Genomic DNA, 201013 nt, shown 5'->3' on the forward strand with positions numbered 1-201013 from the left:
CTACCTGTTCGTCGAATTCTTCTTTGTGCTGAGCGGCTTCGTGCTGATGCACACCTACGAAAATCGGCTGCGCACCCTGGACGACTATCGCGACTTCGCCATCAGTCGCTCGGCGCGGATCCTACCGCTGCACCTGGCCATGCTGGGCCTCTATGTGCTGCTGGAGAGCGGTCGCCTGTTGGCGGAAAAACTGGGGATCGGCTTCAACGATCCGGCCTTCAGCGGCGCCACCGCGCCCGAACAATTCCTGCCCAATCTGCTGCTGCTGCAATCCTGGCTGGGCGAGGCCATCACCGGCTCCTTCAACTACCCCTCCTGGAGCATCAGCATCGAGTACTACCTCTATCTGGTATTCGGCTTGCTGGTACTCAAGGGCCAGGGTCATCAGCGCCAGTGGTTCCTGGCGATCGCCCTGCTGGCCTTCGTGCAGCTGCTGTTTCCCATCCTGCCGCTGAAGACCGAGATCTTCCGTGGCCTTTCGTGCTTTTTCGCCGGCGCCTGCACCTATCGCCTCTATGTCTGGATCAAGCAGCACAATCAGGGGCAATTCGGTGGCACCCTGCTGGAGCTGGCGTGCCTGATCGCGGGTGTCGCGGTGATGACCTCGGATCTGCCGGTGCCCAAGAAGGGCGTGCTGGCGACCCTGGTGTTCTGCGTCACCATCCTCACCTTCGCCTTCGAGCGCGGCCTGGTCTCCAGCGTGCTGCATCAGGGGTTCTTCGTCCGCCTGGGCGTACTGTCCTATTCGATCTACCTCTGCCACGCCGCGGTGATCTTCGTGTTCAAGAGCGCCTTCATCGTGCTGGGCAAGCTGCTGCACCATGATCTCACGGTGGTGGCGCCCTCCCATGATGTGCCGGTGCCCTTCATGATCCGCTACATCGCCACCGGCAGCCCCGTGCTGGACAACCTGGTGGTACTGCTGGAACTGGGAGTGGTCTTCGCCTTCGCCTGCCTGACCCACAGATACATCGAGATCCCGGGCATGGCCCTGGGCAAGCGCCTGGTCCGCCGCAAACGCACCCCACCCTGCTGCGACGGCACCATCCAGCCGCAGCGCTGAGCGGAGCCCTGGCAGCCCCACCGCCCCAAGTCGGTGAGGCTGCGCTCTGCTATACTCCGCCCCCTCTTTTTTCTTCCCGCCCAGGTTCATCCATGACCACCCAGGCCGCCGAAGTCGCCAAGCGCCGTACCTTCGCCATCATTTCCCACCCCGACGCGGGCAAGACCACCATCACCGAAAAGCTGCTGCTGATGGGTCAGGCCATCGCCGTCGCGGGTACGGTGAAGTCGCGCAAATCCGATCGCCATGCGACCTCCGACTGGATGGAGATGGAAAAGCAGCGCGGCATCTCCATCACCACCTCGGTGATGCAATTCCCCTACCGCGAGCACATGATCAACCTGCTCGACACCCCCGGCCACGAAGACTTCTCCGAAGACACCTACCGCACCCTGACCGCGGTGGATTCGGCGCTGATGGTGCTCGACGGCGGCAAGGGCGTCGAACCTCGCACCATCGCCCTGATGGACGTCTGCCGCCTGCGCGACACCCCCATCGTCAGCTTCATCAACAAGCTCGACCGCGACATCCGCGACCCCATCGAACTGCTCGACGAGATCGAGGCGGTGCTCAAGATCAAGGCCGCGCCCATCACCTGGCCGATCGGCAGCTACCGCGACTTCAAGGGCGTCTATCACCTCTCGGACGACCGCATCTACGTCTACACCCCCGGCCATGGCCACGAGCGCATCGCCACCAAGACCATCGACAAGCTGGACTCCGATGAAGCCCGCGCGCACCTGGGCGATCTCTACGACCGCTTCGTCGAGGAACTGGAACTGGTACAGGGCGCCTGCCACGAATTCGATGGCGAGGCCTTCCTGCGTGGCGAGATGACCCCGGTGTTCTTTGGTACCGCCCTGGGCAACTTCGGTGTCGACCAGGTGCTCGACGCCGTGGTGGACTGGGCCCCGCGCCCGCTGTCGCGCGCCGCCCACGAGCGGGTGGTGGAGCCGGTGGAAGAGAAGTTCTCCGGCTTCGTGTTCAAGATCCAGGCGAACATGGACCCCAAGCACCGCGACCGCATCGCCTTCATGCGCATCTGCTCGGGCAAGTACGAGAAGGGCATGAAGCTGCGCCACGTGCGCATTAAGAAGGACCTGAAGATCGCCGACGCCCTGACCTTCTTCTCCAGTGAGCGTGAGCACCTGGACGAGGCCTTCGCCGGCGACATCATCGGTCTGCACAACCACGGCACCATCCAGATCGGCGACACCTTCACCGAAGGTGAGCTGCTGGGCTTCACCGGTATCCCGCACTTCGCCCCGGAACTGTTCCGCCGCGTGCGGCTCAAGGACCCGCTGAAATCCAAGCAGCTGCGCCAGGGTCTGCAGGAACTGGCCGAGGAAGGCGCCACCCAGGTGTTCTTCCCCGAGCGCAACAACGACATCGTGCTCGGCGCGGTGGGCGTGCTGCAGTTCGACGTGGTCGCCAGCCGGCTGAAGGAAGAATACAAGGTGGAGTGCGCCTACGAGGCCATCAACGTCTGGTCGGCGCGCTGGATCGAGTGCGATGACAAGAAGAAGCTCGAAGACTTCAAGAACAAGGCCTTCGAGAACCTGGCGGTGGATGGCGGCGGTCACCTCACCTACCTGGCGCCAACCCGGGTCAACCTGGCGCTGATGGAAGAGCGCTGGCCGGAGATCAAATTCCGCGCCACCCGCGAGCACCACTAGGCGCTATCGTCCTGACCGGTGCGCCTGATACCGGTCAGGCGTACCTGCCCTCCCCCTGAACCCGTAGCGCCAGCTCAGCCCTGTTCGGAAGATTCGGCGGCGGCTTCCAGCTCGACCATCGTCAGCTCCAGCTCCGCCCGCTCGGTCCACTGACCGTCCAGTTCGGTGCGTACCGCCACGCCCAGTTCCTTGAAGTCGGCCACCTGCTTGACCAGGTTGCCCGGGCCGCCCACCAGTTGACCGCAGGCCTTGCGATAGGCTTCGCCGGCCTTGTCCAGACTCTTACCGATGCCGTCCATGCTGCCGAGAAAGGTACGCAGCTTGTCGTAGACCTTGCCCGCGCGCTCGGCCAGCTCGGCGGTATGGCGATTCTGGTCCTCGAAGCGCCAGAGCTGGCGGACGATGTTGAGGCTGGTCAGCAGGGTGGTCGGCGTGGCCACCAGCACGTTCTGCTCGATGGCGCGCTGGAACAGGCTCTCGTCGGCCTTGAGCGCTTCGACGAAGGCCGATTCGATGGGAATGAAGAGAAAGACCATCTCCGGCGAATTCAGCCCCGGCAGGCTGAAGTACTCGCGATCGGCCAGCTCGCGGATGCGGTCGCCCACGGCGCGCACGTGCTCGCCCAGGGCCAGGCGACGCTCGCCTTCGTCCTCACTGTTGACGTAGCGGGTATAGGCATTGAGCGACACCTTGGCGTCCACCACCAGGTGCTTCTTCTGCGGCAGATGGACCAGCACATCCGGCCGCCGCCGCCCGGTCTCGGTGGTGAAGCTGCGTTCGCGGACGAAGTCGCGACCCTCGCGCAGGCCGGAACGCTCCAGCACATTTTCCAGGATCAGTTCACCCCAGTTGCCCTGGGCCTTCTTCTGGCCGCGCAGGGCGGTGGCCAGGTCGTGGGCTTCCTGGGTGATCTGCCGGTTGAGCTCCTTGAGGTCGAGCAGTTGCTGGCCGAGGGCCGCCTGCTGCTGGACATCCTTGTGGTGGATGTCCTCGACCTTGGCGCGAAAGCCTTCGATCTGCTCGCGGAACGGCCGCAACAGCGCATCCAGCGATTGCTGGCTGTGCTGGGCGAAGGCCTGGCCCTTGGCATCGAAGATGCGCCCGGCCAGTTGCTCGAATTCCAGCTTGAGTTGCTCGCGACTCTCGCGCAGCAGCAGCTGCTGCGCCTGGAAGTGCTCTTCCTTCTGCTCCAGGGTGGTCCTGAGCGTCGCATGCTCTTCGGCCAGGCGCGCATGGCGCTCCTGTACCTCGGCGTGCAGCTGTTGCTCGCGGTGCTGGCGTTCGCGCAGTTCGGCGAGCTGCTCCTGGCTACCTTGCAGCTGGGCGCGGGCGGCCTCGGCCAGGGCGTGTTGTTCGGCGGCCTGCAACTGGGCCTGGCGGGTCTGCTGGCGCAACTCGGCTTCCAGCTCGCGATTGGCCTCCAGTTGGCGCTGCAGGGCGGCGGTGCGTTCGCGCTCGGCGCCCAGCTCCACCACCTGGCGACCATTGGCCAGCTCGGCCCGCTGCAGGTCGTCGCGCAGCATGTCGTAGCGCTCGGCGGCGCTGTCGAGTTGCTGTTGCAGATAGCGCTGGCGCCCGGTCAGCCAGACGGCCGAACCCGCCCAGCCGGCCAGCAGCAACAGGGGAAGCACAAGGGAAACGAAAGGCAGGGAAGTCATGGCGCTCTCATCGCGGACGGCTCCCCTCACCTTAGGCAGGCGCAGGAGGAGCGTCCAGCATTTATCTGTACATTTACACAGTGTTTCGCAAATCCAAGTCCAGGCCGCTGACACGGCGGACTCGACGGGCCACGGCCTCGGCGAAGATGCCGCCGCGGGCCTCGATCAGGGTGAAATCATCGCGTGCCCGGGTGATGCCGGTATAGACCAGCTCCTTGGTCAGCACCGGACTGAGCTGCTCGGGCAGCAGCAGCGCCGTGTGGGCGAATTCCGAGCCCTGGGACTTGTGCACGGTCATGGCGAACACCGTGTCCACCGCCGCCAACCGGCTGGGCAGGACGAATCTAAGACCGCCGCTGCCATCGCCGCGGGGAAAGGCGACCCGCAGGACCTTGCGCCCCGGCTGATTGGCGTCCGGCAGGCAGAGGGTGATGCCGATGTCACCGTTCATCAGCCCCAGGCTGTAGTCGTTGCGCGTCACCAGCACCGGACGGCCTTCGTACCAGCCGTGCTCGCCCGTGAGCAAACCGGCGGTCAACAGGGCGTTGGCGATGCGCAGATTGAGGCCCTCCACGCCCCAGGGGCCCTTGCGCACGGCGCAGAGCAGCTGGAAGTCGTCGAAGGCGGCCAGCACCTGGCCGGCCCAGCGCGTCCAGACCGGATCCTCCAGAACGGTGTCGAGTTGCGGCCGCGTCTCATGCAGGACCTCAAGATAATGACGATAGCCACGGGCGCGCCCACGTCCTTCCAGTACCAGACGCTCCAGGGCGCGATCCTCCGGCCCCTTGAGCAGCACCCGGTGCAGGTCGGCGTAGCCGCCGTCGACCAGCACCTGCTGCGCGCCCATGCCGTCCTGGGCATTGACCCGGCGCGCCAGTTGGCCGATACCGCTGCCGGCGCCGAAGCGCCGCGAGCGCCTGAGCATCACCACCTGCTGGGCCAGGGCGTCACCCTGGTCGTCGCCGACCGCCAGCGCCGCCTGGGCCAGCGACTGGCCACTCACCCCTTCCAGCCAGGCCCGGGTGGCCGGACTGTAGCGTCCGGCTTCGGCATCCCGGCAGAGATCGCCCAGCACCGCGCCCGCCTCCACCGAGGCCAGCTGGTCCTTGTCGCCGAGCAGCACCAGGCGCGCTCGCGGCGGCAGGGCCGCCAGCAAGCTGGCCATCATCTCCAGGTCGATCATCGAGGCTTCGTCCACCACCAGCACGTCTAGCGGCAAGGGATGCCCGTGGTGATGGCGGAAGTGGCGGGTATTGGGTCGACTGCCCAACAAGCGGTGCACCGTGGTGACCCCGGTGGGGATGTGCCGGCGCAGCTCGTCGTCCACCGGCAGGCGACTGACCTGGCCGCCGATGGATTCGGTGAGCCGCGCGGCCGCCTTGCCGGTAGGCGCGGCCAGGCGGATACGCAGGGGCCGACCGGCCGCCACCGCCGGCGCCTGGAGCAGCGCCAGCAGCCGTACCACGGTGGTGGTCTTGCCGGTACCGGGGCCGCCGGTGACGATGCTGAAGGCACCACGCACCGCCAGGGCGCAGGCCAGCTTCTGCCAGTCGGGTTCGCCGCCCGCGTCGGGGTCCGGCGGAAACAACCGGTCGAGGCGCTCGGCGAGATCCGCCGGCAGCGGCTCGGGGGTGGCCAGGCGCTGGCGCAGGCTGGCGGCCACCGCGCGCTCATAATTCCAGTAGCGGCGCAGATAGAGGCGCTCACCGCCGAGCACCAGCGGTCGCTCCGGACAGCTGCCGTCGGCATCGACCAGCACGCTGGCCAGCAGCGCCTGCCGCCAGGCCTCCAGGGTATGGCCGTGCAGCAACTGGGACGGCAACAGCGAGGCGCGCGCCTCGTCGCCCTCGGGCGGCAGCGACAGGGCGGCATCGGGATTGCGCAGGGTGGCGGCGAGATCCAGGCAGACATGGCCATGGCCGAGCTGATGGCTGGCCAGGGCCGCGGCCAGCAGCACCGCCGAATCGCCCTGGGGATCGAGTTCACCGAGAAAGCTGGTGAAGGCCCGGTCCACCTGGCGCAGCCAGCCGCGCTGCACCCAGAGCTCCAGCAGGCGAAAGAGGTCATCGCGCTGTTCGAGCGGTGCCAGGGGGCGCTCCTGGGCCAGGGACGCCAGGCGCAGCAGCCGTTCGGTAGCGGGGCTGAAATCAGACATGGGCAATCTCCGCACCGCTGAACAGCAGATCCAGGGTCTCGATCAGGGCCTGGGCGGGACGCTCGACGAAGACGCCGTGGCCGGCGGGATCGCAGCCGCGCAGGAAGAGGTAGACGGCGCCGCCGAAGTGGCGCTCGTAGCTGTAGCCGGGCAGCCGCGCCTTGAGCAGGCGGTGCACGGCCAGGCTGTAGAGCACGTACTGCAGGTCGTAACGCTTGGCCAGGACGGCGGCTTCCATGGCCGCGCGGGTATAGGCGCCGGCCTCGGCGCCCAGCCAGTTGGACTTGTAATCCACCACGAAATAGCGCCCCTCGTGCTCGAACACCAGGTCGATGAAGCCCTTGAACAGACCATTGAGCTGGCCCGGCTCCAGCATCGGCCGTGCCTGGCCGCCATGGGTGCCGCGGCGAACCAGATCGTCCAGCCGCTCCAGATCGACGCCATGGGTGGCGAACCAGAACTCCATCTCCACCTGATAGCGCGCCAGGTCGCCCAGGCGCTGGCCTCCCCCCGGCAAGGGCAGCGGCAGCTCCAGCAACTGGCGCAGCCAGCCCTGCAGGATGGGAATCCAGTGATTCCAGCCGCGTCGCTGGCAACGCCGAGCGATCAGATCATCCAGCCGCTCGGGCGCGGCCTGGATGGCGGTGAAGCCCTCCTCGCCGACCCACTCCAGCAGGCTGTGCAGAAAGGTGCCCGGACCGGGGCCGCGGGGAAAGCGATGCAGGTCTTCGCCGGCCGCGGGCTGGCGAGCCTCGTCCGGGGCGAGACGGTCATCGTCGAACAGCTTCTGGGCCGCCGGGGTATCCAGGTCCAGCTCCAGGTTCAGCTGGCCTTCCTCCCGCGCTTCGCCCAGGCGCGTGCCGATGCGCAGGGCGCTGTAGGAGGCGATCCACCAGTCCTCGCGGGCCGCGCGACGGGCCGTCAGCGCCCTGAGGGTCACCGGGGCCTCGCGGGCTTCCGGCAGCCGGGTCGGATCAGCCTCGGGCAGCGGCAGGATAAGGGTGTCGGATTGCGCGCCGATCAGGGTGGCCAACGCCGTTCCCAGGGCTGCTGAACTGGCCAGGGGCTCGCCGCCGGTGGCCAGATAACCCAGGGCGCTGCGGGCGAAGCCGGACTCCTTGCTGCGGCCACGTTTGAGATCGGCCACCCCGACCCAGCAGGCGTGCCGGGCCCGGGTCAGGGCGACATAGAGCAGCCGCAGGTCTTCAGCCAGGCGTTCGTCGTCGGCGCGGGCCAGCTCCTCGGCGGAGGGTTTGAAGGTACGGCGCACCTGCCCCTGGTCGTCGTGATAGCGCAGTGGCAGGCTGGCGCCCTCCTCGGCGCGATAGGCGCAGGCGAAGGGCAGGAACACCAGCGGATACTCCAGGCCCTTGGACTTGTGCACCGTCACCACCTTGACCAGCTCGGCGTCGCTTTCCAGGCGCAGGATCTGCTCGTCGGCGGCGCCTTGGGCGGCCAGCTGCTCGGCCAGGTGGCGGATCAGCGCCTGTTCGCCGTCCAGCTCGCCGGCGGCGCGCTGCAGGAGTTCGGCGAGGTGCAGCAGATTGGTCAGCACCCGCTCGCCGTCGGCGCGGGCCATCAGCCGCTGCGGCAGGCGGAAGTCCTGCAGCAGGCGGCGCAACATGGGCAACACGCCCTGAGTGCGCCAGAGCTGGCGATAGCCACGGAATTGCAGCACCCGCAACTCCCAGGCCTGCTCGTCGTGGTTGAGGGCATCGAGCTCGGCGAGTGGCAGGTCGAGGGTCAGGCTGCCCAGGGCTGCGCGCAGTCGACGATCCACATCGGGCTCGGCACAGGCCTTGAGCCAGTCCAGCAGGCAGCGGGCCTCCTGGGCGGTGAACACCGAATCCTTGTCCGACAGGTAGACGCTGCGCACCCCACGGCGCACCAGGGCCTGGCGGACCGCCTGGGCCTCGCTGCCGGCGCGCACCAGGATGGCGATATCGGCGGGCCGCAGCGGCACCAGTTCGCCGTCTTCACGGCGAAAGCCGGCCTTGCCCTCGGCCGCCAAGCTCAGCAGCCGGACGATCTCGCTGGCGGTGCTCTCGGCCAGGGCGGCGCGATAGGCGGTACCGGCCAGCGGCTCGTCGCCGGCCAGTTGCCAGAAGGTCAGAGCTGCGCCCGGTACGCCGTCAATCTCCAGAGCTTCGCGCCGGCCCTGGGCGCGGACCGGTTCGAAGGGCACCGGATTGTCCTCGCCCTGGCGGAACAGGAAGGCGGCGCGCGGTGCCGTCATCTCGCCATGCTGGAATACCTGGTTGACCGCCGCGACCATGGCGGCGGTGGAGCGGAAGTTGGTGTCCAGCGAATGCAGGTGGCCGGCATTGGCGCGGCGGGCCTGCAGATAGGTATGGATATCGGCGCCGCGGAAGGCATAGATGGCCTGCTTGGGATCGCCGATCAGGAACAGCCCGGTGCCCTCTCCTGCGCCGTAGACGGTGCTGAAGATGCGGTACTGCACCGGATCGGTGTCCTGGAATTCGTCGATCAGCGCCACCGGAAACTGCTCGCGGATCAGCGCCGCCAGTCGTGCGCCAGCGCCATCGGCCTGCAGTGCCCGATCCAGACGGGTGAGGATGTCGTCGAAGCCCAGCTCGGCGCGGCGCAGCTTCTCGCGCTCGAATTTCTGCTGCACCCAGGCCGCGGCGTGTTCCAGCAGGGGCACCTCGGGACTGGGCAGCTCGGCCAGTTGCCCGGGCAGGCGCGCCATGGCCGCCAGGGCCGGATGATCCGGCGGGCTGGCCTTGGTCCAGACCTCGGCGAAGCCCTCCTCGGTCAGCCGGGTGAAGCCGGTGCCGATATCGAGGTCTTCACCGGTGGGGTTGTCCGCCCAGGCGACCAGCTTGTCGCACCAGGGCCCGAAGAACCGCTTCTGCAATTTGCGACCATCGACCACCTTGGCGTCGCAGCCGGCCTGGCAGAGATCGCGCAACTCTTCCGCCCACTGGGCCCAGGGCGCCTTGAGCCGTGCCAACCGCTCTCGGCGTTCGGCCAGGGCGGTGGCCAGCAAGGCGGCGGGTTCGCCCCTGGGCGCACCCAAGGCCTCGCTCAACAGGGGTCGCAGGCGCAAGGCCAGGGCGCGGGGTTCGCCCCAGTGCTCGATCACCCAGTCCAGCGCCTCGCCCTCCAGCGGATAGCAGAAGCGCCGCCAGTAGTCGCGCACCACCTGGGCGAGTAATTCACTCTGGTCCTGCTCCAGGTTCTGCACGAAGAGACTGCCGCTGTCGAAGGCGTGCTCGCGCAGCATGCGTTGGCACCAGCTGTGGATGGTGGAGACGGCCGCCTCGTCCATCCACTGGGCGGCGATGTCCAGGCGCCGGGCGCAATCGGCCCAGGCCTCGGCGGGAAAGTCCTCGCGCAATTCGGCAAGCAAGGGATCGGGCGCCACGATCTCGTCACGGAAGAAGCGCGCCGCCTCGGCCAGGCGATGGCGAATGCGGTCGCGCAACTCCTGGGTGGCGGCCTCGGTAAAGGTCACCACCAGGATCTGCGGCGGCAACAGGTCGCGGCCAAAGGCCGTCTCGGACGTACCGTGGCCCAGCACCAGACGCACATAGAGCGCGGAGATGGTGAAGGTCTTGCCGGTGCCGGCACTGGCTTCGATGAGCTGATTGCCCTGCAGCGGAAAGCGCAGGGCGAGCGGACGCTGGCTCATGCCTGTCCCTCCCCACCAACCACCTGCCAGCCGGCGGTATGCACCGGCGCATAGAGGGTCTGGCACCAGCCGTCGAATTCCTCGTCGGCGAGCAGCGCGGTGAAGTCCGGATACTGCCGACGCAGCGCCGGATGGGTCGCCGCCTCGCCCTGATAGGCCTGCTCGGCCGCGGCCAGGGCCTTGTCCGGCTCATTGGCCAGCCAGGCGAAGGCGGTGCGCGGCGCCACCGGCAGCGGACGCCGCTGGCCCAGTGCCCAGGCATCAAGCAATTCGTTCAGCTGACGCCGGGCCAGCTCAGCGTCCAGCGGCGCCAGCAGCAGGGTCAGATCGGTCGCCACCACCGCGGTGGTCAATTTCAGGCCACCCGCCGCGGCGACCAGATGCTGCACCCAGGGTCGCAGCAGCCGATGCCACTTGCGAGTGCGGGTATTGCCCAGCCCATTGGCCTGGGCGGTCAGGGCCAGCAGCCCCTCAGGGCCACGACGCAGCCGTTCGAGGTTGGCCACCAATTGCAGCTCTTTGTGTTCGAGATCCAGGGTCACGGCCTCTTCCAGGGGTTCGGGCCAGCGTAGCGTCAGGGCCTCGACCTGGGCGACCACGGCAGGCAGAGGCTCGCGCAAGGCCCGCCCGGCCCGTTCGCCAAAACCCGCCAGCGGCAAGCGACCACTGCCGCGCAGGCGCTCCGCGGCGGCAATGAGCGCCTGGTCGGCCTCGGCCGGCTCAGCCAGTGCCGCCGTCAGCAGGTCTTCGCCCAACTGGTAGCGGGTCAGGGCATCCAGACCGAAGGGCTCTTCGTCTTCCGCCGGCGCATCGGGCGCCGCGAAATGCACCTTGAGTCGATTGGCGAAGAACAGATCCACCGGTCCGCGCAGAAAGCGGGCGAGATCATCGAGGCCCAAGGGCTCTTCGGGTACCAGCAGCGGCAGCAGGGCATCCTCGTCGCGCGTGGTGCGGTCATGCACGCCCAGCCATTCAGCGGCAAAGCTGAAATACCCACGTTCGCCGCGGAAGTAACGGGCGCTGAAGGGTTGCAGCGGATGCTCCTGGGTCAGGGCCGCCAGGAGGCGCTCCGGCTCCTCTTCATGCCCCGCCAGCCGCCAACCGGCCTGGAGATGGTCACGCAACTGGGCGACCAGCACCGACGGCGGGCGCTCGCTGTTGTCGCGGATGCTGCGCCCCACCCAGCTGACATAGAACTGATCGCGCGCCGAGAGCAGCGCTTCCAGGAGCAGATAGCGGTCGTCCTCGCGCCGCGAGCGGTCACCGGGGCGATAGTCCTGGGCCATGAGATCGAAATCCAGCGGCGACTGGATGCGCGGATAGGCACCGTCGTGCATGCCCAGCAGACAGACCACCCGGAAAGGAATGGCGCGCATGGGCATCAGGGTGCAGAAATTGACCGCCCCGGCGAGAAAGCGCTGGGCCAGGCCCCCGCTGTCCAGTCCGGCCAGCCAGGCCTCGCGGACCACGGTGAGCGGTAGCTTTTCGTCTAGGGCGACGTCCTCGCACAGTTCGAGCCAGCGCTCGCGTAGATTTTCCAGCTGCTCCAGCAGGTATTCGTCATGCTCGTCCTGGGCGCTGAAAAACAGCGCCAGCAGCGCCTGCAGGCGGGCACCCCACTCCGCCGGCCGGGCCGGCTGGGCAAGCGCCGCCTGGGCCGCATCCAGCGCATCGAGCAGATCCACCAGCGGCCCGACCAGCGCCGCGTCCAGGCCACCCACCTCGTCGAAGGGCTCGATATCGCCCAGGGCGGCGCCACTGCCCACGGCGTAGCCCAGCAGCATGCGTCTCAGGCCGAAGCGCCAGGTGTTCTGGGTCAGGCCTTCGGGCAGGTCGAGGCGACTGCGCTGCTCGGCATCCAGCCCCCAGCGCACGCCGGCGCCTTCCAGCCAGAGATGCAAGGTCGGCAGGTCACCCTCACGCAGGCCGAAGCGGGTACGCAGGGCCGGGACGTCCAACAGGTCGAGGATCTCGCTCAGGGCGAAGCGGCTGTCAGGCAGCTGCAGCAGATGCTCCAGGGCGATCAAAAGCGGCTGGAAGCCACGCTGGTGCTGGTCAGCCAGGCTGAAGGGAATGAAACGCGGATCCTGGCGGTCGAGCTGGCCGAACACCGCGCGGATGTGCGGCGCATAGGCATCGATGTCCGGCACCATGACGATGACGTCGCGCGGCCGGAGGCTGCTGTCGCTGTTGAAGCGCGCCAGGAGCTGGTCGTGGAGAATCTCCACCTCGCGCTGGGGACTGTGGGCCACATGGAAGCGCATGGACCTGTCCCGCGCCGGATCGACCGCCGGCCAACGCTCGCGGGTCTCGGTCAGCGGACGCAATTCGAGGATATCGTCCTGCAACTGACCGAGCAGATGCTGGGGTTCGGTGTCGGCGAAGAGATCGATGCGTCCGCCGTTGAGGTCCTCGAACAGCCGACGATAACCGTCGGGCTCGTCGAACTCGTCCAGCAGGTGGATGTAGTCGCGGCCCTGCTTGCCCCAGCTCGCGAGCAGCGGCTGACCATGCTGATGCAGCGCTTCGGCATCCAGCGTCTGGGGCATGCCCGGCTTGCGCTGCTGGCGCCGATAGTTCTGCCGCAGGAGATCCTGGTCGGCAACGATGTCGGACCAGTGATGGCGACAGGGATTGTGTACACAGAGCAGTACCTGGCTGAACTGGGCCAGGGCAGCAAGAGCTTCGAGGGTCTGCGCCGGGATCGCCGACAGACCAAAAATCACCACCCGCCGCGGTAGACCGGCCGGCGCTTCGGTAGCCGCCTGCATCACCTCCAAAAAGCGCCGGTGCACGCCGGCACGGCTGCGGGCCAGACCACCATCGCCCACATCATCCAGCAGCGCCCGCCACAGCTGCGCCTGCCAACGGCAACTTTCCGGCAAGGGACGCCGACCGTCGCGCAGGCTGGCCAGCAGATCGCGACCCGCCGCCCAGTCGTTGAGCCAGTCGGCGCGATAAACCTGGTAGCCGTCATAGAGATCGGCCAGCCGTTCGGCCAGCTGGTATCTCTTGCGCAGATCGCCGTCATCATCGAGAAAGCGCCGCAGCGCGGCGAAGTCCGGCTGCAGGAGCAGCGTCGGCAACAGCCGCATCAGGCGCCAGGTCAGGGGCGCGCGGTCCAGCGGCGAGGAGGGCGGTACCTGGTCACGACCCAGTACCTGGCGATAGGTCCGCCAGAGAAAGGCCGCCGGCAACTGCACCTCGAGGGCTGCGGCCACCCCGCAGCCGCCCTCGTCGTCCCCGCGCGGATCCTCGGCCAGAGCCAGCTTGAGCCATTGGGCGATGCCATTGCTCTGCACCAGCACCTGTTCGTTTTCCAGTGGCGCCAGGGGATAGCGCCGCATCCAGCCGACCGCCAGGCCGCGCAGCTCTTCGAGCCGGTTGCCGTGTACCACCATGAATCCGGGAGTGAGCGCCTCGGACATCCTACGCCTCGCTGTTCGCTGTCTGCGGCCAGGGTAAGGATCACCCGCGCCGGATACTAGTCCGCAATGTGCTGACCGACGCATGACGCAGCGCACAGCCGCTCCCGTCTTCCCGCCTGAGACGGGGCTCCAGCCGGTAGACTCGGCCTCTATCGGCCGCTGGCCATCGACAGGATGTTTTCATGCGTTTCCTCGTTGCCCTTCCCCTGCTCCTGGGCGCTGCCCTCGCCCATGCCGATAACGGCGAACCCGTCGACTGCGCCAGCCTGCAGGCCCAGTTGCCATTGCCGCTGCTCCAGCAGACCTCCGGCCTGCCCCTGGCCTATGCCCGGCAGATCGCCGGCGGCTGCGCCTTCACTGATCGCGACACCGGCCAGCCGGCCAACTATCTGCTGGGCCTGTCGGCGGGCTACGAGAACGGTGGCAGGGCGCTGCCCAAGCTGCGGCGACAGGTGCAATCGCTCAGCGAGCAACTGGAGTGCAAGGCCATCGACGGCCTCGGCGAAGGCGCCAGTGCCTGCAGCAAGCCCTTGCTGGGCACCCAGGTGTTCTTTATCAAGCGCGACCGCATCCATACGGTGACGGCGTCGAGTCCGCTGGAATACGAGAAACCCGAACTGGCGGCCAAGCTGCGCCAGGCCGCTCTGGCGACTGCCAAGGCTTGGTCGCAACGGCTGTAGCGCACGACCTAGTGGCCGCGCCGATTGAGGTCTTCGGAATAGAGATCGTCTTCCAGCTCGTTGCCGGGAATGGCGTGCTCTTCCGCCGCCCAGGCCCCCAGGTCGATCAGTTTGCAGCGGTCGGAACAGAAGGGCCGATTGGCGCTCTTTTCGCTCCATTCCACGGGTGCGCCGCAGGTGGGGCAGTCCACGGTGAGAGTGCTCATGCTTGGCCTCCGTCAAGGGTCAGATAAAAGGAATGCAGGCGCTCCACCTCGGTGTGGAGCGTGGCGAGATCGCCGTCGTTGCAGATGACGTCATCCGCCTTGGCCAGCCGCTCGGCACGCGACAGCTGGGCCGCCAGGATGGCTCGTACCTGAGCCTCGTCCACCCCGTCACGGCGCATGGCTCGCTCAAGCTGGAGCGCTTCCGGCGCGTCTATCACCAACCCGCGGCGGACCAGTGCCCGTTGCCCGGATTCGAACAGCAGCGGCGACACCAGGATGGCATAGGGCGACGCGGCCCGGGCCAGGGCCGCCAGGATTTCCTGGCGAATCAGGGGGTGCAGCAGGGCTTCGAGCCAGCGCCGCTGGGCCGGATCGGCAAAGATCGCCGCCCGTAGCGCCGCCCGGTTCAGGCTGCCGTCCGGCTGCAAGACAGCCGGCGAAAAATGCCTGGCGATCTCGGCCAGCGCCGGTCGTCCCGGCTCGACCACCCAACGAGCGGCCTGGTCGGCGTCGACACAGGTGATGCCCAACTGGGCGAAATGCTCGGCAGCGGCGCTCTTGCCACTGCCGATGCCCCCGGTCAGGCCGAGGGTCCAGGCAGAAGTCATCGGAATCCGGCGAAATTCAGGTACAGGCCGGTTATTTGATCACCCCAGAGCAAGGCAATCCACCCCGCCACGGCCAGATAGGGACCGAAGGGCAAGGGCGTACTGGTTTCCGCCCGCCGCAACCGCAGGGTGATGACGCCCAGGATGGCGCCCACCAGCGACGACAGCAGGATGGTCAGCGGCAGGATCTGCCAACCGCCCCAGGCGCCGAGCAGGGCCAGCAGCTTGAAGTCGCCATAGCCCATGCCTTCCTTGCCGGTCACCAGGCGGAACAACTGAAATACCAGCCAGAGACTCAGATAGCCCGCCACCGCCCCCCAGACGGCATCGCCGAGGGTGGTGAACAGGCCAAACTGATTGGCGATCAGGCCCAGCCACAGCAACGGCAGAACGATCACGTCCGGCAACAGCTGATGATCGGCATCGATCAGACTGGCCGCCAGCAGCCCCCAGGTCAGCAGCAGAAAGGCTCCACCCTGCCAGGTCACGCCTAGGTGCCAGATGACCCAAGCCGACAGCAGTCCACAGGCCAACTCCACCAGCGGATAGCGCAGGCTGATCGTCGCCTGGCAGCCCTTGCAACGACCGCGCAGGAGCAGATAACTCAGCACCGGCACATTTTCCCAAGGCCGCACGGCACGCTGGCAATGGGGGCAGCGGGAAGCGGGTCGCGCCAGGTTGAAAGGCGCCACTTCCGGCTCGGCCGGCAGCTCCAGCACCTCACGCGCCTCCGCCTGCCAGTCGCGTCTCAGCATCACCGGCAGGCGATAGACCACCACATTGAGAAAGCTGCCCACCAGCAGCCCCAGGATCAGCGCGCACAGCGTCGCGGCCAGCGGCGCGCCGGCCAAGAACTCCAGCAGCGCCATCAGACCACCGAGCCGAGCTGGAAGATGGGCAGGTACATGGCAATGATCAGACCACCCACCAAGACCCCCAGAACCGCCATGATCATCGGCTCCATCAGGGTGGTGAGGTTGTCGACCATGTTGTCGACCTCGTCTTCATAGAAGGTCGCGACCTTGGACAGCATCTCGTCCAGGGAACCGGACTCCTCGCCGATGGCCGTCATCTGGATGGCCATGGACGAGAACACCCCGGTGGTACGCATGGAGAAGTTGAGCTGCATGCCGGTGGAGACATCGCCCTTGATCTTCTCCACGGCATTGCGGAACACCACGTTGCCGGTCGCACCCGCCACCGAGTCGAGAGCATCCACCAGCGGCACACCGGCCGCGAAGGTGGTGGCCAGCGTGCGGGCATAACGGGCAATGGCCGATTTATAGAGAATGGAGCCGATCAACGGGATTTTCAGCAGTCCACGGTCGACCGCGTCGCGGAACTTCTCCGATTTCTTATAGAAATGCCGCAGGACGAAAGCCAATACGAAGAGCCCGCCCAGTACCAGCAACCACCATTCCTGCAAGACCTCGGAAATGGCGATGACCATGAGCGTGAACGCCGGCAACTGAGCACCGAAACCCTCGAACACCGACTGGAACTGAGGCACTACCTTGATCAACAGAATGGCCGAGACGATCACCGCAACGACGATCACCGCCGCCGGATAGGTCATGGCCTTCTTGATCTTCTTTTTCAGCGCCTCGGTCTTTTCCTTGTAAGTGGCCACTCGATCCAGCAAGGTCTCCAGGGCACCGGATTGCTCGCCAGCGTCCACCAGGTTGCAATAGAGATCGTCGAAGTATTGGGGTTGCTTGCGCAGGGAGTTGGCCAGACTGTTACCCGCGGCGACATCCTGTTTGATGTCGTCCACCATCTTGCGCATGTTGGGATTGTCGAAGCCTTCGCCAATGATGTCGAAGGCCTGCAGCAGGGGCACACCTGCGCTCATCATGGTCGCCAGCTGCCGGGTGAACAGGGCGATATCCATGGGCTTGATCTTCTTGCCCTTGCCGAATAGCGACACCGATTTCTTGCGCACCCGGGTCGGGTTGATCCCCTGCTTACGCAACTGCGCCTTGATCAACGCAGGATTCAAGCCCGTCATCTCACCCTTCACCTTGGTCCCTTTGCGATCGGTCCCCTCCCAGGTGAAGCTGCCCATCTTGATAGCTTTATCGGCCATGGCCTTGACTCGTCAAAGACTCGGCCCGCCTTGGCGGACCTGTCAAAAGAATGCTCTGTGCAGAGCGGGTTGTGGCTTTAGAGGCAAGCATCGCGCCATATGCCGGAGTTGCCCTGTGATGCTGAGGCCTTATGCGCGGTCAACAACCGCCGCTCTGATCAAGTACCCTCTCCCTCTGGGAGAGGGCTAGGGTGAGGGAAAACCATCAGTCCTTGGTCACCCGATTGATCTCTTCCAGACTGGTAATCCCCTGCATCGCCTTCACCAGTCCCGACCGCCGCAGATCATTGAAGCCCTCTTTCCGCATCCGCGCCGCAATCTCGATGGAGTTGCCCTCCTCCATGATCATCTGCTGCAGCGCCGGGGTGACCTTCACTACCTCATAGATACCCACGCGTCCGCGATAACCGGCATTGCAGTCCTCGCAGCCAATAGGTTGGTAGAGAGTAAAGCTACCAACCTCTTCCTCGCGAAATCCTTCGGCCAAGAGAGCCTCACGCGGCACTTCATGGACTCGCTTGCACTTGTTGCACAGCTTGCGCGCCAGCCGCTGGGCGATGATGAGGTTGACCGAGGTTGCCAGGTTGAAGGCGGGCACCCCCATGTTCCGCAGACGCGTCAAGGTTTCCGCCGCGCTGTTGGTGTGGAGGGTCGACATCACCATGTGACCGGTCTGGGCTGCCTTGATGGCGATCTCCGCCGTTTCCAGATCCCGAATCTCACCGACCATGATCACGTCAGGATCCTGACGCAGGAAGGCCCGCAGCGCCTGGGAGAAGTCGAGTCCTTGACGAGGATTGACGTTGACCTGGTTGATGCCTTCCAGGTTGATCTCCACCGGATCCTCGGCAGTGGAAATATTGATGTCTTCGGTATTGAGGATATTGAGACCGGTATAGAGGGAGACCGTCTTGCCCGAACCGGTCGGCCCGGTCACCAGGATCATTCCCTGTGGCTGCTTGAGCGCCTGCAGGTAAAGCTCTTTCTGCACATCCTCGTAGCCCAGGGCATCGATCCCCATCTGGGCACTGGAGGAATCCAGAATCCGCATCACAATCTTCTCGCCCCAAAGGGTGGGCAAGGTGTTGACGCGGAAGTCGATGGACTTGGTTTTGGATACCTTCAGCTTGACCCGACCATCCTGGGGTTTGCGCCGCTCGGAGATATCCATATTGGACATCACCTTGAGCCGCGCCGAGATCCGTGACACCAGTTGTACCGGCGGCCGCGCCGCCTCGTGGAGGACGCCGTCAGTGCGGAAGCGCACCCGGTACATCTTTTCATAGGGCTCGAAGTGCAGGTCGGACGACCCCTTCTTGATGGCATCGAGCAGCATCTTGTTGACGAACTTCACCACGGGCGCATCGTCGGCGTCGGTACCGGCTACGGCTTCCTGCGGCCGCTCGCCGCCATCGGCTTCCAGATCAAGATCGATATCGCCTAGGTCTAGGCCACCCGTGCCGGTGTCCAGATATCGCTCAATGGCTTGGTGCAGCTTGTCGTCCTCGACCAGCACAACCTCGACGGCTAGCTTGCTGCCAAAGGACACATCATTGATGGCCTGCTGGTTGGTAGGATCGGAAAGCGCGATGAAAAGCTTGTTGCCTCTTTTGCTCAAAGGCAGGAAGTGATGCTGCTGCATCAGCTTCTCGTTGACGATGTCCTTGGGTAGCTGCTCCTTGTCGATAGCCGCGAGATCAAGAAAGGGCACGCCGAACTCTTGAGCAGCCAATTCGGCCAGAGGCCGGCTCTGCACCAGCCGCTGCTGAACGAGATAGGTCACCAGCGGCACCTTGGCCTGCTTGGCCTTGACCACCGCCTGCTGGGCCGCCGCTTCCGCCAGCAACTGCGCATCCACCAACTGCCGCGCCAGCCCTGACAGCATCACCGTCTCGTTCATCGTCTTTCCTACCTGTGGCTACAGCAGGCGTTATAGCACCCACCGAGGCGCCCGCAAAATGGCGCCAGACAGCTGACATTTTTTGTCATCACCTGCCCCTTTGTTGACACCCATCGCGAAGAAAACGTGCTGCAGTCGCCATTTTTCTTTGGCACGGCCTATGCTTAAGTCCTGACAGGCACGTTGGCCTGATCCAACCTCGGAGATTTAGAATGAGAACTCAAAAAGGTTTTACCCTGATCGAACTGATGATCGTTGTCGCGATCATTGGTATTTTGGCGGCAGTTGCTATTCCTGCTTACCAAGATTACACCGTGCGAGCCCGAATTTCTGAGGGATTGACCCTAGCCTCTCCTGCAAAACTTACTGTAGTTGAAAATGCTAATGCTGGCTCTGCTGCTCTTGGCACTGGCTATACTCCACCGGCAGAAACAGCAAACGTAAAAGGCATTGCAATAACAGACACTTCAGGTGTAATCAAAATTACCTACCAACCTAAAGCACAAAGCGTCGTGCTAACTCTTACTCCAAAATCTGCTGGAAATGCTCTTGAAGCAGGAAAGGTACCGACAGATGCAATTCAGTGGGCATGCACTGTAGACAAAGATACAAATGCCAAGTATGTACCTTCTGAGTGCCGTTCTACTGGCGCCACCACTCCTGCAGCTGCTGCTGGCAATAGCTAAATAAACAGATGCGGCACTAAGATGAGCCGAATGAGGCTCATCTTAGTTTAAAAAAATTAACTTCTAACGTCATACTTCCCTATAATTCAAACGTCTTCACGGCATCCCCTTCCCCCCAAACGCCCCTACCACCGTCCCCGTACTAAAACTCGCATCCTCTTCCGCCAGCGCCACATAGAGCCCCGCCAACTCCGCCGGCTGCCCTGCCCTACCTAGCGGCGTGTCCTGCCCAAACGCCTTCATCTGCCCTTCCAATTGCCCGCCAGCCACCTGCAGCGGTGTCCATACCGGACCCGGTGCCACGGCGTTGACGCGGATGCCCTTCTTCGCCAGTTGTTTGGCCATGCCCTTGGTGAGATTGAGGATGGCGGCTTTAGTCGAGGCGTAATCGATCAGCTCTTCACCAGGATCGTAGGAATTCACCGAGACGGTATTGATGATGCTGGCGCCCGGCGGCAGGTGCGGGATGGCGGCCTTGCTGAAGCGGAAGACGTGATAGACGTTGGTCTTGAAGGTCCGGTCGAATTGCTCGTCGGTTATTTCAAGGATGTCGGCCTTGCTCTGCTGGTAGGCCGCGTTGTTCACCAAGAGATCCAGGCCACCGAGTTGCTGGATGGCCTTGCTCACGACCTCTTCGCAAGCCTCCTGGGTACGGATATCGGCCGGCAGGGTGATGGCCTTGCGCCCGGCCTCCTGGATCAGCTTGACCACTTCCTGGGCGTCGGATTCTTCGGAGGGGTGATAGTTGATGGCCACATCTGCCCCCTCGCGAGCGAAGGCGATGGCCACGGCGCGACCGATGCCGCTGTCGCCGCCGGTGATGAGGGCCTTGCGCCCGGCCAGGCGACCCGCGCCGTGATAGCTGGTCTCGCCATGATCGGGGCGCGGCTCCATCCTGCTGGTCAGCGCCGGCCACTCCTGGCGCTGCTCCTTGAAGGGCTCGCGGGTGTACTTGGTGCGCGGGTCCTGTAGCGGCTTGGCGGGACGGGTCGCGCTGCTGCCTTCCTGGGCGACGGCAGCGCCTGAAGCCGCAGCGGCTAGCCCCGCGGCGGAGCCGACGAGGACATTACGACGGGTGAGGGAGTAATCGGTCATCGTGGCTCTCCGCATGGGCAGCTATCAGCTTGCAGTATGGGTGGGGCGAAGCTGCGGCAAGGCTGGATCCGCGAAGAATTAGGTATGACGACTTCGGCAAAGGTTTCCCAGATAGACTTCGTTCCTGACCACTGACATCTACTCCCAAAAATCGCGTCAGGTCGCGAGACATTGGCGGATCGCAAAATCCGGGGCAGGCAGCAGTGCGACACATCGCCACAGGCCGTCGCACGGGGGCAGCGACCAGGCTTGCATAGCAGATAACCGAAGTCTTATCATTGAAAGCTTCGTGCCGGTGTAGCTCAGTTGGTAGAGCAGCGCATTCGTAATGCGAAGGTCGTAGGTTCGACTCCTATCTCCGGCACCATCCTTCCGCGTCGTCTTCTCCTTATCTTTCCAAAGCCTTCAAGGCTTTAGCCGCCTTGGGCCGCGCCTTCCTGGGTCGCTTGCCAGTTGCTCCCCCTGCCTTCGAGCAGCCCGTTACCTGCTCCGAGAACTGGCGACTCCGCAACCCTCGACTACTCTTACCCAGCGCATGACAGTGCCTTACCCCGCCTGTTTTCGGCTTTCTCGACGACCGACAACACCTGAACAGCGGCTGACCAAAGGGTCGAATATCCAGCCCCTCTGTGGCACCATACCGCGCTGCGAAATCCCGCAATTTCTGCAATCCATCAGCCTGCCGCACGGATGCCTGTCCGTTGCGGAGCATGAGGCTGGCGACAGGCACGTTGAGAGAATAACCACGATGAGCCGCTCTACTGAGGTCGTGAGATGAAACTAACGAAGTATCTAAAACCAACCGGTTGGCTTCTGGCCGGTGCCGCCGCGCTGCTGCTCAGCGGGTGCGACGCCGTGCTGCTGGATCCGAAAGGCTCCATCGGCGTGCAAGAACGCAACCTCATCTACACAGCGTTCGGCCTCATGCTGATCGTGGTGATCCCGGTCATCGTGATGACCTTCCTGTTCGCCTGGAAGTACCGCGCGACCAACAAGGACGCCAAGTACACCCCGAACTGGGCTCACTCCTACAAGATCGAAGCCGTGGTCTGGCTGGTCCCCCTGGCCATCGTGGTGTTCCTGAGCATCCTGAACTGGAAGACCTCCCACGAGTTGGATCCTTTCAAGCCGCTGGATCATCCCGAGCAGCCGCTGGTGATCGAAGCGGTCTCGATGGACTGGAAATGGCTGTTCATCTATCCCGAGCAGGGCATCGCCTCGGTGAACGAGATCGCCATCCCGGTCAATCGTCCGGTGCAGTTCAAGATCACCTCCGAGTCGGTCATGAACACCCTGTCCATCCCGGCCCTGGGCGGCATGATCTACGCCATGTCCGGCATGCAGAGCCAGTTGCACCTGATCGCCGATCATCCCGGCGAATTCGAAGGTCGCTCGGCCAACTACAGCGGCGCCGGCTTCTCCGACATGATCTTCGCCGTACACGCGGTACCCACCGCCGGTGATTTCGACGCCTGGGTCAACAAGGTCAAGCAGTCGGGTGGCAAGACCCTGGACCAGGCGAGCTACACCGAGCTGGCCAAGCCCAGCGAGAAGCAGCCGGTCGCCTACTACTCGACGGTCGAGCCGGATCTGTTCAGAACGGTCATCAAGAAGTTCATGAAGTCCGACTTCAGCAAGCAGACCGATCACGTGATGGACATGAGCCAGCACGGCGGTCAACACGGTACCGAGGAATAAGTCATGTTCGGTAAATTAACTCTCGCGGATATTCCGTATCACGAGCCGATCATTCTCGTGACGTTCGTCGTGGTCGCCCTGGGTGGCCTGGCGCTCATCGGGGCACTCAGCTACTTCGGCAAGTGGGGCTACCTCTGGAAAGAGTGGCTGACCACCGTCGACCACAAGAAGATCGGCGTGATGTACTTCATCGTCGCCCTGATCATGCTGCTCCGTGGCTTCTCCGATGCCATCCTGATGCGTAGCCAGCAGGCCATCGCCTCCGGCGGCGCCGAGGGCTACCTGCCACCCCATCACTACGACCAGATCTTCACCGCCCACGGCGTGATCATGATCTTCTTCGTGGCGATGCCCTTCGTGGCCGGCCTGATGAACGTGGTGACACCGCTGCAGATCGGTGCCCGCGACGTGGCCTTCCCCTTCCTGAACTCGCTGAGCTTCTGGCTGTTCGTGGCCGGCGCCGTGCTGATCATGATGTCGTTGTTCGTGGGCGAGTTCGCCGCGACCGGCTGGGTGGCCTATCCGCCGCTGTCAGGCATCCAGTACAGTCCAGGCGTAGGGATGGACTACTACATCTGGGCGCTTCAGCTCTCCGGTATCGGTACGACCCTGACCGGCGTCAACTTCTTCGTGACCGTGCTGAAGATGCGCACCAAGGGCATGACCCTGATGCGCATGCCGATCTTCACCTGGACCTCCTGGTGTACGGCCATCCTGATCATGGCGGCCTTCCCGATCCTGACCGTGACCCTGGCACTGCTGACCCTGGACCGTTACCTGGGCTTCCACTTCTTCACCGCGGAAGCTGGCGGCAACCAGATGATGTACACCAACCTGATCTGGGCCTGGGGCCACCCCGAGGTATACATCCTGATCCTGCCGGCCTTCGGCGTGTTCTCGGAAGTGACCTCCACCTTCAGCAAGAAGCGTCTGTTCGGCTACGTCTCGATGGTCTGGGCCACGGTAGCCATTACTGTGCTGTCCTTCATCGTCTGGCTGCACCACTTCTTCACCATGGGCTCGGGCGCTAACGTCAACGCCTTCTTCGGCATCGCGACCATGATCATTGCGATCCCGACGGGTGTGAAGATTTTCACCTGGCTGTTCACCATGTACCAGGGTCGCATCCAGTTCACCTCGCCGATGCTCTGGACCCTGGGCTTCATCGTGACCTTCAGCATCGGCGGCATGACCGGCGTCCTGCTGGCGGTACCGGGTGCCGACTTCGTGCTGCACAACAGCCTGTTCCTGATCGCTCACTTCCACAACGTGATCATCGGCGGCGCCGTGTTCGGCTACTTCGCCGGCATGATCTACTGGTTCCCGAAGGTCTTCGGCTTCAAGCTGAACGAGAAGCTGAACAAGCAGGCCTTCTGGTGCTGGCTGATCGGTTTCTATGTCGCCTTCATGCCGCTGTACATGCTGGGCTTCATGGGTATGACCCGTCGTCTGAACCACTACGACAACCCCGACTGGCACCCCTTCCTGGTGACCGCCGCCATCGGCGCCGGCATCATCGCCCTCGGCATCCTGAGCCAACTGTGGATGTTCTACGTCAGTATCCGCGATCGCAATCTGCCGGAGAACGTGGACGTGACGGGCGATCCGTGGGATGGCCGTACCCTGGAATGGTCGACCTCCTCGCCGCCGCCCTTCTACAACTTCGCCGAAGTACCGGAAGTGCACGACATCGACGCCTACTGGGGCATGAAGGAAAAAGGCATCACCGAGAAGAAGGATGCGGACTATAAGCAGATCCACATGCCGCGCAATACCGCTGCTGGCATCGTGATCAGCCTGTTCGCCCTGGCGCTTGGCTTCGCTCTGATCTGGCACATCTGGTGGCTGGCCATCGCTAGCTTCGTGGGTTCGATCGTCGCCTTCGTTATCCGTAGCTACGACGAAGACACCGATTACTACGTACCGGCGGAAGAAGTGGCGCGCATTGAAAACGCACGCATTCAGTCCCTGGCGAAATTGAAGCAGGCCTAACCAATGGCGAATCAAGTTATGCATAACGAAGTCGCCCATGCCGAGGAGCATGGGCACCACGACGCGGGATCCTTGACCACTTTCGGTTTCTGGTCCTACCTGATGACCGACTGCATCCTGTTCGGAACCCTGTTCGCGACCTATGCAGTGCTGAGCAACGCCTATGCGGGCGGCCCGACCCATCACGACATCGTGCAACTGCCGTTCGTGCTGGTCGAAACCTTCCTGCTGCTGTTCTCCAGTATCACCTACGGTTTCGCCATGATCGCCCAGCACAAGGGCAGCAAGGGCGGCGTCCTGGGGTGGCTGGCGGTCACCTGGCTGTTCGGTGCCGGCTTCATCGGCATGGAGCTCTATGAGTTCAACCACCTGATCCATGAGGGCTGGGGTCCGGATCGCAGTGCCTTCCTGTCGTCGTTCTTCGCGCTGGTCGGCACCCACGGTCTGCACGTGAGCTCGGGTCTGATCTGGATGATCGTGTTGATGCTGCAGATCTCTTCCAAGGGTCTGACCACCACCAACGTGACCCGCCTGTCGTGCCTGAGCCTGTTCTGGCACTTCCTGGACATCATCTGGATCTTCGTCTTCACCATCGTCTATCTGATGGGGGTTCTGTAATGGCGCACGATCATAATGCCCACGGGCATACCGCCGAGAGCCATGGCACTTTCAAGAGCTACATGGTCGGCTTCATCCTGTCGGTCATCCTGACGGTCATTCCCTTCGGCCTGGTGATGTTCCCCACCTTCTCCAAGGGCGCGACCCTGGCGATCGTGGTGATCATGGCGGTGATACAGCTGCTGGTGCACCTGTACTTCTTCCTGCACCTGAACACCTCCGAAGAGCAGCGTTGGAACGTGATCTCCTTTGGTTTCACCGTGGTCATCGTCGGTATCTTGGTCGTGGGATCCCTGTGGATCATGTACCACATGCACCACAACATGATGATCCACTGAACCGGGCCGACGTGATGATCAAGAAGTACCTTCTCGTGACCAAGCCGGGCATCATCTTCGGCAACCTGATCTCGGTTGCCGGCGGGTTCTTCCTGGCTTCCAAAGGGAGCATCGACCCGCTGTTGCTGCTGGCGACGGCTATCGGGGTGTCGTTGGTCATTGCTTCCGGCTGTGTGTTCAACAACGTGATCGATATGGACATCGATCAGAAGATGGAAAGAACCCGCAATCGTGCCCTGGTACAGGGCACGATCTCCTCGAAGGTGGCGCTGGCCTATGCCACCCTCCTCGGCCTGGCCGGGGTGGGGCTGCTGTACGTGGCGACCAATCTGGTCGCCACCGCCTTCGCGGTGATGGGTTTCGTGGTATACGTGGGGCTTTACAGCCTCTGGCTCAAGCGCACCTCGGTCCACGGTACCCTGGTCGGCAGCCTGTCCGGTGCCGCTCCGCCGGTGATCGGCTACTGCGCCGCCAGCGGCCAGTTCGACAGCGGCGCCGCGGTGCTGCTGCTGATCTTCTGCCTCTGGCAGATGCCACACTCCTACGCTATCGCCATCTTCCGTCTCAAGGACTACACCGCGGCCTCGATTCCGGTGCTGCCAGTGGCCAAGGGTATCTCGGTGACCAAGCGTCACATCGTCTGGTACACCGTAGCCTTCCTGGCCGCCACCCTGCTGTTGACCGTGCTTGGCTATGCCGGCTATGTCTACCTGGCGGTGGCCGCCGTGATCGGTGCCTGGTGGCTGCGCCTGGCCTTCATGGGCTATCAGGCCGAGAACGACGTGCAGTGGGCACGCAAGCTGTTTGGGTTCTCCATCATCGCCATCACCGCCCTGAGCGTGATGATGTCGGTGGACTTCCAGATCCCGGGCGACGTGCTGCTGACCTACGCGCGTTGAGACGCACCGTTCCATGAAAAAGCCCGGCCTAGTGCCGGGCTTTTTCATGAGTTCTCGATTCCTAAGGATCGGGATAGTCCTGATTGGTGATGACACGCCAGGTCTGGCGGCGGCTAGGACTTAAATTACCGCCTTTTCCATCTCTGGGCGGCGTATCGCTGCCATAGATCGCGGAATCGGCCAAGGTGCCCTCCATGCTGAAGGTGCCATCGCCATAGACGAAGGGCACGATCCCTCCCAGCAAACCATCCATCTGGAAGCGCCCATAGACCGTATCCAGTCCAAGGTTGAACAGCCCCCTGTTGCTGCCACCGGTATAGGGATCCACAGCATAGAGGTAGGTGGTGACACCAGCGGTACAGGCGTCGGTGCTGGGTATCAAAGAGCTCATCAACAGCGCGCCGCTGAACAGCTGGGGCTTATTGATCACCAACTCGCCGTTCAGCGGCAGATTGAGGTACCAGCCCTGTTTGCCGTTAGCAGCCGTGACAGGGTCATAGTTCACCGCCGTGGTGGAAACGGTGTTCGCGGTGCTGCTGGCACTGGAACCGGCGGAGCTGGTATAGCTGATGCGTTGATCGGTACCCAGGGTCTGCTGCTGGAGATTGGCCGTAGTCAGTAGCGGCGTACTGCCCGCTGGCGAACCATCGGTCTGCCGATCCCAGATACCGTAGAGGGTCATGGCCTTGCTGGTATTGGCGATGGCATCGTTGACCTCGAGGTACTTGCCAGTTCCGAACAGCACCAGGTGCCCCGTGCCACTGGGGTGGGTAACCGCCAACGGACTGGCGGTGATCGGCTGGACCAGGTTGGTAGTGCCTGGTGCCAGGCTGCTGGCCCGAGCGGTGTACAGCGGTCGACCGCCAAAGGCCACACGAAAATTGTCCCTGGTCGCAGACGCGGTCAAGGAAGTGCCTATCAGATCGAAGCGCCAAAGATTTCCGCGCAGATCACCGGCATAGGCGTAATCGGCGATCAAATCGCCATCGACGTCAGCCACGAAGGGTGAACCCAGCCCGTTAGGCGTGGCGAGATTGTCGCTAGCAGGCAACGCCTTCACCAGGCTACCGTCAGCGAGGTTCATCACGTACAGCACGGCATTGTCCTGAGCGCTGTTGTAGCCGTTGCTCACCACCACGCCCCAACTGCCCGTGTGCAAGCGCGTAATGACCGGCTGGCCATAGGTGAAGCCCAGGTCTTTGTAATCGGGATCGGCTGCGGACTTTTCCCACAGCAGTACCGGGACATTGGGATTGGTGATGTCCAGGGCGAAGATGCTCTGCCCTCCCCCCCTCAACGTCCCGATCAAAACCGTACGCCAGGCACCACCAAGGTAGGCCTCACCTATCACCGGCGTGTTATCGACATAGGATTGATGTCCGCCGCCGGTATAACTGCGCTCGGTAAGCCGGGTGAGATTACCAATGACCGCGCTGGGAACGAAGGCATAGACCTCCTGCCCTTGATCGTTGAAGGCATGCAGCATGCCGTCGTTGGCGCCGACGTAAATACGGCGCTCACGAGCGAGGTTGGCGGTGCGAAAGGTGGCATAGGAATTGTCACCGACCATGGCATTCATCAAGGCGATGGGACTGCTGGGCATGTCTACTACCGCCGGCGAGGAATTCACGATATCCCCCAGAACATGGTTACGCGGTCGGAACGAGGGCGTCGCATTCGGCGCTTCCAGACTGCGATCTCCACGCAGATAGTCCACACGGCGACTGCCGTAGGTATCGGTAGCGCCGCCCGATGTTCGATTGAGGCTGATCTGTTGATCAACGTTCAGATTGGCCCAGGCAAAATCAATCAGCGTGCCGCCCTTGGCCATATAGATCTTTCGAGCGGCAAAAGCGGTATTGCCCGCGACAAACCGGCTATCGAGCTGCTGAGCCGCACTCCAGATGCGGGTCTTGGTCGTGGCAGTGCGTTGATACTTGATGACATCCCCGCTCCAGTCGGTACTGGAAAAGGAGGGCTCATAGGTATAGAGCGAGGTGGTATCTCCCACCTGGGTTGGGGATAGGGTCTGGCTGGCGCCGACACTGGTGGATTGATTGATCCGGGTGATCACCTTGCCGAGGGAGCTGATGAGATCGCTAGCGTTTTCGGCACTGAAGAACTCACCCCGGGAATTGATCGCCGCGTGCCAGAGATCATAGACGTTGTTCTGATTGACCGAATTGTCCGCGCCGGACACTGGCCAGCGCGTGGTACCGGCCGCCAACCCGGAATAGCCTCCGGAAAAGGTGTCCCCGCCCCAGGCCGGATTGACCAGGGCGCTGCTCAGTCCGATACCGACATAGAAGCCGGTCAGGTGCTGCCAGGTGGCGGGGTCATTGCGCGGATTCCAATAGGGCGAAAGGGTCCGACTGCCCTGCTTCTCGTCGCTGGTGGTGGTGTTATAGGGAGGCACCTTGTTATCGAGATTGGGCTGGGCATCGGTACGCCAATAGAGAAAGGCAAGATCCGCCAGGGTATTGGCCGTGGTGTCCTGAAACGGCGCCTGTGGGGAATACTGCTGGCCATCCGGCAAGGTAGCAGCGCTACCATCCACGTTGCTCGAAGCGAAAGCCGCATTCCAGATACCGTCGGTCACCACCAGGCTGTAGCTGGCCCGACAGCCATAGACCGGCGCTTCGCTGTTGCCAGGTTGGAAGGCATAGGGACTTTCACTGCCTGTGGTCTTGAGCAACTCGCCGACACGGGCGACCGCCTGCAGCAAGGGCGTACTCTGGTTGTAGTAGACGTCGCCCAGCCAGGTGAAAAAGGCGGCCCGGTGCGCCCCGGTGAAGGGCCTCAGCCGGTTGTCATAGGTCGTGGAACTGGAGTTGCTAATGCCGCGGCAGTTGGCATTGGCGGTTACCAGAATGCAGCTGTCACTGGTGCCCAATGCCTGCCAGCCAAGCCGGATATTCTCCGAGGCGTCCGCCAGCGCCAGATTGGTCGACGTCTGCGCAGCCAGCGCTCGGCTACGATAGAAGGAATACCAGTTGGCGAAGTTCTGCCGCTCGTCCGTGCCATTGGGCCCCGAGGTAGCGCTGACGAATGCCCTTCGATAACAACCGTCGTTGTCCTTGTTGACCGGCACGCACGCATTGAGGCTGGTGTCGTAAAGATAATAGTAGGCCGGTGTACTGGTAACTGTGTTGGCAACCGTTGCGGTAATCGTATAAGAAAGTGAAGAAACGAGGATGCCGCTTAGCGGACCGCCGTAGACGATGTTTCTAGTGCAGGTCACGGCACTGTAAGCAGGATCGGCAATGGTCGCCGAACAGCCTCTGGCGGGTGTCAGAATGCTCTGCAGGATCGAAGGGTCCGTGATATTCACGGAAACGCCATTAATGGTCTCGGTGAAACTGTCGGCGAACAAGATACTAGTCGCCGTCAGATTCGTCCGAACCGAACTGGTACCCCGATAGGTTCCGGCGTTGAAATCTAGACTAGGATTTTCCGCCAGGACGCTGGCACTGTTGTTTTGCAATCCGGGAAGATCATAGGTTGTCCCGCGCGCGACATTGGGATCGGTTGTGACGATGTTCGGGTTGTAACCCCAGCTCACCCGGTAGTCGCTCGCCAGATTCACGCTACCCAAGCTAGGGCGAAAGCCATTGACGTAGGCGCTAGTAAAACTGGTGGCCAGGCGGGTACGAACCAGCCCTCCGGAGTTGCTATAGCTCACGGCATAAGGCGCTGGATAGGTAATGGCCGGGTTGTAATACAGGCTGTTGAAGGCCGCTGATTTGGCGCGCCTTGTAGGCCTGATTTCCTTGGTATTGGACGCATCCGGCACCACCGCCATCTGCATGCTGGTGGAGTTGTCCAGGGTGACGAACAGATTGGGACCGATGCTGTTGGTCAGGAACAGCGGCTGCTGGCTGAGATTCAGCGCCGCGGCTTGAGCGGCTGGCGCAGCGAAGGTCAGGAGCAGGGTCAGCGCCCCAAGGCCTGATACGGCTCGACTCATGGCACCTCCAGGGCGACGACGCTCTGCAGGATCACCGGGAAGCGCCGGCCTCGATCCTGGGCGACGGCGGTGATGCGGAACAGGTTGGTGGCCGGTGCAGACACATCGACCGAGCTACTCCCCATGGCGGTCACCACCCAGCGCGGCGTCTGGCTGAAAGAAGCGCTGCCATCGGAGCCGCGATAGGCGACCGTACGGGTTGTGGGCGCACTTCCAGTCACCTGCAAGGCGGTGGCCGCCCAGGTCTGGGTCAGGATACTGGTGCTGAGATCACTGGCCTTGGTCAGGATGCAAAGATCACCGGTCTGTGCCTTGGCGAACGCGCTCCGCACGGCTGGCACGCTTTCCGTGCAGCTGGCAAAACCGGCGCTGAAGGCAGTGAAGGAAGGCTGTTGACTGAGAGCGACCAGGCGGCGCTCCCCCTCCCGTAGCGCTGCCTCCGCCGCATTGAAGGCCTGGGTGTTTTCCAGCGCCGCGCCACCACTGCGGGCCTGCAGCAAGGTCTGACGCATGCTCGAGGCGGCCAATAGCGAAAGCAGCAGCAACATCACCAGGGCGATCAACAAGGTCGCACCCCGCTGCCCAGGACGGCGGTAGGCTTTCATAGCGCGAGATTCCTCAGCATGACGGTGCTCTGCAGCATCTGCATTGGTCGACTCGCGTCATCGATCTGCCGGCCCGTCAGCGTCTTCCAATTGGCGGCGGCGTTACTGGCGACATCGCTCGTGAGTGCCTCGGTGGTGCTGAGCAGCGCCGCATAGCGCACCGCCGCGCTGCTGGCCTTCTGCACATCGGATTTCAACGGGATAGACCAGCGAAAATCTTGCAGCCCCTGCACCAGCACCGCGCTGCCCTTGCGTGTCAGAGCCCCGGACTGCTCGCTCCAAACGGTGCAGCTCAAGGTACCGGCACCGGGTGTCGCGCCGGCGGTATAACGCAGCTTGAGCAGGACATTGCCGCCGACATTGAGATTGACCCGGGGAATGACGTTGCCCAGGCAATCCAGGTCCTTGTTGTCCAGCGCACCTTGATAGCGGATGCAGACGCCGGTAGGCGCGTCGACATTGTCCGTAGTGGCAGCGAAGGTGACGCCCGCGTCAAAGGCGGGACAGCTGACACCATCGTTGTCCGCTACGGCATTGATGGCGGGAAACGCCGACGACAAGGTGCTCTGATTGCGAATGTTGGCGCGGAACCCGGTTCTCGCCAGTTGCCGATCAAGCACCTGCAAGGTCAACTGGGCATTGTTGCGATTGCCGGTCTGGCCTTGCTGGAAGAGAAAACTGCGCTTGTTGTTGATATAGATCTGCGACACGCCCAGCACCAGGAAGGTACCCACGGTCAGGGCGATCATCATCTCGATGAGTGAAAAACCCTTCTGTCCACGCGACATGATGAGCATGGCCTACAGCTCCGAGCGCAAGGCGTAGTAGCAGACGCCCTTGGGACAATTCAGCGAATCGTTGCTGACGTCCTGCCAGGCCACCACAACCATTACCGGTGCCACCGCCGTGGTCTCGCAGGCCTTGAGTGGCGTGGTGTTGCCGGTGGTATCGCTGGCGGGCAACGGTGGTACACCGGATGCCGGACAGACCGCGAAACTGCTGGCGATCAAGGCATCCGTCACCGGCAGCAAGGCCTTCACCTGATTCAACCAGCACCCCAGATCCTGTCCCGCTACCGTGTCACCTCCCGCAGAGCGATCCCGGGTCAGGCAGGTCTTGCCGGCATCGAGCGCCCTGATACGAAAATTGGTCCCCGGTTGCTTGATATAGGCCCCGTCGATCTTGACCTTGTCACTGGCCACCACCTGATCGCGATTGCTGCGCATCAGTTCGAGCAGGTCGTTGGCCAATACCATGGCATTGCTGCGCTGCACCGAATCCTGGGACAGCGCCACGCTGCGGGTCTGCAGGGCCACCATGCCCAGCACGCCGATGCAGATGATCACCAGACTGACCAGCACCTCGATCATGCTGAACCCCCCTTGCCAGCGCTTCATCTAGCTGCACCCCACGGCGCTGGCACGGTTAGGCACATAGTCGCTCACAGTCAGCACCCCGCCCTGACTGAGGGTGAATTGCTTGCCCTGGGTGAGCGCATTGGTAGCGCAGACGCGAATGGTGGCTTCACCGCTGAGTTTCAGGCTGCCATTGGGTTGGAAGGTCAGACTGGTGAGGGGGGTACCGCCCATGGATCCGGTTCCGTTGACACCGTTACCCAGTCCCCCGCTGTACTGCCGCAACACTTCGGCAGTGGGCAGCACCACCGTCTTGGCCGTGGTGATCCTCAGCGCGCCCATCCAGCCGTTGGCATCCTCCGGATCGGTGATGACGACGACATTTACACCGCGACTCATGGCTTCACTGCGCGCGTAATAGAGCGCGCGCTGTAATTCTCCCGCTGCCGCCTGGACGCGGTTGCTCTGGACCAAACCGGCGAAGCCCGGCGCCGCCAGTGCCGTGACGATGCCCAGCAGCGCCACGACGATCAAGACCTCGATAAGCGTGAAGCCCGAGAGGCGTTTCGACTGCATTCCCGCCGCCTGAAAACCCGTTACTTCACCTGATAGTAGTAAGGCCTCAGACGGTCGCTATGACCGGCTATCGCCTTGATAGGCGCGGGACGCAGCCTGGATGACGGCGTTTGCCAGAGATGAGCGGAATAGAGCGCGACGTGATGGAAGCGAGGCAGGCCAACCTAGGCGCGACTTTTTCACGGTACCCCTATGGAAGCAGAAGGATGTCGAGCGCGCGCCTTGTCTGGCGTACTGGCGGGATCAGCCCCTTGCCAGCACAAATTGGATCTCGAAGGAAAAAGTAATGCACCAAAACGCAAAAACCCTCCTTGCGGAGGGTTCCTGGTAAATGGTGGGTCGTGCAGGATTCGAACCTGCGACCAATTGGTTAAAAGCCAACTGCTCTACCAACTGAGCTAACGACCCAAATATGGTCGGGGTAGGGGGATTCGAACTCCCGACATCCTGCTCCCAAAGCAGGCGCGCTACCGGGCTGCGCTATACCCCGAGAATGGAAGTGGCTCCGCGACCTGGACTCGAACCAGGGACCCAATGATTAACAGTCATTTGCTCTACCGACTGAGCTATCGCGGAATTTCGATCTTCCAACCCCTCTTACGTCAGTGCCTTTCGAGCTTTGCCGTAAGTGAGGTGCGCCATTTTACGGAAGTAGAAACAGACGTCAACACCTAGCCTGCTGTTTTTTCACAAATTTATGCGGAAAGCCGGGCAACCCTGAGGTCACCCGGTCTTTTCCTAGGCGAAGACGATCTCGTCGCCCTCTACGCTGCCGTGGATCCGCGTGTTTGGCGCGAAGGCACCCGACAGGATGCGCTGCGCCAGGGGGTTCTCGATCCAGCGTTGGATGGCCCGCTTGAGCGGACGCGCACCATAGACCGGGTCGTAACCCACGGCGACCAGCTTGTCCAAGGCCTCCGGCGTCAGCTCGAGTTGCAGATCGCGCTCAGCCAGGCGCTGCCGCAGGTGCTGCAGCTGGATCTCGGCGATCCCCGCGATCTGTTCGCGACCCAGGGGTTCGAACACCACCACCTCGTCGATACGGTTGATGAACTCGGGGCGGAAATGACTGGCCACCGCATCCATCACCGCGGCGCGTTGGGCATCGGGATCGCCCACCAGTTCCTGGATCTGTGCCGAGCCCAGATTCGAGGTCATGACAATCACCGCATTGCGGAAGTCCACGGTACGCCCCTGGCTGTCGGTCAGGCGCCCATCGTCGAGCACCTGCAGGAGAATGTTGAAGACGTCCGGATGAGCCTTCTCCACTTCGTCCAGCAGGACCACCGAATAGGGTTTGCGCCGCACGGCCTCGGTCAGATAGCCGCCCTCCTCGTAACCGACGTAGCCGGGCGGTGCGCCGATCAGGCGAGCCACGGAGTGCTTCTCCATGAATTCGGACATGTCGATGCGCACCATGGCGTCCTCGGTGTCGAAGAGGAATTCCGCCAGCGACTTGCACAGCTCGGTCTTGCCAACCCCGGTCGGGCCGAGGAAGAGGAAGGACCCGCTGGGCTTGTTGGGATCCGACAACCCGGCCCGCGAGCGGCGCACGGCATTGGCCACGGCGGTGACCGCCTCGTCCTGACCGATCACCCGGTTGTGCAGGGCCTCTTCCATGCGCAAGAGCTTGTCGCGCTCGCCTTCGAGCATCTTGCTCACCGGAATGCCGGTCCACTTGGAAACCACCTCGGCGATCTCGTCTTCGGTGACCTTGTTGCGCAGGAGCTGGTTGGCCGGCTTCTCGTGCTGGTCGACCATCTGCAGACTGCGCTCCAGATCGGGAATGGTGCCGTACTGCAGCTCGGCCATGCGATTGAGGTCACCCTTGCGGCGAGCAGCCTCCAGCTCGGTGCGGGCCTGTTCGATGCGCTGCTGCAACTGGGCGGAATCCTGGACCTCGGCCTTCTCGGCCTTCCAGATTTCCTCCAGATCGGCGTACTCCTGTTCGAGGCGGGCGATGTCCTCGTCGAGCTTTTCCAGTCGCTTGCGCGCCGCCTCGTCTTCTTCCTTCTTCAGCGCCTGGCGTTCTACCTTGAGCTGGATCAGCCGGCGATCCAGGCGATCCAGGGCTTCGGGCTTGGAGTCGATCTCCATGCGGATACGGCTGGCCGCCTCGTCGATCAGGTCGATGGCCTTGTCCGGCAATTGGCGATCGGTGATGTAGCGATGGGACAGCTTGGCCGCGGCGATGATGGCGCCGTCGGTGATGGCTACCTTGTGGTGCACCTCGTAGCGCTCCTTGAGGCCACGCAGGATGGCGATGGTGTCCTCTTCGCTCGGCTCGTCCACCAGCACCTTCTGGAAGCGCCGCTCCAGGGCCGCGTCCTTTTCGATGAACTGGCGGTACTCGTCGAGGGTGGTGGCGCCCACGCAATGCAGCTCGCCGCGGGCCAGGGCTGGCTTGAGCATGTTGCCGGCATCCATGGCGCCTTCGGCCTTGCCGGCGCCGACCATGGTGTGCAGCTCATCGATGAACAGGATGATGCGCCCTTCCTGTTTGCTCAGTTCGTTGAGCACGCCTTTAAGGCGCTCCTCGAATTCGCCGCGGAACTTGGCGCCAGCGATCAGGGCGCCCATGTCCAGGGCGAGCAGACGCTTGTCCTTGAGGCCGTCGGGCACCTCGCCGTTGATGATGCGCTGGGCCAGGCCTTCGGCGATGGCGGTCTTGCCGACGCCGGGTTCGCCGATCAGCACCGGGTTGTTCTTGGTGCGGCGCTGCAGGACCTGGATGGTGCGGCGGATCTCGTCGTCCCGGCCGATCACCGGGTCGAGCTTGCCGTCTTCGGCGCGCTTGGTGAGATCGACGGTGAACTTGTCCAGCGCCTTGCGGCTGTCTTCGGCATTGGGGTCATTGACCGCTTCGCCGCCGCGCAGGTTGTTGATGGCGTTCTCCAGCGCCTTGCGCGAAACGCCCTGCCCCAGCAGCAACTTGCCGAGACGGGTGTTTTCGTCCATGGCGGCGAGCAGGACCAGTTCGCTGGAGATGAACTGGTCACCCTTCTGCTGGGCCAGGCGATCGGCCTGGTTGAGCAGGCGCGCCAGGTCCTGGGACAGGTTCACGTCGCCGGTGGGATTCTGGATCTTGGGTAGCTTGTCCAGCTCTTCGCCGAGGGTCTTGCGCAGGCTGGCAAGGTCGAAGCCGACCTGGCGCAGCAGCGGGGAAATGGAGCCACCCTGCTGGTCGAGCAAGGCGGAAAACAGGTGCAGCGGCTCGATGGCCGGATGGTCGTGGCCGACGGCCAGGGACTGGGCATCCGCCAGGGCGAGCTGCAGTTTGCTGGTGAAACGGTCTATACGCATGGGCAAGGTCCTTATCTGAAGCGCGGGATGGCGCAGCAGAAGGCGCTTTCGATTACCCGCGGGAATGACCTTTAGATAGGGGCGATGCGTAACGATTCAAGCCAGGAAGGCTTGACATCCCAAAAAAATGCCTAGGGCTTGATCCAGATCAGGCTGGCAAAGCGACCGGTGCGAGAGGCGCGCCGGTAGGAGAAAAAGCGCTGGTGATCGACAAAGGTATCGAAGCCACCCCCATAGACCGCCGTGATGCCCTGGGCGGCGAGACGCAGACGGGCCAGAGCATAGAGATCGCCCAGGTACTTGTCCCCGCCCTTGGCCACGAAGCACTGCCCGGCGTCACCGTGCTGGGCGAGGAAAGCCTCACGCACCTCGACACCCACCTCGAAGCTGGCTGGGCCAATGGCCGGCCCCAGCCAGACCAGCACCTCGGCGGGCGGCACGGCCAGACTGGCGGCAGCCGCTTCCAGCACCCCACCGGCCAGACCGCGCCAGCCGGCGTGGGCCGCCGCGACGCGGGAACCGTCCCGCCGGCAGAACAGCGCCGGAAGGCAGTCGGCGGTCATCATGGTCACGGCAATACCAGGCGTAGCACTCCAGGCCGCATCGGCACGCAGCACCTGGGTCGGGTCGGCTTCGACCACCGCGGTGCCATGAACCTGTTCGAGCCAGGCCGGCTGGCACCCCAGGGCCTCGCCCAGCCGTCGACGATTCTCGGCGACCGCCGCCGGGTCATCCCCGACATGGGTGCCCAGATTGAAACTGTCAAAGGGCGCCTGGCTGACACCGCCCATGCGGGTGGTGACGCAGGCCTGGACGCCGACCGGCGCCGGCCAGTCCGGCCGCAGCCAGTCGGCGCCTGTCACTCGAAGGACTCCCGGTCCTGGCGCAACAGATCCAGCAGCCAGACCAGGTCTTCCGGCAGCGGCGACTCCCAGCGCAGCCGTTCACCGGTCACTGGATGGTCCAGTTCGAGGAAGCGCGCGTGCAGCGCCTGGCGCGGAAATTCGCGCAGGGTCTTGATCAGGGTCGGGTTGGTCGCTGGCGGAATCTTGAAGCGACCGCCATAGACCGGATCGCCGACCAGCGGGAAACCGACGTGGGTCATGTGCACGCGGATCTGGTGGGTACGGCCGGTCTCCAGCTTGACCCGGGTATGGGTATAGGCGCGGAAGCGCTCCAGCACCCGATAGTGACTGACGGCTGGCTTGCCCCCGGCGATCACCGCCATCTGCTGACGACGCTGGGAATGGCGCCCGATGGGCGCATTAACGGTACCGCCGGCAACGATCACCCCGGCAACGACGGCTTCGTAGATGCGGCTCACCGAGCGTGCCTGCAACTGGGCGACCAGATGGGTATGGGCCTCCAGCGTCTTGGCCACCACCATGAGCCCGGTGGTGTCCTTGTCCAGGCGATGGACGATGCCGGCGCGCGGCACGCTTTCCAGTCCCGGTACATGGTGCAGCAAGGCATTGAGCAGGGTGCCGTCGGCATGGCCGGCGGCCGGATGCACCACCAGCCCGGCCGGCTTGTCGAGCACCAGCAGGTGATCGTCTTCGTAGACGATGTCCAGCTCGATGTCCTGGGCCACCCACTCGCCCTGGGCCTCGCGCTCGGCGCGCAGCGCCAGCTGGGCGCCGCCATGGACGGAGTCACGCGGACGCAGCACGGCGCCGTCGACGGTCAGGCTACCGTCCTTGATCCAGGCGGCAAGACGCGAGCGGGAATGTTCGGCGAACAGCTGGGCAGCGACTTGATCGAGGCGCTGGCCACCGAGTTCGTAGGGGACTTCGGCATTGAGAACGATGGATTCGGACATGGATCTGCGCGGGCAATGGCGGGGCTTTTGGAATCGGCCCGACCCTGTGGTTAAATACGGCAACTTTTTTGCCCCGGCATTCCGGGTCGATCATCATAACAGGACGGTTCCGGCCCCGTCACAGGCTAGGTGAGCGCTCTCCGCGCTCATCCCTGCACCGCCGACCGTTTCGGGGAATCCAAGCCGCCATGCAATTGAAGCACCTGCTGCTGGTCACCAGCCTAGTCCTCACCGCCGCCTGCTCCTCGAAAGCGCCCGAGGTTCCGGAAAATCTGCCGGAAGGCGAGCTCTATACCCAGGCTCAGCGCGATATCTCCAACAGCAGCTACACGGACGCCATCAGCAAGCTGAAGGCCCTGGAGTCGCGGTATCCTTTCGGCCGCTATGCCGAACAGGCCCAGCTGGAGCTGATCTACGCCAACTACAAGAATGGCGAGCCCGAGGCGGCGCGCACGGCGGCGGATCGCTTCATCCGCCTGCATCCACAGCACCCCAATGTCGACTACGCCTACTACATGAAGGGCGTGTCCTCCTTCGAACAGGACCGCGGCCTGCTGGCGCGCTTCCTGCCGCTGGACATGACCAAGCGTGACCCGGGCGCGGCGCGCGATTCCTTCAACGACTTCGCCCAGTTCACCAGCCGCTTCCCCAACAGCCGCTACGCCCCGGACGCCAAGGCGCGCATGGTCTACCTGCGCAACCTACTGGCGGCCTACGACGTCCACGTCGGCCACTACTACCTGACCCGCAAGGCCTATGTGGCCGCCGCCAACCGCGGTCGCTACGTGGTCGAGAACTTCCAGGGCACCCCGTCCGTAGGTGACGGCCTGGCAATCATGACCGAGGCCTACAAGCACCTGGGTCTGAACGACCTGGCGGCCACCAGCCTGGAAACCCTCAAGCTCAACTACCCGGACAACGTCAGCCTCAAGGATGGCGAATTCCAGCTGCGCGAGCCGGACGACAAGGATCAGCAGCGTTCCTGGCTGACCCGCGCGACCCTGGGCCTAATCGATCGCCCGAGCGATCCGCTGCCGCCCGGCGAGACCCGCGCCAGCCAGGACATCCAGCGCAAGTACCAGGAAGAGCGTGACAACCTGGCGCCCGAGCTGCGCATCGTCGACCCGGCCGAAGCCGAGAAGGCCGGTGGCGCGACGCCGGCGCCGGCCAAGCGCTCCTGGTTCAGCCGCCTGACCTTTGGTCTGTTCGACTGATCCGGCAGCAGACGTGGAAAAAGGGGAAGCCAGTGGCTTCCCCTTTTTTATTGCGTCAGAACCGGCGGATTAGTCGCCGATGCGCCAGCCCGAGGTGATCGGATAGCGCCGATCACGCCCGAAACCGCGCTGGGTGACCCGGGCACCCACCGCCGCCTGGCGCCGCTTGTATTCGTTGAGATCCACCAGGCGCAGCACCCTGCGCACCGTTTCCTCGTCGAAGCCGGCGGCGACGATGTCCACGGCCGAGAGATCCTGCTCGACATACAGTCGCAGGATCTCGTCGAGCACCGGATAGGGCGGCAGCGAGTCCTCGTCCTTCTGGTCCGGCGACAGCTCGGCCGATGGCGGGCGGTCGATCACGCGCTGGGGAATCACCTCACCCGCGCGATTGCGGTATTCGCAGAGGTGGAACACCAGAGTCTTGGGCACATCCTTGAGCACGTCGAAGCCACCGGCCATGTCGCCATAGAGGGTGGCGTAACCGACGGCCATCTCGCTCTTGTTGCCGGTGGTGAGCACCAGATAGCCCTTCTTGTTGGAAATGGCCATCAGCAGGGTCCCGCGGCAGCGCGCCTGCAGATTCTCCTCGGTGGTATCCCGCCCGAGTCCGGCGAATTCGCCGGCCAGGGTCGCCTGGAAGGCCTCGACCATGGGCGCGATGGGCAAGACGCTGTAGCGCACTCCCAACGTCCGCGCCTCGGCTTCGGCGTCGTCCAGGCTGATCTGGGCGGTGTAGTGGTAGGGCATCATCACCGCCTCCACCTGCTCCGCGCCCAGCGCATCCACGGCGACCGCCAGCACTAGGGCCGAATCGATGCCACCGGACAGGCCCAGCACCACGCCCTTGAAGCCGCTCTTGCGCACATAGTCGCGCACCCCGAGCACCAGGGCGTCATAGACGCTGGCCTCCAGCGAGGCGACGGGGGCGAGTTCGGCCGGCTGCGGTTGCAGGGCCGCATCGATGATCACCGGATAAAGGCCTTCGACGAAGGCCGGCGCGCGCTGACTGACCTGCCCCTGGGCATCGACCACGAAGGAATGACCGTCGAATACCAGCTCGTCCTGGCCACCCACCTGGTTGACGTAGACCACCGGCATGCCGCCCTCCCGGGCACGTTCGCCTACCACGGCCTCACGTTCCAGCTGCTTGCCGCCATGGAAGGGGGAAGCGTTCAGATTGAGCATCAGCCGCGCCCCGGCGGCACGGGCCTTGGCCATGGGCTCGGCGAACCAGATGTCTTCGCAGATGGTGACGCCGATGGGCACGCCCTGGTAGTCGAACACGGCGGCACTGTCGCCCGGCTCGAAGTAGCGTTTTTCGTCGAACACCTGATAGTTGGGCAGTTGCTGCTTGCGATAGCAGGCCAGCTCGGCGCCATCGCGATAGACCGCACAGGCGTTGTAACGCCGCCCCTCTTCCAGCCAGGGAAAGCCCACCAGCACATGGATGCCGGCGATCTCCTGGCGGATCCGCTGCAAGCCCTGCTCGATGCGGCGCTGCATGCTCGAACGCAGCAGCAGGTCCTCCGGCGGATAACCGCACAGCGACAACTCCGGGAAGACGATGAGATCCCCCTGCAACCGGTCCCGGGCCTCATGGGCCGCGGCGATGATCCGTTCCACATTGCCGTGGATGTCGCCGACCTTGAGGTTCACTTGCGCCATCACGACCTTCAGCAGCTGACTCATGCACTCTTCCTTGCCCGATTCATCGCTGCATTTTCCTGCATGCAGCGAAGCGGGACAATCGATGCCCTGCGGGGGGCTCACCCACTGCGGCGGCCCTGCTAAACTCCACCCTCCTTCACGCTGCGAGATCGCCATGGGTCTGCTTCGCCTGCTGTTGTGGCTCGTCCTCCTGGGCGCGCTGTTCTGGATGATCAGACGCTGGTGGCGCGGCAAGACGCAGAAGCCCGCTGCCAAGGCGCCTCCGCTGCCGCCCAATGCCATGGTGCGCTGCGCCCACTGCGGCGTGCATGTGCCCCAGGAAAGAGCCCTGGCCGACGGCGAAGGCCAGCGCTGGTATTGCAGCGCCGAACATCGCCGGTTGCAGCATGAGCACCGCAACTGATCCAGGCATCCTGAGAGCCGACGCGGTCCTGCGGCTCTATCATCTCTATCGCATCGTCATCGGTCTGGCGCTGGTGGTGCTGATTTCCAGCGATCTGGATCAGCACTGGCTGCGCACCGTCGACGGCCTGCTGTTCCGTCAGGCCAGCTGGGCCTATCTGGCCACCAACGTAGTGCTCGCGGTCGGCCATCGGCTGCTGCGCGGTCGCGCCTTCGCCCTGGCACTGATCGATATCCTCGCCCTAGGCGGCCTGTTCTTCCTGGCCGGCGGCATCGCCAGCGGCATGGGCAGTCTGCTGGTGGTGACCGTCGGGGTCTCCAACGTCCTGATCCGCGGACGCCGCGGCCTGCTGATCGCTGCCCTGGCCGCCATCGCCCTGCTGCTGGCGACCGGCTACCTGGACCTACGCCGTGGCGACAGCGGCAGCGGCTATGTGCAGGCGGCAGGTCTGGGCACTCTTTGTTTCGCCACGGCACTGCTGGTACAGGGCCTGGTCCGGCGGCTGCTGGACAGCCAGGCCCTAGCCGAAACCCGCGCCACTGCAGTGGCCGAACTGGAAGCCCTCAATGCCCTGATCCTCGAACGCATGCGTACCGGCATCCTGGTGTTCGATGCCGAGTACCAGGTGCTGCTGGCCAATCCAGCAGCCCGGCGCCTGCTCGGGGTGGACGACGAGGCCACCATCACGCCCCTGACCCTGGGCCTCGCCCAGCGGCTGGAGGAATGGGAGCGCAATCCCAGCATCCGTCCCACGCCCTGGCGCGCCCATGCCAACGGCCCGCTGCTGCAACCCAGCTTCGCCCGGCTGCAGCAAGGCGAGGGCGAACGGGTACTCACCTTTCTCGAAGACGTCTCGCGCATCGCGCAGCAGGCCCAGCAACTCAAGCTCGCCTCCCTTGGTCGTCTCACCGCCGGCATCGCCCACGAGATCCGCAACCCGCTGGGGGCCATCAGTCACGCCGCGCAACTGCTGCAGGAATCCGAAGAACTGACCACACCGGATCGGCGCCTGGCGCAGATCATCCAGGACCAGTCACGGCGAATGAATCGGGTGGTGGAAAACGTCCTGCAGCTGTCGCGCCGACGCCAGGCCGCGCCGCAGCTGATCGATCTGCGCTATTGGGCGCACCGCTTCGCCGGGGAGTTGCGCCCTACCCTGCCCGCCGGCCAGACGCTGCACGTCAAGACCGAAGCCGGTACCTTGCAGACCCACATGGACCCCCACCAGCTGGGCCAGATCCTGACCAACCTGGTACAGAACGGCCTGCGCTACAGCTGCCAGAAACACGGCACCGGGCAGGTCTGGCTCAGCACCTACCGCGATCCGGAAAGCGACCTGCCCATCCTCGAGGTGGTTGACGACGGCCCGGGCGTCGCCGCCGAACAACTCGACCACCTGTTCGAACCCTTCTTCACCACCGAGAACAAGGGGACCGGGCTGGGCCTGTATATCTCCCGTGAGCTTTGCGAAAGCAATCAGGCCAGACTTGGCTATCATCCCTTGGCGAACGGCAGCTGTTTTCGCATCACCTTCGCCCATCCCCGCACAATGAGCTGAGCATGGCCCGACAGAAAGTCCTGATCGTCGACGATGAACCCGATATCCGCGAACTCCTGGAGATCACCCTGGGGCGGATGAAACTCGACACCGCCAGCGCCAAGAACATCGCCGACGCCCGGGCCATCCTCGAACGGGAAAGCTTCGACCTCTGCCTGACCGACATGCGCCTGCCCGACGGCTCGGGACTGGACCTGATCCAGTTCATCCAGCAGCGCTTTCCGCAATTGCCGGTAGCCATGATCACCGCCTTTGGCAGTCTGGAAACCGCAGTCCAGGCCCTCAAGGCCGGCGCGTTCGACTACCTCACCAAGCCGGTGGACCTGCCGCGCCTGCGCGAGCTGGTAGGCACCGCGCTGCGCCTGTCCGGGCCTGCCCCGACAGCGGCCGGCGCCAGCGAAACCCAGCTGCTCGGCGAATCGCCGCCCATGCGTGCCCTGCGCAACCAGATCGCCAAGCTGGCGCGCAGCCAGGCGCCGGTCTACATCAGCGGCGAATCGGGCAGCGGCAAGGAGCGGGTGGCACGACTGATCCACGAGCAGGGTCCGCGGGCCGGTCGGCCCTTCGTCCCGGTCAACTGCGGCGCCATCCCCTCGGAATTGGTGGAAAGCGAATTCTTCGGCCACCGCAAGGGCAGCTTCACCGGCGCCATCGAAGACAAGCAGGGCCTGTTCCAGGCCGCCCAGGGCGGCACCCTGTTCCTCGACGAGGTGGCTGACCTGCCGCTGCCGATGCAGGTCAAGCTCTTGCGCGCCATCCAGGAAAAAGCCGTGCGCCCGGTAGGCAGCCAGCAGGAGATCAGCCTGGACGTGCGCATCCTCAGCGCCACCCACCGGGATCTCGCCGCCGAGGTCGCCGCCGGCACCTTCCGCCAGGATCTCTACTATCGCCTCAACGTCATCGAATTGCAGGTACCGGCCCTGCGCGAGCGCCGTGAAGACATCGGCGTCCTGGCCAATCACATGCTCGAACGCCTGGCGCGGGACTCAGGCCTCGCCCCGGCCACGCTGGGCGAAGATGCCCTGGCCAGGCTCAAAAGCTACCGCTTTCCCGGCAACGTGCGCGAACTGGAAAACATGCTGGAGCGGGCCTACACCCTTTGCGAAGGAGATGTCATCCGCCCGGCCGACCTGCGCCTGGCCGACGCCCCGGCGGCCACCGCCACCGGCGAAGCCAGCCTGGCCAACATCGCCAACCTCGAAGACCACCTGGAGTCCATCGAGCGCCAGCTGATCATGCAGGCGCTCGAAGAGACCCGCTGGAACCGCACCGCCGCCGCGGAACGTCTGGGTCTATCCTTCCGTTCGATGCGCTACCGCCTGAAAAAGCTCGGCATCGACTGATCAGCCCGCGGCCAGCCGCGCGCCTGGCGCATAGGGCGCCGGATCGATGATCGGCGTGCGCTCGGTGAGCAGATCGGTCAGCAACTGGCAGGAGGCCGGTGCCAGTACCAAACCATTGCGATAGTGCCCGCAGTTGAGCCACAGCCCGGGCATTTCCGGCACCGGCCCGATGAAGGGCACGCCGTCCGGCGAGCCCGGCCGCAGCCCCGCCCAGTGCGCCACCGGCGCCTGCTCGGCGAGCGCCGGCAACAATTCGGCCGCCGACGCCTGCAAGCTGGCCAGCGCCTCCGCGGTTGGCGTCTTGTCGAACTCGGCATGTTCCAGGGTACTCCCGATGAGGATATGGCCATCGCGCCGCGGTATCGCGTAGCGCCCCTTGGCCAGCACCATGCTGGTCAGATAGCCGACCGGCTGGCGATACAGCAGCATCTGCCCCTTCACCGGCCGCACCGGCACCGCCAGCCCCAGGGTCTGCAGCAGCTCACCGCTCCAGGCGCCCGCACAGACGACGACCGACTCGGCATGGATGGCCTCGCGCGCCGTCTGTACCCCCATTATGCGCTCACCCTGGCGCAAGAACCCGGTCACCGGCGACTCGCTCATTAGCGTCACGTTCGGCATGCGCAACAAGGCTTCGCGCAGGGAGCGCACCAACCGTGGATTGCGCACATTGGCCACCCCGGCCATGAACACCGCGCGCTCGTAGCCCGCCCCCAGTACCGGTACCCGGCCGCGCACCTCGTCCATCGACACCGACGAAAGCGGCCTGACATTACGCCGCGCCCACTCCAGTGCCTCGGCTTCGTCCTCCAGATCCAGCCAGTACAGGCCGGTCACCTCGACCTCCGGGTCGATGTCCGTCTCCTGCCGCAGGCGCTCGCCCAGCACCGGATAGAAATCCTGCGACCAGTGCGCCAGCGCCGTCACGGCCGGCTGATAGCGCCACGGATAGAGCGGCGAGACGATCCCGCCACCAGCCCAGGACGCCTCCCGCCCAGGCTCGCCCCGCTCCACCAACACCACCCGCCGACCGCTCAAGGACAGGTGATAGGCCGACAACAAGCCAATGGCACCGGCCCCTACCACAGCCACATCGAAACTCACGTCACACCTCTAGCACCTGGGAATTGACTCGCCAGCACGACGTCATTAAATCGCTTCTTCGGCCAGGAAGGCCGGAAGATCACACAAGGACGTCGACATGACATATCGCAACGCGCGAGGCGTCAGCCTCTTCGAACTGCTCATCTGTCTCAGTGTACTCGGCATCGTCACGGCGCTGGCGGCGCCCGCGTTCGGCGAATTGCTGCAACGTAACCGCCAGCAGATCGCCATCGACCACCTGAGGGAAACGGTCAACTTCGCCCGTACCGCCGCCATTACCAGAAAAAGCAGCGTCACCATCTGCCATGCGCCAGCGGCTACCTGCGAAGCCACCAGTCGCTGGTCAGCCGCGACGCGCGTCTTCCCCGATCATGATCGTGACGGGCAGCAGTCCGCCGAAGAGGCGACGCTGCTGGTCAGCGAACTGCCGGAAGGCCTGCACTGGCATTGGAACAACTTCCGCACCCAGCCCCATCTCACCTTCCTGGGCAACGGTACCACCGACTCGCTGAATGGCAGTTTCATCCTCTGCCGAGGCGACACTCCGCTCGCCCGCCTCGTCCTGAACAAAGCAGGACGGATCGAGCCAGCGAATCTCCGCGAGAGCGACCGTTGCGCTTAAACCCGCGTACCAGACACGTTCCTGTTTCGACCGGACGTCCACCATTCGCTGGACATCAGAGTGCCATCCCCCATCCTAGGCCTCCCAACCTGGCGAATCCGACGATGCGCGCTCAGTACGGCTTCACCCTTATCGAACTGATGGTGGCGATCGCCATTCTGGCGATCGTCATCGCCATCGCTGCGCCGTCGTTCAACAGGACCGTACAGAGCAACCGGGCGGCGGTCATGAGCAATGAACTGGTAGGCGCCCTGCAAACGACTCGTTCGGAAGCGCTCAAGCGCCGTACCAACGTCACCCTCTGTCGACGCAATGCAGACGGCAGCGCTTGTGAAGCGGGTACCGACTGGTCAGCAGGCTGGCTATTGATCCAAGAGAGTCTCGTCCTGCGCGTCTGGGAGCCGGGGACCGGGATCATGCTCACCGGCCCCAGTGATGGCATCACCTATCGCAGCAATGGCACGACGACGCTCGGCGCTGCCCAGACCTTCCAGATCACAACCCCAAGTTGCCAGCGTACCGTCTCGATAACCATCACCGGCAATGCCTCAGCCAACACGAACGGTTGCATCCAGCCATGAACCGCCCCAGACGACAGCGTGGCGCGACCCTCATCGAGGTCCTGGTGGCCATGTTCATCCTCGCCATCGGCTTGTTGGGCCTGGCCGGCTTGCAGGCCATGAGCGTGCAGAGCAATCAAGGGGCCTACTATCGCTCCCAGGCCACCATCCTGGCCAATGACATAGCGGACCGCATGCGGGCCAATCGCAAGGCGGCGCTAGCTGGCGACTACGCGCAGTCCAGCCCCCCGTCCACCAGTAGCACGCCCAGTAGCACCTCAACTCCGGCGCAACGCGATCTGGCGGAATGGAATAGCCATTTGGCAAGCAGTCTTCCGCAAGGGACAGGCACCATAGTCACCTCGAGCAACATAGTGACCATCAGCATCAGCTGGAACGATGCACGAGCACGCATCAAGAGTACCGACGAAACGACCCAGCAAGCGACGGCGCGCGCATTGGAAACCTTCGAGTATAGGACCCGCCTATGATGCGCTCCCGATCTCGCCATCAGGTCGGCCTGTCCATCATCGAGTTGATGATCGCCCTGCTGCTCGGCTTGTTGCTGATGGGCGGCGTGATTCAGATCTTCCTGTCATCTCGTCAGACCTACCAGACCAATGTCGCCCTCTCCCAGGTACAGGAATCGGGCCGCTTCGCGCTCGAATTCATCGCGTTCGATCTGCGTAATGCCGGCTACAAGGGCGAATGCCTGAGCAAGCTGAATGACCTTACGCCAACCAGCTTGACCAGTGGCAATGATGATCGCTATGTGCTGGGCAGCGGCCTAAAAGGCTGGAATGACAGCAGTCCAGGTACGCTACCGGACTGGTTGGATACTACTTATAACGCTCGGACATCGGGTACCGATGTCATCCTGCTCAAGCACGCTGCCAATCCCGTGGTGAAGGCCCTACCCGACAATGCCGCTGCCACTAATGGGAGCCTTACGACCGGCACCACCGACAGTGGTGCCAGGAAAGGCGATCTGATCATCGTCGCCGATCCTGTGGCTTGCGATTTCTTCATAAACCAAAGTGATACGGGCAAAAGCGTCTCTTTAAAAGAAGGTTTGAACTTTAGTCGCGCCTACAACAAAACGGCTCAGGCCCTCAACTATCAGAGCACACTCTATTACCTGAAGAACGACACCACTACCGGCGTCCCTTCATTGTGGCGCACCCGTTACACATCCAATGCGGGCTCGACACCGGTTGAAATAGCGGAAGAACTGGTAAGTGGCATCCAAGACCTGCAATTCCAGTATGCGCTGGGCAATGCCAATGGCCAGATAACAGGCAACTACCTCGATGCCAACGACTCGAGTCTGACCAACAACTGGCAAAGCGTGGTTTCCGTCCGCATCAATCTGCTCGCCGTGAGCCGACAAAAAAATGCAATCACGCCTGACCAGACTGTGCCATTCATGGGCAGCAACAGAACCATTGACGATGGCCGTCTTGCCCAGGTCTTCACCCTTACCGTCGGGATTCGCAACCATCTGCCATGAACAAGCTCCCAGGCCAGCAAAATGGCGCGGTACTCATCGTTACCCTGATCATGCTGCTGCTCATGACCCTGCTCGCCATCGGAAGCATGAGGGGCACCGTCCTGCAGGAGCGGATGGCGGGCAACTTGCGCGATGAGAATCTCGCCTTCCAGGCAGCGGAAATGGCGCAACGCGACGCTGAACAAGCGGCCAAGAACAAATCCATAGCGGAATGGCAAAGCACTGCCACTACCGACAACTGGACCGATGCCACAGACCTTTCCGACCAGGGTCAGGGTCGAGCAACCTATCGCATGAACCCGCTACCCGGCGTGACCATTCAAAAGTTCGGTTATAGCCTAGAGGCCGGGATCCCGATTACAACAAGTGTAATCCGGATTGAAACAAAAGGCTTGGGCAGTGCGAAAGACAGCTCAGGAGATACTCAGGTGGCTAGCTCCATAGTCAATCTCAGCACTCTTTTCATCAGGCGCTAGCGCTCGGAGAACAGCTCATGAGCAAACTCTCATTATTCCCCTTGATCTCACGTCGCGCCCTGCTTGCTCTATTAGCCCTACTCGGCATGAGTCCAAATACTCACGGTGCGGTATCTCAAACGCCGCTACTCATTGGCGGTGACATACCAGGTAGCCTAGCCTTGGTCCCCTCGGTGGAATGGCCAACGGTACTATCTGTAGCAAACATAAACAACTATGTTTCTGCCACCCGCTACACTGGCTACTTTGATTCCGAAAAATGCTACCTCTATCAATACGGCACACAAGAGCTCGACCGCTACTTCTATCCTGTAAGAAAAACGGAAAACTTTCGCTGCACTGGTGAAAAAGAGTGGAGTGGCAACTTCCTCAACTGGGCTGCCACACCCACTATTGATCCGTTTCGTAGCGCACTGACGGGAGGCAATCGAGTGGTCGACACCACCACATCGACCATCCTACAGAAAGCTCGACATAGCGGGCAGAGTGATGCAGGCAACCGCATAAATACCGGCCAGGATATGACTCAGCTTGAAGGCGCCCTACCACTCGACAACTGGAACAGTCTGAACATCCGCCTGGAGGGTCTGGGTTTTGACATGCTCATCTCCAACTGGACGGATAAGATCGGTGGGACTGGGTATTCAGAGGGGGACTACGAATGGACTGATTACGACCCTAACAACTCTGCCCAATGGGAAGATGGAAAGCTAAAAACTGCATATTACCCCCCCAGAACAAGGGGTAAAAAGCGTTTACCGCTTAAGAATTCAGGTTAAGGTTTGCGTCTCCGAGAGTTTGAAAGAAGCCAACTGCAAGCGCTACCCTAACGGACAGTACAAACCTGAAGGCCTACTACAACAGTATGCAAACAATTTACGTTATTCAGCCTTCAGTTACCTAAACGTTTACGAGGATCGATTACGCGACGGTGGTGTTCTACGCGCCAACCAGGCCTACATAGGGCCTAACCCTCCAGACCAAACGACAAATCGCGCAGAATGGAGCTCTGAAACGGGGATATTGGTAAGCAATCCATCCACTTCCGAGGCTCAAGCAACAAACGATGCCATAGATAATACAGGTCGAATCGTCAATAGCGGCGTCATTAACTACATCAACAAATTTGGCTCCATGCCTTACAGAGGAAACCTTTATCGCAAGCTAAAGGATTTTGATCCGGTAAGTGAGCTTTACTATACTGCATTACGCTATTTCAAGAACCAAGGGAATGTTAACACCTATAGTGAGCTTACCGGCGATAGTGATGATCGTTACGCCCAGGCAGACGGCTTCCCCGTAGTTACCAACTGGATCGACCCTATTACCTACTCCTGCCAAAAAAATGTCATTCTCGGCATTGGCGACGTGAATACCTGGAGCGATAAAAATCTTCCAGGAAACCTTAAGCACGATCAGGAGCCAGCTTTACCTCCCGAGGTAGCGGCAGACACTACGGTCAATGTCGTAACGGCGACAAGCCGAGTAGCCGCCTTGGAAGGCATTTCGATTCCCACTCCATTCGACAATGAAGGGCGACAAAGCTCTGCCTATATCGCTGGCTTGGCATTCGATGCCCATGTAAAGGATCAACGAAACCTTATACCTGGCAAGCAAACCATTTCGACCTACTGGGTGGATGTCAGGGAAGGTCAACTGCTCAAGCCAAAGACAGCCAACCAGTATTGGCTTGCCACTAAATACGGTGGCTTCACCGTACCTCAGGGCTTTGATCCCGAGACCGCAGCGGCCTCAAGCATCACTGACGCCATGTGGACTACCAACGGGCAAACGCTTTCTTCTGGGGACAAGCGCCCAGATAACTTCTTCGTGGGTGGCGACGCAGCAGGAATGGTTGCAGGCCTCAAAAATGCCTTTGCTAGAATTGCCCAAGAAACTGCCACCACGAATACATCATTGGGAACCAGTAGCTCAGAGCTCAATACGGGCAGCGTCCTGTTCAAAGCCTCATACGAACCCAAGTTCTGGAGTGGTGATCTCCAAGCGTTGTCCGTCGATAGCTCAGGACAAGTCAGCAACGGCGCAACGTGGAGCGCAGCGACTATTCTAAACACCACGGAGCCTAGCGCACGCAAGATATTGACAAGCAACATAGCCACGACCAGCGAGCGCGACCTGGATGCCAATGCCCAGTTCTCTCGCGGTGGTGTTAATTTCTTGTGGAGTGAGCTTGACGATGACGCCAAAACGGCCTTGCGGCGAACAAATGATGAGTCTACTCACGTAAACGAAAGCGAAGGCCAGGCGCGCGTAGATTACCTGAGAGGCAACAGATCCTACGAAACGCGAGCAAGTAATCCCATGCGGGAGCGCAGAAGCCGTTTGGGCGATATCGTTAACTCAGACCCCTTATATATCGACACCGCAGACTATGGCTATAATTTATTAACCGGCTCCGCCTGGGGTACAGCCGGCTCGACTTATATAAACTTTCGCCAGTCTATAAAAGACCGCAAGCCGATGGTTGTCGTTGGTGCTAACGATGGAATGCTACACACATTCGACGCCTCATCAAACAACGGAGGCAATGAGCTATTTGCATTTATTCCTCGAACGCTCTTGGGAGAACTGTATCGCTTGACGCAACCAGACTATAGCCACCGTTATTACGTGGATGGTTCCGCCAAGGCTGGTGACGCCTGGATTAACAATTCGTGGAAAACATTGGTCGTAGGCAGTACCGGCGCTGGGGGCAAGGCCGTTTTCGCTCTAGATGTGACAAATCCAGAAAGCCCTGCGGTATTATGGGAGTTCACCTCTACTGAAATAAATTATCCTATCCAACGCCCCTCACTGGTTGCCTTGGCGAACGGTAAATTTGGCGTTATCGTCAGCAGCGGCTTTAGCGACGGTAGTGTGACTTCCGGGAAATTGTGGATCCTTGACGCGGCAGATGGCAGCGTGATAAGCAAATTCAACATCACGACTGAGGGTAGCCTGAGCGAACCTACGGCAATCGATCTCGACAATGACCGCGTAGCCGATCGCATCTATGTAGGCGACACTATCGGCAATGTTTGGCGCTTCGACATTGCCAGCAGTGATCCAGCGAACTGGAGCGCACCTACCTCTCTTGGGAGCGCCCCCTTATTTACCGCTAAGACAGGAAACACCAGTGACGCTGTTGCCCAGCCTATCACTTCTGCCATTTCCGTAGCGCTTAACAAGGACGGCAATCCAATCCTTCTATTCGGCACAGGCAGCTATTATAAAACGGGAGACAATGAAGTGCCGGACTCGCCGCGCCTGGAAAGTTACTACGGAATCATCGATCACGGACAGAACATATCCCGTAGTGCGCTTGTAGAGCAGACGATCATTGCGCAAGAAACCATAAACGGCAAAATTGCCAGAGTAATGAGCAATAACAGCATCCCTACAAACAAGTCAGGATGGTACTTGAACCTAGCAGTCAACAGTGTTAATAAAGGCGAGCGCGTCATATCGCGCGCCAGTGTCGCCAATGGAGTATTGAGCTTCGCCTCCTTGATTCCATCTGCCGACCCCTGTCAAGGTGGTGGGGTTAGCCCAGTCACCAAAATCGACGTGCTATCGGGCGGGCGTCTCTCCTACGCCGTTTTCGATATCAACGGCGATGGAGTCATCAATGATCAGGATTACTACGTGGCGACCGACGGTACGAAGATCCCCTATTCCAGTGTGATAGATCCCGAACAGGGCGCCATCAAAACCCCTACTCAAATCAATCGTGGCGAGGATGCCGATACTGACCTGATCTGCTATTCAGGGTCAGCGAACAGTGCGCCTAAGTGCGAGCCCATTAGCAAAGGTGCGCGAGTATCGGAGCGCGCATCGTGGCAAGAAATTAGGTAGACACAATGAGAGAAACTCACATCAGCCGCTATCAGACTAGCGGCTTCACCCTCATCGAAGTGATGATCGTGGTGGCCATCGTCGGCATCCTGGCCGCCATTGCCTATCCGTCCTATATGGAACACATCCGCAAGGGCAATCGGGCCGATGCGGAGGCGACGCTTATGCAACTGTCGCAATTCATGGAACGCTATTACACGGGGACGGGGCGTTACTCCAAGACAGCCAATAGGACAGACGTACCGGACAATCCGGCTCCGCCCTACCCCACTGGAACTCCGTACACCTTCAGCATCAGCGTGGGTGACGCCGGAGCGTCCTACACCGCCACGGCGACGCGGAATAGCTCGGGGGTAATGGCCAACGATAAGTGTGGGGATCTGAAGCTTACCAACACGGGCAAGAAGGACCAGACCGGCACCGGTGCCACCACCGCCGACTGCTGGCGCCGCTAGGGCGCCAGCGACGTCCTATACCGCCTTTACCCTGAGCTCCCGCGGCAGGGTGAAGGTGATGTTCTCCGGCTCGCCTTCCAGCTCGACCTTGCCAGTGGCGCCCCAGCTCTGCAGCTGGTCGATGACGCCGCGTACCAGGACTTCAGGGGCCGAAGCACCGGCGGTGACGCCGATGCGTTGCACGCCTTCGAACCAGCTCTGCTGCATATCCTCGGCGCCATCGATGAGATAAGCCGGGGTGCCCAGGCGTTCGGCGAGTTCGCGCAGGCGGTTGGAGTTGGAGCTGGTGGGGCTGCCCACCACCAGTACCACGTCGCTTTCCAGCGCCAGGGTCTTCACGGCGTCCTGGCGGTTGGTGGTGGCGTAGCAGATGTCGTTCTTGCGCGGGCCGTTGATCTGGGGAAACTTGGCGCGCAAGGCGTCGATCACCTTGCGGGTGTCGTCCATCGACAGGGTGGTCTGGGAGACGTAGAACAGGGCGTCGGGGTTGCGCACCTCGAGCTTTGCCACGTCTTCCTCGTCTTCCACCAGGTAGATGGCACCGCCGGCACGATCGTCGTACTGGCCCATGGTGCCCTCCACTTCCGGGTGCCCAGCGTGGCCGATGAGGATGCACTCCTGGCCGTCGCGGCTGTAGCGCGCGACTTCCATGTGCACCTTGGTCACCAGCGGGCAGGTGGCGTCGAACACCTTCAGACCACGCTCGGCGGCCTCGCGGCGCACGGCCTGGGAGACGCCATGGGCGCTGAAGATAAGGATGACGTCATCCGGCACGTCGGCCACGTCTTCGACGAAGACGGCGCCACGGGCGCGCAGGTTGTCGACCACGAACTTGTTGTGCACCACTTCGTGACGCACATAGATGGGCGGGCCGAAAACGTCCAGCGCCCGGTCGACGATGTCGATGGCGCGGTCCACGCCGGCGCAGAAGCCGCGGGGATTGGCGAGCTTGATCTGCATAGGCTCCTCTGCCCGCTTCACGGGCGGCGTTGGATCAATGGGAGACGGCAGGCTCGATGGCCAGGATTTCCACGTCGAAGGTCAGCACACGGCCGGCCAGCGGGTGGTTGAAGTCGATGATCACCTGCTCGTCGTCGTAGCTCTTGACCACGCCAGGCATCTCGCCACCGGCGGCATCGCTGAAGATGATCAGCAGGCCGGGCGACAGCTCCATGTCACTGAAGTCGTCCCGCGCCATGGTCTGCAGGTTGCCGTCGTTGGGCTGGCCGAAGCCGCGCTCGGGCGGAATGGTCAGGCTGGTCTTGGTACCGGCCTCTAGGCCGAACAGCGCCTGCTCGAAGCCGGGCAACAGATTGCCATCGCCGACGGTGAAGGTGGCTGGCGCCTTGTCGAAGGTGCTGTCCACCACATCGCCGTTCTGCAGCTTGATGGCGAAATGCAGGGTGACCCGGGTATCCGGGCCGATGGTGATCTCAGCCATGGGCTTCCTCGGGCTTCTTCTTGCGGAACATGTCCAGGGCCAGCATCACGGCACCCACGGTGATGGCGCTGTCGGCCAGGTTGAAGGCGGGGTAGTACCACTCCTGGCGCCAGTGCACCAGGATGAAGTCGATGACGTGGCCCAGGACCAGGCGGTCATAGAGATTGCCCAGCGCGCCACCGAGGATCAGCGCCAGGGCGATGGCGGTCCAGGTGTCGTTGCGCAGGCGCTTGAGCCAGACCACCAGGACCACGCTCACCACCGCGGCGATGCCGGCGAAGAACCAGCGCTGCCAACCGGAGTGATCGGCCAGGAAGCTGAAGGCGGCGCCCGGGTTGTAGGCCAGGGTCCAGCTGAGGATGTCCGGAATCACCGGTACCTGCTGGTAGAGCGACAGGTTGGCCTGGAAGTAGAGCTTGGTCAGCTGATCCAGCAGGATCACCAGCACACTCAGGGCCAACCAGGGCAAGGCACCGAAACGCGAGGCGTCACGCATGCTCGCGCACCTCGCCGGCACCGTAGACATTGGTCACGCAGCGCTCGCAGATCTCCGGGTGCGCGGCATCCTGGCCGACGCTGTGGCTGTGGTGCCAGCAGCGGGCGCACTTGGGGGCCTCGGACTTGCGGACCACCAGCTTGAGGCCGCTCAGTTCGCTGGCCACGGCGCCTTCGGGAGCCTTTTCCAGCGGCTGGACAGCGGCCTGGGACGAGATCAGCACGAATCTGAGTTCGTTGCCCAGGGCTTCCAGCACGGTCTGCAGGGCGCTGTCGGCGTAGAGGGTGATCTCCGCCTGCAGGCTGCCGCCCAGGGTCTTGGCGGCGCGCTGGTTCTCCAGCTCCTTGTTGACCGCGGCCTTGACCGCCATCACCTGATCCCAGTAGGCACGATCCAGGGTCGCACCCTCGGGCAGGGCGAAGAGGCCGTCGTACCAGGTGGTCAGCATCACCGACTCTTCCCGCTCGCCCGGCAGGTACTGCCAGATCTCGTCGGCGGTAAAGGACAGGATGGGCGCGATCCAGCGCACCAGGGCCTCGGCGATCAGATACAGCGCGGTCTGGCAGGAGCGGCGCGGCAGGCTGTCGGCCCCGGTGGTGTACTGGCGGTCCTTGATGATGTCGAGGTAGAAGCCGCCCAGCTCCTGCACGCAGAAGTTGTGCACCTTCTGGTAGACGTTGAGGAAGCGGTACTCGGCGTAGGCCTGCTCGATTTCCTGTTGCAGCAGCAGCGCACGATCCACCGCCCAGCGATCCAGGTCGATCATGTCTTCGGGAGCGACCCGATTCACCGCCGGATCGAAGCCGGAGAGGTTGGAGAGCAGGAAGCGCGCGGTGTTGCGGATACGGCGATAGGAGTCGGCGCTGCGCTGCAGGATCTGGTCGGAGACCGCCATCTCGCCGGTGTAGTCGGTGGAGGCGACCCAGAGGCGCAGGATGTCGGCGCCCAGGCTGTCGATGACCTTTTGCGGGGCGACCACGTTGCCCAGCGACTTGGATTGCTTGCGGCCCTGCTCGTCCACGGTGAAGCCGTGGGTCAGCAGTTCCTTGTAGGGCGCGTGGCCGTCGATGGCGCAACCGGTCAGCAGCGAGGAGTGGAACCAGCCACGGTGCTGGTCAGAGCCCTCAAGGTAGAGATCGGCCGCCGGACCCTGCTGGTGCGCCAGTTCGGCATGGGAGCCGCGCAGCACGTGCCAGTGGGTGGTACCCGAGTCGAACCAGACGTCAAGGGTGTCGCGGCTCTTGTCGTACTGGCTGGCTTCTTCGCCAAGCAGTTCGACCGGATCGAGCTTGAACCAGGCTTCGATGCCTTCACGCTCGACGCGCTGGGCGACCTCCTCCATCAGCTCGACGGTGCGCGGGTGCAGCTCGCCGCTTTCCTTGTGGGTGAAGAAGGGAATCGGCACACCCCAGTTGCGCTGGCGCGAGATGCACCAGTCGGGCCGGCCGGCGATCATGCCGTGCAGCCGCGCCTGGCCCCAGGCCGGGACGAACTGGGTCTGCTCGATGGCCGCCAGGGAGCGCTCGCGCAAGGTAGCGCCTTCGTTGGGCTGCTTGTCCATGCCGACGAACCACTGGGCGGTGGCGCGATAGATCAGCGGGGTCTTGTGCCGCCAGCAATGCATGTAGCTGTGATTGATCGCCTCGTGCTTGAGCAGTGCACCCGCCTCTTCCAGCGCGGCGACGATGGCCGGATTGGCCTTCCAGATGAACTGGCCACCAAACAGCGGCAGCGACTCGGCGTAGACGCCATTGCTCTGCACCGGATTGAGGATGTCGTCGTTGCTCAGGCCGTACTGCTTGCAGATACGGAAGTCATCTTCGCCGTAGGCAGGCGAGCAGTGCACGATGCCCGTACCGGCGCCCAGTTCGACGTATTCGGCCAGGTAGATGGGCGACAGCCGCTCGTACAGCGGGTGGCGGAAGTTGATCAGTTCCAGGGCGGTACCCGGGGCAGTGGCGATCACCTCGCCCTGCAGGCCGTAGCGCGCCAGGCAGCTTTCCACCAGCTCCTCGGCCAGCAGCAGCAGGCGATCGCCGACGTCCACCAGCGCATAGGTGAACTCGGGATGTACGTTGAGCGCCTGGTTGGCCGGGATGGTCCAGGGGGTGGTGGTCCAGATGACGATGGCGGTGGGCTTGGCCAGCGCGCCGAGGCCGAAGGCGGCCGCCAGCTTGTCGGCATCGGCGACCGGGAAGGCCACGTCGATGGCGTCGGAACGCTTGTCCTGGTACTCCACCTCGGCCTCGGCCAGGGCCGAGCCGCAGTCGAAGCAGAAGTTGACCGGTTTGAGGCCCTTGAAGACGAAGCCCTTCTTGACCAGTTCGCTCAGGGCACGGATCTCGCCGGCCTCGTTGGCGAAGTTCATGGTCAGGTAGGGATTGCTCCAGTCACCCAGTACGCCCAGGCGGACGAAGCCGGCCTTCTGCTCTTCGATCTGCTCGCTGGCATAGGCGCGGCAGCGCTCGCGGGTCAGGTCCGCCGGCTGATTCTTGCCGAAGGTGGTCTCCACCTTGTGCTCGATGGGCAGGCCATGGCAGTCCCAGCCCGGCACATAGGGGGCATCGAAGCCGGCCAGGGTCTTGGACCGGGTGATGATGTCCTTGAGGATCTTGTTCAGCGCATGACCGATGTGGATGCTGCCGTTGGCATAGGGCGGACCGTCATGCAGGATGAAGGTCGGCCGGCCCTTGCCGATGGCGCGCAGCTTCCCGTACAGGTCGATGTCCTGCCAGCGCTTGAGCGCTTCCGGCTCGCGCTGCGGCAGGCCGGCTTTCATCGGGAATGCCGTTTCCGGCAGATTGAGCGTCGCTTTGTAATCGGTCATGTCAGTCCAGGCTCGTTGACGGTTGCCCCTGCCAGTAGGCGCGGGCCGTGGCGACGTCCGCTTCGATCGCCGCCTTGAGGGCCTCCAGAGAGGCGAATTTCTGTTCGTCGCGGACCTTCTGTACGAAGGTCACGCTGAGGTGGCGGCCATAGAGGTCGCCGGCAAAGTCCAGCAGATGGATCTCCAGGTGCGGACGACCATCGCCCTGCACCGTCGGCCGCTGGCCGATGTTGGCCACGCCTGGCACCACCCGCCCATCGATCAAGCTGCTGACCAGATAGACGCCGCGCAGCGGCGGCCGGCGCCGCTTGAGCTGGACGTTGGCGGTGGGCCAACCCAGCTGACGCGCCAGCTTCTGGCCATGCAACACCCGCCCCGAAAGGCTGTAGGGTCGTCCCAGCATGCGTGCGGCCAGGGCCAGATCGCCATCGGCCAGGGCCTGGCGGATCAAGGTACTGCTCACCCGCAGGCCATCCAGCTCGACGGTGGTGGCAGCTTCCAGGGTGAAACCGTGGTCGCGAGCGGCCAGATTCAGGTAGGTGAAGTCGCCGGCACGGTCGCAGCCGAAACGGAAGTCGTCACCGATCTCCAGGTGCTTCACCCCCAGGCCGTCCACCAGCACCTGCTGGACGAAGGCCTCGGCGGACAACTCGCGCAGCCGCCGATTGAAATTCAGGCAGAGCACGTTGTCGACGCCCAGGCGCGCGAAGCATTCCAGCTTCTCGCGCAGGCGGGTCAAGCGCACCGGCGCGATGTCAGGCAGGAAGAATTCGCGGGGCTGCGGTTCGAAGATCACCACGCAACTGGGCACCCCGAGCTCCGCCGCCCGCTCACGCAGCCGCGCGAGGATGGCCTGGTGCCCCAGGTGAACCCCGTCGAAGTTGCCGATGGTGGCAACGCAGCCCTTGGGAAAGGCGTCGAGATGATGGAGACCGCGAAACAGCTGCATGGGTAGGGATTGCTCAGAAATTAATCGATTATATCTGGATGCCCGCCGCGAGGACAGGCGCACACCCGGCCATGTGCAATCACAGCACCGCCCGCCGATTGAAGTCGCGCAGGCGGAAACCGAGCAGGAACAGGCTGGCGAAATAGGCCAGTACGCCCGCCGCGACTAGGCCGCCCAGACGCAGCAGGCGCTGCCACATCAGCCCTTCGCTCCAACTGGGCAGCAGCTGCATCAGGCCGAACAGGACGGCGCTCATCACCGCCACCGCGATCAGCAGTCGCAGCAGGAAGCCCGTCCAGCCGGCCTGGGGAATGAACAGGTTATGGCGGCGCAACTGCCAGAATAAAAGGCCGGCGTTGAGACAGGCCGCCAGACCTATTGCCAAGGCCAGGCCGACGTGCTGCAGCGGCCCGATCAGGATCAGGTTGAGCACCTGGGTCACCGCCAGGGTGAAGATGGCGATCTTTACCGGCGTCTTGATGTTCTGCTGGGCATAGAAGCCCGGCGCCAGCACCTTGACCAGGATGATGCCGAGCAGTCCCACGGCATAGGCAACCAGCGCCCGCTGGGTCATCAGGGCGTCATGGGCATCGAAGCGACCGTACTGGAACAGCGAGACGGTCAGCGGCTCGGACAGCAGCGCCAGGGCCGCGGAACAGGGCAGCACCAGCAGGAAGCACAGCCGCAGGCCCCAGTCGAGCAGCCGCGAGTATTCCTGGCGATCGGCCTTGGCATAGGTCCGTGACAGCGCCGGCAACAGGATGGTCCCCAGGGCCACGCCGAGCACCCCCGAGGGCAATTCCATGAGGCGATCGGCGTAGTACATCCAGGACACCGAGCCGGCGGCCAGGAAGGAGGCGAAGATGGTGTTGATGATCAGCGAGATCTGGCTGACCGAGACCCCGAGGATCGCCGGCCCCATCTGTTTCATGACCCGCCAGACACCGGCGTCGCGCAGATTCAGCCGCGGCAGCACCAGCATGCCGATGCGCTTGAGGTGCGGCAGCTGATAGAGGAACTGCGCCAGGCCACCCACCAGGGTCGCCCAGGCCAGCGCCATGATCGGCGGATCGAAATAGGGCGTCAGGAACAGCGCGAAGATGATCATGCTGATGTTGAGCAGGGTCGGCACGAAGGCCGGTACGCTGAACCTGTTCCAGGTGTTGAGCACGGCGCCGGCCAGGGAGGCCAGGGAGATCAGCAGGATGTAGGGAAAGGTCACCCGCAGCAGATCGGACGTCAGGGCGAACTTTTCCGGGGTATCAGCAAAGCCCGGCGCGGTGATCCAGATCACCAGGGGCGCGGCCAGCATGCCCAGCACCGTGACCACCGCCAGCACCAGGGTCAGCAGGCCGCTGACATAGGCCAGGAAGGTGCGGGTGGCCTCCTCGCCCTGCTGGGCCTTGTATTCGGCCAGGATGGGTACGAAGGCCTGGGAGAAGGCGCCCTCGGCGAAGATACGCCGCAAGAGATTGGGCAGCTTGAAGGCGACGAAAAAGGCATCGGTGGCCATGCCGGCGCCAAAGGTGCGGGCGACGATGGTGTCGCGCACGAAACCCAGCACGCGGGACAGCATGGTCATGGAGCTGACGGCGGCCAGGGACTTGAGCAGATTCATGACTGAGAGAGCACTCGGTGAACGCAGCGGGAGGTGACGAAAGATGCGCGTGAGCGCAGTCGCGCGATGGGCACAAGCGATCGAGTGTAACGACGCACTTCATCGGCGACCAGCCGGATATCCATCCAGACAGCCTTGACAGCCGCCGCCAGGGGCGTCAAGATTCGCGACCTTAATTTAGCTCTGTACTCGCTACAGAGTTCGCTCTGTACCCAATACAGTCTTTTTCGAAGGAGCTCCACGGTGGCTAACTCCCCCTCCGCCAAAAAACGCGCCAAACAGGCTGAGAAGCGTCGCAGCCACAATGCGAGCCTGCGCTCCATGGTGCGCACCTACATCAAGAACGTCGTCAAGGCGATCGACGCCAAGGACCTGGAAAAAGCCAAGTCCGCCTATATCGCTGCCGTTCCGGTCATCGACCGCATGGCCGACAAGGGCATCATCGACAAGAACAAGGCCGCTCGCCACAAGAGCCGCCTGAACGCTCACATCAAGGCCCTGGCTACCCCCGCCGCCGCCTGATCAGCGTTCGAATAAAAAACCGGCCTCGGCCGGTTTTTTATTGCCTGCGATTTGAGAACACAACGCCTCCGAAGAGGCGCCAGGATCGACGATCGTCAGACCAGGACCAGATTGTCCCGATGGATCAGTTCGGGCTCGTAGACGTAACCCAACTCGACGACGATGGCATCCGAAGGTCTTCCCAGGATGCGTCGCGCCTCGGTCGCACTGTAGTTGACCAGACCACGCGCCACTTCGCGCCCATCCGGACCGACGCAGGCGACCATCTCGCCACGCCGAAAGCTGCCCTCCAACTCCCGCACACCCACCGGCAGCAGACTACGATGCCCGCCCACCAGGGCCTGCACCGCACCGGCGTCCAGGCGCAGGGTGCCACGCACCTGCAAATGCCCGGCCAGCCACTGCTTGCGCGCCGCCACCAGGCCGCGCTCGGGTGACAGCAGGGTGCCCAGCTGCTCGCCCTGCTGCAGGCGACTGAGCACCTGCTGGATACGGCCACCGACGATGACGGTATAGGCACCGGAGCGCGCCGCGAGACGAGCCGCGCGCAGCTTGGTCTGCATGCCGCCACGCCCCAGGGCGCCGCCGGTACCGCCAGCGACCAGATCCAGAGCCGGATCGTCGGCGCGCGCCTCGCTGATGAGGCTGGCGTCGGGGTTGTTGCGCGGATCGGCGTCGAACATGCCATCGCGATCGGTGAGGATGACCAGCAGATCGGCCTCGACCAGATTGGCCACCAGGGCAGCCAGGGTGTCGTTGTCGCCAAAGCGGATCTCGTCGGTCACGACGGTATCGTTCTCGTTGATCACCGGCACCACACCCAGGCTCACCAGGGTGCGCAGGGTGCTGCGGGCATTGAGATAGCGCTTGCGATCGGACAGGTCGTCATGGGTGAGCAGGATCTGCGCGGTCTGCACCTGATGCTCGGCGAAACTGGATTCCCAGGCCTGCACCAGCCCCATCTGCCCCACCGCCGCCGCGGCCTGCAACTCGTTGATGGCGGTCGGGCGCTGCGCCCAGCCGAGCCGACTCATACCAGCCGCCACCGCCCCCGAAGAGACCAGCACCAGCTCGATGCCGGCCTGGTGCAGCGCCACCATCTGCTCGACCCAGCCGGCCATGGCCCCGCCGTCCAGGCAACGACCGTCGTCGGTCAGCAGGGCACTACCGATCTTCACCACCCAGCGCTGGGCGCCAGACACCTGATCACGCATGGGCAAGCTCCTTTCTTACCGTACGTAGAAGATTTCCGGACCGTCGCCGTCGTCTTCGTCATCGAAGTCGTCATCGGCATCGTCCACTGCCTTGACTCCGGCACGACGCAGCGCACGCTGGTCGTCCAGCGCCTGCAGCCGCGCCCGCGCCTCGTCCTCGATGCGCTGATCGAGTTCTTCCAGCGCCTCGGCATAGGCCGGATCCTCGGCAAGACGTAGGGTACGCTCGTCGAGGTACTGCATGATCGCCTGACAGAGCTGCTCGGTGCCTTCCCGCTCCAGGGCGGAGATGACGAAGACCGGACCCTGCCAGTCCAACCGCTCGACCACCGCCTTGAGGCGCTCTTCGCGCTCGTCATCGAGCAGTTGGTCGGCCTTGTTCAGCACCAGCCAGCGATCACGCTCGCCCAGCGCCGGGCTGAACTTGGTCAGCTCGTTGATGATGGTCTCGGCAGCCTCGGCCGGATCGCTCTCGTCCAGGGGCGCCATGTCGACGAGGTGCAGCAGCAGGCGGGTGCGCGCCAGGTGCTTGAGGAAACGAATCCCCAGGCCCGCGCCTTCCGAAGCGCCTTCGATCAGCCCCGGAATGTCGGCGACCACGAAGCTCTTGAAACGCCCGACGCTGACCACGCCTAGGTTCGGCACCAGGGTGGTGAAGGGATAGTCCGCCACCTTGGGCTTGGCGGCCGACACCGCACGGATGAAGGTGCTCTTGCCGGCATTGGGCAGGCCGAGCAGACCGATGTCCGCCAGCACCTTGAGCTCCAGCTTGAGGTCGCGCTCTTCACCGGGCTTGCCGGGGGTGGTCTGCCGCGGCGCGCGATTGGTACTGGACTTGAACCGGGTGTTGCCCAGGCCGTGCCAGCCGCCTTGGACGACACGGATGCGCTGACCGGGCTGGGTCAGGTCACCAATGATTTCCTGGGTCGCCGCATCGATCACCGTGGTGCCCACGGGAACCGGCAGCACCAGGTCTTCACCCTTGGCGCCGGTGCACTCGGTGCTCCCGCCCTTCTCACCGTTCTGCGCGGTGAAACGCCGGGTGTAACGGTAATCGACCAGGGTGTTCAGGTTGATGTCGGCTTCGAGCCAGATCGACCCGCCATCACCGCCATCACCGCCATTGGGGCCACCCTTCTCGATGAATTTCTCCCGGCGGAAACTCATCATGCCGTTGCCGCCGTCACCCGCTTTTACGTGTATGGATACTTCATCGACGAATTTCATCTGGACCTCCCGCGCTCGCGGGCCGCTGCAAACAAGGAAATAGCTTAACTACAAGGGAAATAGCTTAACTACAAACGAAAAAGCCCCGTCGGGTAGACAGGGCTTTTCTTTCGTCACGGGCCTTAGGCGGCGGCGACGATGCTCACGTAACGACGGCCGAAGGCGCCCTTCACGTCGAACTTGATCACGCCGTCCACTTTCGCGAACAGGGTGTGATCCTTGCCAAGGCCCACGCCGTAACCGGCATGGTACTGGGTGCCGCGCTGACGCACGATGATGTTACCGGCCTTGACGACCTGGCCGCCGTACAGCTTCACGCCAAGGCGTTTGCTTTCGGAATCGCGACCGTTACGAGTAGAACCACCCGCTTTTTTGTGTGCCATGAGTCAATTCTCCGTTAGAGGCGAGATCAGGCCTGGATGCCAGTGATCTTGATTTCAGTGAACCACTGACGGTGGCCCTGACGCTTCATGTGATGCTTACGACGACGGAATTTGATGATGGTGACCTTGTCGTGACGGCCCTGGGCGGTCACTTCGGCGGTCACTTTGGCACCATCAACGACCGGCAGACCGATCTTGACGTCGTCACCGTTGCCAACCAGCAGAACCTGGTCGAAGGTGACGGTTTCACCGGTGGCGATGTCGAGCTTCTCGACCTTCAGGTACTCGCCTTCGGCGACCTTGTATTGCTTGCCACCGGTAACGATAACTGCGTAGGACATGGTAAATCTCCGTTAAACCTGCTCACCCGGTGCTTTATAAGAGGTATCGTCGACCGGCATGGCTGCACGGGACCGGAAGGAGCGCCGCGCAATTGCGTAAGACAGGGGGTTAACCCTAGGAATGTTCAGGGCCCGCGATTCTACGCAAGCCAAGGCCCGGAGGCAAGAGCCGCCCGCCCGCGCCTTGACAGTCCCCCACCCCACCCCTAGCATGCCGCGCAACCTCGTTCAGCGGCCATGCCGGGCCGGTGCCCAACCGAATCGGCAGGAGCGGCGAGCCGCGGGAGCGCGATGGCAATCCCTGGGCATGGCACTGGTGCCGGTCCCTAGGGCATAGTCTGGCGGTCATGCGCCATCCGGCCGCCTGAATATTGCCCGGACCTCCAGTGGACACCTCTCAATGACGCAGCAATCCCAGTCCTTCTATCGCGTGGTGACGGACGATTTCGCCGCCGTAGACGGCATCATCCGCCAGCAGCTGACCTCGCGCGTGCCGCTGGTCGAGAAGATTGGCGACTACATCGTCTCCGCCGGCGGCAAACGCCTGCGTCCGCTGCTGGTGCTGCTGGCCGGCAAGGCCCTCGGGCGCGCCGACCACGATCTGCAGTTGCTGGCGGCGACCATCGAATTCCTGCACACCTCCACCCTGCTGCACGACGATGTCGTCGATGCCTCAGGTATGCGCCGCGGCCGTTCCACCGCCAACGCCCTCTGGGGCAATGCCCCCAGCGTGCTGGTCGGCGATTTCCTCTATGCCCGCTCCTTCGAGATGATGGTGGCGCTGGGCTCCATGGAGGTGATGCGCATCATCTCCCAGGCGACCCGCGTCATCGCCGAAGGCGAGGTACTGCAGCTGTCGAAGATCCGTGACGCCAGCACCACCGAAGATATCTACATGGAGGTCATCCGCGGCAAGACCGCCATGCTCTTCGAAGCCTCCACCCACAGCGCGGCGATCCTAGCCGGCGCCAACGCCGAGCAGGCCGAAGCCCTGCGCCGCTATGGCGATCACCTGGGCGTGGCCTTCCAACTGGTCGATGACCTGCTCGACTACCAGGGCGACGCCGTGGCCCTGGGCAAGAACGTCGGTGACGACCTCGCCGAGGGCAAGCCGACCCTGCCGCTGATCGTGACCATGCGCGAAGGCACTGCCGAACAGGCGGCGCTGGTGCGCCAGGCGATCCGCCAGGGCGGCAGCCAGGACCTGGAAAGCGTGCGTGCCGCCGTCGAAGCCGCCGGCGCCCTCGACTACACGGCGCGCAAGGCGCAGGAATTCGCCGAGCGGGCCATCGCCTGCCTGGACGCCCTGCCCGCCAGCGAATATCGCGACGCCCTGGCCGAACTGGGTCGCTTCTCGGTGGCCCGGACTCACTGACGCTTGCGCCGACCGATCGAGCCCGCCGTCGCCAGACCGCGGGCTTTTTCATGTCCGACCAAAAAAGTCAGGTAATCCCTTGCTATTTATTGAATAAGAATTATTCTCATAAATAGCACAGCAGGAGCCTTCCCATGACTTATCTGATCGACGCCTGGCTGGACCGGCCTCATCCCTATCTGCGCATCCTCAATCGGGAAACCGGCAAGGTTTGCGCGGAGTTGGACGAGACGGCCCTGGAAGAACTCAAGGACCTGGGCGAGCTGGATCTGCACAGCCTCACTTCCAGCGAACCGCGGGTGGTGAAGGAGCAGATCCGCCAGGTCTTCCTGTTCAGCTACGCCTTGGCACTGCGCCCGGAAAACGAGGCGCTACGCCTGGACTGCTAGCGTTAGAGAACGTCGAGCAACTCGACGTCGAACACCAGCACGCTGTGCGGCGGGATGCCGCCGACGCCTTGGGCGCCATAGGCCAGTTCGCTGGGCACATGCAGGCGCCACTTGCTACCGGCGGACATCAGTTGCAGGGCTTCGGTCCAGCCGGCGATCACGCCGCCGACCGGAAACTCGGCCGGCTGGCCGCGCTGGTAGGAGCTGTCGAACACGCTGCCGTCGATGAGGGTGCCATGGTAGTGGGTGCGTACCTGGTCTTCGCGAGTTGGCGTAGCGCCCTCACCTTGGGTGAGCACTTCATATTGCAGACCGGATGGCAGCACCACGACGCCAGGGCGCTCGGCGTTGGCCTTCAGGTAGTCGACGCCTTCCTGGGCCGCTGCGGCGGCCTTGGCCTGGGCTTCCGCCTGCATGCGCTCGCGGATGACGCGGAAGCTGGCATTCAGCGACTCGACGTCCACCCGGGAATCCTGGCCATCGAAGGCTTCGGTCAGGCCCGCAAGCACGGCAGCCAGTTGCATGCCGGGGACCGGATTCTGGCGCAGCTGATCGCCCAGCTGGCGGCCGATGCCATAGCTGACGCGGGCTTCGTCGGTGTCGAGCAGGATGTCGTTCATAGCAGCCTTTCCATCGTGAAAAAGGAGCCGAGCCTAGCACATCAGGGACTCGACTCGCCGCCGCCCAGGCTGCCACGCTGCCGGCGACAGCGCTCGGAGCAGTAGCGCACCTCGTCCCAGTTGCGCTCCCACTTCTTGCGCCAGGTGAAGGGCCGCTGGCAGACCGGACAGAGCTTGGTGGGCAGGTCACCCTTCTTCATAGGGATTCTCCCGCGTCGAGACGCGTCAGCAGGGCCTCGCCACGCTGCCAGAGGGCCTGCTGACGCTCGGGGGCCTGGCGGTCGAGATTGCGATAGAGATTGAGCATGCGCGGATACTGGGCGAACCGCTCGCGATGGCGGATCAGGAAGTGCCAGTAGAGGGCGTTGAAGGGACAGGCACTGTCGCCCAGCGCTTCCGTGATCTGGTAGTTGCAGCCCTTGCAGTAGTCGGACTGGCGACGGATGTACTGGCCGCTGGCGCAATAGGGCTTGCTCGCCAGATAGCCACCGTCCGCATGCATCACCATGGCCTGGGTATTGGGCAGCTCGACCCACTCGAAGGCATCCAGGTAGACCGCCAGATACCACTCGCCAATGGCCTGGGGCGCGATACCGGCCAGCAGGGCGAAATTGCCGGTGACCATCAACCGCTGGATATGGTGGGCGTAGCCCAGCGCCAGGGTCTGGCCGATGGCCTGGCGCATGCAGGCCATGTCAGTGGCTCCGGTCCAGTAGAAGTCCGGTAGCGCCCGGGTATTGCCGAGTACGTTGAGCTCGCGGTACTCGGGCATGCGCAGCCAGTAGACGCCATGGACATACTCCCGCCAGCCGATCAGCTGGCGCAGGAAGCCCTCGGCACTGTTGAGCGGCACCCTCCCCTCACGATAAGCGGCATCCACCTCCGCGCAGAGCTGGCGCAGGTCCAGCAGCCCGATATTGAGCGCCGCACTGATCCGGGCGTGATGCAGATAGGGCTCGCCGCGGGCCATGGCGTCCTGGTAGGTACCGAAGTCGCGCAGCCCTGCATCCAGGAAGTGCCGCCAGAGGCGCTCGGCATCCGCGCGGGTCACTGGATGGTCGAAGCCGTCGAGCCGGCCATAGTGGTGAGCGAAGCGCTGCCCGACCAGCTCGAGCACTTCTTGGGTACAGGCATCGGGCGGACAGCTGAAGGGCTCGGGAACAGGATGGCCCCTGGGCAGCGCCTTGCGATTGTCCTTGTCCAGATTCCAGACGCCACCGCAAGGCTCGTCTGGTCCCTCCATCAGCCAGCCGTGGCGCCTGCGCATGCCGCGGTAGAAGGCCTCCATGCGCAATTCGGTGCGGGTTCCGGCCCAGCGGGCGAAGGCGGCGCGACTGCAGAGAAATCGGTCGTCGCCGTGCCAGCGCACAGGCACTGCCAGATCGAGCCCGTGCAGCGCCTGCTCCAGTCGCCATTCGCCGGTCTCGGTCAGATGGACCTCGTGCGCGCCCGACGCCCTGACCCAGCAGGCGATCTCGGCCGGCAGCGAGCCCTGGTTGTCCGGGTCGTCCAGGGTACGGTAGTGGACCTGGAAGCCACGCGCGCGCATCTCGATGGCGAAATGGCGCATGGCACTGAAGATCAGGGCGATCTTGCGCGGATGGTGAGGCACATAGCTGGCCTCGCTCATGACCTCGGCGAGCAGCAAGACGTCCTGCGCGGGATCGGCGTCGCGCAGGGACGCCAGCTGGGGCGACAGCTGATCGCCGAAGACCGGTAGCAGGCGCCGGACGGCGCCCTTGCTCAAGAGGCGTTCCGGTAGTTCAGCGGGATCTTCAGCGGCTCCGTCGAGCGTGGCGCCATGCCGACCATCTCGTCGTAGGCGCTGTGCTGGATGAGAAAGCACGGCAGTGCCGGCAGATCGGCCAGCAGGCGGCGGGCCTGGGCGGCCGAGCCCAGGCGGTAGAAGTGCCCGTCCCGTCCAGTCAGCCGCGTGCGACCGTCCTGGGTGAGCACCTCGAGCACATAGAAGCCGCCCTCGATGGACAGCAGGTTAAGTTCACGGACCTCGCCGGCCTGGGCGCGCTGGGTCAATTCCGGCAATTGCATGGGAACCTCCGGGTCGAGATCGACATCCGGGATGACGTCGATTGGCAGCTGTGAGCATTCGACAACCTAGGACAGGCAAGCGCAACGGCGCAATCCACAAAGCGTAAGCGAAAGATGCCGACGGCGGACGAGTGGCCGCTCTGCCGGTCAGTGCTTGGTCAGCCGATCCAGGTAACCCATGGCGAAGGCCGAGACCACGAACACCAGGTGAATGATCACGTACCACTTGAGATATTCGGGATTGGTGTTCTGGGCATCCATGAAGATGCGCAGCAGGTGGATCGAGGAGATGGCGACAATAGAGGCGGCCACCTTGTTCTTGAGCGACCCCGAATCCATCTTGCCCAGCCAGCTGAGCTTTTCCGACCCTTCGTCGATGTCCAGCTGGGACACGAAGTTCTCATAGCCGGAGATCATCACCATGACCAGCAGACCACCCACGAGCGCCATATCGATGAGCGACAGCACCAGCAGGATCAGCTCGGCTTCGGTGGATTCGAAGATATGCGGCAGGACGTGGAAGACTTCCTGAAAGAACTTGAGCGCCAGCAGAACCAGCGCCAACGACAATCCCAGATAGATGGGCGCCAGCAGCCAGCGGGAGGCGTAAAGGGCTTTTTCGATCAGACGTTCCATGCAGACTCGCTCGGTTTACCAGGGCCGGGCGAGTATACCGGGGCGTTGCGGACGGACCAATGCGGCAGGTTGTACCGTCGCTCAGGCGTCGGGACCGACCTGGAAGCGGACCTGCTGATGGGCGCGTTCGCCATTCATCTTGCGCAGTTCACTCTGCATGTGCAGGCGCCAGATCTGGGTCTCTTCGACCTGAATATAGCCCTGTTCGACCAGGTTCTCGGCGATGGCGGTCATGACGCCTTCGGCCGCCTTGGGCCCGTGGAAAGGCCCCTGGGCCTTGATGGCGGTGGGCTGCTGGCCATTGAGGCCGGCAGCGCACAGCAGGGTCCAGAGGCCCTGTTCCTGACCGAGCGGCTTGATTTCGCATTCGATACGGGTGACGAGGCCCAGGCAGGGACGGATCAGGGTAATGGTGCGGGACATGGCGTCATCCTCTCGAAGCGCTCAATGCTCGCCGGTCCTAGGCCAGAGGTATCCACAAAGGCTGTGGACAACCCTGTTGGTCAACAGGGGGCAAGCGGGTCTGGGCGCCGTGCTACTTGGGCTGCGACGCCTTGTACAAAATCCGACCTGCCCCCTGGACCTCAGTTCTCCTCCGCTTCGTTGTTTTTCCCTTTTGCCTTGGAGTTATCACTGAGTTTGTCGGCCAGTTCATCTTCCAGTTCGAGCTCGGCGATTTCCTTGAGACGCTGTACCACGCGCGCATTGACGCTGCCGTCGGGGAAGCGGCCCTTGGCATCGGGCGCCCCGGCGGGCTCGCCCACCAGCAGCGACAGGGCCTCGTCCGCCTGACGTACGGCATAGACATGGAACAGCCCTTCACGGACCGCTTCCAACACGGTTTCGTCGAGCATCAAGTTGGTGACATTGGCGCGCGGGATGATCACGCCCTGCTCGCCGGTCAGGCCGCGGGCCTGGCAGAGGCGGAAGAAACCTTCGATCTTCTCGTTCACGCCGCCGACCGGCTGGACCTCGCCGAACTGGTTGATGGAGCCGGTGATGGCGAAACACTGCTTGAGCGGGGTGCGCGACAGCGCGGAGATCAGGGTACAGGCCTCGCCCAGGGAGGCACTGTCGCCATCGACGTAGCCATAGGACTGTTCCAGGGCGATGCTGGCCGAGATCGACAGGGGGAATTCCTGGGCATAGCGACTCCCCAGGTAGCCGGTCAGGATCATCACCCCCTTGGAGTGGATCGGCTGGCCCAGGCTGACCTCACGCTCGATGTCGAGGATGCCGCTGGCACCCGGGTAGACGGTGGCCGAGATGCGCGCCGGCATGCCAAAGGCGGAATCGGCCACTTCCAGCACCGTCAGGCCGTTGCACTTGCCCACTGCGGCGCCCTGGGTGTCGATGAGGATGAGCCCGGTGAGCATGTCGTCCAGCACCCGGGCACAGACGCGTCCAGTGCGGGTTTCCTTGGCCTTGAGCGCGCGCTCGACATGGCCCTTGTCGGTGCGCTCGTCCCCGGCCAGATGGCGGATGAAATCGGCTTCGCTGACCAGTTGGAACAGATCGCCGATACGCGCTGACAGCCGCCCCTGGTGCTCGGCCAACCGGGCACTGTAGGTGGCCAGACGGGCCACGGCCGCCGAGGTCAGGGGCGCCATGCCCTCTTCCGAGGTGCGCGTCTTGAGCAGCTGGGCGAACTGCTCCAGGCTCTCGTCACGCAGCGGCAGTTCTTCGTCGAAGTCCACCAGCACCCGGAACATCTCCTGGAAGTCCGAATCCAGCTCCTGCAGGGTGTAGTAGATGTTGCGCGAGCCGATGATGATGACCTTGAGCTGCAGCGGGATCTGCTGGGGCGCCAGGCTCATGGCGGTGAGGCGCCCCAGCTCGGCCAGTGGCGATTCCATCTTCAGCTGGCGCGAATGCAGGGCACGCTTGAGCGCGTCCCAGACGAAGGGCTCGGTCAACAGCTTGTCGGCTTCGACGATGAGGAAGCCGCCATTGGCACGATGCAAGGCGCCCGGGCGCAGCTGGCGATAGTTGGTGTAGAGCGCGCCCTGATCGGATTGGTACTCGATGCGACCGAAGAGATTGTCGTAGGTAGGGTGGGACTCGAACACCACGGGTGCACCGCCGGTGACGTGGTGGCCGATGATCAGATTGGGCTCGTACTGCTCGCGCAATTCCTTGCGCCGCTGCATGTCGGGCTTGGCGTCGTCGGCCAGTTGCTCGACCACCGTCTTGAGTAGATCCACCTGCATGGCCTGCAGATAGGCGCAGACCCCGGGGTTGTCGTTGTACTTCTCCGACAAGGGCGCCAGCAGCGGCTGCAGGGCCTGGATGATGGTGTCCTCGTTCAGCGCCCGCAGCTGGTTGCTCGACTCGCGCCGCCATTGCGGCAGGCTGGACAGTTCTTCGTTGAGGCGTTCTTCGAGGCTGGAGATATCGGCGTGGAAGCGCTCGCGCTCGGCCTCGGGCAACTGGGCGAAGTCGGCCTCATCCAGCGCCTTGCCGTCCTTCATGGGGGTGAAGGCGACATTGTTGGCGTCGCGGTAGAGGGCGATCTCCTTTTCCAGGGCGAGCTTTTCTACCACGTCCAGGGCCTGGTCGTAGCGCTGGTTGAAGGCACGCTCGATGGCGTTCTTCTTCTGCTGGAACGCCGGGTGTTCGAACACCGCCGGAAAGGTGGCCAGCAGGTTGTCGATGAAATGGGCCATGTCGGCCACGAAGGCCTCGCCCTCGCCAGGTGGCAGTTCCAGGGCTCCCGGTGCGCGCGGCTCTTCGAAGTGATTCAGGTACACCCAGTCGTTGGGCGTCGGCTGCCGCTTGGCCTCGGCCTTGAGATAGCGTTGCACGAAGGAGAAGCGACCGGTGCCCGGCTCGCCCATGACAAAGACGTTGTAGCCGGGCCGCGGCATGGCCACCCCGAACTGCAGGGCTTCAACCGCGCGCTCCTGGCCCAGGATGCCGCGGAAGGGTTCGAGCTGATCGGTATCGGCAAAGGAGAATTGTTCGGGAGCGAAGGGGCGGGTCAGCTCATCGGGAGCGAGCCGGAGACCGGCCGCGACGGGATCGTGCATCGTAAGTCCTTGTCAGGCATGCAAGCAGTGTCCGCATTCTGCGACCGGGATGACAGCGGAGGCAAGGCAAGCAGCGCTCCCCTGCATATTTAAACGCAGCGGTTCGAAGAGGCTGACATGACGTCTGTCGGTATTTTCCGACCCCAGCGTTTTTTGACGAAATTCTCACCAGACGCCTACTAAGCTCTCTGTAGGGGGATCAGTCGTAGGATCCCGTGAGGAGGCCCCATGGCTGGCTCTCGTCGTTTCATTCCGCTGTTCTTCCTGCTGTCCGCGCTCGCGGCCTGCACCAGTTATCACGACCAACTGATTGCCAAAGGCTATCCGGCGGCCTATGCCGACGGCTTCAGCGACGGCTGCCAGACCGGCAAGCAGGCGGTCAATGGCATTGGGTACGAACACAAGGATGCGCGCCGCTTCGTCGCGGAGAAGCCCTATCAGCAGGGCTGGGACGCGGGCTACGCGCAATGCGTGCAGGTGGCCCAGCGCGAAGAGCAGCAGCGCTTCATCGAGCAGGTCCGGGAAAACCGCGAAGGCGCGGAGCAACTGCATCTGCGCTCCAAAACACGTTGAGGTCGCAGCCATCCTTGCAGCACAGATAGGATGACCTATGCTGGCGGGCCCGCTTGTTGAGCTCAGCCAATGTCCGCCCGTTCGCCGCTGTTCGCCGTCGCCCTGCTGCTGGTCGCCATGACCTCGATCCAGACCAGCGCGAGTCTGGCCAAGACGCTGTTCCTGCGCCTCGACCCGGTGGGTGTCACCACCCTGCGCCTGATCTTCGCCGCCCTGGTCCTGCTGATCGTGCTGCGTCCCTGGCGCAACTTCCGCCGCGAGGCGCTGGGCAGTCTACTGGGCTATGGCGTCGCCATGGGCGTGATGAACCTGACCATCTATATGGCCATGCAGCGCCTGCCGATCGGCATCGCCGTTGGCCTGGAATTCGTCGGCCCCCTGGTGGTGGCGCTGTGTGCGCTGCGCCGCTGGCTGGACCTGCTGTGGATCGTCCTGGTGGTCGCCGGCCTGGCCGTGCTCCTGCCCTTCGGTCACAACGCCTCGGCGCTGGATCCCCTGGGTACCAGCCTGGCACTGGGTGCCGGTGCCTGCTGGGCGTTGTACATCGTGCTGGGCAAGCGCGCGGGCGCGGTCCATGGCACCGGCACGGTGGCCTTTGGCGCTTCCATCGCCGCCCTGGTGATTCTGCCCATCGGCATCGTTCACAGCGGCAGCAATCTCTTGCAACCGGAAATCTGGCCACTGGCACTGGCCTTGGCTCTGATGTCCACGGCCATTCCCTATGCCCTGGAAATGGTCGTGCTCACCCGCCTGCCGGCCTCGACCTTTGGCACCCTGATGAGTCTGGAACCCGCGCTGGGCGCCCTTTCCGGCTGGGTGTTCCTCGGCGAGATCCTGGGTGTCGCCCAATGGTTCGCTCTCGCCTGCATCATCGCCGCCTCGATCGGCGCCACCTGGAGCAGCCGTCTGACCCCGGAGCAAACGCCGCTCTAGGGACTCTATAACGAGGCGAATCCTCACGCGGAGTACCGACGATGATCTATCTGATAATGGGCGTCTCGGGCAGTGGCAAGACCACCCTGGGCGAACTCCTGGCCAGCCGACTAGGCTGCCGTTTCGACGATGCCGACACCTTTCACAGCCAGGCCAACAAGGACAAGATGGCCAAGGGTATCGCCCTCACCGACGAGGATCGCTGGCCTTGGCTGGATGCCATCCACGCTGCCATGCAGCAGGCGCGGGCCGAGGGCACCACCCGGGTGTTCGCCTGTTCGGCGCTGAAGAAAGTCTATCGAGATCGCCTGCTGAACGGCCTCGAAGGTGTGCGTCTGCTGTTTCTCAAAGGCTCCCCGGAGCTGCTCGCCGAGCGTATCGGCAGCCGCCGTGGGCACTTCTTCGATCCAAAGCTGTTGCAGAGCCAACTCGATACCCTGGAAGCGCCCGACCACCTGGAGGCCCAGGTGCTGGACGTGCGCCAGTCGCCGGAGCAACTGGTGGACGAGGTGCTGGAGCACGACCGCAGCGCCTGAGCGCTGCGGTCACGGCGTCAGACCGCGACCGGTGCCTTGATGTGCGGATGGGCCTGGTAGCCTTCCAGCTCGAAATCCTCGAAGCGGAAGGCGAACAGGTCCTGTACCGCCGGATTGAGCTTCATGGTCGGCAGTGGCAGCGGTTCGCGCGTCAGCTGCAGATCGGTCTGCTCCAGGTGATTGGCATAGAGATGGCAATCACCGCCGGTCCAGATGAATTCGCCCGGCTGCAGCCCGGTGACCTGGGCCACCATCAGGGTCAGCAGCGCATAGCTGGCGATGTTGAAGGGCACGCCGAGGAAGATGTCGGCGGACCGCTGGTAGAGCTGGCAACTCAGGCGGCCATCGGCGACATAGAACTGGAACAGCGCGTGGCACGGCGGCAAGGCCATCTCGTCCACCAGCGCCGGATTCCAGGCCGAGACGATCAGGCGGCGTGAATCGGGCTTGGCGCGGATCATGTCCACCACCCCGGCGATCTGGTCGATATGGCGACCATCCGGTGCCGGCCAGCTGCGCCACTGGTAGCCGTAGACTGGGCCCAGTTCGCCATTCTCGTCGGCCCACTCGTCCCAGATGGAAACGCCGTTGTCCTTGAGATAGCGGATGTTGGTCTCGCCCTGCAGGAACCACAGCAGCTCGTGGATGATGGATCTGAGATGGCACTTCTTGGTGGTGACCAGGGGAAAGCCCTCGGCCAGATCGAATCTCATCTGGTAGCCGAAGACGCTGTAGGTCCCGGTGCCGGTGCGGTCGCTCTTGAAGGTGCCGTGTTCGCGCACGTGGCGCATCAGGTCGAGGTACTGTTTCATGGCGGGAGCGCTACCTGGCAAAAGCCAAATGGTATCAAATCGCGCCCTGCGGGAGCGGTCGCGCTTGTCGCAGCCAGCAGCGGGGCACAAAAAAAGCGGCCCGAAGGCCGCTTCTCGTCGCTTAGCTCTTAGCTGTTGGCTGGCGGCGCCGTGAGGGTCGCCGTCTCGCGTTCGCGCTGGGTGATCTCCGAGGCCGTGGCATCCATGGCCTCCTGCAAGCCTTGCAAGCGCTTCTTCTCGGCGCGCCGGGTGAAGTACCAGGCGAAGAAGGTGAACAGCGAGACCGCCAGCAGGATCAGGCTGGCGATGGCGTTGATCTCCGGCTTCACGCCCAGGCGCACCGCGGAGAACACCTCCATGGGCAGGGTGGTGGAGCCGGGACCGGACACGAAGCTCGCCAGCACCAGGTCGTCCAGCGACAGGGCGAAGGACATCATGCCACCCGCCGCCAGCGACGGCGCGATCATGGGGATGGTGATCAGCAGGAACACCTTCCAGGGGCGGGCGCCCAGGTCCATGGCCGCCTCTTCGATGGACAGGTCCAGTTCGCGCAGGCGCGAAGAGACCACCACCGCCACATAGGAGGCGCAGAAGCTGGTGTGGGCGATCCAGATGGTGGTCACGCCGCGGTCCTGCGGCCAGCCGATCAGCTGCGCCATGGAGACGAACAGCAGCAGCAGCGACAGACCGGTGATCACCTCGGGCATCACCAGCGGCGCCGTGACCATGCCGCCGAACACGGTGCGGCCGCGGAAGCGTGGGATCCGGGTCAGCACGAAGGCCGCCAGGGTCCCGAGGATCACCGAGGAGATGGCCGTATAGAAGGCGATTTCCAGGGAGCGGAACACCGCACTCATCAGCTGGGTGTTGTCCAGCAGACCGACGTACCACTTCACCGACCAGCCACCCCAGACGGTCACCAGGCGTGACTCGTTGAAGGAGTAGATGACCAGGATGACCATCGGCAGATAGATGAACAGCAGTCCGAGCACCAGCATCAGGTTGGTGAACTTGAGGCCTCTCATAGCTTGCCCTCCAGTTCCTTGGCTCGGCTCCAGATTGGAGAGCCGATTGAACAGCACGATGGGCACAGAATGGCTGTCTGGCTCACAGCTTGCCCTCCAGTTCCTTGGCTTGGTTGCGATTGAACAGCACGATGGGCACGATCAGGATCAGCAGCATCACCACGGCCAGCGCCGAGGCCACCGGCCAGTCACGGTTGTTGAAGAACTCCTGCCAGAGCACGCGGCCGATCATCAGGGTCTCCGGGCCACCCAGCAGTTCGGGAATGACGAACTCCCCCACCGCCGGAATGAACACCAGCATACAGCCGGCGATGATGCCGTTCTTGGACAGCGGCACGGTGATCTTCCAGAAGCTGGTGAAACGACTGGCACCCAGGTCGCCGGCGGCTTCCAGCAGGGTCAGGTCATGCTTCACCAGATTGGCGAACAACGGCAGGATCATGAACGGCAGATAGGAATAGACGATCCCCAGGTACACCGCGAAGTTGGTGTTGAGCATCTGCAGCGGACTGTTGATGATGCCCAGATTCATCAGGAAGCTGTTGATCAGGCCATTGGTGGAGAGCAGCCCCATCCAGGCATAGACGCGGATGAGAATGGCGGTCCAGGTCGGCATCATGATCAGCAGGAGCAGCACCGTCTGCTTCTCGCGACTGGCGCGGGCGATGGCATAGGCCATGGGATAGCCGATCAGCAGGCAGATCAGGGTACTGATGCCGGCCATCTTCAGCGAGCCGAGATAGGCATCCAGATACAGCGGATCGCCGGCGAACATCAGGTAGTTGCCGAAGTTGAGCGCGATATCCAGTTGCTGATCGGCGTAGCTGAACAGCTCGGTATAGGGCGGGATGGCCACGTCCGCCACCGAGAAGCTGATCTTGAGCACGATCAGGAACGGCAGCAGGAAGAACAGGAACAGCCAGACGAAGGGCACGCCAATGGTCAGGCGGCGGCCATCGAGCAGGCGCTTGAGCAAGGGAGGTCTGGTCATGCTTGCAGTACCACGCCGCTGTCGTCTTCCCAGTACACCACCACGGCGTCGTCCCAGGTGGGTCGTTTGCCGAGACGCTCGGCGTTGGCGATGAAGCACTGGACGATGGGCCCGGTCCCCAGCTTGACGTGATAGACCGAGTGCCCACCCAGGTAGGCGATGTCATGCACGGTGCCGCTGCACCAGTTGTAGTCGGGATGCTCGTGATCCGCTGGCAGGCTGGTGCCCATCAGCAGCTTCTCGGGCCGCAGGGCGAAGGTGACCTGCTTTTCCTGGGCACGGGTGCTGATGCCGTGACCGATGTAGATCGGCCGCTCCAGTTGCGGACTGTGGATGATGGCGTGGTCGGCGCCATCGTCGGTCAGCTCGCCGTCGAAGATGTTGACGCTGCCGATGAACTCGCAGACCAGCCGGCTCGCCGGGGTCTCGTAGATGTCCATGGGGCTGCCCACCTGGGCGATCCAGCCCAGGTGCATGATGGCGATGCGCTCGGCCATGGTCATGGCCTCTTCCTGGTCGTGGGTCACCATCACGCAGGTCACGCCCACGCGTTCGATGATTTCCACCAGTTCCAGCTGCATCTGCGAGCGCAGCTTCTTGTCCAGGGCGCCCATGGGCTCGTCGAGCAACAGTAGCTTGGGTCGCTTGGCCAGGGAACGCGCCAGGGCCACCCGCTGGCGCTGGCCACCGGAGAGCTGGTGCGGCTTGCGCTTGGCGTACTGGGTCATGTGCACCAGCTTGAGCATCTCGGCCACGCGGGCGTCGATCTCGGCCTTGGGCAGCTTGTCCTGCTTGAGGCCGAAGGCGATGTTCTGCTCCACGCTCATGTGCGGGAACAGCGCATAGGACTGGAACATCATGTTGATCGGCCGCTCGTAGGGCGGCATGTCGGTGATGTCCTCGCCATCGAGGAAGATGCGTCCTTCGCTGGGCCGCTCGAAACCGGCCAGCATGCGCAACAGGGTCGACTTGCCCGAACCCGAGCCGCCGAGCAGGGCGAAGATCTCACCCTTGTTGATGGTCAGGGAGACGTCGTCGACAGCGACGGTTTCGTCGAACTTCTTGGTGACCCGGTCGATCTTGACCAGGACTTCCTTGGCTTTCTTGTCGCCGGTGGCGGCTTTCTTGAAGGCACTGGTGGCGGTCGCCATGTACATCTCCCCAGGAAAATCGGGGACCGGCCGGGCCGGTCCGCTTAGCGTTGGTTATTTGCCGGACTTGACCCGCGTCCAGCTACGGGTTTCCAGGCGCAGGAGTTGCGGGGGCAGCTCCTTCATGACGTACAGCTTGTCCATCACCGCCTGAGGCGGGTAGACGGTTTCGTCCTGCCGCAGCTCGGCATTCATCAGCTCGCCCGCCTTGGGATTGGGGTTGGCGTAGCCGACATAGTCACTGACCTTGGCGATGACCTCGGGCTGCAGCAAATAGTTGATGAAGGCATGGGCCTCCTTCACGTTCTTGGCATCCTTGGGGATGGCCAAGAGGTCGAACCAGAGGTTCGCGCCCTCCTTGGGAATCGCGTAGCCGATGTTGACGCCCTTCTTCGCTTCCTCGGCACGCGAACGTGCCTGAAAGACATCGCCGGAATAGCCGAAGGCCACGCAGATGTTGCCGTTGGCCAGGTCCGAGATGTACTTGGAGGAATGGAAATAGGTGATGTAGGGCCGCACCTTGAGCAGCTGTGCCTCGGCCTTCTTGTAGTCGTCAGGGTTGGTGCTGTTGGGATCGAGTCCCAGGTATTGCAGTACCGCCGGATAGACCTCATCGGGCGAATCCATGAAGGAGACGCCGCACTTGCTCAGCTTCTTGAGGTTCTCGGGTTCGAACAGGATGGCCCAGGAATCGAGCTTGTCGGTACCCAGCGCGGCCTTGACCTTGTCGACATTGTACCCGATGCCGTTGGTGCCCCACAGGTAGGGCACGCCGTATTGATTGCCCGGATCGCTCTTTTCCAGTTGCTTGAGCAAGGCCGGGTCGAGATTCTGCCAGTTCGGCAGCTGACTCTTGTCCAGTTTCTGGAAGGCGCCTGCCTTGATCTGCTTGGCCAGGAAGTTGCTCGAAGGCACCACCACGTCGTAGCCGGTGTGGCCGGCCAACAGCTTGCCTTCGAGGGTTTCGTTGGAATCGAAGACGTCATAGACCGGGGTGATGCCGGTGGCCTTCTGGAAGTCTTCCAGCGTGGTCTCGCCGACGTAATCGCTCCAGTTGTAGACACGTACCGTCGGGTCGGCGACAGCGGTTCCCATGACGGTCAGGGTGGCCATGGCCAGCAGGGTTTTACGCAACGAAAGCACGGGCGGCTCCTTTCATGATGGGCATCGACGGCGACACCCTTTCAGCGGTCCATACAGACGTACGGCACGCCGGAGCGACTCCGGCGTGCCGTCCTTTCAGCCGCACGCGGCGGCAGTAATCACTTGCCGGACTTGATGGTGGTCCAGGTACGGGTCATCAGACGCTGGGTCTTGGCCGGAAGATCCGGAAAGGCATACAGCTTGGTCATGGTTTCCTGGGTCGGATAGATCCCCGGGTTGGTGCGGATCTCTTCGGCCACCAGCGGGGTGGCCGCCTTGTTGCCGTTGGGATACTGCACATAGTCGCTGACCGCCGCGATAACCTTGGGCTCCATCAGGTAGTTGATGAACTTGAGCGCGCCCTCGGGATTCTCGGCATCCTTGGGAATGGCCATGGTGTCGAAGAAGGTACCGGCGCCTTCCTTGGGAATGTTGTAGGCCACGGTCACGCCGTTCTTGGCATCGGCGGCACGGGCCTTGGCCTGGGCGATGTCGCCGGAGTAACCGACCGCCACGCAGACGTTGCCATTGGCCAGGTCCGAGATGTACTTGGAGCTGTGGAAATAGGTGATGTACGGCCGCACCTTGAGGAACAGCTCCTCGGCCGCCTTGATCTCCTTGGGATCCTGGCTATCCGGCTTGTAGCCGAGGTAGTGCAGGCCGGCGGGAATGATCTCGGTGGGCGAATCCAGCACCGCCACGCCGCAGCCCTTGAGCTTGGAGAGATTCTCGGGCTTGAAGATCAGGTCCCAGGAATCCACCGGGGCATTGTCGCCCAGGGCAGCCTTGACCTTGGCCGGGTTGTAGCCGATGCCGATGGTGCCCCACAGGTAGGGGATGGCGTACTGGTTGCCCGGATCGCTGACTTCCAGGGTCTTCATCAGCTGCGGATCCAGGTTGCTGTAGTTGGGCAACTTGGACTTGTCCAGCGGCTGGTAGACGCCGGCCTTGATCTGCTTGGCCAGGAAGGAGTTGGACGGCACCACCACATCGTAGCCGGAACGGCCGGCCAGCAGCTTGGCCTCGAGGGTCTCGTTGCTGTCATAGACGTCATAGACCACCTTGATCCCCGACTCCTTCTCGAAGTTGGCGATGGTGTCTTCGGCAATGTAGTCGTTCCAGTTGTAGACGTGCAGGACCTTGGGGTCCGCCGAGGCGTTGCCGGCAAAGAGGCCGGCCAGGCTCAGCGCTAGAAGAGTCTTGCCAAAAACATTCATGCGGTGGTGCTCCTCAAGTCATCGTTGGTCTTTTGATTCGGTGCGCGGCCAGCGCCCGCGCGCAGTCTGGCAAGGTCCGCCGCCGCGCTCAAGCCTTGCCGGCCATTAGCCACGTTGACGTAGCACCGCATGGGTCTGATCGAGACTCAGGCGCGCCAGGGTGACGAGCTCGTCGATGGACTCGGGCGTGATGACCAAAGGCGGGGCGATGATCATGGTATCGCCCACCGCACGCATCACCAGCCCATTGCGGAAGCAGTGCTCACGGCAGAGCATGCCCGCCCCACCCTCGTACCGCGTCCGCGTCCGCGTCTTCTTGTCGCGCACCAATTCCAGCGCCGCCACCATGCCGACACCGCGGGTCTCGCCCACCAGCGGATGGTCGGCCAGCTCGGCCCAGCGTTTCTGCAAATAGGGTGCCGTGGCGTTGCGAACCCGGTCGACGATGCCTTCGTCACGCAGGATGCGGATGTTTTCCAGGGCCACGGCGGCGGCCACCGGATGCCCGGAATAGGTGAAGCCGTGATAGAACTCGCCACCCTCGTCGAGCACCCTGACCACTTCGTCGCGTACCACCACGCCACCCATGGGCACGTAGCCGGAGGTGAGCCCCTTGGCGATGGGCATCAGGTCCGGGGCATTGCCGTAGTACTGGCTGCCGAACCATTCGCCGGTGCGACCGAAGCCGCAGATGACCTCGTCGGCGATGAAGAGGATGTCGTACTTGTCGAGGATCTGGCGCACCCGCGGCCAATAGCTTTCCGGCGGCACTATCACCCCGCCGGCACCCTGGATGGGTTCAGCGATAAAGGCGGCGACACGCTCTTCGCCGACCTCGAGGATCTTCTGCTCCAGCTGATCGGCCGCCCAGACGCCGAACTCCTCCGGGCTCATCTCGCCACCTTCACCGAACCAGTAGGGCTGCGGAATATGCACGATGTCGGGCAGCAGACCGCCCTGTTCGTGCATCGCCGCCATGCCGCCCAGGCTGGCGCCGGCCATGGTCGAGCCGTGGTAGCCATTCCAGCGGCCGATGACCACCCGCTTCTCCGGCTGGCCCTTGGTTGCCCAGTAATGGCGCACCAGACGCAGCACCGTGTCGTTGGCCTCCGAGCCCGAACCGGTGAAGAACACGTGATTCATGCCCTCCGGTGCCAGTTCGGCGATGGCCTTGGCCAGCTCCAGCGCCGGCGGGTGGGCGGTCTGGAAGAACAGGTTGTAGTAGGGCAGCTCACGCATCTGGCGACTGGCCGCTTCGACCAGCTCTTCACGGCCGTAGCCGACGTTGACGCACCAGAGCCCGGCCATGCCGTCGAGAATGCGCTGACCCTCGCTGTCCCAGAGGTGCACACCCTCGGCACGGGTAATGATGCGTGCGCCCTTCTCGTTGAGCTGGCGATAGTCGGTGAAGGGCGCCAGCAGGTGCCGACGACTCAGGTCCTGCCAATGGGCGGTGGTAAAGGTAGTCACGAAGCCTCTCCTTGAATCGCGGTTAGACGCTGAGCAGCAGGAATTCCCGCTCCCACGAACTGATCACGCGCTTGTAATTCTCATGTTCGGCGCGCTTCACCGCGACGTAGCCACGGGTGAAACGACTCCCCAGATAACGCTCCAGGGTGGCCGACTGCTCCATGCGCTCCAGGGCGGCTTCCAGGGTCAACGGCAGGCGCAGGTTGCGGCGCTCATAGCCGCGGCCCTGCACCGGGGCGCTGGGCGAGACGTTCTCGACCATGCCCAGGTAGCCACACAGCAGGCTGGCGGCCAGGGCCAGATAGGGGTTGGCATCGGCGCCCGCCAGGCGATTCTCCACCCGGCGATTCTGCGGATCGGAATCCGGTACCCGCAGGCCCACGGTGCGGTTCTCCTCACCCCACTCCACGTTGACCGGCGCCGAGGTATCGGGCAGGAAGCGGCGGAAGGAATTCACGTTGGGCGCGAACAGCGGCAGCGCCTCGGGAATGTATTTCTGCAGACCGCCGATATGGTGCAGGAAGAGCTCGCTCATGCTGCCATCGGGGTTGGAAAACACCGTCTTGCCGGTCTTGAGATCCACCACGCTCTGGTGCAGGTGCATGGCGCTGCCGGGCTCGCCGGTCATGGGTTTGGCCATGAAGGTGGCGGTGACGTTGTGCTTGAGCGCCGCCTCGCGCAGGGTGCGCTTGAAGACGAAGATCTGGTCGGCCAGGTGCAACGGATCGCCGTGACGGAAGTTGATCTCCATCTGGGCGGTGCCTTCCTCGTGGATCAGGGTATCCAGATCCAGCTCCTGGGCCTCGCACCAGTCGTACATGTCCTCGAACAGCGGATCGAATTCGTTGGCCGCGTCGATGGAAAAGGACTGGCGCCCGGTTTCCTGGCGACCGGAGCGGCCTACCGGCGGCTGCAGCGGATAGTCGGGGTCGTCGCTGCGCTTGGTCAGGTAGAACTCCATTTCCGGCGCGACGATGGGCTGCCAGCCGTGCTCGGCATAGAGTTTGAGCACCTTCTTGAGCAGGTTGCGCGGCGACAGCTCGATGGGGATGCCGCGCTTGTCGTAGGTGTCGTGGATCACCAGGGCGGTGGGTTCCAGCGCCCAGGGCACCAGGAACACCGCGCGATCATCCGGCCGACAGTGCATGTCGATGTCAGCCGGGTCGAGCAATTCATAGTAGATGTCGTCGTCGACATAGTCCCCGGTCACGCTCTGCAGGAGCACGCTCTCCGGCAGGCGCATGCCCTTTTCGTTGAGAAACTTGGCGGTGGGAGAAATCTTGCCGCGGGCGATGCCGGTCAGATCGGCTACCAGGCATTCCACTTCAGTGATCTTGCGTTCTTTCAACCAGGCGGTGAGCCGGTCAAGCGGGGTGCTCATAAAGACCTCGAAGGTTCGAGCGGGGTGAACAGCATCAGCGGCCGGCAGCGCGCTCCTTGCAGGCCTTGCCGAACGCCTTGAATAAAGCGAGATAGACTGGGTGACTGCGTACCTTCCACTCCGGGTGCCACTGCACACCGCAAGTGAAGGCGCGGGCCTCGGGAAGCGAGACGGCTTCGATCAGGCCATCGGGGGCCAGCGCCTCGGCGCGCAACCCCGGCGCCAGGCGCTCGATACCCTGGCCATGGATGGAGTTCACCTCGAAGCGCGCCGGCAGATCCAGGGTCTCGAACAGGCCACCTGGCTGGACCTCGACCGGATGGTGCAAGCCATAGTGCTCTTCCAGGGTCTCGCCGCGCTCGCGGTGATCCATGAGGGAAGCGACCTCATGCACCTTCTGGTGCAGGCTGCCGCCAAAGGCCACGTTCATTTCCTGGAAGCCCCGGCAGATGCCCAGCACCGGCACGCCCGCAGCCACCGCGGCGCGCAACAGCGGCAGGGTCACGGCGTCGCGCGCCGCATCGTGCAGGGTGCCGGGCTCGCTGGGCGGGCCCTGGTAATGGCGAGGTTCGACATTGGACGGCGAACCGGTGAACAGCAGACCGTCCAGACGCTCTACCAGGGTCTCGGTGGCGATGAGGTCGGCGAGGGCCGGAATCACCAGCGGCATGCCCTCGGCCCCCTCCACCACCGCGCGCAGATACTTGTCGCCAGCGATGTGAAAGGGATGCAGGCCTAGTTGCCTGGTACAGGCTGTGACACCTATGAGGGGCAGCGCGGACATGGGGCACCGGGTTGAACAGGAATCATCCGAGCCTAGTCTTGTTCGTTATTTTTCACAACCACCGGTAAAAAGTTTCGGGATTCTGCACAGAAGCGGCGCAACAGAGGCGTTCTAGCGCTCATGAATGCGCCAAAAACAGGCACCTGCGCACCACCCCTGAGCAGGCTTTCCGCCAGTTGACTTTGCTCCGCCTTTCGGATTGACTCCAGGGTGGTAACTCCGCTGATTGATATTTTTAACAGGGGCGCTGGCAAAGCGTCGGAGCGCAGGCGAGACCGTACTCTCAGGTCGCTGTCGGATCGACAGCGGGCACTCGTGCCCTCACTGCGGTTGGCCCACTGGGCAAACAGGCGCATCAGGCGCTAACCGTTTTGTCGAGCGCAGCCAAAAGCAAAGGTGTTTCATCATGTCGGTACCCCCGCGTGCCGTTCGTTTGGATGAAGCGACCGACTTCCTCAGGGAGCACCCTGAGGTCCAGTTCGTCGATCTTCTGATTGCGGATATGAATGGCGTGGTGCGTGGCAAACGCATCGAGCGCAACAATCTGCCCAAAGTCTTCGAGAAAGGAATCAACCTCCCCGCTTCGCTGTTCGCCCTCGACATCACCGGCTCCACCGTCGAAAGCACCGGTCTCGGGCTCGACATCGGCGATGCCGACCGCGTCTGTTTCCCTATCACCGACACCCTCTCCATGGAACCCTGGCAGAAGCGCCCCACCGCGCAGCTGCTGATGACCATGCACGAGATGGAAGGCGAGCCCTTCTTCGCCGACCCCCGCGAGGTCCTGCGCCAGGTCGTCCAGCGCTTCGACGAGCTCGGACTCACCGTCTGCGCCGCCTTCGAGCTGGAGTTCTATCTGATCGATCAGGAGAACATCAACGGCCGCCCGCAACCGCCGCGCTCACCCATTTCCGGCAAGCGTCCGCAATCGGTCCAGGTCTACTCGATGGACGATCTGGATGAATACGCCGACTGCCTGCAGGACATCATCGACGGCGCCCGCGCCCAGGGCATTCCGGCCGACGCCATCGTCGCCGAATCGGCGCCAGCGCAATTCGAGGTCAACCTCAATCACGTCGCCGATCCGATCAAGGCCTGCGACTACGCCGTACTGCTCAAGCGCCTGATCAAGAACGTCGCCTACGACCATGAGATGGACACCACCTTCATGGCCAAGCCCTATCCGGGCCAGGCGGGCAATGGTCTGCACGTGCACATCTCCCTGCTGGACAAGGAAGGTCGCAACATCTTCGCCGGCGAGGATCCCGAGCAGAACGCCGCATTGCGTCATGCCATCGGCGGTGTGCTCGAGACCCTACCCGCCTGCATGGCCTTTCTCTGTCCCAACGTGAACAGCTATCGGCGCTTCGGCTCGCAGTTCTTCGTGCCCAATGCCCCGAGCTGGGGCCTGGACAACCGCACCACCGCCCTGCGCGTCCCCACCGGTACGCCGGAGGCACACCGCATCGAGCATCGAGTGGCTGGCGCCGACGCCAACCCCTACCTGCTGCTGGCCGGCGTCCTGGCCGGGGTACACCACGGCCTGACCCGGCAGATCGAGCCCGGCCCGGTCACCGAGGGCAACTCCTACGAGCAGCACGAGCAGAGCCTGCCGAACAACCTGCGCGATGCCTTGCGCTACCTGGACGACAGCTCGGTGATGGCGGAGTACATCGATCCGAAGTACATCGACATCTTCGTCGCCTGCAAGGAGCACGAGCTGGAGGAGTTCGAGCACTCCATCTCCGACCTCGAGTACAACTGGTACCTGCACACCGTGTAAGCACCGCCTGCCGACCGGTCCTGCACCGGTCGGCAGGTGCGCTGCAGTACCGCCGGAGCCCTGCGCGTAATCACGCTCGTGGCGCCCTGCCGATCTTTCCCTTTATCACCCACGACGACTCTGGACGGAGAGCTTCGCCATGACCACCCTCACCACGCCGCGTGCCGATGGCTTCCACATGCCGGCCGAATGGGCCGACCAGCGCCAGATCTGGATGGTCTGGCCCGAGCGACCGGACAACTGGCGCCTGGGCGGCAAGCCTGCCCAGGCGGCCTTCACCGCCGTGGCCCAGGCCATCGCCCGCTTCGAGCCGGTCACCATCGGTGCCTCGGCGCAGCAGTACGAAAATGCCCGCGCCCGCCTGCAGCATCCGAACATCCGGGTGGTGGAAATCAGCAATGACGACGCCTGGTGCCGCGATTCCGGCCCGACCTTCGTCAGCGACGACCAGGGCGGCGTGCGCGGTGTGGACTGGAGCTTCAATGCCTGGGGCGGCCTGGACGGTGGTCTCTACTTTCCCTGGCAGCGCGACGACCAGGTAGCGGGCAAGATCCTGGCGATCGAGAATCTGCCGGGCTATCGCACCCCGGACTTCGTCCTCGAAGGCGGCTCCATCCATGTCGACGGCGAAGGCACCCTGATCACCACCGAGGAATGCCTGCTCAACGCCAACCGCAATCCACACCTGGATCGTGCGCAGATCGAGCGTTACTTGAGCGACTACCTGGCGGTGGACAAGGTCATCTGGCTGCCCCACGGTCTCTACAATGACGAGACCAACGGCCACGTGGATAACTTCTGCTGCTACGTGCGCCCGGGCGAGGTGCTGCTGAGCTGGTGCGACGACCAGGCTGATCCCAACTACGGCCGGTGCCGCGAGGCCCTGGCCGTGCTGGAGCGTGAAACCGATGCCCGCGGCCGCACCCTCAAAGTGCACCGCATTGTTACCCCAGGTCCGCTGTTCGCCAGCGAGGAAGAATGCCGCGACGTAGACGCCTGCCTGGGTACCCAGCCGCGCCGGGCTGGCGAGCGTCTGGCCGCCTCCTACGTCAATTTCCTGATCGTCAACGGCGGCATCATAGCGCCGACCTTTGGCGTCCCCGAGGATGCCGAGGCCCTGCGTACCCTGCAGGCCTGCTTCCCGGAGCACCAGGTGATCCAGGTCCCCGGACGCGAGATCCTGCTGGGCGGTGGCAACATCCACTGCATCACCCAGCAGCAGCCGACCGGCCGCTGATTTCCGGCGGAAACGAAAAAAGCCCGTCTTTCGACGGGCTTTTTTCTGACCTGAGCTCGGCTTAGAGCAGCGGCAGGGTGTAGCTGACGATGAAGCGGTTTTCGTCCTGATCGCGCTGACCCGGAACGCCCTGGGTGCTGGCTGCCGGCAGGTCGGAGCGCAGCGAAGCGTTACGCCAGGTGAAGCCCAGACCTTTCAGCTGGCCTTCCGGGACCACGTAGCTCAGCGTCAGATCGCGTTCCCACTCCATGTAGTCGCCATTGCGGGTGCGGATGTTATCGCCGTACTGGTAAATGATACCGGCGGTCAGACCCTTCATACCCAGCTGACCGAAGTCATAGGAGTAGCGAGCTTGCCAGGTGTCTTCACCGGAGCGGGCGAACTTGTTGATCTGCAGGTCGGTGATGATGTAGGCGGAAGCGCCATCACCCTGGTTCAGGAAGGGGAAGTCGCTGTTGCCATTGCTACCCTGGTAGCCGGCGCCGAACGTGTGGCCCTTGATCGAGTAGGTGAACAGGGCGCTGTACAGACGGTTGTCCACTTCGCCACGGGTAACGGCGCCAGTGGCGGTGCGGCCGTAGTAACCACTGGACGCATAGAGCGCGCCTTGGGTGTCGGCATTCTTGTTAGCGCCATCGCCGTTGCTGTCGAAGTAGCGCAGATCGGTCTTGAAGGTACCTTCACCCAGCTTGACGCTGTGGGTCAGACCCAGGAAATGCTGGCTGTAGAAATCTTCCAGCTGACCGAAGTAGTACTGCAGCGTCAGGTCCTTGGTGACCTTGTAGTCGGCACCGGCGAAACGGAACTGGTTGCTGTCACGCGCGGTGGAACCACTGTTGGAGCCCGCGATGGACATTTCTTCGTAGTTGCTGGAAGCACGGCCCTTGACGTGTTCGATCTGACCAGCAGTCAGAGTCACGTCCTTGATTTCCTTGGAGGTCACCTGACCGCCCAGGAAGGTCTGCGGCAGGATACGACCATCGTTGAAGGTGATGACCGGCAGCTTGGGCATCAGGGTGCCGTAGCGCAATTCGGTCTGGGAGATCTTCATCTTGGCAGTAGCGCCAACGGTGCTGAATTCGTCGACGGAGCTGCCGTCGGTTTCACGCGGGAACATGGTGCCCGGCTGATTGGAGCCGTCGGTCTTGCCAGCACGGCCGCCGCCGTCCAGACGCAGACCCAGCATGCCGATCGCGTCGACACCGAAGCCAACGGTGCCCTGAGTGAAGCCGGACTGATAATTGAGCAGGAAGCCCTGACCCCATTCCCGGTTGGTCGACGGGTTGGCGGTGCCATTGCGGTTATCGAGATTCTCGTAGAAGTTGCGCAGGCTCAGGGTTGCTTTGCTGTCCTCAATAAAGCCGGCAGCGTTGGCGGCGGCAATGAGGGACAGGTTCAGACAGGCCGCGGAGACCGCGACCACCAGTGGCTTCTTGACCATGTGTGCTCCAGGGGTGAATCGTTGTTATGCAGCCACCAGAGGTGTCAGCGTCTGCTGGTGGTATGCCCGACGGGCCGTGCGGAAGGGAAAGCTAGAGGGCTTTTGTTTCAATTTGGAGAATTATCCCGGGCTTGGTCGACTTTTAATTTGCGACTTCAAGCACAGGTCCCCTGCCACCGTCTTCCACGTTGCGAAAGCTAATTGCAAAAAAGCATTTCGTCTAGCGATACCTCGTTGAAAACCCGCTCTGTGGTCTTCCCCTTAGACTGGTCGGTCATGGCTGTAGGGAACCTTCCCCGCATACCGCACCGGAAAGGCTGGCCTTTTCCTGAAAAAAGGCCAGCTCATAGCCTGCGACTTTCCGCTCTAGGACGGGCTTTTCAAGGCATTGGAAAACCCTTGCAGTCCGTCATCGAATGCTGGATCCAGAGAAATTCCCTGCGCTCTTCAAGGACTTGTAATTTTTTGCTACGGCTTCCAGGGCCGACTCGCCCAGCACATGACACGCCTCGTCCGCCGCGTGAAACCTGACATCCCGCATCACAGTGGTTACGACGCGTTAGCGGCTTGGAAACAGACTTTCCATTCAGCGGGTGCCAACTCGCCGGCTTCCACAAACAGCTGTGGATAGCGTCAGGCTGCCGGGGCAAGAGGGGGAAGAAAGGAGTCCATGCCAGCTGACTGGGGAGAGGATGAAGCTACCGGGCACCGAGGACTAGGCTAGGCTAGGCATGATCGGAACTGGCACGCTGGTATCCGAGAGCCAGACCTGGAGGTACGGCTCTGGAACATCTGCCAAGGGCTTCAGCCTTGGACGACTTGATCCTTGCCCTGGCGCTTGGCCTTGTACATGGCCTCGTCGGCCCGTACATAAAGAGTGTCGAGGGACTCATCGCCCTCACGCAGGACGGTGACACCCTGACTGATGGTGACCTTCAACGGCCCCTCGGCGGTGGGTACGGCCAATTGGCGCACGGCGCGCTGTAGTCGGCCCCCGATCTGCAGTGCGAGGTCGCTGTCGCAACCTGGCAACAAGAGGGCGAATTCCTCGCCGCCGATGCGGCCGAACAGATCGCCTCGACGAGTGGTCTGGACCCCGCACTCGGCAACACGCTGTAACACCTGGTCGCCCATCTGGTGGCCGAAGCGATCGTTGATCTTCTTGAAGTCATCAATGTCGAGCAGCAGGAAGGCCAGCGGCTCGCCTTCGTTCTGAGCGAATTCGAAGGCGCGCTGGGCACTTTCGAAGAAGTGCCGACGATTGCTGCTGCGGGTCAGGACGTCGGTGGTGGCGAGCCGCTGCAGCTCCTCCTCCATACGCTTCTTGTCGGTGATGTCTTCGGCGATGCCCACCACCAGGAGCGGCATGCCCGCCTCGCTGCGTTGACTGACAAAGCACTTGTCGCTGAGCCAGCGGATTTCGCCATCGGCGCGGATGATGCGGTATTCGCGCGACTCTATGGCGCCTTGCTCTATCACCTGTTCCAAGGTGCGCTGGGCGTATTCGAGGTCGTCCGGGTAGATATTATTGAGCCAGGTGCTGTAGTCGGTCAGTACCAGCGACTGGGAGCGGCCGAAGATCTGTTCGTAGGCGGGGCTGACATAGATGATCTGGCGAGTGCGCCAGTCCAGGGCCCAGAGCACTGCGTTGACGCTTTCCAGCAGCGCGCTGAACAGCTGCTCCCGGTCACGCAGGCGATCTGTCTCGGCCCGCGAATGCAGGAGAGCCAGCAGATTCTCTTCCGGAGTGGGAAGAGCAGACAGAGAGGGTTGTTCATCCATATACATATGCGCCTACGCGGGGTCCTGAGGGAGTTAGAGACAGCTGAAACCAGCCTGGTTCAATCCCCGCATAGAGCAGCCCACCGCTTCGGTGGGCTTTTGTGAAGCCTTTCTCAGGCGGTTCCAGCCGGCCGCAAGGAATAGGTTTTCAGCTGTTCGGCGAATTCGCGAAGCGACTGGATGCCGCTGGCTTCGGCCTCGCCGATCCACTGCCGGGTCGCGGCCAGCATATCGTGACCGTTGGCACTGGTCCGCGCCCAGATCTGCTGCAGCGCCAGGCGCTTTTCGTAGATCAGCTTGAGTGCCTGGCTGTGTTCGAGCAATTCATCGATACGCACCTGATGACGGGCCTTGAGCAGACTGGTTTCCCGCGCCAGCAGGCCGCGCGCCCGACGGAACAGCGGGCGCTGGGAGGGCGTGGCACTGCCTCGCTCCTGCCGCAGCAGTGGCCCGATCACCTGCTTGCGATACTGGGCCATGATCTGGAAGCGGTTGTTGAGGATGGCCATGGCGGTATCCATATCCAGCTGACCCTTGCCTTCGATGCGATGGGCGATGGGGGCGACGCGATTGACCTTGGCCAGGCGCAGCCAGGTGAACAGCTTGATCCAGGCCCAGCCCATGTCGAACTCCCAGCGCTTGACCGACAGCTTGGCCGAGTTGGGATAGGTATGGTGGTTGTTGTGCAACTCTTCGCCACCGATGACGATGCCCCAGGGGATGAGGTTGGTGGCGGCATCGCGGCATTCGAAGTTGCGATAGCCCACGGCATGGCCCAGGCCATTGACCACGCCAGCAGCCCAGAAGGGAATCCAGACCATCTGCACGGCCCAGACGGTGAGGCCCAGGGCGCCGAACAGGGCGACGTCGATCAGCAGCAACAGCACCACACCCAGGTTGCGGGTGCGGGGATTGGAGTAGAGCTTGCGCTCGATCCAATCATCCGGGCAGTTCTTGCCATAGATGCGCAGGGTATCAGCGTTGTTCGCCTCGGCCTTGTACAGCTCGGCGCCGCGCCGGACCACGGTGGCGAGGCCCTTGTGCACCGGACTGTGCGGGTCCTCTTCGGTTTCGCATTTGGCGTGGTGCTTGCGGTGAATGGCGGTCCATTCACGGGTATTCATCGCCGTGGTCAGCCACAGCCAGAAGCGGAAGGCGTGTTTGAGCGCGGGATGCAATTCCAGCGAGCGGTGGGCGGAGTAGCGATGCAGGTAGACGGTGACACTGACAATGGTCAGGTGGGTCAGCAGCAGGGTGACCACCACCAGTTGCCAGACCGACAGGTCGAGCAGGCCGTTGTAACTCATGGACGCAAAGGACCTCGCGCGGGTTGTGTAGTGCAACTGTCACCTAAAGTTCAGTGAACAGGCGTTCGCGCATTATTGCCAGGGTGGGTGATAAATCCAGCCCTCCCTTTTGCTACACAACGTGTCCTTCACAGAGTGTTAATTCTAAAAACGAATAAACAAAGCATTATTAGCAATTTTAAGAAATAAAGATCAGCCCCCTAAGATGGCGCCACTCTTTCGCCCACCTCTGCACACGAGGACGCCATCCATGAGTTCCGTTCCGTTCCGCAGCCTGGAAAACCAGGACGAAACCGCACTGCTCCGCGATATCCAGCAGGCTTTGCGCGGGCTGAGATTCGGCGCCATCGAGATAACCGTGCACAACGGTCAGGTGGTGCAGATCGAGCGCAAGGAAAAATTCCGGCCCCAGAGCGGCCAAGCCAACAAGCATTGAATTCTCGAGGTCAGCGGACGAGCGGGCACGGTGCCCGCCAGACGGTGTCCGGCTTTCTCACGTCAAGGAGTCTTTTCATGTCGATTCGCCGTTTCGCTCTGGCCGCGCTGGCCGGTGCCCTGTTCGCCACCCAGGTCCACGCCGTTGAATTGCTCAACGTGTCCTACGACCCGACCCGCGAGCTCTATCAGCAGTACAACGCGGCCTTCGCCAAGCACTGGAAGGCCGAAACCGGCGAAGACGTGAGCATCAAGAATTCCCATGGCGGCTCCGGCAAGCAGGCGCGCTCGGTGATCGATGGCCTACAGGCCGACGTGGTGACCCTGGCGCTGTCCGGCGACATCGATGCCCTCAACCTGCACCAGCAACTGGTCGACCCCAACTGGCAGAAGCGCCTGGCGGACAACAGCACCCCCTACACCTCGACCATCGTCTTCCTGGTACGCAAGGGCAATCCCAAGGGCATCAAGGATTGGGACGATCTGGTGAAGAAAGACGTCCAGGTCATCACGCCCAATCCCAAGACCTCCGGCGGTGCCCGCTGGAACTTCCTCGCCGCCTGGGCCTATGCCAAGGCCAAGTACGGCAGCGATGCCGAGGCGCTGAAATTCGTCACCGAGCTCTATCGCCACGCCCCGGTGCTGGACACCGGCGCCCGCGGCGCCACCATCAGCTTCGTGCAGCGCCAATTGGGTGATGTGCTGATCGCCTGGGAAAACGAAGCCTATCTGTCCCTGAAGGAAGAAGGCGGCGACCAGTTGGAGATCGTCACCCCGTCGTTGTCGATCCTGGCCGAGCCGCCCGTAGCCGTGGTGGACAAGGTGGTCGACAAGAAGGGTACCCGCAAGCAGGCCGAGGCCTATCTGCAGTATCTCTACAGCCCCGAGGGTCAGCGCATCGCCGCGCAGAACTTCTATCGTCCTCGCGATGCCAAGGTGGCGGCGGAATTCAAGGATCAGTTCAAGCCGGTCAAGCTGGTGACCATCGACCAGGAATTCGGCGGCTGGAAAGCGGCGCAACCCAAGTACTTCGCCGACGGCGGCGTGTTCGACAAGATCTTCGCCGACATCAACAAGTAGCACCGCAGCCGGGACGGCTCACGCTGACCGGCCCGGAACAGGTATCGTTCCACCCCTCTGCGCCCTGGCGAATGCATCGCCGGGGCGCCTTGCAGAAGGACGCCTCATGTCTCGCCGTCTCTCCCCGGTCATACCCGGCTTCGGGTTGACCCTGGGCTTCTCCCTGACCTACCTCGCGCTGATCGTGCTGATCCCGCTGGGCGCCATGTTTCTCCATGCCAGCCAGCTGAGCCTAGGGCAATTCTGGTCGCTGATCACCGGTCGCCAGGTGTTGGCCGCGCTGCAGCTGTCCTTTGGCACCGCCCTGCTCGCCGCCTTCGTCAACGGCATCCTCGGCACCCTGCTGGCCTGGGTGCTGGTGCGCTACGAGTTCCCTGGGCGCAAGCTGATCGATGCCATGGTCGACCTGCCCTTCGCCCTGCCCACCGCGGTGGCCGGCATCGCCCTGACCGCCCTCTATGCCCCCAACGGCCTGATCGGCTCGCTGTTTCCCTTCAAGATCGCCTATACCCCGATCGGCATCACCCTGGCGCTGATCTTCGTCACCCTGCCCTTCGTGGTGCGCACCCTGCAGCCGGTGCTGGCGGACATCCCCAAGGAGATCGAGGAAGCCGCCACCTGCCTGGGTGCCCGCCCCTGGCAGGTGTTTCGCTATGTGCTGGTGCCGACGCTGTTGCCAGCCTGGCTGACCGGCTTCGCCCTGGCCTTCGCCCGCGGCGTGGGCGAGTACGGCTCGGTGGTGTTCATCGCCGGCAACATCCCGTTCAAGACCGAGATCCTGCCGCTGCTCATCGTCTCCAAGCTGGACCAGTACGACTACACCGGCGCCACTGGCATCGGCGTGTTCATGCTGCTGGTGTCCTTTGTCATGCTGCTGCTGATCAACATCCTGCAGCGCCGCATCCAGCCCAACATCTAAGGAGTCCGCATGAGCCTCATGACGTCGACCAAGGCGGATGCGCGCGCCAACAAGCAGCGCACGCCGGTGGCCATCGCGCTGATCGCCAGCGCCTGGCTGATCTTCCTACTGATCCTGGTGCTGCCGCTGTACATGGTACTGAGCCAAGGCCTGGCCAATGGCATCGGCGCCTTCTGGGACGCCATCAGCGAACCGGACGCGATCTCGGCCCTCAAGCTGACGCTGTTCGCCACCGCCATCTCGGTCCCCCTGAACCTGGCCTTCGGCCTGGCGGCGGCCTGGTGCGTCACCAAGTTCGAGTTCACCGGCAAGAGCCTGCTGATCACCCTGATCGATCTGCCCTTCTCGGTCTCGCCGGTGATCGCCGGTCTCATCTATGTGCTGCTGTTCGGTGCCCAGGGGCTGATGGGCCCCTATCTGCAGAGCGTGAACGTGCAGATCGTCTTCGCCGTGCCCGGCATCGTACTGGCGACGATCTTCGTCACCTTTCCCTATGTGGCCCGCGAACTGATCCCGCTGATGCAGGAACAGGGCACCCAGGAAGAAGAAGCCGCACGGCTGCTGGGCGCCAGTGGCTGGCAACTGTTCTGGCACGTGACCCTGCCCAACGTGAAATGGGCGCTAATCTATGGCGTGGTGCTCTGCACCGCGCGGGCCATGGGCGAGTTCGGCGCGGTGTCGGTGGTCTCCGGCCACATCCGCGGCCTGACCAATACCCTGCCGCTGCACATCGAGATTCTCTACAACGAATACAACATCGTCGCCGCCTTCAGCGTGGCGATCCTGCTGCTGATGATGGCCCTGGTGATCCTCCTGCTGCGGCAGTGGAGCGAGAGTCGCCTGAGCCACCAACTGCAGCACCGTGACGAGGAATAAGGCGCCATGAGTATCGAGATCCAGGATATCAACAAGAGGTTTGGCGCCTTCCAGGCGCTCAAGGACATCAACCTGCACATCGAGAGCGGCGAACTGGTCGCCCTGCTCGGCCCCTCCGGCTGCGGCAAGACCACCCTGCTGCGCATCATCGCCGGTCTGGAAGCACCGGACACCGGTAACATCGGCTTCCACGGTGAAGACGTCTCCGGACGTGACGTGCGCGATCGCAACGTCGGCTTCGTCTTCCAGCATTACGCGCTGTTCCGCCACATGACGGTGTTCGACAACGTGGCCTTCGGTCTGCGCATGAAGCCGCGCCGGGAGCGGCCGAGCGAGGCGCAGATTGCCAGCAAGGTGCACGAACTGCTGAACATGGTGCAGCTCGACTGGCTGGCCGACCGCTATCCCGAACAGCTCTCCGGTGGTCAGCGCCAGCGCATCGCCCTGGCCCGCGCGCTGGCGGTGGAGCCCAAGATCCTGCTGCTCGACGAACCCTTCGGCGCCCTGGATGCCAAGGTGCGCAAGGAGTTGCGCCGCTGGTTGGCACGGCTGCACGAGGAGATCCACCTGACCTCGGTGTTCGTCACCCATGACCAGGAAGAGGCCATGGAAGTGGCCGACCGTATCGTGGTGATGAACAAGGGGCAGATCGAGCAGGTCGGCTCGCCCGGCGAGGTCTATGAGCAACCCGCGAGCGACTTCGTCTATCACTTCCTCGGTGATTCCAACCGCCTGGCCCTGGGCGAGCAGGAGGTACTGTTCCGTCCGCACGAGGTGGAGCTGGAGCGTGAGCCGCGAGCGGGTTATCACGCCGCCGAAGTGCGCGACATTCGCCCGCTGGGCGCCATTACCCGGGTGACCCTGAAGGTGCCGGAGCAGACCGAGGTGATCGAGGTGGAACTGGTCAAGGACCACCCGGCGCTGGCCGGTCTGCAACGCGGTGCGCCGCTGCATTTCCTGCCGCGTACGCCCTGAGCTGCAGCAGGCGGCTAAGACCAAAGTCGTAGCCGCCTGGATCAGACAGCGGTTGCAACCTCCGGAAAGCTGGATCCATGATCGACGAAGCTGACCCACGTCACATTTCGTAATCGATCGAGCCGAATCACAAGGAGGTCGCATGCCCAGGCGCTGGCCCGTCGTGCTGTCGCTTCACCTGGCCATCCTCGTGGCTGCGCTGCTACTCTGGCAGGGGCTGGCGCTGCCCTCCACCGCCGGCCTGGGACTGGTTCTCGTGGCAGCCCTCTGGCCTTGGCTACTGCTGCTGCGCAAGCCTGTCGCGCCGCCGGCCCCGCCCCAGTCCTTCGACGAGCTGACCAGCGATCTTTCGCGCAGTACGGCGCGCAACGCCGTGGCCATCGCCGGGGTGGCCTTCGCCGCCCAGCAACTGGCGGCCCGGGTGCAATCTCAAGCCAGCACGGCCGCACAGATTTCCAGCAGCGCCGCGTCCCTTACCCAGACCGAGCACGACAGCGCCGGCAGCGCCCGCCAGGCCCTGGCGGTGGCGCAGCAGGTGCACCAGCGCAGCGAGGCCGGTCGGGAGGCCCTGAACTCGGCGATCGCCGCCATCCGCGCGCTCAGCGAGCACGCCCGCCAGAGTCGGGAATTGATCGCGGGTCTGAGCGCCCGCACCGACAAGATCCAGCAGGTCACCGAGGTCATCCAGGCCATCGCCAGCCAGACCAACCTGCTGGCGCTCAATGCCGCCATCGAAGCCGCCCGGGCCGGCGAGCACGGTCGCGGCTTCGCGGTGGTCGCCGACGAGGTCCGTGGCCTGGCGGCGCGGACCTCCAGCGCGACCGGCGAGGTGGGCGTGATCGTGGCCGATATCGGCCAGCAGACCGAGGCCGTGGTGGCGCAGATCCAGGAACTGGCCCAGGCGCTGGAAGATGGCGTGCGCCAAGTCGAACGCACGGGCGAAGGCCTGCAGGAGATCGCCCAGCTGGCGCAGACCGCCGAGCGCCAGGCCGCGGACATCGCCCAGGGCACCTCGGCCAATCTCGCCCAATTGGAAAGCCTGGCCCAGGCGGTGGAGCAGGTGCACAGCGATCTCGCTGACAGCGAGCGTCAGACCAGCCGCCTCAGCGGCGCCGCCGATGAATTGGTGGACATGGCCGAAGCCAGCAGCGAACGCCTGGCCGAGGTCGGTCTGGACAGCTATCACCAGCGCATCTTCGAACTGGCGCGCCAGGGCGCGGATGCCATCGGTCGCCGCTTCGAGGAAGACCTGGCCGCCGGGCGCATCACCCAGGACGCCCTCTTCGACCGCCAGTACCAGCCCGTGCCCGGCAGCCAGCCGGCCAAGTACCGCACCCGCTTCGACAGCTACACCGATGGTGTGCTACCGGCGATCCAGGAGCCGCTGCTGGACCAGCATCCCGGCCTGGTCTTCGCCATCGCCTGTACGCCTGAGGGCTATGTGCCCACCCACAACCGCGCTTTCGCCCAGGCGCCCACCGGCGATGTGGCGGTGGATACGGCGCGCAGTCGCAGCAAGCGCCTCTTCAGCGATCGCACCGGCAAGCGCTGCGGCAGTCATCAGCGCCGCCTGCTGTTGCAGACCTATATGAGGGACACCGGCGAGGTGATGCACGACCTCTCGGTGCCGATCCTGGTGAACGGTCGGCACTGGGGTGGACTGCGCCTGGGCTATCGCCCCGACACCGCGCGCTAGCCCAACTTGAGCTGGGTGACCGCCAGCTGCCAGACCGCGGCTTCCAGCCCGAGCATACGCCCGGCCTTGTGCTCGAGCAGGGCCTCGAGGGATTCGCCCGGAGCAGGATTCGCCGCCTGCGCCGCCAGATGCAGGATCAGCGACGGCTTGGGCAGTACGCCGTGCAGGCTGTGTACCGCTGTCACCAGTTCGCGCAATTCCAGCGGCAGCCGCCAGTGCCGCTGCAATTCCGCGGAGAACTCCAGGCTGTAGCTCAGCAGGGCGCGCTCCAGCGCTGCCTCCTCGAGAACGCCGCCCCCGTCGCACCAGCGTTGCACACCTTGCAATACGGCCAGCTCACCTAGCCGATGGAGCAGGCCGGCGGTATAGCAGCGCTCGGCGTCTTCGCGCGCATAGCGCAGCGCCAGCAGACGCGCGCAGTCGGCAGCGCGTTGGGCCAGATGCAGATAGCCTTCGGCGCGCGTGGCCAGCAGCGGGTCGGTCAGACGCGTCGCCCGTCGCAGACTCAGGCCCAATACCAGATTGAGGGTAAAGCCGACGCCCAGCCGCGGCAGGGCCTGGCTGAGGGTCTGGCAGGACTGGCCGACGCGCTGAGAGGCGCTGTTGGCCGCGGCGATCAGGGTCGCCGTGACCAGCGGATCCTGGCCGAATTCGGTTTCCAGCTCGCCCAGGCTGCAGCTCTCGCTCTCGCGGCAGCGCTGGATGATAGCGGGCAGATCGGCGAACAGCGGCACGGCGTCGATTTCGGCGGCCATGCGCTGCAGATGATCGTCCAGCGAGCCCAGGGCCGCAGCCCTCGCCGCCTGAGCGGCGTCATCCGCCGGTGGCAACAGACTGCGCAGACGGCGCAACACCTCTTCCGCTGCATAGGGTTTGACCAGATAGGCCGTTGGTGCCAGGCGCAAGGCGGCGCGCACATAGGCGGCATCGGAATGGTCGGACAGCAGGATCACCGGCTGCAGTGGCTGGGCACCGCGCTGGCGGATGCGCCGCAGCAGGTCGAGGCCGTCGCAATCGGCCGGTCGCTCGACGATGATCAGGGCGCATCTCTTGCGCTGATCCAGTTCGGCGAGGGCCTGATAGCCATGGCCGTATTCATGCACCAGGGCATCGGCGCGCACGGCCAGCACCAATGACTTGAGCAGGTCACGGGTCCAGGGATTGGCGTCGACGATGAGTATCAGGGGCGGCATCCCAACCCACTCCTGCTTGAGGAAAGCGAAGCGGCGGATGATGCGTCAAAGCAGAAATAATGCCAAGTACATCACAGAAAAACCGCCCTCCAGGAGGGCGGTTTGGGCAGGACTCAGGCCAATTCGGTGAAACACTCGCCGATAATGGCCAAGCCGCGATCCAGCTCTTCGTCGCTGGCGGTCAGGGGGACGAGGATGCGCAGCACATTGCCGTAGCTGCCGCAGCTAAGCAGGATCAGGCCCTTCTGGCGTGCGCGGACCACGATCTGGCTGGTCAGCTCGGCGTCGGGCTGCTCGATATCGCCACCCTTGCCCAGCTCCATGGCGATCATGGCGCCCAGACCCCGGACGTCGCAGATCTGCGCGTGCTTGGTGGCCAGTTCGCGCAGGCCGGCGGTGAGGCGCTCGCCCACGGCCTTGGAGCGGTCCAGCAGTTTCTCTTCTTCGAAGGTCTCGATCACCGCCAGGGCTGCGGCGCAGGCGATGGGGCTGCCGGCGTAGGTGCCACCCAGGCCACCAGGGGTGACGGCATCCATCACCGTGGCCCGGCCGGTCACGCCCGACAGCGGGAAGCCACCGGCGATGGACTTGGCGAAGGTCACCAGGTCGGCGTCGACGCCCATCTGCTCCATGGCGAAGAAGGTGCCGGTACGACCGGCGCCGGACTGGACTTCATCGGCGATCAGCAGGATGCCGTGGGTGTCGCACAGCTTGCGCAGGCGCTGCATGAATTCCTTGGGCGCGGCATAGAAACCGCCCTCGCCCTGCACCGGCTCGAGGATGATGGCCGCTATGTCGCCAGGGGCCGCATCGTTCTTGAAGATGCGCTCGACGCTGGCGATGGCGTCATCGACGCTGATGCCGTGCAGTTCGCAGGGATAGAGCGCGCGATAGACGCCGCCGGGCATCAGGCCCATGCCGGCCGAATAGGGCGCGACCTTGCCAGTCAGCGACAGGGTCATCATGGTGCGGCCGTGGTAGGCGCTGGAGAAGGCGATGACGCCAGCGCGCTGGGTAGCGGCGCGGGCGATCTTGACGGCGTTCTCCACGGCTTCGGAGCCGGAGTTGAACAACGCGGTCTTCTTCGGGAAGTTGCCCGGCACCAGTTCGTTGAGCTTTTCGCAGACCTCGACGTAGGGCTCGTAGGCCAGCACCTGGAAGCAGGTATGGGAGACCTTGGTCAGCTGCTCCTGCACGGCCGCCACCACGCGCGGATGCAGGTGGCCGGTGTTGAGCACGGCGATGCCGCCGGCGAAGTCCAGGAACTCGTTGCCCTCGACGTCCCAGACCTTGGCGTTCTCCGCACGGGCGACGAAGATCGGGTGGGTCTGGCCGACGCCACGGGCGACGGCGGCGCTGCGGCGGTGCATCAGGGAATCGTTGGTGTGGCTCATTGCAGTCCTCGATGGCCGCTCATCGTGGCGGCCGGCTACGGGAAAGGCGCGGACCGGATTCCGGGCAGCATACGATGATCGACTGCCAACGGCCCGGCGTCCGCGCCGGGAAAAGCTTTGGTTCAGGCTGAGGGGGCTGTTGGGCTTCGACGGTGAAGCCGTCTCAACCCAACCTACCTCGACCGTAGGTTGGGTTGAGCTCCGCGAAGCCCAACAGATCCAGCTAGCAGCGGTATCAAACGCCCAGGCAGAGGTACTTGATCTCCAGGTATTCCTCGATGCCGTACTTGGAGCCCTCGCGGCCCAGGCCCGAGGCCTTGACGCCACCGAAGGGCGCCACCTCATTGGAGATCAGGCCGGTGTTGATGCCGACCATGCCGTACTCCAGCGCCTCGGCCACGCGGAATACGCGGGACAGGTCGCGGGCATAGAAGTAGGAGGCCAGGCCGAACTCGGTGTCGTTGGCCAGCTCGATGACCTCGGTCTCGTCCTTGAAGCGGAACAGCGGCGCCAACGGGCCGAAGGTCTCTTCCTTGGACACCTTGGCGCTCTTGGGCACGTCGGCGAGGATGGTCGGCTCGAAGTAGCTGCCCCCGTTGGCGTGGGCCTTGCCACCGGCGATGACCTTGGCGCCCTGGCTCACGGCGTCGTCGATGTGTTCCTTGACCTTGGCCGCGGCCTTGGCGTCGATCAGCGGGCCGATGGTGACGCCCTCTTCCAGGCCGTTGCCGACCTTGAGTTTGGCCACCGCGGCCTTGAATTTCTCGGCGAAGGCCTCGTAGACACCGTCCTGGATATAGAGACGGTTGACGCAGACACAGGTCTGGCCGGCGTTACGGTACTTGGAGGCGATGGCGCCTTCCACGGCCTTGTCCAGGTCGGCGTCGTCGAAAACGATGAAGGGCGCGTTGCCGCCCAGCTCCAGCGACAGCTTCTTGATGGTGGGCGCGCTCTGCTCCATCAGCTTGGCGCCGATCTCGGTGGAGCCGGTAAAGGAGATCTTGCGCACGATGGGGCTTTCGGTCAGCTCGGCGCCGATCTCGGCGGCGGAGCCGGTGACCACGCTCAACACACCCTTGGGAATGCCGGCGCGCTCGGCCAGTTCGACCAGCGCCAGCGCCGAATAGGGGGTCTGGCTGGCGGGCTTGATCACCATGGTGCAACCGGCGGCCAGGGCCGGACCGGCCTTGCGGGTGATCATCGCGGTGGGGAAATTCCACGGCGTGATGGCGGCGGTGACGCCGATGGGCTGCTTGATCACCAGAATGCGCTTGTCGGCCTGATGGCCGGGAATGGTGTCGCCATAGATGCGCTTGGCTTCTTCGGCGAACCACTCGATGAAGGAGGCGGCGTAGACGATCTCGCCCTTGGCCTCGGCCAGCGGCTTGCCCTGCTCCAGGGTCATCAGCCGGCCCAGGTCGTCCTGGTTCTCGATCATCAGCTCGTACCAGCGCCGCAGCTTGGCCGAGCGCTCCTTGGCGGTCAGCGCACGCCAAGCCGGCAGGGCGCGGTTGGCAGCGTCGATGGCACGCTTGGTCTCGGCGCGACCAAGCTTGGGGATGGTGCCCAGGGTCTCGCCGGTGGCCGGGTTGTCCACCTGGACGGTGGCACCGCTGTCGGCGTCGATCCAGGCGCCGTCGACATAGGCTTGCTGGCGAAACAGGGAAGCGTCTTTGAGCTGCATTACGGTCTCCTTGGCTGAAAGGGCCGGAAGCAAGGGCATGACACCCCTGCGCCTGCGATAGGATCAGGCCTGGAAACGCTGGCATCGCCACCGTTCAGCGCCCGCTCGAGCAACGTCCGAACCGCTATGGGCGTTCGAAATATTGAACGCATCCTAGGAGAATATTGAACCCCCGCGCAAGAGCGCCGGAGCGGTTTTCGCGCGGCCCTCCTCCTCGTTTATGCAGCCCTTGCCACGCCCCGCGAAACAGTCGTTCAAAATCAACAACATCGTGCTTCCGGGCATGGACGGTTGAGGGCAAGGTGAGTATGATGGCGACCGATTCAGCGTCACCGAATCGTTGCACTCGTAGCTCAGCTGGATAGAGTACTGCCCTCCGAAGGCAGGGGTCGTGGGTTCGAATCCCGCCGAGTGCGCCATCTTACGTTCACCGTCGCGTGAACCTCAGCAAAGCCCGCCATCGCGCGGGCTTTGCTGTTTCTGGAATAGGTCTACGTCCGAACCTGTCCTCCGCCTATCGAAGCGCAGGTCAGCTTTCGCTTATCTAGTACTAAGCTAGTTGGCGTTCAAAGGTTGAGCGGCGGCTAGTCAAATACATCCCTCCGTTGTGTCTGGCATCATTCCCCTGCAATACCGCTACTTCCGCATTGCCAGTAGAAACTCAAGGGATGGAACATGGCCGAGAGCAGTAACTTCGCCTTTTTCAAAGAACACGACCCGGTCTTCTTCCAACTCGCCAATGCGGCTGAGCGAGTATTCGCCAGCGATCCCAATACGACGCTTATCAAACTGCGGCAGTTGGGCGAAGCCCTGGCTCAGGACCTTGCGGTGAGAGCGGGTATCGAGCTCGTCACCACCCTCTCGCAAGCCGACCTGCTGTATCGCCTGAGCCGTGACATCCAGCTCGATGGCAACATCCGCAATCTCTTCCACACGCTACGCGTGGAAGGCAACAAGGCTACTCACGGATTCCGCACCCAGCATCGCGACGCGCTAGATGGGCTGAGGGTCGCTCGCGCCTTGGCGATCTGGTATCACCAGTCATTCGGTGCCGGCGGCAGCTCCTTCAAGCCAGGGCCTTTCATCACGCCCGCTGATCCAAGTGAACCGCTGCGTGATTTGCAGGCGCAGATCGAGAGGCTTCGCGCCGAACTGGGCGACAGTCGTCAACAGTTGGAAGACCACGATCAGTTAGCCGGCCTCTTGAAGCTGGAAAAGGAAAAGCAAGCCAGTCTCGCCGAGAAGATGAATGAGGATGCGCTTGTTTACGAGCAGCTTGCTCAAGAGCGAGAGGAAGAATTGGCCAAGGCACGTGCCGATTTCGAGGCGCGACTCAAGACGCTGCAGCAACAACTGGAAGATCAACCGCAAGCGGTCCAGCAGGTCACACGCAAAACTCAGCAGGCAACCAGCCAATTCGACCTCAACGAAGACCTCACCCGCATTCTTATTGATCAACAGCTGAACGACGCAGGCTGGGAAGCTGATTCGCTCGATCTCACCTACGGCAAAGGTGCTCGTCCCGAAAAGGGCAAGAACAAGGCGATTGCCGAATGGCCTACCTGCAAGCCGAACGAAGACGCCGATTATGTACTGTTTGCCGGCCTCACCCCGGTTGCCATCGTCGAGGCCAAACGCAAGCGCGTTAATATCGCCAACCGCATCACCCAGGCCGAGCGCTATTCGCGCCAGCTGATCATTACCGATGATCTGCAATCGGCTGGACAAGGCGCTGGCTGGGCGGATGGCCAGGGTGGCCACTTCAAAGTCCCGTTTGCCTTCGCCTGCAATGGCCGTCCCTATATCAAACAGCTCGCTGAATTGTCCGGCATCTGGTTCCGCGATCTGCGCAGCCCAGCCAATCTGCGCCGGTCGCTACAGGACTTCCACACACCGGGCGGTCTGCTCGACCTGCTCAAACGCAGCCGTGACGAGGCGGAAGCAAAGCTGCAGCAAGAAGGCTTTGCCTATCTGAAGCTGCGTAATTACCAGGAAAACGCGATCAAGGCCGTTGAAGAGGCCCTCGCTGACGGACGTCGCCAATGTCTGCTGGCCATGGCCACCGGGACCGGCAAGACCCGTACGATCATTGGCTTGATGTATCGCCTGCTGAAAGCGGAGCGCTTCCGTCGCATTCTCTTTCTGGTCGACCGCAGCGCCCTGGGCCAACAAGCCATCGAGGCCTTCAACGAAGCGACCCTGGAACAGAACCACACCCTGGCGCAGATCTATGACGTCAAGGAACTGGGCGACATGGCCGCCGAAGCCGAAACACGCGTTCAGGTCGCCACCGTACAGGCGATGGTCAGGCGCATCTTCCAGTCAGACACTCCGCCGCCCATTGATGCCTACGACTGCATTATCGTCGACGAGGCCCACCGCGGTTACACCCTCGATCAAGAGATGACCGAAGGCGAGTTGGCAATACGCGATGTCAGCCAGTACCTATCGCAGTACCGCCGCGTGCTCGACTATTTCGACGCTTGCCGTATCGGCCTCACGGCGACACCGGCCAAGCACACCAGCGAAGTTTTCGGGCCACCGATTTTCACCTACAGCTATCGCGAAGCCGTGGCTGACGACTGGCTGATCGATCACGAGCCGCCGATTCGCTACCAGACCGAACTCAGCCAAAATGGCATTCACTTCGCCAAGGGCGAGAGTGTCAGCATTATCGATACGAGCACCGGCGAGGTGGATGTCGCCGAACTCGAGGATGAACTCGACTTCGAGATCGAGTCCTTCAACCGCCGGGTGATCACGCCTGGCTTCGACCAGGTCATCTGCGAGCAACTGGCCCAGGAGCTCGACCCTTCCGGCGATGAGAAGGCGATGATCTTTTGCGTCAATCAGGCCCATGCCGAGCGGGTCAAAAATCTGCTCGACGAGGCGCTCAAAGACGTCCACGGCGAGGAGTACAACCAGGCCGCTGTCCAGATCATCACCGGACAGAGCGACAAGGTCGAACAGCTCATTCGCCAATACAAGAACGAGCGCTACCCGAGCATCGCCATCACGGTCGACCTCCTGACCACAGGTATCGACGTACCGCGCATCTGCCATCTGGTGTTCATGCGCCGGGTGCGTTCGCGCATCCTCTACGAGCAGATGAAGGGCCGCGCCACGCGCCGCTGCGATGAAATCGGCAAGACGGTATTCAAGATCTACGATCCGGTCGACCTGTACGCCGCCCTCGAACCCGTCGACACCATGAAGCCGCTGGTGAAAGACCCGAACATCACCCTGGACCAACTGGTGAGCGAGCTGACCAACCCGGCCAGCCTCGACGCCCCAGGCAGCCAGCCAGAGACCAGCCATGCTCACGACGTGCTGGACCAGCTCAGCCAGAAGGTCATGCGCATCCTGCGCAAGGCCAGCCACAAGGCAGAGACCAAGCCAGCCCTCAAAAACAAGCTGGCCGAACTGGAAAACGTCTGGGGCGTTGCCCCGGACAAACTGCATCAGCATTTGCATGAGATGGGTCCGCAACAGGCCGCACAGTTCGTCCGTAAGCACGCTCAATTGCTCGATCAGCTTGCCACGGTCCAGGCGCTGCTCGGATCAGACCACTATCCGGTCATCTCTACGCACTCAGATACGCTCATGGTTCGTGAGCAGAACTATGGTGCCTATCAGAAGCCCGCTGACTACCTGGAAAGCTTCAACGACTTCATCAAGAACCAGCTGAATCAATCAGTGGCCCTCGGTGTGGTAGTCAGCCGCCCGCAAGATCTGACCCGTGAGCAGTTGCGTGAAGTGCGGCTGCTGCTCGACGCGAACAACTACAGCGAGGCAAATCTGCAGAGCGCCTGGCGCAACCAGACCAATCAGGAAATCGCGGCCAGTATCGTCGGTTTCATTCGTCAAGCCGCCCTCGGGGAGGCGCTACTGCCCTTCGAGCAGCGCGTGGCCAAAGCCATGGAAGCGATCTACGCCCTGCAGCCCTGGACACCCGTGCAGCGCAAATGGCTGGATCGTCTCGCCAAGCAGCTGGTGCACGAGGTCGTCATCGATGAAAAGCAAATTGGCCAGGCCTTCAGGAACGACGGCGGCAGCACACGGCTGGACAAGCTGCTCGGTGGCAACCTAAGCGTGGTACTGGACGCCCTGAATGACAATCTGTGGGTACAGACGGGATGAGACAGGTCCCGAACGGTGGATTGGCCAGAGCGCTCAGCCATGACGGACAATACGCCCTCCTCCTGCCACAGGCCTTATCGGCTGAGCTATCCAGAGACGCGTCATGACCCTTGCCGAACTCAAGCAGATCCTTGCCCGGGGTGAGGATAGCCGTCACCAGTTCAAGCGTGACTTCAGCCATATCGATACCCTGGCGGCCGAATTGGCGGCGTTCTCTAATACGGCCGGTGGCTATCTATGTCGCGGCCTGGGTACCGGCATCCCGCGGGCGATCGATGCCTGGCCAGAAATCGAGCTGCATGATGACCGGCAGAGCAACCAGTTCCGGGTGGTGATCAAGCGTCCCGTGGAAAGAGGGACTCTTTCGGGCCCAGGTGGGGACCAAGCCGGGACCAAGCCGGGACCAAGTCGGGACCAGGTAGGGACCTAGTAGGGACCGGGTCGCCGGCAGACTACCCCGCTGCAGACGCGCGACCACCTGTGCAACCTGAACAAGTCACGCTGCTGCACAGGATGTTCGACGATCACGCCACTTCCGAGTTGATGAGCTTTGTCGGGCGCAGCAACCGTAGCAAATTCCGTGAGCAGGTACTGGCCCCCCTGCTGGCACCGGGGCTGATCGAAATGACCCTGCCAGACAAGCCCAACAGCAGCAAGCAACGCTATCGCCTAACCACTGCCGGCCGCGGGCTGAAAAGCGAGCTTAGCGGCCAGGGCGACTGAACTCAGATAAACACGACGAGGCGCCAGCAAACACCGGCGCCTTGCCTACTTTTAGAAATAGGTACCCCACATGACCCAATCCGATATCGTCCAGAAACTCTGGAATCTCTGCGACGTCCTGCGTGATGACGGCATCAACTACAGCGACTACGTCACCGAGCTAGTGCTGCTGCTGTTCATCAAGATGGAGTACGAGCAGGTACAGAACGACGAAAACTTCGGCCACAAGCTGCCTGAAGGCGCGCGCTGGCCCGATCTGTCCGGTAAATCCGGCCTCAACCTGCTCGACCACTACCGGCAGTTGCTGCTGGACCTGGGCAAAAACTCGGATCCGCTGATCGCCGCCATCTATGCCGATGCCCAGACCCGCCTCAAGGAGCCGCGCCATCTCGAGCAGTTGATCAAGAGCCTCGACGGCATCGACTGGTTCAGCGCCCGCGAAGACGGCCTTGGCGATCTCTATGAAGGCCTGCTGGAAAAGAACGCCAGCGAGACCAAATCCGGCGCCGGCCAGTACTTCACCCCGCGCCCGCTGATCGACAGCATCATCCGTTGCCTCAAGCCGCAACCGGGCGAGACCATCCAAGACCCCGCCGCCGGCACCGCGGGCTTTCTCATCGCCGCCGATGCCTATATCAAGCAGCACACCGACGACCTCTACGACCTCGACGACAGGGCGCGCCGTTTCCAGCGCACTCAGGCCTATGTCGGCGTCGAACTGGTACCCGGCACCCGCCGCCTGGCCCTCATGAACACCCTGCTGCATGGCATGGAAGGCGATGCGGAAGGTGTGGTGCACCTGGGCAATGCCCTCGGTCAGGTCGGTGCCAGCCTGCCCAAGGTGGATGTGATCCTCTCCAACCCGCCCTTCGGCACCGCCAAGGGCGGCGGCGGCCCAACCCGTGATGACCTCACCTATCGCACCAGCAACAAGCAACTGGCCTTTCTCCAGCATATCTACCGCGGTCTCAAGCCGGGCGGCCGTGCCGCCGTGGTACTGCCGGATAACGTACTGTTCGAGGCCGGCGTCGGCACCGAGGTGCGCCGTGACCTGATGGACAAGTGCAACCTGCACACCATCCTGCGCCTGCCCACCGGCATCTTCTACGCCCAAGGCGTGAAGACCAATGTGCTGTTCTTCCAGAAGGGCACTGCCGACAACCCACGTCAGGAAGAGCGCTGCACCCAACGCGTCTGGATCTACGACCTGCGCAGCAATATGCCCAGCTTCGGCAAGCGCACCCCCTTCAGCCCTACGCACCTCAAGCCGTTCGAAGATGCCTATGGCGAGGATCCCAATGGCCACAGCCCGCGCGCCGAGAACGTCGAGGGCATCGGCGAGGCTAGCCGCTTCCGTTGCTTCACCCGCGAGCAGATCCGCGAGCGGGGTGATTCGCTGGATATCAGTTGGCTGAAGGATGAAAGCAGCCTGGACGCCGCCGACCTACCCGCCCCGGAAGTGCTGGCCGGTGAGGCCATGGCCGAACTGACCGAGGCGCTGCATGAACTGGAAGAGCTGATGAAGGCGTTGGGTGCGGGGGATGAGGTCGTAGCACAAAAACAGCTACTAGCAGAGGTCATGGGACTTTCTGCCGAGGAAAAGGCATGACTAATGGCACCCCTAAACATTGGTTACCCGCTGGCTTCGAGGAAATATTCACTCAAGTTTCAACCTCAGGAAAGAAAGTAAAAACAGCCATTGCCCTACCTGAAGGTAAATTCCCCATAGTGGATCAAGGACGATCGTTCATCTCTGGCTACTTGGACGACGCCAACATGGTGGTGGCTGACGACAAGCCATTGATAATTTTCGGCGATCACACACGTGAGATTAAGTGGATAGACTTCCCATTTATCCCTGGCGCAGACGGCGTACAAGTCCTCAAACCGTCTCCTGAAATGGATGCCCGTTTTTGTTATTTCTTTCTGCGCAACCTTAAGATTGAAAGTAAAGGATATGCAAGACATTTCAAAGCTGTGAAAGAAGCAAAGTATCTGGTCCCGCCTCTTGCCGAGCAAATCAGAATTGCTGCCAAACTCGACGAACTGCTGGTTCAGGTCAACATCCTGAAAGCCCGTATCGATAGCATTCCCGCGTTGCTCAATCGCTTCCGGCAGTCCGTTCTCGCCGCTGCCGTTTCTGGGCGGTTGACGGAGGAGTGGCGAGTAACTTCCGGCATGAGCGATACTAACGCTAATTGGCAAAGCGTCAAACTCGCTGACCTTTGCGAGCTAGTTACTAGTGGCTCTCGTGGATGGGCTGATTATTATTCGCCTAGCGGGGCACTGTTCATCCGCTCTCAAGACATCAATACCGACGAACTAAATATAATTGATGCCGCATTTGTAAAGCTGCCCGAATCAAGCGAAGGGAAACGAACCAGGGTTCGACCTCAAGACATACTTATTACAATCACTGGTGCAAATGTTGGAAAAGTTGCAAGAATCAAACGAAAGCTTCTAGAGGCCTATGTCAGCCAACACGTTGCCTTGGTTAGGCTTCAGCGCCCTGAAAACGCTCCATTTCTAGAACTTTACTTAAAAGATATTTGCTCGGGCCGCGGTGAGTTGATAGCGCTCGCCTATGGCGGTGGCAAACCGGGGCTCAATCTATCTAACATTCGAGACCTAAAATTTGTACTACCCTCATATAAAGAACAAACCGAAATCGTCCGCCGCGTCGAACAACTCTTCACCTTCGCCGACCAACTCGAAGCCCGTGTCAAAGCCGCCCAGGTGCGCATTGATCGTCTGACCCAGAGCATCCTCGCCAAAGCCTTCCGCGGCGAACTGGTGCCCCAGGACCCGAATGACGAACCGGCCAGCGTGCTGTTGGAACGCATCAAGGCCCAACGCGCCGCCGCGCCCAAGGCCAGGCGTGGTCGACAGGCTGCCAAGCTGAGCTAAATCTTTTTCAGGAAGCAAACGAACCATGTCCGTGCCGACCTACGACCAGTTCATCGAACCCATCCTGCGTTTTCTCGCCGCCCACCCAGAAGGCGCCACGGCGGGTGAGGCCCACGAAGCGGCTGCCCAGGCCTTGGGCCTCAGTGAAGCGCAACGGCAGGAGACCATCGCCAGTGGCCAGCCCACCTACAAGAACCGCTCGGGGTGGGCGCACGATAGGCTCAAGCGTGCCGGCTATTCCAGCAGTGCCAAGCGCGGCTATTGGCAACTTACTGATTCCGGTCGCGCCTTCGCCCAGGCCAACCCGGCGCCATTGAGCCAGGAGCAGGTCGAGCATCTGGCGTTGAATTTCATCAGTGTGCAGCTCAAGCCGGCACCAGATGCCGCCTCGCTAGATGAGGGCAACGATGCGCCCACTCCTCTCGTTCAGGCCGACCTTGCCACCAGCAGTCCCCAGGAGCGCCTGAACCAGGCCATCCTCGAACTGCGTACCAGCGTGGCGGGCGATCTGCTGGACAGCCTGCTGCAGGCGAGCCCGACGCGCTTCGAACATATCGTGCTCGATGTGCTGCATAGCCTGGGCTACGGCGCGAACCGCCAGGCGCTGCAGCAAGTGGGCGGTAGTGGCGATGGCGGCATCGACGGAGTCATTTCGCTGGACGCCCTCGGTTTGGAAAAGGTCTATGTGCAGGCCAAGCGCTGGCAGGGCACGGTCGGCCGCCCTGATCTGCAGGCCTTCTATGGCGCCTTGGCCGGGCAGAAGGCCAAGCGCGGTGTCTTTATCACCACCTCGGGCTACACCGCTCAGGCCGTGGACTTCGCACGTTCGGTCGAAGGCCTGGTGCTGGTCGATGGCAAACGCCTGGTCGAGCTGATGCTCGATCACGAAGTCGGCGTCAGCTCGCAGCTCTACAAGGTACCCAGGCTCGATAGCGATTACTTCGACGAGTCACTGGGCTGATTCGATCATTACGAGATCGGCTGGCGACTGCGTGCCTTGTTGAGACGCAGAGGAATCGAGGCGGCTTTCCTAAATCGGTAAAGGCTCTTCCTCTCGAGAGCTTATGGGCTCCGAGCTGATAGGTACCCGGCAAGTTGCCATCGAGAATACCCTCGGATTACCGGCGTGATTTATCTGACCATTATCACTACCCCCCTGGCGATCCTGATCTAAGCTCTGACCTCTAGACCCGCTCCAACCAGCCGGCCGGATGCCGATACCCTGGTAATCACTTCGCAAGGACGCCTCATGAAATACCTCCTGACCAGCTCGGTCACCCTCTTCCTCGCCGCTTCGCTGCTGACCGAAGACACCGCCCTGGCCCAGGCCGGCCACGCCATCCGGCCAGGGCTAGCGGCCGCGGCTCACTGTCTGCACGAATCGCTACTGGAAACCAGTGCCGCCAACAGAGGCCCGGTAGCGGACGGCGCCCGTCTGCAGCTGGCCGGGCTGGAGAGGCGCAACCAGATCGCCCAATAGGACCGGATCCACGAGTGGCACGCGTCAGCGTTTCTCCCTAAGTGGCTTTTCAAAGTCCCTTTCCAGAGCTCTTTCGTGAACGAAGCCGCTGCCACTGGCTCTCAAGGTTTCCACCACGGCACTCCCGAGGAGACCCGCATGAAAGCTCTGATTCCCCTGTTGCTGCTTCCCCTGGCCCTCGGTGCCTGCACCGGTCAGCAGGCGCGGCACGACGATCTCGGCCTGCCGAGCTGCAATCTGGCCGAGCAACGCGCCGTGCCGGGAGAACTGGGCGGATCGATCACGGATCCGCGGCAGGCGCATGTCTCGATGCGGGCCAATGTGCTGCTGGCGGATGTGAGCACGGCGCGCAAGGCGCGGCGGATCAGTCAGGAGCAGGCGACAGCCTTCAGCGAGCGCATCGCCGCAGTGCGCAGCCAGACCGATGCCTTCGTACAGCAGCAAGGCTTTCTCAGCGCGGCTGAGCGGGCCAGTTTCGATCGGGAATTCGACGAGATCGCCGCGCAGATCTGCCAGCCACGTACGGCGCAGTGATCTCTGCCTAGCCAGGACGGGTCGAAAGACCGCCGCTCGAACGGCTAGGATAGCGGGGCCGATCAAGCGGTAAGGACCTTTGCCGCCCTTCTCTTCCAGCCCAGGGGACGACCCCGGCGATCGGTGGGCAGCGCTCCGGGACGGCCCGGTTTCACAGGAGGCCGTCTTTGGCTTGGTTCTATCTGGTTTGTGCAGGACTGCTCGAGGTGGTCTGGGCGTTCTACATGAAGCAATCCGCGGGCTTCACCCGCCTCACGCCGACGATCATCACCGGGGTCGCCATGGTAGCGAGCGTGGCGCTTTTGTCGATCTCCATGCGCAGCCTGCCACTGGGTACCGCCTATACCATCTGGACCGGCATCGGCGCAGTAGGCGCCTTCATGGTCGGCATCCTGCTGTTGGGCGAGGCGGCGAGTCCGCTGCGCATCCTGGCCGCGGCGCTGATCGTCAGCGGCCTGGTGCTGATGAAGCTGACGTCGTCCTGAGCGCTTGCCCCTAGCGCAGGTCCCCTGCTCGGTCGGCTTTTGGTCGGGCCAGCCAGATGAACAGCAAGCCTCCCACCAGGCCGCCCACGGCCATTGCCAGCAGGCCATCCAGGGTACGGGTGGCGTAGATGAGCACCGGCATGGGGGCGAAGGCGTCGATCAGGCGAATGGCGGCGATCAGGCTGACACTGGTGGCTAGCGGCACCACGCAGGCTAGATAGTCACCCATGCGACGGCCGAGCCAAAAGGCGGCGGCAAAGGCTGGTAACCAAGCGGCGAGCACGATGGCGGCGTAGATGGGTCCGAAGCCCAGCAGATCCTGTAGCGACGTCTGCCAACGGGTGGCGGCGTCTATCGACTGTCCCAAGCCCTGCAGCGCGGCCAGGTTGTACTGGGTCTGCACCAGGCTGCCCCAGGCGGTGGCCAGCAACAGGGCGGCGGCGAACGCCAGCAGCGGGCGGGGTCTGAACAAGGCGCGCCAGAGCGGTTTGGACATGATCGATCAGTCTCGAAGAGAGGTAGTGATGGTAACGACAGCGGATGCCTGCGGTAGACCTCGGCCGTCACGTAAAGCTTCCCGGCGTGGGGTCTGGTTTGTGTTGCTAACCGTTGTGCTGGGAAGCCCGTTGGCCACGGCGGCGCCCGCTTACCGGATCGAGACGGTAGCGACCGGACTCGAGCGGCCTTGGTCGCTCGCCTTTCTGCCCGATGGCCGGGCGCTGTTGACCGAGGGTGCCGGGCGTTTGCGGCTGCTGGTGCCGGATGGCCAGGGCCGACTCAGCCTGCAGGCGGAGGCCGTGAGCGGACTGCCCGAGCTCTATACCGAAGGCCAGGCCGGTCTGCTCGAGGTCATGCCGGATCCAGATTTCGCCCGTAATCAGCTGATCTATCTCTCCTATGCGTCAGGCACGCGCCAGGCCAATCACCTCAGGGTGGTGCGCGCGCGGCTGAACGGCGGACGCCTGCAGGACGTCCAGCCGCTGTTCACCAGCCAGCCGGCCAAGGCGTTCGGCCAGCACTTCGGGGCGCGGATGGCCCTGCTCGGCGACGGCACCCTGGCCATCGCCCTGGGCGACGGCAACGTCGAGCGCACCGACGCCCAGCGGCTGGATACCCATCTGGGCAAGATCGTGCGCATCACTCGGGACGGCCAGGTGCCGGCGGACAACCCCTTCCTCAAGCGACCCGGCGCCCTGCCGGAGATCTACAGCCTCGGCCATCGCAATCCCCAGGGCCTGGTGTGGGTGGCCGAGCGCCAGGCCCTGTACGAGCACGAACACGGCTCCAAGGGCGGCGATGAACTCAATCTGATCCGCGCCGGGGCCAACTATGGCTGGCCGCTGACCACCGGCGGCGTGGACTACACCGGCGCGCGCATCACGCCCTTTCGTGAATTACCGGGCATCACCCCGCCGCTGTTGGAGTGGACGCCCTCCATCGCTCCCGCCGGCCTGACCTGGTACGACGGCCAGGGCTTTCCCACCTGGCGCGGCAGTCTGTTCGTGGCGGCGCTGCGCGAGAAGTCGGTGCGGCGGATACCGCTGGTGAACGGCGTGCCTGGCGAGCAGGAGCTCTTGTTCCAAGAGCTGGACCAGCGTTTGAGAGACGTGCGCAGCGGACCGGACGGTAATCTCTGGCTGCTGACCGATGGCGAGGACGGCCAGCTGTTGCGGGTGGTACCGGGGTAGAAGGGGCCACTGCAGGAGACCCCGACTGCCCGATCAGACGGCGATGAAGGTGTTGTTGGCGCCCAGCAGGGTCAATTCGTCGATGGGATTGTTGTAGGCGTCGTAGACGAAAGCCTCCGGCAGATAGACGCTGTACTGGTGCCCTTGCTCTAGGTCAGTCGCCAAGCGGATGTCTACCAAGTTGGTCAGATGACGCACCGTGGTAGCGAGCTCGAAGCCAATCTTCGTGCCTGTGGTGACATCGAGTAGGAAGGCCTTCTCCAATAGCGTCGGGTCCACCTTCACAGGCGTCGGATAGGCTTCCGAGTAGAGATCCCGTGTCCCACGATAGATGGAGCTATCAAACAACAGATTGATGTGATCATCAGCACCAGGGCTGTAGTAGGACTGCTGATCGATACCGATCAGCAGCGGCGGCGTGAGGTCGGCGGGCAGAACCTCGAGGTCACGCGATAGGGCCGTCACCGCGACATTGCCGGCGGTATCGGTGGTCTCCACCAGGATCGAGCCCTGCGCATAGAAGCCCGGCTCCAGCTTGGGTGCGGGCCAGCCTCCCTCCCCCTGCTGCCAGGTCTGACCGCCATCGCTGGAACTACGCCACTGCTCGATGTCGCCATCGTCGAAGAAGCGGAACTGCAATAGGTTCTCAGTGGTGGGGCCACGGGTGGTGAACAGATAGAGTTGCGCGCCCTGGGTGTCGACCTTCCATTGAGCTTCGTTCGTCAAGGTTCGGCCGTTACCGTCGCCAGCAAGATAACTAACCTGCAGCTGACCTGCCTGGTAGTAGCCCGCGCCTAGTTGCAAGGTATCACTGCCGGCGCTCGCCACGGTCCAGCTCTGCCCTCCATCCAGGCTGTAACGCCACTCCTTCACCCCTTCCGGCAGGGTCACGTCCACCTGGCCGTTGCGGGTGATGCCGTCAGTGGCCGACACCCCGGTGTCTTCGTGCAGGGCCAGGCCCGGCGTGAGCGGCTGCCATTGTTCGAGCCGCGTCTGGAACAGCTGCTGGTCGGCGCTCTGGCCATCCGGGCGGCTCAGATAATCGATCATCTCGACGATGACCGCTGCCCTGGCGTCCTGCTGGGTACTGCCCAGGGTCTCCAGTCGGCCCAGCCAGAAGGCCTTGCCGTCGGCATCGGCGTTGCGTCCGAGCAGGTCGCCATAGCAGCCGTCGATGAAGGCGCTGGCGCTCTCCTCGGCCGGTTGCGCCTGCAGGCGCTCGGCGCCGTTGAGGAACAGGCGGACGAGTTGCTCATTGCCCAGGCCCTCGTCCAGTTTGGCGACCCAGAAACGGAAGCCTTCCGCGTCCGGGGCACGGCCCAACACCCCCCAATAACAGGCGTTCACCCGCGCTGCATTGTCCACGATCATGGTCTTTCCTCCTTGAAGCGGCCACCCACCGTGGCCGACCACTGGCTTATAGAAGGCGTCGCCAAGTGGTGCAGACCTGTGTCCGGATTCCTGTGGTGGGATCGACAGCCTTTCGCCTAGAGCGATAAGCAACAGGACGGATGAAAAGAAGGTCCTGGTCGAATCGTCGAGGTACTCGACGTTTCGTCAAATAAAGGACGACACTTCGACGCTCTGACGCTCACATCTGGCAGCGCCGCTTTTTAAGCTGGAGCCTCAACCACGGAGGATCCGCCATGAACGTCACCCTGCTCGGCGCCGGCCACATCGGCTACACCATTTCGCAATTGCTGCACGCCAGTGGCGACTACCGGGTGACGGTGGCGGATCGTGACGAACGCGCCCTGGCGGCCATCGCGGCCCTGGGCGTGCAGACCCGCACCCTGGACACGTCCGACGCCAGCGCCCTGGCCGCGGCCCTGGACGATCAGGACGTAGTACTCAACGCCCTGCCCTATCACCTGGCGATTCCCGTCGCCCAGGCGGCCAAGGCCACCAACACTCACTATTTCGACCTGACCGAAGACGTCAAGGCGACCAAGACCATCCGCCAGCTGGCCGAGGGCGCGAGCAATGCCTTCATGCCCCAGTGCGGTCTGGCGCCTGGCTTCATCGGTATCGCCGCCCATTCCCTGGCCAAGCGTTTCGACAGTGTGCGCGAGGTGAAGATGCGCGTCGGCGCCCTGCCGGAATTTCCCACCAACGCCCTGAAGTACAACCTGACCTGGAGCGTCGACGGCCTGGTCAACGAGTACTGCCACCCTTGCGAAGCCGTGCGCAACGGCGAGCTCCAACTGGTGCAGCCGCTGGAAGGCCTGGAGCATTTTTCCCTGGATGGCGTGGAATACGAAGCCTTCAACACCTCGGGCGGCCTGGGCACCCTCTGCGAGACCCTGCAGGGCCAGGTGGAAACCCTGGACTACAAGACCGTGCGCTATCCGGGTCACCGCGACCTGATGAAGTTCCTGCTGGAAGACCTGCGCCTGGCCGGCGACCAGGAGCAGCTCAAGAACATCCTGCGCGGTGCCGTGCCCACCACCATGCAGGACGTGGTGCTGGTGTTCGTCACCGTCAGCGGTATGCGCGGCGGCAAGCTGGTGCAGGAGGTGTTCAGCCGCAAGATCTTTGCCGCCGAGCGCGACGGTCGCCTGACCAGCGCCATCCAGATCACCACCGCCGCCGGCATCTGCACCGCCCTGGACCTGTTCCGCGAAGGCAAGCTGCCGCAGCGCGGCTTCATTGCCCAGGAACAGGTGGACATGGACGCCTTCCTGGCCAACCGCTTCGGCAAGGCCTACCAGCCGGCCTGATCAGGAAGCTTAGCGGCCGATGTGGGGTCCATAACGGAACAGTTTCCGTTGGAGGACCCCTCGTCATGCTTAGCGTCGCCATCGTCGGTTGCGAACAGATCCACGCTCAGGACTACCTGGACACCAGCCTGGCCGATCCGCGCGTGCGGGTAGTGGCCGTGGCCAGCGAACGCGATCCTGCACGTGCCCGGCGTCTCGCCGCGCCCCATGGCCTGCCGGTGCTGGACGATTTCGCCCAGTTGCCCGAGGTGGATTTGGCCTTCGTCACCACGGCCATCGAGGATCACGAAGCAGCGGTGGCCGCGCTACTCCCCCGCGCCCGCCATCTGTTCGTGGAAAAGCCCCTGGCCGTCTCGGCTGCGCGCGCGAAGGCGCTGGCCGCGCAACTCGCCGGGCGCTCCTGCTTCAGCGGCTTCTATTTGCGTACCGACCCTGCCCTACAGCAATTGCGCCAGCTGGCTCGCACTGGCGCCATCGGCACCCTTTCCCACCTGTCGCTCACGGCTGGCCACCCGGGTCTGCTGGAGGGCTGGCTAAGCGGCTGGCCGGCGCATCTGGACGAGACGCGCATGGGCTATGGCGCCTTTGGCGACCTGGCTGTGCACCTGCTGGACTTCAGCGCCTGGCTGACCGGTGAATCCCTGACGGTCGAGTACTGCCGCCTGGAACGCGATGCGCGCTGGCCACTGGATCATGGCGGCGAGGCGTTGCTCCGGGCCGGCCACGTGCCGATCCAGCTGCGGGCCAGCGCCACCCTGCGCGGTCCGCGATTGGCCATCCGGCTGGATGGCAGCACGGGCACCCTGGAGCTCACCGCTGGGCGTCTGCTGCTGCACGAGACCAGTGGTGAGAGCCAGGTGCTGGCCGAGGCGATCGCACCCGGTGTTCCCCAGGGCGCCCAGGCGGTATTCGATCAGCTGCTCGGTCAACCGCGTCCAGAATTGGCCAACCTGGAGGATGCCCTCGCGGCCAACGGCCTGCTGGATCGCCTCTATGGACGCGACTAGAACGTCAGGCCAGGCCGTGTTGGCCACCGTTACCGAGAGACCGGAGGGGTTAAAGGTCAGTCTGATGGTGCCGATAGCGAGGCATCCGGCGCAGTTCGGCTGGCATCCCCGTCGCTGAAAGGAATTCCCAATGGTCTGGTTCAACAATCTGGCGCTGGCGAAAAAACTCGCCGTGGCCTTTGGTCTTTGTACGCTCATTACCCTGGGCATAGGCGCAGCGGGCATGAGTGGACTCAACAGCCTCAATGCGCTGCTGAGCACCTTGCTGAATGACAATCTGCGCTCCATCGTTCAACTCAACGATGCCAAGAGCAACGTGATCGGTCATAACCGCGACATCTTCCGCCTGATGTCCATGGCCTATGCCAATGCGCCCCAGGCCGAGCAGGATCGCATCATCGCGTCTCTGCGCTCCAACCAGGCCGATGCCGAAAAACCCTTCGCCGCCTATCGCGCCACGCCCTTGGAGCCTGATGAAAAGGCCGCGGGTGATGCCTACGAGGGTGATTGGAAAACCTATCTGGCCGGCATCGACGCCGTACTGGCCCGGCTGGCCGCCAAAGACGTAGCCGGTGCCAACCAGTTGCTCAACGAGCAGGTTCAACCCAGCTATCGCAAGACCATGGCTTCTTTCAAGATCATGGTGGAATCCAACAAGCGGCAGAGTGCCGAAGCCGGTGTCGAGGCGCAGACCACGTACGATAAGGCGTTCTGGACGCTCACCGGTGGTCTGCTGTTGGCCACACTCTGCGCCCTGGCGCTGGGCATCGTCATTACCCGCCTGATCGTGGCACCGATCCGCGAGGCCGTTTCCAGCGCCGAGCGTGTCGCCCAGGGCGATCTGACCCTGCCGATCCAGAGCAGCCGGCGTGACGAAGCGGGCCAGCTGCTGCAAGCCCTGGGCGGCATGCAGCGCAGCCTGAAGGACACCGTGCAGCAGATGGCCGGTGCCGCCAGCCAGCTCGCCGCGGCAGCCGAGGAACTGCATGCCGTGACCGAGGAGACCTCCCGGGGCCAGGTTCGCCAGCACGACGAGGTGCAGCAGGCCGCCACCGCCGTCAACCAGATGACCGCCGCCGTCGAAGAGGTAGCACGCAACGCCACCTCCACCTCGACCGCCTCCCAGGACACCAGTCGCGAGGCCCAGCAGGGTCGCGAGCAGGTGCAGCAGGCGGCCCAGGCCATGGCGGTGATGACCAGCGAGATCACCGATTCCACCCAGAAGGTGCAGACCCTGGAAGGCCAGGTGCGCGAGATCGGCAAGGTGCTGGAAGTGATTCGTGGCATCGCCGAGCAGACCAACCTGCTGGCGCTCAACGCCGCCATCGAAGCCGCCCGCGCCGGCGAGCAGGGTCGCGGTTTCGCCGTGGTGGCGGACGAGGTCCGCGCCCTGGCCCATCGCACCCAGGGCTCCACAGGCGAGATCGAGCGCATGATGAGCGCCGTGCGCGACAGCGCCGAAGAGGCAGTAAGCGCCATGCACAAGAGCCAGTCCCTGGCCGGCGATACCCAGGAGCGCGCCAACCGTGCCGGTGAAGCCCTGGACCGCATCACCAACGGGATCGCCAGCATCGAGGAGCGCAACCTGGTGATCGCCAGCGCCGCCGAAGAGCAGGCCCAGGTGGCTCGCGAAGTGGACCGCAATCTGGTCAACATCCAGGACCTGTCTACCCAGACCGCCACCGGTGCCCAGCAGACCGCGGCGTCCAGTCAGGAGCTGTCGCGCCTGGCAACGTCCTTCCAGGGCCTGGTCGCGCAATTCCGTTATTGATCGATCGTTCAGCAAACTTCCGACCAGTGGTCGACCCGCCCTCATCTCGGTGAGTGGCGGGCTTGCTGCGCTCCAGAGGGGCTGACGAGCCTTGTCCAGGTCGGCGCCAGGGAACATTGGGCACCAGGGCCGTTCTGAACTGAAACACCTGAATGGATGCTCCCATGCGCTTTACCTATGATGCCCGCCGAAGTTACCGCCTGATCGGCCTCGACGACGGGCGTCTGGCCGGGCAGTTGCTGCGTGGTCAGCTCTACATCATGGTCGCCGGCGACGGTAAGCAGCCGCAGTCGTACGCTCAGTTGGAAGACGATCAGCTGCGTACCGCCGAAGGCCGCCTGATTGGCTGTCGCGAAGCGGACATCCTCACCCTGCAGCGCACCGGTGTCGCCTTACGCCTGGAGCCGCTCGACGCCTGAAGCGTTTGGCAATGGCCAAGGCAGTCCGACGTGAGCGAGGCCACCACCAGGCTCAGCTGGGTCCAGTGTTGAGAGCCAGCTCCAGACCGTGACCGCCATCCGGTCAGCGAGGCCACCTCGGCGCTTTTCGTGCAGCTGGGATTTCCCATACGCGAAAGGACTCTCCTTTCTCCATGCCCTTGGACGTCAGATCGCGCCGGAAGCGTATCGGGGTAAGGCCCAGTATCAAATCTGCCTGTATCGACACATCCTCTGCTGATCGCGGGAACCTCGTTGGGTCTTTGCCCCTCCATTTCCTTGAACGTCATCGAAAAGATGCCAAACGGGCGCCTTCTTGGCCCCATCAGGAGATGTCATGTCCAGCGACAACCAATACAGCATGCAAAACCCCCTTACCCAGTATCCCCAGCCGGAATTTCCAAAGCAGCCCCAGGAAGCCCCGGGCCTGGCGCAGGTCATGCAGCCGCGCCCCGACCATGGCGAGACCAGCTACCAGGGGTTCGGTCGTCTGGCCGGGCGCAAGGCGCTGATCACCGGGGCGGACTCGGGGATCGGTCGGGCCACCGCCATCGCCTATGCCCGGGAGGGTGCCGACCTGGTGCTCAATTACCTGCCCGAGGAAGAGGCCGACGCCCAGGAAGTGGTCAAGCTGGTGGAGGCCAAAGGGCGCAAGGCCGTCTGCGTTCCCGGTGACCTGAAGGACGAAGCCTTTTGTGCCCAACTAGTGAGCAAGGCCAAGGAGGCCCTGGGCGGCCTCGACATCCTGGTCAATGTGGCTGGCAAGCAGACCGCCGTGCAGGACATCGCCGAGCTGACCACCGAGCAGTTCGACGCTACCTACAAGACCAACGTCTACGCCCTGTTCTGGCTGTGCAAGGCCGCACTGCCGCACCTGCCGGCTGGCGCCGCCATCATCAACACCACTTCGATCCAGGCCACCCAGCCCTCGGAATTCTTGCTGGACTACGCCTCGACCAAGGCGGCTATCACCAACTTCACCAAGGCGCTGGCCAAGCAGGTTGCCGCCAAGGGCATTCGCGTCAACGCCGTAGCGCCCGGCCCCTTCTGGACGCCGCTGCAGCCCAGCGGTGGCCAGCCCCAGGAGAAGATCCCCACCTTTGGTGGCGAGACGGTGTTCAAGCGTCCTGGCCAACCGGCGGAACTGGCGCCCATCTATGTGCTGCTGGCTTCCCAGGAGTCGAGCTATGTGACCGGTGAGGTCTATGGCGCCACCGGAGGCATGGGCTGACGGCCATGGCGGCCTTCGATCCCGCCCGCCAGGACGGCTATGCGCCCCTGGCGGGCTACGCCGCCCTCTCCGATGGTCGTTCGGTGGCCCTGGTGGCGCCGGACGGCTCGCTGGATTGGTGGTGCGTCCCCAACATGGATTCCGCACCGCTGTTCGACCGTCTGCTGGACGCCCCGGCGGGCGGTTTCTTTTCGATCGCCCCGGTCGCCCACTATCGCGTGGAGCGGGCCTACCGCGAAGACAGCAACGTCCTGGAAACCTGCTTTCACACCGCCGAGGGCAGCGTGCGCCTCACCGAATCGCTCAACAGCGGCTCGGCCGGACGCCTGCCCTGGTGCGAACTGGGTCGTCGCGTCGAAGGCCTCTCCGGACGGGTCGAATTGCGTATCGAACTGGTGCCGGGCACCCAGGGCCAGACCGTCTCGCCCTGGATGCGCAGCACGCCCAATGGCGAGGTCATGCACGTCGATGGCGTGATGGCCACCCTGCGCTATTGCGAACGGCTGGAGATCCTCGAGTGCGACGATCGCCGGCTGGTGGCGCGACTGGTGCTGGAGGCCGGGCAACGCAGTGTCCTGGCCTTGACCGCGACCGAGAACGAACCCCTTGTAGTGCCGTCCCTGGACGAAGTGGACCAGCGCATCGACCGCAGCGATCAGGCCTGGCGTGAATGGGCCCAGGGCTTTGCCTATCAGGGCGAATTCCTCAGCGAGGTGAAGCGCTCGGCATTGGCGCTCAAGCTGCTGCTCTACTCGCCCACCGGTGCCATCGTCGCCGCCGCCACCACCTCGCTGCCGGAACGCATCGGCGGCGATAAGAACTACGAATACCGCTATGCCTGGGTGCGCGATGCGGTCTTTACCATCAAGGCCTTCCTGCGTCTGGGCGCCCTCGGCGAGGCCCAGGCGGCCCTGGCCTGGATTCAGAACGTCATCCGCCGCCACGGCAATCGCCTGCACACTTGCTTCACTCTGGAAGGCGAACTGGCACCGGAAGAGCGCACCATCCCCGTACCCGGCTATCGCGACTCCCAGCCGGTACGTGTCGGCAATCGCGCCAGCGCCCAGTGTCAGCTGAGTCTCTATGGCGATCTGCTGGAGACCTTCCGCCTCTATGCCAGCAAGGGCCATGTGCTGGATTTCGCCACCGCCAGCCTGCTCACCGATCTGGCCAACCTTTGCGCCGATGGCTGGCGGCAGACGGATGCCGGGATGTGGGAATTGCCTGAAGAGCGCCACTACACCCTGTCCAAGCTGGGCTGCTGGTTCGCCCTGGATCGCGCCGTGACCCTGGCCCGCGACGGCCACATCCCAGACGCCATGTGCGGTCGCTGGGAGCGCGAGCGCGACCGCATCCGCGACTGGGTCAACGAACATTGCTGGAGCGAGCGCAAGCAGGCCTACACCTTCTATGCCGGTACCGAGCGCCTGGACGCCGGGCTGTTGCTCGGCATCCGTTTCGGCTTCGACGGCGGTGAGCGCTCGGTCAGCACCCTGGCGGCCATCCGCCGCGAGTTGGCCCATGGACCTCTGGTCTATCGCTATAGCGGTGCCGAGCAGGAAGAAGGTGCCTTCCTGGCCTGCTCCTACTGGATGGTCGAGGCCCATGCCGTGCTGGGCGAGGTGGACCAGGCGCGCGAGCTGATGCGCGAGGTCCTGGCCGCCAGTCTCAATGGCGTCGGCCTGATGACCGAGATGCGCGATCCCCGTGACGGCGCGGCCCTGGGCAACTTCCCCCAGGGCCTGAGCCACCTGGCCATGGTGCATGCGGCGCTGATCCTGGAAGAGCCGGAGCCCGAGGCGTGAGCGACCTGGATTTCACCCGCCCGGTGGACGAGGTCGCCCGGCAACTGATCGGCGCCACGCTCAGGCTCGAAGGTGTGGGCGGCCTGATCGTCGAGACCGAAGCCTACGATGGCGAAGATCCGGCCTCTCACAGCTTTGCCGGCCCCACGCCGCGCAACAAGGCCATGTTCGGTCCGCCCGGGCATGCCTATGTCTATCGCTCCTATGGTATCCATTGGTGCTTCAACCTGGTCTGCCGCGAGGCTGGCCATGGCGCGGGTGTGTTGATCCGCGCCATGGAGCCGCTGTGGGGACTGGAGGTGATGCGCGAACGCCGAGGCGGGCTGGCCGATCGCCTGCTCTGCGCCGGTCCCGGCCGGCTGTGCCAGGCATTGGGCATCGACGGCAGTCACGACGGCCTGTCGCTGGCGGAACCGCCCTTTCTGCTGGAGCCGGCGACCGCCGCGGTGGCGGTGATCGCAGGCCCGCGCATCGGTATCAGCCGCGCCCGCGAAGTGCCCTGGCGTTTCGGCCTGGCCGGCTCGCGTTATCTGAGTCGCGGCTTTGCCAAAGCGCCCCACGTCAGCGATAACGGCTAGGCTGAAGGCAACGGCCTTTGCCACAACCTCTCGGAGTTCCCATGCGCGCTCGTCACCTGCTGCTGACTGCCCTGCTCTTGCCCCTGCTGGCCCAGGCCAGCCTGCGCTGCGGGCAGAATCTCGTCGAAGAAGGCGACAGCGTCGAGCAGGTCCTGGCCGCCTGCGGCGCCCCGGCCGAGCGCAAGGTCAATCCCCCTGCCCTGCGCAACAACAACGTGCCCAAGTTCAATGCGGCCGAGACCCAGTTCTGGACCTATGGCCCGGAGAACGGCGCCTCCCGCCACCTCAAGTTCATCGATGGCAAGCTGGTGGAGATCAGGGTCGAGCGGTAGTGGGCGGGAGCTTCCCTCACCCCAGCCCTCTCCCAGAGGGAGAGGGGGCAAAGCGACTCCAACGTAGGTTGGGTTGGGCGCAGCGAAGCCCAACATTTTCAGGCGAGCCTTTCCATCGGTTGGTAGGCGGGAGCTTCCCTCACCCGGCCCTCTCCCGGAGGAATAAAGGGAGGAGCGGCTCCAGCGTAGGTTGGGTTGAGCGCAGCGAAGCCCAACATTTTTCAGGCGAGCCTCTCCACCGAGCAGGCAAAAAAGAACCGCCCGAGGGCGGTTCAAGAGGAGCACGACCTAGGGCCGTGGTTAGAACTTGGCTTCCAGGTCCAGCTGCAGGGTCTTGACGTCGGCGTCGCGGCGGAAGCGGCTGGCGGTATCGGACTCGGCGAGGAAGTAGGTCAGGCCCACACCGAAGTTCTTGTCGATCTCGTAGCCGAGCTTGAGCTTGTGGCCGCGGGCGCCGGTAGAGCCGTTGCCGAAGTCGGAATCGGTGAAGGCACCCACCACGGCGTTGCGCTGGACATCGCGGTAGTTGTATTCCAGCCCGACCCGCTGCATCAGCTTGGTCTTGGCGCCCAGCAGCCAGGCGGTGTCTTCGCCGTCGTTGGCCTTGTCGTTGACCACGTACTGGCCATAGAAGGACAGCGGCACCCACAGCTTGGTCAGGTCCAGCTGGGCGAAGCCCTCGTAGAGCTGGAAGCGGTCGGTGGTGTTGCCATTGACCGCCAGGGCGCAGGGCGCGGTGACCGAACCAGTGGTCGGGCAGGCGCTGTCCTGCTCCTTGTCGTAGGCATAGACGCTGCCGCCCACCATCAGCTTGGCGGCATCGCCCAGGTTGAAGCGGCTGCCCAGCTGACCGGCGTAGAGGCGCAGGTCATGCTTGAATTCATAGCCTTCGCCGTCGACGTTGTCCTTGAGCACATAGTAGCCCGTGCTGCCGAACAGCTCGGCGCCGCCGCCCAGGTCGTACTTGTAAGTGCCAGCCAGGCCTTCGGGGTTGATGTCAGCGTCCCAGATGACGTCGCCGGTGCTGACCCACTGCTGGCCCATCTTGCCGCCCACCAGGTGCAGATTCGGCACTGCCGTGGGGTGGTAGTCGATGTAGGCCTGATCCAGCCAGAGCTGCTTCTTGTTGAAGTAGTTGTTCAGATCCTGGTTGGTGGAGCGGGCGTCGTCGCCACCGCCGGTGGCGATGCGGATGCCAGTGTTCACCTGCGGATTGATCTCGCTGTAGGCACCCAGCCGCGCGCGGATACGCTGCCGGTCACGGTTGCGGCCGTTGTCCGGCTCGCCGCTGATGTCGATGCTTTCGTGGCGCACCCGCACGTCGCCCTTGATCTGGGTCTTGGCGGCCCAGGCCAGCTTCTTCTCGAAGTCGGAGGTCTTCTGCTGCTGAGCGACCTGGGCGGCACGCGCCTGCTGCTCCTGCTGCAGGTCGCCGCGCAATTCGCTGTATTGGGCCGGGGTGATGGAGCCATTGGCCTTGAGCATGTCGAGCAGTTTCTCATCGACAGCGGCACTCGCGGTGGCTGAGCAGGTGGCCAGGAGCACGCCCGAGAACAGCGCCGTGAATCGATAAGGGTTAACAGACATCGGCAGATCTCCTTTCAAGACAATCCAGGTGGTAGTGGCTGGCGGTGCAGCCCGTCACAAAGCTGGGTCAGTCTCGGCAGAAGAGATGTCGTTTTGCTTGCAGGAACATAAAGGTTTTAATTCAAGTCACTGAATCTAAAGCAAAATTTAACCAAAGATTCATCCGCTCCGAACGGCTCCGCTGCAGACCGGGAAGGATGAGGACGACCAGAGGCCCTGGCTCGCCGCTTTTCAGCCGCCCATGAAAAAGGCCACTCCGAGGAGTGGCCTTGCGAGATCCGGCGAGATTTTCAGCCGAAGCGACCGGTGATGTAGTCCTCGGTCTGCTTCTTGTCCGGCTTGGTGAAGATCTTGTCGGTCTTGTCCACTTCGATCAATTCGCCCAGGTACATGAAGGCGGTGACGTCGGAGCAACGCGCCGCCTGCTGCATGTTGTGGGTGACGATGACCACGGTGAACTCCTGCTTGAGTTCGGCCAGCAGTTGCTCGATGCGCGCGGTGGAGATGGGGTCCAGGGCCGAGGTCGGCTCGTCCAGCAGCAGCACCCGCGGACGCAGGGCGATGGTACGGGCGATGCACAGGCGCTGCTGCTGACCGCCGGAGAGCCCCAGGGCGCTCTGATTGAGCTTGTCCTTGACCTCATCCCATAGCGCCGCGCCGCGCAGGGCCTGCTCGACCCGATCCTGCAGTTCCACCCGGGACAGGCGCTCGTGGTGGCGAATGCCATAGGCGACGTTGTCGGCGATGGACATGGGGAACGGTACCGGCTTCTGGAACACCATGCCGATGGTGCTGCGCAGACGGCTCAGCGAGTACTTGGGATCGAGGATGTTCTCCCCGTCCATGAGGATCTCGCCGGTCGCTTCCAGCCCCGGGTACTCCGAGTAGATGCGGTTGAAGATGCGCAGCAGCGTGGACTTGCCGCATCCGGACGGGCCGATGATGGCGGTGATCTGCTTGGCCGCGATGTCCAGGTTGATCGACTTGAGCGCCTGGTGGCCCTTGTAACGGAAGCCGACGTCGCGCGCCTGCAGTTCCGGTATCTGCGTCTGCATGGTAGTCACTTGGAATCCCGGTTACGAAAGAAGAAGCGAGAGGAAAGGTTCAGGAACAGCACGAACAGCGTCAGCAGCAGGGCGCCGGCCCAGGCCAGGTGCTGCCAGTTCTCGAACGGACTCATGGCGAACTGGAAGATGGTCACCGGCACGGTGGCCATAGGCTTGAGCACGTCGGCGTTCCAGTACTGGTTGCCGAAGGCGGTGAACAGCAGCGGTGCGGTCTCGCCGGTGATGCGGGCGATCGACAGCAGCACCCCGGTCACCACGCCGGCGCGGGAGGCGCGCAGCAGGATCTGCAGGGTCACCTTCCACTGGGGGATGCCCAGGGCCAGGGCCGCTTCGCGCATGGCCGGCGGCTGCAGCTGCATCATTTCGTCGGTGGTACGGGTCACCACCGGCACCACCAGCATGGCCAGCGCCAGGGAGCCGGCAAAGCCGGAAAAGCCCAGGCTGCCGCCGGAGTACTGGTTCAGCGTCACCACCACGGCGGTGTAGATGAACAGGCCGATGACGATGGACGGCGCCGACAAGAGGATGTCGTTGACGAAACGCACCACCAGGCCGAGCTTGGAGTGGCGGGCGTATTCGGCCAGCCAGAGGCCGGCGAGGATGCCGATGGGTGCACCGATGGCGGTGGCCAGCAGGGTGATCAGCACGCTGCCGAACAGGGCGTTGGCCAGACCGCCGTCAGTGGCGCCGGGTGGCGGCGTCATCTCGACGAAGATGGCCGGGCTCAGGGCGCTGACGCCCTTGATCAGGGTGGTGCCAAGGATCCAGGCCAGGAAACCCAGGCCGAGCACGGCCGCGGCGCTGCCAAAGATCAGCGCGATGCCGTTCTTGATCCGCCGCTTGCGATAGAGATAGGCGTCGATGTGCATCAGTTACCTGCCTTGCGCGACAGTTGCGTCAGCATCAGCCGTGCCGCCAGCAGCACGAAGAAGGTCACCACGAACAGCAGGAAGCCCAGGGCGATCAGCGAAGAGCGGTGCAGATCGGTGTAGGCCTCGTTGAATTCGTTGGCGATCACCGAGGCGATGGAACTGCTCGGCATCATCAGCGAGAGGGAGAACTGGTGGGCGTTGCCCAGCACGAAGGTCACCGCCATGGTTTCGCCCAGGGCGCGACCCAGGCCGAGGAAGGCGCCGCCGACTACCGCCGAGCGGGTGTAGGGCAGCACGATGTCCCAGCAGACTTCCCAGGTGGTGGACCCCAGCGCATAGGCCGATTCCTTGAGCTGGGCCGGCACGCTGCGAAACACCTCGTACATCACCGAAGTGATGAAGGGCAGGATCATGATCGCCAGGATGATGCCGGCGGTCAGCATGCCGATGCCCAGCGGCGGTCCCTGGAACAGCACGCCGATCACCGGGATGGCGCCGAGGTAGTCGTTGATGAAGGGCGAGATGTGCGCGGCCATGAAGGGGCCGAAGACGAACAGGCCCCACATGCCGTAGATGATCGAAGGGATACCGGCCAGCAGTTCCACCGCCGTGGCCACCGGACCGCGCAGCCAGGTAGGGGCGATCTCGGAGAGGAACAGGGCGATGCCGAAGGCGGTAGGCACGGCCAGCAGCAGGGCGATGAAGGAGGTCATCAGGGTGCCGTAGATGGGCACCAGGGCGCCGAACTTCTCGGCCCCGACATCCCATTCGGCCGAGGTGATGAAGTCCAGGCCAAAGGTCATGAAGGCGTGGCGACCGCCCCAGAGGGTGGACGCGGCGGCGCCGACCAGTACCAGCAGTACCAGCAGCGCGGCGGAAAACAGGAGCCGGCGGAACCAGACATCGGCGCGGGTATCCCGGCGGATGCGCTGTTCCTGAGCGGCGGAGAGGGGCAGGGTCTGGTCGGTCATGGAGCTTTCCGTCTACCTGGAAGGACGCGCGAAACCGCCTGGACCCCAGGGGATCCAGGCGGCGGGACAGGCGTGTTTACTTCTTGAAGTCGGACGCCCAGTAGCCTTCGATCTGCTTGACCAGGGCATCCGGGACCGGGACGTAATCCAGGGCCGCGGCATCCTTCTGGCCATGCTCCAGGGACCACTTGAAGAAGTCGAAGGCGACCTTGCTGCGCTCTTCGTTCTTGGGTTCCTTGTACATCACGATCCAGGTGGTGGCGGTGATCGGCCAGGCATCGGCGCCCGGGGCGTTGGTCATCAGCAGGTTGAAGTCCTTGGCGCTCTTCCAGTCGGCGGTGGCGGCGGCGGCCTGGAAGCTCTTGGCGTCGGGCTGCACGAAGTTGCCGGCGGCGTTCTTCAGCTGCACATGGGACATCTTGTTGGTCAGCGCATAGGCGTACTCGACGTAGCCGATGGAGCCCTTGATCTGCTTCACATAGGCGGCGATACCCTCGTTACCCTTGCCACCCACACCGACCGGCCAGTTGACGGTGGTGCCGAAGTTGAACTTCTCCTTCCACTCCGGGCTGACCTTGGCCAGGTAGTTGGTGAAGTTATAGGAGGTACCCGAGCCGTCGGAACGACGCACCACGGTGATGGCGCCCTCAGGCAGCTTCAGGCCGGGGTTCAGCGCGGCGATGGCCGGGTCGTTCCAGGTCTTGATCTCACCCATGAAGATCTTGGCCATGGTCGGGCCGTCGAGCTTCAGCTTGCCGGGCTCGATGCCTTCCACGTTGACGACCGGAACGATGCCGCCAATGATGGTCGGGAACTGGCCCAGGCCACCCTTCTGCAGGTCGTCGGTGCTCATGGGGGCGTCGGTGGCGCCGAAGTCCACGGTGCCGGCCTTGATCTGGGCAATGCCGCCGCCGGAGCCAATGGACTGGTAGTTGATACGGTTGCCAGTCTTCTCGCTGAAGCCTTGCGACCACTTCGACAGAACGGGGAAGACGAAGCTCGAGCCGGCGCCTGTGACATCCACGGCGTGAGCGGCGGTGCTCAGGCAAAAGGCCGACAACAACAGAGAGAGGCTGAACGTGCGTTTCATGGTGGCTCCATTACCTAGTGAGGGCTGGCGCTAGGCTATTGCCGAAATGTGACAATTAAGTGTCAGCGGCATGACGAAACGGGGACGGCAGAGCGCCATCATTGAGAGCGGCGGCGACAGCTCCTGCGTTGGCAAGCGAAGGTGTCCGCACCCAGGCCTTGCAGCAGGCCGCTCGGACCCATCCGCCCTAGGCTGCGGATGGCAAAGAGGCCGCCTACCTTCCGGTCGGCTTCCACCGGCGACCTCCGGCGGTCACCAGACGACACGCCTGTCCGCCGCCCGCGGTCGTCCCGGCAGCCTGTGCTGTGGCCGCGATCCAGTCATGGCGGGCCTTGCAGGCCTCCTGGCGCATCCGCGCGAGCGAATTGGCAGCAGGAATTTAGCCAAGGCTATATATATTAGAACTATCTACAAGATAGACTTTCTCTATCCGGATGGGTAAGGTGGCGGCCTCTTTGGGGAGTAGCCTGCTTCCACTGCGGTGGAAAGCGTTCTGATCAACATACTCGGCAACCGCCGTGGTCAGGACAGCCGGTCAGGGTTGGCGAGACCAGAGGCATCACCGCGCCATGCCGGGCGTGCGGGGGTGTCTTGTGGATCGAGCCCGGTCGGCGCTGTGACGATGAACCCCGCTTCCCTGATGTTCCTGGCCTTCGCCATGTCCACCGATGCCTTTGCCGCCGCCGTCGGCAAGGGTGCCAGCCTGCACAAGCCCTGCCTGCGTGAAGCCCTGCGTACCGGCGCCATCTTTGGCGTCATCGAAGCCATCACCCCGGTGATCGGCTGGGCCATCGGCCTGACCGCCGCGCAGTACGTCCAGCCCTGGGATCACTGGATCGCCTTCACCCTGCTCACCGTGCTTGGCCTGCGCATGATCTGGGCCGGCTTCGGCGCGCCCGAAGCCGAAGCCGAGAAGCCCCGCCAGCACTCCTTCCTGCTGCTCGCCCTGACCGCCGTGGCCACCAGCATCGACGCCCTCGCCGTGGGCGTGGGCCTGGCCTTCATCGACGTCAACATCATTACCGCCGCCCTGGCCATCGGGCTCGCCACCATGGTCATGGTCACCACCGGGGTGATGCTGGGCCGGGTGATGGGCAATCTTGTGGGCAAGCGCGCGGAGATGCTCGGCGGCGTGGTGCTGATCGTGATCGGCGCGGCCATCCTCCATGAACACCTGGCCGCTGTCGCCGCCTGATGGCCCCGCTGTGGCGTAGCGCCCTCCTCGTCCTGGTCGCCCTGCTACTGGCAGCCTTGGGCTTTCTCGCCTGGCAACGCTTCTGGCCGGCCCAGGCCGCGCCTGGCTGGCGCTACGAAGTGGCCCATGCCGATATCGCCAAGGCCAGCGCCCTGGCCTGGCAGGGCGACGCCCTGCTCACCGCGGAAGAACTCAAGGACGGCAAGGGTCGCCTGCTGCGCATCGATGCCCAGGGCCGGCGCAGCGTGCTCAGCGCGGGCCTGTACAAGCCCGATGGCTTGGTGCCCTACCAAGAGGGTTTCGCCTACAGCCAGGAAGGCGGCACCCATCCGATCCGCTGGTTCGACGCCACTGGCAGTCGTGATCTGTTCATCGGCATCAACGCCCAGGGCCTCTGGGCCGAAGGCAAGCGCCTCTATGCGGTGGAAGACCGCAAGGGCGAGGGACGCCTGCTGCGCTACGACGCCGCCGATGGCAGCCTGACCGTGCTGCGCGACCACCTGGACGAGGCGGAGTCCTTTACCCGCTGCCCGGATGGCAGTGCCTTCTATACCGAGAAATCCCGTGGCCTGGTGCGCCAGCTGAGCGACGATGGCCGTGATCCGCCGGCGCTGAGCGATCTGCGCGAACCGAGCTTTCTGCTCTGCGACCATCGCGGCCTGTGGATCAGCGAAGACTCCACCCACCGCGCCCGCCTGCTGCTCTGGGATCGCCAGTCAGCCCCGCGCGCCATCCTGACCTTCCTGCGCGCACCCCAGGCGCTGCTGCCGCGAGGCGACGGCTACCTGCTGGCCGAAGGCGGGCGCGACCGCATCATCGCCCTCGATCCGCGCTAGAGCATGCGTCTCAGGGTGTCGTCCTTGCGCACCAGGTGATGCCAGAGCGCGGCCAGCACGTGCAGGCCGATTACCCAGTAGAAGGCCTGGCCGAGCCAGAGGTGCACGCCCTTGAGCGACTTGGCCAGTTCCGGATCCACGGGAAAGGGCGAAGGCAAGGCCCAGGTGCTGGAAGGAATCTTCACCGCGCCGATGGTCAGCCAGACGGTGAACAGCCCGAGCAGCGGCTGGGCGAGCAGAAAGGCATAGAGGGCATAGTGGGTCAGGCGACCGACCGCCTCCAGGCTTGCCGCCAGTGGCGGGGTGATCGGCGGCACCGGATGGCGGTGGCGCACCAAGAGCCGCGGCAGGACCAGCGCCAGGACCAGCAGACCGACCCAGAAATGACTGAGCACCACCCACTGGCGCTCCAGGGAACCCCGCTCGAACTGGCCGCGGTTGGTGATCAGCACATAGGCCAGCAGCACCAGCAGGGCCATGAGCCAGTGCAGCAACCGGGCGCTGCGCGCATAGCGGGAAATAGGAGAGGCGGAAGACATGACGAGGTCCTGCTACTGAGGTGAAAAGGCGCCGGCAGTGTAGCGGTGCCCCGTTGCCGAGGGTAAGACGGCAACGGCACTAACCGCAGGGCGCCGCCGAGGTGTCCAGCAGCAACTTACTCAGTTGCTGCGGCGGCTGGTGCACCAGGCCGGTGGGCGATTCGCAGACGCGCTGCACGAAGTTATCGCTGAACAGGAGCTTGCCATGGACGAAGTACTCGCCCGGGCGGCGATTGGGATTGTCGATGCGGGTACCCAGGCGCTCCGCCAGCCAGCTGCCGGCTTCGTAGTGACTGATCCAGCGCTCGTCCTGCAGCTCGGCCAGGGCCTCGGTCGGGGCATCGCGCGCCACCACGATCATTGGGACATCGCTGACCTCGGGCACCAGGTCGTTGTGGCCCCAGTGCCCCCCCTCCCCCAGCCGCTGGCCGTGATCGCCGGTGATGATCAGATAGCGCTCGCCGTCCAGACGATCGAAGTCGGCGAGAATCTCGGCGAGCAGGCCATCCAGGTAGTGCAGGGAATTGTCGTAGGCATTGGCCTGGCCCTCGGCGCCGCTGTCCGGCCAGGGCGCGGGCGTGGTCTCGTGCCGATAGTTCTGCGCATAGGGCAGGTGCGCGGTGCGCAGGTTGAGCACCACGAAATTGCGTGGCGCCCACTGCTGTTCGTCGAGGATCTCCAGCAGGGCGCGATCCTGGCGCTGCAGAAAGCGCAGCGGATGGTCCTCGCGGGTGATGGAAACGTCCAGGTGGCGACTGCCCAGGTGCGCCAGCAACTTGGATTCCTGGGAGGACAGCCAATGGGTGCGAAAGCCGGCGGTCTGAGCGAAGCGAAACAGATTGATCTCGCCGCTGCGCAACCGCTGGTCCTGGCCCGGCTCGCGGATGGGATTCAATAGATAGGGCAGACTGACGTCGGTGGCCACCCCTGCCGCTACCCCGGGGCGGATCAGCGCCTGGGGATTGTCCGCCAGGTAGGCCGAAAGCTTAGGGGTGGTATTGCGTTCGTAACCAAAGGCGCCCAGCCGATCGCTGCGCAGGGAATCGGCCACCACCAGCCAGACGTGTCGCGCGGTACTGGGCACCTGGGCCAGCCCATAGGGCGCATAGGCGGTGGGCGGCAGGACGACGTCATCACGCCCGGCCAGGCGCACCGCCCAGGCGGAAAAGGCATTGAGGCTGTTGTGCAGGCCGCTGCGACTGGGGCTAGGCACGAAGGCATCGAGGTTGCGATAGGTGGCGCGATAGGGTTTGGACAGCAGCACCGCGGCGATCAACAGCAGCGCCCAGCGACTGGCCGGCAGCGGCACCCGGCCCGGCAGGTAGAGATGCAAGGCGATCAGCAGCCCATAGGGCAGGCCCACGCAGAGGAGCACCGGCCAGTGCTCGGGGAGGCTGAGCCAGAGTGTGTGGCGCACCTCGGCGGTGTCGCCCAGTAAAGCCTGGATATCGATGGCGCTGAGCGGCTCGCCGAAAAAGCTGAGGTTGCCCAGCTGCAGCAGCTGCATCAGCGCGAACCCCAGCAGGATGGCCACCGCCAGGCGTGGCAAATGGCTCAACCAGAGCGCCAGGCTGAACACCCAGAGCGCGGCGACATAGCCCGCCTCCAGCTCGGCGCGGTTGTTGGGGGTGAAGCCTTGCTGCAGGAAGTCGTCGGCCAGCAACAGCAGGCAACTCAAGCTGCTCAAGGCCAGCAGATTGCGCCAGTGCCGCCAACCCGTGGCGCGGGGGCGGGAGAACGTCGCGAGCAACATCAGGGGGCCCTGCGCAAGCGCAAGGGGAAGCGAAGGCGAGCGGCCATGAGCGGGCTCCAAGGACAGGAAGCCGCTACCCTGAGGGGCGAACCTTAATGAAGTCTTAGTGACTCATGCGCGGTAACAGATGACCAGGCGGTCAGCCGGTAGCCGGCCGGCTTGACCCTGAAGTCACTTCAGGCTTCAGGATGGTCACAGAAAGGCTATTGCCCGCTGCCTCCTCAACCCTTCGGAGACCTGTAGATGAGTGGCTCCACCCCGCACCACGATCACGATCACGATCACGATCATCAGCATGGCCACGATCACGGCCATGGTCACGCCCATGCCCCGCGGGTCACCGCCGACAACGAGCGCAAGCTCAAGCTGGTCTTCGTCCTGACCTTTGGCTACGCCATCGTCCAGGCCGTGGGCGGCTGGTGGTCCGGCTCCCTGGCGCTGATCGCCGATTCCGGGCATATGGTCTCGGATGCCGCCGCCCTGCTGCTGGCCCTGGTGGCCTACCGCGTGGCGGCCAAGGCGGCCAATGCCCGCTTCACCTATGGCTTCCACCGGGTGCGTATCCTCGCCGCCCTGACCAATGGCGTCGCGCTGTTGCTGCTGGTCCTGTGGATCGGCTGGGAAGCCATCATGCGGCTGCGCGAGCCCACCGAGGTGCTCTCCGGCCCCATGCTGGTGGTGGCGGTGATCGGTCTGGTGGTCAATATCGTCGGCTTCCTGGTGCTGAACGGCGGGCACAAGGACGACAGCAATCTGCGCGGCGCGCTGCTCCATGTGGCCGGCGACCTGCTGGGTTCGGTGGGCGCCATCGCCGCCGCCCTGGGCATCCTCTGGACCGGCTGGACCTGGCTGGATCCGGCGCTGTCGATCCTGGTCGCCCTGCTCATCGTCAAATCGGCCTGGACCCTGGTGCGCGATGCCGGCGCGGTGCTGTTGCAGGCCGCGCCAAGGGAATTCGACACGGCCGGTGCCACGGCGGCGGTCCGTGCCCTGCCGGAGGTGGCCGAGGTGGGTCATCTGCACGTCTGGACGCTGACCGACGAAACCCGCATCGCCACCCTGCACATCACCCCGGCGCCGGGCAGCGATCCGCTGCGGTTGCCGACCCTGGTGGGCGAGCTGCTGCGCAGTCGCCATGGGCTGCAGCACGTGACGGTGCAGGTGGATCCGCCGGGCACCCTCGACGGGCACTGCGCCTAGACTTGTCTGAACAGTGCCTGCGCCAGCCCAGGCTGCGTTAAAAACCCGCTGGGTCGGAATGCTCATTTACCACCCGTAACTTCGCGTGCGAGGCCGATCCGCTTCCTCATGGATGTGATTCGCTGGGCTCACCCTTCGAGCCAGCCATTGGTTGTTACTCCCGTTGGTCGTTGCGCCTCGCCTGACCTTCGCTCGGCGACTGTTCAGACCAGCCTCGGCATGTAACGCCCGGTAACAGTCGCCCTCGCCGGCGCCCGGTCTTCGCGGCGATGATGACGGGCTGGCGGCATGGCAGAGCGAGGAAGACAGGCGTGCGGGTACTGCTGGTGGAAGACGATGCGGCCCTGGCCCAGGGCATCCGCATGGCCCTGCGCGGCGAGGGCTATACCCTGGACTGGGTGGCCGACGGCCTGGCCGCCGAGCACGCCCTGGCGTCCGAGCGCTTCGACCTGGTGCTGCTGGACCTGGGTCTGCCACGGCTGGACGGCCTCGATCTGCTGCGCCGCCTGCGCAGCCAACCCGACGGCCAGGTGCCGGTGCTGGTACTCACCTCCCGCGATGCCAAGGCCGATCGCATCCAGGGCCTGGATGCCGGCGCCGACGACTATCTGGTCAAGCCCTGCGACCTGGACGAACTCAAGGCGCGCCTGCGGGCCCTGATCCGCCGCAGCTGTGGCCGAGCGCAACCGCTGCTGGAGCACGCTGGCATCAGCCTCGATCCGGCCAGCCAGGCAGTGCACTATCGCGGCGCCGAGGTGATGGTGACCCCCATGGAGTATCAACTGCTGCACCAGCTGCTGTTGCGACCGGGCGCCGTCATCACCCGCGAGCGGCTGAGCAATGCGCTCTATGGCTGGCAGGAAGCGGCCTCGGGCAACACCCTGGAAGTGCTCATCCACAACCTGCGCAAGAAGCTCGACAGCGGCCTGATCCGCACCGTGCGCGGGGTGGGCTATCTGCTGGAGCGTCAGCCATGATCGCCATCCGTACCCGCATCCTCGCCCCCACCCTGGCCCTGGTGCTGGCCGGCAGTCTGGCCCTCGCCCTGCTGGCCCTGCGCGACAGCCATCGCGAGATCGAGGGCATCTACGACGCCCAACTGGTCCAGGGCGCGCGCCTGCTGGAAGGCCTGCTGCAGGCCGGTACGCCAGCGGCGGATCGCTGGCCGGAGCTGATCCGGGTGTTCGACCGGGCCATGCAACCCGTTCCCGGCAGCGTACCAGCGCACCCCTACGAGAATCAGCTGACCTTCCAGATCTGGAGCGCGGACGGCCAGTTGTTGGCCCGGTCCGGCCAGGCGCCGCGGTTGGCCGAGGTGCCGCCCGAGGGGCTGCACGAGGTGTTCGACAACGGTCGCGAATGGTGCGGAATGCTGGTGCGTACCGCCAATGGCGGCCTGCGCATCTGGGTCGGCGAGCGCGAGGACCTGCGCCAGGACCTGATCCAGCGCATCGTCAGCCATACCCTCTGGCCGACCCTGGTGGGCCTGCCGCTGCTGGTCGGGGTGCTCTGGTTGCTGCTGGGCTGGGGCCTGCGCCCGCTGCAGCACTTCGCCCGCAAGCTGCGCGAGCGCGACCCCCACAGCCTGGCGCCGCTGCCGGCCGGACCGTTGCCGCCGGAGTTGCAGCCCATGCGTGGCGCCCTGGATCACCAGCTCGCCCAGTTGCGCGCCCTGCTCGAGCGCGAGCGCCGCTTCATCGCCGACGCCGCCCATGAATTGCGTACCCCCCTGGCGATCCTCGATCTGCATGCGCAGAACGCCCAGCACGCCGAGACGGCGGAAGAACGCGAGGAAGCCCTGGGCTATCTGCGCCAGGGCGTCGGTCGAGCCACCCGTCTGGCCAGCCAGTTGCTGACCCTGGCGCGGCTGGAACCCGGCGCCGCCCAGGTCCAGGCGCTGGACCTGGAACCCCTGGTGCGCGAAGAGCTGGCGGAATTGACGCCCCTGGCACTCAAGCATCAGGTGGAACTGGTGCTGGCGGCCCAGGCCGGACCACCGGTGCTGGGCGATCCGGATGCCATCGCCATCGCCCTGCAGAATCTGGTCACCAACGCCCTGGCCTTCGCCCCTGCCGGCAGTGCGGTGGAGGTCGGCATCGAGGCCAGCCAGGACAACGGCGTGTTGCTGCGGGTGGAGGATCGCGGCCCCGGGGTGGACGAGGCCGAGCTCACGCGGCTGTGCGATCGCTTCTACAGTGCCGGCAATCCCCAGGGCGCCGGGCTTGGGCTGGCCATCGTCGAGACCATCGCCCGCCGGCTGGGCGGTGCCCTGAGCTTCAGCAATCGCGCCCGGGGCGGCCTCCGGGTGGAGTTGCGCCTGCCGCGCGCGGGCTAGGTTTACACGGCTAGGCCTGCTGGCAACCGCGCGCCAAGACCGGCCGCGCGGGTCGGGTCAGACGCAGACCGAGGCCCATCAGCAGCACCACGCCCACCGCCATCAGCAGCCAGGCGTTGGCCAGGCTGTCCAGGTAGTCGCGCAGGATGCCGGCGGCCAGCGGCGCCAGGCTGGCGATCAGATAGCCACCGCCCTGGACGAAGCCGAGCAGGGCCCCGGCTTCGGCGGGATCGCGCACCTGGTCCATCGCCAGGATCAGCGACAGCGGAAACAGCGCGCCGATGCCCAGGCCGAGCAGGATGGCGGTGGGCACCGCCAGTTGCAGCGGCGCCAGCGCCAGGCACAGTAGTCCCACCAGCACCACGCCGAGCACGCCCAACACCAGCGGCCGGCGATTGCGCAGCCGGGCGATGGTGGCCGACAGCAGGAGACCGGCGCTGACCTCGGCGAGGCTCACGCCGCCCAGCAGCAGACCGCTGTCGGCGGCTTGCCAGCCGAGGCCGGTGTAGTACGGCGGCAACCAGGCCAGCACCAGGGTGTAGGCCGCAGTGCCGATGCCGAAGAAGGCCAGCAACAGCCAGGCCTGGCGCTGACGCCAGGGTTGTGCGCGAGGTGCAGCATCCTGCGCCGGCGCATCCGGACGGGCCAGGGCCAGCCAGATGCCGAGCGCCAGCAGCACCGGCAGGGTCCAGAGCGCCAGACCCTGGGCCCAACCCCACTGCTCGGCCAGGGGTGCCGCGGTGGCCGCCGCCACGGCCGCGCCGCCCATGATGCCGGTGGTGTAGAGCCCCATCAGGGTGCTGGTGCGCTGCGGATGGCAGCGGCGGATATAGGCCGGGATCAGCGCCTGTACCAGGGCGATGCCGACACCGCCCAGGGCGGCGGTGAGGATCAGCCCCAGGCCGCTCGGCTCTTCCCAACGCAAGGCATTGGCCAGGGCCAGCAGCAGCAGGCCGAGGGCGATGCCGCGGCGCTCACCGAGCCAGACCTGTAAGCGCGCGCCACCCAGGGCGCAGAGCCCCATGGCGGCGATGGGCAGGGTGGTCAGCGCCCCGGCACCACTGCCTTCCAGGCCGGTCGCGGCCTGGATACCATCCAGCAGCGGACCGATAGCGGCCAGGATGGGCCGTAGATTGAGGCCGACCAGCAGCACCAAGAGCACGGCGAGGAAGGCGTCCTGGCGCGGTGCGGGCGTGGTCGGGGATGATGATGACGCGGAAAGCATGGACAATCTCCAAAGTGACGCGGTATTTCTCTTGACGAGAAGTATCTTAACATCAAGATATATTCCCGAGGTAAGCCGATGGCCGATCGCGCCGAATTCGCCGTGGACCAGTGGCACCGCGAGCGCCCCGACCTGGATCCCCTGCCCATGCGCCTGGTGGGTCGTCTGGGCGAGGTGGCCCAGGTGCTCAGTCGCGATGTCCTGCAGCCCTTCTTCGACGAACACCGGCTGCACTATGGCGAATTCGACGTCCTGGCGACCCTGAGGCGCGCCGGCGAGCCCTATGCCCTGAGTCCGACGGTGCTCTATGAATCGGCCATGATCTCCTCGGGCGGCATGACCAATCGCCTCGACCGCCTGGAGCGCGCCGGCCTGATCGAGCGGCGCAAGAATCCCGAGGATCGCCGCAGTACCCTGGTCGCCCTTACCGCCGCGGGCTTCGCCCTGATCGACGGGCTGATGGCCGCCCACGTCGACAACGAACGCCGCGCCCTGGCCACCCTCAGCGAGGCCGAGCAGCGGCAGCTGGATGCCCTGCTGGGCAAGTGGCTGGCCGGCCGCGCACCCTGCTGATGACCAGGCTCATCGACTTCAGCTCATGCAACGGCCTGCACGCCGTGGCCCAGGACTACGCCCATGGCGATCGGGTGCCACCCCACAGCCATCGCCAGGCGCAACTGATCCATGCGCAGTGCGGCGTGGTGATCGTCAACACCGCCCAGGGGCGCTGGGTGGTGCCGCCGGAGCGTGGCGTCTGGGTACCGGCGGGCGAAGAGCACGACCTGCACCTGCTGGGACGCGTCGAGGTACGCACCCTGTTCGTCGACCCCCAGGTGCGCGCCGATCTGCCAACGCGCTGCCAGTTGATCGCCGTCTCGCCGCTACTGCGGGAACTCATCCTGGCCGCCCTACCCTTGCCGGTCGACAGGCCAGCCGAGGGCCGCGCCCGGCATATCCTGCAGCTGATGCTCGACGAACTGCAGGGCTCGCCCACCGCCGGGCTGCACCTGCCCTGGCCGGTGGATGCCACGCTCGCCGACCTCTGCCGCCACCTGCGCCAGCACCCAGGCGAACGCTGGACGCTGACCCGGGCCGCCAAGCGGCTGGCGGTCAGCGAACGCACCCTGAGCCGGCTGTTTCTCAAGGAGACCGGCCTGAGTTTCGGGCAGTGGCTGCAGCGGGCGCGACTGGATTCCAGTCTCACCTCGCTGGCCGCCGGCCATGCCATCGTCGACGTGGCCCTGGATCACGGCTATGCCAGTCCCAGCGCCTTCGCCACCCGCTTCCGCCAGGTGCTGGGCGTGTCGCCCTCGGCCTATCGGGGCCAGACGGAACTGCCTGTCGTCCCTAGCCCGCCACCCGGCCCAGCTCGGCTGGATCGATGAGCCCCAGGGCCGCGCTCTGCGCCGAGCGGGCAGCCAGGGCCAGACGACCGCCATAGGGATGGCGCGGGTGGATCGTCAGCTGGTTGCAGGCTTCCACCACGCTGGCCACCTCTTCCAGGCGGGAGAAATCGATCCCCGGCGCGATGCCCTGGCTGTAGAGATTCAGCGCCAGGGTCACCAGGTCCACGTTGCCGGTGCGCTCGCCATTGCCGAACAGGCAGCCTTCCACCCGCGTCGCCCCGGCCAGCTGGGCCAGTTCGGCGCAGGCGACCCCGGTGCCCCGGTCATTGTGTGGATGGACGCTGATGGTCACATGGGGCGCCGGCCCCAGGCCGCGGATGAAACCCTCGATCTGATCGGCATAGACGTTGGGGGTGGCCACCTCCACCGTCGCCGGCAGATTGAGGATCAGCGGGCGCTCCGCCGACGGTTGCCAGGCCTCGCGGACCGCCTGGCAGATCTCCAGAGCGAAGTCCGCCTCGGTGAAACAGAAGGTCTCCGGTGAATACTGGTAGGTCCAGGCCGTTTCCGGCTGGGCGTCGCACCGGGCGCGCACGCGTTGGGTCCCGGCGACCGCCATGGCCAGGGTGGCGGCGCGATCCTGGTCGAACACCACCCGACGGAACAGCGGCGCGGTGGCGTTGTAGAGATGCACGATAGCCCGGGGTACGCCCACCAGGGCCGCGAAGGTGCGGTCGATCAGCTCATAGCGCGCTGGCGTCATCACCTGCAGCCAGAGATCGTCCGGCAGCCCGTCCGCCGTGACCAGTTCGCGCACGAAGGCGAAATCGGTTTGGGACGCCGCCGGAAAGGCCACCTCGATTTCCCGGTAACCCACTGCCAGCAGCAAGGCGAAGAAGCGCCGCTTGCGTTCCAGTCCCATGGGCTCGATCAGCGCCTGGTTACCGTCGCGCAGATCGGTGGAGCACCAGCGCGGCGCCTCGGTCAGTTGACGGCCCGGCCATTGGCGATCGGGCAGGTGGGGCGCGGCGAAGGCTTGGTACTTGGTCTGGGGTTGCTTGAGCATGGGAGACTCCAGGGCTAGGCCCCAGAGTCTGACCGGCCACCCTGGCCGCTGCGCTCGCGAGCAGGACAGCGCCCTGCGCGATCCGGACAGCCACCGGCATGAAAAAAGCCGCCGGGGATGACCCGGCGGCTGTGTGTGCCTCGGACGCTAACGATCAGTCTACCGAGATGCGCTCCAGCGGCACCGGCTTGAGGCGCGGCGTGAGCACATGGATGACCACGATGGCCACCAGGTAGGCGCTGCCGGCCACGATGAAGATCGGCTGGTAGGACTTGAAGATCTCCAGGATGTAGCCGTTGTAGGTGGTCATCAGCATGCCGCCGATGGCTCCGGCGGTACCGCCGATGCCGATCACCGAGGCCACGGCTTCCTTGGGGAAGAGATCCGACGGCAGGGTCATCAGGTTGGCCGACCAGGCTTGGTGGGCCGCGGCGGCGAGGCCGATGATGCCCACCACCAGCCACAGGCTGGAGACGAATTGGGCAGTGACGATGGGGATGACCGCCAGGGCGCAGAGCAGCATGGTGGTCTTGCGCGCCAGGTTGGCGCTGCGACCGAGCTTCATCTGCTTGGAGGAGCCCCAGCCGCCCATTACCGAGCCGATATCGGCGAGGATGTAGATGGCGATCAGCGGCGGACCGAAGGATTTCAGATTCAGGCCATAGGTCTTGCCGAGGAAGTCCGGCAGCCAGAACAGGTACAGCCACCAGATCGGATCGGTGAGGAACTTGCCAGCGGCATAGGCCCAGGTCTCACGGAAGGTCAGCAGCTTGAACCAGGAGATCTTGGTCTCGACGGCCGGCTTGGCCGATACCGGGGAGCCGTCGTCGGCCTGGATGTAGGCCAGCTCTTCGCGACTCACCTTGGGGTGCTCATGGGGACGGCGATAGATCAGCAGCCAGGCGATCAGCCACAGGGCGGTGACCAGGCCGATGGAGATGAAGGCCGCACGCCAGCCCCAGGCCAGGGTGATGGCCGGCACCAGCAAAGGTGTGATGATAGGTCCCATGGCGGTGCCGGCATTGAACAACCCGGTGGCCTGGGCGCGTTCCTTTTGCGGAAACCATTCCGAGACCGCCTTGAGGCTGGCCGGAAAGCTGCCGGACTCGCCGAAACCGAGGGTGAAGCGCACCAGCACGAAGTGGGTGACGGTGTGGGCGATGCCGTGGCCGATGCTGGCGATGGTCCAGATGGTGAAGGCCAGGGCGTAGCCAATGCGCACCCCGACCTTGTCGATGATGCGGCCAAAGGTCAGGAAGCCGATGGCATAGGCACACTGGAACCAGAACACGATCTTGGCGTAGTCGGTCTCCGTCCAGCCCAGGTCCGCCTGCAGCGTGGGCTTGAGGATGCCGATCATCTGGCGGTCGATATAGTTGATGCCGATGGCGACGAACAGCAGGGCGCAGATCAGCCAGCGATAGCGGGTGAAACGGGAGGTTTGCGAGGTAGCGGCGACGGGCGTGTCCTGCGGCCGCAGGGCGGACTCCGTCTCGGGAGTGACCTGGATAGTCATTGAATGGGCTTCCTGACTTGTTGTTATTGACCGGGGTGAACCGGGGTCGTTGGAAAGCTGTTACCAGATATTCATATGACATCGTATGAGTGACTTTCAAAGGTGTCAATCCACCCAAAGCAGAGTGGTCAACCCTCTCGTCTGGGGGTAAACACCCTGCCCGACTCTGTCCTCCCTGCGCCTCGAATGGACGTGGGCAAGCGAGAAATATGAGGGCGAAGGATCTGTGACGCGCCTGGCACTTTCTCGCCCGCGGACGTCTAATGCCCCATCTTTGAAGCGAAGCCGTCGCCTCATCTTTTCTGCCGAGCCTGCCGTGTCCTTCGCCGATACCCCCTCCCTGTTGGCGCGCCTCGCCGAGCTGGAGCAGAGCAATCGTCACCTGCGTCAGCAGCTGGACGCGTGCGCGGCGCCCCGGGAAGGCGCCGCCACCTTGGCCAACGAGCGCTACCAGTTCCTGTTCAATGCCATGGACGAGGGCTTCTGCGTCATCGAATTCATCGATGGCCCCCATGGACCGCTGAGCGACTATGTCCATGTCGAGGCCAACCCGGCCTATACCGCCCATGCCGGCATCCCCGACGTGGTCGGCCAGAGGCTGCGCGACATGGTCGGCGACGAGGCCCAGGCCTGGCTCGATCGCTACGGCCATGTGCTGCGGACCGGCGAAGCCATCCGCTTCGAGCAGGAGCTGGTGGCCACCGGCCGCTATCTGGACGTCACCGCCTTTCGCATCGAGCCGGCCAGTCGCCGGCAGGTCGCGGTGCTGTTCCAGGACATCACCCCGCGCAAGCGGGCCGAAGCGGCCCTGCGGCAACTCAACGAGACCCTCGAAGAACGGGTACAGGCCGCCCTGGCGGCCAATCGCATCCTGGCCAACGTGGTGGATGGCGCCGCCGCCCTGATCCAGGTGCTGGATTTCGATTTCCGCTGGCTGGCGATCAACGGCTCCGGCGCCGATGTCTTCGAGCAGGAGATCGGGGTCCGGCCGCGCATCGGCGATTCCTTCAGCGAAAGCCTCAGGCAGCGGCCCGAATTGCGCGACGGCATCCTCGCCCACTGGCGCCGCGCCTTCGCCGGCGAGACCTTCAGCGAGATCATCTCGCTGGGCGAAGGGCCGGGCCGGCGCCATTACGAACTGCAATTCAGCCCGCTGCACGATGCCGAAGGACGCTCCATCGGTGCCTATCAATTCGCCTACGACGTGACCGAGCGCCTTGAAGAACAACAGCGCATCCAGGTCATGGAGGAAGCCCTGCGCCAGTCGCAGAAGATGGAGGCCGTCGGCCAGCTCACCGGGGGCATCGCCCATGACTTCAACAACCTGCTGACCGGCGTCCTCGGCTCGCTGGAGATGCTCGACCTGCGTCTGCGCCAGGGCCGGCTGCAGGACCTGGATCGCTACACCGGCACCGCCCGCAGCGCCGCCCAGCGCGCCGCCGCCCTGACCCACCGGCTGCTGGCCTTTTCCCGGCGCCAGACCCTGGATCCGCAACCGGTGGCGCTGGAACGACTGGTGATCGGTCTGGAAGACCTCATCCAGCGCAGCATCGGCCCGCAGATCGCCCTGGAGCGCGAAGCCGATCCCCAGCTGTGGCTGACCCACATCGACGCCTCCCAGTTGGAAAACGCCCTGCTCAACCTCTGCCTCAATGCCCGTGACGCCATGCCGGACGGCGGTCGCATCCGCATCGTCCTGGGCAATGAGTGTCTCGACGAAGCCCAGGCCGAGCACCAGGCGCTGCCCCCGGGCGACTTCGTGCGCCTGAGCGTGGGCGATACCGGCAGCGGCATGAGCGACGAGGTCCTCGCGCGGGTGTTCGATCCCTTCTTTACCACCAAGCCCCTCGGCCAGGGCACCGGACTGGGGCTCTCCATGGTGCATGGTTTCGTGCTGCAATCGGGGGGCGAGATCCGCATCGACTCCGCCCCCGGCGCGGGCACCTGGGTACACCTCTATCTGCCGCGCCATGGCTTGACGCCGGTGGTCAGCCCCCCGGTCCATCCCGAGCCCGAACCCAACCTGCCCGGCCAGGGCGAGACCATCCTGGTGGTCGACGACGAACCGACCATCCGTACCCTGCTGGTGGACGCCATGACCGCCCAGGGCTACCGGGTGCTGGAAGCGGCCGATGCCGTCACCGCCCTGGCGCTGCTCCCGCCCGACAGCCATCTGGATCTGCTGGTCACCGACGTCGGCCTGCCTGGCGCGCTCAACGGTCGCCAACTGGCCGATGCCTTGCGCGGCCTGCAGCCGCAGCTGCCGGTGCTGTTCATCACCGGCTATGCCGAGGCCAATGTCATAGGTGCCGGGGATCTCGAGGCGGGCATGCAGGTGCTGACCAAGCCCTTCACCCTGGATACGCTGGAGCGACGCATCCAGTTACTGCTCGACGAACGCTGAACCCAGCCTGAGCGATTACGAATGATGGCTTTTTGATATTATTCGCCATCACTTTTTTCAGTGCCCTCTGTTGTCGAGAAGCCTATGGACAAGCGCTCTCTGGTTCACCTGCTGCTGATCTTTACCCTGATCGCCTGCATGGCCCTGCTGGCCTCGTTGATTCGCTAACCACGTTAAGCCAGCCATAAGCCGGACGATGGCAAGCTCTACCTCGTGCCGAAAGGCATCGTAGAAGCTGACATCTGCGCTTTCAGCCCGGGAGGATCCCGGGCTTTTTTTCGCGCCGACAAAATGCGCAACAGTCCACGGGTCCGCGCTTTGCCACTGCAGCGACATTCGCCGGCCCTGGCATCATGAGGCTCTCGTCCAGGAGGGACAGCCATGATCACCAGGATGCCGTCAGCCACCGCCTCGTCGCTCGCCTTCGATGTCTGCCCCCTCGGCGCGGAGGCCCCGTCCCTGTCCATCGAGATGCTCTGGCAGGGTTTTCTGGCCCTGGATCATCATGGACAGCTCGACCTGAGCCGTACGATCAAGCGCCAGTTGCGCGAGCGCCTGGTTGAGCAGCTGGATGCCCAGCTGCCCAGTGTCGTAATCGACTCCCTGGACCGCTCCACCCCTCAGCCTCAGGCCGTGCCCCAGCGCCGCCTCCGCGGCGGCTGACCGCCCCGCTCAGTCCCGATAATCCGGCTCCAACCGCATGAGCTGACGCTTCACGCTGTCCAGGTGCAGGCGCGCGCTGTCGGCATTGCCCTGCAGCATCTGCTGGCAGGCGGCGTGGGCGATGGCTGGCGCCACCGGTTTGAGTGGTCGGCCGCTGGCCATGGCCTTGAGTTGCACCTCGGCGGCGCGCTCCAAATAGTAGAGATCGTCCCAGGCCTCGGCGATGCTCGGCCCCAGCACCAGGGGTCCGTGATTCTTCAGCATGACCACCGCCGCGTCACCTGCCGCCCGGGCGATGCGCTCGCCCTCGGTCGCGTCCAGCGCCAGGCCGTTGTAGTCCTCGTCCACGCTCAGGCGGTCATAGAACTTCAGCGCGGTCTGCCCAGCCCAGACGAAGGGGTCGCCTTCCAGCAGGCAGAGCGCCGTGGCGTTGGGCATATGGGTGTGGAAGGCCGCCCGGGCGCCCGGATTGAGCCGATGCAGCTGGGCGTGGATATGGAAGGCGGTGGCTTCGGGAGCCCCCTCCCCCACGACCACACCGCCCACAAAGTCGCAGATCAGCAGCGAGGAGGCGGTCACCTCGGCGAAGGCCAGCCCATAGGGATTGACCAGGAAGAGCTCGTCGTGGCCCGGCACCACGAAGGAAAAGTGATTGCAGATGCCTTCGCCCAGCCCCAGGCGGGCGGCCATGCGAAAGCAGGCGGCAAGATCGATGCGCGCCTGGCGGATGGCTGGGGTATTCAGATCAAGCTGATGGGCAGTGGCGTCGGTACTCTCGAAGGCGTGGGCCATGGGTTGCTCCTTGGGAAGAGGCCGGAACGCTGCACAAAGGATGCCGCTCCCTGCCATGGGACTATCATCATGAAGATTCAGCAGTCTCTTGTTATATATCTGCTGTCTTCGCTTCCGTAGAGAGCCCTGGCCCACCTGCTGCCCCTGGAGATCCCAGCCAAGGGGCAACTGGTCGGGTGCTCGGCGAGAGTCTGGAGGGCAACAAGCGGGTCAAGGCCAGCCACCAGGTGCGGCGTGCTGCGCCGGCGGCGAGCGGCCTGGTCGCCGGACTCAAGACCCAGAATGTCGGCAGCACCCGCTACTTCGATGCCGCCGGCTTCAAGGGACGCTCGGTCGGGCTCTGATCCGCGCCTAGAGGGTAAGGGTGCCGCGGATGCAATCCTGCACCGCGCCGCCCACCCAGATGCGGTCGGCGATGCGGGCCACCCGCACCCGACCACGGCGACCCATGGCCGTGCCCTGGCTGGCCAGGTAGCGCTCCGGGGCCAGGCCCGCCGGGATCAGCCACTGCGCCAGACTGGCGTTGAGGCTGCCGGTGACCGGGTCTTCGGCGAATTCCTCGCCCATTAGGGCGCGCACCTCGAACTGCGCCTCGGCAGCGCTGCCCGTCCAGGGTGCGATCAGGCCGACGTTGAGGCCTTCCAGCGCCGCATAGTCCGGGCGGATCGCCAGTAGTTCCTCGCGACACTCCAGCAGCACCGCGACCCAACCAGGGCCATTGTCGGCCCATTGGCTGGCCTGGATGCGTGCGGGCGAAAGGCCGGTGCCACGGGCGATGCACGCCAGCACCTCGGGCGCCACCGACCCGCTCCGCAGCAGTGGCGGCGCGGCGAAGGCCAGTTCCTCCCCGGCGGCGCGGATGGGCACCAGGCCGGCGCCGCACTCCTGGATCACCTCGATGCCCTTGGGTCGTCCGCCTTCGCGCAGCCAGACATGGCAACTGCCCAGGGTCGGATGGCCGGCGAAGGGCAGTTCGCGGACCGGGGTGAAGATGCGCACCCGGTAGTCCGCGGCCGGATCGGTGGGCTCGAGGAGAAAGGTGGTCTCCGACAGATTGGTCCAGCGCGCCAGGGCGGCCATCTGCTCGGTGGAAAGTTGATCGGCACCGCAGACCACCGCCAGGGCATTGCCCTCCAGGGGGTGCTGGGCGAAGACATCGACCTGATGGAAAACGAGGGACATGGCGGCAGGCTCTTGGGGCAAAGAGCCGATTGTCACCGGTGGAGCCCAGGCCGGACCAGCCACAGCCAAGCCGCGAAAGGTCCGTACAGATGGGTGTCGGAAGAGAAGCTGCCCGGCAGCTACTTGGCGGCGGTGAGGACGCGGAGTCGGACAGCGATCTATCGTTGGAACCTGGCCTTTCCGATCACCGAAAGGGGTACTGCCGCCTCGTTCAGGTCGCGCATTGTGTCGCGAAAAAATCCTTGCCTGTGAACCTGGCGGGGTCTAAACAATACGACCGACGGCCTGACCCATGACCATTGGCGGTCAGGCGATCCATAACAAAAGCCAGCCAAGAGGTCTCCCGCATGAGTCATGCAGGCAAACGCGTTCTGGTCACCGCCGCCGGCCAGGGGATCGGTCGGGCCACCGCCCTCGCCTTCCATCGCGCCGGTGCCGAGGTCATCGCCACCGACATCAATGCCGCCGCCCTGGACAGCCTGGATGGCCTGCAGACCCGGGTGCTCGACGTCACCGATGCCGCGGCCGTGTCGGCTCTGGTCGCCGAGCTGGGCAGCTTCGACGTCTTGTTCAACTGCGCCGGCTACGTCCATGCCGGCAGCATCCTCGATTGCGACGAAGAGGCCTGGCGCTTCTCCTTCGAACTCAACGCCACCGCCATGTACCGGATGATCCGCGCCGTGCTACCCGGCATGCTGGCCCAGGGCGGCGGCTGCATCATCAACATGGCTTCGATCGCCTCCAGCCTGAAGGGCGTGGCCAACCGTTGCGCCTATGGCGCCAGCAAGGCGGCGGTGATCGGTCTGACCAAGTCGGTGGCCGCTGACTATGTCGGCCAGGGCATCCGCTGCAACGCCATCTGCCCCGGCACCGTGGACTCTCCCTCGCTGCACCAGCGCATCGCCGACCAGGCCGCCCGTGAAGGCCGCAGCGAAGCCGAGGTGCAGGCCGCCTTCGCCGCCCGCCAGCCGATGGGTCGCGTGGGTCGGCCGGAGGAGATCGCCGCCCTCGCCCTGTATCTTGCCTCCGACGCCGCCGCCTTCGTTACCGGGACCGCCCAGGTGATCGATGGCGGCTGGAGCGTCTGACGCCGTTTTTCGTCCGCACCCTTTTCCCCTCATAGGAGCTCCGATGAAACTCTTGCGCTACGGCCCCCAGGGCCAGGAAAAACCCGGTCTGCTGGATGCCCAGGGCCGGCTTCGCGATCTCTCCGGCCAGGTGGCCGATCTCGCTGGCGAGGCGCTCGGCGCCGAGTCCCTGGCCCGGCTGCGTCAGCTGGACCCGAACAGTCTGCCGCTGGTGGACGGCGCACCGCGCCTGGGCCCCTGCGTCGGTCGGGTCGGCAAGTTCATCTGCATCGGCCTCAACTACGCCGATCACGCCGCCGAATCCGGGCTGGACGTGCCCAAGGAGCCGGTGGTGTTCAACAAGTGGACCAGCGCCATCTGCGGCCCCAACGACGCCGTGCAGATCCCCCGCGACTCGACCAAGACCGACTGGGAAGTGGAGCTGGGCGTGGTGATCGGCAAGGCCGGACGCTACATCGACGAGGCCAATGCCCTGGATCACGTGGCCGGCTATTGCGTGGTCAACGACGTCTCCGAGCGCGAGTGGCAGATCGAGCGCGGCGGTACCTGGGACAAGGGCAAGGGCTTCGACACCTTTGGTCCGCTCGGCCCCTGGCTGGTCACCGCCGACGAGGTGGCCGACCCGCAGAACCTCGACCTCTGGCTGGAGGTGGACGGCCACCGCTACCAGAACGGCAACACCCGCACCATGATCTTCACGGTGGCCCAGATCATTGCCTACCTCAGCCGCTGCATGAGCCTGCAACCGGGTGACGTCATCTCCACCGGCACCCCGCCGGGCGTGGGCATGGGCGTCAAGCCGCAGTCGGTGTACCTCAAGCCCGGCCAGAAAATGCGCCTGGGCATCCAGGGCCTGGGCGAGCAGCACCAGCGCACCGTCGCCGCCGACTGAAAGCGCCCTTCATCCGCGTTGACATCGCCGTGCCCGTTTTGAACGGGCACGGGGGGTGAGGAAATGGTCATGCCGATGAAGAGCACACGTGGAGTAATCAGAGAACCTCACTACGGGGAAAACGCCATGCAGTTTTCCACCCTACGCCAGATGCGACGTAGGTTGGCGCTGAGCGCAGCGAAGCCCAACGGAGGGCGGCTGCCCTCACCCCAGCCCTCTCCCAGAGGGAGAGGGGGCGGCTCCGTGGATAGCCTTTAGGTTGGCGTTAACCGAAAGCAGCAACGCGTGGAAAACGCCCTGCGGTTTTCCACCCTACGCCAGACTCGACGTAGGTTGGCGCTGAGCGCAGCGAAGCCCAACAAGACACGGACTCCCTCACCCCAGCCCTCTCCCAGAGGGAGAGGGGGCGGCTCCGTGGATAGCCTTTAGGTTTGGCGCTAGCCGAGAGCAGCGATGCGTGGAAAACGCCCTGCGGTTTTCCACCCTACGCTAGGCTCGACGTAGGTTGGTGCTGAGCGCAGCGAAGCCCAACGAGGGGCCGGCATCGTGGCACCTCGTAGCGTGGACAACGGCGCAGCCTTGTCCACGCGCCAAACACCAGTCCGCTACCGCTTGGGACTCAAGGGACTGTCGTCCAGGTCCTCGCGCTCTTCGGTGGTGGTGGTGTCCGCCGAATCCGGCACGTCGCCGTATTCGTCGTAGTCGTGGGGGGTCTGCTTGTCGTCCGCGGGTTCGGGATTCATGAGGTACTCCGATAAAAGAAGTGCCCTCGGTGGAGTCCGCCGGCCCCGGCTACGTTCCCGCTAGATCAGCGCCACCAGACGTTCGGCGACCCGGTCGAAGGGTTCGATGCTGCGCTGCGCACGACACAGCGGAATCACCCCCTGCACCGCCGCTACCAGCAGCGTGGCCAGCCCCGTGGCCGCCTCGGCCGAATGCCCATGCTCGACCAACGCCACCTGCAAGCGCGCCTCCCAACGGCGATAGATGCCCGCCGCCGCGTCCAGCTCGCGCTGGGCGATCTCGTCCACCGGCTCTTCCACCGCCACCGCCATCACCGGGCAGCCGACGCGAAAATCCGAGTCCAGCAGGATGTCACGCCAGAGCCTTAGGAAGCCCTGGATCCCCGCCAGGGCCCCGGCCTGCAGCTGCCGCTCCAGATCGCGACTGACCTGGGCGCCCGCCAGCTCCACCGCCTCCACCACCAGCTGATGCTTGCCGCCGGGAAAGTGATGATAGGTGGACCCCAGCGGTGCCTCGGCGCGCTTGATGGTCTCGCGGATGCTGGTGGCATTGAGGCCGTGCTGCGCCAGCATGGCCGACGCGGCCACCAGTACCCGTTCCCGCACCGTCGACTGCTCGGTCATTCATTCTCCTTGCTATGACAGTCGTCATAATCTACCGTCCAGGCATTATAACAACTGTCATAGGGACCACCCCATGCCCAGCGACGCCCTCGTCGAGGACCTGATCACCGCGGACGGTTATCGCCTCAGCACCAGTCGCTATCCCGCCCAGGGGCCGCTGCAGGGACGGCTAATCGTCGCCGGCGCCACCGCCGTGCCCCAGGGCTTCTACCGGCGCTTCGCCCAGCACGCCGCGGCCCGCGGCTTCGAGACCCTGACCCTGGACTATCGCGGCGTCGGTCGCTCCGCACCCGCCTCGCTCAAGGGCTTTCGCATGGACCTGCTGGACTGGGCGCGCCAGGACCTCGCCGCCGCCGTGGACGCCATGGCCCAGGGCGACGTCCCCCTCTACCTGGTCGGCCACTCCTATGGCGGCCATGCCTTCGGCCTGCTGCCCAATCACGCCAAGGTCGCCGGCTTCTACGTCTTCGGCACCAGCGCCGGCTGGCACGGCTACATGCCGCCGCTCGAACGCCTCAAGGTGCTGGGCATGTGGAAGCTGGTGCTGCCGGTGCTGACCTGGTGGAAAGGCTATTGCCCCTGGAGCGCCCTGGGCCTGGGCGAAGACCTGCCACGCGACGTCTATCGCCAGTGGCGCCACTGGTGCAGCTATCCCCACTACTTCTTCGACGACCCGGCCATGCGGGGCATCGAAGCGGGCTATGCCGAGGTGCGCACGCCCATCGTCGCGGTCAACGCCCTGGACGACCTCTGGGCCACGCCGCGCTCGCGTGATGCCTTCATGCAGGCCTATCGCAACGTCGACCTGCAGCGCGAAGACCTCGACCCCCGCCAGCACGGCGGCGCCATTGGCCACATGGGTTATTTCCGCGCCAACGCCCAGCCGCTGTGGGACCGCGCCCTGGACTGGTTCGCCGCCCTGCCCCGCTCACCGGGTCTGAGCTAAGTCCCAAACAGACCGCCCCAGCGGCGCGCCTGTCGCTTTTCCAAAAGCTACCCGTCGTTTCCGGACAGCCACTCCGCTGCCCCAGGTCCCATTGTGGCGGCACGAATAACAAGGAGTGACACCCGTGCTGATCGGCGTCCCGTTGGAATCCGGTGCAGGGGAAACGCGCGTGGCCGCGACCCCCGAAACCCTCAAGAAACTGATCGGCCAGGGCCACCAGGTGGTGGTGCAACAGGGTGCTGGCGAGCGGGCCAGCGTGCCCGACGCGGCCTATGCCGCCATTGGCGCCCAGCTCGGCGATGCCGCCGCGGCCTTGGGCGCCGACCTGGTGCTCAAGGTCGCGGCGCCCGATGTGGCAGAGCTGGCGCTGATGAAGCCTGGCGCCGTGCTGATCGGTATGCTCAACCCCTTTTCTCAGGAGACTCTCGACCAGCTCAACGCCCGCGGCCTCACTGCCTTCGCCTTGGAAGCGGCGCCGCGCACCTCCCGCGCCCAGAGCCTGGACGTGCTCTCCTCCCAGGCCAACATCGCCGGCTACAAGGCGGTGATGCTGGCGGCCGACCACTATCCGCGCTTCATGCCCATGCTGATGACCGCCGCCGGCACGGTGAAGGCCGCGCGGGTGCTGATCCTTGGTGCCGGGGTGGCCGGGCTGCAGGCCATCGCCACCGCCAAGCGCCTCGGTGCGGTGATCGAAGCCTCGGACGTACGTCCGGCGGTGAAGGAGCAGATCGAATCCCTCGGCGCCAAGTTCGTCGACGTGCCCTTCGAGACCGAAGAGGAGCGCCAGTGCGCCGAGGGCGTCGGCGGCTATGCCCGGCCCATGCCGGCCTCTTGGATGGAGCGCCAGGCCAAGGCCGTGCACGAACGCGCCAAGCAGGCCGACATCGTCATCACCACCGCGCTGATTCCCGGTCGCCGCGCCCCCACCCTGCTGCACGAAGCCACCGTGGCCGAGATGAAGCCCGGCTCCGTGGTCATCGATCTGGCCGCCAGCCAGGGCGGCAACTGCCCGCTGACCGAGCTGGACCGGGTGGTGGTCAAGCACGGCGTCACCCTGGTGGGCTACGGCAACCTGGCCGCCCGCGTCCCGGCGGACGCTTCGGCGCTCTATGCCCGCAACCTGCTGGACTTCCTCAAGCTGGTGCTCAAGGACGGGGCCTTCCACCTCGCCTTGGACGACGACATCGTCGCCGCCTGCCTGATGTGCGACGGCGGCGAACTGCGCCGCAAGAACGCCTGACGCCTGCCCGGCCCTCTATTTAAAGGACTGCCCCCATGGATCTGATTTCCGACGGCATCTACAACCTGATCATCTTCGTGCTGGCCATCTATGTCGGCTACCACGTGGTCTGGAACGTCACCCCCGCGCTGCACACCCCCCTGATGGCCGTCACCAACGCCATCTCCGCCATCGTGATCGTCGGCGCCATGCTCGCCGCCGCCCTCACCGTCACCCCGCTGGGCAAGCTCATGGGCACCCTGGCCGTGGCCCTGGCGGCAGTCAACGTCTTCGGCGGCTTCCTGGTCACGCGTCGCATGCTGGAGATGTTCAAGAAGAAGGCCCCCAAGGCCTCGGCGGAGAAGCCCTGACATGAGCATGAACCTCATCACCCTGCTCTACCTCGTCGCCTCGGTGTGCTTCATCCAGGCGCTCAAGGGTCTCTCCCACCCCACCACCTCGCGCCGCGGCAACGCCTTCGGCATGGCCGGCATGACCCTCGCCGTGCTCACCACCCTGGCGTTGATCCACAAGCTCGGCAGCGAGCTGGCGGTGCAGGGCATCGGCTATGTCATCGTCGGCCTGCTGGTGGGCGGCAGCGCCGGCGCGATCATGGCCAAGCGCGTGGAAATGACCAAGATGCCCGAGCTGGTGGCCTTCATGCACAGCATGATCGGCCTGGCCGCGGTGTTCATCGCCATCGCCGCGGTGGTCGAGCCGCAGTCCCTGGGCATCGTCGCCACCTTTGGCCAGCCGATCCCCAGCGGCAACCGCCTGGAGCTGTTCCTCGGCGCGGCCATCGGCGCCATCACCTTCTCCGGCTCGGTGATCGCCTTCGGCAAGCTCTCCGGCAAATACAAGTTCCGCCTGTTCCAGGGCGCCCCGGTGCAGTTCGCCGGCCAGCACATCCTCAACCTGGCCATTGGCGTGGCCATCCTCGCCCTGGGCCTGATGTTCACCTTCAGCGGCAACCTCGGCGCCTTCGCCGTGCTGGTGGCCCTGGCCTTCGTCATCGGCGTGCTGATCATCATCCCCATCGGCGGCGCCGACATGCCGGTGGTGGTCTCCATGCTCAACAGCTACTCCGGCTGGGCCGCCGCCGGTATCGGCTTCTCGCTCAACAATTCCATGCTGATCATCGCCGGTTCGCTGGTGGGATCGAGCGGCGCCATTCTCTCCTACATCATGTGCAAGGCGATGAACCGCTCCTTCTTCAACGTCATCCTCGGCGGCTTCGGCGGGGCGACGGAAGCGGCGGCCAGTGGCGGCAGCCAGGAGCAACGCCCGGTCAAATCCGGCTCGGCGGACGACGCCGCCTTCCTGCTGGGCAACGCCGACAGCGTCATCATCGTCCCCGGCTACGGCCTGGCCGTGGCCCGCGCCCAGCACGCGCTCAAGGAGCTGACCGAGAAGCTGGTGCACAACGGGGTGACGGTGAAATACGCCATCCACCCGGTGGCCGGCCGCATGCCTGGCCATATGAACGTGCTGCTGGCCGAGGCCGAGGTGCCCTACGACCAGGTGTTCGAGATGGACGACATCAACTCCGAATTCGGCCAGGCCGACGTGGTGCTGGTGCTCGGCGCCAACGACGTGGTCAACCCGGCCGCCAAGAACGACCCCACCTCGCCCATCGCCGGCATGCCCATCCTCGAAGCCTTCAAGGCCAAGACGATCATCGTCAACAAGAGATCCATGGCCAGCGGCTACGCGGGCCTGGACAACGAACTCTTCTACCTGGACAAGACCCTGATGGTCTTTGGCGATGCCAAGAAGGTCATCGAGGAGATGGTCAAGGCAGTGGATTAAGCCCTGCCCCCGCGACCGTTTGGGCGGTCGTGGGGGTAGTTCGTCGGCGATGAAATCCGCAGCGCCTACCTCTTCCAAACACTTTCATCCCAAGCGAAGCCTTGCCAACCCTCGGTTTCGGCTGCACTCGCTGCAAAAATCGTCAGACTTCACTGCAAAAGTCTTAGCAATTCCGGCCTTTTGCCAGCCTTGACGCCTCCTACCCTGCCTCCTACTGTGAAATCCATCACAAGGAAGCAGCCGTCACGATCCCTCGTCTCGGCCCCGGCCAGGACGCCGCTATGCCGCCCAAAGACCGTCACGGCAAGACCGCGCAAGACTATCGCGCCGCGGTCATTGCCGAAATCGCCTACCGTAGCCACCGTAAGGCGCATCATTCTCTCTTGCCACTCATATGGTCAATAGTGACCCTTCTGTGCCTAATTCTAATCGGCTGTAAATATAGTTTCATTTTCAGGAGGCTTTATAACCCTATAAAAAGCAGTCAAAACCATATAAATCGCGAACTCAAAACTAACTAACCAGAAAATCAAACAGCCAAATCATTAAAGCAAAGGTAAAAGCATGGACGTAATCGCAGTAATTAACTACAAGGGTGGCGTTGGAAAAACAACTGTGACATCCAACCTCGCAGCTGAACTAGCTCTCCGCGGAAAAAAAGTTCTACTACTGGACACCGATGCTCAAGCGAGCTTGACCTTCTCTTTTGTTAAGCCTGATTTCTGGGATGAAAATTACAAAGATTCACTAACAATCAAATCTTGGTTCGATGCGATATCCGAAGGCAAGGAACCCCCACCCCTTAATGAATTTATAATCACACCAACCGAAGTCAATAGACAGCTCAAAAAATCCAAATCAAACGGAAGCATTGACTTGATTTGCTCCCACCTTGGCTTGATCAATGTTGACTTGGAGCTTGCTACCCTTTTAGGAGGGGCAAACATGCAACAATCAAAGTCAAACTATATCAAGGTGCATGCCAAGCTTCGAGATGCGATAACCGTCCTGCAATCTGAATCGGATTATGACATACTGCTTATCGATTGCCCTCCAAACTTCAACATAGTGACCAAAAACGCAATAATTGCTAGCCAGCAAATATTAATACCTGCGAAACCAGACTATCTTTCAACCTTGGGGATTGATTATCTTCGTCAAAGCGTCACACAACTCGCATCTGAATTTAATGACTATGCGGGTATAGACTCTAACATTAGGAAAATTTCCCCTGAGATCTTGGGGGTAGTCTTCACCATGATACAAATCACTAGCAGTCAACCCATTTCTGCGCAGCGTCAATATATTGCACAGACAAAAAGATCTGGAATACCCACATACGAAAATTATTTCCGCGAAAACAAAACGATGTTTTCAAGTGCACCTGAAAGCCTCGTTCCTGCTGTTTTGCAATACCATGCCGGTGGAACTTACGCCGACATAGTAAGTGAACTGGAAGATTTTGTTGAAGAATTTGAAGGAAAACTACAGGGTATTGCGAAATGATCAAAGAAAAATACGACCTTGCATTCGCGCTGCGCCGTTGGGCAGACGCAATGGCATCGCTTAGCGATGATGACCTTCAAAAACTAGCTGATGAAAGCTTTTCTATAGAGATAAAATTCTCCAAACGGAGATCAAAAAACGAATACAAAACTCTTGAGCAGGTTGATATTTCTGAACTAGCCGAAAAGTTAATTTCTATCCAAAGCAGGGATTTGGCCTTCTCGTTTTTAAACGAAAACTTTAAAACAAAAAAAGGCTTGGAAAGCATTGCAAGAGCATTAGACGTAGTCGTACTTAAAACCGACAAAGCTGAAAGTCTTGCTGAAAAAATAGTTGAATCTACAGTTGGAGCAAGAAAAAGATCTGAAGCCATACAGGGTTATAGAAGTACTTCAGCGGGAGAGGTTGATACTGAAGAAAACAAGACATAAACAAAGTATCTCATCAACTTTAAGCCAGTATTTTAGCTACTGGCTAACTCTACTCCAGTGCCCCAAGCATGCCTCTATAGCACTAAACCGGCACTGGAGCCCCACAACAGCGATGTCAATGACCCGCATAAAAGCAACAAAACTCAAAAGCAAACCAGCCATCAATCTCTATCATCACACGGAAACCGCTCACACAGTTAAAAAACATCAATCCTTTGGGCTATTGCGCTTTTAGCCTTACCAAGTATTTTATCCGTCAGTGCGCTCCGCACGACCACCTCACTCTTGCCAACGATTGCTCCCCTCTTTCATGGCCGTGTCATAGGAAGCCCTATGCAAAACTCCCGCTCCCTCTTGGTCGCGTTGCTCTTGGCCAACACCGGCGCCGCCTGGGCCGAGTCCAATACGGCCAACGTCCAGCAGGACGGTGGCTTCAACAGGGTGAACCTGAACCAGGGCAGCGAGCTGTCGGCGCGTAACAAGGCCGATATCCAGCAGAGCGGCATCTTTCTCACTACCCAGGTCACCCAGCAGGACGATGCTGATGACAGCGTGCGGGTGGTGCAGGACAGTGCCAGGAGCTATGCCGAGGTCAACCAGACCTTGGGTTCGCAGCGGCGGGTGGATATCGAGCAGCTCAATGCGGGCTACGGGCGCGTGCAGGTCGATCAGGGGCCGGGCAGTGGCAACGAGACGGTGGTGCGGCAGAGCGGTCTGCGGCTGGACACCTTTGTGCAGCAGGATGGTGGCTTTCACCGCATCGACATCGATCAGACCAGCGACCGGGCAGGTGGTAATACCCTGACGGCGCGGCAGGACGGCCTGAACGGTAACCTTGAGTTGCGCCAGAGCGGCGATGCGCTGGACCTGCAGGTGGTCAGCTTCGGGCTACGCAATAGCGCCTGGGTGAGCCAGAACGGCAACGACTTGACCACCCTCATCGAACAGCGCGGCAACGATAACTACATCGGCCTCAAGCAGGCCGGCGAGCGAACCGATTCCACCGTTGTGCAACAGGGTAACGGCAACGATGCCCAGGTCCGGCATTCCAGCGCCTATTCGCGGCCCAGCAACGTCGATATCGCCCAGCGCGGCGATCTCAACCGCGCCGACGTCAATGTCTATGGCGCCGGCAACCAGCTGACCTTGGCGCAGACCGGTAATGGCAATAACGCCGACGCCATCGCCTCGGGCGAGGGCAATCAGCTGGATCTGGTATCTAACGGCGAGAGCAACGGCGTCTCGGCCTACTACCTGGGTAACGACGGCCAGCTGAAGGTCGATCAGCAGGGCGACAATCTCGGGGTGACGACTTATGTCACAGGTAATGCCTCCAGCATCACCGTCGCCCAGACCGGCAGCCAGCACACCGCCGACCTGACCCAGAACACGGCGGGCAATGCCATCAACATCACCCAGAGCGGCTTTTCCAACCATGCGGTGATCAACCAGTAGGTCTAATTCCTCGCACAAAATGGGCTGAAGTTTAAAGGGGCTTATCTTCTCAATGCCTTGCTATACGTTGGCGTGTACGCTGCCAAACAAGCCAGCGGAACAGCATTAATACCGGCCTTGGAAGTGCGGCTTCGGCTCAATTAATCGCAGGGCAAGGCCTAGCAGCCAGCGCGTAAATTTCAATCCAAAGACTGCCTTGTACCTGCCGCAATAGGCAGGTACTATCGCTATACCCAAACAGCCCGAGGCTATAGCGCACCATGAAAGACTTCGATGCCGGCTCTTTTTCTGACGTTGCTAACACTCCACTGGCCAGTGCTCTGTGGCAGTTCTTGCACAGAGACACCTCTATAGCCTGTTTGGAAACCACCACCTATTTGAAGCGACCCGCGATTGAGGGCCTCCAACCTCATCTGCTGGCCGAATTCGGTGATGAAATCAAAGCCGACAGGGTGAAACAGATGACCGGGCGCATGGTTAAGCAGGTAATGGAGAGTCGTGGCTATCGTCTGGAGCAAATCGACGTCAGCATCCGCAGAAAGGATCTCTACAAAACTGCTGCCCGCTATGCCAAGCCCGAGGAGCAACAATGAGCAGGTTCATTTGGACCGAGGAGAATCTGCCACAGCTTGGGCTTATCTTTCTAGGAAAGGTTTTGGACAAGATGCGCAAAGAAGGCGCGACTGTCAGGTTTGGGAATACCGGACAAGGTATAAAGCCCAATTATCAGGTCCGCCTCCCTAACACCGTATCCATATCTTTTAGCGGGCTTAGCCACAAGAGATTCAACGGCCCTGATACCTTTGAAGAAAAGAACCTGTCAGAGCCGTTTTCTTTCAGCACTATTCGTACGGCCTACGCAGGCACCAAAACTCGCTAATAGCCTGAAAAGGGATAGCGAGATGACCGAGCCGACCGGGCAGAATCTCCTTGCGCTTTCCTGTCGGCCAGTCAGCTCCTAGTCAGGTGATTCGCTACAGCTAACCACCGGGCGTGATGCTGGCCCCCTGACCGAACCGGCTGGGCTACCCTAGGAGGCTAGTCACGATCTGGAGGGCGTACTCGCATGGCAGCCAAACTCAAGGACAAGACCGCCCTGATCACCGGCGCGGCCCAGGGCATAGGCGCCGCCATCGCCCGGGCCTTCGTGGCGGAGGGCGCCTTCGTCTATGTCACCGACCTCAACGATGACCTCGGCCGCGCCGTCGCCGCCGAGCTGGGTGACGGTGCCCGCTACCTGCACCTGGATGTGCGCCTGGAAGACGACTGGCAGCGGGTGACGCGGCAGATCCTCGCAGAGAGTGGCCGGTTGGACGTGCTGGTGAACAACGCCGGGATCACCGGCTTCGAACAGGGCGTGGTGGCTCACGATCCGGAAAACGCCCGTCTCGAAGACTGGCACGCGGTGCATCGCACCAACCTCGACGGCGTCTTTCTCGGCTGCAAATACGGCATCCGTGCCATGCGCCCGGTTGGGACCGGGTCCATCATCAATATCTCGTCGCGCTCCGGGCTGGTGGGCATCCCCGGCGCGGCGGCCTATGCCTCGTCCAAGGCCGCCGTGCGCAACCACAGCAAGACGGTGGCCCTCTATTGCGCGGAGCAGGGCCTCGCTATTCGCTGCAATTCCATCCACCCCGCCGCCATCCTCACGCCGATGTGGGAGCCCATGCTGGGCGACGGACCGGACCGCGAGGCACGCATGGCCGCGCTGGTGCAGGATACGCCGCTGCGGCGCTTTGGCCGGCCCGAGGAAGTGGCCGCCGTGGCATTGCTGCTGGCCTCCGACGAGGCCGGCTACATGACCGGCAGCGAGCTGAATCTGGACGGCGGTCTGCTGGCCGGTTCGGCGGTGACGCCCGCGACGGCGGAAGCGCCCTAGCCGGAGAGTAGGCAAAGACCGCGGCCTGGTGTAAGCGGCTATGCCGGTGTTTCAGAGCAGGGTGTCTTCCTGGTAGTAGAGCCGCAGCCCACGCGCCTGGTAGTTGGCCAGGGCGGCCGGGTGATCGAGGGTGCAGGTATGCACCCAGACGCGCTCGGTACCAGGCCAATCCCAGGCAGAACGGAGGGCATGGCTGAGCAGCGGCCCGCCGAAGCCGAGCCCCATGAAGGCACCGGCCAGGCCGAAGTAGCGGATCTCGGCGTTGCGGCCATCGGGGCGGTACAGCTCGTAGTAACCGGCGATGGCGCCCCGGTGATAGGCGACCCAGGTACGGTGGCCTTCCTGCTCCACCAGTTCGCGCCACTGGGCGTCGCTCCAGCTGTCGAGATCGCTCCAGTCCCACGCCTGTCCGACCAGGGCATAGAGGAAGCGATTGAGTTCGGGTTGCGGCACCTCGCACTCGACGATCTGCAGGTCAGGCCGTGGCGGCTTCTCGCGCAATTCGGTCGGTGCGGTCATCTCCAGATAGAAGGTGGTGTAACTCTGCGTCATCGGCTGATTCCTTGGTAACGTCAAGCCCGATTGTGACCAGAGCCAGGGGAATGCCGCCAGCCTGATTGCGACCTCTGGCACGCGGCCTGAGCGCGATACCGAGACTTTGCCTTGGGAACCTGAGGTGGTATTGGATGAGTGCCCTACCTGTCGAGGATAACCATCATGCCCCTCTCATCGCGGCTGACGCCCCTGTCCGAACAGAACACGACGGCAGAACAGCAGCGCGTGCTGGCCGAGATCCAGAGCGGTCCACGGGGCAATCTCGACGGGCCCTTCCTGGCCTGGATCCACAGTCCGGCGCTGGCCGATCACGCCCAGCGGCTGGGGGCCTTCTGCCGCTACGGCACGCGACTGGAATTGCGCCTCACCGAACTGGCGATCCTCACCACCGCGGCCTGGTGGCGCTCCCAGGCCGAATGGCAGATCCATGCCCCATCGCCCGTCAGGCGGGTCTCCCTGACCAGGTGATAGAGGCACTCCGGCAAGGCCGCGTGCCGGTCTTCGCGACGCCCGAGGAGGCCTGCGTGCATGCCATTGGCGTCGCGCTCTACGACACCCGGCGGGTTCCCGAGGAGCTCTATCAGCAGGGCGTGGCGCTGTTCGGCGAAGCCGGGATGGTCGAGCTGATTGGCGTCTATGGCTACTACAGCCTGGTGGCCATGACCCTCAACGCCTTCGCGGTGGATCGGGGCGGCGACGCGCCCCTGCCCTTCGCCGAATAGCGCCGGCTGCTCGTGGCTACCCGGCCACCGCCGCACCGGTCGCCCGACCGCGCCAGGCCAGGATCAGGGCCATCGCCAGACCCAGGGCGGCCATGCCGGCGCCGGCCAGGGAGATGGCCGGATAGCCGAGACCGGCGTCGATCACCGCGCCGCCCAGGGCCGCGCCAAGGGCATTGCCCAGGTTGAAGGCGCCGATGTTGACCGCCGACGCCAGGTTGGGGGCGTCCTTGGCGGCTTCCATCACGCGCATCTGTAGCGGCGGCACCAGGGCGAAGCTGGCGATACCCCAGACGAGGATGGCTACGGCAGCCGCCAGCGGCCAGCGCATCAGCACGCTGAAGGCCAGCAGCACCAGGATGAGCACGCCCAGGGAGGCGATCAGGGTGCGATCGATGGATTTGTCCGCGGCCTTGCCGCCCCAGAGATTGCCCAGGGTCAGGCCGACGCCGAACAGCACCAGCATGGCGGTGATGAAGGCCGTGGAGCCATGGGTCTCGCGGGCGAGGATGGGCGCGATGTAGGTGAAGACGGTGAACATGGCGCCCGAGCCGACCACGGTCAGCCCGAGGGCGGCCAGTACCGGCGGACGACCCAGCACGCGGATCTCGGCCAGCACCCCGTCGCTCGGTGGCAGGGCCACATTGGGCAGGGCGAACCAGAGCGCGGCCATGGTCAGCAGGCCGAGACCGGCGATGCCCCAGAAGGCCTGGCGCCAGCCAAGCAATTCACCGAACCAGGTGGCCAGGGGCACGCCGCCGATGGTGGCCAGGGTCAGGCCCATGAACATGGCGGCAACCGCCCCGGCGCGCCGATCCGGGGCGACCACGCTGGCCGCCACCAGGGCACCGACGCCAAAGAAGGCGCCATGGTTAAGCGAGGTCACCACCCGGGCGATCAGCAGGCTGGTGTAGTCGGTGGCCAGCGCCGACATCAGGTTGCCCAGGGTGAAGATGGCCATCAGGCCGATCAGCAGCTGGCGACGCGGGATGCGGCCGGTGGTCAGGGTCATCAGCGGCGCGCCGATCAGCACGCCCAGGGCATAGGCGCTGATCAGGAGGCCCGCCGCCGGGATGGAGACGCCAAGATCGGCAGCGATGCCGGGCAGCATGCCCATGGGCGCGAATTCGGTGACGCCGATGCCAAAGGCGCCGGTGGCCAGGGCCAGCAGGGGTGGATTGATACGCATGGAAAAGGCTCCTTATCTATGCGGTGAATGCTAAGCTCCTCGCTCGAACGCCGGTAGACGGCGGTTTTGGCATGCACCTTTGCTGTGGAGTCACAAGTGGATCTGACTGGTCGCTCGGGAGAGATGGCGGTGTTCGCCCAGGTGGTCGAGGCCGGCAGCCTGTCCGCTGCCGCCAGAGCCCTGCGCCTGACACCTTCGGCGGTGAGTCGCTCCATCGCCCGCACCGAGCAGCGCCTGGGTACGCGGCTGCTGCTGCGCACCACCCGGGCCATCACCCTCACCGCCGAGGGCGAGGCCTATCTGCGCGCGGCGCGGCGCATCCTGGCGGACCTGGCCGAGGTGGAAGACGCCATCGCCGACCAGGGCGTGCCCAGAGGGCGACTGAGGGTCAGCGCCGCCCTCGGTCATGGCCGCATGACCCTGGTGCCGCTGGTGGCGGCCTTCAGCGCGCGCTATCCGGATATCGTGGTGGACCTGGCGCTGGGTGACGAGGTGGTGGACATCCTCGCCGGCCAGGCCGATGTGGCGATCCGCTTCGGTCATCTGGCCGACAGCCCCCTGAGTGCCCGCCCCATCGGCGTCACCGGGCAGGTGGTGGTAGCCTCGCCCGCCTACCTCGCCCGCCACGGCACGCCTCAGGTGCCAGAGGACCTGCTCGAACACAACTGCCTGAGATTCAACTTTCGCCGCGCCCTGCCCGACTGGCCCTTCGTCCGCGATGGCCAGGCCTTCGCCCTGAAGATCAGCGGCAACATCGAGTGCAACAGCGGTGAGGCCCTGGCGCTGCTGGCCCGGGAAGGCGCCGGCATCGCCCGTATCGGGGAATTTAGCGTGGCCGACGACCTGCGCAGCGGCGCCCTGGTGCCGCTGCTGGAGGCCTGGAATCCGGGGGATCTGGAACCCATCCATGCGGTGTTCGTCGGCGGCTCGACCATGCCGGCGCGGGTGCGGGTGTTCGTGGATTTCCTGGTGGAACGACTGGGCCGCTGACGCGCCCTTCGACCGGCGTCGCCCTGGTATGGGCAGGCGCTTTGCCGCCTGCGTCATTCGCCAAGCCGGTCCGCTTGTAATAGTCTGAGCAATCAACACGCTTAGATCGGGTCCGCGTCGCGGCGTCATCGCCCACGGCAAGGCCGCTCGCTGCCCGTTGCGGCGGCCCCTCCTGCCTGTCGCTGTCGCTGCCGACGGCGGTACGTCCCAGGCCCTCTTTCCTCACCCCGCAGGAGCTCTCTTGTCCAACCTTCCCTCGCCGCTGGCCTTTCTCGACGTCCCCGGTGAAATGGCCGCGCTGATGCGCCAGAAGGACTGGTCCCAGACGCCCTTCGGCCCCCTGGAGACCTGGTCGACGGCGCTGCGTTCGGCGGTCAGCATCTGCCTCGGCTCGCGCTTCCCCATCGTGCTCTACTGGGGCGAGACCCGCGCCCTGATCTACAACGACGCCTGGAGTCCGGTGCCGGGGCGCAAGCATCCCTGGGCGCTGGGGCGCGCCGGCTGGGAGGTCTGGGCGGAGATCTGGGACATCATCGGACCGATGTTCGATCACGTAATGGCCACCGGCGAGGCGACCTGGTCGGAAGACCAGTTGCTGCCGCTGAACAGATTCGGCTACGTGGAGGAGTGCTACTTCTACTACAGCTACAGCCCGGTGCGCGGCGAGACCGGCGCGGTGGAGGGCATCTTCACCGCGGTGACCGAGACCACCTACCGGGTGCTGACGGAACGGCGCGAGCGATTGCTGCGCAACGTCTCCGAAGCCACCTCGGCGACCCGCGCGGCGGTGGACGCCTGTCGCGAAGGGGTGCGCTGCCTGCATGAGGTGTCGGAGGAAGCGCCCTTCTGCCTGGCCTATCTGCGTGACGCCGCCACCGGCGCCCTGAGGCGCGTGGCCCTGGCCGGGCTGGCCGCAGACGATCCCCTCGCGCCACTGGAGGTCACGGCGGACAGCGACGCCCTGCCCTGGTCCTTTGCCGCGGCCCGCCAGGCGCCAGCGCTGATCGGCGGGCTGGCCGAACGCCTGGGGGGCCGCCTGATCGGCACGCCCTGGCCGGAGCCGCTGGAAGAGGCCCTGGTGGTGCCCATCCCCGGCCCGCCGGGCGAGGAGCCCCATGGCTATCTGGTCGCGGGCATCAGTCCACGACGGCGGGTGGATGCCGACTACCGGAATCTCTTCGTCCGCGCCGCCGGGCACCTGGGCACCGCCATCGCCAATGCCCAGCGCTACGAGGAAGAACGCCGCCGCGCCGAGCAGCTGGCCGAACTGGACCGCGCCAAGACGGCGTTCTTTTCCAACGCCAGCCATGAATTCCGTACGCCGCTGACACTGATGCTCGGCCCCCTGGAAGACATGCTGGCACGCCCGGACCGCACCGCGGGCGAACCCCGGGTCGGTCGCCAGGAGCTGGAACTCATCCAGCGCAACGGCCAGCGCCTGCTGCGCCTGGTGAATTCGCTGCTGGACTTCTCGCGCATGGAAGCCGGCCGGATGCGCGCGAGCTTCGCGCCCCTGGACCTGGCGCTCTATACCGCGGAACTCGCCAGCAGCTTTCGCTCGGCCATGGCCCGCGCCGGCCTGGCCTTCGGCATCGACTGCGGCCCCCTCGACGAACCGGTCTGGGTGGATCGCGACCTCTGGGAAAAGATCGTCCTGAATCTGGTCTCCAACGCCTTCAAGTACACCCTGGCGGGCGAGGTGCGGGTCAGCCTGCGGCGCCAGGATGGCTATGCCGTGCTGGCGGTCGCCGACAGCGGCGTCGGCATCCCGCAGAGCGAACTGGGCAAGGTGTTCGACCGCTTCCACCGCATCGAAGGCCAGATCGGCCGGACCCACGAGGGCACCGGCATCGGCCTGGCGCTGGTCAAGGATCTCACCGAGCTGCATGGCGGCGAGGTGCGGGTCTCCAGCCAGATCGGCGTGGGCACCACCTTCGAGGTGTGGCTGCCGTTCGGCCACGCCCATCTGCCCGAGGCCAACCGGGTCAGCGCGACCCAGGTGTCTACCGCCACCCGCGCCGACACCTTTGTCGCCGAGGCCCTGCGCTGGCTGCCGGACGAGCCGCTCCCCAGCGCCCCCATGACGCGCGACGAACAGGTCGGGGGTGGCCAGGGGCGCGGCGAGCGCATCGTCCTGGCCGACGACAACGCCGACATGCGCGGCTATGTCGAACGGTTGCTCAAGGAGTCCGGCTACCAGGTGGAAGCCGTGGCCGACGGCCGCGCCGCGGTCGAGGCGGTGCAGCGGCAACTGCCGGCGCTGGTGCTGTCCGACGTCATGATGCCGGTGTTGGACGGCTTCGGTGTGCTGCGCGCCCTGCGCAGCGACGAGGGCACCGGCCAGGTGCCCATCATCCTGCTGTCGGCACGGGCCGGCGAAGAGGCCTCCATCGAAGGCATCGCCGCCGGCGCCGACGACTACCTGGTCAAGCCCTTCAGCGCCCGCGAGCTGATCGCCCGGGTGGAAGGCGCCATGCGCCTGGCGCGACTCAGACGCGAGACCGCCGATGCCCTGCGCCAGGCCAACGAGGTCCTGGAAATCCGCGTCCGCGAACGCACTCGCGAGCGTGACCAGCTCTGGGCCTACAGCCACGACCTCATCGGCATCGCCGACAGCCGTGGCATCTGGGTCAGCATCAACCCGGCCTGGACCCGTACCCTAGGCTGGACGGTGGACGAGATCATCGGCAAGACCTCGGAATGGCTGGAGCATCCCGAGGATCGCCAGCGCACCCGCCAGGAGATCGCCCAACTGGCGGCGGGCGCCGCCAGCTTCAATTTCGAGAATCGCTTTCGCACCCGCAGCGACAGCTACCGCACCCTGTCCTGGACCGCCGTGCCCGAAGGCGGCCTGCTCTATTGCGTGGCCCGTGACGTCACCGTCGAGCGCGAACGGGCGCTGGAGCTGGAACAGGCGCGGGACGCCCTGCGCCAGAGCCAGAAGATGGAAGCCATCGGCCAGCTCACCGGCGGCATCGCCCATGACTTCAACAACCTGCTCACGGCGATCACCGGCTCGCTGGAATTGCTGCAGCGCCATTTGAACGGCGAACAGCCCCGCGCCGAGCGCTACATCGGCATCGCCATCGCCTCGGCGCAGCGGGCCGCCGCTCTCACCCAGCGCCTGCTCAGCTTTGGTCGGCGCCAAGCGCTGGATCTGCAGCCGGTGGACGTGAATCGGCTGGTCACCGGCATGGAGACCCTGATTCAACGCACCCTCAACGAGAACATCCGCCTGCAACTGCAGCTCGATGCGGCCACCTGGTCCACCTGCAGCGATGCCAACCAGCTGGAAAACGCCCTGCTCAATCTCTGCATCAATGCCCGGGACGCCATGATCCAGGGCGGCCAGCTGGTGATCACCACGCGCAACCTGCGTGACCCCCGATTGCTGATGCTGCCCGAGCGCCTGAGCGGCGACTATGTCGAGCTGGCGGTAGAGGATACCGGCAGCGGCATCCCGGCCGCCGTGCTGGAAAGGGTCTTCGAGCCCTTCTTCACCACCAAGCCGCAGGGCAAGGGCACGGGGCTGGGCCTGTCGATGGTCTATGGCTTCATCAAGCAGAGCGGTGGCTACATCGACCTCCACAGCGAGGAAGGCCGCGGCACCCGGGTCAGCCTGCTGTTCCCGCGCCATCAGGGTGTCGCCAGCGAAGCCGTGCCGGAGGAAGTGGCGCTGCAACCGGGTCGCGGCGAGCGGGTGCTGGTGGTGGAAGACGAACCCGGAGTGCGCCTGCTGATCGTCGAGGTGCTCAAGGACCTGGGCTATACCGCCCTCCAAGCCGAGGATGCGCCCACCGCCCTGGCGCTGCTGGAGCGCGAGCCGCAACTGGACCTGGTGGTCTCCGACGTGGGCCTGCCGGGGCTGAACGGCCGCGAGCTGGTGGAAGAGATCCGTCGCCAGCGCCCCGGCATCGCCGTGCTGCTGGTGACCGGCTACGCCGAAGAGGCCATGGACGTGCAGCGCTTCCTCGGCCAGGGCATGCAGCTGCTGCAGAAGCCCTTCGCCATCGAGGTGCTCAGCGAGCGCATCCAGGGCCTGTTGCAGGACCGTCGCGAGCACCCCTGACCAGGGTTTGCGCCCTGGGCGGGAAATCCTGGGGCTGACGCCTGTCCTATCCAGCCAGGTCGGACCGACCGCCTTCCGTCGCCAGCGGCGCGGGGGCGGTGCGACCTGGCTTACCCCTCAGGTTTTCAGGATACCCGCGTTCCCTATGTCTTCCTCCCGCTCCACCGCTCCCGCCGCCGACCCTGATCAGAAGGCCTCCGCCCGGCGACTGATCTTTATCACCGTCCTGGTCGCCACCATGGGCGCCCTGGCCTTTGGTTACGACACCGGCATCATCGCCGGCGCCCTGCCCTTCATGACCCTGCCCGCCGACCAGGGCGGCCTGGGCCTCAACGCCTACACCGAAGGCCTGGTCACCGCCGCCTTAATCGTCGGCGCGGCCTTCGGCTCGCTGGCGGCGGGCTATCTCGCCGACCGCCATGGCCGGCGCACCACCCTGCGCCTGCTGTCGATCCTCTTCGTCGTCGGTGCCCTGGGCACCGCGGTAGCGCCCTCGGTGGAGCTGATGGTGGTGGCGCGCTTCGTGCTCGGCCTGGCGGTGGGCGGTGGCTCGGCCACGGTGCCGGTGTTCATCGCCGAGATCGCCGGACCCAAGCGCCGTGGCCGCCTGGTGAGCCGCAACGAGCTGATGATCGTCAGCGGCCAGCTGCTGGCCTATGTGCTCAGCGCGCTGCTCGCCTGGCTGGTGCACGACAACGGCATCTGGCGCTACATGCTGGCCATCGCCATGGTGCCGGGCATCCTGCTGTTCGCCGGCACCTTTCTGCTGCCCACCTCGCCGCGCTGGCTGGCGGCCAAGGGCCGGATCGAAGAAGCCGAAGCCGTGCTGGAACGCCTGCGCGACACCCCCGAGGAGGTGGCGCGCGAGGTCAAGGAGATGCGCGAGAGCGAGGAGCAGGCCAAACATCGGCCGCCCTTGCGCGAGCTGCTGAGCCAGGGCTGGGTGGTCAAGTTGCTCTTGCTGGGCATCGGCCTGGGCTTCGTCGCCCAGTTCACCGGGGTCAACGCCTTCATGTACTACACCCCGATCATCCTCAAGAGCACCGGCATGGGCACCAGCGCGGCCCTGACCGCCACCATCGGCAACGGCGTGGTCTCGGTGATCGCCACCCTGCTGGGTATTTGGGCCATCGGCCGTGCCGGGCGCCGCACCCTGCTGCTGGTCGGCCTGGTGATCGTGGTGCTGGCGCAACTGGCGCTGGGCAGCGTGCTGCTGTGGCTGCCGCAGAACCTCACCCAGAGCTACCTGGCGCTGGCCTGCATCCTGGTGTTCCTGCTGTTCATGCAGATGTGCATCGCGCCGGTGTACTGGCTGCTGATGTCCGAGCTGTTTCCCAACCAGGTCCGTGGTCTGCTGACCGGGGTGGCGGTGGCCGTGCAGTGGCTGTGCAACGCCACCGTGGCCTTCAGCTTTCCGGTGGCTCTGGAAGCCATCGGCAACTACACCTTCTATGTTTTCGCCGCCATCAATGTGGGGTCACTTCTGTTCGTCTATTTCTGCTTGCCGGAGACCCGGGGCAAGTCGTTGGAAGAAATCGAACGCCATCTGAAGAAAGAGTTGTAGCGGGTCGTTAGCTGACCGATCGACGATTTTCCGGCTTGCTGCGGACCAAATGGAATAATTTTTCTTGCCGTATCAAGTCGGAATTATCCAGGCCGATGCAGAGTGAAGGCATGCTGCCGTCACTCTTCGCGCCAGGGCGCGACCGGGGCTTTCGATGAACATCAAACAAAAACTCACATCGCTTTTCGCGGTAACCGCCTGCCTCCCGGTGATCCTGGTGGCGGGCGTGGTCATCATGAACGTGCGCAGCCAGGCCACCGGGGACTTCCTCGACGGTAGCGGGCGCGAAATCCGTCAGATCGATCGCAACATCCAGCAGTTCTTTGCCGGCATCCAGCAGAACGTCGACTACCTGGCCAAGGAGCCGAGCATCCTGGCCCTGGATGGCCTGAAGAACTACCAGGGCGCGGATGCCGCCCAGCAGCCGCAGACCGAAGCCGGCCAGCAAGCGGTGAGCTATTTCACCCGCTTCGCCAAGACCCACCCCACCACGGCCTATCTGTCGATCGGCCTGACCGATGGCAGCTACGCCAGTTGGCCGGACGACGCCAAGCTGGCCAACTACGACCCGCGCGTGCGCCCTTGGTACCAGGCGGCCATGAACAATCCGGGCAAGGTGGTGCGTACCCCGGCCTACTACTGGGCGACCGACGACGTCTCGCTGATGGGCATCGTCCGGACCATGGAAGACGCCAGCGGCAAGGTCCGCGGTGTGGTGGGCCTGGATATCTCGCTCAAGCAGCTCACCGATCTGGTCAAGAGCATCACCCTGGGCCAGAGCGGCTACCTGATGCTGGTGGAAGAGAATGGCAACGTGCTGGTCGACCCGCGCGATCCCAAGCACAACTTCAAGCAGCTCAAGGAGCTGGGCGACGCCTACCAGACCCTCAGCGGCATCCAGAGCGGCCTGGGCGAGGTCACCCTCAATGGCACCGACTACATGGTCAACGTCTATCAGGCCAAGGACCTCGGCTGGAAATTCATCGGCCTGATCGAGCGTAACGAGGTGATGGGCAAGGCCACCGCCCTGACCTGGCAGATCGCCGGCATCACCGCCGTACTGGCGCTGTTGTTCGCCGTGCTCGGTGCGGCCTTTGCCGGCATGATCGTGCGACCGATCCGTGGCGTCTCCGCCGGTCTCGAATCCATCGCCCAGGGCGAAGGCGATCTGACCAAGAGCCTCAACGTCCAGGGCAAGGATGAAACCGCCGCCCTGGCCGGCTGGTTCAACCAGTTCCTCGCCAGCATCCGCCAACTGGTGCAGCGTATCGGCCAGGCCTCCACCGACCTGCAGCAGGCGTCGCAGACCACCACCCAGGCCGCCGCCAGCATGAACGAGGTGGCCGGGCGCCAGCGCGAGGCCGTGGAAATGGTCTCCACCGCCTTCAACGAGATGGTCGCCACCTCCAACGAAGTGGCGCGTTCCTGCAGCCACGCCGCGGCCTCCGCCGACGCCGGTCACCACCGGGTGCAGGAAGGCTACGGCCAGATCGAGAAGGCCACCGGCAACGTCAATCGCCTCAGCGGCAGCCTGGCCGAGTCGGCCCAGGCCATGGCGGTGCTGGAGCAAGACAGTCACAACATCAACACCATCCTCGACACCATCCGCGGCATCGCCGAACAGACCAACCTGCTGGCGCTCAACGCCGCCATCGAAGCGGCCCGTGCCGGTGAACAAGGTCGTGGCTTCGCGGTGGTGGCCGACGAGGTCCGCGCCCTGGCCAAGCGCACCGCCGATTCCACCGGCGAGATCGACGGCCTGCTCGGCAACCTGGCGCGCAAGACCCAGGAGGTCACCCGCCAGATCGACACCAGCCTGGAGCTGTCGCAGACCAGCGTGGCCTCCATCAGCGAGGCGCGTGGCAGTTTCGAAGGCATCCGCCAGTCGGTGGACGAGATCCGCGATCAGGCGCTGCAGATCGCCGCGGCAGCCGAGGAGCAGCACCAGGTGGCCGAAGACATCAACCGCCACATCGCCCAGATCCAGGACGATGCCCAGCAGGTGGAAGGCCTGGCCCAATCCACCACCCGCGACTCCTCGCGCCTGTCGCAGCTGTCGGGCGAGCTGGATGGACTGGTGAGACGCTTCAAGGCCTGATGGCTGGTTGAGCGAGCGAAAGCCCCGCGGGTGATCCCGACGGGGCTTTTTTGTGTGGCCGAATGGGGCAGAACGTACCATTGGGCTTCGCTGCGCTCAGCGCCAACCTACGGTGCTGCACCCGTAGGTTGGGTTGAGACGGCCCTATCGTCGAAGCCCAACCCCCCTCACCTCAAGCCCCGGACGGCGAACCCTGGTCGCGATCGCCGCGCAGGCTGCTGTGGGCCGCCTGGCAGATCTCGCGCAGGCCGCTCTTGAGGCCCTCTTCGAGGGTGGGGTGATAGAAGGGCATGTCGAGCAGCGAACTGGCGGTCTCGCCATGGATCAGCGCCAGCACCAGCAGGTGGCCGATATGGTCCATGCCCGGCCCGACCATGGCGGCGCCGGTGAGCTTGCCGGTGCCTGGCTCGGCATAGAAACGGGCGATGCCCTGGTTGCGCGCCTCGACCCGGGCGCGGCCCTGGTCATGGTAGGAAGAGGTGCCGATCAGGCTGTCCTCATCGGGCGGACTGCCCAATACGGCCACCGGCGGATCGGTGAAGATCAGCGAAAACAGCGGCGATCTCGGTGTGGGCCGTACCTCAGGATAGCAGGCGGCATTGTGCCCGGCGATGGCGCCCTCGTCGGAGGCCTCATGGAGGATCGGCCGGTCATGGTCGGCATCGCCAGCGATGAAGATCGACGAGGACCCGCACTGCAACGTCTTGGGGTCGTAGACCGGCGTGCCATGGTCGTCCAGCTCGATGCCGGTGGTTTCCAGGCCCAGGCCCTTGAGTCGCGGCGGACGGCCGGCGGCCACCAGCACATAATCGAAGTCGCCCTCGCCAGTCGCGGCACCGGACCAGGACAGCCGCACGCCCGCGCCCTCACGGCGGGCATCCACCTCAACATTCAGGTACAGGGTCAGATCCTGCGCCAGGATCTTGCGCAGCTCGGCCTTGACCTCGGTGTCCTGGAGCGCACCCAGGCCATCATCCTGACCGAACAGGGTGACGGCCACGCCCAGGCGGGCCATGGCCTGGGCCAGTTCCAGGCCTACAGGACCGGTGCCTATCACCGCCAGGGAACGAGGCAGGTCGGGCAGCTCGAAGATCGTTTCGTTGGTCAGGGCGCGGTCGCCCAAGGCGTCGAAGGGCGCGGGCACCAGCGGATAGGAGCCCGTGGCGATGATGATACTTTTGGCCTGAATAGTTTTACCATTATTCAGTTGCAGTCGATCTGGCGCGATGAAGCAGGCGGTGGCGCGTTGGGCCACACCCTCGGGTAATTTCTCGAAACCCTGCTTGGTCGCCGCAACGAAGTGATCGCGTTCGCGGCGCACCCGCGCCATGACGGCGGCGCCATTGACGTGGACATCGCCCACCTCGATGCCAAAGGTCGCGGCGCGCTGGACGGCATGATGGGCCTCCCCTGCGACGATCAGCAACTTGGAAGGCATGCAACCCACCGAGGCACAGGTAGTACCGGCCCAGTGGTCATCGATCAACAGGGTGCTGGCGCCCTGGCGCCGGGCGGCGCGTTCGGCGGCGAGGCCCGCGGTTCCGGCGCCGATCACGGCGACGTCGCACTGCAGATCGGCGGGGGTCGAAGCGGCTACAGGGTCACTCATCTCATCACCTGAGGTTACGGAGGGTCACCCGACTCGCGCCAGGACTCCAGCTAGTGACCCCAAGCGCAGCGTTGAGGTTGCATCCTCAAGGCGTGACCCACTTCGACAAAAAACCGACAATTCTTGTCAGGACCGTCAAATTCTATGCCACTCGTCACCTTATACTGGCGATCTGGAACCATTGAGGCTTCATATCCTCAATTAGCCAACTTATATGGACGCAGGCATTCACATGGAACGTGACATCAGCAAGATTCCGCTCATCAACGATTGGTCCTACCTGATCGCTCTGGAAACCGGTCTGTTTACCCGTGGTGAACTCAGCGGTACGGTGCTCAAGGCGCTCAACGACCAGGCCCGCCTGCTCTCCCGTCGCTACCTGGTGCAGAAGTCCAAGCTGGACGTACGCAAGCTGTCGCCGGCCGAGACCGAGATCCTCGATACCCTCAGCGACACCGCCGCCAGTCTGAGACGCCGCCAGCGGCTGCCGCACAACATCGTCAAGAGTCTCAGAGCCGGCGGCCTGATCGCCGCCGTCGAGCGCAGCGTCTGCGCCTCGGGCATCCTGCAGTGCCACAACGGCTTCTATGAAGACGGCCTGGAGCCGGGCGCCTTCGAACGGATCGTCATGCGCCACCCACAGGAATTCGGCGATCACGCCCGCCAGAGCGCCGCCCTCTATTTCGCCCAGGAGCCCTTCGCCCTGGAACAAGCGCAAGAAGCGCACGACCAGCCGCTGCAGGCCAGCGCCTGATGCACGAGGCGCGCGCAGCGCAAGGGGCGGCCGGGAGGCCCCAGACCCCGTTCGCCTGCGCGCGTCTCGTCGTCCCCGTCGCCTCTCGCGGTACCGCTCTCCCGGAGTCCTGGCGCATGACGCCCGCTTTCGCGCCGCTCAGCCCCCCATAGCCCCTGCCCTCGCCGGCTGGCCGATCTCGCTGATCGCGTCGGCTGTCGCCCTTTCGTTGCCGGTATAGCCGGCAGCGGCCTTTGCCTGCGTCCGTCGCGCTGACGGGCGTTCCCGCCGATGCCGTGTGCGTCGCCGTCCGCCTGGAGTCCGCTCCCGGGCGGCGGCCGCGGCATGGGCCACGGCTGCGAGGAGCAGACATGACCACCGCCCACGTCCCCCAGGGACGCAACAACTTCGATTTCCTGAGATTCGCCGCGGCCTCCACCGTGGTGATCGGCCACGGCTTCTGGCTCTCGGGTCACATCGGCGCCGAGCCGATCCTCAACTTCACCGGTTTCACCGACGCGGCCAACATCGCCGTATATGTGTTCTTCGTGATCAGCGGCTTCCTGATCACGGCGTCCTTCCAGCGCAGCCGCAATCCGCTGGATTTTCTCGCCAAGCGCGCCCTGCGGATCTTTCCAGCCTTGATCGTTTCGGTGCTCTTCTCGGTGCTGGTGGTGGGCTGGCTCGCCACCAGTCGCGAGACGAGTGCCTACTTCAGCGATCGCCAGACCCTGGGCTTCTTCAAGAACATCCTCTTGATGACGCGCTTCGAACTGCCCGGCGTCTTCACCGGCAATCCCTTTCCCGACACGGTGAACGGCAGCTACTGGACCCTGCCCTACGAGGTCTTCATGTACCTGTCGCTGCTGATCATCGGGGTGCTGGGGCTGCTGACCCGCTCGGTGGTCATGGCCACCCTGGTGGTGCTGGTGCTGGGCAACTTCCTGCTGCTGCCGCAGATGGGCATCGCCAGCTTCGTGCTGCACAAGGTGTTCAGCCTGGGCATGTTCTTTTTCGCCGGTGCCCTGCTGCAACTGGCCGGGCCGCGCATCCCCTGGCGTCTGGACCTGGCCCTGGCGCTCTGTCTGCTGTCGCTGGCAGCCATCGTCTGGCACGTGCTGCCGGTGATCCACCTGGTGTCACTGGCCTATGTGATCATCTACCTGGCCCAGGTACAGGTGCCGGTGCTACACGGCTTCGGCCGCTTCGGCGACTATTCCTACGGCCTCTACCTGTTCAACTTCCCGGTCCAGCAGTTGCTCATGCACTGGTTTCCCGACAGCTTCTCGCTGCCCGGTTTCCTGGTGGTGAGCTACGTCCTGACCCTGGGCCTTGCGGTGCTGTCCTGGCACCTGATCGAGGCGCCGGCACTGAGACTCAAGCCGCGGCGCCAGGCCCCCACCGCCCCGGTGGCTCCCGCCTGACGGGCAACGGCCGGTCGACTCAGCCGAGGCGACCGGCCAGGGCGAACCCGGCCAGGGTCAGCAGCAGCGATCCCAGCACATGGGCGGTGATGGTGAGCGCCGCCCAGCCCAGGCGACCGCTCTGCAGCAGCGTCACCACCTCGGCGGAAAAGGTCGAGAAGGTGGTGAAGCCGCCGCAGAAGCCGGTCACCAGGAGCAGTTTCCATTGCACGTCCAGCCCCGGATAGCGAGCGAACAGCCCCAGCGCCAGACCGATGACGAAGCCGCCGACCAGGTTCACCAGCAGGGTGCCCATCGGCAGCAGCGGGAACAGTGCATTCAGCCGCAGACCGACCCACCAGCGGCAGGCGCTTCCCAGGGCACCGCCGAACATCACCGCGAACAGCGCATAGGGCATCTCGAACTCCTCTCAACGACGACGGGCGGCGACCAGCAGCACGGCGATGCCGGCCAGGGCTGACAGCAGCGAGCCCAGCAGCACCCCGATCTTGACCTCGTCGACCAGGAAGGGCGCACCCGGAAAGGCCAGGGCACCAATGAACAGACTCATGGTAAAGCCAATCCCGCAAAGGAGGGCCACGCCGTAGAGCTGCAGCCAGCTGGCGCCCTCCGGCAGCCGCGCCAGGCCACTGCGGATGGCCAGCAGCGCCATCAGCGAGATGCCCACCTGCTTGCCGAGAAACAGCCCCAGGGCGACGCCCAGCGGCACCGGGTCCAGCAGATTGCCAAGGGAAATGCCGGCCAGGGAGACCCCGGCATTGGCGAAACCGAACACGGGCACGATGAGGAAGGCCACCCAGGGGTGCAGCACGGATTCCAGCCGGAGCAGCGGCGAGGCGTCGTCGGCCGCGCTATCGCCCAGGGGAATGAACAACGCCAGGATCACCCCGGCCAGGGTCGCATGGATGCCCGAGCGCAGCATGCAGAACCACAGCAGCGCCCCGACCAGCAGATAGGGCAGCAGGGCGGTGACCTTGAGGCGGTTGAGCACGAACAGCACCGCCACCAGCCCTGCCGCGGCCAGCAGCATGCTGGCGGAGAGATCGCTGGTATAGAACAGGGCGATGATCAGTACCGCGCCGAGGTCGTCGAGGATGGCCAGCGCCGAAAGGAAGACCTTGAGCGATACCGGCACCCGCGACCCCAGCAGCGACAGCACGCCGAGGGCGAAGGCGATGTCGGTGGCGGCGGGAATCGCCCAACCCGAGAGGGTCTGGGGATCGTGGCGATTGACCAGGGCATAGAGCAGCGCCGGCACCAGCATGCCGCCCAGGGCCGCGAGGCCCGGCAGGGCGCGATCGCCCCAGCTGGCGAGTTGGCCGACCGCCATCTCGCGCTTGATCTCCAGGCCCACCAGCAGAAAGAAGAGGGCCATCAGGCCGTCGTTGATCCAGTGACCGACGGAGAGCCCGCCGACGTACCAGTGCAGGCTGGCGAAGTAGCCCTCGGCCAACGGCGAGTTGGCGACGATGAGGGCGATGGCCGCGGCGACCATCAATACGATGCCGCCGGCGGCCTCGGCGGCGCAGAAGCGCTGAACGAAGGCCAGGGCCTTGGTGGGGGAAGGTAGGGATGACATGGGCAGCAGGACTCCTGCGCGGCGGCCCGACCTGCGCTCGATTCAACCTGTCCTACCGCGCGACTGCGGCGACACCCAGCCGATAATCCTACTACGGCGGACGGCCCCTCGCAGTAGAAAATCCACCTGGGGCGGCAGACGCTCTGGAGCGCTGCCTGACCGCTGGAAGAGGCGGCACGGGGACCGGTTCGGTCTTGCCAGGGCGGCGTACAGGGAGGACCATCAGCGCCCTCGTTCTGCCTAGCAGCTGCTTTCCCATGTCCCAGGAACCCCTTACGCCGTCCCCCTCGCCCTCCCTTTCCGCGCGCCTGGTCCAGGGCCTGCGCGCCTTCTGGCCCGCACCGCTACCCATCGACGGGCGCGAGCGACTACGCGCCAGCCTGGGCGCCGGCCTCGGCATCCTGCTCGCGGCGCTGCTGGCGGCCTGGTGGCTGGAAGGCCAGCCGGTGCATCAGCACGGCGCCCTGGCACTGGCCCTGGTGGCGCCGCTGGGCGCCAGCGCCGTGCTGGTGTTCGCCCTGCCCTCCAGTCCCCTGGCGCAGCCCTGGTCGGTGGTGGGTGGCAATACCCTGGCGGCGCTGATCGGCATCGCCTGCGCGCGGTGGATTCCCGAAGCCAATCTGGCCGCCGCCGTGGCGGTCGCCCTGGCCATCGCCGCCATGTTCACCCTGCGCTGCCTGCACCCGCCGGGCGGCGCCTCGGCGCTACTGATGGTGCTCATCGGCGCCCAGGACTTCAGCTATGCCTGGAGTCCGGTGGCGCTGGACTCGCTGCTGCTGGTGAGCGCCGGTCTGCTCTACAACAACCTGACCCGGCGCCCCTGGCCCCATGTGCCACGCCCGGCCGAGCCGAGCAGTGAGACGCGCCTGCAGCGCGCCGACCTGGACGCCGTGCTGGCGCGCTACAACCAGGTGCTGGACATCAGCCGCGACGACCTTGCCGAATTGCTCGAACAGGTGGAGGCGCGCGCCTACCAGCGCAAGATGGGCGAATTGCGCTGCGCCGACGTCATGAGCCAGCAACCGGTGACGGCCCGTGCCGAGATGCCGCTGCAGGAAGCCTGGGCGCTGATGCGCGCCCGGCGCATCAAGGCGCTGCCGGTGGTGGATCGCCAGGGCTATCTGCTGGGCATCGTCACCGTCGCCGATTTCATGCGGCAGATCGACCTGGACGTGCACGAGGGCCTCGGCTGGCGCCTGCGCTCCCTGGTCCGGCCGAAGGCGCGCCAGGACGAACACAGCGTCGGCCGCATCATGACCCGCACCGTGCGGGTGGCCAGCGCCGACCGCTTGTTGATCGATCTGGTACCGGTGTTTTCCGAGAACGGCCACCGCCACATCCCCATCATCGACGGCTCGCGCCGCTTGGTGGGCATCATCACCCAGTCGGATCTGATCCGGGCGCTGTACCAGGCGGTGCGCGTCTAACGATTCAGACCTGGAAGCGGTTCACCAGCCCCTGCAGATCCACCGCCAGCCGGGACAATTCCTGGCTGGCGGCACTGGTCTGGCGGGCTCCGTCGGCGGACTGGGTGGAGAGATCGCGGATGTTGACCAGGTTGCGATCCACTTCGCGGGCCACCTGGGCCTGCTCTTCGGCCGCGCTGGCGATCACCAGGTTGCGCTCGTACATCTCGCCGATGCGGCTGTTGATCTCGTCCAGCGCCACCCCGGCGGTTTCCGCCAGGGCCCGCGTGGCCTGGGCGCGCTGACTGCTGCTGTGCATGGAACCCAGGGCCTGACTGGCGCCGCTGCGCATGCCCGAGACCATCTGCTCGATCTCCAGGGTGGACTGCTGGGTACGACTGGCCAGGGCGCGCACCTCGTCGGCCACCACGGCGAAACCACGTCCGGCCTCACCGGCCCGCGCCGCCTCGATGGCGGCATTGAGCGCCAGCAGGTTGGTCTGCTCGGCGATGGCGCGAATGACGTCGAGCACCTTGCCGATGTCCTGGGACTGCTCGGCCAGGCGCTGGACCACCGTTCCGGTGGCCGCGACCTCGTCGGACAAGGCGGCGATGGCGCCCAGGGTGTCGGCGACCCGCGTCTGGCCCTGCTGTGCGGCCTGGCTGGAGGCCCGCGAGGCTTCGGAGGTGGAGACGGCGTTGCGCGCCACCTCGTCCACCGCGGTGCTCATCTCGGTGACGGCGGTAGCGGCCTGTTCGATCTCCTGGTTCTGCTGCTGCAGGCCCTGGCCCGCGGCCTCGGTGACCGCATTGAGCTCTTCGGCGGCGGTGGCCAACTGGGTGGAGGAGCCGGCGATGCGCGAGAGGGTCTCACGCAACTGCCCCTGCATCTGCTGCAAGGCGCGCTGCAATTCGCTCACCTCGTCACGCCCCTGCACCGCTAGGGTCTGGGTCAGGTCGCCCTGGGCGACACGGCGGGCGGCCAGCAGCGCTTCGCGTAGCGGTCCGACGATGCTGCGGGTCAGCAGCCAGGCCATGAGCACCGTGGCCAGGGCGGCCAGGACGATCACCGCGATGACGATCAGCCGTGAAGCCTCATAGCGATCCGCCGAGACCTTGCCATCGCGTTCGATACCCTCGGCATAGAGGTCGCCCAACTCGCCCAGCTGCTTGCCGGTGCCGTCCACCACCGGTTTCATGTCCACCAGGGTCAGTTTGTTGAGCGCGACGGTATCGCCCCGCCGCGCCAGGGCGAAGGACTCGGTCATGCCCTGCTGATAGGTGGCGAAATCGCGCTTGAACAGGTCCCAGCGCTGGTGCTCCTCGGGGGTGTCGACAAAGACCTCATAGGCCTTGATGCCCTCCATGAGCACCTTGTTGCGCGCCTCGTACTGGCTGACATAGGTGTCGATGTTGCGCGGTTCCGGGTCCAGCGCCAGCCGCAAGGAGATGGTGCGGATGCGCAGCATGTTCTCGCGGATGGCGTCCACCGCGCGGATGCTCGGCACCCAGTCGCGCTCCGTCACCACCTGGCGTTCGCGGATACCCGCCATCTGCGCCAGGGAAAACAGGCCGAGAAAAGCCACCATCAGGGCGATCAGGCCGAAGCCTAGCGCCGCGCGGGGCGCGATGTTGCAATTGCGTAACAGCATGGAATCTCCGTGGCCGCTGGCCCTGTTGTTGTCTGACAACGTATATCGGCCAGGACACCCTGCCCTTTAGCGCAGCGGTTGCAGCGAACCTCGCCGCGTTTTCGCCGTCTCACAGGCACTGTCGCCCATTCCGGGCGACCTGCCAGGAATGTTCGGATGAAAACCGGTCCCTCTCGCGCCTCCCCGTTCTCCGCGCCTCGTGCGCTGCTCGCCAGCCTGGTCCTGGGTGGCGGTCTGCTCCTCGCGGGCTGCGCCGGCAATCCGCCGACCGCGCAGATGGCCGTGACCCAATCGGCCGTCAACGAAGCCGTGAGCGGCGGCGGCAACCAGTTCGCCCCGATCGAGACCAAGTCGGCTCAGGACAAGTGGACCCAGGCCCAGACGGCGCTTTCCAACGAGAAGTACGACGACGCCAAGCGCCTGGCCGAGCAGGCCGAGTGGGATGCCCGCCTGGCGACTCGCAAGACCCAGGCCGCCAAGGCCGCGGCGGCGCTGCAGGATGCCCAGAACAGCATCCAGCAGATCCGCGAGGAAGGTCAGATCAACCTCCAGCTGCAACAGAATCTACAGAAAAAGGTGCAGCAGTAAGGCTGCCCGCTCTCTTGAAGGACGAAACCCATGCGTAAACGTTTTCTGCTTCCGGTACTGTCGGCCCTGACCCTCACCCTGGCCGCCTGCGCTACCCCGCCCAACCCCAATCTGGAAAAGGCGCGCAACGACTACGCCGCCCTCGAATCCCAGCCCCAGGCCACCCAGCTGGCGGCGCTGGAAACCAAGGATGCCGGCACCTGGCTGGCCAAGACCGACAAGGCCTACAAGGACGGTGAGAACGAGCGCACCGTCGACCAGCTGGCCTACCTGACCCAGCAACGCATCCAGACCGCCATGCAGACCATCAAGCTGCGCATGGCCGAGGCCGAGCTGAAGAAGGTCGATGCCCAGCGCGGAGAAACCCGCCTGAACACCCGCACCGAGCAGCTGCAGCAACTGCAGAAGGCGATCAAGTAAGGCCATGGGCGCAGGACTCCTTCGGGAATCCTGCGCCCGGCACCGTGGTCCTCTACAGACCCGCGAGCGTCTTGCTCGCCATAGTCCGGAGGATCTTTCATGCACGCCATACGCCTACGCAAACCCGGTGGTCTGGATCAGCTGGAACACTGTGAACTGCCCGATCCCGGTCAGCCCGGAGCCGGCGAGATCCGCGTGCGGATCAAGGCCAGCTCGCTGAATTTCCATGATCTGGGCGTGGTGCTCGGCAAGATGCCGACCACCGATGGGCGCATTCCCATGTCCGATGGCGCCGGGGTGGTCGAGGCCGTGGGCGCAGGCGTCAGCGAATTCGCCGTGGGCGATCAGGTGGTCTCGACCTTCTTTCCCCAGTGGCTGGACGGCGAGCCGACAATCGACGATTTCTCCACCACGCCCGGCGATGGCATCGACGGCTTCGCCTGCGAGGTAGTGGTGCGCCCGGCCACGGCCTTTACCCGCGCGCCCAAGGGCTACAGCCATGCCGAGGCGGCGACCCTGACCACCGCCGGGCTCACCGCCTGGCGTGCCCTGGTGGTGGACGGCAATCTCAAGGCCGGTGACAGCGTGCTGGTCATGGGCACCGGTGGGGTGTCCATCTTCGCCCTGCAGCTGGCCAAGGCCATGGGCGCCACGGTGATCGCCACCTCTTCGTCGGACGAGAAGCTGCAGCGTGCCTATGCCTTGGGCGCCGATCACCTGATCAATTACCGCGACGAGCCGGAATGGGGCGCCAAGGTACAGGCCATCACCGGGGGGCGCGGCGTCGACATCGTGGTGGAAGTGGGCGGCCCGGCGACGCTGGCGCAATCCATCCAGGCCGCGCGTATCCATGGTCATCTGGCGCTGATCGGCGTGCTCACCGGCGTCGAGGGCCAGGTCCCCACCGCCAATCTGATGCGTCGGCACCAACGACTGCAGGGGTTGATCGTCGGCAGTCGCCGCCATCAGCAGGAGATGATCCAGGCGCTGGAGAGTAACGGGATCAAGCCGGTCATCGATCGCGGCTATCCCCTGGCCGAGATCGCCGAGGCCTTCGCCTTCCAGAAGGACGGCAGCCATTTCGGCAAGATCGTCTTGGAGATCTGACAATGGTCAGACGAAAGCCAGACTGAGACCGACAGGGCTCTGCTAGACTTCCGGAATTGCCTCATCGCGTTCCGGATGTCCCGATGACTTCGTCTACCGCCCTGCCCTATGCCGTCGTCATCGAAGACAACAGTCTGCTCGCCGAGCTGCTGGGCAATCATCTCGAAGAACAATTGCAGTGGGCCTGTACCCGCTTCGACAATGCCGACGATGCCCTGGTGCATCTGCTGCAATGCCAGGAAGCGCCGGCCCTGGTCGTTACCGATCACCTGATGCCCGGCCAGTTGCGCGGCGGCGAGCTGGCGCAGATGCTGCTGCAGCGCTGGCCCGAGTTGCCCATGGTGATCACTTCCGGCTACGGCTACGAAATCACCACCACGTTGCCCCCTCAGGTGATCTTCCTGCAGAAGCCCTGGACGCTGGATGAGGTGGATTCGGCGGTACGCCTGGCGCGAGCGCGTCAGGCAGGCGACTAGACGCCCAGCTGCCCGCAGGCCTTCAGCAACTGGTCGATGGTCCAGGGCTTGGGCAGGAACAGCGCCCGGTCTTCGCGTTCGGCATATTGCTGGCCGGTGTATCCAGAGGACACCAGGATGGGCAACTGTGGAAACCGTTGGCGGACCTGTTTGGCCAGGGCGAGCCCGTCCAACCGACCGGGCATGCGCACATCGGTGAACAGCAGATCGGGCGGCAATGGATCGGCTTCGAACCAGCACCAGGCGGCATCGGCGGTGTCGAACGACTGGACGGCGTAGCCTTCCATTTCGAACACCTCCGTCGCCAGCGAGCGCAGTACGGGATCGTCTTCGACGACCAGCACAGTGGTAACGGCTGCGGAAGAAACTACATCGGTCATGGCAACGCTACTTCATTAGTACGACTAAATAGACCGAAATTACTCGAATTGGATCACAACCCTCGGATGGACGGCTGGCCGGTTGGTACTGGCACTTGTCTGATGCCGCAGCGGCTACTTAATTCCCTGTCTGTCGGAAAAAGGTGCCGGCAGATCGCTGGCCGGCGCCCGACTCTCTTACTCTAAGGCTCTCGCTGGACGTCACCGCCGTCTGCTTTCGCTGCCCACCTGTTCGAAAGATCCCATGGCTGAATCCGCTCTCTCTCACGCTGAACTCCAGGCCGAAGTACGCCGCCTGCGCGCCGCGCTCGACCAGTGCACCGCGCTGCCGCCCCAGGACGCCCAACGACGCCTGGCAATCTTCGATGGCGCCATCGATTTCGCCATGATCGTGCTCGATCCGGCCGGAGTGATCGCCGACTGGAACAGCGGCGCCGAGCGCCTGCTGGGCTGGACCGCCGCGGAGATTCGCGGTGCACCGGCGGAGCGCTTCTTCACCCCGGAAGACAACCAGAGCGGCCGCGCCTCGCTGGAAATGCGGCTGGCCCTGCAGGACGGCCGTGCCGAGGACGAGCGCTGGCACCTGCGCCGCGATGGCACTCGCTTCTGGGCCAGTGGCGAGATGCATCCGCTGCACGACGACGCCGGTACCCATACCGGCTTCGTCAAGATCCTCCGCGACCGCACGTCCCAGCACCTGGCCGGCGAGGCCCTGCGCGACAGCCAGCGCTACGTGGGCGAGGTACAGCAGCAGCTGGCGGAGAGCGAGCGCTACTGGCGTGGCCTGTTCGAGCAACTGGACGAGGGCTTCATCCTCGGCACCATCCTGCGCGATGACCAGGGCCGCGGCCGGGATTGGCGCTATGACCAGGTCAACCGGGCCTGGTGCACGCACTTCGGCTTGAGTGCGCAACAGGCGGTCGGCCAGACCGCGCGCAGCCTGTTTCCCGATCTCGAAGACCTCTGGGTGGAAGACTTCACCCGGGTGGTGGATACCGGCCAGTCGTTCAGCTACGTGCGGCAATTCCAGCACAACGGGCGCTGGTACGAAGGCCATGCGCACAAGGCCGGTCCCGACAGCTTTCTGGTGCTGTTCCTGGATGTCACCGAGCGCGAGCAGGCCGCCCAGGCGACCCGCGACGAAGAGCGCTATCGCAGGGCCCTGGCCGAACTCGGTGAAGGCTTCAGCCAGCTGGGCGACATCGAAGCCGTCACCGACCTCGCCTGCGCCACCCTGGGTACCAGCCTGGATGCCCACCTGGTGGGCTATGGCCTGGTGGACGCCGAGGCCGAGACCATCACCGTGGGGCGCGACTGGACGATCCCGGGCGCCCGCAGCCTGATGGGCACCCTGAATTTCCACGACTACGGCAGCTACAGCGAGTCTTTCAAGCGCGGCGAAACCGTGGTGATCGAGGATGTGCACGCGGACCCGCGCGCCCGTGACAACCTCGCGGCGCTGCAACGCCTGGAGACCCGTGCCCTGGTCAACTTGCCGCTGTTCGAGCACGGCAACCTGGTGGCCCTGCTCTATGTCGGTTCCAGTCAGCCGCGGCGCTGGACGCCGGCCGAGCTGCAATTCATCCGCGAGGTCGCCAATCGCACCCGCTCGGCGACGGCGCGGCTGACCGCGGAACGTGCCCTGCGCGACAGCGAACTCAATCTGCGCCTGGTGGCCGACACCCTGCCCTGCCTGATCGCCTTCGTTGATCGCGACCTGATCTATCGCTTCGCCAACGTCGAGGCGCCCAAGTGGTTCAAGGATGCGCCGCAGAGCATCCTCGGTCGCAGCATGGCCGAGGTCTTCGCGCCGGAGCTGTTCGCTGCCCGCCGCCCGGCCATCCAGGCCGCCCTGGACGGCACCCCGGCGCGGCTGGATCTGCCCTGGGCCTGGCCGGACGGCCGGCGACGCATCGCCGACATCCACTATCGGCCGCGGCGGGATGGGCGCGGCGCGGTGGATGGCTTCTATGTCTTCGCCCAGGACGTCACCGTCCAGCGCGACGCCCAGGCGCTAATCCAGGCGCAGAATCTCAGCCTCAGCCAGGAAGTCCAGGCGCGCACCGCCGAACGCGACCGGCTTTGGGCGCTCAGCGAGGACCTGCTGCTCACCGCCGACTTCGCCGGGCAGCTGCTGCGGGTGAGTCCATCCTGGTCGCGCGGCCTGGGCTATTCCGAGGCCGAGTTGCTCAGCCGCCCCTACACCGAACTCATTCACCCCGACGATCTACCGGGGGTGCTGGTAGCGCTGGACGACCTGCGCCGCAGCGGCCTGCCGACCCGGGTGGAGAATCGTGTCCAGGCGGCGAATGGCAGCTGGCGCTGGCTGTCCTGGACGCTGTCGCTAGATACCGATCAGGAGCACGTCACCGGTGCCGGGCGCGATATCACCCGCGAGAAGGACGCCGCGGAGACCCAGGCGCTGCTGGAAGAACAGCTGCGCCAATCACAGAAGATGGAAGCGGTCGGCCAACTCACCGGCGGCCTGGCCCACGACTTCAACAACCTGCTCGCCGGCATCGTCGGCAGTCTGGACCTGCTCACGGTGCGCATCGGCCAGGGTAGGCTGAACAACCTTGAACGCTACACCACCGCCGCCCAGGGCGCCGCCATCCGCGCCGCCGCCCTGACCCACCGGCTGCTGGCCTTTTCCCGCCGGCAGACGCTGGATCCCAAGCCCACCGACGTCAATCGCCTGGTGGCCGGCATGGAAGACCTGATCCGCCGCACGGTGGGTCCGGCGATCCAGATCGAGGTGGTGGCCAGCAGCGAACTCTGGTCGACTCTGGTCGATCCGCCGCAGCTGGAAAATGCCCTGCTCAACCTCTGCATCAATGCCCGCGATGCCATGCCCGAGGGTGGCCGCATCTTCATCGAGACCGCCAATCGGGCGCTGGATGCGCGCATGGCCCGGGTCCGCGACCTGGAGCCGGGCGAATACATCGCCCTCTCGGTGACCGATAACGGCTGCGGCATGCCGCCCGAGGTGATCGCCAAGGCATTCGATCCCTTCTTCACCACCAAGCCGATCGGCGTGGGCACCGGGCTCGGCCTGTCGATGATCTACGGCTTCGTGCGCCAGTCCGGCGGCCAGGCGCGCATCCATTCCCAGGTCGATGAGGGCACCAGCGTCACCCTGTTCCTGCCGCGCCACCGCGAAACGGCGGCGGGTGTGGACCTCATCGCCAGCCAACCGGCGCTGCCACGCCAGGGTCACGGCGAGACGGTGCTGGTGGTGGATGACGAACCCACGGTACGGATGCTGGTGGTGGAGGTGCTGGAAGAACTGGGCTACGCCGCCCTGGAAGCGGCGGATGCCAGCTCCGGGTTGCGACTGCTGGAATCCGATGTGCGCATCGACCTGCTGATCAGCGACGTCGGCCTGCCCGGCGGCATGAACGGCCGGCAGATGGCCGACGCCGCCCGCCAGCGCCGCCCGGGCCTCAAGGTACTGTTCATCACCGGCTACGCGGAGAACGCGGTGGTCGGCAACGGCCATCTGGAGTCCGGCATGCACGTGATGACCAAGCCCTTCGCCATGGACGCCCTGGCGGTGCGCATCCGCGATCTGATCGAAGGGACCTGACTCCGTAGGTTGGCGCTACGCGCAGCGAGGCCCAACGGTGCCGAGGTGCAGCCCGGGCCCTGTTGGGCTTCGACGATGACGCCGTCTCAGCCCAACCTACGTCAGCAACCACCGCAGTTCGACCTCTCATATAGGTTGGCGCTGAGCGCAGCGAAGCCCAACGGTGCCGAGGTTCAGCCGGGGGCCTGTTGGGCTTCGACGATGACGCCGTCTCAGCCCAACCTACGTCGGTAGCCACCACGGTCCGGCCTCTCGCGTAGGTTGGCGCTGAGCGCAGCGAAGCCCAACGGGGCCGAGGCTCAGCCGGGGGCCTGTTGGGCTTCGACGATGACGCAGTCTCAGCCCAACCTACCTCGGTAGCCACCATGGTCCGGCCTCTCGCGTAGGTTGGCGCTGAGCGCAGCGAAGCCCAACGGTGCCTCCCGCCCAACCAGTCGCGACGGGCTAACGCCTCCTTGTCCAGCGTTTCGGGTTGGCCCCGCCCGTGGAAAACGCTACGGCATGGGATCCCGGCACCCGGGATAGCCCAGAGCGCTCAGGCCAGGTAACGCCCGAACCAGTCCAGGGTGCGCTGCCAGGCCAGCTGGGCAGCCGCCTCGTCGTAGCGCGGGGTGGAGTCGTTGTGGAAGCCGTGGTTGGTGCCGGCATAGCGCTGCACCTCGTAGGTCTTGCCGGCCGCCTTGAGCGCCGCTTCGTAGGCGGCGGCGCCCTCGTTGATGCGCGGATCGTTTTCGGCGTAGTGGATCAGCAGCGGCGCCTTGATCGCCGCCACCTCCTCGGCGCGCGGTTGACGTCCATAGAAGGGCACCGCCGCGGCCAGCTCGGGATAGGCCACGGCGGCCGCGTTGGCCACGCCACCGCCATAGCAGAAGCCGGTGATACCGACCTTGCCGGTGCTGAATTCGTGGCTCATCAGGGTTTCCACGGCGGCGAAGAAGTCGTTCATCAGCTTGGCCGGATCGACCTGCTGCTGCAACTCACGGCCCTTGTCGTCGTTGCCGGGATAGCCGCCCATGGACGTCAGGCCGTCCGGTGCCAGCGCCAGATAGCCCGCTTTGGCCAGACGCCGGGCCACGTCTTCGATATAGGGATTGAGGCCACGATTCTCGTGGGCCACCACCACTGCCGGCACCTTGCCGCTGGCCTTGGCCGGCCGCACCAGATAGCCACGCACCCGCCCATGGCCCTTGGGCGAGGGGTAATAGACGTACTCGGCGATGATGTCCGGGTCGGTGAATTCCACCTGGCTGGCCAGGGCATAGTTGGGGCTCAGCGCCGCCAGCACGCCGGTGGCCGACAGCCCCAGCACCGCGGCACAGGCCCCGGCGCGGTCGAGGAAGTCGCGGCGGCTGATGCGACCGTGGACATAGAAGTCATAGAGTTCGAGCAGTTCGGGCGAGAAATCCTGGGCGGTGAGGCGGGTCATCGCAGCGCTCCTCTGGCGGGAAAGGGGACCGCCAGCCCAGCTGGGTAGGCGCCCCGGTGGCCCCCGAGTGTGCCGCGAATCGTCTGACTATGCCATGGCCTCGCGCGGGTGCCGCGCTGGGCGTGCAGCTCGGCGATCAACGCTTCGAAACGACCGCCCTGTTCAGAACAACCCCATCTGCCGATCCAGCAACCGGTCGAAGCGGTCGCCGACGAAGGGCAGGATGGCGTCGGCCACCGGGGCCAACTGGCGCTGTACATAGTGATCGTATTCGGGTGGTGCATGGGGCAGCTCGACCGGCTCGGCGCCGGCGGTGGTGATCAGGTAGCTGATCCAGCCGCCACGGCGAAAGCGGCTGCGGCGTCCCAGCCGGGCGTTTTCCGCCTCCAGCAGGCGCGCCGCGCGTACCTGGGGCGAGAGATTGCTCTGGTACTCCTCCAGCGGTCGGCGCAGGCGCTTGCGATAGACCAGCAGGTCGTCGAGGTCGCCGGCGCGGGTGCGGGCGACGAAGTCGCGCACATAGTCCTCATGGGGCTCACCGGTGAAGATCAACAGGTACAGCTCGCGCTGGAAGCGCTGGGCCAGCGGCGACCAGTCGCTGCGTACCGTTTCCAGGCCCTTGAACACAAGCTCGGGCTGGCCGTCGGCTCCGGGTCTGAGCCCGGCGTACCGCTTCTTGCTGCCCTCCTCCGCGCCGCGAATGGTAGGCATGAGAGAGCGGCTGAAGTGGGTCTCGTACTGCAGCTCCAGATGGCTTTCCAGCCCCAGCTCCGCCTGTAGCCACTCGCGCCAGTGGGCGTTGACCGCCGCCACCAGCTCGCGACCGATACGCTCGGCCTCGGCCTCCTCATGGGCAGCCCCGAGCCAGACGAAGGTGGAGTCGGTGTCGCCATAGATCACTCGATGACCACGCGCCTCGATCAGCTCGCGGGTCTGGTGCATCACCGCGTGGCCACGCAGGGTGATGGACGAGGCCAGGCGGTGATCGAAGAAACGGCAGTGCGGCGTGCCCAGCACGCCATAGAAGCTGTTCATGATGATCTTCAGCGCCTGAGCCAGGGGCGCGTTGCCCGCGCGCTTGGCGGCATCGCGCCCCTCCCAGACCCGCGCCACCATCTCCGGCAGGCAGTGCCGGGTGCGGTGGAAGCGCGCGCCACGAAAGCCCGGCACCGTCTCGTCCTCGGGCAATGCCAGGCCCTCCACCAGCCCCACCGGATCGATGAGAAAGGTGCGGATCAGCGAGGGATAGAGACTCTTGTAGTCCAGCACCAGCACCGAGTCGTAGAGCCCGGGCCGGGAATCCATGACGAAGCCACCGGGGCTGGCCTCGGGTGGCTGGGCACCGAGATTGGGCGCGACGAAGCCCTGGCGGTGCATCAACGGCAGATAGAGATGGTAGAAGGCGGCGATGGAGGCGCCATGGCGCTCCAGCGGCAGGCCGGTGACGCTGGCCCGTTCCAGGAGGAAGCGCAGCAGCTCGGTCTTGGCGAAGATGCGGGTGACCAGTTCGCAATCCACCAGGTTGTAGCGCGCCAGGGCGCTCTTTTCGCCCGCGAACATGCGATTGATCGAGGCCATGCGGTCGTGGGGATTGTCGATGGCCTTGCCTTCGCCCAGCAGGGTACGGCTGACGTTCTCCAGGCTGTAGGAGGGAAATACCCAGGTCGCCGACTTGAGTGCCTCCACCCCGTCGATGATCGGCCGCCCGGCCAGCAGCGCCTGGAAGGGCCGGCCCTGGCCGCCGGGTTCGTAGCGATCGTCCTCCAGTGCACCACGCCCCAGGTGCAGGGGCACGCCCAGTTTGCGCGCGTGTTCGTGGAGCACGCGGATGTCGAACTGCAGCACGCTCCAACCGATGATGACGTCGGGATCATGGCGCGCCATCCAGGCGTTGAGACGCTGGAGCAGGGTGGCGCGGTCGGCGACGTATTCCAGGTCGAAGTCCACCGCCGCATCCTCCCCGGTGGGCGGGCCGAGCATGTACACCTGGCGCTGGCCGCAGCCATGCAGGCCGATGCTGTAGAGCTCGCCGCGCTCGCTGGTCTCGATGTCCAGCGACAGGGTGCGCAGCGAGGGGCGATAGTCGGGATCGGGCCGCAGTGGCCCGCCGTCTGCCGTGGGCAGCGTCACCGGCGCGGTGATGAAGCGCTCCATGAGAAAGCGATCCGCCGGGGCGATGTCCGTCTCGTAGACCTCGATGCCGGCGGCGGGGAGGCGCTGCTCCAGTTCGCGCAGGGTGCGATAGCGCGGCGCATAGAGCCCCAGGACGGGGCGCCGCTGGAAGTCCTGCAGCGCCAATTCGCGGATCTCCACCCCGGCCGGCAGCAGGCGCTCGATGTCCGCCCGTCGCGCGGCCGGGGCGAAGGCCACGGCCTGTTGCGCCGGCACCCGCAGCTGGCGCGGACCGCTGTCGGTGGCGAACCAGAACACCAGCTCCATCCCGGTGGAAGTCTCGCGCCAGAGGCGTGTCAGCAAGAAACCCTGGACGGCGGCCAAAGCAGCAGCGCTCCTCGACATGGATGAAGGCCCATTCTCGCAAGGCCAGACCGCGCCGGCGACCCCGGCGCGCCGGGTGGTCCGCTCGTCGCTCCCGCCGAACGGCCTGTGTCCTGTGGCGATGATCTTGCATCGAATGCCCACACCCGTCGTAGAGCCGATTCCCCAGCTCTTGGGCGCACCCTTGGTTTCAGCTGTCAGGCCGTGTCATGAATTCCTTGTCGTCGTCTTTTTCCACCGCTGCCGTCACCGGCTACAACGCCCAGCAAATGCGGGTGCGCGAGCAGGCGCGTCGCTGGCTGGAGCAGGACGTGCTGGTGCTGGATACCGAGGCGACCGGTCTGGGGGAAGAGGCCCAGCTGATTGAAGTGGCGGTGATGACCCTCGGAGGCCGGGTGCTGCTCGATACCCTGGTGCGCCCCAGCATCGCCGTGCCGCGCGAGGCGACCCTGATCCACGGCCTGACCGATGCCCACCTGAGCCAGGCGCCTTCCTTTCCCGAGGTGTTCGCCCAGCTCTGGCCGCTGCTGCAGGGCCGCACCGTGCTGGCCTATGGCATGGCCTTCGACTATCGCCTGCTCGGGCACGATGCCCAGCTCCACGGTCTGGCGCTGCCGCCGGAACTGGAGCGGGAGACGCCGCCGGTGCAACTGGTGGATGGCACCCGCCTGCACTGCCTGATGCAGCTCTATGCCCAGTTCTGGCAGGAGCCGAGTCTGGACAGCCGCAGCCAGGACGGCTGGCGGCGCAAGTCCCTGGCCATGGCCGCTCGCCAGCAGGGCATCGCCGTGCAGGAAACCCACCGCGCCCTGCCCGATTGCCGCCTCAAGGCCGCCCTGGTGCAGGCGCTGGGTGAGGACGCGCCGGCTACCTGGAGCGGGCTGCAGGCCCTGGCAGGCTAGCCGAGCGGCAGTCCGCTGGCCGCACCGGCAAGCAGACAGGCTAGATTCGCGCGGCTTGCCATACTGGAGGCATCATCCAGCCCGAGGCCCCGCCATGAAAGCCGTCGTCTACGAAGCCTTTTCCGCGCCACCCCGCCTATGCACGGTGCCGGACCCTACCCCCGAGCCGCACGGCGTGGTGCTCAAGGTCATGGCCACCGGCGTCTGCCGTAGCGACTGGCACGGTTGGGTCGGCCATGACACCGACATCGAACTGCCCCATGTGCCGGGCCACGAACTGGCCGGGGTGGTCGAGGCGGTAGGCAAGGACGTCAGGAGGTGGCGGGTCGGCGACCGGGTGACGGTGCCCTTCGTCGGTGGCTGCGGCGCCTGCCCGCAGTGCCATGCCGGCCACCAGCAGGTCTGCGACCATCAGTTCCAGCCCGGCTTCACCCACTGGGGCTCCTTCGCCCAGTACGTCGGCATCCACCAGGCCGATCTCAACCTGGTCGGCCTGCCCGAGCAGCTGGACTTCGCCACGGCGGCGAGCCTGGGCTGTCGCTTCGTGACGTCCTTTCGCGCCGTGGTCGACCAGGGCAAGGTCAGCGCCGGCCAGTGGGTAGCGGTGCACGGCTGCGGTGGCGTCGGGCTCTCGGCGATCATGATCGCCAGCGCCCCGCTGCCGATGAATCTGGTGATCGCCAAGGAGCTGGAAATCCTCGGCAGCCACGGCATGCAGGCCCATCGCTACGACGTGCTGATGGCAATGCTGCGCCAGGGCACCCTGGCACCGGAGCGGTTGATCGGCCGCGAGATCAGCCTGGCCGAGTCCAGCGAGGCCCTGATGCACATGGACAGGTTCGAAGGTACCGGGGTGACCGTCATCACCCGCTTCGACTAGCCGCTAGCCGGACTCCGCCGCCTGCAACACCCAGCGCAGCCCCTGCAGGTCCTCGGCGGACAGGGTTGCGCGCAGGCGGCAGAGGCGATAATTGACCCGGGTATTCATGGCCACCCATTCCAGGTCCTGGCGGCTGGGCTGGCCGATGAAATACTCGCCGTAGCGCTCGTCCAGCCCGGCCATGCGGTACTGGCCCTTGAGTGGCAGGTAGAGCTGGCCGTTCATTTCCCAGCGACTGGCACTGCAGCCGTGGAAGCGCACCTTGTCGCCAAAGGTGGACAGCTGGGTGCGGAAATCGGTGGTGGCGTTGCCGGCGCTGGTCTTGAACTGGCTGGCGATCACGCTGAAGACGATCCCGTCAGACGAGGGCGCCCCACGCCATTCGATGACCCGACGATTGAGCGCCGTGTCGAACTTGTCGGTGAAGATACCGGCGGCCTGCGCCGTGAGCGTTGGCAGGGTCAGGGCACCCAGCAACGCCATCATTGTTTTCAAAACAGACTCCTGGTGGCGACCCGCACACCCAGCCTGAAGCAACAGGCAGAGGCGGCAAAGGGCCAGCTTCGGTCTTTGGAGATCCGATTGGCTGAAAGGTGCCCCCAGAGGTCCGGATAAGCGGTATCTTTCACAGTCTAGGCTCTGTACGAAAAGTGCCTGTGCTCGGTGATGCTGCGTTAAAAATCAGCTCGGAATGCTCATTTACCACTCGTAAACTCCGCTTCCTCGCTGATTTTTGCCTTGCCTGACCTTCGCTCGGCGACTTTTCATACAGAACCTAGCGACGAGCCCGCCTCGTCCACCCCTTTTAACCGTCGCCGGTGAGGCGTACGGCCCGACCACGAAACGACCGGCCAAGCCGCCGGAGAGCACTGCGAGGATCTATGAGCGCTGCGGACATCGATTGGAAGACCCTCGGTTTCGACTACATCAAGACCGACTTCCGCTATATCGCCACCTATCGCAACGGCAGCTGGGGACCCGGCGAGCTGACTCGCGACAACCAGTTGCACATCAGCGAAGGCTCCACGGCCATCCACTACGGCCAGCAGTGCTTCGAAGGCCTCAAGGCCTATCGCTGCCAGGACGGCTCCATCAACTTGTTCCGCCCCGACCGCAACGCCGCGCGCATGCACAAGAGCTGCGCCCGCCTGCTGATGCCGCCGGTCCCCACCGAGATGTTCATCGATGCCTGCCAGCAGGTGGTCAAGGCCAACGAGGCCTGGATCCCGCCCCACGGCACCGGCGGCGCCTTCTACCTGCGGCCCTTCGTCATCGGCGTGGGTGACAACATCGGCGTGCGCACCGCCCCCGAGTTCCACTTCGTGGTATTCGGCATCCCGGTCGGCGCCTACTTCAAGGGCGGCATGACCCCGCACAACTTCGTGATCTCCGGCTATGACCGCGCCGCGCCCCAGGGCACCGGTGCCGCCAAGGTCGGCGGCAACTACGCCGCCAGCCTGATGCCCGGCGCCCAGGCCAAGGCCGAAGGCTTCGCCGACTGCATCTACCTGGATCCCCTGACCCACCGCAAGATCGAGGAAGTCGGCTCGGCCAACTTCTTCGCCATCACCGGCGACGGCAAGTTCGTCACCCCGCGCTCCGAGTCGGTGCTGCCGGGCGTGACCCGTATGTCGCTGATGGACCTGGCGCGCGAGCGGCTGAACCTGGAAGTGGTCGAGGGCGACGTCCATATCGACCAGCTCGACCAGTTCGTCGAAGCCGGCGCCTGCGGCACCGCGGCGGTCATTACCCCCATTGGCGGCATCCAGTACGGCGAGAAGCTGCACGTCTTCCACAGCCTGACCGACGTCGGCCCGGTGACGCGCAAGCTGTACGAGGAACTGACCGGCATCCAGACCGGCGACAAGCCGGCTCCGGAGGGTTGGATCGTCAAGGTCTGACTTGGGTTGGTTTAGTGTGAAAAAGGCGCCCTAGGGCGCCTTTTTCGTTTAGGTAAACCAGATTGATGCCATTGCCGCCGCCCTGGCTGTTTATCGAGCGATCTGCCGAAACTCGTTTCGCCTCGCTGGCGACTCACCTATCGCGGCCATGGGCCGCTCCTACAGGATGACCAGCTGCCGTAGGAGCGGCCCATGGCCGCGATTCCAGCGCGGTTCAGGTCTACGTACCGTTGGGCTTCGCTCCGCTCAACCCAACCTACAAAGCCTCCCCCTACACCCCCTCCCGCCGCCGCAACACGGCGCGGGCGCCGATGAACAGCACCACCACGCAGATCGCCGCCGCGATCAACCAGTGCGTCGATACATGATGCTCGGCGAAGAAATCCCGCAGGATCTCCCCCACCGCGTAGCCGATGCCGGTCATGACGAAGCCCCACAGCAGGGCGCCGATGATGTTGAAGAACAGGAACCGCCGCGGCCGCACGCCGCTGGCGCCGATCAGCAGCGGGCCGATCAGGCGGAAGCCATAGGCGAAGCGGATACCGATGATCCACAACGCTTCGTGGCGATGAATGCGGCTGCGCAACCAGTCGATGCGCGCTTGCTGGCGTTTGAAGCGGCCGAGGATGCGGTCGCCATAGCGACGGCCGAGATAGAACAGCGTCTGATCGCCGATGAAGCCGCCCAGGGCCACGCACAGCGCCGTGAGCGGAAACAGCAGGTAGCCGTGGCGCGCGGCGATGCCGGCCAGGATGGCGACGCCGTCGCCTTCCACCAGAGCACCCAAAACCGCCGCGCCGTAGCCGTAGTTGCTGATTACCTCGCTGTCGATCATGGCACCGCCCTAGAGACCGAGGATGGTCAGCATGATGAAGGTACCGAACAGTACGAAGTGGGTCATGCCCTCGATGGCGTTGGTCTCGCCGTCGTTGAGGTTGATGGCGGCGACGATCAGGGTCACGGCCATCATCACCGTCTGCACCGGCGTCATGGCCATCTGGATCGGCTGGCCGTTGTACAGGGCGATGGCCTCCACCACCGGTACGGTGAGGATTACGGTGGACAGGCTGGCGCCCAGGGCGATGTTGATCACCGACTGCATGCGATTGGCCATGGCCGCGCGCAGGGCGGTGAGGATCTCGGGGCTGGCGGAAATCACCGCCACCACCAGCGCCGGGACCAGGGCCGGCACGGCCAGACCTTCCAGCCCGGTGTCCAGCGACTTGGACATCACCTCGGCCAGCGCCCCGGTGGCGACGATGCCGACGATCAGCATGGCGATGGACAGGGTGGCGCTGCTTTCACCATGGCCGGCGGTGGCGGCTTCGCCCTCGACCGCCGGGCGCTTGCGCTTCTTGTCCGGGTAGTTGTAGCTGAAGAAATAGCTGTGCGGGCCGGTCTGCATGCGTAGGAACAGGGTATAGAGCAGCGCCATGGCGCCGATGGTGAAGAAGGAATAGACGTGCCACTGGGCCGAGGGAATGAATTCCGGTACCAGCATGGAGATGCTCACCGCGGTGATGATCATCACCCCGTAGCTGCGGCTGGAGTCGTCGTTGTAGGGCTGCTCGCCGTGCTTGAGGCCCCCGAGCAGCGCGGCCAGGCCGATGATGCCGTTCATGTCCAGCATCACTGCGGCATAGATGGTGTCGCGGGCCAGGGTCGGCGAATGGTCGTGGCTCATCATGATCGCCAGGATGATCACCTCCACCAGCACGGCGGAAAGGGTCAGGATCATGGTGCCATAGGGATCGCCGACCTTTTCCGCCAGCAGTTCGGCGTGATGGGCCACGCGCATGGCCGCGCAGATGATGGCGGCGATCAACCCGCCGGCGGCGATCAGCGCCAGGGTCTGGCCACCGCCGAGCAGGGCGTGTTCGAACACATAGGCCAGCACCGTGGCACCGATGGCGACCAGCAGCAGGGTTTCGTCTTTGAGGGCGGCGAGCATGGAAAGGGGCGTCCTTGGTTGAGCAATGCCTTGTTACGACCGCCCTGGAGGGCAAAAGGCTCGCATCCTGTTACACCCCGGCGCTGGCCACCCAGGCTACCGCCGCCTGACAGGCCGCTCAGCCAACCCGAGCACGCGGTGCCAGGCGCTTCCACACGGCCTTGGTGCCGGTCGCGCAGGCCTGGCGATAGCCCAGGGCATGGCGTTCCACCAGGAACCAGGACACCACCGCCAGCGGCAGGGTGATGCCGATGGAGAGCAGCACCATGGTCCAGGCCTCGATGCCGGGGATCACCGCCGCCAGGGTCTGCTGCACGGGAAAGGAGTAGATGTAGAGGCCGTAGGAGTAGTCACCCACCTCGTTGAAGGCACGGATGCGGCCGGCCGGCACGAAGGCGAGATAGAGCAGCACATAGCCCAGCGTCAGGTTGTAGACCAGGTAGAAGCTGTCGCGGTCGGGCATCGCCACCGCCAGCAGCGCCACGGCGGCGGCGAAGGCCGCCCGCGTCAGGGGGATGTAGCCACGCAGCACATAGAAGGCACCGCCCAGGAAGAACATCTGGAACAGCCGCAGTAGGTGCGATTCGCTGGCGAAGAAATAGTAGGCGAACAGCTTGAACAGCGCCGCGCCCACAGCGAACAGCAGGATGGCGCGCTGGAAGTGACGACTGTCCAGCCGCAGCCAGAGCACGAACAACCAGAGCAGCGCCAGGGCGCCGTACATGCCCACCTCGAAAGGCAGCGTCCACAGCGAGCCATTGACGATGGTCTGCAAGGGATTGCCCTCGAACAGCCCGGGCAGGTCGAATTCGGCGCCAGCGATCAGGCCGGTGTTCTTGAACAGATAGAACCAGGTCTGGGGATCGCTCAGGTAATCCTGCAAGGGTGCCCGGGTCAGCCAGGCACCCAGGCCCAGCACCGTCAGCACCAGCATCACCAATAGGCCCGGTACCACGCGCAGGGCGCGGCCCCAGACGAAGTCGATGATGTCGGCGCGGCTGAGCAGACTCTTGGTGACCAGGAAACCGCTGGTGATGAAGAAGATGTCGACCGCAATGTCGCCCAGGGTCATGCCCAGGCTCTCGCGTCCCGGTTCCGCCGTGGCCGTGCCACTGGAGATAGCGAAGCTGTGACTGAAGACCACGGCGAGCGCCGCGATCATGCGAATCAGATTGAGATTGTTGTTCTTGCCGCCAACGTAATCCTGAACGGTCTGCACGGATACCTCACGCCTGGTGTTTGGAGCCATGCGTCCCGATTGTAGTCAGATCCAGACCCAATGCAGGCGTTATGGCCCTTTGCTGGCCCAAAGCGTGGAACGCTGGGAATTTCTGACCGCCCAAACCACCGTACATCGGTCAGCGGGAACCCGGATGCCTGCGGAAAACCCGGCAAAGCGTGCGACAATCGTCCATCTTTTTCTGATTCAAGCTATCCCGAGGCTCCCATGTACGACTGGCTCAATGCCCTGCCCAAGGCCGAACTGCACCTGCACCTGGAAGGCACCCTGGAGCCCGAGTTGCTGTTCAAGCTGGCCGAGCGCCATGGCGTCGCCCTACCCTGGGGTGATGTCGAAGCCCTGCGCGCCGCCTACAACTTCGGCAACCTGCAGGAATTCCTCGACCTCTACTACGCCGGCGCCGACGTGCTGCGCACCGAGCAGGACTTCTACGACCTGACCTGGGCCTATCTGCAGAAGTGCAAGGAACAGAACGTCATCCACACCGAGCCCTTCTTCGATCCCCAGACCCACACCGATCGCGGCATTCCCTTCGAAGTGGTGGTACGTGGCATCACCCAGGCGCTGAGCGACGGCGAGCGGCAGCTGGGCGTGACCAGCGGGCTGATCCTGAGCTTCCTGCGTCACCTCTCCGAAGACGCCGCCCAGGCCACCCTGGACCAGGCGCTGCCGTTTCGCGACCACTTCGTCGCCGTCGGCCTGGACAGCTCGGAAAAGGGTCATCCGCCGAGCAAGTTCAAGCGCGTCTTCGCCCGTGCCCGCGCCGAGGGTTTCCCGGCCGTGGCCCACGCCGGCGAGGAAGGCCCGCCGGAGTACATCTGGGAAGCCCTGGACCAGCTCGGCGTGGTGCGGATCGACCATGGCGTGCGCGCCTTCGAGGACGAGCGCCTGATGGATCGCCTGGTCGACCAGCAGATCCCGCTCACCGTGTGTCCGCTGTCCAACACCAAGCTCTGCGTGTTCGACGACATGAGCCAGCACACCATCCTCAAGATGCTCGACCGCGGCCTCAAGGTCACCGTCAACTCGGACGATCCAGCCTACTTCGGTGGCTACGTCACCGAGAACTTCATGGCCCTGCACGAAGGCCTGGGCATGACCCAGGCACAGGCCCAGCGCCTGGCACAGAACAGCCTCGACGCCCGCCTGGTGAAATGAGCATGAGCCTGACCGCTGCCGAGATCTCCTACTACGAACGCTTCGCCGAGCGCCTGGCCGATGCCGCCGCCGTGGCCATCCAGCCCTACTTCCGCGCCCAGCTAGCAGTGGACGACAAGGGCGATGCTGCCATCGCCGGCCGCCGCTACGACCCAGTGACCATCGCCGACAAGGCCGCCGAACGGGCCATGCGTGAACTCATCCAGGCCGAGCACCCGGATCACGGCATCCTCGGCGAGGAAGAAGAGAACGTCGCCGGCAGCAGTCCCCTGAGCTGGGTGCTGGATCCCATCGACGGCACTCGTGCCTTCATTACCGGCCTGCCGCTATGGGGCACCCTGGTGGCGCTCAACGACGGCAGCCGCCCGGTGATCGGGGTGATGAACCAGCCCTTCACCGGCGAACGCTACCTGGGCACCCCGGCCGGCGCCTGGCGCAACGGCGCGGCCCTGCGCACCCGCGCCTGCGCCAGCCTGGCCCAGGCCCGGCTGATGTGCACCAGCCGCGACATCTTCGACACCCCCGAGCGTCTGGCGGCCTTCGACGCCGTGGCCGCCGAGGTGCAGCTGGCCCGCTTCGGCGGTGACTGCTACGCCTACTGCATGCTGGCCTCGGGCTTCGTCGACGTCATCATCGAGGCGGGCCTGCAGCCCTACGATGTCCAGGCGCTGATCCCCATCATCGAAGGCGCCGGCGGCCGCATGACCGCCTGGGACGGCGGCGATGCCCAGCAGGGTGGTGCCATCCTCGCCTGCGGTGATCCGGCGCTGCATGCGCAGTTGGTGGAAAGGCTCAAGCACCTGGCCTAGGACGCCCACTTTCGTAGGTTGGCGCTGAGCGCAGCGAAGCCCAACATTACAGTTCGTCCAGCCTGGCTTATCGGCGCTCTGGCTGCTTATCGAGGTTTGGGGGAGAGGCTGTTCGAGACAAGAACCACCAGCAGCCCTCTGTAACCCGCCAGGGCCCTATAGCTAACCCTCAGCAATCGCGGCCATGGGCCGCTCCTACAGGTTCGACTAGACCTGTAGGAGCGGCCCATGGCCGCGATTGGCAGTGCTCCGTTTTCCGTAGGAACAGCAATATCGGCGGAGAATCAGTCAGCCCCGCCGTACCCATGCACGTTGCCTCGGGCAACCTCTTAAGCCCCCTCTAAGCCAACTCCCGTATACCGGCAGGATTCCGCCAAGAGTCTCTGCCGTGCTCCCCTCTTCTTCCCCTGCCTCCCCAAGAGCCGCACAGCTGGAGCGGGCCTTGCTGCTCGGCTGCCTGGCCGCCTACCTGCTCGCCGGACTGTTCGGCCGTGGACTGTGGAAGGCCGACGAGCCCTATTCCTTCGGCATGGTGTGGAATTTTCTCACCACCCCGGACTGGCTGACTCCTCGCGTCGGTACCGCGCCCTTCATGGAAAAGCCGCCGCTGATGTACTGGACCGGCGCCCTGGCCGCGCGGTTGTCCGCGCCCTGGTTGAGCGCGCCCGACGGTGCACGGCTGGCGGTACTGGGCTGGATGCTGGTGACCCTGGCCGCTCTTGCCTGGCTGACCGGACGACTGCTGCCCGGCCGCCAGCGCGAGGCGGTGCTCGCCCTGCTGGGCATGCTCGGGGTGGTGCAGCACAGTCATCTGCTGATCGCCGACGTGCCTCAGCTGGCCGGCGCCACCCTGGGCCTCGCCGGGCTGGCCGCGCACCTGCACGACAACCGCCACCCCTGGCGCCAGGGCCTGCTGTTCGGCAGCGGCCTGGGTATCGCCTTCATGAGCAAGGGCCTGCTGGTGCCCGGGGTGCTGGGCCTCACCGGACTGCTCTGCGCGCTCTGCTGGCCGCGGCGGCTGGTCGAGCCGGAAGGGCGTCGCTGGCTGCTCGCCGCCAGCCTGGCCGCCCTGCCCTGGCTGCTGGTCTGGCCGGCGCTGCTCTGGCACCGGGCGCCGGAGCTGTTCCATACCTGGCTGTGGATCAACAACATCGGCCGCTTCTTCGGCCTGGAGGTGCGCAACAGCGATACCGATGGCCTGGCTTCCAGCCTGGCGGATCTGCTGGCGCTGTCCTTTCCTACCGGGTTGATCCTGCTCGGCGCCACGCTCTGGCAGCTGTATCGCAGTGGCGGCAGCCCGCTGAAGCGCCTGGGTCGGCATCCAGGACTGGCTACGGTGGTGCTCTATGCCATCGTCTGCCTGGCGGTGCTGCTCAAGTCGGCGGTGTTCCGCAGCCTCTATCTGCTGCCGCTGTTTCCGGCCCTGGCGCTGCTTGCCGCGCGCCTGCAGCCTCCGCCCGTACTCGCCGCCCTTGGGCGCACCCTCGGGCTGGCCTTCTGGACGCCGATCATCGCCTTGCTGGCCCTGGGCGGTTTCGGCCTGGCGCTGGGCTGGCCGCTGCCCTGGCCAGCGCTGGTCCGGGACCATCTGCCGCTCACTGAACGGCTGCCGGTAGGCCTGCTGGCCTGGATCCTCGCCGCGCTGGCGCTGCTCGGCTGGGGACTGGCGCTAGGGCTGCACAGACGCCTGGCACCCAGCAGTCTCTGGTTCGTCGGCCTCACCGTGAGCTGGAGTCTGGCCAACAGCCTCTGGCTACCCTGGGTCGACCTGGGCAACAGCTATGCACGGCCCTTCACCGCACTGCAGCGGGTGCTCCCCGCTACGGATTGCGTGGCCAGCTACGGTCTGGGCGAGTCGGAGCGTTCCATGCTGCACGTCTACAGTGGCTATCCCCCGCAGGAGCTGAGCGGTCTGCACCAGGTGCCGTGCCGGGTGCTGGTGGTGCAGGACGAGTGGCACGAAGCCGTAGCGGTACCGCCAGGCTGGCAGTTGCTCTGGCAGGGCGCACGGCCCGGCAATCTCAAGGAGCGCTTCCGTGCCTTCATGGTGTCGCCCCAGGTGCCTTGAGGCGTTGGGCTTCGCTGACGCTCAACCCAACCTACGGTAGCTTCAGCTCCCACGTAGGTTGGGCTGAGACGGCTCCATCGTCGAAGCCCAACACACGGGGCCTGGCCTTGGGCACCGTTGGGCTTCGCTGCGCTCAGCGCCAACCTACAAGAACCCAATCCCCTTGTAGGTTGGGTTGAGACAGCTCCACCGT

At 64.3% G+C, this 201013-nt stretch carries 173 protein-coding genes, 5 tRNA genes, 3 pseudogenes and 1 riboswitch (1 of these 182 only partly in view); of the genes and pseudogenes, 97 read left to right on the forward strand and 84 right to left on the reverse strand.

What is annotated here, in order from left to right; translation table 11 throughout:
* Both AX284_RS02880 and AX284_RS02885 read left to right on the forward strand, forming a co-directional pair.
* Nucleotides 1-1063: the 3' portion of an acyltransferase family protein gene (locus AX284_RS02880; RefSeq protein ID WP_017640812.1), read on the forward strand. The gene continues 113 nt to the left of window position 1, outside the view; the window shows 1063 of its 1176 coding nt (coding positions 114-1176); its start codon lies off the left edge, out of view; it ends in the stop codon at nucleotides 1061-1063.
* Between the two features lie 92 nt (nucleotides 1064-1155).
* On the forward strand, nucleotides 1156-2739 hold the full coding sequence (locus AX284_RS02885) for a peptide chain release factor 3 (protein ID WP_064307861.1): 1584 nt from the start codon (nucleotides 1156-1158) through the stop codon (nucleotides 2737-2739).
* A gap of 74 nt (nucleotides 2740-2813) precedes the next feature.
* Here the strand turns inward: AX284_RS02885 and rmuC are convergent, their stop codons facing one another.
* The 4 genes from rmuC to recC form a co-directional block, all read right to left on the reverse strand.
* A complete protein-coding gene (gene rmuC, locus AX284_RS02890; protein ID WP_068383479.1) occupies nucleotides 2814-4397 on the reverse strand; it encodes a DNA recombination protein RmuC in 1584 nt (527 codons plus the stop codon).
* A 73-nt stretch (nucleotides 4398-4470) separates the two neighbouring features.
* Nucleotides 4471-6552, reverse strand: a complete 2082-nt coding sequence (gene recD / locus AX284_RS02895) for an exodeoxyribonuclease V subunit alpha (protein WP_068383480.1) — start codon at nucleotides 6550-6552, stop codon at nucleotides 4471-4473.
* Complete coding sequence (recB, locus tag AX284_RS02900) at nucleotides 6545-10207, reverse strand: exodeoxyribonuclease V subunit beta (RefSeq protein ID WP_068383481.1); 3663 nt, start codon at nucleotides 10205-10207, stop codon at nucleotides 6545-6547. The genes recD and recB overlap by 8 nt, the downstream gene beginning before the upstream one ends.
* Entirely contained in the window at nucleotides 10204-13635 is a 3432-nt protein-coding gene (recC, locus tag AX284_RS02905; RefSeq protein ID WP_068383482.1) for an exodeoxyribonuclease V subunit gamma, read from the reverse strand. Before recC ends, recB begins: the two co-directional genes overlap by 4 nt.
* Nucleotides 13636-13817: 182 nt before the next feature.
* On the opposite strand from recC, the gene AX284_RS02910 reads away from it, so the two are divergent.
* Nucleotides 13818-14315 (forward strand): hypothetical protein, encoded by a 498-nt coding sequence (locus AX284_RS02910; protein ID WP_068383484.1) that lies wholly within the window; start codon nucleotides 13818-13820, stop codon nucleotides 14313-14315.
* An 8-nt stretch (nucleotides 14316-14323) separates the two neighbouring features.
* On the opposite strand, the gene yacG is transcribed toward AX284_RS02910, so the two are convergent.
* The 5 genes from yacG to pilB all read right to left on the reverse strand — a co-directional run bounded on the left by yacG (nucleotide 14324) and on the right by pilB (nucleotide 19115).
* Nucleotides 14324-14521, reverse strand: coding sequence for a DNA gyrase inhibitor YacG (gene yacG, locus AX284_RS02915; RefSeq protein ID WP_007160931.1), 198 nt, complete (start codon nucleotides 14519-14521; stop codon nucleotides 14324-14326).
* Entirely contained in the window at nucleotides 14518-15129 is a 612-nt protein-coding gene (gene coaE / locus AX284_RS02920) for a dephospho-CoA kinase (RefSeq protein WP_068383488.1), read from the reverse strand. The genes yacG and coaE overlap by 4 nt, the downstream gene beginning before the upstream one ends.
* Nucleotides 15126-15998, reverse strand: a complete 873-nt coding sequence (locus AX284_RS02925) for a prepilin peptidase (RefSeq protein WP_068383490.1) — start codon at nucleotides 15996-15998, stop codon at nucleotides 15126-15128. Before AX284_RS02925 ends, coaE begins: the two co-directional genes overlap by 4 nt.
* The gene (locus AX284_RS02930; protein ID WP_027600839.1) at nucleotides 15998-17215 is read right to left on the reverse strand and encodes a type II secretion system F family protein; all 1218 of its coding nucleotides are present in this window, start codon (nucleotides 17213-17215) and stop codon (nucleotides 15998-16000) included. The genes AX284_RS02925 and AX284_RS02930 overlap by 1 nt, the downstream gene beginning before the upstream one ends.
* Before the next feature lie 205 nt (nucleotides 17216-17420).
* Complete coding sequence (gene pilB / locus AX284_RS02935; RefSeq protein ID WP_068383492.1) at nucleotides 17421-19115, reverse strand: type IV-A pilus assembly ATPase PilB; 1695 nt, start codon at nucleotides 19113-19115, stop codon at nucleotides 17421-17423.
* A 212-nt stretch (nucleotides 19116-19327) separates the two neighbouring features.
* Here pilB and AX284_RS11660 point away from each other — a divergent pair, with 212 nt between their 5' ends.
* Complete coding sequence (locus AX284_RS11660; RefSeq protein WP_082731496.1) at nucleotides 19328-19801, forward strand: pilin; 474 nt, start codon at nucleotides 19328-19330, stop codon at nucleotides 19799-19801.
* 96 nt (nucleotides 19802-19897) lie between these two features.
* Here AX284_RS11660 and AX284_RS02940 read toward each other — a convergent pair whose 3' ends face one another.
* Nucleotides 19898-20896: an SDR family oxidoreductase gene (locus AX284_RS02940; RefSeq protein WP_068383493.1), complete on the reverse strand. Its 999-nt coding sequence runs from the start codon at nucleotides 20894-20896 to the stop codon at nucleotides 19898-19900.
* Between the two features lie 291 nt (nucleotides 20897-21187).
* Here AX284_RS02940 and AX284_RS02945 point away from each other — a divergent pair.
* The 6 genes from AX284_RS02945 to cyoE all read left to right on the forward strand — a co-directional run bounded on the left by AX284_RS02945 (nucleotide 21188) and on the right by cyoE (nucleotide 26441).
* A tRNA-Thr gene (locus AX284_RS02945) sits at nucleotides 21188-21263 on the forward strand.
* Between the two features lie 407 nt (nucleotides 21264-21670).
* Nucleotides 21671-22594, forward strand: coding sequence for a ubiquinol oxidase subunit II (gene cyoA, locus AX284_RS02950; protein WP_017640824.1), 924 nt, complete (start codon nucleotides 21671-21673; stop codon nucleotides 22592-22594).
* Between the two features lie 3 nt (nucleotides 22595-22597).
* Complete coding sequence (cyoB, locus tag AX284_RS02955; protein ID WP_017640825.1) at nucleotides 22598-24586, forward strand: cytochrome o ubiquinol oxidase subunit I; 1989 nt, start codon at nucleotides 22598-22600, stop codon at nucleotides 24584-24586.
* Nucleotides 24587-24589: 3 nt separating this feature from the next.
* Entirely contained in the window at nucleotides 24590-25204 is a 615-nt protein-coding gene (locus AX284_RS02960) for a cytochrome o ubiquinol oxidase subunit III (protein ID WP_064307850.1), read from the forward strand.
* The gene (gene cyoD / locus AX284_RS02965) at nucleotides 25204-25542 is read left to right on the forward strand and encodes a cytochrome o ubiquinol oxidase subunit IV (RefSeq protein WP_026083817.1); all 339 of its coding nucleotides are present in this window, start codon (nucleotides 25204-25206) and stop codon (nucleotides 25540-25542) included. The genes AX284_RS02960 and cyoD overlap by 1 nt, the downstream gene beginning before the upstream one ends.
* A gap of 11 nt (nucleotides 25543-25553) precedes the next feature.
* Entirely contained in the window at nucleotides 25554-26441 is an 888-nt protein-coding gene (gene cyoE / locus AX284_RS02970) for a heme o synthase (RefSeq protein ID WP_201785582.1), read from the forward strand.
* Nucleotides 26442-26502: 61 nt separating this feature from the next.
* Here cyoE and AX284_RS11930 read toward each other — a convergent pair whose 3' ends face one another.
* From AX284_RS11930 to rluD, 11 genes are all read right to left on the reverse strand, one after another.
* The gene (locus AX284_RS11930; RefSeq protein ID WP_236712134.1) at nucleotides 26503-30408 is read right to left on the reverse strand and encodes a pilus assembly protein; all 3906 of its coding nucleotides are present in this window, start codon (nucleotides 30406-30408) and stop codon (nucleotides 26503-26505) included.
* Entirely contained in the window at nucleotides 30405-31013 is a 609-nt protein-coding gene (locus AX284_RS02980; RefSeq protein ID WP_068383494.1) for a pilus assembly PilX family protein, read from the reverse strand. Before AX284_RS02980 ends, AX284_RS11930 begins: the two co-directional genes overlap by 4 nt.
* Nucleotides 31010-31810 (reverse strand): PilW family protein, encoded by an 801-nt coding sequence (locus tag AX284_RS02985; protein WP_068383498.1) that lies wholly within the window; start codon nucleotides 31808-31810, stop codon nucleotides 31010-31012. The genes AX284_RS02980 and AX284_RS02985 overlap by 4 nt, the downstream gene beginning before the upstream one ends.
* A gap of 3 nt (nucleotides 31811-31813) precedes the next feature.
* A complete protein-coding gene (gene pilV / locus AX284_RS02990) occupies nucleotides 31814-32410 on the reverse strand; it encodes a type IV pilus modification protein PilV (protein ID WP_068383499.1) in 597 nt (198 codons plus the stop codon).
* A complete protein-coding gene (locus tag AX284_RS02995) occupies nucleotides 32411-32944 on the reverse strand; it encodes a GspH/FimT family pseudopilin (protein WP_068383500.1) in 534 nt (177 codons plus the stop codon).
* Between the two features lie 332 nt (nucleotides 32945-33276).
* A tRNA-Lys gene (locus AX284_RS03000) sits at nucleotides 33277-33352 on the reverse strand.
* 5 nt (nucleotides 33353-33357) lie between these two features.
* Nucleotides 33358-33434 (reverse strand) — tRNA-Pro (locus tag AX284_RS03005).
* Between the two features lie 10 nt (nucleotides 33435-33444).
* A tRNA-Asn gene (locus AX284_RS03010) sits at nucleotides 33445-33520 on the reverse strand.
* A gap of 162 nt (nucleotides 33521-33682) precedes the next feature.
* The gene (clpB, locus tag AX284_RS03015; protein WP_068383502.1) at nucleotides 33683-36247 is read right to left on the reverse strand and encodes an ATP-dependent chaperone ClpB; all 2565 of its coding nucleotides are present in this window, start codon (nucleotides 36245-36247) and stop codon (nucleotides 33683-33685) included.
* Nucleotides 36248-36378: 131 nt separating this feature from the next.
* A complete protein-coding gene (pgeF, locus tag AX284_RS03020) occupies nucleotides 36379-37110 on the reverse strand; it encodes a peptidoglycan editing factor PgeF (protein ID WP_068383503.1) in 732 nt (243 codons plus the stop codon).
* A complete protein-coding gene (gene rluD / locus AX284_RS03025; RefSeq protein WP_017640836.1) occupies nucleotides 37107-38066 on the reverse strand; it encodes a 23S rRNA pseudouridine(1911/1915/1917) synthase RluD in 960 nt (319 codons plus the stop codon). Before rluD ends, pgeF begins: the two co-directional genes overlap by 4 nt.
* A gap of 188 nt (nucleotides 38067-38254) precedes the next feature.
* On the opposite strand from rluD, the gene AX284_RS03030 reads away from it, so the two are divergent.
* Nucleotides 38255-39280: an outer membrane protein assembly factor BamD gene (locus AX284_RS03030; protein ID WP_007160812.1), complete on the forward strand. Its 1026-nt coding sequence runs from the start codon at nucleotides 38255-38257 to the stop codon at nucleotides 39278-39280.
* Nucleotides 39281-39349: 69 nt separating this feature from the next.
* Here the strand turns inward: AX284_RS03030 and AX284_RS03035 are convergent, their stop codons facing one another.
* Nucleotides 39350-40972: an NAD+ synthase gene (locus AX284_RS03035; RefSeq protein ID WP_068383504.1), complete on the reverse strand. Its 1623-nt coding sequence runs from the start codon at nucleotides 40970-40972 to the stop codon at nucleotides 39350-39352.
* Nucleotides 40973-41105: 133 nt separating this feature from the next.
* On the opposite strand from AX284_RS03035, the gene AX284_RS03040 reads away from it, so the two are divergent.
* From AX284_RS03040 to AX284_RS03050, 3 genes are read left to right on the forward strand one after another with little or no spacing between them, the layout of a single operon-like run.
* Entirely contained in the window at nucleotides 41106-41354 is a 249-nt protein-coding gene (locus AX284_RS03040; protein ID WP_068383507.1) for a PP0621 family protein, read from the forward strand.
* On the forward strand, nucleotides 41338-42912 hold the full coding sequence (locus tag AX284_RS03045; protein ID WP_017640840.1) for a sensor histidine kinase: 1575 nt from the start codon (nucleotides 41338-41340) through the stop codon (nucleotides 42910-42912). Before AX284_RS03040 ends, AX284_RS03045 begins: the two co-directional genes overlap by 17 nt.
* A 2-nt stretch (nucleotides 42913-42914) precedes the next feature.
* Entirely contained in the window at nucleotides 42915-44255 is a 1341-nt protein-coding gene (locus AX284_RS03050; RefSeq protein WP_068383508.1) for a sigma-54-dependent transcriptional regulator, read from the forward strand.
* On the opposite strand, the gene thiO is transcribed toward AX284_RS03050, so the two are convergent.
* Nucleotides 44256-45359, reverse strand: coding sequence for a glycine oxidase ThiO (gene thiO / locus AX284_RS03055; RefSeq protein ID WP_068383509.1), 1104 nt, complete (start codon nucleotides 45357-45359; stop codon nucleotides 44256-44258).
* A 97-nt stretch (nucleotides 45360-45456) separates the two neighbouring features.
* Between thiO and AX284_RS03060 the strand changes: the two genes are divergently transcribed.
* The 8 genes from AX284_RS03060 (at nucleotide 45457) to AX284_RS12050 (ending at nucleotide 52837) form a co-directional block, all read left to right on the forward strand.
* Nucleotides 45457-45981, forward strand: a complete 525-nt coding sequence (locus tag AX284_RS03060) for a GspH/FimT family pseudopilin (protein WP_068383511.1) — start codon at nucleotides 45457-45459, stop codon at nucleotides 45979-45981.
* Between the two features lie 104 nt (nucleotides 45982-46085).
* Complete coding sequence (locus AX284_RS03065) at nucleotides 46086-46562, forward strand: GspH/FimT family pseudopilin (RefSeq protein ID WP_068383518.1); 477 nt, start codon at nucleotides 46086-46088, stop codon at nucleotides 46560-46562.
* Nucleotides 46559-47032: a type IV pilus modification protein PilV gene (pilV, locus tag AX284_RS03070; protein WP_068383520.1), complete on the forward strand. Its 474-nt coding sequence runs from the start codon at nucleotides 46559-46561 to the stop codon at nucleotides 47030-47032. Before AX284_RS03065 ends, pilV (AX284_RS03070) begins: the two co-directional genes overlap by 4 nt.
* Complete coding sequence (locus tag AX284_RS03075; RefSeq protein ID WP_082731497.1) at nucleotides 47029-48051, forward strand: PilW family protein; 1023 nt, start codon at nucleotides 47029-47031, stop codon at nucleotides 48049-48051. Before pilV (AX284_RS03070) ends, AX284_RS03075 begins: the two co-directional genes overlap by 4 nt.
* Nucleotides 48048-48527: a pilus assembly PilX family protein gene (locus tag AX284_RS03080; protein WP_068383521.1), complete on the forward strand. Its 480-nt coding sequence runs from the start codon at nucleotides 48048-48050 to the stop codon at nucleotides 48525-48527. Before AX284_RS03075 ends, AX284_RS03080 begins: the two co-directional genes overlap by 4 nt.
* A 17-nt stretch (nucleotides 48528-48544) precedes the next feature.
* Entirely contained in the window at nucleotides 48545-49306 is a 762-nt protein-coding gene (locus AX284_RS11815) for a hypothetical protein (RefSeq protein ID WP_153015306.1), read from the forward strand.
* Nucleotides 49307-49325: 19 nt separating this feature from the next.
* Nucleotides 49326-52382 (forward strand): pilus assembly protein, encoded by a 3057-nt coding sequence (locus AX284_RS11665; RefSeq protein WP_153015307.1) that lies wholly within the window; start codon nucleotides 49326-49328, stop codon nucleotides 52380-52382.
* A gap of 5 nt (nucleotides 52383-52387) precedes the next feature.
* Entirely contained in the window at nucleotides 52388-52837 is a 450-nt protein-coding gene (locus AX284_RS12050) for a type IV pilin protein (RefSeq protein ID WP_082731498.1), read from the forward strand.
* Between the two features lie 15 nt (nucleotides 52838-52852).
* Here AX284_RS12050 and ispH read toward each other — a convergent pair whose 3' ends face one another.
* The 6 genes from ispH to murJ all read right to left on the reverse strand — a co-directional run bounded on the left by ispH (nucleotide 52853) and on the right by murJ (nucleotide 60168).
* Nucleotides 52853-53797: a 4-hydroxy-3-methylbut-2-enyl diphosphate reductase gene (gene ispH / locus AX284_RS03090; RefSeq protein WP_017640850.1), complete on the reverse strand. Its 945-nt coding sequence runs from the start codon at nucleotides 53795-53797 to the stop codon at nucleotides 52853-52855.
* Nucleotides 53798-53831: 34 nt separating this feature from the next.
* Nucleotides 53832-54278, reverse strand: coding sequence for an FKBP-type peptidyl-prolyl cis-trans isomerase (locus AX284_RS03095; RefSeq protein WP_007160800.1), 447 nt, complete (start codon nucleotides 54276-54278; stop codon nucleotides 53832-53834).
* On the reverse strand, nucleotides 54271-54774 hold the full coding sequence (gene lspA / locus AX284_RS03100; protein ID WP_017640851.1) for a signal peptidase II: 504 nt from the start codon (nucleotides 54772-54774) through the stop codon (nucleotides 54271-54273). Before lspA ends, AX284_RS03095 begins: the two co-directional genes overlap by 8 nt.
* Nucleotides 54767-57601: an isoleucine--tRNA ligase gene (gene ileS, locus AX284_RS03105; RefSeq protein WP_017640852.1), complete on the reverse strand. Its 2835-nt coding sequence runs from the start codon at nucleotides 57599-57601 to the stop codon at nucleotides 54767-54769. Before ileS ends, lspA begins: the two co-directional genes overlap by 8 nt.
* 1 nt (nucleotide 57602) lies before the next feature.
* On the reverse strand, nucleotides 57603-58550 hold the full coding sequence (ribF, locus tag AX284_RS03110; protein WP_017640853.1) for a bifunctional riboflavin kinase/FAD synthetase: 948 nt from the start codon (nucleotides 58548-58550) through the stop codon (nucleotides 57603-57605).
* A gap of 79 nt (nucleotides 58551-58629) precedes the next feature.
* On the reverse strand, nucleotides 58630-60168 hold the full coding sequence (gene murJ, locus AX284_RS03115; RefSeq protein WP_068383523.1) for a murein biosynthesis integral membrane protein MurJ: 1539 nt from the start codon (nucleotides 60166-60168) through the stop codon (nucleotides 58630-58632).
* A gap of 243 nt (nucleotides 60169-60411) precedes the next feature.
* Between murJ and rpsT the strand changes: the two genes are divergently transcribed.
* The gene (rpsT, locus tag AX284_RS03120; protein WP_017640855.1) at nucleotides 60412-60690 is read left to right on the forward strand and encodes a 30S ribosomal protein S20; all 279 of its coding nucleotides are present in this window, start codon (nucleotides 60412-60414) and stop codon (nucleotides 60688-60690) included.
* Nucleotides 60691-60785: 95 nt separating this feature from the next.
* On the opposite strand, the gene proB is transcribed toward rpsT, so the two are convergent.
* From proB to rplU, 4 genes are all read right to left on the reverse strand, one after another.
* Nucleotides 60786-61904, reverse strand: a complete 1119-nt coding sequence (proB, locus tag AX284_RS03125) for a glutamate 5-kinase (RefSeq protein WP_017640856.1) — start codon at nucleotides 61902-61904, stop codon at nucleotides 60786-60788.
* A gap of 15 nt (nucleotides 61905-61919) precedes the next feature.
* Nucleotides 61920-63131, reverse strand: coding sequence for an Obg family GTPase CgtA (gene cgtA, locus AX284_RS03130; RefSeq protein WP_068383524.1), 1212 nt, complete (start codon nucleotides 63129-63131; stop codon nucleotides 61920-61922).
* A 122-nt stretch (nucleotides 63132-63253) separates the two neighbouring features.
* Nucleotides 63254-63514 (reverse strand): 50S ribosomal protein L27, encoded by a 261-nt coding sequence (gene rpmA, locus AX284_RS03135; protein WP_007160792.1) that lies wholly within the window; start codon nucleotides 63512-63514, stop codon nucleotides 63254-63256.
* A gap of 26 nt (nucleotides 63515-63540) precedes the next feature.
* Entirely contained in the window at nucleotides 63541-63855 is a 315-nt protein-coding gene (gene rplU / locus AX284_RS03140; RefSeq protein ID WP_007160791.1) for a 50S ribosomal protein L21, read from the reverse strand.
* Between the two features lie 400 nt (nucleotides 63856-64255).
* On the opposite strand from rplU, the gene AX284_RS03145 reads away from it, so the two are divergent.
* The gene (locus AX284_RS03145) at nucleotides 64256-65230 is read left to right on the forward strand and encodes a polyprenyl synthetase family protein (RefSeq protein WP_068383526.1); all 975 of its coding nucleotides are present in this window, start codon (nucleotides 64256-64258) and stop codon (nucleotides 65228-65230) included.
* A 134-nt stretch (nucleotides 65231-65364) separates the two neighbouring features.
* On the forward strand, nucleotides 65365-65619 hold the full coding sequence (locus AX284_RS03150; protein WP_017640860.1) for a PA4570 family protein: 255 nt from the start codon (nucleotides 65365-65367) through the stop codon (nucleotides 65617-65619).
* A 2-nt stretch (nucleotides 65620-65621) separates the two neighbouring features.
* Here AX284_RS03150 and AX284_RS03155 read toward each other — a convergent pair whose 3' ends face one another.
* From AX284_RS03155 to AX284_RS03180, 7 genes are all read right to left on the reverse strand, one after another.
* A complete protein-coding gene (locus AX284_RS03155) occupies nucleotides 65622-66239 on the reverse strand; it encodes an FKBP-type peptidyl-prolyl cis-trans isomerase (protein WP_068383534.1) in 618 nt (205 codons plus the stop codon).
* A gap of 41 nt (nucleotides 66240-66280) precedes the next feature.
* Nucleotides 66281-66439, reverse strand: a complete 159-nt coding sequence (locus AX284_RS11670; RefSeq protein ID WP_082731499.1) for a DUF2256 domain-containing protein — start codon at nucleotides 66437-66439, stop codon at nucleotides 66281-66283.
* Nucleotides 66436-67986, reverse strand: a complete 1551-nt coding sequence (locus AX284_RS03160; protein WP_068383536.1) for a cryptochrome/photolyase family protein — start codon at nucleotides 67984-67986, stop codon at nucleotides 66436-66438. Before AX284_RS03160 ends, AX284_RS11670 begins: the two co-directional genes overlap by 4 nt.
* Nucleotides 67983-68288: a DUF6482 family protein gene (locus AX284_RS03165; protein ID WP_017640864.1), complete on the reverse strand. Its 306-nt coding sequence runs from the start codon at nucleotides 68286-68288 to the stop codon at nucleotides 67983-67985. The genes AX284_RS03160 and AX284_RS03165 overlap by 4 nt, the downstream gene beginning before the upstream one ends.
* Before the next feature lie 147 nt (nucleotides 68289-68435).
* Complete coding sequence (locus AX284_RS03170) at nucleotides 68436-68924, reverse strand: TIGR00645 family protein (protein ID WP_017640865.1); 489 nt, start codon at nucleotides 68922-68924, stop codon at nucleotides 68436-68438.
* An 81-nt stretch (nucleotides 68925-69005) separates the two neighbouring features.
* Nucleotides 69006-69347: a PA4575 family protein gene (locus AX284_RS03175; RefSeq protein WP_007160783.1), complete on the reverse strand. Its 342-nt coding sequence runs from the start codon at nucleotides 69345-69347 to the stop codon at nucleotides 69006-69008.
* Nucleotides 69348-69508: 161 nt separating this feature from the next.
* Entirely contained in the window at nucleotides 69509-71953 is a 2445-nt protein-coding gene (locus tag AX284_RS03180) for a Lon protease family protein (RefSeq protein WP_017640866.1), read from the reverse strand.
* Between the two features lie 228 nt (nucleotides 71954-72181).
* Here AX284_RS03180 and AX284_RS03185 point away from each other — a divergent pair, with 228 nt between their 5' ends.
* From AX284_RS03185 to AX284_RS03195, 3 genes are all read left to right on the forward strand, one after another.
* Nucleotides 72182-72526 (forward strand): hypothetical protein, encoded by a 345-nt coding sequence (locus AX284_RS03185; RefSeq protein WP_068383538.1) that lies wholly within the window; start codon nucleotides 72182-72184, stop codon nucleotides 72524-72526.
* 69 nt (nucleotides 72527-72595) lie between these two features.
* Complete coding sequence (locus AX284_RS03190; protein ID WP_017640868.1) at nucleotides 72596-73459, forward strand: EamA family transporter; 864 nt, start codon at nucleotides 72596-72598, stop codon at nucleotides 73457-73459.
* A 41-nt stretch (nucleotides 73460-73500) separates the two neighbouring features.
* On the forward strand, nucleotides 73501-73995 hold the full coding sequence (locus AX284_RS03195) for a gluconokinase (RefSeq protein WP_068383540.1): 495 nt from the start codon (nucleotides 73501-73503) through the stop codon (nucleotides 73993-73995).
* 17 nt (nucleotides 73996-74012) lie between these two features.
* On the opposite strand, the gene AX284_RS03200 is transcribed toward AX284_RS03195, so the two are convergent.
* From AX284_RS03200 to AX284_RS03240, 9 genes are all read right to left on the reverse strand, one after another.
* On the reverse strand, nucleotides 74013-74807 hold the full coding sequence (locus AX284_RS03200) for a thymidylate synthase (RefSeq protein WP_017640870.1): 795 nt from the start codon (nucleotides 74805-74807) through the stop codon (nucleotides 74013-74015).
* A 128-nt stretch (nucleotides 74808-74935) separates the two neighbouring features.
* Nucleotides 74936-75832, reverse strand: coding sequence for an ABC transporter permease subunit (locus tag AX284_RS03205; RefSeq protein WP_059316118.1), 897 nt, complete (start codon nucleotides 75830-75832; stop codon nucleotides 74936-74938).
* A gap of 82 nt (nucleotides 75833-75914) precedes the next feature.
* Nucleotides 75915-76823, reverse strand: a complete 909-nt coding sequence (locus AX284_RS03210; protein WP_064308087.1) for an ABC transporter permease subunit — start codon at nucleotides 76821-76823, stop codon at nucleotides 75915-75917.
* Nucleotides 76820-77974 (reverse strand): polyamine ABC transporter ATP-binding protein, encoded by a 1155-nt coding sequence (gene potA, locus AX284_RS03215; RefSeq protein WP_017640873.1) that lies wholly within the window; start codon nucleotides 77972-77974, stop codon nucleotides 76820-76822. Before potA ends, AX284_RS03210 begins: the two co-directional genes overlap by 4 nt.
* Nucleotides 77975-78028: 54 nt before the next feature.
* Entirely contained in the window at nucleotides 78029-79087 is a 1059-nt protein-coding gene (locus tag AX284_RS03220) for a polyamine ABC transporter substrate-binding protein (RefSeq protein WP_177329644.1), read from the reverse strand.
* 149 nt (nucleotides 79088-79236) lie between these two features.
* The gene (locus AX284_RS03225) at nucleotides 79237-80334 is read right to left on the reverse strand and encodes a polyamine ABC transporter substrate-binding protein (protein ID WP_064308089.1); all 1098 of its coding nucleotides are present in this window, start codon (nucleotides 80332-80334) and stop codon (nucleotides 79237-79239) included.
* A gap of 105 nt (nucleotides 80335-80439) precedes the next feature.
* Complete coding sequence (locus AX284_RS03230; protein ID WP_068383544.1) at nucleotides 80440-81804, reverse strand: aspartate aminotransferase family protein; 1365 nt, start codon at nucleotides 81802-81804, stop codon at nucleotides 80440-80442.
* Between the two features lie 22 nt (nucleotides 81805-81826).
* Complete coding sequence (locus tag AX284_RS03235; protein ID WP_017640877.1) at nucleotides 81827-83185, reverse strand: glutamine synthetase family protein; 1359 nt, start codon at nucleotides 83183-83185, stop codon at nucleotides 81827-81829.
* 34 nt (nucleotides 83186-83219) lie between these two features.
* Nucleotides 83220-83969, reverse strand: coding sequence for a gamma-glutamyl-gamma-aminobutyrate hydrolase family protein (locus AX284_RS03240; RefSeq protein ID WP_064308091.1), 750 nt, complete (start codon nucleotides 83967-83969; stop codon nucleotides 83220-83222).
* Between the two features lie 406 nt (nucleotides 83970-84375).
* Here AX284_RS03240 and AX284_RS03245 point away from each other — a divergent pair, with 406 nt between their 5' ends.
* The gene (locus tag AX284_RS03245) at nucleotides 84376-85752 is read left to right on the forward strand and encodes a glutamine synthetase family protein (RefSeq protein WP_007160769.1); all 1377 of its coding nucleotides are present in this window, start codon (nucleotides 84376-84378) and stop codon (nucleotides 85750-85752) included.
* 139 nt (nucleotides 85753-85891) lie between these two features.
* Nucleotides 85892-86989, forward strand: coding sequence for an agmatine deiminase (gene aguA, locus AX284_RS03250; RefSeq protein ID WP_017640879.1), 1098 nt, complete (start codon nucleotides 85892-85894; stop codon nucleotides 86987-86989).
* A gap of 61 nt (nucleotides 86990-87050) precedes the next feature.
* Here aguA and AX284_RS03255 read toward each other — a convergent pair whose 3' ends face one another.
* The 3 genes from AX284_RS03255 to desA all read right to left on the reverse strand — a co-directional run bounded on the left by AX284_RS03255 (nucleotide 87051) and on the right by desA (nucleotide 91519).
* Nucleotides 87051-88430 carry an OprD family porin gene (locus tag AX284_RS03255; protein WP_017640880.1) on the reverse strand — a complete coding sequence of 460 codons (1380 nt, stop codon included), beginning with the start codon at nucleotides 88428-88430 and terminating at the stop codon, nucleotides 87051-87053.
* 804 nt (nucleotides 88431-89234) lie between these two features.
* Nucleotides 89235-90212, reverse strand: a complete 978-nt coding sequence (locus AX284_RS03260) for a GGDEF domain-containing protein (RefSeq protein WP_064308092.1) — start codon at nucleotides 90210-90212, stop codon at nucleotides 89235-89237.
* A gap of 113 nt (nucleotides 90213-90325) precedes the next feature.
* Nucleotides 90326-91519, reverse strand: coding sequence for a delta-9 fatty acid desaturase DesA (gene desA / locus AX284_RS03265; protein WP_068383545.1), 1194 nt, complete (start codon nucleotides 91517-91519; stop codon nucleotides 90326-90328).
* A 250-nt stretch (nucleotides 91520-91769) separates the two neighbouring features.
* Between desA and oscA the strand changes: the two genes are divergently transcribed.
* The 6 genes from oscA to AX284_RS03295 all read left to right on the forward strand — a co-directional run bounded on the left by oscA (nucleotide 91770) and on the right by AX284_RS03295 (nucleotide 97500).
* Entirely contained in the window at nucleotides 91770-91955 is a 186-nt protein-coding gene (gene oscA / locus AX284_RS03270; protein WP_017640883.1) for a sulfur starvation response protein OscA, read from the forward strand.
* 77 nt (nucleotides 91956-92032) lie between these two features.
* Nucleotides 92033-93034: a sulfate ABC transporter substrate-binding protein gene (locus AX284_RS03275; RefSeq protein ID WP_017640884.1), complete on the forward strand. Its 1002-nt coding sequence runs from the start codon at nucleotides 92033-92035 to the stop codon at nucleotides 93032-93034.
* Between the two features lie 106 nt (nucleotides 93035-93140).
* On the forward strand, nucleotides 93141-93953 hold the full coding sequence (cysT, locus tag AX284_RS03280; RefSeq protein WP_017640885.1) for a sulfate ABC transporter permease subunit CysT: 813 nt from the start codon (nucleotides 93141-93143) through the stop codon (nucleotides 93951-93953).
* A gap of 9 nt (nucleotides 93954-93962) precedes the next feature.
* A complete protein-coding gene (gene cysW / locus AX284_RS03285; protein WP_068383547.1) occupies nucleotides 93963-94829 on the forward strand; it encodes a sulfate ABC transporter permease subunit CysW in 867 nt (288 codons plus the stop codon).
* Nucleotides 94830-94835: 6 nt separating this feature from the next.
* On the forward strand, nucleotides 94836-95804 hold the full coding sequence (locus AX284_RS03290; protein WP_068383549.1) for a sulfate/molybdate ABC transporter ATP-binding protein: 969 nt from the start codon (nucleotides 94836-94838) through the stop codon (nucleotides 95802-95804).
* A gap of 142 nt (nucleotides 95805-95946) precedes the next feature.
* The gene (locus AX284_RS03295; protein WP_068383551.1) at nucleotides 95947-97500 is read left to right on the forward strand and encodes a methyl-accepting chemotaxis protein; all 1554 of its coding nucleotides are present in this window, start codon (nucleotides 95947-95949) and stop codon (nucleotides 97498-97500) included.
* On the opposite strand, the gene AX284_RS03300 is transcribed toward AX284_RS03295, so the two are convergent.
* From AX284_RS03300 to gabD, 3 genes are all read right to left on the reverse strand, one after another.
* Nucleotides 97497-98693: an HDOD domain-containing protein gene (locus AX284_RS03300; protein WP_068383555.1), complete on the reverse strand. Its 1197-nt coding sequence runs from the start codon at nucleotides 98691-98693 to the stop codon at nucleotides 97497-97499. The two genes, AX284_RS03295 and AX284_RS03300, sit on opposite strands and share 4 nt — an antisense overlap.
* 113 nt (nucleotides 98694-98806) lie before the next feature.
* The gene (gabT, locus tag AX284_RS03305; RefSeq protein WP_017640890.1) at nucleotides 98807-100087 is read right to left on the reverse strand and encodes a 4-aminobutyrate--2-oxoglutarate transaminase; all 1281 of its coding nucleotides are present in this window, start codon (nucleotides 100085-100087) and stop codon (nucleotides 98807-98809) included.
* Nucleotides 100088-100322: 235 nt separating this feature from the next.
* The gene (gabD, locus tag AX284_RS03310; RefSeq protein ID WP_068383558.1) at nucleotides 100323-101771 is read right to left on the reverse strand and encodes an NADP-dependent succinate-semialdehyde dehydrogenase; all 1449 of its coding nucleotides are present in this window, start codon (nucleotides 101769-101771) and stop codon (nucleotides 100323-100325) included.
* A gap of 342 nt (nucleotides 101772-102113) precedes the next feature.
* Here gabD and AX284_RS03315 point away from each other — a divergent pair.
* The 10 genes from AX284_RS03315 (at nucleotide 102114) to sugE (ending at nucleotide 112040) form a co-directional block, all read left to right on the forward strand.
* Nucleotides 102114-102190: transfer RNA gene (locus tag AX284_RS03315), tRNA-Arg, on the forward strand.
* A 256-nt stretch (nucleotides 102191-102446) separates the two neighbouring features.
* Entirely contained in the window at nucleotides 102447-105911 is a 3465-nt protein-coding gene (gene hsdR, locus AX284_RS03320; protein WP_068383559.1) for a type I restriction-modification system endonuclease, read from the forward strand.
* A 103-nt stretch (nucleotides 105912-106014) separates the two neighbouring features.
* A complete protein-coding gene (locus AX284_RS03325; RefSeq protein ID WP_068383560.1) occupies nucleotides 106015-106341 on the forward strand; it encodes an AlbA family DNA-binding domain-containing protein in 327 nt (108 codons plus the stop codon).
* A gap of 83 nt (nucleotides 106342-106424) precedes the next feature.
* Nucleotides 106425-106634, forward strand: coding sequence for a Fic family protein (locus AX284_RS03330; RefSeq protein WP_068383562.1), 210 nt, complete (start codon nucleotides 106425-106427; stop codon nucleotides 106632-106634).
* A gap of 70 nt (nucleotides 106635-106704) precedes the next feature.
* Nucleotides 106705-108243 (forward strand): class I SAM-dependent DNA methyltransferase, encoded by a 1539-nt coding sequence (locus AX284_RS03335; protein WP_068383564.1) that lies wholly within the window; start codon nucleotides 106705-106707, stop codon nucleotides 108241-108243.
* On the forward strand, nucleotides 108240-109541 hold the full coding sequence (locus AX284_RS11825; RefSeq protein ID WP_153015309.1) for a restriction endonuclease subunit S: 1302 nt from the start codon (nucleotides 108240-108242) through the stop codon (nucleotides 109539-109541). The genes AX284_RS03335 and AX284_RS11825 overlap by 4 nt, the downstream gene beginning before the upstream one ends.
* A 25-nt stretch (nucleotides 109542-109566) precedes the next feature.
* Complete coding sequence (locus AX284_RS03350) at nucleotides 109567-110502, forward strand: restriction endonuclease (protein ID WP_068383570.1); 936 nt, start codon at nucleotides 109567-109569, stop codon at nucleotides 110500-110502.
* 288 nt (nucleotides 110503-110790) lie between these two features.
* Nucleotides 110791-111021: a hypothetical protein gene (locus AX284_RS03355; RefSeq protein ID WP_068383572.1), complete on the forward strand. Its 231-nt coding sequence runs from the start codon at nucleotides 110791-110793 to the stop codon at nucleotides 111019-111021.
* 138 nt (nucleotides 111022-111159) lie between these two features.
* Entirely contained in the window at nucleotides 111160-111555 is a 396-nt protein-coding gene (locus tag AX284_RS03360; protein WP_068383576.1) for a hypothetical protein, read from the forward strand.
* 167 nt (nucleotides 111556-111722) lie between these two features.
* Entirely contained in the window at nucleotides 111723-112040 is a 318-nt protein-coding gene (gene sugE, locus AX284_RS03365) for a quaternary ammonium compound efflux SMR transporter SugE (RefSeq protein ID WP_017640894.1), read from the forward strand.
* 10 nt (nucleotides 112041-112050) lie between these two features.
* Here the strand turns inward: sugE and AX284_RS03370 are convergent, their stop codons facing one another.
* The gene (locus tag AX284_RS03370) at nucleotides 112051-112536 is read right to left on the reverse strand and encodes a hypothetical protein (RefSeq protein ID WP_017640895.1); all 486 of its coding nucleotides are present in this window, start codon (nucleotides 112534-112536) and stop codon (nucleotides 112051-112053) included.
* A 100-nt stretch (nucleotides 112537-112636) separates the two neighbouring features.
* On the opposite strand from AX284_RS03370, the gene AX284_RS03375 reads away from it, so the two are divergent.
* A complete protein-coding gene (locus tag AX284_RS03375; RefSeq protein ID WP_236712135.1) occupies nucleotides 112637-113728 on the forward strand; it encodes a PQQ-dependent sugar dehydrogenase in 1092 nt (363 codons plus the stop codon).
* Nucleotides 113729-113761: 33 nt separating this feature from the next.
* Here AX284_RS03375 and AX284_RS03380 read toward each other — a convergent pair whose 3' ends face one another.
* Nucleotides 113762-115099 (reverse strand): DUF4214 domain-containing protein, encoded by a 1338-nt coding sequence (locus tag AX284_RS03380; RefSeq protein ID WP_068383580.1) that lies wholly within the window; start codon nucleotides 115097-115099, stop codon nucleotides 113762-113764.
* A 275-nt stretch (nucleotides 115100-115374) separates the two neighbouring features.
* On the opposite strand from AX284_RS03380, the gene AX284_RS03385 reads away from it, so the two are divergent.
* The 8 genes from AX284_RS03385 to AX284_RS03420 all read left to right on the forward strand — a co-directional run bounded on the left by AX284_RS03385 (nucleotide 115375) and on the right by AX284_RS03420 (nucleotide 123609).
* A complete protein-coding gene (locus AX284_RS03385) occupies nucleotides 115375-116448 on the forward strand; it encodes a saccharopine dehydrogenase family protein (protein WP_068383582.1) in 1074 nt (357 codons plus the stop codon).
* A 65-nt stretch (nucleotides 116449-116513) separates the two neighbouring features.
* Nucleotides 116514-117455 (forward strand): Gfo/Idh/MocA family protein, encoded by a 942-nt coding sequence (locus AX284_RS03390; protein ID WP_068383584.1) that lies wholly within the window; start codon nucleotides 116514-116516, stop codon nucleotides 117453-117455.
* A 130-nt stretch (nucleotides 117456-117585) separates the two neighbouring features.
* Nucleotides 117586-119226 (forward strand): methyl-accepting chemotaxis protein, encoded by a 1641-nt coding sequence (locus tag AX284_RS03395; protein WP_068383586.1) that lies wholly within the window; start codon nucleotides 117586-117588, stop codon nucleotides 119224-119226.
* A 164-nt stretch (nucleotides 119227-119390) separates the two neighbouring features.
* The gene (locus AX284_RS03400) at nucleotides 119391-119645 is read left to right on the forward strand and encodes a hypothetical protein (protein WP_064308103.1); all 255 of its coding nucleotides are present in this window, start codon (nucleotides 119391-119393) and stop codon (nucleotides 119643-119645) included.
* Nucleotides 119646-120000: 355 nt separating this feature from the next.
* Nucleotides 120001-120894 carry an SDR family oxidoreductase gene (locus AX284_RS03405; protein ID WP_068383588.1) on the forward strand — a complete coding sequence of 298 codons (894 nt, stop codon included), beginning with the start codon at nucleotides 120001-120003 and terminating at the stop codon, nucleotides 120892-120894.
* A 5-nt stretch (nucleotides 120895-120899) separates the two neighbouring features.
* A complete protein-coding gene (locus AX284_RS03410) occupies nucleotides 120900-122699 on the forward strand; it encodes a glycoside hydrolase family 15 protein (RefSeq protein ID WP_068383590.1) in 1800 nt (599 codons plus the stop codon).
* Nucleotides 122696-123277: a DNA-3-methyladenine glycosylase gene (locus AX284_RS03415; protein ID WP_068383592.1), complete on the forward strand. Its 582-nt coding sequence runs from the start codon at nucleotides 122696-122698 to the stop codon at nucleotides 123275-123277. The genes AX284_RS03410 and AX284_RS03415 overlap by 4 nt, the downstream gene beginning before the upstream one ends.
* A 41-nt stretch (nucleotides 123278-123318) precedes the next feature.
* On the forward strand, nucleotides 123319-123609 hold the full coding sequence (locus tag AX284_RS03420; RefSeq protein WP_064308107.1) for a DUF2845 domain-containing protein: 291 nt from the start codon (nucleotides 123319-123321) through the stop codon (nucleotides 123607-123609).
* 300 nt (nucleotides 123610-123909) lie between these two features.
* Here AX284_RS03420 and AX284_RS03425 read toward each other — a convergent pair whose 3' ends face one another.
* From AX284_RS03425 to pstS, 5 genes are all read right to left on the reverse strand, one after another.
* Nucleotides 123910-125196, reverse strand: a complete 1287-nt coding sequence (locus tag AX284_RS03425) for a putative porin (protein WP_068383594.1) — start codon at nucleotides 125194-125196, stop codon at nucleotides 123910-123912.
* A gap of 290 nt (nucleotides 125197-125486) precedes the next feature.
* Complete coding sequence (gene pstB / locus AX284_RS03430) at nucleotides 125487-126251, reverse strand: phosphate ABC transporter ATP-binding protein PstB (protein ID WP_017638707.1); 765 nt, start codon at nucleotides 126249-126251, stop codon at nucleotides 125487-125489.
* A gap of 5 nt (nucleotides 126252-126256) precedes the next feature.
* Nucleotides 126257-127132, reverse strand: a complete 876-nt coding sequence (pstA, locus tag AX284_RS03435; protein WP_017638706.1) for a phosphate ABC transporter permease PstA — start codon at nucleotides 127130-127132, stop codon at nucleotides 126257-126259.
* Entirely contained in the window at nucleotides 127132-128106 is a 975-nt protein-coding gene (pstC, locus tag AX284_RS03440) for a phosphate ABC transporter permease subunit PstC (protein ID WP_007160736.1), read from the reverse strand. The genes pstA and pstC overlap by 1 nt, the downstream gene beginning before the upstream one ends.
* A 76-nt stretch (nucleotides 128107-128182) precedes the next feature.
* Nucleotides 128183-129196 carry a phosphate ABC transporter substrate-binding protein PstS gene (gene pstS, locus AX284_RS03445; RefSeq protein ID WP_017638705.1) on the reverse strand — a complete coding sequence of 338 codons (1014 nt, stop codon included), beginning with the start codon at nucleotides 129194-129196 and terminating at the stop codon, nucleotides 128183-128185.
* Between the two features lie 450 nt (nucleotides 129197-129646).
* Nucleotides 129647-129809: riboswitch (yybP-ykoY riboswitch) on the forward strand.
* A gap of 9 nt (nucleotides 129810-129818) precedes the next feature.
* Between pstS and mntP the strand changes: the two genes are divergently transcribed.
* Nucleotides 129819-130391: a manganese efflux pump MntP gene (mntP, locus tag AX284_RS03450; protein ID WP_017638704.1), complete on the forward strand. Its 573-nt coding sequence runs from the start codon at nucleotides 129819-129821 to the stop codon at nucleotides 130389-130391.
* A complete protein-coding gene (locus AX284_RS03455; protein WP_064308110.1) occupies nucleotides 130391-131227 on the forward strand; it encodes a hypothetical protein in 837 nt (278 codons plus the stop codon). Before mntP ends, AX284_RS03455 begins: the two co-directional genes overlap by 1 nt.
* Here the strand turns inward: AX284_RS03455 and AX284_RS03460 are convergent.
* Nucleotides 131224-131766 carry a cytochrome b gene (locus tag AX284_RS03460; protein WP_064308111.1) on the reverse strand — a complete coding sequence of 181 codons (543 nt, stop codon included), beginning with the start codon at nucleotides 131764-131766 and terminating at the stop codon, nucleotides 131224-131226. The genes AX284_RS03455 and AX284_RS03460 overlap by 4 nt on opposite strands.
* 79 nt (nucleotides 131767-131845) lie before the next feature.
* Nucleotides 131846-133519 (reverse strand): phosphoethanolamine transferase, encoded by a 1674-nt coding sequence (locus tag AX284_RS03465; RefSeq protein WP_068383596.1) that lies wholly within the window; start codon nucleotides 133517-133519, stop codon nucleotides 131846-131848.
* Between the two features lie 243 nt (nucleotides 133520-133762).
* On the opposite strand from AX284_RS03465, the gene AX284_RS03470 reads away from it, so the two are divergent.
* The 3 genes from AX284_RS03470 (at nucleotide 133763) to AX284_RS03480 (ending at nucleotide 137054) form a co-directional block, all read left to right on the forward strand.
* Nucleotides 133763-134719: a cation diffusion facilitator family transporter gene (locus AX284_RS03470; RefSeq protein ID WP_068383598.1), complete on the forward strand. Its 957-nt coding sequence runs from the start codon at nucleotides 133763-133765 to the stop codon at nucleotides 134717-134719.
* Between the two features lie 311 nt (nucleotides 134720-135030).
* On the forward strand, nucleotides 135031-135696 hold the full coding sequence (locus AX284_RS03475) for a response regulator (protein WP_068383599.1): 666 nt from the start codon (nucleotides 135031-135033) through the stop codon (nucleotides 135694-135696).
* The gene (locus AX284_RS03480; protein ID WP_068383600.1) at nucleotides 135693-137054 is read left to right on the forward strand and encodes an ATP-binding protein; all 1362 of its coding nucleotides are present in this window, start codon (nucleotides 135693-135695) and stop codon (nucleotides 137052-137054) included. Before AX284_RS03475 ends, AX284_RS03480 begins: the two co-directional genes overlap by 4 nt.
* Before the next feature lie 10 nt (nucleotides 137055-137064).
* On the opposite strand, the gene AX284_RS03485 is transcribed toward AX284_RS03480, so the two are convergent.
* The gene (locus tag AX284_RS03485; protein ID WP_068383601.1) at nucleotides 137065-138279 is read right to left on the reverse strand and encodes an MFS transporter; all 1215 of its coding nucleotides are present in this window, start codon (nucleotides 138277-138279) and stop codon (nucleotides 137065-137067) included.
* A 78-nt stretch (nucleotides 138280-138357) separates the two neighbouring features.
* Between AX284_RS03485 and AX284_RS03490 the strand changes: the two genes are divergently transcribed.
* Both AX284_RS03490 and AX284_RS03495 read left to right on the forward strand, forming a co-directional pair.
* Nucleotides 138358-138852: a MarR family winged helix-turn-helix transcriptional regulator gene (locus tag AX284_RS03490; RefSeq protein ID WP_068383603.1), complete on the forward strand. Its 495-nt coding sequence runs from the start codon at nucleotides 138358-138360 to the stop codon at nucleotides 138850-138852.
* A complete protein-coding gene (locus tag AX284_RS03495) occupies nucleotides 138852-139664 on the forward strand; it encodes an AraC family transcriptional regulator (protein ID WP_064308119.1) in 813 nt (270 codons plus the stop codon). Before AX284_RS03490 ends, AX284_RS03495 begins: the two co-directional genes overlap by 1 nt.
* On the opposite strand, the gene AX284_RS03500 is transcribed toward AX284_RS03495, so the two are convergent.
* Entirely contained in the window at nucleotides 139627-140691 is a 1065-nt protein-coding gene (locus tag AX284_RS03500; RefSeq protein WP_064308118.1) for a 2-isopropylmalate synthase, read from the reverse strand. The two genes, AX284_RS03495 and AX284_RS03500, sit on opposite strands and share 38 nt — an antisense overlap.
* Before the next feature lie 154 nt (nucleotides 140692-140845).
* On the reverse strand, nucleotides 140846-142207 hold the full coding sequence (locus AX284_RS03505; protein WP_017638693.1) for an MFS transporter: 1362 nt from the start codon (nucleotides 142205-142207) through the stop codon (nucleotides 140846-140848).
* 316 nt (nucleotides 142208-142523) lie between these two features.
* Here AX284_RS03505 and AX284_RS03510 point away from each other — a divergent pair, with 316 nt between their 5' ends.
* Nucleotides 142524-144611, forward strand: a complete 2088-nt coding sequence (locus tag AX284_RS03510) for a hybrid sensor histidine kinase/response regulator (protein WP_068383605.1) — start codon at nucleotides 142524-142526, stop codon at nucleotides 144609-144611.
* Nucleotides 144612-144992: 381 nt separating this feature from the next.
* Entirely contained in the window at nucleotides 144993-145274 is a 282-nt protein-coding gene (locus AX284_RS03515; protein ID WP_068383607.1) for a hypothetical protein, read from the forward strand.
* 9 nt (nucleotides 145275-145283) lie between these two features.
* On the opposite strand, the gene AX284_RS03520 is transcribed toward AX284_RS03515, so the two are convergent.
* Nucleotides 145284-146066: an aldolase gene (locus AX284_RS03520; protein WP_064308437.1), complete on the reverse strand. Its 783-nt coding sequence runs from the start codon at nucleotides 146064-146066 to the stop codon at nucleotides 145284-145286.
* A 176-nt stretch (nucleotides 146067-146242) separates the two neighbouring features.
* Here AX284_RS03520 and AX284_RS11895 point away from each other — a divergent pair, with 176 nt between their 5' ends.
* Entirely contained in the window at nucleotides 146243-146410 is a 168-nt protein-coding gene (locus AX284_RS11895) for a hypothetical protein (RefSeq protein WP_160329272.1), read from the forward strand.
* Between the two features lie 7 nt (nucleotides 146411-146417).
* On the opposite strand, the gene AX284_RS03525 is transcribed toward AX284_RS11895, so the two are convergent.
* Nucleotides 146418-147248, reverse strand: coding sequence for a PhzF family phenazine biosynthesis protein (locus tag AX284_RS03525; protein WP_068383609.1), 831 nt, complete (start codon nucleotides 147246-147248; stop codon nucleotides 146418-146420).
* A gap of 347 nt (nucleotides 147249-147595) precedes the next feature.
* On the opposite strand from AX284_RS03525, the gene AX284_RS03530 reads away from it, so the two are divergent.
* The gene (locus tag AX284_RS03530; RefSeq protein ID WP_017638687.1) at nucleotides 147596-148336 is read left to right on the forward strand and encodes an SDR family oxidoreductase; all 741 of its coding nucleotides are present in this window, start codon (nucleotides 147596-147598) and stop codon (nucleotides 148334-148336) included.
* Nucleotides 148337-148379: 43 nt separating this feature from the next.
* Nucleotides 148380-149228: an ureidoglycolate lyase gene (locus AX284_RS03535; RefSeq protein WP_068383611.1), complete on the forward strand. Its 849-nt coding sequence runs from the start codon at nucleotides 148380-148382 to the stop codon at nucleotides 149226-149228.
* A 605-nt stretch (nucleotides 149229-149833) separates the two neighbouring features.
* On the opposite strand, the gene AX284_RS11935 is transcribed toward AX284_RS03535, so the two are convergent.
* Nucleotides 149834-149971 (reverse strand): hypothetical protein, encoded by a 138-nt coding sequence (locus tag AX284_RS11935; protein ID WP_177329639.1) that lies wholly within the window; start codon nucleotides 149969-149971, stop codon nucleotides 149834-149836.
* A gap of 60 nt (nucleotides 149972-150031) precedes the next feature.
* Nucleotides 150032-150595: a TetR/AcrR family transcriptional regulator gene (locus tag AX284_RS12130; protein ID WP_068383613.1), complete on the reverse strand. Its 564-nt coding sequence runs from the start codon at nucleotides 150593-150595 to the stop codon at nucleotides 150032-150034.
* Between the two features lie 73 nt (nucleotides 150596-150668).
* On the opposite strand from AX284_RS12130, the gene AX284_RS03545 reads away from it, so the two are divergent.
* From AX284_RS03545 to AX284_RS03585, 10 genes are all read left to right on the forward strand, one after another.
* The gene (locus tag AX284_RS03545) at nucleotides 150669-151541 is read left to right on the forward strand and encodes an alpha/beta hydrolase family protein (protein ID WP_068383615.1); all 873 of its coding nucleotides are present in this window, start codon (nucleotides 150669-150671) and stop codon (nucleotides 151539-151541) included.
* Between the two features lie 124 nt (nucleotides 151542-151665).
* On the forward strand, nucleotides 151666-152784 hold the full coding sequence (locus AX284_RS03550) for a Re/Si-specific NAD(P)(+) transhydrogenase subunit alpha (protein WP_068383617.1): 1119 nt from the start codon (nucleotides 151666-151668) through the stop codon (nucleotides 152782-152784).
* A gap of 35 nt (nucleotides 152785-152819) precedes the next feature.
* Complete coding sequence (locus AX284_RS03555; protein ID WP_068383619.1) at nucleotides 152820-153134, forward strand: NAD(P) transhydrogenase subunit alpha; 315 nt, start codon at nucleotides 152820-152822, stop codon at nucleotides 153132-153134.
* Between the two features lies 1 nt (nucleotide 153135).
* On the forward strand, nucleotides 153136-154572 hold the full coding sequence (locus tag AX284_RS03560; RefSeq protein WP_068383621.1) for an NAD(P)(+) transhydrogenase (Re/Si-specific) subunit beta: 1437 nt from the start codon (nucleotides 153136-153138) through the stop codon (nucleotides 154570-154572).
* A 564-nt stretch (nucleotides 154573-155136) separates the two neighbouring features.
* The gene (locus tag AX284_RS11680; protein WP_082731502.1) at nucleotides 155137-156078 is read left to right on the forward strand and encodes a ParA family protein; all 942 of its coding nucleotides are present in this window, start codon (nucleotides 155137-155139) and stop codon (nucleotides 156076-156078) included.
* Nucleotides 156075-156509 (forward strand): hypothetical protein, encoded by a 435-nt coding sequence (locus AX284_RS11830; RefSeq protein WP_153015310.1) that lies wholly within the window; start codon nucleotides 156075-156077, stop codon nucleotides 156507-156509. The genes AX284_RS11680 and AX284_RS11830 overlap by 4 nt, the downstream gene beginning before the upstream one ends.
* A gap of 333 nt (nucleotides 156510-156842) precedes the next feature.
* Complete coding sequence (locus AX284_RS03570) at nucleotides 156843-157964, forward strand: hypothetical protein (protein ID WP_068383623.1); 1122 nt, start codon at nucleotides 156843-156845, stop codon at nucleotides 157962-157964.
* Between the two features lie 260 nt (nucleotides 157965-158224).
* Nucleotides 158225-158557, forward strand: coding sequence for a hypothetical protein (locus AX284_RS03575; protein WP_068383627.1), 333 nt, complete (start codon nucleotides 158225-158227; stop codon nucleotides 158555-158557).
* Complete coding sequence (locus AX284_RS03580) at nucleotides 158554-158844, forward strand: hypothetical protein (RefSeq protein WP_068383629.1); 291 nt, start codon at nucleotides 158554-158556, stop codon at nucleotides 158842-158844. The genes AX284_RS03575 and AX284_RS03580 overlap by 4 nt, the downstream gene beginning before the upstream one ends.
* 186 nt (nucleotides 158845-159030) lie before the next feature.
* The gene (locus AX284_RS03585; RefSeq protein WP_068383631.1) at nucleotides 159031-159846 is read left to right on the forward strand and encodes an SDR family oxidoreductase; all 816 of its coding nucleotides are present in this window, start codon (nucleotides 159031-159033) and stop codon (nucleotides 159844-159846) included.
* 51 nt (nucleotides 159847-159897) lie between these two features.
* On the opposite strand, the gene AX284_RS03590 is transcribed toward AX284_RS03585, so the two are convergent.
* Nucleotides 159898-160398, reverse strand: a complete 501-nt coding sequence (locus AX284_RS03590; protein ID WP_068383633.1) for a GNAT family N-acetyltransferase — start codon at nucleotides 160396-160398, stop codon at nucleotides 159898-159900.
* A gap of 165 nt (nucleotides 160399-160563) precedes the next feature.
* On the opposite strand from AX284_RS03590, the pseudogene AX284_RS12235 reads away from it, so the two are divergent.
* Nucleotides 160564-161123 (forward strand): annotated as a pseudogene (locus AX284_RS12235) (carboxymuconolactone decarboxylase family protein).
* Nucleotides 161124-161139: 16 nt separating this feature from the next.
* On the opposite strand, the gene AX284_RS03600 reads toward AX284_RS12235, so the two are convergent.
* Nucleotides 161140-162309 carry an MFS transporter gene (locus AX284_RS03600; RefSeq protein WP_068383635.1) on the reverse strand — a complete coding sequence of 390 codons (1170 nt, stop codon included), beginning with the start codon at nucleotides 162307-162309 and terminating at the stop codon, nucleotides 161140-161142.
* Nucleotides 162310-162405: 96 nt separating this feature from the next.
* Between AX284_RS03600 and AX284_RS03605 the strand changes: the two genes are divergently transcribed.
* From AX284_RS03605 to AX284_RS12245, 5 genes and pseudogenes are all read left to right on the forward strand, one after another.
* A complete protein-coding gene (locus AX284_RS03605) occupies nucleotides 162406-163299 on the forward strand; it encodes a LysR family transcriptional regulator (RefSeq protein WP_082731503.1) in 894 nt (297 codons plus the stop codon).
* Between the two features lie 241 nt (nucleotides 163300-163540).
* Nucleotides 163541-167368 (forward strand): ATP-binding response regulator, encoded by a 3828-nt coding sequence (locus AX284_RS03610; protein ID WP_068383640.1) that lies wholly within the window; start codon nucleotides 163541-163543, stop codon nucleotides 167366-167368.
* Between the two features lie 145 nt (nucleotides 167369-167513).
* Nucleotides 167514-168932 carry a sugar porter family MFS transporter gene (locus AX284_RS03615; protein WP_068383641.1) on the forward strand — a complete coding sequence of 473 codons (1419 nt, stop codon included), beginning with the start codon at nucleotides 167514-167516 and terminating at the stop codon, nucleotides 168930-168932.
* 235 nt (nucleotides 168933-169167) lie between these two features.
* Nucleotides 169168-170175 (forward strand): annotated as a pseudogene (locus tag AX284_RS12240) (cache domain-containing protein); the annotation flags it as partial.
* A 126-nt stretch (nucleotides 170176-170301) separates the two neighbouring features.
* Entirely contained in the window at nucleotides 170302-171030 is a 729-nt protein-coding gene (locus tag AX284_RS12245) for a methyl-accepting chemotaxis protein (RefSeq protein WP_442963836.1), read from the forward strand.
* Nucleotides 171031-171202: 172 nt separating this feature from the next.
* Here the strand turns inward: AX284_RS12245 and AX284_RS03625 are convergent, their stop codons facing one another.
* Nucleotides 171203-172639, reverse strand: coding sequence for a dihydrolipoyl dehydrogenase (locus AX284_RS03625; protein ID WP_068383647.1), 1437 nt, complete (start codon nucleotides 172637-172639; stop codon nucleotides 171203-171205).
* Between the two features lie 232 nt (nucleotides 172640-172871).
* Here AX284_RS03625 and AX284_RS03630 point away from each other — a divergent pair, with 232 nt between their 5' ends.
* Both AX284_RS03630 and AX284_RS03635 read left to right on the forward strand, forming a co-directional pair.
* Nucleotides 172872-173393: a hypothetical protein gene (locus tag AX284_RS03630; RefSeq protein WP_068383649.1), complete on the forward strand. Its 522-nt coding sequence runs from the start codon at nucleotides 172872-172874 to the stop codon at nucleotides 173391-173393.
* A gap of 350 nt (nucleotides 173394-173743) precedes the next feature.
* On the forward strand, nucleotides 173744-174796 hold the full coding sequence (locus AX284_RS03635) for an acyltransferase family protein (protein WP_068383650.1): 1053 nt from the start codon (nucleotides 173744-173746) through the stop codon (nucleotides 174794-174796).
* 19 nt (nucleotides 174797-174815) lie between these two features.
* Here the strand turns inward: AX284_RS03635 and crcB are convergent, their stop codons facing one another.
* Nucleotides 174816-175193, reverse strand: coding sequence for a fluoride efflux transporter CrcB (gene crcB, locus AX284_RS03640; protein ID WP_017638665.1), 378 nt, complete (start codon nucleotides 175191-175193; stop codon nucleotides 174816-174818).
* A 12-nt stretch (nucleotides 175194-175205) separates the two neighbouring features.
* The gene (gene nhaA / locus AX284_RS03645) at nucleotides 175206-176375 is read right to left on the reverse strand and encodes a Na+/H+ antiporter NhaA (RefSeq protein WP_068383651.1); all 1170 of its coding nucleotides are present in this window, start codon (nucleotides 176373-176375) and stop codon (nucleotides 175206-175208) included.
* Between the two features lie 257 nt (nucleotides 176376-176632).
* On the opposite strand from nhaA, the gene AX284_RS03650 reads away from it, so the two are divergent.
* A complete protein-coding gene (locus AX284_RS03650; RefSeq protein WP_068383652.1) occupies nucleotides 176633-177802 on the forward strand; it encodes an HPP family protein in 1170 nt (389 codons plus the stop codon).
* 4 nt (nucleotides 177803-177806) lie between these two features.
* Here AX284_RS03650 and AX284_RS03655 read toward each other — a convergent pair whose 3' ends face one another.
* On the reverse strand, nucleotides 177807-179432 hold the full coding sequence (locus AX284_RS03655) for a methyl-accepting chemotaxis protein (protein WP_068383654.1): 1626 nt from the start codon (nucleotides 179430-179432) through the stop codon (nucleotides 177807-177809).
* A 156-nt stretch (nucleotides 179433-179588) separates the two neighbouring features.
* On the opposite strand from AX284_RS03655, the gene AX284_RS03660 reads away from it, so the two are divergent.
* The 4 genes and pseudogenes from AX284_RS03660 to AX284_RS03675 all read left to right on the forward strand — a co-directional run bounded on the left by AX284_RS03660 (nucleotide 179589) and on the right by AX284_RS03675 (nucleotide 182023).
* Entirely contained in the window at nucleotides 179589-180020 is a 432-nt protein-coding gene (locus AX284_RS03660; protein WP_068383656.1) for a DUF4398 domain-containing protein, read from the forward strand.
* Nucleotides 180021-180050: 30 nt separating this feature from the next.
* Nucleotides 180051-180434: pseudogene (locus AX284_RS03665) on the forward strand (DUF4398 domain-containing protein); the annotation flags it as partial.
* Between the two features lie 105 nt (nucleotides 180435-180539).
* Nucleotides 180540-181547: a zinc-dependent alcohol dehydrogenase family protein gene (locus AX284_RS03670; RefSeq protein ID WP_068383657.1), complete on the forward strand. Its 1008-nt coding sequence runs from the start codon at nucleotides 180540-180542 to the stop codon at nucleotides 181545-181547.
* A gap of 83 nt (nucleotides 181548-181630) precedes the next feature.
* Nucleotides 181631-182023: a response regulator gene (locus AX284_RS03675; protein ID WP_017638658.1), complete on the forward strand. Its 393-nt coding sequence runs from the start codon at nucleotides 181631-181633 to the stop codon at nucleotides 182021-182023.
* Here AX284_RS03675 and AX284_RS03680 read toward each other — a convergent pair.
* Nucleotides 182020-182403, reverse strand: a complete 384-nt coding sequence (locus AX284_RS03680) for a response regulator (RefSeq protein ID WP_051226123.1) — start codon at nucleotides 182401-182403, stop codon at nucleotides 182020-182022. The genes AX284_RS03675 and AX284_RS03680 overlap by 4 nt on opposite strands.
* 244 nt (nucleotides 182404-182647) lie before the next feature.
* Here AX284_RS03680 and AX284_RS12065 point away from each other — a divergent pair, with 244 nt between their 5' ends.
* Complete coding sequence (locus AX284_RS12065) at nucleotides 182648-185989, forward strand: PAS domain S-box protein (RefSeq protein WP_064308459.1); 3342 nt, start codon at nucleotides 182648-182650, stop codon at nucleotides 185987-185989.
* 535 nt (nucleotides 185990-186524) lie between these two features.
* Here the strand turns inward: AX284_RS12065 and yghX are convergent.
* On the reverse strand, nucleotides 186525-187415 hold the full coding sequence (gene yghX / locus AX284_RS03690) for a YghX family hydrolase (RefSeq protein ID WP_017638655.1): 891 nt from the start codon (nucleotides 187413-187415) through the stop codon (nucleotides 186525-186527).
* A 162-nt stretch (nucleotides 187416-187577) separates the two neighbouring features.
* A complete protein-coding gene (locus tag AX284_RS03695) occupies nucleotides 187578-189932 on the reverse strand; it encodes a DNA polymerase II (RefSeq protein ID WP_442963835.1) in 2355 nt (784 codons plus the stop codon).
* 188 nt (nucleotides 189933-190120) lie between these two features.
* Between AX284_RS03695 and AX284_RS03700 the strand changes: the two genes are divergently transcribed.
* Entirely contained in the window at nucleotides 190121-190813 is a 693-nt protein-coding gene (locus AX284_RS03700) for a 3'-5' exonuclease (RefSeq protein ID WP_082731504.1), read from the forward strand.
* Between the two features lie 94 nt (nucleotides 190814-190907).
* Nucleotides 190908-191693 carry an alcohol dehydrogenase catalytic domain-containing protein gene (locus AX284_RS03705; RefSeq protein ID WP_068383659.1) on the forward strand — a complete coding sequence of 262 codons (786 nt, stop codon included), beginning with the start codon at nucleotides 190908-190910 and terminating at the stop codon, nucleotides 191691-191693.
* Nucleotides 191694-191696: 3 nt separating this feature from the next.
* On the opposite strand, the gene AX284_RS03710 is transcribed toward AX284_RS03705, so the two are convergent.
* Nucleotides 191697-192188, reverse strand: coding sequence for a hypothetical protein (locus tag AX284_RS03710; RefSeq protein ID WP_177329640.1), 492 nt, complete (start codon nucleotides 192186-192188; stop codon nucleotides 191697-191699).
* Between the two features lie 386 nt (nucleotides 192189-192574).
* Here AX284_RS03710 and AX284_RS03715 point away from each other — a divergent pair, with 386 nt between their 5' ends.
* Entirely contained in the window at nucleotides 192575-193594 is a 1020-nt protein-coding gene (locus AX284_RS03715; protein ID WP_068383662.1) for a branched-chain amino acid aminotransferase, read from the forward strand.
* Nucleotides 193595-193865: 271 nt separating this feature from the next.
* Here AX284_RS03715 and AX284_RS03720 read toward each other — a convergent pair whose 3' ends face one another.
* From AX284_RS03720 to AX284_RS03730, 3 genes are all read right to left on the reverse strand, one after another.
* Nucleotides 193866-194429 (reverse strand): DedA family protein, encoded by a 564-nt coding sequence (locus AX284_RS03720; RefSeq protein WP_064307531.1) that lies wholly within the window; start codon nucleotides 194427-194429, stop codon nucleotides 193866-193868.
* Between the two features lie 9 nt (nucleotides 194430-194438).
* Entirely contained in the window at nucleotides 194439-195545 is a 1107-nt protein-coding gene (locus AX284_RS03725; RefSeq protein WP_017638648.1) for a calcium:proton antiporter, read from the reverse strand.
* A 118-nt stretch (nucleotides 195546-195663) separates the two neighbouring features.
* Entirely contained in the window at nucleotides 195664-196764 is a 1101-nt protein-coding gene (locus AX284_RS03730; protein WP_236712136.1) for an acyltransferase family protein, read from the reverse strand.
* Between the two features lie 228 nt (nucleotides 196765-196992).
* Between AX284_RS03730 and AX284_RS03735 the strand changes: the two genes are divergently transcribed.
* From AX284_RS03735 to AX284_RS03745, 3 genes are all read left to right on the forward strand, one after another.
* Nucleotides 196993-197943, forward strand: a complete 951-nt coding sequence (locus tag AX284_RS03735) for an adenosine deaminase (RefSeq protein ID WP_068383669.1) — start codon at nucleotides 196993-196995, stop codon at nucleotides 197941-197943.
* A gap of 2 nt (nucleotides 197944-197945) precedes the next feature.
* The gene (gene hisN / locus AX284_RS03740) at nucleotides 197946-198752 is read left to right on the forward strand and encodes a histidinol-phosphatase (RefSeq protein WP_059316217.1); all 807 of its coding nucleotides are present in this window, start codon (nucleotides 197946-197948) and stop codon (nucleotides 198750-198752) included.
* Nucleotides 198753-199194: 442 nt separating this feature from the next.
* On the forward strand, nucleotides 199195-200820 hold the full coding sequence (locus AX284_RS03745) for an ArnT family glycosyltransferase (protein WP_017640653.1): 1626 nt from the start codon (nucleotides 199195-199197) through the stop codon (nucleotides 200818-200820).
* Nucleotides 200821-201013 lie beyond the last annotated feature (193 nt).

This window comes from Pseudomonas sp. HUK17 (assembly GCF_001566765.1).

Coding starts and splice junctions, on each gene's coding strand:
- AX284_RS03670 (WP_068383657.1), top strand. CDS start 180,540: ATGCACGCCATACGCCTACGCAAACCCGGTGGTCTGGATCAGCTGGAA.
- AX284_RS11815 (WP_153015306.1), top strand. CDS start 48,545: ATGAGCAAACTCTCATTATTCCCCTTGATCTCACGTCGCGCCCTGCTT.
- AX284_RS03200 (WP_017640870.1), bottom strand. CDS start 74,807: ATGAAACAGTACCTCGACCTGATGCGCCACGTGCGCGAACACGGCACC.
- AX284_RS03195 (WP_068383540.1), top strand. CDS start 73,501: ATGATCTATCTGATAATGGGCGTCTCGGGCAGTGGCAAGACCACCCTG.
- AX284_RS03220 (WP_177329644.1), bottom strand. CDS start 79,087: ATGGCCACCCTGACCGTCATGGGAACCGCTGTCGCCGACCCGACGGTA.
- AX284_RS02985 (WP_068383498.1), bottom strand. CDS start 31,810: ATGCTCATCATGTCGCGTGGACAGAAGGGTTTTTCACTCATCGAGATG.
- AX284_RS03700 (WP_082731504.1), top strand. CDS start 190,121: ATGAATTCCTTGTCGTCGTCTTTTTCCACCGCTGCCGTCACCGGCTAC.
- recD (WP_068383480.1), bottom strand. CDS start 6,552: ATGTCTGATTTCAGCCCCGCTACCGAACGGCTGCTGCGCCTGGCGTCC.
- AX284_RS12050 (WP_082731498.1), top strand. CDS start 52,388: ATGAGAGAAACTCACATCAGCCGCTATCAGACTAGCGGCTTCACCCTC.
- AX284_RS03300 (WP_068383555.1), bottom strand. CDS start 98,693: ATGCCGCCCCTGATACTCATCGTCGACGCCAATCCCTGGACCCGTGAC.
- AX284_RS03495 (WP_064308119.1), top strand. CDS start 138,852: ATGACCAGGCTCATCGACTTCAGCTCATGCAACGGCCTGCACGCCGTG.
- AX284_RS03165 (WP_017640864.1), bottom strand. CDS start 68,288: ATGCAATTGCCGGAATTGACCCAGCGCGCCCAGGCCGGCGAGGTCCGT.
- AX284_RS03485 (WP_068383601.1), bottom strand. CDS start 138,279: ATGCTTTCCGCGTCATCATCATCCCCGACCACGCCCGCACCGCGCCAG.
- AX284_RS03035 (WP_068383504.1), bottom strand. CDS start 40,972: ATGAGTCAGCTGCTGAAGGTCGTGATGGCGCAAGTGAACCTCAAGGTC.
- AX284_RS03350 (WP_068383570.1), top strand. CDS start 109,567: ATGTCCGTGCCGACCTACGACCAGTTCATCGAACCCATCCTGCGTTTT.
- AX284_RS03355 (WP_068383572.1), top strand. CDS start 110,791: ATGAAATACCTCCTGACCAGCTCGGTCACCCTCTTCCTCGCCGCTTCG.
- cyoD (WP_026083817.1), top strand. CDS start 25,204: ATGGCGCACGATCATAATGCCCACGGGCATACCGCCGAGAGCCATGGC.
- AX284_RS03050 (WP_068383508.1), top strand. CDS start 42,915: ATGGCCCGACAGAAAGTCCTGATCGTCGACGATGAACCCGATATCCGC.
- AX284_RS03570 (WP_068383623.1), top strand. CDS start 156,843: ATGCAAAACTCCCGCTCCCTCTTGGTCGCGTTGCTCTTGGCCAACACC.
- AX284_RS03175 (WP_007160783.1), bottom strand. CDS start 69,347: ATGTCCCGCACCATTACCCTGATCCGTCCCTGCCTGGGCCTCGTCACC.
- AX284_RS03040 (WP_068383507.1), top strand. CDS start 41,106: ATGGGTCTGCTTCGCCTGCTGTTGTGGCTCGTCCTCCTGGGCGCGCTG.
- pstS (WP_017638705.1), bottom strand. CDS start 129,196: ATGAAACGCACGTTCAGCCTCTCTCTGTTGTTGTCGGCCTTTTGCCTG.
- recB (WP_068383481.1), bottom strand. CDS start 10,207: ATGAGCCAGCGTCCGCTCGCCCTGCGCTTTCCGCTGCAGGGCAATCAG.
- AX284_RS03370 (WP_017640895.1), bottom strand. CDS start 112,536: ATGTCCAAACCGCTCTGGCGCGCCTTGTTCAGACCCCGCCCGCTGCTG.
- AX284_RS02960 (WP_064307850.1), top strand. CDS start 24,590: ATGGCGAATCAAGTTATGCATAACGAAGTCGCCCATGCCGAGGAGCAT.
- AX284_RS03295 (WP_068383551.1), top strand. CDS start 95,947: ATGCCCAGGCGCTGGCCCGTCGTGCTGTCGCTTCACCTGGCCATCCTC.
- AX284_RS03180 (WP_017640866.1), bottom strand. CDS start 71,953: ATGCACGATCCCGTCGCGGCCGGTCTCCGGCTCGCTCCCGATGAGCTG.
- AX284_RS03455 (WP_064308110.1), top strand. CDS start 130,391: ATGGCCCCGCTGTGGCGTAGCGCCCTCCTCGTCCTGGTCGCCCTGCTA.
- AX284_RS11935 (WP_177329639.1), bottom strand. CDS start 149,971: ATGAATCCCGAACCCGCGGACGACAAGCAGACCCCCCACGACTACGAC.
- AX284_RS03245 (WP_007160769.1), top strand. CDS start 84,376: ATGTCGGTACCCCCGCGTGCCGTTCGTTTGGATGAAGCGACCGACTTC.
- AX284_RS02925 (WP_068383490.1), bottom strand. CDS start 15,998: ATGGCGCTGCTGGAGTTCTTGGCCGGCGCGCCGCTGGCCGCGACGCTG.
- AX284_RS03560 (WP_068383621.1), top strand. CDS start 153,136: ATGAGCATGAACCTCATCACCCTGCTCTACCTCGTCGCCTCGGTGTGC.
- AX284_RS02885 (WP_064307861.1), top strand. CDS start 1,156: ATGACCACCCAGGCCGCCGAAGTCGCCAAGCGCCGTACCTTCGCCATC.
- AX284_RS11680 (WP_082731502.1), top strand. CDS start 155,137: ATGGACGTAATCGCAGTAATTAACTACAAGGGTGGCGTTGGAAAAACA.
- AX284_RS03530 (WP_017638687.1), top strand. CDS start 147,596: ATGAGTCATGCAGGCAAACGCGTTCTGGTCACCGCCGCCGGCCAGGGG.
- AX284_RS03575 (WP_068383627.1), top strand. CDS start 158,225: ATGAAAGACTTCGATGCCGGCTCTTTTTCTGACGTTGCTAACACTCCA.
- AX284_RS03630 (WP_068383649.1), top strand. CDS start 172,872: ATGGAACGTGACATCAGCAAGATTCCGCTCATCAACGATTGGTCCTAC.
- cgtA (WP_068383524.1), bottom strand. CDS start 63,131: ATGAAATTCGTCGATGAAGTATCCATACACGTAAAAGCGGGTGACGGC.
- AX284_RS03715 (WP_068383662.1), top strand. CDS start 192,575: ATGAGCGCTGCGGACATCGATTGGAAGACCCTCGGTTTCGACTACATC.
- AX284_RS03255 (WP_017640880.1), bottom strand. CDS start 88,430: ATGGTCAAGAAGCCACTGGTGGTCGCGGTCTCCGCGGCCTGTCTGAAC.
- AX284_RS03675 (WP_017638658.1), top strand. CDS start 181,631: ATGACTTCGTCTACCGCCCTGCCCTATGCCGTCGTCATCGAAGACAAC.
- cyoB (WP_017640825.1), top strand. CDS start 22,598: ATGTTCGGTAAATTAACTCTCGCGGATATTCCGTATCACGAGCCGATC.
- pilV (WP_068383520.1), top strand. CDS start 46,559: ATGAACCGCCCCAGACGACAGCGTGGCGCGACCCTCATCGAGGTCCTG.
- crcB (WP_017638665.1), bottom strand. CDS start 175,193: ATGCCCTATGCGCTGTTCGCGGTGATGTTCGGCGGTGCCCTGGGAAGC.
- AX284_RS03555 (WP_068383619.1), top strand. CDS start 152,820: ATGGATCTGATTTCCGACGGCATCTACAACCTGATCATCTTCGTGCTG.
- AX284_RS03235 (WP_017640877.1), bottom strand. CDS start 83,185: ATGAGCACCCCGCTTGACCGGCTCACCGCCTGGTTGAAAGAACGCAAG.
- AX284_RS03650 (WP_068383652.1), top strand. CDS start 176,633: ATGTCCCAGGAACCCCTTACGCCGTCCCCCTCGCCCTCCCTTTCCGCG.
- AX284_RS03225 (WP_064308089.1), bottom strand. CDS start 80,334: ATGAATGTTTTTGGCAAGACTCTTCTAGCGCTGAGCCTGGCCGGCCTC.
- AX284_RS03400 (WP_064308103.1), top strand. CDS start 119,391: ATGCGCTTTACCTATGATGCCCGCCGAAGTTACCGCCTGATCGGCCTC.
- AX284_RS03150 (WP_017640860.1), top strand. CDS start 65,365: ATGACTTATCTGATCGACGCCTGGCTGGACCGGCCTCATCCCTATCTG.
- AX284_RS02930 (WP_027600839.1), bottom strand. CDS start 17,215: ATGGCCGATAAAGCTATCAAGATGGGCAGCTTCACCTGGGAGGGGACC.
- AX284_RS03625 (WP_068383647.1), bottom strand. CDS start 172,639: ATGAGTGACCCTGTAGCCGCTTCGACCCCCGCCGATCTGCAGTGCGAC.
- AX284_RS11830 (WP_153015310.1), top strand. CDS start 156,075: ATGATCAAAGAAAAATACGACCTTGCATTCGCGCTGCGCCGTTGGGCA.
- AX284_RS03515 (WP_068383607.1), top strand. CDS start 144,993: ATGATCACCAGGATGCCGTCAGCCACCGCCTCGTCGCTCGCCTTCGAT.
- AX284_RS03695 (WP_442963835.1), bottom strand. CDS start 189,932: ATGTCGAGGAGCGCTGCTGCTTTGGCCGCCGTCCAGGGTTTCTTGCTG.
- AX284_RS02980 (WP_068383494.1), bottom strand. CDS start 31,013: ATGAAAGCCTACCGCCGTCCTGGGCAGCGGGGTGCGACCTTGTTGATC.
- AX284_RS03395 (WP_068383586.1), top strand. CDS start 117,586: ATGGTCTGGTTCAACAATCTGGCGCTGGCGAAAAAACTCGCCGTGGCC.
- AX284_RS03405 (WP_068383588.1), top strand. CDS start 120,001: ATGTCCAGCGACAACCAATACAGCATGCAAAACCCCCTTACCCAGTAT.
- rmuC (WP_068383479.1), bottom strand. CDS start 4,397: ATGACTTCCCTGCCTTTCGTTTCCCTTGTGCTTCCCCTGTTGCTGCTG.
- aguA (WP_017640879.1), top strand. CDS start 85,892: ATGACCACCCTCACCACGCCGCGTGCCGATGGCTTCCACATGCCGGCC.
- AX284_RS03490 (WP_068383603.1), top strand. CDS start 138,358: ATGGCCGATCGCGCCGAATTCGCCGTGGACCAGTGGCACCGCGAGCGC.
- ispH (WP_017640850.1), bottom strand. CDS start 53,797: ATGCAGATCAAGCTCGCCAATCCCCGCGGCTTCTGCGCCGGCGTGGAC.
- yacG (WP_007160931.1), bottom strand. CDS start 14,521: ATGAGCACTCTCACCGTGGACTGCCCCACCTGCGGCGCACCCGTGGAA.
- AX284_RS03655 (WP_068383654.1), bottom strand. CDS start 179,432: ATGCTGTTACGCAATTGCAACATCGCGCCCCGCGCGGCGCTAGGCTTC.
- AX284_RS03290 (WP_068383549.1), top strand. CDS start 94,836: ATGAGTATCGAGATCCAGGATATCAACAAGAGGTTTGGCGCCTTCCAG.
- AX284_RS12065 (WP_064308459.1), top strand. CDS start 182,648: ATGGCTGAATCCGCTCTCTCTCACGCTGAACTCCAGGCCGAAGTACGC.
- rpmA (WP_007160792.1), bottom strand. CDS start 63,514: ATGGCACACAAAAAAGCGGGTGGTTCTACTCGTAACGGTCGCGATTCC.
- cysW (WP_068383547.1), top strand. CDS start 93,963: ATGAGCCTCATGACGTCGACCAAGGCGGATGCGCGCGCCAACAAGCAG.
- pilV (WP_068383499.1), bottom strand. CDS start 32,410: ATGAAGCGCTGGCAAGGGGGGTTCAGCATGATCGAGGTGCTGGTCAGT.
- AX284_RS03525 (WP_068383609.1), bottom strand. CDS start 147,248: ATGTCCCTCGTTTTCCATCAGGTCGATGTCTTCGCCCAGCACCCCCTG.
- AX284_RS03465 (WP_068383596.1), bottom strand. CDS start 133,519: ATGTTGCTCGCGACGTTCTCCCGCCCCCGCGCCACGGGTTGGCGGCAC.
- AX284_RS03065 (WP_068383518.1), top strand. CDS start 46,086: ATGCGCGCTCAGTACGGCTTCACCCTTATCGAACTGATGGTGGCGATC.
- ileS (WP_017640852.1), bottom strand. CDS start 57,601: ATGACCGATTACAAAGCGACGCTCAATCTGCCGGAAACGGCATTCCCG.
- AX284_RS03720 (WP_064307531.1), bottom strand. CDS start 194,429: ATGATCGACAGCGAGGTAATCAGCAACTACGGCTACGGCGCGGCGGTT.
- AX284_RS03680 (WP_051226123.1), bottom strand. CDS start 182,403: ATGACCGATGTAGTTTCTTCCGCAGCCGTTACCACTGTGCTGGTCGTC.
- AX284_RS03080 (WP_068383521.1), top strand. CDS start 48,048: ATGAACAAGCTCCCAGGCCAGCAAAATGGCGCGGTACTCATCGTTACC.
- gabT (WP_017640890.1), bottom strand. CDS start 100,087: ATGAGCCACACCAACGATTCCCTGATGCACCGCCGCAGCGCCGCCGTC.
- clpB (WP_068383502.1), bottom strand. CDS start 36,247: ATGCGTATAGACCGTTTCACCAGCAAACTGCAGCTCGCCCTGGCGGAT.
- AX284_RS03500 (WP_064308118.1), bottom strand. CDS start 140,691: ATGCTCAAGCAACCCCAGACCAAGTACCAAGCCTTCGCCGCGCCCCAC.
- proB (WP_017640856.1), bottom strand. CDS start 61,904: ATGCGTGATCAGGTGTCTGGCGCCCAGCGCTGGGTGGTGAAGATCGGT.
- AX284_RS03360 (WP_068383576.1), top strand. CDS start 111,160: ATGAAAGCTCTGATTCCCCTGTTGCTGCTTCCCCTGGCCCTCGGTGCC.
- AX284_RS03030 (WP_007160812.1), top strand. CDS start 38,255: ATGCAATTGAAGCACCTGCTGCTGGTCACCAGCCTAGTCCTCACCGCC.
- AX284_RS11670 (WP_082731499.1), bottom strand. CDS start 66,439: ATGAAGAAGGGTGACCTGCCCACCAAGCTCTGTCCGGTCTGCCAGCGG.
- AX284_RS03545 (WP_068383615.1), top strand. CDS start 150,669: ATGCCCAGCGACGCCCTCGTCGAGGACCTGATCACCGCGGACGGTTAT.
- AX284_RS03410 (WP_068383590.1), top strand. CDS start 120,900: ATGGCGGCCTTCGATCCCGCCCGCCAGGACGGCTATGCGCCCCTGGCG.
- AX284_RS03060 (WP_068383511.1), top strand. CDS start 45,457: ATGACATATCGCAACGCGCGAGGCGTCAGCCTCTTCGAACTGCTCATC.
- AX284_RS03660 (WP_068383656.1), top strand. CDS start 179,589: ATGAAAACCGGTCCCTCTCGCGCCTCCCCGTTCTCCGCGCCTCGTGCG.
- AX284_RS03705 (WP_068383659.1), top strand. CDS start 190,908: ATGAAAGCCGTCGTCTACGAAGCCTTTTCCGCGCCACCCCGCCTATGC.
- AX284_RS03390 (WP_068383584.1), top strand. CDS start 116,514: ATGCTTAGCGTCGCCATCGTCGGTTGCGAACAGATCCACGCTCAGGAC.
- AX284_RS03185 (WP_068383538.1), top strand. CDS start 72,182: ATGGCTGGCTCTCGTCGTTTCATTCCGCTGTTCTTCCTGCTGTCCGCG.
- yghX (WP_017638655.1), bottom strand. CDS start 187,415: ATGACCCGCCTCACCGCCCAGGATTTCTCGCCCGAACTGCTCGAACTC.
- pilB (WP_068383492.1), bottom strand. CDS start 19,115: ATGAACGAGACGGTGATGCTGTCAGGGCTGGCGCGGCAGTTGGTGGAT.
- AX284_RS03615 (WP_068383641.1), top strand. CDS start 167,514: ATGTCTTCCTCCCGCTCCACCGCTCCCGCCGCCGACCCTGATCAGAAG.
- AX284_RS11825 (WP_153015309.1), top strand. CDS start 108,240: ATGACTAATGGCACCCCTAAACATTGGTTACCCGCTGGCTTCGAGGAA.
- AX284_RS03480 (WP_068383600.1), top strand. CDS start 135,693: ATGATCGCCATCCGTACCCGCATCCTCGCCCCCACCCTGGCCCTGGTG.
- AX284_RS11930 (WP_236712134.1), bottom strand. CDS start 30,408: ATGAGTCGAGCCGTATCAGGCCTTGGGGCGCTGACCCTGCTCCTGACC.
- AX284_RS12130 (WP_068383613.1), bottom strand. CDS start 150,595: ATGACCGAGCAGTCGACGGTGCGGGAACGGGTACTGGTGGCCGCGTCG.
- AX284_RS03585 (WP_068383631.1), top strand. CDS start 159,031: ATGGCAGCCAAACTCAAGGACAAGACCGCCCTGATCACCGGCGCGGCC.
- AX284_RS03735 (WP_068383669.1), top strand. CDS start 196,993: ATGTACGACTGGCTCAATGCCCTGCCCAAGGCCGAACTGCACCTGCAC.
- AX284_RS03335 (WP_068383564.1), top strand. CDS start 106,705: ATGACCCAATCCGATATCGTCCAGAAACTCTGGAATCTCTGCGACGTC.
- rluD (WP_017640836.1), bottom strand. CDS start 38,066: ATGTCCGAATCCATCGTTCTCAATGCCGAAGTCCCCTACGAACTCGGT.
- AX284_RS03210 (WP_064308087.1), bottom strand. CDS start 76,823: ATGACCAGACCTCCCTTGCTCAAGCGCCTGCTCGATGGCCGCCGCCTG.
- lspA (WP_017640851.1), bottom strand. CDS start 54,774: ATGCGTGACGCCTCGCGTTTCGGTGCCTTGCCCTGGTTGGCCCTGAGT.
- AX284_RS03535 (WP_068383611.1), top strand. CDS start 148,380: ATGAAACTCTTGCGCTACGGCCCCCAGGGCCAGGAAAAACCCGGTCTG.
- AX284_RS03275 (WP_017640884.1), top strand. CDS start 92,033: ATGTCGATTCGCCGTTTCGCTCTGGCCGCGCTGGCCGGTGCCCTGTTC.
- mntP (WP_017638704.1), top strand. CDS start 129,819: ATGAACCCCGCTTCCCTGATGTTCCTGGCCTTCGCCATGTCCACCGAT.
- AX284_RS03380 (WP_068383580.1), bottom strand. CDS start 115,099: ATGATCGTGGACAATGCAGCGCGGGTGAACGCCTGTTATTGGGGGGTG.
- murJ (WP_068383523.1), bottom strand. CDS start 60,168: ATGAATCTGCTCAAGTCCCTGGCCGCCGTCAGCTCCATGACCATGCTG.
- AX284_RS03425 (WP_068383594.1), bottom strand. CDS start 125,196: ATGTCTGTTAACCCTTATCGATTCACGGCGCTGTTCTCGGGCGTGCTC.
- AX284_RS03260 (WP_064308092.1), bottom strand. CDS start 90,212: ATGGATGAACAACCCTCTCTGTCTGCTCTTCCCACTCCGGAAGAGAAT.
- AX284_RS02910 (WP_068383484.1), top strand. CDS start 13,818: ATGCGTTTCCTCGTTGCCCTTCCCCTGCTCCTGGGCGCTGCCCTCGCC.
- ribF (WP_017640853.1), bottom strand. CDS start 58,550: ATGCAGCTGTTTCGCGGTCTCCATCATCTCGACGCCTTTCCCAAGGGC.
- AX284_RS02940 (WP_068383493.1), bottom strand. CDS start 20,896: ATGACCGATTACTCCCTCACCCGTCGTAATGTCCTCGTCGGCTCCGCC.
- AX284_RS11660 (WP_082731496.1), top strand. CDS start 19,328: ATGAGAACTCAAAAAGGTTTTACCCTGATCGAACTGATGATCGTTGTC.
- AX284_RS03580 (WP_068383629.1), top strand. CDS start 158,554: ATGAGCAGGTTCATTTGGACCGAGGAGAATCTGCCACAGCTTGGGCTT.
- nhaA (WP_068383651.1), bottom strand. CDS start 176,375: ATGTCATCCCTACCTTCCCCCACCAAGGCCCTGGCCTTCGTTCAGCGC.
- desA (WP_068383545.1), bottom strand. CDS start 91,519: ATGAGTTACAACGGCCTGCTCGACCTGTCGGTCTGGCAACTGGTGGTG.
- AX284_RS03045 (WP_017640840.1), top strand. CDS start 41,338: ATGAGCACCGCAACTGATCCAGGCATCCTGAGAGCCGACGCGGTCCTG.
- AX284_RS03205 (WP_059316118.1), bottom strand. CDS start 75,832: ATGAGAGGCCTCAAGTTCACCAACCTGATGCTGGTGCTCGGACTGCTG.
- AX284_RS03240 (WP_064308091.1), bottom strand. CDS start 83,969: ATGTCCGCGCTGCCCCTCATAGGTGTCACAGCCTGTACCAGGCAACTA.
- AX284_RS03145 (WP_068383526.1), top strand. CDS start 64,256: ATGACGCAGCAATCCCAGTCCTTCTATCGCGTGGTGACGGACGATTTC.
- AX284_RS02995 (WP_068383500.1), bottom strand. CDS start 32,944: ATGCAGTCGAAACGCCTCTCGGGCTTCACGCTTATCGAGGTCTTGATC.
- AX284_RS03600 (WP_068383635.1), bottom strand. CDS start 162,309: ATGCGTATCAATCCACCCCTGCTGGCCCTGGCCACCGGCGCCTTTGGC.
- AX284_RS03590 (WP_068383633.1), bottom strand. CDS start 160,398: ATGACGCAGAGTTACACCACCTTCTATCTGGAGATGACCGCACCGACC.
- hisN (WP_059316217.1), top strand. CDS start 197,946: ATGAGCCTGACCGCTGCCGAGATCTCCTACTACGAACGCTTCGCCGAG.
- AX284_RS12245 (WP_442963836.1), top strand. CDS start 170,302: ATGGTCTCCACCGCCTTCAACGAGATGGTCGCCACCTCCAACGAAGTG.
- AX284_RS03095 (WP_007160800.1), bottom strand. CDS start 54,278: ATGGCTGAGATCACCATCGGCCCGGATACCCGGGTCACCCTGCATTTC.
- AX284_RS03170 (WP_017640865.1), bottom strand. CDS start 68,924: ATGGAACGTCTGATCGAAAAAGCCCTTTACGCCTCCCGCTGGCTGCTG.
- gabD (WP_068383558.1), bottom strand. CDS start 101,771: ATGCAGCTCAAAGACGCTTCCCTGTTTCGCCAGCAAGCCTATGTCGAC.
- AX284_RS03725 (WP_017638648.1), bottom strand. CDS start 195,545: ATGCTCGCCGCCCTCAAAGACGAAACCCTGCTGCTGGTCGCCATCGGT.
- AX284_RS03075 (WP_082731497.1), top strand. CDS start 47,029: ATGATGCGCTCCCGATCTCGCCATCAGGTCGGCCTGTCCATCATCGAG.
- potA (WP_017640873.1), bottom strand. CDS start 77,974: ATGGCGACCGCCACCAGTGCCTTCAAGAAAGCCGCCACCGGCGACAAG.
- AX284_RS03330 (WP_068383562.1), top strand. CDS start 106,425: ATGTTCGACGATCACGCCACTTCCGAGTTGATGAGCTTTGTCGGGCGC.
- AX284_RS03325 (WP_068383560.1), top strand. CDS start 106,015: ATGACCCTTGCCGAACTCAAGCAGATCCTTGCCCGGGGTGAGGATAGC.
- oscA (WP_017640883.1), top strand. CDS start 91,770: ATGAGTTCCGTTCCGTTCCGCAGCCTGGAAAACCAGGACGAAACCGCA.
- pstA (WP_017638706.1), bottom strand. CDS start 127,132: ATGCACATCGACGCCTATCTCTATCGCAAGCGGCGGATCAAGAACGGC.
- coaE (WP_068383488.1), bottom strand. CDS start 15,129: ATGACTTCTGCCTGGACCCTCGGCCTGACCGGGGGCATCGGCAGTGGC.
- cysT (WP_017640885.1), top strand. CDS start 93,141: ATGTCTCGCCGTCTCTCCCCGGTCATACCCGGCTTCGGGTTGACCCTG.
- AX284_RS03470 (WP_068383598.1), top strand. CDS start 133,763: ATGAGTGGCTCCACCCCGCACCACGATCACGATCACGATCACGATCAT.
- hsdR (WP_068383559.1), top strand. CDS start 102,447: ATGGCCGAGAGCAGTAACTTCGCCTTTTTCAAAGAACACGACCCGGTC.
- AX284_RS03505 (WP_017638693.1), bottom strand. CDS start 142,207: ATGACTATCCAGGTCACTCCCGAGACGGAGTCCGCCCTGCGGCCGCAG.
- pstB (WP_017638707.1), bottom strand. CDS start 126,251: ATGCAGACGCAGATACCGGAACTGCAGGCGCGCGACGTCGGCTTCCGT.
- AX284_RS03155 (WP_068383534.1), bottom strand. CDS start 66,239: ATGAACGACATCCTGCTCGACACCGACGAAGCCCGCGTCAGCTATGGC.
- AX284_RS03635 (WP_068383650.1), top strand. CDS start 173,744: ATGACCACCGCCCACGTCCCCCAGGGACGCAACAACTTCGATTTCCTG.
- pstC (WP_007160736.1), bottom strand. CDS start 128,106: ATGACCGACCAGACCCTGCCCCTCTCCGCCGCTCAGGAACAGCGCATC.
- AX284_RS03385 (WP_068383582.1), top strand. CDS start 115,375: ATGAACGTCACCCTGCTCGGCGCCGGCCACATCGGCTACACCATTTCG.
- recC (WP_068383482.1), bottom strand. CDS start 13,635: ATGTCCGAGGCGCTCACTCCCGGATTCATGGTGGTACACGGCAACCGG.
- rplU (WP_007160791.1), bottom strand. CDS start 63,855: ATGTCCTACGCAGTTATCGTTACCGGTGGCAAGCAATACAAGGTCGCC.
- cyoA (WP_017640824.1), top strand. CDS start 21,671: ATGAAACTAACGAAGTATCTAAAACCAACCGGTTGGCTTCTGGCCGGT.
- AX284_RS03420 (WP_064308107.1), top strand. CDS start 123,319: ATGCGCGCTCGTCACCTGCTGCTGACTGCCCTGCTCTTGCCCCTGCTG.
- AX284_RS03460 (WP_064308111.1), bottom strand. CDS start 131,766: ATGTCTTCCGCCTCTCCTATTTCCCGCTATGCGCGCAGCGCCCGGTTG.
- AX284_RS03520 (WP_064308437.1), bottom strand. CDS start 146,066: ATGGCCCACGCCTTCGAGAGTACCGACGCCACTGCCCATCAGCTTGAT.
- AX284_RS03190 (WP_017640868.1), top strand. CDS start 72,596: ATGTCCGCCCGTTCGCCGCTGTTCGCCGTCGCCCTGCTGCTGGTCGCC.